General features: G+C 70.5%; 186 protein-coding genes, 12 tRNA genes, 1 other RNA gene, 7 pseudogenes and 1 riboswitch. Of the genes and pseudogenes, 115 read left to right on the top strand and 91 right to left on the bottom strand.

Annotated features, from left to right (window positions below; translation table 11 throughout):
- Positions 1 to 161 precede the first annotated feature (161 nt).
- The 3 genes from ACFYY6_RS18510 to ACFYY6_RS18500 all read right to left on the bottom strand — a co-directional run bounded on the left by ACFYY6_RS18510 (position 162) and on the right by ACFYY6_RS18500 (position 3,418).
- Positions 162 to 1,442: an MFS transporter gene (locus ACFYY6_RS18510; RefSeq protein ID WP_389194137.1), complete on the bottom strand. Its 1,281-nt coding sequence runs from the start codon at positions 1,440 to 1,442 to the stop codon at positions 162 to 164.
- A 124-nt stretch (positions 1,443 to 1,566) separates the two neighbouring features.
- Positions 1,567 to 2,649, bottom strand: a complete 1,083-nt coding sequence (locus ACFYY6_RS18505) for an inositol-3-phosphate synthase (protein WP_351525717.1) — start codon at positions 2,647 to 2,649, stop codon at positions 1,567 to 1,569.
- A 61-nt stretch (positions 2,650 to 2,710) separates the two neighbouring features.
- Complete coding sequence (locus ACFYY6_RS18500) at positions 2,711 to 3,418, bottom strand: helix-turn-helix transcriptional regulator (RefSeq protein WP_351525716.1); 708 nt, start codon at positions 3,416 to 3,418, stop codon at positions 2,711 to 2,713.
- 227 nt (positions 3,419 to 3,645) lie between these two features.
- Between ACFYY6_RS18500 and ACFYY6_RS18495 the strand changes: the two genes are divergently transcribed.
- The 3 genes from ACFYY6_RS18495 (at position 3,646) to ACFYY6_RS18485 (ending at position 8,100) form a co-directional block, all read left to right on the top strand.
- Positions 3,646 to 3,801, top strand: a complete 156-nt coding sequence (locus ACFYY6_RS18495) for a hypothetical protein (protein WP_158072100.1) — start codon at positions 3,646 to 3,648, stop codon at positions 3,799 to 3,801.
- Positions 3,802 to 3,808: 7 nt separating this feature from the next.
- On the top strand, positions 3,809 to 6,505 hold the full coding sequence (locus ACFYY6_RS18490; protein WP_351525715.1) for a transglycosylase domain-containing protein: 2,697 nt from the start codon (positions 3,809 to 3,811) through the stop codon (positions 6,503 to 6,505).
- A gap of 101 nt (positions 6,506 to 6,606) precedes the next feature.
- Complete coding sequence (locus ACFYY6_RS18485) at positions 6,607 to 8,100, top strand: glycosyltransferase family 87 protein (protein WP_389194133.1); 1,494 nt, start codon at positions 6,607 to 6,609, stop codon at positions 8,098 to 8,100.
- Positions 8,101 to 8,252: 152 nt separating this feature from the next.
- Here ACFYY6_RS18485 and ACFYY6_RS18480 read toward each other — a convergent pair whose 3' ends face one another.
- The 3 genes from ACFYY6_RS18480 to ACFYY6_RS18470 form a co-directional block, all read right to left on the bottom strand.
- A complete protein-coding gene (locus ACFYY6_RS18480; protein ID WP_351525250.1) occupies positions 8,253 to 9,284 on the bottom strand; it encodes an alanine racemase in 1,032 nt (343 codons plus the stop codon).
- Positions 9,285 to 9,455: 171 nt separating this feature from the next.
- Entirely contained in the window at positions 9,456 to 10,574 is a 1,119-nt protein-coding gene (locus ACFYY6_RS18475; protein ID WP_351525249.1) for a peptidoglycan bridge formation glycyltransferase FemA/FemB family protein, read from the bottom strand.
- Positions 10,575 to 10,868: 294 nt separating this feature from the next.
- Complete coding sequence (locus ACFYY6_RS18470) at positions 10,869 to 11,183, bottom strand: hypothetical protein (RefSeq protein WP_351525248.1); 315 nt, start codon at positions 11,181 to 11,183, stop codon at positions 10,869 to 10,871.
- A gap of 270 nt (positions 11,184 to 11,453) precedes the next feature.
- Here ACFYY6_RS18470 and rpsF point away from each other — a divergent pair, with 270 nt between their 5' ends.
- The 4 genes from rpsF to rplI all read left to right on the top strand — a co-directional run bounded on the left by rpsF (position 11,454) and on the right by rplI (position 13,152).
- Positions 11,454 to 11,744: a 30S ribosomal protein S6 gene (gene rpsF / locus ACFYY6_RS18465; protein WP_015609864.1), complete on the top strand. Its 291-nt coding sequence runs from the start codon at positions 11,454 to 11,456 to the stop codon at positions 11,742 to 11,744.
- Positions 11,745 to 11,817: 73 nt separating this feature from the next.
- A complete protein-coding gene (locus ACFYY6_RS18460) occupies positions 11,818 to 12,408 on the top strand; it encodes a single-stranded DNA-binding protein (protein ID WP_351525247.1) in 591 nt (196 codons plus the stop codon).
- A gap of 42 nt (positions 12,409 to 12,450) precedes the next feature.
- The gene (gene rpsR, locus ACFYY6_RS18455) at positions 12,451 to 12,687 is read left to right on the top strand and encodes a 30S ribosomal protein S18 (RefSeq protein ID WP_003967857.1); all 237 of its coding nucleotides are present in this window, start codon (positions 12,451 to 12,453) and stop codon (positions 12,685 to 12,687) included.
- An 18-nt stretch (positions 12,688 to 12,705) separates the two neighbouring features.
- On the top strand, positions 12,706 to 13,152 hold the full coding sequence (gene rplI / locus ACFYY6_RS18450; RefSeq protein WP_073790804.1) for a 50S ribosomal protein L9: 447 nt from the start codon (positions 12,706 to 12,708) through the stop codon (positions 13,150 to 13,152).
- A 221-nt stretch (positions 13,153 to 13,373) separates the two neighbouring features.
- Here rplI and ACFYY6_RS18445 read toward each other — a convergent pair whose 3' ends face one another.
- Entirely contained in the window at positions 13,374 to 14,711 is a 1,338-nt protein-coding gene (locus tag ACFYY6_RS18445; RefSeq protein ID WP_351626236.1) for an MATE family efflux transporter, read from the bottom strand.
- Positions 14,712 to 15,170: 459 nt separating this feature from the next.
- On the opposite strand from ACFYY6_RS18445, the gene dnaB reads away from it, so the two are divergent.
- Positions 15,171 to 16,640 (top strand): replicative DNA helicase, encoded by a 1,470-nt coding sequence (gene dnaB / locus ACFYY6_RS18440; protein WP_386609117.1) that lies wholly within the window; start codon positions 15,171 to 15,173, stop codon positions 16,638 to 16,640.
- 168 nt (positions 16,641 to 16,808) lie between these two features.
- Here dnaB and ACFYY6_RS18435 read toward each other — a convergent pair whose 3' ends face one another.
- A complete protein-coding gene (locus ACFYY6_RS18435; RefSeq protein ID WP_351525245.1) occupies positions 16,809 to 16,976 on the bottom strand; it encodes a hypothetical protein in 168 nt (55 codons plus the stop codon).
- A gap of 171 nt (positions 16,977 to 17,147) precedes the next feature.
- Positions 17,148 to 17,777, bottom strand: coding sequence for a TetR/AcrR family transcriptional regulator (locus ACFYY6_RS18430; RefSeq protein ID WP_389194128.1), 630 nt, complete (start codon positions 17,775 to 17,777; stop codon positions 17,148 to 17,150).
- A 125-nt stretch (positions 17,778 to 17,902) separates the two neighbouring features.
- Here ACFYY6_RS18430 and ACFYY6_RS18425 point away from each other — a divergent pair.
- Both ACFYY6_RS18425 and ACFYY6_RS18420 read left to right on the top strand, forming a co-directional pair.
- A pseudogene (locus tag ACFYY6_RS18425) lies at positions 17,903 to 18,485 on the top strand (dihydrofolate reductase family protein).
- A 115-nt stretch (positions 18,486 to 18,600) separates the two neighbouring features.
- Complete coding sequence (locus tag ACFYY6_RS18420; RefSeq protein ID WP_351517188.1) at positions 18,601 to 19,983, top strand: serine hydrolase domain-containing protein; 1,383 nt, start codon at positions 18,601 to 18,603, stop codon at positions 19,981 to 19,983.
- A gap of 266 nt (positions 19,984 to 20,249) precedes the next feature.
- Here the strand turns inward: ACFYY6_RS18420 and ACFYY6_RS18415 are convergent, their stop codons facing one another.
- Together ACFYY6_RS18415 and ACFYY6_RS18410 are read right to left on the bottom strand one after the other, a co-directional pair.
- Positions 20,250 to 20,702 (bottom strand): GNAT family N-acetyltransferase, encoded by a 453-nt coding sequence (locus ACFYY6_RS18415; protein WP_351517187.1) that lies wholly within the window; start codon positions 20,700 to 20,702, stop codon positions 20,250 to 20,252.
- Positions 20,703 to 20,889: 187 nt separating this feature from the next.
- Positions 20,890 to 21,350, bottom strand: a pseudogene (locus ACFYY6_RS18410) (MarR family winged helix-turn-helix transcriptional regulator).
- Positions 21,351 to 21,358: 8 nt separating this feature from the next.
- On the opposite strand from ACFYY6_RS18410, the pseudogene ACFYY6_RS18405 reads away from it, so the two are divergent.
- A pseudogene (locus tag ACFYY6_RS18405) lies at positions 21,359 to 22,092 on the top strand (MFS transporter); the annotation flags it as partial.
- 232 nt (positions 22,093 to 22,324) lie between these two features.
- On the opposite strand, the gene ACFYY6_RS18400 reads toward ACFYY6_RS18405, so the two are convergent.
- Positions 22,325 to 23,197 (bottom strand): GNAT family N-acetyltransferase, encoded by an 873-nt coding sequence (locus ACFYY6_RS18400; protein ID WP_351517186.1) that lies wholly within the window; start codon positions 23,195 to 23,197, stop codon positions 22,325 to 22,327.
- 5 nt (positions 23,198 to 23,202) lie between these two features.
- A pseudogene (locus tag ACFYY6_RS18395) lies at positions 23,203 to 23,773 on the bottom strand (DUF2269 domain-containing protein).
- Between the two features lie 462 nt (positions 23,774 to 24,235).
- Here ACFYY6_RS18395 and ACFYY6_RS18390 point away from each other — a divergent pair.
- Positions 24,236 to 25,417, top strand: coding sequence for an FAD-binding oxidoreductase (locus ACFYY6_RS18390; protein WP_351626226.1), 1,182 nt, complete (start codon positions 24,236 to 24,238; stop codon positions 25,415 to 25,417).
- Positions 25,418 to 25,608: 191 nt separating this feature from the next.
- On the opposite strand, the gene ACFYY6_RS18385 is transcribed toward ACFYY6_RS18390, so the two are convergent.
- The 4 genes from ACFYY6_RS18385 to ACFYY6_RS18370 form a co-directional block, all read right to left on the bottom strand.
- Positions 25,609 to 26,088: an NUDIX hydrolase gene (locus ACFYY6_RS18385; protein WP_351517184.1), complete on the bottom strand. Its 480-nt coding sequence runs from the start codon at positions 26,086 to 26,088 to the stop codon at positions 25,609 to 25,611.
- 63 nt (positions 26,089 to 26,151) lie between these two features.
- Positions 26,152 to 27,048, bottom strand: coding sequence for a LysR family transcriptional regulator (locus tag ACFYY6_RS18380; RefSeq protein ID WP_351626223.1), 897 nt, complete (start codon positions 27,046 to 27,048; stop codon positions 26,152 to 26,154).
- Between the two features lie 185 nt (positions 27,049 to 27,233).
- The gene (locus ACFYY6_RS18375; RefSeq protein ID WP_389194125.1) at positions 27,234 to 28,364 is read right to left on the bottom strand and encodes a cystathionine gamma-lyase; all 1,131 of its coding nucleotides are present in this window, start codon (positions 28,362 to 28,364) and stop codon (positions 27,234 to 27,236) included.
- A gap of 75 nt (positions 28,365 to 28,439) precedes the next feature.
- A complete protein-coding gene (locus tag ACFYY6_RS18370; RefSeq protein ID WP_073790833.1) occupies positions 28,440 to 28,817 on the bottom strand; it encodes a phage holin family protein in 378 nt (125 codons plus the stop codon).
- Between the two features lie 69 nt (positions 28,818 to 28,886).
- Between ACFYY6_RS18370 and ACFYY6_RS18365 the strand changes: the two genes are divergently transcribed.
- The 4 genes from ACFYY6_RS18365 to ACFYY6_RS18350 all read left to right on the top strand — a co-directional run bounded on the left by ACFYY6_RS18365 (position 28,887) and on the right by ACFYY6_RS18350 (position 31,141).
- Positions 28,887 to 29,204 (top strand): cupin domain-containing protein, encoded by a 318-nt coding sequence (locus ACFYY6_RS18365; protein ID WP_389194122.1) that lies wholly within the window; start codon positions 28,887 to 28,889, stop codon positions 29,202 to 29,204.
- Positions 29,205 to 29,369: 165 nt separating this feature from the next.
- Entirely contained in the window at positions 29,370 to 29,582 is a 213-nt protein-coding gene (locus tag ACFYY6_RS18360; RefSeq protein ID WP_351517178.1) for a DUF5326 family protein, read from the top strand.
- Between the two features lie 249 nt (positions 29,583 to 29,831).
- A complete protein-coding gene (locus ACFYY6_RS18355; protein ID WP_389194119.1) occupies positions 29,832 to 30,602 on the top strand; it encodes an IclR family transcriptional regulator in 771 nt (256 codons plus the stop codon).
- A gap of 101 nt (positions 30,603 to 30,703) precedes the next feature.
- Positions 30,704 to 31,141, top strand: a complete 438-nt coding sequence (locus tag ACFYY6_RS18350) for an SsgA family sporulation/cell division regulator (protein ID WP_073790839.1) — start codon at positions 30,704 to 30,706, stop codon at positions 31,139 to 31,141.
- 119 nt (positions 31,142 to 31,260) lie between these two features.
- On the opposite strand, the gene ACFYY6_RS18345 is transcribed toward ACFYY6_RS18350, so the two are convergent.
- Positions 31,261 to 32,592 (bottom strand): YibE/F family protein, encoded by a 1,332-nt coding sequence (locus ACFYY6_RS18345; protein ID WP_351517176.1) that lies wholly within the window; start codon positions 32,590 to 32,592, stop codon positions 31,261 to 31,263.
- Positions 32,593 to 32,666: 74 nt separating this feature from the next.
- Positions 32,667 to 32,800: riboswitch (TPP riboswitch) on the top strand.
- Here ACFYY6_RS18345 and thiC point away from each other — a divergent pair.
- Together thiC and ACFYY6_RS18335 are read left to right on the top strand one after the other, a co-directional pair.
- Entirely contained in the window at positions 32,793 to 34,607 is a 1,815-nt protein-coding gene (gene thiC, locus ACFYY6_RS18340; protein ID WP_386609126.1) for a phosphomethylpyrimidine synthase ThiC, read from the top strand. (Overlaps the previous riboswitch by 8 nt.)
- A gap of 183 nt (positions 34,608 to 34,790) precedes the next feature.
- Entirely contained in the window at positions 34,791 to 35,432 is a 642-nt protein-coding gene (locus ACFYY6_RS18335) for a GNAT family protein (RefSeq protein ID WP_351626209.1), read from the top strand.
- A gap of 82 nt (positions 35,433 to 35,514) precedes the next feature.
- On the opposite strand, the gene ACFYY6_RS18330 is transcribed toward ACFYY6_RS18335, so the two are convergent.
- From ACFYY6_RS18330 to ACFYY6_RS18320, 3 genes are all read right to left on the bottom strand, one after another.
- Positions 35,515 to 36,333: a hypothetical protein gene (locus tag ACFYY6_RS18330; RefSeq protein WP_351517173.1), complete on the bottom strand. Its 819-nt coding sequence runs from the start codon at positions 36,331 to 36,333 to the stop codon at positions 35,515 to 35,517.
- A gap of 194 nt (positions 36,334 to 36,527) precedes the next feature.
- Entirely contained in the window at positions 36,528 to 37,586 is a 1,059-nt protein-coding gene (locus tag ACFYY6_RS18325; RefSeq protein WP_389194115.1) for a metallophosphoesterase, read from the bottom strand.
- Positions 37,587 to 37,785: 199 nt separating this feature from the next.
- Positions 37,786 to 38,898 carry a LacI family DNA-binding transcriptional regulator gene (locus ACFYY6_RS18320; protein WP_073790853.1) on the bottom strand — a complete coding sequence of 371 codons (1,113 nt, stop codon included), beginning with the start codon at positions 38,896 to 38,898 and terminating at the stop codon, positions 37,786 to 37,788.
- Positions 38,899 to 39,313: 415 nt separating this feature from the next.
- On the opposite strand from ACFYY6_RS18320, the gene hisC reads away from it, so the two are divergent.
- The 5 genes from hisC to ACFYY6_RS18295 all read left to right on the top strand — a co-directional run bounded on the left by hisC (position 39,314) and on the right by ACFYY6_RS18295 (position 48,931).
- Entirely contained in the window at positions 39,314 to 40,393 is a 1,080-nt protein-coding gene (gene hisC, locus ACFYY6_RS18315) for a histidinol-phosphate transaminase (RefSeq protein WP_351517170.1), read from the top strand.
- A gap of 384 nt (positions 40,394 to 40,777) precedes the next feature.
- A complete protein-coding gene (locus ACFYY6_RS18310) occupies positions 40,778 to 42,283 on the top strand; it encodes a cytochrome ubiquinol oxidase subunit I (RefSeq protein ID WP_351517168.1) in 1,506 nt (501 codons plus the stop codon).
- A 17-nt stretch (positions 42,284 to 42,300) separates the two neighbouring features.
- On the top strand, positions 42,301 to 43,302 hold the full coding sequence (gene cydB, locus ACFYY6_RS18305; protein ID WP_351517166.1) for a cytochrome d ubiquinol oxidase subunit II: 1,002 nt from the start codon (positions 42,301 to 42,303) through the stop codon (positions 43,300 to 43,302).
- A 91-nt stretch (positions 43,303 to 43,393) separates the two neighbouring features.
- Positions 43,394 to 46,933, top strand: coding sequence for a thiol reductant ABC exporter subunit CydD (gene cydD / locus ACFYY6_RS18300; protein ID WP_388651146.1), 3,540 nt, complete (start codon positions 43,394 to 43,396; stop codon positions 46,931 to 46,933).
- Between the two features lie 291 nt (positions 46,934 to 47,224).
- Positions 47,225 to 48,931 carry a GAF domain-containing sensor histidine kinase gene (locus ACFYY6_RS18295; RefSeq protein ID WP_386609127.1) on the top strand — a complete coding sequence of 569 codons (1,707 nt, stop codon included), beginning with the start codon at positions 47,225 to 47,227 and terminating at the stop codon, positions 48,929 to 48,931.
- 212 nt (positions 48,932 to 49,143) lie between these two features.
- Here the strand turns inward: ACFYY6_RS18295 and ACFYY6_RS18290 are convergent, their stop codons facing one another.
- Positions 49,144 to 49,971 (bottom strand): HAD hydrolase family protein, encoded by an 828-nt coding sequence (locus tag ACFYY6_RS18290; protein ID WP_386609128.1) that lies wholly within the window; start codon positions 49,969 to 49,971, stop codon positions 49,144 to 49,146.
- 186 nt (positions 49,972 to 50,157) lie between these two features.
- On the opposite strand from ACFYY6_RS18290, the gene ACFYY6_RS18285 reads away from it, so the two are divergent.
- Both ACFYY6_RS18285 and ACFYY6_RS18280 read left to right on the top strand, forming a co-directional pair.
- Complete coding sequence (locus tag ACFYY6_RS18285) at positions 50,158 to 50,334, top strand: hypothetical protein (RefSeq protein WP_351517160.1); 177 nt, start codon at positions 50,158 to 50,160, stop codon at positions 50,332 to 50,334.
- Positions 50,335 to 50,935: 601 nt separating this feature from the next.
- Positions 50,936 to 51,838: an LLM class flavin-dependent oxidoreductase gene (locus ACFYY6_RS18280; protein WP_389194111.1), complete on the top strand. Its 903-nt coding sequence runs from the start codon at positions 50,936 to 50,938 to the stop codon at positions 51,836 to 51,838.
- 157 nt (positions 51,839 to 51,995) lie between these two features.
- Here ACFYY6_RS18280 and ACFYY6_RS18275 read toward each other — a convergent pair whose 3' ends face one another.
- The 4 genes from ACFYY6_RS18275 to ACFYY6_RS18260 form a co-directional block, all read right to left on the bottom strand.
- Positions 51,996 to 52,538 (bottom strand): RNA 2'-phosphotransferase, encoded by a 543-nt coding sequence (locus tag ACFYY6_RS18275; protein WP_386609130.1) that lies wholly within the window; start codon positions 52,536 to 52,538, stop codon positions 51,996 to 51,998.
- Positions 52,539 to 52,703: 165 nt separating this feature from the next.
- Positions 52,704 to 53,684: a MerR family transcriptional regulator gene (locus tag ACFYY6_RS18270; protein ID WP_389194108.1), complete on the bottom strand. Its 981-nt coding sequence runs from the start codon at positions 53,682 to 53,684 to the stop codon at positions 52,704 to 52,706.
- Positions 53,681 to 55,462: an SDR family oxidoreductase gene (locus ACFYY6_RS18265; protein ID WP_389194105.1), complete on the bottom strand. Its 1,782-nt coding sequence runs from the start codon at positions 55,460 to 55,462 to the stop codon at positions 53,681 to 53,683. The genes ACFYY6_RS18270 and ACFYY6_RS18265 overlap by 4 nt, the downstream gene beginning before the upstream one ends.
- On the bottom strand, positions 55,459 to 56,310 hold the full coding sequence (locus tag ACFYY6_RS18260) for a M24 family metallopeptidase (protein ID WP_389194102.1): 852 nt from the start codon (positions 56,308 to 56,310) through the stop codon (positions 55,459 to 55,461). Before ACFYY6_RS18260 ends, ACFYY6_RS18265 begins: the two co-directional genes overlap by 4 nt.
- 292 nt (positions 56,311 to 56,602) lie before the next feature.
- Between ACFYY6_RS18260 and ACFYY6_RS18255 the strand changes: the two genes are divergently transcribed.
- The 5 genes and pseudogenes from ACFYY6_RS18255 to ACFYY6_RS18235 form a co-directional block, all read left to right on the top strand.
- Positions 56,603 to 57,637, top strand: a complete 1,035-nt coding sequence (locus ACFYY6_RS18255) for an ABC transporter ATP-binding protein (RefSeq protein ID WP_386609141.1) — start codon at positions 56,603 to 56,605, stop codon at positions 57,635 to 57,637.
- Positions 57,634 to 58,545 (top strand): ABC transporter permease, encoded by a 912-nt coding sequence (locus ACFYY6_RS18250; protein ID WP_351517151.1) that lies wholly within the window; start codon positions 57,634 to 57,636, stop codon positions 58,543 to 58,545. The genes ACFYY6_RS18255 and ACFYY6_RS18250 overlap by 4 nt, the downstream gene beginning before the upstream one ends.
- Positions 58,542 to 59,453 carry an ABC transporter ATP-binding protein gene (locus ACFYY6_RS18245; RefSeq protein ID WP_073786455.1) on the top strand — a complete coding sequence of 304 codons (912 nt, stop codon included), beginning with the start codon at positions 58,542 to 58,544 and terminating at the stop codon, positions 59,451 to 59,453. The genes ACFYY6_RS18250 and ACFYY6_RS18245 overlap by 4 nt, the downstream gene beginning before the upstream one ends.
- A gap of 30 nt (positions 59,454 to 59,483) precedes the next feature.
- A complete protein-coding gene (locus ACFYY6_RS18240; protein WP_351517149.1) occupies positions 59,484 to 60,203 on the top strand; it encodes an ABC transporter permease in 720 nt (239 codons plus the stop codon).
- 584 nt (positions 60,204 to 60,787) lie between these two features.
- Positions 60,788 to 60,970, top strand: a pseudogene (locus ACFYY6_RS18235) (hypothetical protein); the annotation flags it as partial.
- An 804-nt stretch (positions 60,971 to 61,774) separates the two neighbouring features.
- Here ACFYY6_RS18235 and ACFYY6_RS18230 read toward each other — a convergent pair.
- The 9 genes from ACFYY6_RS18230 to ACFYY6_RS18190 form a co-directional block, all read right to left on the bottom strand.
- Complete coding sequence (locus tag ACFYY6_RS18230) at positions 61,775 to 62,572, bottom strand: HAD family hydrolase (RefSeq protein ID WP_351517148.1); 798 nt, start codon at positions 62,570 to 62,572, stop codon at positions 61,775 to 61,777.
- A complete protein-coding gene (serS, locus tag ACFYY6_RS18225) occupies positions 62,569 to 63,858 on the bottom strand; it encodes a serine--tRNA ligase (protein WP_351626163.1) in 1,290 nt (429 codons plus the stop codon). The genes ACFYY6_RS18230 and serS overlap by 4 nt, the downstream gene beginning before the upstream one ends.
- A 734-nt stretch (positions 63,859 to 64,592) precedes the next feature.
- Positions 64,593 to 65,528 carry a prephenate dehydratase gene (gene pheA, locus ACFYY6_RS18220; protein ID WP_351517145.1) on the bottom strand — a complete coding sequence of 312 codons (936 nt, stop codon included), beginning with the start codon at positions 65,526 to 65,528 and terminating at the stop codon, positions 64,593 to 64,595.
- Between the two features lie 170 nt (positions 65,529 to 65,698).
- Positions 65,699 to 66,988: an iron uptake transporter deferrochelatase/peroxidase subunit gene (gene efeB, locus ACFYY6_RS18215; RefSeq protein ID WP_351626277.1), complete on the bottom strand. Its 1,290-nt coding sequence runs from the start codon at positions 66,986 to 66,988 to the stop codon at positions 65,699 to 65,701.
- 113 nt (positions 66,989 to 67,101) lie between these two features.
- Positions 67,102 to 69,219: a copper resistance CopC/CopD family protein gene (locus ACFYY6_RS18210; RefSeq protein ID WP_389194097.1), complete on the bottom strand. Its 2,118-nt coding sequence runs from the start codon at positions 69,217 to 69,219 to the stop codon at positions 67,102 to 67,104.
- A gap of 14 nt (positions 69,220 to 69,233) precedes the next feature.
- On the bottom strand, positions 69,234 to 69,689 hold the full coding sequence (locus ACFYY6_RS18205; protein WP_351517141.1) for a copper chaperone PCu(A)C: 456 nt from the start codon (positions 69,687 to 69,689) through the stop codon (positions 69,234 to 69,236).
- Positions 69,686 to 70,342, bottom strand: coding sequence for an SCO family protein (locus ACFYY6_RS18200; protein WP_351517140.1), 657 nt, complete (start codon positions 70,340 to 70,342; stop codon positions 69,686 to 69,688). Before ACFYY6_RS18200 ends, ACFYY6_RS18205 begins: the two co-directional genes overlap by 4 nt.
- Before the next feature lie 229 nt (positions 70,343 to 70,571).
- The gene (locus ACFYY6_RS18195) at positions 70,572 to 71,324 is read right to left on the bottom strand and encodes a YcnI family protein (RefSeq protein WP_388651158.1); all 753 of its coding nucleotides are present in this window, start codon (positions 71,322 to 71,324) and stop codon (positions 70,572 to 70,574) included.
- Between the two features lie 210 nt (positions 71,325 to 71,534).
- Positions 71,535 to 72,335, bottom strand: a complete 801-nt coding sequence (locus tag ACFYY6_RS18190) for a hypothetical protein (RefSeq protein WP_388651160.1) — start codon at positions 72,333 to 72,335, stop codon at positions 71,535 to 71,537.
- A 370-nt stretch (positions 72,336 to 72,705) separates the two neighbouring features.
- Here ACFYY6_RS18190 and ACFYY6_RS18185 point away from each other — a divergent pair, with 370 nt between their 5' ends.
- Positions 72,706 to 73,335 (top strand): ATP-binding protein, encoded by a 630-nt coding sequence (locus ACFYY6_RS18185; RefSeq protein WP_351517137.1) that lies wholly within the window; start codon positions 72,706 to 72,708, stop codon positions 73,333 to 73,335.
- A gap of 74 nt (positions 73,336 to 73,409) precedes the next feature.
- On the opposite strand, the gene ACFYY6_RS18180 is transcribed toward ACFYY6_RS18185, so the two are convergent.
- Together ACFYY6_RS18180 and ACFYY6_RS18175 are read right to left on the bottom strand one after the other, a co-directional pair.
- Positions 73,410 to 74,882, bottom strand: a complete 1,473-nt coding sequence (locus ACFYY6_RS18180; RefSeq protein ID WP_351517135.1) for an aminopeptidase P family protein — start codon at positions 74,880 to 74,882, stop codon at positions 73,410 to 73,412.
- A gap of 240 nt (positions 74,883 to 75,122) precedes the next feature.
- Positions 75,123 to 76,493 carry a PP2C family protein-serine/threonine phosphatase gene (locus tag ACFYY6_RS18175; RefSeq protein WP_386609135.1) on the bottom strand — a complete coding sequence of 457 codons (1,371 nt, stop codon included), beginning with the start codon at positions 76,491 to 76,493 and terminating at the stop codon, positions 75,123 to 75,125.
- Positions 76,494 to 77,131: 638 nt separating this feature from the next.
- Here ACFYY6_RS18175 and ACFYY6_RS18170 point away from each other — a divergent pair.
- A complete protein-coding gene (locus ACFYY6_RS18170; protein WP_351517131.1) occupies positions 77,132 to 77,887 on the top strand; it encodes a bifunctional DNA primase/polymerase in 756 nt (251 codons plus the stop codon).
- Positions 77,888 to 79,004: 1,117 nt separating this feature from the next.
- On the opposite strand, the gene ACFYY6_RS18165 is transcribed toward ACFYY6_RS18170, so the two are convergent.
- The 3 genes from ACFYY6_RS18165 to ACFYY6_RS18155 form a co-directional block, all read right to left on the bottom strand.
- Positions 79,005 to 79,970 carry a DUF5926 family protein gene (locus tag ACFYY6_RS18165; RefSeq protein WP_351626148.1) on the bottom strand — a complete coding sequence of 322 codons (966 nt, stop codon included), beginning with the start codon at positions 79,968 to 79,970 and terminating at the stop codon, positions 79,005 to 79,007.
- Between the two features lie 285 nt (positions 79,971 to 80,255).
- Positions 80,256 to 81,026, bottom strand: coding sequence for an ATP-binding protein (locus ACFYY6_RS18160; protein ID WP_351517129.1), 771 nt, complete (start codon positions 81,024 to 81,026; stop codon positions 80,256 to 80,258).
- A 53-nt stretch (positions 81,027 to 81,079) separates the two neighbouring features.
- A complete protein-coding gene (locus tag ACFYY6_RS18155; RefSeq protein ID WP_389194092.1) occupies positions 81,080 to 81,913 on the bottom strand; it encodes a glycerophosphodiester phosphodiesterase in 834 nt (277 codons plus the stop codon).
- Positions 81,914 to 82,169: 256 nt separating this feature from the next.
- On the opposite strand from ACFYY6_RS18155, the gene ACFYY6_RS18150 reads away from it, so the two are divergent.
- Positions 82,170 to 83,615 carry a trypsin-like peptidase domain-containing protein gene (locus ACFYY6_RS18150; RefSeq protein ID WP_351517126.1) on the top strand — a complete coding sequence of 482 codons (1,446 nt, stop codon included), beginning with the start codon at positions 82,170 to 82,172 and terminating at the stop codon, positions 83,613 to 83,615.
- A gap of 50 nt (positions 83,616 to 83,665) precedes the next feature.
- A tRNA-Ser gene (locus ACFYY6_RS18145) sits at positions 83,666 to 83,750 on the top strand.
- Positions 83,751 to 83,935: 185 nt separating this feature from the next.
- Here the strand turns inward: ACFYY6_RS18145 and ACFYY6_RS18140 are convergent.
- On the bottom strand, positions 83,936 to 84,691 hold the full coding sequence (locus ACFYY6_RS18140) for a GntR family transcriptional regulator (protein WP_389194089.1): 756 nt from the start codon (positions 84,689 to 84,691) through the stop codon (positions 83,936 to 83,938).
- A gap of 78 nt (positions 84,692 to 84,769) precedes the next feature.
- On the opposite strand from ACFYY6_RS18140, the gene ACFYY6_RS18135 reads away from it, so the two are divergent.
- From ACFYY6_RS18135 to ACFYY6_RS18120, 4 genes are all read left to right on the top strand, one after another.
- Positions 84,770 to 85,048, top strand: a complete 279-nt coding sequence (locus ACFYY6_RS18135; protein ID WP_389194086.1) for a hypothetical protein — start codon at positions 84,770 to 84,772, stop codon at positions 85,046 to 85,048.
- A gap of 523 nt (positions 85,049 to 85,571) precedes the next feature.
- Complete coding sequence (locus ACFYY6_RS18130) at positions 85,572 to 85,796, top strand: hypothetical protein (protein ID WP_389194083.1); 225 nt, start codon at positions 85,572 to 85,574, stop codon at positions 85,794 to 85,796.
- An 8-nt stretch (positions 85,797 to 85,804) separates the two neighbouring features.
- Positions 85,805 to 86,536: a GntR family transcriptional regulator gene (locus tag ACFYY6_RS18125; RefSeq protein WP_389194161.1), complete on the top strand. Its 732-nt coding sequence runs from the start codon at positions 85,805 to 85,807 to the stop codon at positions 86,534 to 86,536.
- Positions 86,533 to 86,835, top strand: coding sequence for a hypothetical protein (locus tag ACFYY6_RS18120; protein WP_389194080.1), 303 nt, complete (start codon positions 86,533 to 86,535; stop codon positions 86,833 to 86,835). Before ACFYY6_RS18125 ends, ACFYY6_RS18120 begins: the two co-directional genes overlap by 4 nt.
- 272 nt (positions 86,836 to 87,107) lie before the next feature.
- Here ACFYY6_RS18120 and ACFYY6_RS18115 read toward each other — a convergent pair whose 3' ends face one another.
- Together ACFYY6_RS18115 and ACFYY6_RS18110 are read right to left on the bottom strand one after the other, a co-directional pair.
- Entirely contained in the window at positions 87,108 to 88,061 is a 954-nt protein-coding gene (locus ACFYY6_RS18115; RefSeq protein WP_389194077.1) for a restriction endonuclease, read from the bottom strand.
- A 1,231-nt stretch (positions 88,062 to 89,292) separates the two neighbouring features.
- Positions 89,293 to 89,757: an NUDIX hydrolase gene (locus ACFYY6_RS18110; RefSeq protein ID WP_389194074.1), complete on the bottom strand. Its 465-nt coding sequence runs from the start codon at positions 89,755 to 89,757 to the stop codon at positions 89,293 to 89,295.
- Between the two features lie 18 nt (positions 89,758 to 89,775).
- Between ACFYY6_RS18110 and ACFYY6_RS18105 the strand changes: the two genes are divergently transcribed.
- The 12 genes from ACFYY6_RS18105 (at position 89,776) to ACFYY6_RS18050 (ending at position 97,207) form a co-directional block, all read left to right on the top strand.
- A complete protein-coding gene (locus tag ACFYY6_RS18105; RefSeq protein WP_389194071.1) occupies positions 89,776 to 90,555 on the top strand; it encodes a GntR family transcriptional regulator in 780 nt (259 codons plus the stop codon).
- Between the two features lie 139 nt (positions 90,556 to 90,694).
- Positions 90,695 to 91,051, top strand: a complete 357-nt coding sequence (locus tag ACFYY6_RS18100) for a hypothetical protein (protein WP_389194068.1) — start codon at positions 90,695 to 90,697, stop codon at positions 91,049 to 91,051.
- A 2-nt stretch (positions 91,052 to 91,053) separates the two neighbouring features.
- On the top strand, positions 91,054 to 92,409 hold the full coding sequence (locus ACFYY6_RS18095) for an FtsK/SpoIIIE domain-containing protein (RefSeq protein ID WP_389194065.1): 1,356 nt from the start codon (positions 91,054 to 91,056) through the stop codon (positions 92,407 to 92,409).
- An 89-nt stretch (positions 92,410 to 92,498) separates the two neighbouring features.
- Complete coding sequence (locus ACFYY6_RS18090; protein ID WP_389194062.1) at positions 92,499 to 92,705, top strand: hypothetical protein; 207 nt, start codon at positions 92,499 to 92,501, stop codon at positions 92,703 to 92,705.
- Entirely contained in the window at positions 92,705 to 93,394 is a 690-nt protein-coding gene (locus ACFYY6_RS18085; RefSeq protein WP_389194059.1) for a DUF2637 domain-containing protein, read from the top strand. Before ACFYY6_RS18090 ends, ACFYY6_RS18085 begins: the two co-directional genes overlap by 1 nt.
- Positions 93,395 to 93,414: 20 nt before the next feature.
- Positions 93,415 to 93,609: a hypothetical protein gene (locus ACFYY6_RS18080; protein WP_389194057.1), complete on the top strand. Its 195-nt coding sequence runs from the start codon at positions 93,415 to 93,417 to the stop codon at positions 93,607 to 93,609.
- 1 nt (position 93,610) lies between these two features.
- Entirely contained in the window at positions 93,611 to 93,802 is a 192-nt protein-coding gene (locus ACFYY6_RS18075; RefSeq protein WP_389194054.1) for a mobile element transfer protein, read from the top strand.
- Between the two features lie 12 nt (positions 93,803 to 93,814).
- Positions 93,815 to 93,970, top strand: a complete 156-nt coding sequence (locus tag ACFYY6_RS18070) for a hypothetical protein (protein WP_389194051.1) — start codon at positions 93,815 to 93,817, stop codon at positions 93,968 to 93,970.
- Positions 93,971 to 93,991: 21 nt separating this feature from the next.
- Positions 93,992 to 94,309 (top strand): SpdD-like protein, encoded by a 318-nt coding sequence (locus tag ACFYY6_RS18065; protein ID WP_389194048.1) that lies wholly within the window; start codon positions 93,992 to 93,994, stop codon positions 94,307 to 94,309.
- Positions 94,310 to 94,437: 128 nt separating this feature from the next.
- The gene (gene repSA / locus ACFYY6_RS18060) at positions 94,438 to 95,814 is read left to right on the top strand and encodes a replication initiator protein RepSA (RefSeq protein WP_389194158.1); all 1,377 of its coding nucleotides are present in this window, start codon (positions 94,438 to 94,440) and stop codon (positions 95,812 to 95,814) included.
- On the top strand, positions 95,808 to 96,029 hold the full coding sequence (locus ACFYY6_RS18055; RefSeq protein WP_389194045.1) for a helix-turn-helix domain-containing protein: 222 nt from the start codon (positions 95,808 to 95,810) through the stop codon (positions 96,027 to 96,029). The genes repSA and ACFYY6_RS18055 overlap by 7 nt, the downstream gene beginning before the upstream one ends.
- Complete coding sequence (locus ACFYY6_RS18050) at positions 96,029 to 97,207, top strand: tyrosine-type recombinase/integrase (RefSeq protein ID WP_389194042.1); 1,179 nt, start codon at positions 96,029 to 96,031, stop codon at positions 97,205 to 97,207. Before ACFYY6_RS18055 ends, ACFYY6_RS18050 begins: the two co-directional genes overlap by 1 nt.
- A 263-nt stretch (positions 97,208 to 97,470) precedes the next feature.
- Here ACFYY6_RS18050 and ACFYY6_RS18045 read toward each other — a convergent pair whose 3' ends face one another.
- The 3 genes from ACFYY6_RS18045 to ACFYY6_RS18035 form a co-directional block, all read right to left on the bottom strand.
- On the bottom strand, positions 97,471 to 98,004 hold the full coding sequence (locus ACFYY6_RS18045) for an NUDIX hydrolase (RefSeq protein ID WP_351517125.1): 534 nt from the start codon (positions 98,002 to 98,004) through the stop codon (positions 97,471 to 97,473).
- A 129-nt stretch (positions 98,005 to 98,133) separates the two neighbouring features.
- Positions 98,134 to 98,499, bottom strand: coding sequence for a hypothetical protein (locus ACFYY6_RS18040; protein WP_389194039.1), 366 nt, complete (start codon positions 98,497 to 98,499; stop codon positions 98,134 to 98,136).
- Complete coding sequence (locus tag ACFYY6_RS18035) at positions 98,496 to 99,053, bottom strand: DUF6232 family protein (protein WP_351517123.1); 558 nt, start codon at positions 99,051 to 99,053, stop codon at positions 98,496 to 98,498. Before ACFYY6_RS18035 ends, ACFYY6_RS18040 begins: the two co-directional genes overlap by 4 nt.
- Before the next feature lie 585 nt (positions 99,054 to 99,638).
- On the opposite strand from ACFYY6_RS18035, the gene ACFYY6_RS18030 reads away from it, so the two are divergent.
- From ACFYY6_RS18030 to ACFYY6_RS18000, 7 genes are all read left to right on the top strand, one after another.
- Entirely contained in the window at positions 99,639 to 100,814 is a 1,176-nt protein-coding gene (locus ACFYY6_RS18030; protein ID WP_389194036.1) for an acyl-CoA dehydrogenase family protein, read from the top strand.
- Positions 100,811 to 101,944, top strand: coding sequence for a bifunctional MaoC family dehydratase N-terminal/OB-fold nucleic acid binding domain-containing protein (locus tag ACFYY6_RS18025; protein ID WP_386609642.1), 1,134 nt, complete (start codon positions 100,811 to 100,813; stop codon positions 101,942 to 101,944). The genes ACFYY6_RS18030 and ACFYY6_RS18025 overlap by 4 nt, the downstream gene beginning before the upstream one ends.
- A 1-nt stretch (position 101,945) precedes the next feature.
- On the top strand, positions 101,946 to 103,196 hold the full coding sequence (locus ACFYY6_RS18020; protein ID WP_386609641.1) for an acyl-CoA dehydrogenase family protein: 1,251 nt from the start codon (positions 101,946 to 101,948) through the stop codon (positions 103,194 to 103,196).
- A 158-nt stretch (positions 103,197 to 103,354) separates the two neighbouring features.
- Positions 103,355 to 103,792 carry a MaoC family dehydratase gene (locus ACFYY6_RS18015; RefSeq protein WP_351626275.1) on the top strand — a complete coding sequence of 146 codons (438 nt, stop codon included), beginning with the start codon at positions 103,355 to 103,357 and terminating at the stop codon, positions 103,790 to 103,792.
- Positions 103,789 to 104,955, top strand: coding sequence for a lipid-transfer protein (locus ACFYY6_RS18010; protein ID WP_351517117.1), 1,167 nt, complete (start codon positions 103,789 to 103,791; stop codon positions 104,953 to 104,955). The genes ACFYY6_RS18015 and ACFYY6_RS18010 overlap by 4 nt, the downstream gene beginning before the upstream one ends.
- Positions 104,956 to 105,376: 421 nt before the next feature.
- Positions 105,377 to 106,000 carry a SigE family RNA polymerase sigma factor gene (locus tag ACFYY6_RS18005; protein WP_351517116.1) on the top strand — a complete coding sequence of 208 codons (624 nt, stop codon included), beginning with the start codon at positions 105,377 to 105,379 and terminating at the stop codon, positions 105,998 to 106,000.
- A gap of 311 nt (positions 106,001 to 106,311) precedes the next feature.
- Positions 106,312 to 107,961, top strand: coding sequence for a long-chain fatty acid--CoA ligase (locus ACFYY6_RS18000; RefSeq protein WP_386609640.1), 1,650 nt, complete (start codon positions 106,312 to 106,314; stop codon positions 107,959 to 107,961).
- A gap of 198 nt (positions 107,962 to 108,159) precedes the next feature.
- On the opposite strand, the gene ACFYY6_RS17995 is transcribed toward ACFYY6_RS18000, so the two are convergent.
- Both ACFYY6_RS17995 and ACFYY6_RS17990 read right to left on the bottom strand, forming a co-directional pair.
- Positions 108,160 to 112,599, bottom strand: coding sequence for a PAS domain-containing protein (locus ACFYY6_RS17995; protein ID WP_388651172.1), 4,440 nt, complete (start codon positions 112,597 to 112,599; stop codon positions 108,160 to 108,162).
- Between the two features lie 353 nt (positions 112,600 to 112,952).
- Positions 112,953 to 113,420 (bottom strand): SSI family serine proteinase inhibitor, encoded by a 468-nt coding sequence (locus ACFYY6_RS17990; protein WP_389194031.1) that lies wholly within the window; start codon positions 113,418 to 113,420, stop codon positions 112,953 to 112,955.
- Positions 113,421 to 113,840: 420 nt separating this feature from the next.
- On the opposite strand from ACFYY6_RS17990, the gene ACFYY6_RS17985 reads away from it, so the two are divergent.
- From ACFYY6_RS17985 to ACFYY6_RS17975, 3 genes and pseudogenes are all read left to right on the top strand, one after another.
- Positions 113,841 to 113,931 (top strand) — tRNA-Ser (locus ACFYY6_RS17985).
- A 454-nt stretch (positions 113,932 to 114,385) separates the two neighbouring features.
- Positions 114,386 to 114,458 (top strand) — tRNA-Arg (locus tag ACFYY6_RS17980).
- Positions 114,459 to 114,548: 90 nt separating this feature from the next.
- A pseudogene (locus tag ACFYY6_RS17975) lies at positions 114,549 to 114,671 on the top strand (XRE family transcriptional regulator); the annotation flags it as partial.
- 46 nt (positions 114,672 to 114,717) lie between these two features.
- On the opposite strand, the gene ACFYY6_RS17970 reads toward ACFYY6_RS17975, so the two are convergent.
- Positions 114,718 to 114,888: a hypothetical protein gene (locus ACFYY6_RS17970; RefSeq protein WP_351517109.1), complete on the bottom strand. Its 171-nt coding sequence runs from the start codon at positions 114,886 to 114,888 to the stop codon at positions 114,718 to 114,720.
- A gap of 340 nt (positions 114,889 to 115,228) precedes the next feature.
- On the opposite strand from ACFYY6_RS17970, the gene ACFYY6_RS17965 reads away from it, so the two are divergent.
- The 3 genes from ACFYY6_RS17965 to ACFYY6_RS17955 all read left to right on the top strand — a co-directional run bounded on the left by ACFYY6_RS17965 (position 115,229) and on the right by ACFYY6_RS17955 (position 118,106).
- Entirely contained in the window at positions 115,229 to 116,110 is an 882-nt protein-coding gene (locus tag ACFYY6_RS17965) for a DUF2797 domain-containing protein (RefSeq protein WP_351517107.1), read from the top strand.
- Positions 116,111 to 116,314: 204 nt separating this feature from the next.
- The gene (locus ACFYY6_RS17960) at positions 116,315 to 117,193 is read left to right on the top strand and encodes an amidohydrolase family protein (RefSeq protein ID WP_351517106.1); all 879 of its coding nucleotides are present in this window, start codon (positions 116,315 to 116,317) and stop codon (positions 117,191 to 117,193) included.
- Positions 117,194 to 117,338: 145 nt separating this feature from the next.
- The gene (locus ACFYY6_RS17955; protein ID WP_351517105.1) at positions 117,339 to 118,106 is read left to right on the top strand and encodes a response regulator transcription factor; all 768 of its coding nucleotides are present in this window, start codon (positions 117,339 to 117,341) and stop codon (positions 118,104 to 118,106) included.
- Here ACFYY6_RS17955 and ACFYY6_RS17950 read toward each other — a convergent pair.
- Positions 118,090 to 118,673, bottom strand: a pseudogene (locus tag ACFYY6_RS17950) (DUF4037 domain-containing protein); the annotation flags it as partial. The gene ACFYY6_RS17955 and the pseudogene ACFYY6_RS17950 sit on opposite strands and share 17 nt — an antisense overlap.
- A gap of 144 nt (positions 118,674 to 118,817) precedes the next feature.
- Between ACFYY6_RS17950 and ACFYY6_RS17945 the strand changes: the two are divergent.
- On the top strand, positions 118,818 to 120,353 hold the full coding sequence (locus tag ACFYY6_RS17945) for an MFS transporter (protein WP_389194028.1): 1,536 nt from the start codon (positions 118,818 to 118,820) through the stop codon (positions 120,351 to 120,353).
- 124 nt (positions 120,354 to 120,477) lie between these two features.
- Positions 120,478 to 121,248, top strand: a complete 771-nt coding sequence (locus ACFYY6_RS17940; RefSeq protein ID WP_351517101.1) for a TetR/AcrR family transcriptional regulator C-terminal domain-containing protein — start codon at positions 120,478 to 120,480, stop codon at positions 121,246 to 121,248.
- A gap of 226 nt (positions 121,249 to 121,474) precedes the next feature.
- Here the strand turns inward: ACFYY6_RS17940 and ACFYY6_RS17935 are convergent, their stop codons facing one another.
- The 3 genes from ACFYY6_RS17935 to ACFYY6_RS17925 form a co-directional block, all read right to left on the bottom strand.
- Complete coding sequence (locus ACFYY6_RS17935; protein ID WP_351517100.1) at positions 121,475 to 122,290, bottom strand: YceI family protein; 816 nt, start codon at positions 122,288 to 122,290, stop codon at positions 121,475 to 121,477.
- A 366-nt stretch (positions 122,291 to 122,656) separates the two neighbouring features.
- Positions 122,657 to 125,188, bottom strand: coding sequence for an MFS transporter (locus tag ACFYY6_RS17930; RefSeq protein WP_389194025.1), 2,532 nt, complete (start codon positions 125,186 to 125,188; stop codon positions 122,657 to 122,659).
- Between the two features lie 23 nt (positions 125,189 to 125,211).
- The gene (locus ACFYY6_RS17925; protein WP_351517097.1) at positions 125,212 to 125,733 is read right to left on the bottom strand and encodes a MarR family winged helix-turn-helix transcriptional regulator; all 522 of its coding nucleotides are present in this window, start codon (positions 125,731 to 125,733) and stop codon (positions 125,212 to 125,214) included.
- Between the two features lie 659 nt (positions 125,734 to 126,392).
- Here ACFYY6_RS17925 and ACFYY6_RS17920 point away from each other — a divergent pair.
- Positions 126,393 to 126,602, top strand: a complete 210-nt coding sequence (locus ACFYY6_RS17920) for a hypothetical protein (protein WP_351517096.1) — start codon at positions 126,393 to 126,395, stop codon at positions 126,600 to 126,602.
- Between the two features lie 126 nt (positions 126,603 to 126,728).
- Here ACFYY6_RS17920 and ACFYY6_RS17915 read toward each other — a convergent pair whose 3' ends face one another.
- The 9 genes from ACFYY6_RS17915 to ACFYY6_RS17875 all read right to left on the bottom strand — a co-directional run bounded on the left by ACFYY6_RS17915 (position 126,729) and on the right by ACFYY6_RS17875 (position 133,309).
- Positions 126,729 to 127,592, bottom strand: coding sequence for a hypothetical protein (locus ACFYY6_RS17915; protein WP_389194022.1), 864 nt, complete (start codon positions 127,590 to 127,592; stop codon positions 126,729 to 126,731).
- A gap of 69 nt (positions 127,593 to 127,661) precedes the next feature.
- A complete protein-coding gene (locus tag ACFYY6_RS17910) occupies positions 127,662 to 128,522 on the bottom strand; it encodes an RNA polymerase sigma factor SigF (RefSeq protein WP_351517094.1) in 861 nt (286 codons plus the stop codon).
- A 235-nt stretch (positions 128,523 to 128,757) separates the two neighbouring features.
- The gene (locus tag ACFYY6_RS17905) at positions 128,758 to 129,771 is read right to left on the bottom strand and encodes an RNA polymerase sigma factor SigF (protein ID WP_388651181.1); all 1,014 of its coding nucleotides are present in this window, start codon (positions 129,769 to 129,771) and stop codon (positions 128,758 to 128,760) included.
- 196 nt (positions 129,772 to 129,967) lie between these two features.
- Positions 129,968 to 130,261 (bottom strand): Dabb family protein, encoded by a 294-nt coding sequence (locus ACFYY6_RS17900; RefSeq protein ID WP_073786552.1) that lies wholly within the window; start codon positions 130,259 to 130,261, stop codon positions 129,968 to 129,970.
- Between the two features lie 339 nt (positions 130,262 to 130,600).
- Positions 130,601 to 130,765, bottom strand: a complete 165-nt coding sequence (locus ACFYY6_RS17895) for a hypothetical protein (protein WP_360106020.1) — start codon at positions 130,763 to 130,765, stop codon at positions 130,601 to 130,603.
- A gap of 874 nt (positions 130,766 to 131,639) precedes the next feature.
- Positions 131,640 to 131,727: transfer RNA gene (locus ACFYY6_RS17890), tRNA-Ser, on the bottom strand.
- Between the two features lie 45 nt (positions 131,728 to 131,772).
- Positions 131,773 to 132,294, bottom strand: coding sequence for a tRNA adenosine(34) deaminase TadA (gene tadA / locus ACFYY6_RS17885; RefSeq protein ID WP_386609621.1), 522 nt, complete (start codon positions 132,292 to 132,294; stop codon positions 131,773 to 131,775).
- A gap of 9 nt (positions 132,295 to 132,303) precedes the next feature.
- A complete protein-coding gene (locus ACFYY6_RS17880; RefSeq protein ID WP_351517191.1) occupies positions 132,304 to 132,864 on the bottom strand; it encodes a hypothetical protein in 561 nt (186 codons plus the stop codon).
- A 187-nt stretch (positions 132,865 to 133,051) separates the two neighbouring features.
- Positions 133,052 to 133,309 (bottom strand): hypothetical protein, encoded by a 258-nt coding sequence (locus tag ACFYY6_RS17875; protein WP_386609620.1) that lies wholly within the window; start codon positions 133,307 to 133,309, stop codon positions 133,052 to 133,054.
- 511 nt (positions 133,310 to 133,820) lie between these two features.
- Here ACFYY6_RS17875 and upp point away from each other — a divergent pair.
- Positions 133,821 to 134,456, top strand: a complete 636-nt coding sequence (upp, locus tag ACFYY6_RS17870) for a uracil phosphoribosyltransferase (protein WP_073786568.1) — start codon at positions 133,821 to 133,823, stop codon at positions 134,454 to 134,456.
- 358 nt (positions 134,457 to 134,814) lie between these two features.
- Here upp and ACFYY6_RS17865 read toward each other — a convergent pair whose 3' ends face one another.
- From ACFYY6_RS17865 to ACFYY6_RS17855, 3 genes are all read right to left on the bottom strand, one after another.
- The gene (locus tag ACFYY6_RS17865) at positions 134,815 to 135,408 is read right to left on the bottom strand and encodes a LytR C-terminal domain-containing protein (protein ID WP_351626273.1); all 594 of its coding nucleotides are present in this window, start codon (positions 135,406 to 135,408) and stop codon (positions 134,815 to 134,817) included.
- A 402-nt stretch (positions 135,409 to 135,810) separates the two neighbouring features.
- On the bottom strand, positions 135,811 to 136,107 hold the full coding sequence (locus tag ACFYY6_RS17860; protein WP_072488263.1) for a type II toxin-antitoxin system VapB family antitoxin: 297 nt from the start codon (positions 136,105 to 136,107) through the stop codon (positions 135,811 to 135,813).
- 349 nt (positions 136,108 to 136,456) lie between these two features.
- A complete protein-coding gene (locus tag ACFYY6_RS17855) occupies positions 136,457 to 137,083 on the bottom strand; it encodes an HhH-GPD-type base excision DNA repair protein (protein ID WP_351517898.1) in 627 nt (208 codons plus the stop codon).
- 317 nt (positions 137,084 to 137,400) lie between these two features.
- Between ACFYY6_RS17855 and ACFYY6_RS17850 the strand changes: the two genes are divergently transcribed.
- Positions 137,401 to 138,300 carry a DUF4157 domain-containing protein gene (locus tag ACFYY6_RS17850; RefSeq protein WP_386609353.1) on the top strand — a complete coding sequence of 300 codons (900 nt, stop codon included), beginning with the start codon at positions 137,401 to 137,403 and terminating at the stop codon, positions 138,298 to 138,300.
- A gap of 81 nt (positions 138,301 to 138,381) precedes the next feature.
- On the opposite strand, the gene ACFYY6_RS17845 is transcribed toward ACFYY6_RS17850, so the two are convergent.
- A complete protein-coding gene (locus ACFYY6_RS17845; protein WP_389194018.1) occupies positions 138,382 to 139,737 on the bottom strand; it encodes a hypothetical protein in 1,356 nt (451 codons plus the stop codon).
- A gap of 369 nt (positions 139,738 to 140,106) precedes the next feature.
- Between ACFYY6_RS17845 and ACFYY6_RS17840 the strand changes: the two genes are divergently transcribed.
- The 6 genes from ACFYY6_RS17840 (at position 140,107) to ACFYY6_RS17815 (ending at position 148,971) form a co-directional block, all read left to right on the top strand.
- Positions 140,107 to 140,733, top strand: a complete 627-nt coding sequence (locus ACFYY6_RS17840) for a response regulator transcription factor (RefSeq protein WP_351626088.1) — start codon at positions 140,107 to 140,109, stop codon at positions 140,731 to 140,733.
- A gap of 500 nt (positions 140,734 to 141,233) precedes the next feature.
- The gene (locus tag ACFYY6_RS17835) at positions 141,234 to 143,228 is read left to right on the top strand and encodes a VWA domain-containing protein (protein WP_389194015.1); all 1,995 of its coding nucleotides are present in this window, start codon (positions 141,234 to 141,236) and stop codon (positions 143,226 to 143,228) included.
- Positions 143,229 to 143,520: 292 nt separating this feature from the next.
- Positions 143,521 to 144,474, top strand: a complete 954-nt coding sequence (locus tag ACFYY6_RS17830) for a DUF4255 domain-containing protein (RefSeq protein WP_389194012.1) — start codon at positions 143,521 to 143,523, stop codon at positions 144,472 to 144,474.
- Positions 144,471 to 146,570 carry an ATP-binding protein gene (locus ACFYY6_RS17825; RefSeq protein ID WP_389194009.1) on the top strand — a complete coding sequence of 700 codons (2,100 nt, stop codon included), beginning with the start codon at positions 144,471 to 144,473 and terminating at the stop codon, positions 146,568 to 146,570. The genes ACFYY6_RS17830 and ACFYY6_RS17825 overlap by 4 nt, the downstream gene beginning before the upstream one ends.
- A gap of 155 nt (positions 146,571 to 146,725) precedes the next feature.
- Positions 146,726 to 147,592: an alpha/beta fold hydrolase gene (locus tag ACFYY6_RS17820; RefSeq protein ID WP_388651192.1), complete on the top strand. Its 867-nt coding sequence runs from the start codon at positions 146,726 to 146,728 to the stop codon at positions 147,590 to 147,592.
- Between the two features lie 104 nt (positions 147,593 to 147,696).
- On the top strand, positions 147,697 to 148,971 hold the full coding sequence (locus tag ACFYY6_RS17815) for a cytochrome P450 (protein ID WP_389194154.1): 1,275 nt from the start codon (positions 147,697 to 147,699) through the stop codon (positions 148,969 to 148,971).
- A gap of 583 nt (positions 148,972 to 149,554) precedes the next feature.
- Here ACFYY6_RS17815 and ACFYY6_RS17810 read toward each other — a convergent pair.
- A complete protein-coding gene (locus ACFYY6_RS17810) occupies positions 149,555 to 150,043 on the bottom strand; it encodes an SUKH-4 family immunity protein (RefSeq protein WP_389194006.1) in 489 nt (162 codons plus the stop codon).
- A 79-nt stretch (positions 150,044 to 150,122) separates the two neighbouring features.
- The gene (locus ACFYY6_RS17805) at positions 150,123 to 153,959 is read right to left on the bottom strand and encodes a hypothetical protein (RefSeq protein ID WP_389194003.1); all 3,837 of its coding nucleotides are present in this window, start codon (positions 153,957 to 153,959) and stop codon (positions 150,123 to 150,125) included.
- Between the two features lie 451 nt (positions 153,960 to 154,410).
- Here ACFYY6_RS17805 and ACFYY6_RS17800 point away from each other — a divergent pair, with 451 nt between their 5' ends.
- From ACFYY6_RS17800 to ACFYY6_RS17740, 13 genes are all read left to right on the top strand, one after another.
- Entirely contained in the window at positions 154,411 to 155,964 is a 1,554-nt protein-coding gene (locus tag ACFYY6_RS17800) for a phage tail sheath family protein (RefSeq protein WP_351517908.1), read from the top strand.
- 91 nt (positions 155,965 to 156,055) lie between these two features.
- Complete coding sequence (locus tag ACFYY6_RS17795; RefSeq protein WP_351517909.1) at positions 156,056 to 156,499, top strand: phage tail protein; 444 nt, start codon at positions 156,056 to 156,058, stop codon at positions 156,497 to 156,499.
- Positions 156,499 to 156,993, top strand: coding sequence for a hypothetical protein (locus tag ACFYY6_RS17790; protein ID WP_351517910.1), 495 nt, complete (start codon positions 156,499 to 156,501; stop codon positions 156,991 to 156,993). Before ACFYY6_RS17795 ends, ACFYY6_RS17790 begins: the two co-directional genes overlap by 1 nt.
- Entirely contained in the window at positions 156,990 to 157,133 is a 144-nt protein-coding gene (locus tag ACFYY6_RS17785; protein ID WP_093549683.1) for a DUF6760 family protein, read from the top strand. The genes ACFYY6_RS17790 and ACFYY6_RS17785 overlap by 4 nt, the downstream gene beginning before the upstream one ends.
- Before the next feature lie 51 nt (positions 157,134 to 157,184).
- Positions 157,185 to 159,173 carry a hypothetical protein gene (locus ACFYY6_RS17780; protein ID WP_389194000.1) on the top strand — a complete coding sequence of 663 codons (1,989 nt, stop codon included), beginning with the start codon at positions 157,185 to 157,187 and terminating at the stop codon, positions 159,171 to 159,173.
- 136 nt (positions 159,174 to 159,309) lie between these two features.
- A complete protein-coding gene (locus ACFYY6_RS17775) occupies positions 159,310 to 159,747 on the top strand; it encodes a phage tail protein (protein ID WP_073786578.1) in 438 nt (145 codons plus the stop codon).
- A 5-nt stretch (positions 159,748 to 159,752) separates the two neighbouring features.
- Positions 159,753 to 160,568 (top strand): peptidase M23, encoded by an 816-nt coding sequence (locus ACFYY6_RS17770; protein ID WP_386609343.1) that lies wholly within the window; start codon positions 159,753 to 159,755, stop codon positions 160,566 to 160,568.
- A complete protein-coding gene (locus ACFYY6_RS17765) occupies positions 160,568 to 162,622 on the top strand; it encodes a VgrG-related protein (RefSeq protein ID WP_389193997.1) in 2,055 nt (684 codons plus the stop codon). Before ACFYY6_RS17770 ends, ACFYY6_RS17765 begins: the two co-directional genes overlap by 1 nt.
- Positions 162,623 to 162,855: 233 nt before the next feature.
- Positions 162,856 to 163,149, top strand: coding sequence for a PAAR domain-containing protein (locus ACFYY6_RS17760; protein ID WP_073786583.1), 294 nt, complete (start codon positions 162,856 to 162,858; stop codon positions 163,147 to 163,149).
- A gap of 6 nt (positions 163,150 to 163,155) precedes the next feature.
- Positions 163,156 to 163,569 carry a GPW/gp25 family protein gene (locus ACFYY6_RS17755; protein ID WP_073786585.1) on the top strand — a complete coding sequence of 138 codons (414 nt, stop codon included), beginning with the start codon at positions 163,156 to 163,158 and terminating at the stop codon, positions 163,567 to 163,569.
- Between the two features lie 37 nt (positions 163,570 to 163,606).
- Positions 163,607 to 165,565, top strand: a complete 1,959-nt coding sequence (locus ACFYY6_RS17750) for a putative baseplate assembly protein (RefSeq protein WP_351517917.1) — start codon at positions 163,607 to 163,609, stop codon at positions 165,563 to 165,565.
- 5 nt (positions 165,566 to 165,570) lie between these two features.
- On the top strand, positions 165,571 to 166,104 hold the full coding sequence (locus ACFYY6_RS17745; protein WP_351517918.1) for a phage tail protein: 534 nt from the start codon (positions 165,571 to 165,573) through the stop codon (positions 166,102 to 166,104).
- 845 nt (positions 166,105 to 166,949) lie between these two features.
- A complete protein-coding gene (locus ACFYY6_RS17740; RefSeq protein WP_386609340.1) occupies positions 166,950 to 167,468 on the top strand; it encodes an NADase-type glycan-binding domain-containing protein in 519 nt (172 codons plus the stop codon).
- A gap of 40 nt (positions 167,469 to 167,508) precedes the next feature.
- On the opposite strand, the gene ACFYY6_RS17735 is transcribed toward ACFYY6_RS17740, so the two are convergent.
- The 5 genes from ACFYY6_RS17735 to ACFYY6_RS17715 form a co-directional block, all read right to left on the bottom strand.
- Positions 167,509 to 168,924: a diaminopimelate decarboxylase gene (locus tag ACFYY6_RS17735; RefSeq protein ID WP_389193992.1), complete on the bottom strand. Its 1,416-nt coding sequence runs from the start codon at positions 168,922 to 168,924 to the stop codon at positions 167,509 to 167,511.
- A gap of 160 nt (positions 168,925 to 169,084) precedes the next feature.
- Positions 169,085 to 170,533 carry a PucR family transcriptional regulator gene (locus tag ACFYY6_RS17730; RefSeq protein WP_386609338.1) on the bottom strand — a complete coding sequence of 483 codons (1,449 nt, stop codon included), beginning with the start codon at positions 170,531 to 170,533 and terminating at the stop codon, positions 169,085 to 169,087.
- A gap of 389 nt (positions 170,534 to 170,922) precedes the next feature.
- Positions 170,923 to 172,176, bottom strand: coding sequence for a cytochrome P450 (locus ACFYY6_RS17725; protein ID WP_389193989.1), 1,254 nt, complete (start codon positions 172,174 to 172,176; stop codon positions 170,923 to 170,925).
- A gap of 154 nt (positions 172,177 to 172,330) precedes the next feature.
- Positions 172,331 to 173,713: an NAD(P)/FAD-dependent oxidoreductase gene (locus tag ACFYY6_RS17720; protein WP_386609357.1), complete on the bottom strand. Its 1,383-nt coding sequence runs from the start codon at positions 173,711 to 173,713 to the stop codon at positions 172,331 to 172,333.
- Between the two features lies 1 nt (position 173,714).
- A complete protein-coding gene (locus ACFYY6_RS17715) occupies positions 173,715 to 173,963 on the bottom strand; it encodes a ferredoxin (RefSeq protein ID WP_389193986.1) in 249 nt (82 codons plus the stop codon).
- A 1,052-nt stretch (positions 173,964 to 175,015) separates the two neighbouring features.
- Here ACFYY6_RS17715 and ACFYY6_RS17710 point away from each other — a divergent pair.
- From ACFYY6_RS17710 to ACFYY6_RS17685, 6 genes are all read left to right on the top strand, one after another.
- Positions 175,016 to 176,257 carry a helix-turn-helix domain-containing protein gene (locus tag ACFYY6_RS17710; protein WP_389193983.1) on the top strand — a complete coding sequence of 414 codons (1,242 nt, stop codon included), beginning with the start codon at positions 175,016 to 175,018 and terminating at the stop codon, positions 176,255 to 176,257.
- Positions 176,258 to 176,564: 307 nt separating this feature from the next.
- Positions 176,565 to 177,380 carry a toll/interleukin-1 receptor domain-containing protein gene (locus ACFYY6_RS17705; RefSeq protein ID WP_389193980.1) on the top strand — a complete coding sequence of 272 codons (816 nt, stop codon included), beginning with the start codon at positions 176,565 to 176,567 and terminating at the stop codon, positions 177,378 to 177,380.
- Positions 177,377 to 179,431, top strand: a complete 2,055-nt coding sequence (locus ACFYY6_RS17700) for a hypothetical protein (RefSeq protein ID WP_351517934.1) — start codon at positions 177,377 to 177,379, stop codon at positions 179,429 to 179,431. Before ACFYY6_RS17705 ends, ACFYY6_RS17700 begins: the two co-directional genes overlap by 4 nt.
- Entirely contained in the window at positions 179,428 to 180,885 is a 1,458-nt protein-coding gene (locus tag ACFYY6_RS17695; protein WP_389193977.1) for a hypothetical protein, read from the top strand. Before ACFYY6_RS17700 ends, ACFYY6_RS17695 begins: the two co-directional genes overlap by 4 nt.
- Complete coding sequence (locus ACFYY6_RS17690; protein ID WP_389193974.1) at positions 180,882 to 181,175, top strand: hypothetical protein; 294 nt, start codon at positions 180,882 to 180,884, stop codon at positions 181,173 to 181,175. Before ACFYY6_RS17695 ends, ACFYY6_RS17690 begins: the two co-directional genes overlap by 4 nt.
- Positions 181,176 to 181,255: 80 nt before the next feature.
- Positions 181,256 to 181,612 (top strand): class I SAM-dependent methyltransferase, encoded by a 357-nt coding sequence (locus ACFYY6_RS17685; RefSeq protein ID WP_389193971.1) that lies wholly within the window; start codon positions 181,256 to 181,258, stop codon positions 181,610 to 181,612.
- A gap of 151 nt (positions 181,613 to 181,763) precedes the next feature.
- On the opposite strand, the gene ACFYY6_RS17680 is transcribed toward ACFYY6_RS17685, so the two are convergent.
- The 3 genes from ACFYY6_RS17680 to ACFYY6_RS17670 all read right to left on the bottom strand — a co-directional run bounded on the left by ACFYY6_RS17680 (position 181,764) and on the right by ACFYY6_RS17670 (position 182,865).
- Positions 181,764 to 182,186, bottom strand: coding sequence for a PIN domain nuclease (locus ACFYY6_RS17680; protein ID WP_351626017.1), 423 nt, complete (start codon positions 182,184 to 182,186; stop codon positions 181,764 to 181,766).
- Complete coding sequence (locus ACFYY6_RS17675; RefSeq protein WP_351517938.1) at positions 182,183 to 182,398, bottom strand: type II toxin-antitoxin system VapB family antitoxin; 216 nt, start codon at positions 182,396 to 182,398, stop codon at positions 182,183 to 182,185. The genes ACFYY6_RS17680 and ACFYY6_RS17675 overlap by 4 nt, the downstream gene beginning before the upstream one ends.
- 379 nt (positions 182,399 to 182,777) lie before the next feature.
- Positions 182,778 to 182,865, bottom strand: a tRNA-Ser gene (locus ACFYY6_RS17670).
- Between the two features lie 311 nt (positions 182,866 to 183,176).
- Between ACFYY6_RS17670 and ffs the strand changes: the two genes are divergently transcribed.
- The 6 genes from ffs to ACFYY6_RS17640 all read left to right on the top strand — a co-directional run bounded on the left by ffs (position 183,177) and on the right by ACFYY6_RS17640 (position 192,965).
- Positions 183,177 to 183,273: signal recognition particle sRNA small type (gene ffs, locus ACFYY6_RS17665), an RNA gene on the top strand.
- A gap of 97 nt (positions 183,274 to 183,370) precedes the next feature.
- The gene (locus tag ACFYY6_RS17660) at positions 183,371 to 185,605 is read left to right on the top strand and encodes a DNA polymerase III subunit gamma and tau (RefSeq protein WP_389193968.1); all 2,235 of its coding nucleotides are present in this window, start codon (positions 183,371 to 183,373) and stop codon (positions 185,603 to 185,605) included.
- A gap of 244 nt (positions 185,606 to 185,849) precedes the next feature.
- Positions 185,850 to 187,100 carry a phosphoribosylamine--glycine ligase gene (purD, locus tag ACFYY6_RS17655; protein WP_351517940.1) on the top strand — a complete coding sequence of 417 codons (1,251 nt, stop codon included), beginning with the start codon at positions 185,850 to 185,852 and terminating at the stop codon, positions 187,098 to 187,100.
- 658 nt (positions 187,101 to 187,758) lie between these two features.
- Positions 187,759 to 189,654: a hypothetical protein gene (locus tag ACFYY6_RS17650; RefSeq protein ID WP_351517942.1), complete on the top strand. Its 1,896-nt coding sequence runs from the start codon at positions 187,759 to 187,761 to the stop codon at positions 189,652 to 189,654.
- 662 nt (positions 189,655 to 190,316) lie between these two features.
- Positions 190,317 to 191,777, top strand: a complete 1,461-nt coding sequence (locus ACFYY6_RS17645; protein WP_351517944.1) for a N,N-dimethylformamidase beta subunit family domain-containing protein — start codon at positions 190,317 to 190,319, stop codon at positions 191,775 to 191,777.
- Between the two features lie 273 nt (positions 191,778 to 192,050).
- Entirely contained in the window at positions 192,051 to 192,965 is a 915-nt protein-coding gene (locus ACFYY6_RS17640; protein ID WP_351517946.1) for a phosphoribosylaminoimidazolesuccinocarboxamide synthase, read from the top strand.
- A 133-nt stretch (positions 192,966 to 193,098) separates the two neighbouring features.
- On the opposite strand, the gene ACFYY6_RS17635 is transcribed toward ACFYY6_RS17640, so the two are convergent.
- From ACFYY6_RS17635 to ACFYY6_RS17600, 8 genes are all read right to left on the bottom strand, one after another.
- Positions 193,099 to 193,171: transfer RNA gene (locus ACFYY6_RS17635), tRNA-Gly, on the bottom strand.
- 22 nt (positions 193,172 to 193,193) lie between these two features.
- The gene (locus ACFYY6_RS17630; RefSeq protein ID WP_351517947.1) at positions 193,194 to 193,805 is read right to left on the bottom strand and encodes a response regulator transcription factor; all 612 of its coding nucleotides are present in this window, start codon (positions 193,803 to 193,805) and stop codon (positions 193,194 to 193,196) included.
- Positions 193,802 to 195,250: a sensor histidine kinase gene (locus ACFYY6_RS17625; RefSeq protein ID WP_388651245.1), complete on the bottom strand. Its 1,449-nt coding sequence runs from the start codon at positions 195,248 to 195,250 to the stop codon at positions 193,802 to 193,804. Before ACFYY6_RS17625 ends, ACFYY6_RS17630 begins: the two co-directional genes overlap by 4 nt.
- A 39-nt stretch (positions 195,251 to 195,289) precedes the next feature.
- Positions 195,290 to 196,123, bottom strand: coding sequence for an ABC transporter permease (locus ACFYY6_RS17620; RefSeq protein ID WP_389193964.1), 834 nt, complete (start codon positions 196,121 to 196,123; stop codon positions 195,290 to 195,292).
- Positions 196,120 to 197,103 carry an ABC transporter ATP-binding protein gene (locus ACFYY6_RS17615; protein WP_389194151.1) on the bottom strand — a complete coding sequence of 328 codons (984 nt, stop codon included), beginning with the start codon at positions 197,101 to 197,103 and terminating at the stop codon, positions 196,120 to 196,122. Before ACFYY6_RS17615 ends, ACFYY6_RS17620 begins: the two co-directional genes overlap by 4 nt.
- A 387-nt stretch (positions 197,104 to 197,490) precedes the next feature.
- Positions 197,491 to 197,563, bottom strand: a tRNA-Gly gene (locus ACFYY6_RS17610).
- Positions 197,564 to 197,660: 97 nt separating this feature from the next.
- Positions 197,661 to 197,732 (bottom strand) — tRNA-Gly (locus ACFYY6_RS17605).
- Positions 197,733 to 197,977: 245 nt separating this feature from the next.
- The gene (locus ACFYY6_RS17600) at positions 197,978 to 198,313 is read right to left on the bottom strand and encodes an Lsr2 family protein (protein ID WP_351517951.1); all 336 of its coding nucleotides are present in this window, start codon (positions 198,311 to 198,313) and stop codon (positions 197,978 to 197,980) included.
- Positions 198,314 to 198,744: 431 nt separating this feature from the next.
- Between ACFYY6_RS17600 and purS the strand changes: the two genes are divergently transcribed.
- The 8 genes from purS to purM all read left to right on the top strand — a co-directional run bounded on the left by purS (position 198,745) and on the right by purM (position 207,754).
- A complete protein-coding gene (purS, locus tag ACFYY6_RS17595; RefSeq protein WP_351517953.1) occupies positions 198,745 to 199,005 on the top strand; it encodes a phosphoribosylformylglycinamidine synthase subunit PurS in 261 nt (86 codons plus the stop codon).
- A gap of 62 nt (positions 199,006 to 199,067) precedes the next feature.
- Positions 199,068 to 199,736, top strand: coding sequence for a phosphoribosylformylglycinamidine synthase subunit PurQ (purQ, locus tag ACFYY6_RS17590; protein ID WP_351517982.1), 669 nt, complete (start codon positions 199,068 to 199,070; stop codon positions 199,734 to 199,736).
- The gene (gene purL, locus ACFYY6_RS17585) at positions 199,733 to 201,982 is read left to right on the top strand and encodes a phosphoribosylformylglycinamidine synthase subunit PurL (protein ID WP_351517954.1); all 2,250 of its coding nucleotides are present in this window, start codon (positions 199,733 to 199,735) and stop codon (positions 201,980 to 201,982) included. The genes purQ and purL overlap by 4 nt, the downstream gene beginning before the upstream one ends.
- A gap of 170 nt (positions 201,983 to 202,152) precedes the next feature.
- Positions 202,153 to 202,791 carry a TetR/AcrR family transcriptional regulator gene (locus tag ACFYY6_RS17580; protein ID WP_389193961.1) on the top strand — a complete coding sequence of 213 codons (639 nt, stop codon included), beginning with the start codon at positions 202,153 to 202,155 and terminating at the stop codon, positions 202,789 to 202,791.
- 327 nt (positions 202,792 to 203,118) lie between these two features.
- The gene (locus ACFYY6_RS17575) at positions 203,119 to 203,919 is read left to right on the top strand and encodes a sterol carrier family protein (RefSeq protein WP_351517957.1); all 801 of its coding nucleotides are present in this window, start codon (positions 203,119 to 203,121) and stop codon (positions 203,917 to 203,919) included.
- Positions 203,920 to 204,038: 119 nt separating this feature from the next.
- On the top strand, positions 204,039 to 204,518 hold the full coding sequence (locus ACFYY6_RS17570; RefSeq protein WP_389193958.1) for an META domain-containing protein: 480 nt from the start codon (positions 204,039 to 204,041) through the stop codon (positions 204,516 to 204,518).
- Positions 204,519 to 205,094: 576 nt separating this feature from the next.
- Complete coding sequence (gene purF / locus ACFYY6_RS17565; RefSeq protein ID WP_351517961.1) at positions 205,095 to 206,621, top strand: amidophosphoribosyltransferase; 1,527 nt, start codon at positions 205,095 to 205,097, stop codon at positions 206,619 to 206,621.
- A gap of 59 nt (positions 206,622 to 206,680) precedes the next feature.
- Complete coding sequence (gene purM, locus ACFYY6_RS17560; RefSeq protein ID WP_388651223.1) at positions 206,681 to 207,754, top strand: phosphoribosylformylglycinamidine cyclo-ligase; 1,074 nt, start codon at positions 206,681 to 206,683, stop codon at positions 207,752 to 207,754.
- A gap of 190 nt (positions 207,755 to 207,944) precedes the next feature.
- Here the strand turns inward: purM and ACFYY6_RS17555 are convergent, their stop codons facing one another.
- Positions 207,945 to 208,199, bottom strand: a complete 255-nt coding sequence (locus ACFYY6_RS17555; protein WP_073786650.1) for a DUF3073 domain-containing protein — start codon at positions 208,197 to 208,199, stop codon at positions 207,945 to 207,947.
- A gap of 350 nt (positions 208,200 to 208,549) precedes the next feature.
- The gene (locus ACFYY6_RS17550; protein ID WP_351517964.1) at positions 208,550 to 209,641 is read right to left on the bottom strand and encodes a Glu/Leu/Phe/Val dehydrogenase dimerization domain-containing protein; all 1,092 of its coding nucleotides are present in this window, start codon (positions 209,639 to 209,641) and stop codon (positions 208,550 to 208,552) included.
- Positions 209,642 to 209,816: 175 nt separating this feature from the next.
- On the opposite strand from ACFYY6_RS17550, the gene ACFYY6_RS17545 reads away from it, so the two are divergent.
- Both ACFYY6_RS17545 and bldC read left to right on the top strand, forming a co-directional pair.
- Entirely contained in the window at positions 209,817 to 210,662 is an 846-nt protein-coding gene (locus tag ACFYY6_RS17545; protein WP_389193955.1) for a hypothetical protein, read from the top strand.
- A 525-nt stretch (positions 210,663 to 211,187) separates the two neighbouring features.
- Positions 211,188 to 211,394 (top strand): developmental transcriptional regulator BldC, encoded by a 207-nt coding sequence (bldC, locus tag ACFYY6_RS17540; RefSeq protein WP_003949541.1) that lies wholly within the window; start codon positions 211,188 to 211,190, stop codon positions 211,392 to 211,394.
- A 1,049-nt stretch (positions 211,395 to 212,443) separates the two neighbouring features.
- Here bldC and ACFYY6_RS17535 read toward each other — a convergent pair.
- Both ACFYY6_RS17535 and hrpA read right to left on the bottom strand, forming a co-directional pair.
- Positions 212,444 to 212,518 (bottom strand) — tRNA-Asp (locus ACFYY6_RS17535).
- Between the two features lie 131 nt (positions 212,519 to 212,649).
- Positions 212,650 to 216,651 carry an ATP-dependent RNA helicase HrpA gene (gene hrpA / locus ACFYY6_RS17530; RefSeq protein ID WP_389193952.1) on the bottom strand — a complete coding sequence of 1,334 codons (4,002 nt, stop codon included), beginning with the start codon at positions 216,649 to 216,651 and terminating at the stop codon, positions 212,650 to 212,652.
- A 332-nt stretch (positions 216,652 to 216,983) separates the two neighbouring features.
- Here hrpA and ACFYY6_RS17525 point away from each other — a divergent pair, with 332 nt between their 5' ends.
- From ACFYY6_RS17525 to ACFYY6_RS17515, 3 genes are read left to right on the top strand one after another with little or no spacing between them, the layout of a single operon-like run.
- Complete coding sequence (locus ACFYY6_RS17525; protein WP_351517968.1) at positions 216,984 to 217,511, top strand: hypothetical protein; 528 nt, start codon at positions 216,984 to 216,986, stop codon at positions 217,509 to 217,511.
- A 58-nt stretch (positions 217,512 to 217,569) separates the two neighbouring features.
- Positions 217,570 to 218,412 carry a DsbA family protein gene (locus ACFYY6_RS17520; RefSeq protein WP_351517970.1) on the top strand — a complete coding sequence of 281 codons (843 nt, stop codon included), beginning with the start codon at positions 217,570 to 217,572 and terminating at the stop codon, positions 218,410 to 218,412.
- Entirely contained in the window at positions 218,409 to 219,320 is a 912-nt protein-coding gene (locus tag ACFYY6_RS17515; RefSeq protein ID WP_351517972.1) for a cytochrome c biogenesis CcdA family protein, read from the top strand. The genes ACFYY6_RS17520 and ACFYY6_RS17515 overlap by 4 nt, the downstream gene beginning before the upstream one ends.
- A 38-nt stretch (positions 219,321 to 219,358) precedes the next feature.
- On the opposite strand, the gene ACFYY6_RS17510 is transcribed toward ACFYY6_RS17515, so the two are convergent.
- From ACFYY6_RS17510 to ACFYY6_RS17500, 3 genes are all read right to left on the bottom strand, one after another.
- Positions 219,359 to 219,435: transfer RNA gene (locus ACFYY6_RS17510), tRNA-Phe, on the bottom strand.
- 22 nt (positions 219,436 to 219,457) lie between these two features.
- Positions 219,458 to 219,532: transfer RNA gene (locus ACFYY6_RS17505), tRNA-Asp, on the bottom strand.
- A 38-nt stretch (positions 219,533 to 219,570) separates the two neighbouring features.
- Positions 219,571 to 219,643, bottom strand: a tRNA-Glu gene (locus ACFYY6_RS17500).
- A 277-nt stretch (positions 219,644 to 219,920) separates the two neighbouring features.
- Between ACFYY6_RS17500 and ACFYY6_RS17495 the strand changes: the two genes are divergently transcribed.
- The 3 genes from ACFYY6_RS17495 to ACFYY6_RS17485 all read left to right on the top strand — a co-directional run.
- Positions 219,921 to 220,271, top strand: coding sequence for a metallopeptidase family protein (locus ACFYY6_RS17495; protein ID WP_351517974.1), 351 nt, complete (start codon positions 219,921 to 219,923; stop codon positions 220,269 to 220,271).
- Positions 220,272 to 221,061: 790 nt separating this feature from the next.
- Positions 221,062 to 221,661, top strand: coding sequence for a hypothetical protein (locus tag ACFYY6_RS17490; protein WP_351522597.1), 600 nt, complete (start codon positions 221,062 to 221,064; stop codon positions 221,659 to 221,661).
- Between the two features lie 317 nt (positions 221,662 to 221,978).
- Positions 221,979 to 223,856 (top strand): DEAD/DEAH box helicase (locus tag ACFYY6_RS17485; protein WP_389194148.1); only part of this gene is annotated, 1,878 nt, incomplete at its 3' end.

Here is a 223,856-nt window from a genome sequence, read left to right as displayed (position 1 = left end):
GGGGGGGGGCGCCCCCCCGCGGCTAGCGCCCGCGCCGCGCGGCGGGGGGGGGTCTGGCCGGCCCGCCCTCTACTCTGGTGTGCGTTCTTACTTATCCCCCCACAACCCCCCCCCCCCCCGACAGAGGGGTGCTGTTTCACGTGAAACAGCACCCCTTGCTTCTACCGGCCGATTCGGAGCGCGTTGTCGGTGTGCCTCCACCGGGACAGCAGTACGGCGGTGACGGCGTACAGTGCAGCCGCTCCGATCACCACGGGGGTCGACCGCCCGTCGGGTGGCAGCAGCGCGGCGGAGACCGCTGCGGCTCCGACGAAGGCCACGTTGAACAGCACGTCATAGAGGGAGAAGACCCGCCCGCGGAAGGCATCGTCCACCGAGGTCTGTACCACCGTGTCCGTCGCGATCTTCGCTCCCTGGGTCACGAGTCCGAGGACGAAGGCGGCGACGAGCATCGGTACGGGAAGGAACCACAACCCCAGCGCGGGTTCGAGAACCGCGGCGGCCGCCGCGCACATCGCCATCCAGCGGAACCGTCCGAGCCGCCCCACCGCCCAGGGCGTCACCACCGCCGCGGCGAAGAACCCCGCGCCCGACACGGCCACCGCCAGTCCGAGCAGGGCGAGCCCTTCGGAGTCGCTGCTGGACCAGGCGTACCGGCACAGCATGAGCACCATCACGGTCAGCGCGCCGTAGCAGAAGCGGATCACGGTCATGGCGGCCAGTGCCCGGGCGGCATGCCTCCGCTCCGACAGATGACGCAGCCCTTCGACGAGCCCACGAGTCGTGACGGCCATCGCCGTTCGCAGTCGGACCCGGTGCTCGTCCCGATCCGGTCCGAGGAGTCGGGTGGCCAGACTCAGAGACGCCAGGGCCGAGGCGAGATAGAGTGCGGCGCCCAGCAGTACCACCGCCGCGTCGGAGTCGGCGAGTGCCAGTCGCACGGCGAAGGCGAGGCCACCGCCCGCCGTGGCCGCGAGCGTGCCCGCGGTCGGCGAGAGCGAGTTGGCCAGGATCAGCCGCTCGCTGTCGACGACTCGCGGCAGCGCGGCCGAGAGCCCGGCCAGTACGAACCGGTTGACCGCGGTGACGCAGAGCGCGGAGGTGTAGAAGAGCCAATCCGGTGCCGAGCCGAGGATCAGGAACGCGGTGCAGCAGGCGAGCGCGGCGCGCAGCACGTTGCCGTACAGAAAGACCTGGCGGCGCGGCCAGCGGTCCAGCAGGACCCCGGCAAAGGGGCCGACGAGCGAGTAGGGCAGCAGCAGGACGGCCATCGCGGAGGCGATGGCGGTCGCCGATGCCTGGCTCTCGGGGGAGAAGACGACGTATGACGCCAGCGCGACCTGGTAGACGCCGTCGGCCGACTGGGAGAGGAGCCGTACGGCGAGCAGACGACGGAAGTTCCGAAGGCGCAGGAGTACGCGCAGATCACCTACGACTGGCATGCGATCAAGGGTCACATATGTTGAGGGTCCCCGGGCGGAATGCCCGGGGACCCTCAACGGTGCGGAACGAGAGGCACGTTGCCGCTCCTCAGCAGACCGCGCTGACGCGCCGTGTCCGGTCGCGTCAGTTGGAGACCTCGCCCCTGATGAACTTCTCGACGTTCTCGCGGGCCTCGTCGTCGAAGTACTGGACCGGCGGGGACTTCATGAAGTAGGAGGACGCCGAGAGGATCGGGCCGCCGATACCGCGGTCCTTGGCGATCTTCGCGGCGCGGAGCGCGTCGATGATGACACCCGCGGAGTTCGGCGAGTCCCAGACCTCGAGCTTGTACTCGAGGTTCAGCGGAACGTCGCCGAAGGCCCGGCCCTCAAGGCGTACGTACGCCCACTTGCGGTCGTCCAGCCAGGCCACGTAGTCCGACGGGCCGATGTGGACGTTGTTCTCGCCCAGCTCGCGGTCACGGATCTGCGAGGTGACCGCCTGCGTCTTGGAGATCTTCTTGGACTCCAGGCGCTCACGCTCGAGCATGTTCTTGAAGTCCATGTTGCCGCCGACGTTCAGCTGCATCGTGCGGTCCAGGATGACGCCCCGGTCCTCGAAGAGCTTCGCCATCACGCGGTGCGTGATGGTGGCGCCGACCTGGGACTTGATGTCGTCGCCGACGATCGGGACACCGGCCTCGGTGAACTTGTCCGCCCACTCCTTGGTGCCGGCGATGAAGACCGGGAGGGCGTTGACGAACGCGACCTTGGCGTCGATGGCGCACTGGGCGTAGAACTTCGCCGCGGCCTCGGAGCCGACCGGGAGGTAGCAGACGAGAACGTCGACCTCGCGGTCCTTGAGGACCTGGACCACGTCGACCGCTTCCTCGGACGACTCCTCGATGGTCTGGCGGTAGTACTTGCCCAGACCGTCGAGGGTGTGGCCGCGCTGGACGGTGACACCGGTGCTCGGCACGTCGCACAGCTTGATGGTGTTGTTCTCGCTGGCACCGATGGCGTCCGCGAGGTCGAGCCCGACCTTCTTCGCGTCGACGTCGAAGGCGGCGACGAACTCGACGTCCCGCACGTGGTAGTCGCCGAACTGGACGTGCATCAGGCCGGGCACCTTGCCGGCCGGGTCGGCGTCCTTGTAGTACTCGACGCCCTGGACCAGCGAGGCGGCGCAGTTGCCCACGCCGACGATGGCTACGCGAACCGAACCCATTCCGGTTGCTCCCTGTGTGTAATGGTTGTTCCGGATGAGGCCCCGCGGATCTGCGGGGACCTCACTGTGAGGTGTCGTCGGACGGATCCGGCCGGGTGTCACCCCGGTGCCGGGGCAGGCCGTCCGGCTCTCCTGCGGTGTCCTGCTGAGCGTCGCCCCCGGGCGAGGATCGTCGCTGATCCCGTCCCGACCGCTCGCTCTCGATGAGCTCGTTCAGCCAGCGCACTTCGCGCTCCACGGACTCCATGCCGTGTCGCTGCAGCTCAAGCGTGTAGTCGTCGAGGCGCTCGCGCGTGCGGGCCAGAGAGGCGCGCATCTTCTCCAGGCGCTCTTCCAGTCGGCTGCGCCGTCCTTCCAGCACCCGCATCCGCACCTCGCGCTCCGTCTGCCCGAAGAAGGCGAAGCGGGCTGCGAAGTGCTCGTCCTCCCAGGAGTCGGGGCCGGTGTGCGAGAGCAGTTCCTCGAAGTGCTCCTTACCTTCCGCCGTGAGCCGGTAGACGATCTTGGCCCGGCGCCCGGCCAACGAGGAGGCGGGGGCGACCGGACGCCCGACCGAGGGCGGGAGATCAGCCGGGGCGCCCCCCGGCTCCTCGATCAACCAGCCGTTGGCGACCAGCGTCTTGAGGCAGGGATAGAGCGTGCCGTAGCTGAAGGCGCGGAAGATCCCCAACGAAGTGTTGAGACGTTTGCGCAGCTCGTACCCGTGCATGGGGGATTCGCGGAGCAGACCGAGAACGGCGAATTCGAGGATGCCTGAGCGCCTGCTCATCTTCGCCTCCTTCTGCTTCCCCGGTGCTTCCGCGGAGCCCTGTGCCGGGTCGATGTACCGAGCTGATGTATCGACTCGATACATCACGACGATAGATCGGCCTTTGCGTCGCGACAAGGGTGGGCATGGTGAACGGCGTCACATCGCGAATTCGTAGGCACCGACTTGCGTTGTTTGAGGTGAAGTTCGGTCCTAGGAGGGTTTTGACCGTGCGTAGTCTGTGCGGCATGCAGACCACCGGTGACCGCGAGACGCCCGCGCGCGTCCGTCATGACGGCCCAGCCGGACGCATGGTGGACGAGCTCGTCGCCGGGCTGGTCCGTAAGTCGGGGGACCGGATCTCAACTGCCGCTTCCAGGCGTTCTCGCCTGCCCGAGGAGTAGTCGTTCCATGAGCGAGCACCGTCGCAAACCGCCGCAACCGCAGGGCGGGGGGCGTGCAGCGGCCAGACGAGCCGCCCAGCAGTCCTCCGGACGCCGAGCCGCTCCGTCACGCGGAGTGACATCGGAGTCATCTTCCGATGCGCACGGCGGGGACAGCCCGTACGGCGGCCGTGCCGCGGCCAGACGAGCCGCCCAGCGCGGCGGAGGCCGTGGGGGCGGCGGCGGGGGCCGTCGTCGCGGGACCGGCGGGAACGGCGGGCACGAGGGTCCGGGCCGGGGGCGCGGCCGGGCCGGTCAGCGTCCGGTGAAGAAGCGGTTCATCGACTACCCGCGCGCCGGGAAGTCCGGGGTGGGCCGCTGGGTGCCGTCGTGGAAGCTGGCGTCTGGCCTCTGTGCCGGCTTCTTCGGTCTGATGCTGGGGCTCGGCGGCATCGCCTACGCGATGGTCGGCCTGCCCGAGGTGAACAAGGCCGCGAAGGCCCAGAACAACGTCTACTTCTGGGACAACGGCACCCAGATGGTCGCCACCGGCGGCGAGGTCAACCGTCAGGAGATCAGCTACGAGCAGATCCCCGAGGCCATGCGGAACGCGGTCATCTCTGCCGAGAACAAGACCTTCGAGACCGACTGGGGCATCGACCCCATGGGGATCGGCCGTGCCCTGTTCAACATGGCCACCGGCGGTGAGGTGCAGGGCGGTTCGACGATCACGCAGCAGTACGTGAAGAACTCGCGGCTATCCCAGGAGCAGACCCTGAGCCGGAAGTTCGAGGAACTTCTCATCACGCTCAAGGTCACCAGGGAGATGAAGAAGAGGGACATCATCACCGACTACCTCAATGTCTCCTACTACGGTCGCGGCGCGTCGGGGATCCAGGCGGCGGCCCGTACGTACTACGGCAAGGACGCCACGGACCTGAACGCGAGCGAGTGCGCGTTCCTCGCCACGCTGCTCAAGGGCGCGACCTACTACGACCCGGCCGGTGCCCCCGAGATCGACGAACAGGCGACCAAGGAGGCGAACACCGACCGGGCCGTGAAGCGCTGGAAGTGGATCCTCGACGAGGAGGTGAAGGACGGGCGCCTCTCGGCGACGGAACGCGCCAAGTACACCAAGTTCCCGGATCCCAAGCCGCCGCGGAAGGACGCGCAGCTGGGCGGTCAGGTCGGTTACCTGGTCGACCTGGCCAAGAAGTACTTCCTCAACAACAACAAGGACGGCGTCACGGCGGAGATGCTCGCCCAGGGTGGCTACGAGATCCACACCACCTTCAACCGGAAGCAGGTCGAGCAGCTCGAAGCCGCCGTCAAGAAGGTCTACGACAGCAAGATCAAGCCGGACCAGCGCCCCAAGACTGACACCCACGTCCAGTTCGGCGGCGGGTCGGTGGAGCCCGGGACCGGCGCCATCAAGGCGATCTACGGCGGTCAGGACGCGACCAAGCACTTCACCAACAACGCCGACCCCACGGGTGCGCAGGTCGGTTCGACCTTCAAGCCGTTCGTGCTGGCGGCGGCGATGGAGTACGGCAAGCGCGATCCCTCGCTCGGCGAGGACCAAGGTCCGTCGGAGCGCCAGAAGGTCTCCCCGCTGAGCATCTACAACGCCGACCACAACCTGAAGATCAAGAAGTACGACGGTCAGATCTGGACCGACGAGGACGGGAAGCAGTGGCTGCAGGCCAACGACGGTGAGGAGTCGCGGGGCAACATCACGCTCCGCGAGGCGATGCAGTGGTCCGCCAACTCCCCGTACGTGCAGCTCGGCATGGACGTCGGCACCGACAAGGTGAAGGACATCGCCATCGCCGCCGGGCTCAAGGACGACAACAACATGGCCGACTGGCACGTGCCGTCGTTCTCCATCGGCACGTCCTCGCCCAGCGTGATCCGCATGGCCGGCGCATACGCGACCTTCGCGGCCAGCGGCCAGCAGCGCGAGCCCTTCTCCGTGACCGAGGTGAAGTACCGGGGCGAGACCATCTACCGGCACGAGGGCGCCCCCAAGCGCGCCTTCGACAACGCCATCGCCGACAACGTCACCGACGTCCTGAAGAACGTCGTCGAGCGCGGGACCGGTACCCCCGCGAAGCTTCCCGGCCGTGACGTGGCGGGCAAGACGGGTACGACGGACGGCAACAAGTCGGCCTGGTTCGTCGGCTACACCCCGCAGCTGTCGACGGCCATCAGCATGTACCGGCTGGACGACGACGAGAACAACAAGAACCGCAAGTTCGAGGAGATGTACGGCACGGGCGGCGAGAAGTCGATCCACGGTGCCTCGTTCCCGGCCCAGATCTGGCACGACTACATGGCGGAGGCGATGCGCGGCAAGCCTGCCAAGTCCTTCCCGGAGCCGACGCCGATCGGTGAGAAGGTCTACGGCGGTGGTGCGCAGAGCCCGACCCCGACGCCCACGGTCGATACGACGCCCACGCGGGAGGAGGACCCCTCCGAGGAGACCACGCCGACCACGTCCCCGCCGCAGCCCGATCCCACCGAGACCTGCAGCGCATGGGACTGGAACTGCCAGAACAACAACGGCGGAGCCAACAACGGTGGCCCGAACGGAGGAGACGGCGGCGGTCCCCACACCAGCCCGCCGATGACCGAACCGCCGGGCGGCGACAACGGCGGCAACGGCAACGGCAACGGCAACGGGAACGGAGGGCCGGGCGGCTGGCTCGGCGGTCCGGCCGGATGACGCCCGCCTGATCCACCGGACCGTCCCACGAGGGCCGCTCGCACCACGCGGTGCGAGCGGCCCTCGTCGTCTCCACACACCCGTACGGCAGGATGTGCGGCATGCCAAGCGCAGAAGACACGAGCGTGGACCAGGAACGGCCCGTCGTACGACCCACGCACCAGGACGAGATCGCGGCGGCAGGCAGCGAGCTGATCGGCGGACGGTCGGGGCGCTGGGCACGGCTCGGCAGCACGGCGCCCACGCCCGTGGGCATCGTGGCGTTGGTGGCTCTGGGCATGTTCGCGCTGGGCATGGTGCAGAAGCTGCCCTGCTACAACTGGGCATGGTTCAGGGGCACCGGATCGCAGTACACGCATGCCTGCTACTCGGACATTCCGCATCTCTTCGTCGCACGGGGCTTCTCCGACGGGCTCGTGCCGTACTTCGACCGTCTGTCCGGCGACATGCAGTACCTGGAGTACCCCGTACTGACGGGCGTGTTCATGCAGGTCGCGTCCTGGCTGACGCCGGGCGGATCCCTCCAGTACCGCGAGCAGGCGTACTGGATGGTCAACGCAGGCATGCTGATGGTCTGCGCCGCGATCATCGCCGTCTGTGTGGCCCGTACGCACCGGCACCGCCCCTGGGACGGGCTGCTGGTCGCCCTCGCGCCGGCCTTCGCGCTCACCGCGACGATCAACTGGGACCTGCTGGCCGTGGCGCTCACGGCCGCGGCGATGCTCATGTGGTCCCGGGGCCGGGCACTGGCGTTCGGGGTCCTCATCGGGCTCGCCACGGCCGCCAAGCTCTACCCCGTGCTGCTGCTGGGGCCGGTCTTCGTGCTGTGCTGGCGGGCGGGCAAGTGGCGCGAGTTCGCCATGGCGACGCTCGGGGCGGCGTGCTCCTGGCTGGTGGTCAATCTGCCGGTGATGCTCCTCGCTCCCGAGGGCTGGAAGAAGTTCTACGTGTTCAGCGAGGAGCGGGGCATCGACTTCGGCTCGTTCTGGCTGATCATCACCCAGCGCACCGGCAGACCGATCGAGGTCACGACCGTGAACACCGTGTCGACCCTGTTGACGCTCGTGCTGTGCGCGGCGATCGGCGCACTGACCTTGACGGCTGCGCGCAGGCCGCGCTTCGCTCAGCTCGCCTTCCTCGTCGTCGCCGTTTTCATCCTGGTCAACAAGGTGTACTCGCCGCAGTACGTGCTGTGGCTCATCCCGCTGGCCGCCCTGGCCAGGCCCCGCTGGCGCGACTTCCTCATCTGGCAGGCGTGCGAGGTCATGTACTTCCTGGGCATCTGGATGTACCTCGCGTACACGACCAGCGGTGACAAGCACCAGGGGCTCCCCACGGAGGGGTACCAGCTGGCGATCCTCCTGCACCTGCTGGGCACGCTCTACCTCTGCGCCGTCGTCGTACGGGACGTTCTCAGGCCGGAGCGGGACGTCGTACGGCGCGACGGATCGGACGATCCGTCCGGCGGGGTGCTCGACGGGGCCGGGGACGCCTTCGTGCTGGGACGTGCCGCGCGTCCACCGCGCCAGGCCGTCCCCGCCGTCGCGGGGCCCTGGACCGAGCGGGACGCTCCGCGCGGACCGGCCGCGGACTGAGACGGGACGAGGGTCTTCCAGCGACGTACCGGAAGACCCTCGGTGTCCTCCCCGCCCTCTCCGCGCCCCGGGCGCGTAGCCTTCGCGCCTGATGTCCTACCGGCCGGAGGGCAGGGCCCCGCCGGACGTCGGCGGTCGCCCTCGGCCGGACGTCAGTGGTCGACGAGCCGGTCGAACTGGGTGGTCGTGTGGCGCAGGTGGGCCACCAGCTCGTCGCCGACCTTCGGCTCCTGGGCGTCCGCGGGCACGAACAGGATCGACACCTGCATGTGCGGCGGTTCGGCGAACCAGCGCTGCTTGCCCGCCCAGACGAATGGGGACAGGTTGCGGTTGACCGTGGCCAGGCCCGCGCGGGCGACCCCCTTGGCCCGCGGCATCACGCCGTGCAGGGCCTTCGGGGCCTCCAGGCCCACGCCGTGCGACGTACCGCCCGCGACGACCACCAGCCAGCCGTCCGACGCGGCCTTCTGCTGGCGGTAGCCGAAGCGGTCGCCCTTGACGACGCGGGTGACGTCCAGGACGGCGCCCCGGTACTGCGTCGCCTCGTGGTCGCCGAGCCACAGCCGGGTACCGATGCGGGCGCGGAAGCGGGTCTGCGGGAACTGCTGCTGGAGCCGGCCCAGCTCCTCGGCGCGCAGATGACTGACGAACATGGTGTGCAGCGGCAGCCGCGCCGCGCGCAGCCGGTCCATCCAGGCGATGACCTCCTCGACCGCGTCCGAGCCGTCCGTGCGGTCGAGCGGCAGATGGAGGGCGAAGCCTTCGAGGCGTACGTCCTCGATCGCGGCGTGCAGATGCCCGAGCTCCTCCTCCTTGACGCCGTGGCGCTTCATCGAGCTCATGCATTCAATGACCACCCGCGCGCCCACCAGGGCGTGCACACCGTCCACGGAGGAGACGGAGCGGACGACCCGGTCGGGCAGCGGCACCGGCTCCTCGCCACGGCGGAACGGGGTCAGGACGAGCAGATCGCCGCTGAACCAGTCCTTGATGCGCGCCGCCTCGTAGGTGGTGCCGACGGCGAGCATGTCGGAGCCGAAGCGGATGGCCTCCTCGGCGAGCCGCTCGTGACCGAAGCCGTATCCGTTGCCCTTGCAGACCGGGACGATGCCGGGGAACTGGTCGAGGACGGATTTCTGGTGCGCCCGCCAGCGCGCGGTGTCGACGTACAGGGAGAGCGCCATGGCCGGTCCGGAACCTTTCTGGTGGCTGCGGGGTGTCGGAGGTGTACGGGGGTTGTCGCCGTGCCGGCCGCGGAACTCTCCGGATCCGTCGGAGGGGCCGCCGCGGTTCGTGCCGGTGCGACGTCCCCATTGAAACGAATGAAGCCGGTTCCGTCAGCGGGACGACGCGGATCAGCGGCGCGACATGTAGATGTCGAGAGCCTTGTGGAGCAGCTTGTTCAGCGGGAAGTCCCACTCGCCGAGGTACTCGGCGGCCTGACCGCCGGTGCCCACCTTGAACTGGATCAGACCGAAGAGGTGGTCGGTCTCGTCCAGCGAGTCGGAGATGCCGCGCAGGTCGTAGACCGTTGCCCCCATGGCGTACGCGTCGCGCAGCATCCGCCACTGCATCGCGTTCGAGGGCCGGACCTCCCGCTTGTGGTTGGCGGACGCGCCGTAGGAGTACCAGACGTGCCCGCCGACGATCAGCATGGTCGCGGCGGCGACGTTCTCGCCCTCGTGCCGGGCGAAGTAGAGCCGCATGCGGTTGGGGTCCTCGGTGTTGAGGACCGTCCACATGCGCTGGAAGTAGCTCAGTGGACGAGGACGGAAACGGTCGCGCTCCGCCGTGATCTCGTACAGTCGCTGCCACTCGTCGAGTTCCGCGTAACCGCCCTGGACGACCTCTACGCCGGCCTTCTCGGCCTTCTTGATGTTGCGTCGCCACAGCTGGTTGAAGCCCTTGTGGACGTCTTCGAGGGACCGGTTCGCCAGGGGCACCTGGAAGACATAGCGGGGCTGCACGTCGCCGAACCCGGCGCCGCCGTCCTCGCCCTGCTGCCAGCCCATCTTCCGCAGCCGGTCGGCGACTTCGAAGGCGCGCGGCTCGATGTGGGTGGCCTCGATGTCGCGCAGCCGCTTCACGTCCGGGTCCTGGATGCCCGCCTTGATGGCGGCCGCGTCCCAGCGGCGGATGACGACCGGCGGGCCCATCTTCACGGAGAAGGCGCCCTGTTGCTTGAGGTGCGTCAGCATCGGCTGGAGCCAGTCGTCCAGGTTTGGGGCGTACCAGTTGATGACCGGGCCCTCGGGCAGGTAGGCGAGGTAGCGCTTGATCTTGGGGAGCTGACGGTAGAGCACCAGGCCGACGCCGACGAGCTGTCCGTCCCGGTCGAACCAGCCCAGGCTCTCCGAACGCCACTCGGACTTCACATCCGCCCACGCCGGGACCTGCATGTGACTCGCAGCGGGCAGATTCTGGATGTATGCCAGATGCTGCTCTCGGCTGATGGTCCTCAGGGTCAGGCTCATGCGGGGCGCTCCTCGGCAGGTGTGTCCCCATCGGTCAGGGGCTCCGGCTCTCGCGCCGAAAGCCTACTGCGACTGGGGAGCGCCCCGTTTGGCCGCATGCGACCTGGCCGGTCCGTACCCGTGGGTGGGGCTCGCCCGAGCCCCACCCGGTACGTACCGGCCAGGTCCTGATACGGCGTTCCGTGTCTTCGTGCCGGACTTGTGGGGCGCCCGGCGTGTGTTTCCGTCATGCCGTCCACGACGGCTCCGGTGCTGTCCCGTCGTGGACGCGGTCCCGTGGCGCCGTCGGTGCGGTCAGCCCACCACGCCGCCGAAGAGGCCACCGTGTGCCATGCCCAGGAAGAATCCGATGGCGGATGCGCCCAGGCCGATGATCAGCGGGAACCTCTCGCGTGTGGTCACCGAGATGTACTGCCCGTACGCGGCGGTGAGGATCCCGAAGAGTCCCGCCCACGAGCTGATGAGATGCAGGTTGTGGAACATCGCCGTCACGAAGGCGAGCGCACCGAGGACCAGGGTCACCACCACCAGGGTCTCCTGGAGCGGATGGGGCCTGCCGTCCGTGGCGAGAAGGGAGACGGGAGGACGGGGTCGTGTTGCCTGTGCCATGGAGAACCTCCTGGCCGAGAGGCGGTGCATTGTGGCACCGCTCACACCCGATGTGTACAGATTGCGTCTCCTGAGCCACGGATTTCAACCGGAAGCCGGTGTGCGGGTACTCTGTACGGTCTGCACCGGTGTCTGCCCAGGTAGGCACGTCAGTCCCCGTTCGACGGAGGACGTGGCGGCCGTCCCGCGCGGAGGCGCCGATGCCACGCATCACGACCCTCCTGCCACGGAACGACCGTGGCCGCCGAGTCCAAAGGAGGTGGGTTCCACATGCGTCACTACGAGGTGATGGTCATCCTCGACCCCGATCTCGAGGAGCGCGCTGTCTCCCCGCTGATCGAGAACTTCCTCTCCGTCGTCCGTGAGGGCAACGGAAAGGTCGAGAAGGTCGACACCTGGGGCCGTCGTCGTCTCGCTTACGAGATCAAGAAGAAGCCCGAGGGCATCTACTCGGTCATCGACCTGCAGGCCGAGCCTGCGGTCGTCAAGGAGCTCGACCGCCAGATGAACCTGAACGAGTCGGTCCTCCGGACCAAGGTCCTCCGTCCCGAGATCCACTGAGCATTCCGCTCAGCGGTCATCGGGTTCGAGTAGCAGCAAGCAGCCAGAAGCAATCCCGCCGAGAGGTTCACCCATGGCAGGCGAGACCGTCATCACGGTCGTCGGCAATCTCGTCGACGACCCCGAGCTGCGCTTCACCCCGTCCGGTGCGGCGGTCGCGAAGTTCCGTGTCGCGTCCACTCCCCGCATCTTCGACCGGCAGACCAACGAGTGGAAGGACGGCGAAGGCCTGTTCCTCACCTGCTCGGTCTGGCGGCAGGCGGCGGAGAACGTCGCCGAGTCGCTCCAGCGAGGCATGCGCGTCGTCGTGCAGGGCCGGCTGAAGCAGCGGTCGTACGAGGACCGCGAGGGCATCAAGCGCACGGTCTACGAGCTGGACGTCGAGGAAGTCGGCCCCAGCCTCAAGAACGCCACGGCCAAGGTCACCAAGACCACCGGCCGCGGTGGCCAGGGTGGGTACGGCGGTGGCCAGCAGGGCGGCGGCAACTGGGGCGGCGGTCCCAGTGGTGGTGGCCAACAGGGTGGCGGCGGCGCTCCCGCCGACGACCCGTGGGCCACGAGCGGTCCGTCCGGCGGCCAGCAGGGCGGCGGAGGCGGCTGGGGCGGAAGCTCCGGCGGCTCCGGCGGCTCCGGCGGCGGCTACTCGGACGAGCCTCCCTTCTAGGGCGGCTCGACCCCCACTTCTTGATCACACAGGAGAAACATCATGGCGAAGCCGCCTGTGCGCAAGCCTAAGAAGAAGGTCTGCGCGTTCTGCAAGGACAAGACCCAGTACGTGGACTACAAGGACACGAACATGCTGCGGAAGTTCATTTCCGACCGCGGCAAGATCCGTGCCCGCCGCGTGACCGGCAACTGCACGCAGCACCAGCGTGACGTCGCCACGGCCGTGAAGAACAGCCGTGAGATGGCGCTGCTGCCCTACACGTCCACCGCGCGATAAGGAAAGGGTGACCGACTCATGAAGATCATCCTGACCCACGAGGTCTCCGGCCTCGGCGCCGCCGGTGACGTCGTCGACGTCAAGGACGGGTACGCCCGCAACTACCTGGTCCCGCGTGGCTTCGCCATCCGCTGGACCAAGGGTGGCGAGAAGGACGTGGCGCAGATCCGCCGCGCCCGCAAGATCCACGAGATCGCCACCATCGAGCAGGCCAATGAGGTCAAGGCGAAGCTGGAGGCCGTGAAGGTCCGTCTGGCCGTTCGCTCCGGCGACGCCGGCCGCCTCTTCGGCTCCGTCACCCCGGCCGACATCGCCTCGGCGATCAAGGCTGCCGGTGGCCCCGATGTCGACAAGCGTCGCGTCGAGCTCGGTTCGCCGATCAAGACGCTGGGCGGGCACCAGGTGTCCGTGCGTCTGCACCCCGAGGTTGCTGCGCAGCTCGGTATCGAGGTTGTCGCCGCCTAAGGGCCCCGCTCATCAGGGCAGAGTGAAGGGCCGTACCCCCACGGGTACGGCCCTTCACTGTTCTCGCGTGCACGTCATGCGTGGCGAGTTCCGCATGACGCGTCTGGATATGGTGCGCTGAGCCGGTGAGTGAAGCAGGTGTGCGAAGCCCGGTGTGCGCGGTGCGGCACCGTTTCACGTGAAACACGACGTTTCACGTGAAACATGGCGCAGATGGCGACTCAACGCGTGGCACCCGTCACCACCCACTTGCCGGACCGGGTGCGCAGCCAGAGCGTTGCCATGCGGACGGCCATCATCAGCGTCATCGCCCACCACAGCGCGGTCAGCCCACCACCGAGTGGTGGTACCAGCAGGGCCGCCGGAGCGAAGACGGCCAGCGTGACGATCATGGCCCAGGCGAGATAGGGTCCGTCCCCGGCCCCCATCAGCACGCCGTCCAGGACGAAGACCACGCCCGCGATCGGCTGGGACAGAGCCACCACCAGCAGTGCCGGGAACAGGGTTTCCTGGACGACCTGGTCGCCGGTGAACAGGGGCACGAACAGCGGTCGCGCGAGGACGATCAGTACTCCGAGCACGATTCCAGAAACGATGCCCCACTCGACCATCCTGCGGCAGGCTTGGCGTGCGCCCTCGGAGTCACCGGCTCCCAGGTACCGACCGATGATGGCCTGCCCCGCTATGGCGATGGCGTCGAGCGCGAAAGCCATCAGGCTCCAGAGCGAAAGGACGACTTGGTGCGCGGCGATCTCGGTGTCGCCGAGGCGTGCGGCGACGGCCGTGGCGATCATCAATACGGCCCGGAGCGACAGCGTGCGGACCAGGAGCGGCACGCCCGCCTGGGCGCTGGCTTTGATTCCCGCAGCGTCGGGGCGCAGTGAAGCGCCGTACCGTCGTGCCCCACGCGCCACCACGACCAGATAGGCGGCGGCCATGGACACCTGCGCGATGACGGTTCCCCAGGCCGACCCGGCGATGCCGAGCTCGGCCCCGTAGACGAGCCCCGCATTGAGGACCGCGTTGGCCGTGAAACCGCCGATGGCGACGTAGAGCGGGGTCCGGGTGTCCTGCAGGCCGCGCAGAACGCCGGTCGCGGCCATCACCACGAGCATGGCCGGGATGCCGAGGCTGGAGATCCGCAGATAGGTGATGGCGTAGGGGGCTGCGGTATTGGAGGCTCCGAGGACGTCCACGATCAAGGGCGCCGCAGGAAGTGCGACGCCGATGACGCATATGCCGAGCAGGAGGGCCAGCCAGATGCCGTCCATGCCCTGTCGGATGGCGGAAGCCCGATCGCCCGCTCCGACCCTCCGTGCCACGGCGGCCGTGGTGGCGTACGCGAGGAAGACGAAGATGCTGACGGCGGTGGTCAGCAAGGCTGCCGCGACGGCCAGACCGGCCAGCTGTGCCGTGCCGAGATGGCCGACGATGGCACTGTCGACCATCACGAAGAGCGGTTCGGCGACGAGCGCGCCGAAGGCCGGAACGGCGAGAGAGATGATCTCGCGATCGTGTCGTCGACGGCTGGTCGTGGGTGGTGCCGGGGCCTGGGTCATGGGGGTCAATCTAATCTTCCACAGGTAATGGATGCAATCGGGAAAGGGTCCTTACCTTTGCTGTGGTTCGGCGTTCTTCCGTGTGCGGTTGGGTGTGATCTTGCGGGGAGCGGAAAAGTTTTTCTCTCCCACAGCCGGTGGATGGAAAAAGTCCAGGTCAGGGCGCTGATGCGGTGGGCGCTATGAATTTGTCCACAGTGCTGTCCCCTGCTCCGTGCACAGGTTCTGCGGACTTCTCCACAGCATCTGGTCTGTCGTCCACATGCCCTGTGGATAACCAGATTGGCTGACGGTGCCGAGCGGCCTACCGTGGTCCGGCGCCCGCACCCTGTTCCGGCCCTGAAGCCCTGTAGAACTCGACGCGCCGGAACCGGAGTCGGGCCTCTTGTTTGTCGGTGCCGTGCCGTAAGAAAGAGTGGCACGGCGAGGTCCGCGGAGCGGACGGGAGGAGGTGGCCCGGTGAGCATTCCCGAGCCTTTGGACTGGGCCGACACCGGTCCCGGTGACCGTCTGCCCGTATCCCGCCAGCGCCGCGGCGGGGGCCGTGACCGCGCCGACCGGCGCGAGGACGGCATGGGCGACGGCTGGGAGGGGGGCTCTCCCGGCTTCGAGCGGGTGCCGCCCCAGGACCTCGACGCCGAGCAGTCGGTGCTGGGCGGCATGCTGCTGTCGAAGGACGCCATCGCCGACGTCGTGGAGATCATCAAGGGGCACGACTTCTACCGTCCCGCCCACGAGACCGTCTACCAGGCGATCCTGGACCTCTACGCCAAGGGCGAGCCGGCCGACCCGATCACGGTGGCGGCCGAACTGGTCAAGCGCGGTGAGATCACCAAGGTGGGCGGAGCGCCGTATCTGCACACGCTCGTCCAGTCCGTGCCGACCGCGGCCAACGCCTCGTACTACGCGGAGATCGTCCACGAGCGGGCCGTCCTGCGGCGGCTCGTCGAGGCCGGTACGAAGATCACGCAGATGGGATACGCGGCCGACGGCGACGTCGATGACATCGTGAACTCGGCCCAGGCCGAGATCTATGCCGTCACGGAGCAGCGCACCAGCGAGGACTACCTGCCGCTCGGCGACATCATGGAGGGCGCTCTCGACGAGATCGAGGCTATCGGTTCGCGCAGCGGCGAGATGACCGGCGTGCCGACCGGCTTCACCGACCTCGACTCCCTGACGAACGGCCTGCACCCGGGCCAGATGATCGTCATCGCCGCCCGTCCCGCGATGGGTAAGTCGACCCTGGCCCTGGACTTCGCGCGGGCCTGTTCGATCAAGAGCAACATGCCCAGTGTGATCTTCTCGCTCGAAATGGGGCGCAATGAGATCGCGATGCGACTGCTTTCGGCCGAGGCGAGGGTGGCACTGCACCACATGCGTTCGGGCACCATGACCGACGACGACTGGACGCGGCTGGCGCGGCGGATGCCGGACGTGTCGGCCGCTCCTCTCTACATCGACGACTCCCCGAACCTCTCGATGATGGAGATCCGCGCGAAGTGCCGTCGTCTGAAGCAGCGCAACGATCTCAAGCTCGTGGTCATCGACTACCTGCAGCTCATGCAGTCCGGTGGTTCGAAACGCGCCGAGAGCCGACAGCAGGAGGTCTCGGACATGTCCCGTAACCTCAAGCTTCTGGCGAAGGAGCTGCAGATCCCCGTCATCGCGCTCTCGCAGCTCAACCGAGGTCCCGAACAGCGCACCGACAAGAAGCCGATGGTGTCCGACCTGCGTGAATCGGGATCCATCGAGCAGGACGCCGACATGGTGATCCTCCTCCACCGCGAGGACGCGTACGAGAAGGAGTCCCCCCGCGCGGGCGAGGCCGACCTGATCGTGGCCAAGCACCGCAACGGGCCCACGGCGACGATCACGGTGGCCTTCCAGGGGCATTACTCGCGGTTCGTGGACATGGCTCAGACCTGATCCGTCCGGATGCGGCTTCTCGGATTTCTGCCCGAACTTCACGAACGACGGCCGAGCGATGGCCGAGCGAGCAGGAGGCCGAGACTTGTCGGCCGGAGCGTCCCCTCGTCCAGGCGGTCTGATCGAGGGCCGCGAAATGGGTGGGCGGCTCCTGGACGGGTGACCTGATCAGCCGAATTGCTGACTGCGCACGTCGGTGGCGTCGCCGACCCCTGTGCCGCTGCCGGCCGGCTGACCGTCGAGGCGCTCGGGCGGATGTACGTCGACGAGTTCGGCCTGTCCGTCGTCTGCCTGGGCATCGGCAGTTTCGAACCCGTGCCGACCGAGCCCCAGCACCTGACGGCATGGCTCAGTCCGTGCGATGCCGGTTTTGTTCGGGATCGCTCGGTGGCCGATGCCCGCCGTCGCGGATCCCGATACGCACGCGACTGGTCCGGCCCGTCCCGGCCCGTCGCTGGTCGAGGGGGCGTCCCGTGCCCGTGTCTCGTCCGATTCGTCCGGGAGCCCTCAGGACTCGGGAATGACGCGTGAGACGACCGTCTCCACCAATCGGTCCACCACGGCCTCGACCCGGTTTCCGGGCCGAGGTTCGGCCCCGAGGCCGGCCTCGGCTTCGGGCGCGACGAGCAGGTCGGGCAGCGTGAAGTACTCCAGCAACAGGCCCGTCATGGCCAGGTGCAGCACCAGGAAGTCGTCCGGCCCGCCCGGCAGACCGGCCTCCTGGTGGAACCGCGCGCTCTCGTCGACGTTGGCTCGGACGCTGCGCGTCAGCCGGTCACGGAGCGCCGGGCGGCGGGTGGCCTCGAGGCGGAGTTCCAGCATGGCAAGGTAGCCGGTCCGGTCGTCCTCCATGCGTCGTACGAGCCATCGCATCAGCTCGGTGACCAGTTCGCGCGACGGTGCCGGGCGCATCGCTTCCTCGACCCTGGCCGGATCCGGTGTCACCCGGACGGTGATGCGGGCCGCCGCCTGCATGAAGAGGTCGTCACGGTTGGTGAAGTAGTTCGACGCCGTGCCCACCGGAACTCCGGCGCGCGCATCGACGGCGCGGAACGTGAGGCCGCGCGCGCCCTCGCTCGCCAGTACTTCGATGGCCGCGTCCACCAGTGCCGTTCTGCGTGTGGGATTCCTCGCCACGTGTGTCACCTTCCTTGTCTGCCTCTCAGACCCTTTCACGGAAAAGGCTTGCGCAACCACTACACATGAAGCACTCTAACCGGAGTAGTTGCGGCTACGGGATGCCGCGACGGAACGGAGAACCTGTGCGGAAGCTGACGTACTTCGTCGCCTGCTCCAGCGTCGCCGCTCGGGGACCCGAGCGGCGACGCGTCGTCCATGCTCCGGTTCGTGGACGAGGAGTTCCTGGAGTTCCTGAAGACGCGGTATCCGGAGACGGTCTCGGCCGAGGGCCGTCGGCTGCTCGGCTTCCACGACGCCGAGAACCAGCGGTTCGACACGGTGATTCAGGGGCGGGCCAGCTATCAGATAGCGCTGGACGTCAACATCACCAGCCCCTATGCCCATCTGCGCGAACTCGTCGCCTCGCGGTCCCTGGAACGGTCCCCGGACCCGAACGTCGAAATCGTCTCCGGCGACGTGGCCGCGAGGGTCCGGGAACTCAAGGCGGAGGAGAGCGGGCTCGGGATCTGGCTCTGCGGCGGTTCGCAGCTTGCCGGAGAGCTGATCGACGAGATCGACGAGCTGGTGATCAAGACGTATCCGCTCGTCTACGGCTCGGGCATGCCGATGTTCCGTTCGGCCTTCGCGGCCACTGAGTTCGCCTTGGACTCGGTCCGCGTCTTCGACAACGGTGCCCTGGTCAGGACCTGCAGCAGAAAACGCTGACGCCCTGCGGGTCGAAGCGTCGGCCGGGCCGCCGGGGGAGGGGACGCTGCGGTGGAGTTCCCGTCGCGCCGAAACGAGTTCGCCAGTCCTGTGCTCCTGCGAGTAATTGTTGAGCATGACCTCTTCACTCGAGCATTTGCTTCCCGGTACGCAGCGCGCTTTGCTGCACCGCATCGCCACCGCGCAGTCGGAAGGACGGACCCCTTCGCTCGTGGCCGCGGTGCAGCGCCGGGGACGAACCGTCTGGAATGGATCCCGCAGTTGCGTCGACAGTCACGCGCCCGACGCGGACACGCAGTTCAGGGTCGGTTCGATTACCAAGACCTTCACCGCCGTACTGGTTCTGCGACTCCGGGACGAGGGACTGCTGGACCTGGACGATCCTCTGGAGAAGTATCTGCCCGGTACGGGCGTCGGCACGGTCACCATCCACCAACTCCTGGGCCACAGCGCGGGGCTGGGCGCCGAGTCGCCCGCGCCGTGGTGGGAGAGGACTCCGGGCACGCTGCGTCCCGAACTGGCCGACGTGCTCGGCGAACGCACGGAACTGCACCCCCCGGGCCACCGCTACCACTACTCGAACCCCGGCTACACGCTGCTGGGTTCGCTGGTCGAGCAGATGCGTGGCGCGAGCTGGGAGGAGGTGCTCCGGCGCGAGATCCTGGAGCCGCTGGGCATGCACCGCACGAGCGCCCACCCCCGGGCGCCGCACGCGGGTGGATGGGCCGTGCACCCCTGGGCGGACGTCATGCTGCCCGAACCGGCCGAGGACCTCGGGCTGATGGCCCCGGCGGGCCAGCTCTGGTCCACGACCGAGGATCTTCTCCGGTTCGCGGCCTTCCTGGCCGAGGGTGATGACCGGGTGCTCTGCGCCGCCTCCGTGGAGCAGATGCGTGAGCCCTCAGCACCGTCCCAGCCCGGCGACTGGGACGGTGTATACGGCCTGGGTCTCCAGATCGAGCGAAGGAACGGCCGTACGCTTTTCGGGCACACGGGCTCGCTGCCGGGCTTCCTTGCCGCCCTGTGGTTCAGCGTGGACGACGACGTAGCCGCCGTCGTGCTGACCAACGTCACGACGGGGCCGGTGGTCGGCGGTATCGCCGCCGACCTCGTCGAGATCGTCGCCGAGGCCGAACCCCGTATCCCGGAGCCCTGGCGCCCCCTGCCGGAAGCGGATCCGGAGCTTCTCGCGCTGACCGGTCCCTGGTACTGGGGCGTACGGGCGCACATCCTGCGCCTGGAGCCGGACGGCGGGCTGGACCTCCGGCCGCTGCGAGGCGCCGGCCGCGGGGCTCGGTTTACCGCTCTGCCGGACGGCACCTGGATCGGTCGCGACAGCTACTACGCGGGAGAGATCCTGCGCGTCGTCCGGAACGGCGACGGCAGCGTGAACCACCTCGACCTGGGCTCGTTCGTCTTCACACGGGAGCCGTACGATCCCGGGGCGGCGGTTCCCGGCGGCGTGGACGAGAGCGGTTGGCGGGGCCTCGACGCCTGACAACAAGGCTTCGAGCGATCCGTTCGCCGGGCTTCGTGCGACTGTCGTGCGACTTGTGCGGCCCGGTCACCATGTTTCACGTGAAACGGATCGGGGTCTGCCCAGGGGGCAAGGGTTGCCTGCCCGGCGAAATGCGCGGATCGCCCGTCCCGACCCGGCATCGTTCGCCACGGACGCGGTGCAGAGAAGTTCCCGGGCCGGTTCCTGACAGACGCTTCAGGGGCCGGTTCCGGGCAGAGGCTCTCGGCCGGGAACCGGGCCGTGGATCAGAGCGCGAGCTTGAAGCCCACATGGCTGGCGGTGAAGCCGAGACGCTCGTAGAAGCGGTGGGCGTCGGTCCGGGACGCGTCGGACGTCAACTGGACCAATTGGCAGCCCAGGCGCCTGGATTCGTCCACGGCCCACTCGATCATCCGAGTCCCCAGTCCGCTTCCGCGTTCGTCGGCGTGGACACGGACGCCCTCGATGACCGAGCGGGTCGCGCCGCGCCGGGAGAGTCCCGGGATCACCGTCAGTTGCAGGGTCCCGACGACGCGGCTCTCGCGAACGGCGACCATCAGATGCTGGTTCGGGTCGTCCGCCAACCGCTGGTACGCGGCGTGGTAGGGAGCGAGGTCGTCAGGTGACTCGCGCTGGGCGCCCAGCGAATCGTCGGCGAGCATGGCCACGACGGCGGGAAGGTCGGCAGGGGTGGCGGGGCGTATGTCCAGATCGTTCATGACCGACAGGCTACGCAGATCACTTGGCCGAGGCGTGAACGTGCCCGGACGGTGAGAGGTACCACCTGGCTGCTGCGGAAATCGCCTGCGTCGTGCGTGCATCCGCCTGGCCGACGTGCGTACGGCACCGCAGGAACGCACACCGCACCGCCCGGCTCGGGCGGAGCCACTCGGGCGGTGCGGTGAGTCAGGAGACCCACGCCGGAGCCTTCAACTGCTCGACCACGTTGACGAGCGGCGCCAGTTCGGGGTTCCTCGCGGCCTGGTCCAAGGCGGTGCGGAGTCGTTGGTCGGCCGGGCCGCGGCCAGCAGGGTGAGACCGGCCTCGGTGACATCGGTGTAGATGCCGCGCCGGTCGGTGTCGCAGAGATAGCGCGTCAGCAGTCCGCGGTCCTCAAGGCGGGTGACCCGGCGAGTGGTGGCGCTCTGGCTGAGCAGGACGGCGTCCGCGACCTGCTTCATCTGGAGATGGCCGCCGGGGCCGTCGTGCTGTCGGCTCAGCATGTCGAGCAGGGAGTACTCCCGCACGCTGAGCCCGTGTTCGGTCTGCAGTGCCCGTTCGATGCGGGCCTCGATCTTTCCGTGGAGCAAGGAGAGAGCACACCAGCTCTGGGAAAGGGAGGTCGGTGCGGGGTCGGTCGCTGGCATGGGTCATCGGCTGGCGGGTCACGTTCTTCGTCGTGGCCGCGCTCGGTGTCGTCGGCCTTCTCGGTGTGGCTGCGCTCGTCCCGGAACAGCCTCGTCCCGAGGGCGTACGGCTCCGCCATGAACTGGCCGCCTTCCGGAACGTCCAGGTCCTGCTCGCCCTGGCGATGACCGTGTTGGGCTTCGGCGGTGTCTTCGCCACTATCACCTACATCGCCCCCATGATGACCGAGATCGCCGGATACTTCGTTTCCTCCGTTACTTGGCTGCTGGTGTTCTTCGGACCGGGCATGGTGGGCGGCAACCTTCTCGGCGACTTCTTCGCCGACCGCCGTCCGCCGTCCGCCGTCCGCCGACCGCCGTCCGCCGTCCGATGGTGATGCTGTACGTGTCCCTGGGGGCTCTCGCCGTGATCCTCGCCCTGTTCAGTCTGACCGCGCACGACAAGTTCCCGGCGGCCGTCACCATCGTGCTGATCGGGAGCGTGGGCTTCGCCATCGTTCCTTCCTTGCAGACGCGGGTGTTCGACCAGGCGTCCGCCGCGCCGATCCTCGCCTCCGCCGTCAACATCGGCGCCTTCAACCTCGGCAACGCGCTGTCGGCCTGGCTCGGAGGTCTCGTCATCGCGGCCGGCCTCGGCTACACCGCTCCCAGCTGGGTCGGTGCCGCGCTGGCCGCCTCCGCCCTGGTCCGGGCACTGCTCTCGGGCGCACCGGAGCACCGTCCGGCCGGCCGGACGGCTCGTCGCCCGCCACAGCCCCGAGTCCGTCATGGGCTCCGTCGTCCGGCGTTGGGCCTGACCGTCCGGTTCCCCGGCCCGCTCCGCATCACGCCTGCTCGCATGGCGCGCCCCGGCCGTCCCGGAGGCCGGAGGCGCAGCGGGAAGCCGGAGAAGCCGACGACCCGGCCCGAGGCGGCAACGGCAGATCGCGGGGGAGACGGCAGGGGCCGGACGGGGCTCGGGTGGACTGGAGGAGTCAGCCCATCGCCACGGTCAACGGGGCATAGCGGCGGGTCCAGTCGCCCGGCAGGTCCGGGATGCCACAGGTCATCACCGTGGTCCCGGAGACCGCTCGCAGACCGCACTCCTTGAGCCAGGAGAGCAGTTCCGTGTGGCGCGCGTCGATGTCCACGCGCAACGGCAGGTCCGTCGCCTCCGCGAGGGAGGCGACCAGCGTCCGGGCCGTGAGGCTGTCGGGGGCGATCAGCGGACCGATGACCTGGGTACCGGCGCTCGGCCAGGACGCCGCGCAGCCGACGAGTCCACCGTCGTCCTCCGCGACCCGCAGGTGATCGGCGTACGCGGGCAGCCGGGCGAGGACGTGGGTTCGGTCGCTGCCGAAGACGTCCGTGTCGAGCCGGACGAGGGCGCGCAGGTCGTCGGCCGTGGCCGGACGGATGTTCACGGCAGACCCGCCGTCGTCCGTCCGCCGGAACGGGCCGGTGACCCGTTCGGTGCGGCCCACTGCCTTGAAGCCGAGTTGTTCGTAGAGCGGCCGTCCCTCGGATGTCGCGTACAGGATGAGGGCGGCGCCGTCCGTCTCGTCGATCACATGGCGCATCAGGCGCCGTCCGAGCCCCTGACGCGCGTGGCTTCCGGCGACGAGGAGCATGCCGATGGCGGCCAGTCGCGGGCCGTAGGAGGTCACCACACACGTGGCGATCAGCCCTCCGCCCCCTTCGGGGTCGTCGATCCCGTAGCCCGTCCCCGCGGCGAGGAGCAAACCCCATCGGTGCTCGTCGCGCGGCCAGCCGCGGTCCTCGCAGAGATCTGCGCAGGCGACCAGGTCGCCCGGGGTGAGACGCCGGATGCGCAGTCCGGCGAGCGGGCGGGGCAGCGGGGTGGGCATGAGGGTCAGGCTGTCCGACGGGAGGACATCGCGTCCACTCCTTTACCGGTACCGGCCGTTCCTTTGCCCGTAGCCGCCGTTCCTTTACCTTTGCCGGGTGCGCGGTGCAGCCGTCGGCCGCGCCGGGTCGTCCCCCAGGGCTTCAGTACCGAAATCGCCGTGACGAACAGATGGGTGGCCGTCGCCACCGAAGGGGCGACCACCAGGTCGAAGCCGACGGAGCCACGGGCCGCCGCTTCGTCGATGGCGGGACGCAATGCGAAGAGCGAGAGTGCCGCGGCGACCAGGGTGAGCCAGAACTTCGTCCAGACCCACCGGTGCCGGGCCAGCCCCCAGGGCGTACCGAGCGACAGGGCGAGGCCGCTGAGCAGGGAGAACATCGCGAACGGGACGATCAGCCAGTCCCCGAAGATCTTCATGGCCCGGGCAGCTGCCCGGGCGGTTTCCGGGTCGCTGGTGCGGAAGGCCGCGATTCCGAGGGGCAGGCTGTCCGACGGTCAGCCCCAGCCAGCTCACGGACACGGCGACATGGGCGACGAGGAGCCTGCGGCGGGCGGTGCGCTTGAGTGGTTTCACGTGAAACACGGTGCCGGGAACAGGCAGGCCGGGCGTCAGACGGCGGGAGTAGCCGCACGTACTAGCCTCGGCGTATGACACGTGCCACTTCCCGGTCCGGTCCGGTCCGGTGGGGCAGCGCGCGTTCCCGGTCGCCTCCGGGTGAGGCTGGTGCCGGATCTCGACGCGGCCGGATGGAGCGCTGCCCGGCATGGCCGAGGATACGAACGGCCGTGATGGGTTCACGGCCCGCACAGGGGGCAAAGGAGCGTAACGGGAAAGCTGATCCGGATACGTAGACCCTCCGCCACGTGTCCGGTCCGCGTTCACGGCGGTCTGCGTTCATGGCATGGCGAACCGGCGGGGAACCGTCGGCAGTGAACGGGCCGCCGACCACAAACAGGGGCCCGACCACGTCCACGGGCAGCGACCGCGGACGTCCGGGTACGAGGCGACCAGAAGACGTTCAAGGCGAGGCACAGTATGGATGCTCCGGCCACCAGGTGGACCGAAGGTGAGACGGGCAGATCTCCCGACGCGATTCTGATCCACCGCACACTGACCGAGATTTCGCCCGTCGCCGATCAGGCAACCTCGTACTTCTACGCCCTGCTCTTCACCCGGCGCCCCGACCTGCGCGCCATGTTCCCGGTCGCGATGGACGTGCAGCGCGATCGCTTGTTCCGCGCGATCCTCGGCGCGGCCGACCGGTTCGACTCCCCCCGAGCGCTGACCGAGTACCTCGGCGAACTGGGCCGGGGGCACCGCAAGTACGGCACACTGGCCGGCCACTATCCTGCGGTGGGCGAGGCCCTTCTCGGAGCGCTGAGCCGCTATGCGGCCACCGTGTGGGACGCGGAGGCCGAGGCGGCCTGGGTCCGTGCCTACACCGCGATATCGCAGATCATGATCGACGCCGCTGCCGAGGACGAGCAGTGGTCTCCGGCCTGGTGGCACGCGGAGGTCGTCTCGCACGAGCCGAGAACGCGCGACATAGCGGTTCTCACCATCCGCCCCGATCAGGTCTACCCCTTCGTCGCCGGTCAGTACACGGCCATGGAGACGCCCTGGTGGCCCCGGGTCTGGCGGCACTACTCCTTCGCGTCGGCGCCCCGCCGGGACGGTCTGCTCACCTTCCACGTCAAGGCGGTCCCGGCCGGGTGGGTCTCCAACGCCCTGGTGCACCGGGCCCGCCCCGGCGACATCGTGCGGCTCGGCCCGCCCAGCGGCTCGATGACGATCGACCACTCCACCCACAACGGCCTGCTCTGCCTGGGCGGCGGCACGGGCATCGCGCCGATCAAGGCACTCGTCGAGGACGTCGCGCAACACGGCGACCGGCGCCCCGTGGAGGTCTTCTACGGGGCTCGCAGCGATCGCGACCTGTACGACATCGAGACGATGATGCGCCTCCAGAAGACCTTTCCCTGGCTCGTGGTGCGGCCGGTGGTCTCCATGGGCCGACCGGAGCGGGAGGGCGGTCTGCGAGGTCTGCTGTCGGAGGCCGTGCGCGAATGCGGCCCGTGGCACGGGTACGACGCCTATCTCTCGGGCCCGCCGGGCATGATCCGCAGCAGCGCGGACGCGCTCAGAGGCATCGGCATGCCGGCCGAACGCATCCGGCACGACTCCGTCGAGGAACTGGCCGCCGTCGCCCCCGGCTGACGAACGACCGACGACGGGCAAGGCGCGCCCCGACGTACACTGCGCCCCGACGGACTCGGCATGCCCTGCTGGCGCACGGCGCTGGTCCACGGCGCGCATCCATGAGGTGCGGCACGGGGCCGCAGGGTGAGGTATCCGGTCGGCGCCGCGGCACCGCCGACCCGATCCCCGGCCTGTTCCCGGCCGGTGTATCAGCCCAGGTCGGGCGCGTGCATCGCCCGTACACCCTCGATGTTGCCGTCCAGGTAGTGCCGCAGTGACAGCGGTACGAGATGAACGGCCGCGATGCCCATCCGGCTGAAGGGCACCCGGACGATCTCGTACTCCCCGCAGGGAGCGTCGATCTCGGGGCCGTGGCGCCGGGACGGGTCCATCGACTCCAGTCGGCAGACGAAGAAGTGCTGGACCTTGACGCCCTTCACCCCGCCGCCCTCGATGTGCTCGACGGTGTCGACGAAGCAGGGGACCACATCGGTGACCTTGGCGCCCAGCTCCTCGTCCAGTTCACGGTGCAGGGCGTCGACGACGGTCGCGTCCTCGGGCTCGACCCCGCCACCCGGTGTGAGCCAGTACGGGTCCATCCCGGGCTTGGTCCGCTTGATGAGGACGAGGTCGTTGCCGTCGAGCAGAATGGCGCGTGCGGTGCGCTTGACCACGGGACGTTCGGTCATGGCAAGAGCGTGGCCCACTGAACCGGTTCTGAAACACCCGGACGGCGCCGGGCCGTCCCGCGCTCACCAGTCGGCCGCGGCACCCAGCAGCCACTGGTGCGCCCGCGCGATGTGCGGCAGCGCGAGCGTGCCGGTCCGCACGGCCAGGAAGTAGGTGCGCAGCGGGGGCACCGGAGGATCGAGGAGCGCGACGACCTCCCCGCGTGCCAGCGCCCCCTCGCACAGATAACGCGGCAGCACGGCGAGACCGGCACCCGCCGCCGCGCACTCCAGGACGGCCCGCAGGTCCGGGGCGATGACGGTTCCCGCGGCGGCGGGCCGGGTGTCGAACACGGCGGACCAGTAGCGGGTGACGAACGGCAGGCTTTCGTGCACCTCCACGACCGGCAGCTGCTCCAGCACCAGGGGGCCGTCGTGCTGTGAGGCCCCTGGCCCCAGGTGCGCGGCCCAGTGCGGTGCTGCGACCAGCACGTGTTCCTCGTCGCAGAGCGGAGTCGCCGTGAGCAGCCCGCCGCGGGGGCGGGACGCCGTGATGACGAGATCATGGTGCCCGGCGGCCAGTCCCTCCAGGGTCTCCTCGGCGGTGGTGAAGAACGAACTGCGCAGGGTCAGTCCCTGGGCGACGAGCGGTGCGAGCGCGGGCAGGGCGCGCGCCGACGTGAACTCGGGCGGTCCGGCCAGATGCAGGGTCCGTACGGCCGACTCCTCGTCCAGCTCGGTCTCGGCTATCTCGACCAGCGCGTCCAGATGAGGCGCCGCCCGGTGCGCGAGTTCGTCGCCGACGGTGGTCGGCGTCACACCCCGGGCCCCCCGGAGGAAGAGCGGCCGGCCCAGTTGGCGTTCCAAGGTGCGTATCTGGGAGGTCACCGCGGGCTGGGACAGGCCGAGCAGCGCGGCGGCCCTGGTGAAGGAACCGGCCCGGTGCACCGTGATGAACGTACGCAGCAGGGACAGGTCCATCTCCTGTCCCCTCTCACCGTCGCGACACTTCGGACCCGTACAACTATAAATATGTCGATAGGTCGGTGCCGCTTCGGTGATTGGACACTGACGGAGGGTCAATTAGCCTTGTGCAGGCGGTTCTTCACATGAGGAACCGGGGCGGTCCGAGCCACGAGGGGGGAGGCTCGGGCCGTCCGTGACGGTCAGTCCGTGCTCAGCGCCGCGTCCAGCGCCCGCTCCACGTCGGCCACCAGGTCCTCCGCGTTCTCGGCGCCGACGGAGAAACGGATGAAGCCTTCCGGTACGGCGTCGCCGCCCCAGCGCGCCCGCCGCTCGGCGGTGGAGCGCACACCGCCGAAACTCGTGGCGTCGTCGGCCAGCCGCAGCTCGGCCAGGAAGCGCTCGGCCCGTTCCCGGTCGGGCAGCACGAACGACACCACGGAACCGAAGCGCCGCATCTGCCGCACGGCGACCGGGTAGGAGGGGTCTCCCGGAAGGCCGGGATAGCGCAGCCCGGTCACCTCCCGGCGCCCGGCCAACGCATGGGCCAGCTCCAGGGCATTGGCGCACTGGCGGTCGATGCGCAGCTCCAGCGTGGCGAGGGAACGGTGCGCGAGCCATGCCTCCATCGGGCCCGGGATCGCGCCGACCACTTTGCGCCAGCGCCGCACCCCCGCCGCCAGCCCGGGGTCGCGGCAGGTCACGTGGCCGAGCAGGACGTCCCCGTGGCCGGTCATGCCCTTGGTGTCGCTGGCCACCGAGAAGTCCGCCCCCAGCTCCAGCGGGCGCTGGCCGAGCGGTGTGGCGAGGGTGTTGTCGACGGCCACCAGCGTGCCCGCCGCGTGCGCGGCCTCGACGAGCCGGCGCACGTCGCAGACGTCGAGCCCCGGGTTGGACGGTGTCTCGATCCACAGCAGCGCGGCGCCGCGAAGGGCCGCGAGCTGGGCGTCGCCGCCGGTCGGCGCGGTCCGCACCTCGACGCCGTACGCCTCCAGTTGCTCACGCACCAGCGGCAGCAACTGGTATCCGTCGTCGGGCAGCACGACCACGTCGCCGGTGCGGGCCCGGGACAGCAGCACGGCCGAGATCGCCGCCATGCCGGAGGCGAAGACGACGGTCTCGACCGGATTCCCCGGAGCCTCCAGCTCGCCGATGGCGCGCTCCAGGTGGGTCCAGGTCGGATTGGTGTCCCGTCCGTAGGTGTACGGGCCGGTGGGGGCGCCGGAGAGATGGAAGTGCGCGGCGAGGACCGGCCCGGGCAGGGTGGGCTCGTACTGTTCGGGATCGGGCAGCCCGGCCCGTACCGCCCTGGTTCCGTCACCCATGGTGTCCATGCCGCTCCTCGTCGCTCTTCCGGGCCGGTAGCCGGTCCGCCTCACCGTTGCAGACCGTTTCCAGCGGTTGCCGGATCAGTCTTCGTCCGGCAGCACCACGTTCAGCGCCCACGACACGATCGAGATGATCAGGCCGCCGAGCACGGCGGTCCAGAAGCCGCTGACGTGGAAGCTCAGGTCGAACACACCGGCCAGCCAGGAGGTCAGCAGCAGCATGAGCGCGTTGACCACCAGGGTGAACAGACCCAGCGTGAGGAAGAAGAGCGGCAGGGTCACCAGTTGTACGACCGGCTTCACCACGGAGTTCACCAGGCCGAAGATCAGGGCGACCAGGACCAGCGTGAGCGCCTTGCGCCCGGTGCTGCCGCCCTCCAGCGTGATGTTGTCCAGCAGCCAGATGGCTACGGCCAGCGCACCCGCGTTGGCGATCGTCTTGACTACGAAATTCTTCATGTGTCTGATCGTGGCAGACACGGTCGGTGGCGGACACCGGCAGGATCGGGAAACAAAGGGCGGACGGTAATGAAGGCGTTCAGACTGGATGAACTGGAAGCGGAACGGGCCGACAACAACGGCGCCTATCTGCAGTTCCTGAAGGAACGGAACATGTCCGTCGGCCTGTACGCGCTGAACGCGGGTGAGCTCGACCCGCAGCAGCCGCACCGGGAGGACGAGGTCTACTTCGTCGTCAGCGGACGCGGCTCGATCACGGTCGGCACGGAGACCACGCAGGTGGGCCGTGGAAGCGTGGTGTACGTACCGGCTGGAGTCCCGCACAAGTTCCACCACATCACCGAGGACCTGCGGGTCATGGTCGTCTTCTCCCCGCCGGAGAGCTGAGCACTCCCCGGACGGGCGCTCATCCGGAGGGACGGGTTCCGGTGTCAGGGATCCCTAGGGGGTCGATCAGGGGACGGCAAGGGGTGCGGAACGCCCTTCCGGTGCCTTCGCGCCTCTAGCATCGGGAGTGTCGGAGCAGGGACGTACAGAGACGAGGCGAGGACGATGGCCGTACGGGAGATATTCGCCGGGATGCCCTGGTGGCTGAAGTGGATCGCGGTGCCGGTGATCGCGATCGTTGTGTTCGGCGGACTGATCGCCAGCGTGCTCGGTTTCGTGATCGGCCTGCTCTTCAAGATCCTGCTCTTCGTGATCCTGGTCGGTGGCCTCGTCTTCGTCGTGCGCAAGGTCATGTCCTCCTCGGGTGGTGGCTGGTAGTAATCAGGAGGATCGGAAACCAGCCATGGTGTTAGCCCAGCTGAGCTAAGCCGGGGACGAAACAACGCACCTTGGGGATACGGCCGATATGGTGGCATTCCACTGCCGCCACCTGGGAATTAACTGACCGTCACCACAATGACCAGTGGTTTGCACGGTGTTCGGCCCTCGTACCCAGCCATGCGGCGGTCTGTGGGGGAGGCCCCCACAGGCGGGCTGACCGCCCGTCACCATGCCTGGGGGTGACCGTTGACCACGGCATCGAGCACCGCTTCCCCGACGCTGATCGGCTCGGTGCAGCGAGCGCTGAGGCTGCTGGAAGCAGTGGGCGCGCATCGCGACGGGGCGCCCGCGAAGCAGCTGGCCAGGGAGGCGGGGCTACCCCTTCCCACGGCCTATCACCTGCTGCGCACCCTGACGCACGAGGGCTATCTGCGTCGTGACAACGGAGTGTTCCGCTTCGGCGCCGCCGCCGAGCGTCTGACCGCCGAGGGTACACCGCAGAATCGTCGCAGCAGGATGTCCGAGTCGCTCAGCCGCTGGCGCGAGGCCATCGGTGTCCCCGTGTACTGCGCCGTCTACCGCGAGGGCGAGATCGAACTCGTCGCGGTCGCCGATGATCCCGCCATGCCCGCCGTGCGCGAGTGGGCGTCCTTCCGGGAGACCGGGTACGCCCATGCGATCGGTCAGTGCCTGCTGAGCCGACTGGACGAGAAGGCGCGCGAGGACCACCTGAACCGGCATCCGGTACGGCCACTGACCCCGTATTCGGTGAGGGACCGCGCGACATTCCTGGAGCGGCTGCGGTCGCTGGAGCGCATGGAACCCGTCGTCGAACGGCAGGAGTACGCCCTGGGAACGGTCTGCGCGGCCATTCCGATCACCGCCGGCTCCACCGCAGCCGCTATGGCGATTTCAGTACCTCTGGAACAGGAACACCGATTGCTCCCCGCAGTCGAACAACTACGTGGCGAAGTGGCCAACCTCTTGCGTTCATTCGTGTTCTCTATCAGTATCTGAAAAATCACTCCTTGTGATCTGCTATCGCGTGCACCACGATGGCGTCAATAGGGCCATGGGGGATCATTCCTGGCCAGATTCATCTACTGCGGGGTTGAACGATGCGCGAGTCGGTTCAAGCTGAGGTCATGATGAGCTTTCTCGTCTCCGAGGAGCTCTCTTTCCGGATCCCGGTGGAGCTCCGGTACGAAGTGTGTGATCCGTATGCGATTCGGATGACCTTCCATCTGCCTGGTGACGCCCCCGTCACCTGGGCATTCGGCCGTGAGTTGCTGCTCGACGGCCTCAACAGCCCCAGTGGCGACGGCGATGTGCACATCGGGCCCACGGATCCCGAGGGGCTTTCCGATGTACACATCCGCCTTCAGGTGGGCGCCGACCGTGCCCTCTTCCGGGCTGGTTCGGCGCCGCTCGTGGCTTTTCTCGACCGGACCGACAAGCTCGTGCCGCTCGGACAGGAGCGCACGCTGGGTGACTTCGAGGGAAACCTGGAGGAGGCCCTGGGCCGGATCCTTGCCGAGGAGCAGAACGCCGGCTGAAGGAAACGGTGTCGCCGACCGGTGCCCGCCGGTCGAACACGGCATCCGCCGAATGGGTGAATCGCTCTCCGTAGTCAGGACCGCTCCTCGTCTGTCGGCCGATGTCCGTTCCGGGGTGCTCATGACTTCGTCCTGCGACGGCGGCCCTTCCCGGTCCGTACGGGTGCTGAAGCTCCGGCTTCCGCGCCGAGCCCTGTGCGGTCCGCGGAGACCACCAGCGCGGCGAGCACCGTTGTCACCGGCACCGATGCGACCAGCCCGATCGAACCGACCAGCGTCCGTACGATCTCCTCCGCCACCAGCTCGCTGTTGGCCACCGTGCCCACGCTGCTCCTGGCGATCGAGAACAGCAGCAGCAACGGCAGCGCGGCGCCCGCGTAGGCGAGCACCAGCGTATTGACGACCGAGGCGATGTGATCGCGCCCGATCCTGATCCCCGCCCGGTAGAGCCCCCGCACGCCCATCGTTGGGTTCGCCTGGTGCAGTTCCCAGACGGCCGACGTCTGGGTGACCGTCACGTCGTCGAGCACCCCGAGCGAACCGATGATGACGCCGGCCAGCAGCAGGCCGCTCATGTCGATGCGCGGATACAGGCCGTGGATGAGGCCGGTGCTGTCGTCGGTGTTGCCGGTCAGGCTCGCCCAGCCGATGAACAGCGAGCCGAGCAGCCCGATCAGCAGGAGCGAGATCAGTGTGCCCACCACCGCGACCGAGGTACGGGCGGTGAGCCCGTGGCACATGTAGAGCGCGATCAGCATGATGGCACTTGACCCGACCACCGCCACGATCAGCGGATTCGACCCCTGGAGGATGGCCGGGAGGATGAACAGGGTCAGCACGGCGAACGACACGGCGAGCGCGACCAGCGCCATCACCCCCCGCATCCTGCCCACCGCGACCACGACCAGGGCGAAGATCCCGGCCAGCAGCGCCATCGGGAACTTCCGGTTCACATCGGTCACCGAGTACTGCAGGTCGTGGGGCGCGTCCGGGGCGTACGCCACGACCACGCCCTGCCCCTCGCGCAGCTGACGCGGTGCGTCCGGCTGGACGATCTCCACGAACCGCCGACCCTTGTCGTGACCGGTCGTCACCTCGACCGTGGCCTTCGCGCACAGCCCGGTGCGGCCCGCCGACTGCGGAGCGGTCTCGCCGCCGACCGGCATCTGGGAGGCGTTCACCTCCTTGCAGTCCACTGTGTCGACGTTCACCACCTTGCCCTGCTGGGTCTGCCGGTCGAAGCCGACACCGGTTCGTTCGTGCGGTGGCGCACCGCCAGGCCAGAGCGCCGCCAGTCCGGCGAGGACCGCGGCGGCGAACGGGATCAGTACGGCCGCGATGACCTTCCGCAGATGTCGGGAGACGGGCGCGGCGGGGCCGTGGGCGTGCGTATGGCCGTGTGTGTGGCCGTGGTGGGGACTCGGCGGTTCGGGAACGCTGGGGAGGGACATCACCGGCCGATCATCGCAAGGAGGCAAGGGACCCTCTGTTCATTCCGCCGGACGGGGCGCTAGCGTGGAGGAACCTTTGCACACGCGGGAGCTCGGAGCACCGGGCTGAGAGGGCGCTGATATCCGTACCTCCGTACGGGATGAGCTGCGCCGACCGCCGAACCTGTTACCGGGTAATGCCGGCGTAGGGAGTAGGTCTCATGACCACATCGGACGCACGCACGCCTGCCTCCAACCAGAGCGACGAGGCCGGGAAGTCCATCGGCTGGCACAAGGGATACGTCCAGGGCTCACGCCCCGACATCCGTGTGCCGGTCCGTCAGGTGCACCTCACCAACGGCAAGGACCTGACGCTGTACGACACGTCGGGGCCGTACACCGACCCCGCCGTCGAGACCGACGTCCGTCGCGGGCTCGCGCCGCTGCGGCAGAACTGGATCACCGCGCGCGGCGACACCGAGGAGTACCCGGGCCGGCCCGTCCGACCCGAGGACGACGGGCTCAAGCACACCTCGCCGCGAATGGGGTCTCCCCTGCTCGAGCGAGGCCGAGAGTCTGGGGAAGGGCTGCGCAATCTCGACGCAGTCTTCCCCGGTCGGCCCCGGCTGCCGCGCCGCAGCCGGGACGGCCGGCCCGTGACCCAGCTCGCATACGCCCGACGGGGCGAGATCACCCCGGAGATGGAGTACGTGGCGATCCGGGAGGACGTCGAGCCGGAGATGGTGCGGGAGGAGATCGCCGCGGGCCGCGCCGTGCTGCCGGCCAACGTCAACCACCCCGAGACCGAGCCGATGATCATCGGGAAGCGGTTCCTGGTGAAGGTCAATGCCAACATCGGCAACTCCGCGGTGACGTCCTCCATCGAGGAGGAGGTGGAGAAGATGACGTGGGCGACGCGGTGGGGCGCCGACACGGTCATGGACCTTTCCACCGGCCGCAACATTCACACCACCCGTGAGTGGGTTCTGCGCAACTCGCCCGTGCCGATCGGCACCGTGCCCCTCTACCAGGCCCTCGAAAAGGTCGACGGCAAGGCCGAGGAGCTGACCTGGGAGATCTACCGGGACACCGTCGTCGAACAGGCCGAGCAGGGCGTCGACTACATGACGGTGCACGCCGGCGTACGCCTGCCGTACGTTCCGCTGACCGCCCGCCGCAAGACCGGCATCGTCTCGCGAGGCGGCTCGATCATGGCGGCGTGGTGTCTCGCCCACCACAAGGAGTCGTTCCTCTACGAGAACTTCGAGGAGCTCTGCGAACTCCTCGCCTCCTACGACGTGACGTACTCGCTCGGCGACGGGCTGCGCCCCGGCTCGATCGCGGACGCCAACGACGAGGCGCAGTTCGCCGAACTGCGCACGCTCGGGGAGCTGAACACGATCGCCAAGCGGTACGGCGTCCAGACCATGATCGAGGGGCCGGGCCATGTCCCGATGCACAAGATCAAGGAGAACATCGACCTCCAGCAGGAGATCTGCGAGGAGGCGCCCTTCTACACGCTCGGCCCGCTGACCACCGATGTCGCTCCGGCGTACGACCACATCACCTCGGGCATCGGCGCGGCGATGATCGCCTGGTGGGGCACGGCGATGCTCTGCTACGTGACGCCCAAGGAGCACCTCGGGCTGCCGAACCGGGACGACGTGAAGACCGGCGTGATCACGTACAAGATCGCGGCCCACGCCGCAGATCTCGCCAAGGGGCATCCGGGGGCGCAGGACTGGGACGACGCGCTCTCCGACGCCCGGTTCGAGTTCCGTTGGGAAGACCAGTTCAATCTGGCGCTCGACCCGGTCACGGCACGGGAGTTTCACGACGAGACGCTGCCGGCGGAGCCGGCGAAGACGGCGCACTTCTGTTCGATGTGTGGCCCGAAGTTCTGCTCGATGAAGATCTCTCAGGACATCCGGCGTGAACACGGGGTGTCGCAGGCGGAGATCGAGGCGGGGATGTCGGAGAAGTCGAAGGAGTTCGCGGCGGCGGGCAACCGCGTCTACCTGCCCGTCGCGGACTGAGGCGAGAGCCGACCGGGGTGACAAGGGGGGCGGACGGCAGGGTTCCGCCCCCTGTCGCCTCGCTTGCCCCCCGGGCCCGTGCCCGGTCCGCCACCCCCGGGCTCCTCACCGGCCACGCGGAAGCCAAGTCCCCGGGCCGGAAATCGGATGAACGCGACGGCTGGGTCTCCTTAGCATCTGCGCATGAGCGGCATGACGGAACAAAGAGCGGACACGACGCAGGCGCGGGACGCAGCGGACGCGACGGACGCGGTGCGGGTGGTGGAAGCGGACCGGCAGCCGTGCTGGCGCGGACGGGACGTCGCCTTCGTCGCCGTAGAGACCGAGGACGCCGAGCTGTTGCAGGAGTGGCGGTGCGATCCGGCGGCCGCCCATGAGATGGGGGTCTGGCCGCGTTCGCTCGCCTCGCTGCGCGAGCACATCGAGCGCGACCAGGAAGACCAGGACCGGGACGACTTCCTCGTCGTGCTCGCCGACGGCACCCCCGTGGGCCACGCGGCCCTCACCGACCAGAACTACGCCAACGGCACCGCCGATATCGAGCTGCTGCTGTCCCCGCCGCACCGCGGTCGCGGATACGGCACGCGGGCTCTGGACGCGCTGACGGACCTGGCGTTCGGGGAGCTTCCCCTGTACCGGCTCCGGGCCATCACCCACGCGGACAACACGGCCGCGCTCGCGGTCCTCGACAGGTCGGGGTTCACCCGGGAGGGGGTGAGCCGGTCGGCGTGCCTGCACCGGGGGCGGCGGTACGACGTCGCGGTGTTCTCGCTGCTCCGTCCCGAGTGGGAGGGGCAGGCGCGCCCGAGGTCCTGGGACCTGTGATCGGCGCGGCTCGTCCGAGTCCTTGGTCGGCCCCGGACCAGGGGCCCCACGTGGGGTGGAGGGGGCGCGTGCGGCGGCGCCGTCACTCCACGTCGTGCTCGGGGCCGCCGAAGTCGGGGCTGGTGAAGTCCGGGCTGGTGAAGGTCGGCCGGGGGCCCGCGGCCGGGCCCTCGTCCGGGCCGGAGAAGTCGGGGCGGCTGTAGCCGACTTTCGGGATGCGGTTCGGCGAGCGCTGCGGTGTGCGTGCGGTGGACGCGGCCTCGGGGTCGTCGAGGGCGTCGCGCAGGAACGGCAGGATGCCGCGTTCCAGTAGCGCGTGCCGCCAGGCTTCCCGGGCCCGCGCCACGTCCTCCGGCAGCTCGATCTCGTCGCGTACGGCGTTCTCCGAAGCGGAGCCGTTGCGCAGCGCGGTGATCAGCAGCCCGACGGCGGCGACCAGGATGGCGGCGGCCATGACCACGGCGAAGAACCAGCCCGCGGTGACCAGGGTCGAGGCGAAGGCGGGCGGTGGACTGAGCAGCTTCAGCAGATAGCCGACCAACAGGAATATGAACGCGGCGGTGCCGGCGAGCACGGGCGCGAGGACCGTGACGACCGCTCCCGCGCCGGCGCCCGACCGGCCCGGACGGTCCGTGTCCGATCCGGCGGGCGGGCCCTCCCCGTCGGCCGTGCCACGCAGTTCCTCACGGGCCCGTACGTAGTGGTCGTACTCGGTGGCCGCCGTCGCCGTGATCATGTCCGTGGCGGCCAGCGCCATGGTGCGCAGCTGTACGGCGTTGAGCCGTTCACCGACCGCGGCCAGATCCGGCCGTCGATGGGCGTGGCGCAGTGCGTCGTCGAGGATCCGCTCGTACTCGGGGCGGTCCTCGGTCAGCAGGTGCGGAGCGCTTCTCATGTGCATCCCCCGATGCTCCGTCGGGCCCGACAGCCCTTCTTTGCCGGGCAGTTGGGCGGAAACGGAGGAGAGCCTGCTACGGATACGCCGATGGTAGAGCGCCCACGGCACGCGGTGACAGGGGGTTTCCGGAAATAGGCCCGGCGCTCGGCCCGGTGCTCGGCGTGGTCAGGTCGTGGAAGCGTCTTCCCGTAAAACCGTCAGTCATGCAGGGGGAGTTGGACGACCAGCAGCTTTCCGGCCATGGTCACTCCGCCGTCCATGGCGATGGCGAGCCCGTCGGCGTACACGTGCGGGCCTTCGACCACGGGACCCGAGCTGTCCTCTCCGTCCTCCGACCCGACCTCGCCGAGGAGGTAGGGAATGGGGCTGTGACCATGGACGATGCGCTGTCCGCCGTAGGCGGCCATCAGTTCCCGCACGGCCTGCGGTCCCGCATCGTCACGGAAGGCGAAGCGCTTGGTGAACTTACGGAAGAGGTCCCAGCACTCGTCGGCGTCGTTGCGCGTGAGAATGGCGTGCACCGTGTCGTTGACGTCTTCGATGGTGCTGCCGTAGTCGAGGTACGCCGTCGTGTCGGAGTGCATCAGCAGATGCCCGTCCTCCTCGACGATCGCGTCGAGGCGGGACATCCACTGGAGGTGGACGTCCTGGAGCCGCTCCATGTCGTGCTTCTGGCCGCCGTTGAGCAGCCAGGCGGCCTGGAAGGTGGCGGTGCCCGCGCCCGAGTTCACCGGCGTGTCGCCGAACCGTTTGGCGCCGATGAGCAACAGTTCGTGATTCCCCATCAACGCCTTGCAGTACCCGCCCGCGGCAGCGGCCTCGGCGGAGAGGCGCATCACGAGGTCGATGACGCCGATGCCGTCCGGACCGCGGTCGGTGAAGTCGCCGAGGAACCAGAGCCGGGTGTTGCCCGCGGCCCACCTGCCGTCGGAGTCGATGAGGCCCTGTTCGGCGAGAGCGGCGACCAGCTCGTCCAGATAGCCGTGGACGTCGCCGACGACGTAGAGCGGCCCGAGTCCCGGCTCGCGGGCCGGCCAGGGCTCCGGCACGGTTCGTACCTGGACGGTGTCGCCGCGGTTGATCACCGGGAGGTCGCGTTCGGTGGGCGTGTACCCGTCCGGCAGCGCGTCCCCGGGCAGGGCGTTGCCCGGATGCGGGGACGCGGGCGGTACCGGGGTCTGCGCGTAGGGCGGCACGCGGAAGTCGCGCAACGTCGCAGTCCGCACCACGGGTTCCTGACCGGCCCCCTGTGTCATCGACCCCTCCACCACCGTCGCGCCGCCCTACACCTGACGGGCCTGCTGGTCGGGGCGGTCCGCGGTGTCGTGCGCCCATCATAGGAATGCGAATCGTGCTGTGTGACGCACCAGGGGTGGTGAATCCCGGAGCATGTCAGGCTCACCGGCCGTTTGGTCCGAATTCGTCTGTTCAATCCCTGGCGGAGGAGCCGCCTGCTCAGTCCCTGGCGGGGGAGCGCGGCGCGCTGACCGTGGTGCGGGGCGGACGGCGTTGTGAGGACGTCCGGACGATGAGCTCCGTCGGTATGACCTGCTCCACCGGGCCGCCGTGATCCACACCCTCGATGGCATCGATGAGGAGCTGGACGACCGCCGTGCCGATTCTGCGCGGTTTGAGCGAGAGGGTGGTGATGGGCGGCTCGGTCGTCGCGTACACGGTGGACTCGCTGCAGCAGACCAGCAGCAGGTCCTCGGGGACGCGCAGCCCGTATCTGCGGGCGGCCGCCAGGAGGTCGGTGCCGTTGGGGTCGAAGAGCCCGTAGACGGCGTCGGGACGGTCCGGGCGGGCGAGCAGTCGGTCCGCGGCGACCGCGCCCGCGCACGGGTCGTGGGCGGGGTAGGACTCGTACACCGGGTCCTGGCCCACGCGCTCGCACCAGCGCAGGTACGCGGAGGTGGAGAGGCGGGTGTACGTGTCGGTCGTGGTGCCGGTGAGCAGGCCGATGCGTCGGGCCCCGGCGGAGGCGAGGTGGTCGAGGAGGTCGAGCACGGCGGCGCCGTGGTCGTTGTCGACCCAGGCGGTGACCGGGAGGGCACCGGCCGGGCGTCCGTCCGACACGACGGGCAGCCCTTGTCGTACGAGCTCCGTGACGACCGGGTCCTGGTCGGAGGGGTCGATGACGACGGTGCCGTCGAGGGCGACGTTCGACCAGACGTCGTGGCGCGAGGTGGCGGGCAGGATGACGAGGGCGTAGCCGCGGGCGAGCGCCGCGGAGGTGGCCGCTCGGGCCATCTCGGCGAAGTACGCGAACTCGGTGAAGGTGAAGGGTTCGTCGCCGTACGTCGTCACGGTCAGGCCGATGAGGCCGGACTTGCCGGTACGGAGGGTTCGGGCCGCGGCGGACGGGCGGTAGCCCAGGCGCTCTGCGACCTCGCGGACATGGCGGCGGGTGGCGTCCGGGAGCCTGCCCTTGCCGTTGAGCGCGTCGGAGACGGTCGTGATGGAGACCCCGGCGGCGGCGGCCACGTCCCGGATTCCCGCTCGTCCTTGCCGGCTGCCGCGCCGGGGTGTCTCCGCCCGGCTCACCTGGTGCTTCCCTGCTGCTGTCATGGCGAGCCGATAGTAGGGGGCGTGCGGGAGGTTGGCCCGGTCGCATATTCACGCGTTGACAGGCACGTTTCTGCATGATCAGACGGCGTCAAATACCTTGTAAGGCCAGGTCGTTGGGCGAATGCGCCGTGGAGTGTGATGCGCTGAACCCGGTGGGCCTACTAAATGGTCGATGTTTCGAAGAGGTCTCATCTCACCTCTTCGAGGGACGCGCGCCACGGCGTGAGCCACCGGCGCGCGTCAAGGTCGAACGCGCTCCCCCATTCCTGGTCGCACCGGGCGATTGGGTGCACAGAGCGTTCCCGTGCGCCCGGCCGCACCGGGCGTCCGACGGCGCACGGGCCATTCGCAGCGGCGCCCAATCCTCATAAGGTGAGCAGTATTGATGTGTACAGACGGTCGAGGAGGATCTGCGGTGAGCGAGACGAGCCCCAAGTTGCGCGCCGAGCTGGACGGCGTTCCCGCCTATGTGCCGGGCAAGCCCGCGGCGGCCGGTGGACCGGTCGCCTTCAAGCTGTCCTCCAACGAGAATCCGTACCCCCCGCTGCCCGGAGTGATGGAATCCGCCCTGGCGGCGGCCGCGAACTTCAACCGCTACCCGGACATGGCCTGCACCGGCCTGATGAACGAGTTGGCCGACCGTTTCGGTGTGCCCGTCTCGGATCTCGCCACCGGCACCGGGTCGGTCGGGGTGGCGCAGCAGCTGCTCCAGGCGACCTCGGGTCCGGGCGACGAGGTGATCTACGCCTGGCGCTCCTTCGAGGCGTACCCGATCATCACCCAGGTCAGCGGGGCGACCTCGGTGAAGGTGCCGCTGACCGACGGTGAGGCGCACGACCTCGACGCGATGGCGGAGGCGATCACCGACCGCACCCGTCTGATCTTCGTCTGCAACCCGAACAACCCGACCGGCACCGTGGTGCGCCGAGCCGAGCTGGAACGTTTCCTGGACCGGGTGCCCGGCGACGTCCTGGTGGTGCTGGACGAGGCGTACCGGGAGTTCATCCGCGACGCCGAGGTGCCGGACGGCATCGAGATCTACCGGGACCGGCCCAACGTGGCGGTGCTGCGCACGTTCTCCAAGGCGTACGGTCTGGCCGGACTGCGGGTCGGCTTCGCAGTGGCGCACGAGCCGGTGGCGGCCGCGCTGCGCAAGACGGCGGTGCCCTTCGGGGTCAGCCAGCTCGCGCAGGACGCGGCGGTGGCCTCGCTGCGTGCGGAGGACGAGCTCCTGGGGCGCGTGGGTTCCCTGGTCGTCGAGCGCGGCCGGGTGCAGCGGGCACTGGCGGAGCAGGGATGGACGGTGCCGGAGTCGCAGGCGAACTTCGTGTGGCTGCGGCTGGGGGAGCGCACGGCCGACTTCGCCGCGGTGTGCGAGCGGGCCGGCGTGGTGGTCAGGCCGTTCGTGGGTGAGGGCGTACGGGTCACGATCGGTGAGGACGAGGCGAACGACCTGTTCCTGAAGGTGGCGGAGTCGTACCGCAGGGAGCTGTAGAGCCGTAGAGCGGCGCGGAACCGCAGGAGGCCGTGGAACGGCGTGGTCCTGCGGGAGCTGTCGAAGGGCGCGCGGACCGCGGTTCGCGCGCCGGGCGTACGGGCCCCCTACCCGATCCGGTGATCGGGTAGGGGGCCTCTTCGTGCGTGGGTGTCCGGGTTCGGACGTGCCGGGGCGCCGGTGTGCCCATGTGTCTGCTTCAGGCGGATTGATCGGATCGTCCCGAGAGAGGGGTACCCCGCCCGAACATCCCGAAAGGCTGTGCGTCATAATTTTGATTGTGAATGTGAACGCGTTCACAAGCATGCCCTGTTCTTCCCGTGATTAGTCAGACTTAACGGGCAGAATGCTCGTGTGATCACGGCGATGTAAGGAGAAGGCGACGTGGAGCTAGCGCTGGCGCCGGAAACACTGGCGCGTTGGCAGTTCGGGATCACCACCGTCTACCACTTCCTGTTCGTTCCGCTGACGATCTCTCTCGCCGCGCTCACCGCGGGCCTGCAGACCGCCTGGGTGCGTACGAACAACGAGAAGTACCTCAGAGCGACGAAGTTCTGGGGCAAACTCTTTCTGATCAACATCGCCATGGGCGTGGTCACCGGCATCGTCCAGGAGTTCCAGTTCGGCATGAACTGGTCCGACTACTCGCGGTTCGTCGGCGACATCTTCGGTGCCCCGCTCGCGTTCGAGGCGCTGATCGCGTTCTTCTTCGAGTCCACGTTCATCGGGCTGTGGATCTTCGGCTGGGACAAGCTCCCGAAGAAGATCCACCTCGCCTGCATCTGGATGGTGTCCATCGGGACCATCCTGTCCGCCTACTTCATCCTGGCGGCCAACTCCTGGATGCAGCACCCGGTGGGCTACCGGATCAACGAGGAGCGTGGCCGGGCCGAGCTGACCGACTTCTGGCACGTGCTCACCCAGAACACCGCACTCGCCCAGTTCTTCCACACCATCACCGCCGCCTTCCTGGTCGGAGGCGCGTTCATGGTCGGCATCGCCGCGTTCCACCTGGCGCGCAGGAAGCACATCCCGGTGATGCGGACCTCGCTGCGGCTCGGACTGGTCACGGTCGTGATCGCCGGACTTCTCACTGCCGTCAGCGGTGACCAGCTCGGCAAGGTCATGTTCAAGCAGCAGCCCATGAAGATGGCCGCCGCTGAGGCCCTCTGGGAGGGGGAGGACGGGGCACCCTTCTCGGTCTTCGCGGTCGGTGACGTGGCCAAGGGCCACAACACCGTGGAGATCTCCATCCCGGGCATGCTGTCCTTCCTCGCGGACAACAGCTTCACCTCGTACGTCCCCGGCATCAACGACATCAACAAGGCCGAGCAGGAGAAGTTCGGCCCCGGCGACTACCGGCCCAACATCCCGGTCGCCTTCTGGAGCTTCCGCTGGATGATCGGCTTCGGGATGGCGTCCTTCGCCCTCGGTCTCCTCGGGCTGTGGATGACGCGCAGGAAGTTCATGCTGCCTCCCGCGCTGCGCACCGGCGAGGACGAGGTACCGCATCTGGTCCTCTTCAAGAACAAGGCACTCAGCCCCAAGTTCGCCAGGTGCTACTGGATCCTGTCGCTCTGGACCATGGCCTTCCCGCTGATCGCCAACTCCTGGGGCTGGATCTTCACCGAGATGGGCCGCCAGCCCTGGGTGGTCTACGGAGTGCTCCAGACCCGGCACGCGGTTTCCCCCGGCGTCTCGCAGGGCGAGGTGCTCACGTCGATGATCGGCTTCACCCTGCTCTACGCCATCCTCGCGGTGATCGAGGTCAAGCTGCTCGTGAAGTACATCAAGGCCGGACCGCCGGAGCTCACGGAGGCCGACCTCAACCCGCCCACCAAGATCGGCGGCGAAGAGCACGCCGACCGGCCGATGGCCTTCTCCTACTGAGGCCGAGGAGCTGAGAGATGGAACTCCACGACGTCTGGTTCGTGCTCATCGCCGTCCTCTGGACCGGCTACTTCTTCCTGGAGGGCTTCGACTTCGGGATCGGGATCCTCACCAAACTGCTCGCCCGTGACCGCAAGGAACGGCGGGTCCTGATCAATACGATCGGGCCGGTCTGGGACGGCAACGAGGTGTGGCTGCTCACCGCGGGCGGCGCGACCTTCGCCGCGTTCCCCGAGTGGTACGCCACCCTGTTCTCCGGCTTCTACCTGCCGCTGCTGATCATCCTGGTCTGTCTGATCGTGCGGGGCGTCGCCTTCGAGTACCGGTCGAAGCGCCCCGAGGACCGTTGGCAGACCAACTGGGAACACGCGATCTTCTGGACCTCGCTGATCCCGGCCCTGCTCTGGGGCGTGGCCTTCGGGAACATCGTGCGCGGCGTGAAGATCGACGCCGGCAAGGAGTACGTGGGCAACTTCTGGGACCTGCTCAACCCGTACGCCATCCTCGGCGGACTGGTCACGCTCGCCCTCTTCACCTTCCACGGCACCGTGTTCGCCGGACTCAAGACGGTCGGCGACATACGGCACCGGGCGCGCACACTGGCGCTGAAGCTCGGTGCGGTCACCGCGGTGCTCGCGCTCGGCTTCCTGATCTGGACCCAGATCGACAACGGTGACGGCTGGAGCCTCCTGGCGATGATCGTCGCGGCGGTGTCGCTGGTCGCCGCGATCGGCGCGGTCGCGGCGGGGCGCGAGGGATGGTCGTTCGCGTTCTCCGGTGTGACGATCGCGGCCGCCGTCGCGATGCTCTTCCTGACGCTCTTCCCGAACGTCATGCCGTCCTCGCTGAACGACGCCTGGAACCTCACGGTCTCCAATGCCTCGTCCAGCCCGTACACGCTGAAGATCATGACCTGGTGCGCGGGGATCGCCACCCCGCTCGTCCTGCTCTACCAGGGCTGGACCTACTGGGTGTTCCGCAAGCGCATCGGTACGCAGCACATCGCCGAAGCGCACTGAGCGCATCGGGGGCCTGTCCGGCAACCGGCCCTGAACCGCCGGACAGGCCCCGTCCTGGTCCACCGACCGAGCTTTATGGGGGCTGTTTCACGTGAAACCGATCGACCCGCGTCTCCTCCGCCACGCCCGAGCCACCCGCTTCTTCCTGGCGGCCGTGGTGGCGCTCGGAACGGTCGGGGCGGTGCTGGTCGTCGCCCAGGCCATGCTCATCGCCGACATCGTGGTGGGCGGATTCGAGGACGGGCTGACCGCCTCCGGGCTGCGGAGCCCGCTGATCCTGCTCGCAGCGGTCGCGCTCGGCCGGGCCCTGGTCTCCTGGCTGACCGAACTGGCCGCGTACCGCGCCAGTGCGGCGGTCAAGTCCGAACTGCGCGGCCGGCTCCTGGCGCGTGCCACGGAGCTCGGGCCCGGATGGCTGAGCGGTCAGCGCTCCGGCTCCCTGGTGACGCTCGCCACCCGTGGTGTCGACGCGCTCGACGACTACTTCGCGCGCTATCTGCCGCAGCTCGGACTCGCGGTGGTCGTTCCGGTGGCGGTCCTGGCGAGGATCGTCACCGAGGACTGGGTGTCGGCGGCGATCATCGTGGTGACGCTTCCACTCATCCCGCTCTTCATGATCCTGATCGGCTGGGCCACCCAGGCGCGGATGGACCGTCAGTGGCGGCTGCTGTCCCGGCTCTCCGGGCACTTCCTCGACGTGGTCGCCGGGCTGCCGACGCTGAAGGTCTTCGGCCGGGCCAAGGCGCAGGCCGAGTCCATCCGGGCCATCACCTCGCAGTACCGGCAGGCCACGCTGCGAACCCTGCGGATCGCGTTCCTGTCGTCCTTCGCCCTGGAACTGCTGGCGACCCTGTCGGTGGCCCTGGTCGCCGTCACCATCGGCATGCGGCTCGTGCACGGCGAACTCGACCTCTACACCGGCCTGGTGGTGCTGATCCTGGCCCCGGAGGCGTATCTGCCGATCCGCCAGGTCGGAGCGCAGTACCACGCCGCCGCCGAGGGGCTCTCGGCCGCGGAGGAGATCTTCGCGGTCCTGGAGACCGAACCCCGCAAGGGCGGCACGGCGAACGTCCCGGAGCCGCTGCGGCTGGAGCTGGAGGGCGTGACCGTACGGCACGAGGGCCGCGCCGCGCCCTCCCTGGACCGGGCCTCCCTGGTGGTGGAGGAGGGGGAGACCGTCGCCCTGACCGGCCCGAGCGGCGTCGGGAAGTCCACTCTCCTCGATGTGGTGCTGGGCTTCACCGCGCCCGACGAGGGGCGGGTACGGGTCGGCGACATCGACCTGACGACGCTGGACCTGGAGCGCTGGCGCGAACAGATCGCCTGGGTTCCGCAGCGCCCGTATCTGTTCGCGGGCACGATCGCGGAGAATGTGCGGCTGGCCCGGCCGGACGCGGACGACACGGCGGTCATGGCGGCACTGCGGGACGCGGGGGCGTACGACTTCGTCGCCCGGCTCCCGGACGGAGAGCTGACGGTTCTCGGCGAGGACGGCGCGGGGCTGTCCGCCGGTCAGCGCCAGCGGCTCGCGCTCGCCCGCGCCTTCCTCGCCGACCGACCGCTGCTGCTGCTCGACGAACCGACCGCGAGCCTGGACGGCGAGACCGAGGCGGGGATCGTCGAGGCGGTACGCAGGCTCGCGGTGGGGCGGACCGTGCTGCTGGTCGTGCACCGGCCCGCGCTGCTCGCGGTGGCCGACCGGGTGGTGGCCCTCGAACCGGCTGCGGATTCCGGCCCGGCGGAGGCCCGGAAGACGGGGTCCGGAGACGCGGCCCCGGCGTCCCGGCAGTCGGCGGCGCGCGACGAGGGACCCGACGAGGCGCCGGAGACCGGGGAGTCGCGGCACCCCGGAGGCCGCACCGGACACGTCCTCGCCCGGGTCCGGAAGGCGGCGGGGGCGCGACGCGGACAACTGGCGCTCGCGCTGCTGCTGGGCAGCCTCGCCCTGGGCTCGTCCGTCGGGCTCATGGCCGTCTCCGGCTGGCTGATCTCCCGTGCCTCCGAACAGCCCCCGGTGCTCTATCTGATGGTCGCCGTGACGGCGACCCGTGCCTTCGGTCTCGGCAGGGCCGTCTTCCGCTACGCCGAGCGTCTGGTGTCGCACGACGCGGTGCTCAGGATGCTGGCCGAACTGCGCGTGGCGGTCTACCGGGGCCTGGAGCGGATCGCACCGGCGGGGCTGCGCCGGACCCGTCGCGGAGACCTGCTCTCCCGACTGGTCGCCGACGTCGACGCCCTCCAGGACTACTGGCTGCGCTGGCTGCTGCCCGCGGGAACGGCGGTGCTCGTGGGAGCGGCCACTGTGGGATTCGTCGGCCTGCTGCTCCCCGCGGCGGGCGCCGTGCTGGCCGTCGGGCTGCTGCTGGCGGGGGCGGGGGTGCCGTGGATCAGCGGCGCCTGCTCCCGTCAGGCGGAACGCCGACTGGCCCCCGCCCGCGCCGACCTGGCGACCCGGGTCACCGATCTCCTCGGCGGGACCGCCGAGCTGACCGTCGCGGGCGCACTGCCCGCCCGGGCGGAGCGGGCCCGGGAGGCCGACGGGGTGCTGACCCGGATCTCGGCCCGTGCGGCGGCCGCCACGGCACTCGGCGGCGGCCTCAGCGCCCTGATCGGCGGTCTGACCGTCGTCGCCACCGCGCTGGTCGCTCTGCCCGCCGTGCGGGACGGGCGGCTCGCGGGCGTGGAACTCGCGGTCGTCGTGCTCACGCCGCTGGCCGCCTTCGAGGCGGTGACCGGACTGCCGCTGGCCGTGCAGTTCCGGCAGCGGGTGGAGCGGAGCGCGGAGCGGGTGTACGAGGTGCTGGACGCCCCGCTGCCCGTACACGAACCGGACAGTCCGGCACAGGCCCCCGACTCGCCCTTCCCACTGGAGGTACGCGGGCTGTCGGCCCGCTACCCGGGGGCGGAACGGGACGCCCTGGACGCCCTGGACCTCACGCTGACGGCGGGCCGGCGCATCGCCGTCGTCGGACCGTCCGGCTCGGGGAAATCGACCCTGGCGCAGGTCCTGCTCCGCTTCCTGGACGCCCGCGCGGGCACGTACCGGATCGGTGGCGTCGACGCCTCCGCGCTGGAGGGGGACACGGTCCGGACGTTCGTCGGCCTGTGCGCCCAGGACGCACATGTCTTCGACAGTTCTATCCGGGAGAACCTGCGGCTGGCCCGTCCCGGGGCGACGGACGGCGAGCTGCGGGCCGCGCTCGAACAGGCAAGGCTGCTCGACTGGGCCGAGGCGCTGCCCGAAGGACTCGACACCCTCGTAGGCGAGCACGGCGCACGCCTCTCAGGCGGTCAGCGGCAGCGGCTCGCGCTCGCCCGTGCCGTTCTCGCCGACTTCCCCGTACTCGTCCTGGACGAGCCCGCCGAACACCTCGACCTGGCGACCGCGGACGCCCTGACCGAGGACCTGCTGGACGCGACCCGGGGGCGTACGACGGTGCTGATCACCCACCGGCTGCGGGGGCTCGAAGCCGTCGACGAGGTGCTGGTGCTGGACGCGGGCCGGATCGTGCAGGCCGGTCCGTACGCCGACCTCGCCGCCGAGGAGGGGCCGTTGCGGCGGATGCTGGAGCGCGAAAACGAGGGCGAGGGCACGGGGCCTGTGCGGGCCGTCGCGGGCGTTCCCGCGTGAGCGCGCACGCGCCGGCGGCCCGGAGGCAGCTCGCCGGGCACGGCAATGGCGTTCCCGGGTGAACGCGCACGCCCCGGTACGTGCGCGAGCGGGGAAGTGGCCGGGTGCGGGCGGGGCGGGGACCGCGGGGCGGGGAGCCGGGTGGGCGTGTGCGTACGGGGAGACGGGCGGGTGCGGTGCGACGGGACGGGCCGCGTGATGTGAGGTACGGGGGAGACAGGCGCGCAGGTGTCGACCGGGCGGGAAAATCGCCGAGTTTCCTCCCCAACCGGTACTAACTAGTCTCGGGGTATGTCTCAGCAGGACCCGAAGGACCCACTCGAAGCAGCGACCGAGGCGCCCTGCGGCCTGCGGGGCCTGTCCGCCGAACGCGCCGCCCGCGTACCGGAACTGCTGGAAGCCATGCGCTTCGTCGGCACAGGCCTGGAGTTGCATTCCACCCTCGACCGGATCTGCGAGACGGCGGCCGAACTCGCCCGCTGCCGCTACGCGGCCATCGGCGTCGTCGACGAGGAGGGCACGGGGCTCGCCGATTTCGTCACCCACGGCGTCTCCGACGAGGTGGCCCGTGCGATCGGACGCCGTCCCGACGGGCACCGGGGGCTGCTGGGAGCGCTGATCCACGACCCGGCTCCGCTACGGCTCGCCGATCTGACGGCCGATCCGAGGTTCGCCGGGTTCCCGCCCTGCCACCCTCCGATACGGACCTTTCTCGGAGTCCCGATCCGGGTGCGGGGCGAGGTCTTCGGGAACCTCTACCTGGCCGAGAAGGAGAACGAGGGCGAGTTCGGCGACGACGACCTGCACCTGGTGCGGGTGCTCGCCGCGGAGGCCGGAATCGCCATCGGCAACGCCCGGCTGTACGAGGCCGCCCGTCAGCGCGAGCGGTGGATCGACGGTTCGGTGGCCGTGACCACCGCCCTGCTCTCCGGCGGTGATGCCGACGAGGCGCTCTCCGTCGTCGCCGAACAGGCCAGGCACCTCGCCGCCTCCGCGGCCGGGATCGTGCTGCTGCCGGCCGCGGAGGGCGGGCTGGAGATCGTCGCCGTCTCCGCGGACGACCTCGGCGTGCCCCTAGGGGTGATCATCGGGCCGGAGAGCCCGGTGGCGGCGAAGCTGCTGGCCGGCGAGGCGGTCTTCGTGGACGACTCGGCCACCGATCCCCGAGCGACCACCGGGCTCGCCGACCTCTTCGGCCCCAGCATGCTGCTGCCCTTGCACAGCGGCGGCCGGGTGCTGGGGGCGCTCGCCACCCCCCGCGCCCGCGGCGCACGACCGTTCACACGGGCCGAACGGACTCTCGCCACGCAGTTCGCCTCGCAGGCCGCGCTCGCGCTGATGATGGCGGAGGCCCAGCGGGACCGGGAACGGCTCGCGGTGTACGAGGACCGTGACCGGATCGCCCGTGATCTGCACGACCTGGTCATCCAGCGGCTGTTCGCCACCGGGATGACCTTGGAGAACGCCCAGCGCTCGTCGGCCGTGCCCGAGGTGCGGAGCGGCATCGGCCGCGCGGTCGACGAACTGGACGTGACCATCCAGGAGATCCGCACCGCGATCTTCGCGTTGCAGCAGGAACCGGCGGAGGCGCCGTCCGGGCTGCGCACCCGCGTCCTGCGCGAGATCAACATGGCGGCGGTGCCGCTGGGCTTCAAGCCCGCGCACCGCTTCGTCGGTCCGGTCGACTCGCTGGTCGGCGAACTGACCGGGAAGAACCTGATCGCCGCCTTGCGCGAGGCGCTGTCCAACGCCTTCCGGCACGCCGGGGCCGCGGCGATCGACGTGGTCGTCGACGCGACCGCCACGCTGCCCGACGGGAGGGACGCGGTGCGTCTGTCGGTCGCCGACGACGGTGGGGGCATCCCCGAGGGCGGACGGCGCAGCGGGCTGCGGAACCTGGCCCGCCGGGCGGAGTCGCTCGGCGGCGCGAGCTGGTTCGGCCCCGGTATCGGGGCGGACGGGGGCGGGACGACGGTGGTGTGGGAGGCCCCGATCTGAGCGAGGCCGCGGGCGGTCACCGACTCCGGGGCCGGACCACCGAGGCCGTGAACGACGGCGGGCACGGAGCCGAACCGCCGAGGGCCCGTGGTGGTCATGGGACCGGGCCGGACCGCCGGGGCCATGGGTGGTCGCGGGCGTGGGAAAGGAACGGCCGGGGCCGGGTTCCGGCAGCGCACTGTCGCGTGCGGTCAGGGCGCCGTTCCGGAGGGTCACAGCCCGGCGAGGATCCGCTCGATGACGATCGCGACGCCGTCCTCGCCGTTGGTGGCGGTGCGGCCGGTGGCGGCGGCGAGCGCGGCGGGGTGGGCGTTGCCCATCGCGTACGACCTGCCCGCCCAACGGAGCATCTCCACATCGTTGGGCATGTCGCCGAAGGCGACGACCTCGGCGGGCGAGATGCCACGCTCGGCACAGCACAGGGCCAGGGTGCTCGCCTTCGACACCCCCGGCCCGCTGGCCTCCAGCAGGGCCGTGGGGCTGGACCGGGTGAAGACGGCCCGGTCCCCGGCCGCGGCGCGGGCGAGGGCGAGGAACTCGTCCGGAGCCAGTTCCGCATGGTGGGCGAGGAGCTTCAGCACGGGGGCACCGGCACCCGGCGCCTCCTCGCGAAGCAGCTTCTCGGCGACGGCGACGGTGGCGCCCGGGTCCAGGTGGAGCGGCGGGTAGGCCGGTTCGTAGTGGATGCCGGTGGTCATCTCGACGGCGAAGGAGGTGCCGGGAGCGGCGGCACGAAGGATGCGTACGGCGTCGAGGGCGATGTCGCGCCCCAGCGGGCGGACCTTGACCAGCTTGCCGTCCGCGTGCAGATCGGCGACGGCGGCGCCGTTCGCGCAGATCGCCAGCCCGTGGCCGTGCACATGCTCGCTGACGACGTCCATCCAGCGGGCCGGGCGTCCGGTGACGAAGAAGACCTCGATCCCGGCCTCCTCGGCGGCGGCGAGCGCGGCGACCGTGCGCTCCGAGACGGTCTTGTCATCACGCAGCAGGGTGCCGTCGAGGTCCGTGGCGATCAGCCGGGGGACGGCAGGCGAAGGCATGTCGATAGCTGAGGTCACCCGCCCATTCTCGCGTACGGGGGTGCACGGCCGTGCGCAGGGGCGCACATATGAGGATGCGCACTCCTGACCCGGGAACATGCTTGAGGCATATGTCAATCGCTGCCAGGGGAGGCCGCCGGGCACCTGTCCTGGCGGTCCTTCCGGGACGGCCCGTGGTTCGGTGCGGTGCCCACCCTCACCACCGCCGCGACGGCCACCGAGCGGCTCCGCCTCGGCACGCTCGTTCACCTCGGTCAAACCCTGTTCATCCATCGCAGCCCGACCTGTGACCTCGGCGTCATCCGCTCGTTCCGCCACGGCCCGGACGGCGGCAGCACCCTGGTCGATGAGGGACCGGACTGAAGACATGACCGAGGCCGGTCAACTCACGCTCATGCCGCGGTCCGGCCACCGACCGCGCTCCTCGTGCATCGCGTTGATCTTCCGGGAGGCCTGAAGGTACGAGTAGTCCATCCGGCCGACGACGTGCGGGATTCCTTGTCCATGGTCAGGTGTCGCGCAAAGCTGTCCGGATCGTCCCCGAACTCGTAGCGGACCAGTTCCGCGTCCTCGGAGATCTTCCGGAAGTAGACGAGTCCGGCCATTACCACTCACCCCCAAATGCCTTCCCGCTCGTCGGTGGTAAGGAATCGTGCCAATGGTGCGCTCCGATGGCGACCCGATGCGCCTGGTAGGTCGCTCCGGGGTTGTCCGAAGACAGGTGAGCGCGGCTGGCTCGTGCCCCAGCAGGCGTCTGTCCTCGGGCAGGGAGTTCCCGGAGCTCAAGCGAATCAGCGCGTCCGTGATCTCCGCATGGACCTCGAACTTGCGCATGACGACCTTGTGCCGGCCTTTCACCTCTGGCTGTTCGAGCCGAAGCACCTCGGACTCATCAGGACCCGGCCACAACGAGCGCCCGCAACGAGATGCCGGCTGTCCGCTGGACGGACGTAGGCTCGGGGGCATGAGCCTGCGCCTGAGCACCGTGATCCTGCCCGTCGACCGCTGGCACGCGGCCGGCCGCGCCAAGTGGCTGCGCGCGGAGGAACTCGGCTTCCACGCCGCGTACACCTATGACCACCTGTCCTGGCGGTCCTTCCGGGACGGTCCGTGGTTCGGTGCCCTGCCCACCCTCACCGCCGCCGCCACGGCCACCACGCGGCTGCGCCTGGGCACCCTCGTCACCTCGCCCAACTTCAGGCATCCGGTGACCCTGGCCAAGGAGCTGATCTCGCTCGACGACATCTCCGGCGGCCGGATCACGCTCGGCATCGGGGCCGGCGGCAGCGGCTTCGACGCCACCGCACTCGGGCAGGAGGCGTGGACGCCGAAAGAGCGCGCGGACCGGTTCGGCGAGTTCCTCCCTCTGCTCGACCGGCTGCTCACCGAGGACGCGGTCACCCACCGGGGCACGCACTACTCCGCGCACGAGGCCCGCACCATCCCCGGCTGCGTCCAGCGCCCCCGGCTCCCGTTCGCGGTCGCCGCGACCGGGCCGCGCGGGCTGAGGCTCGCGGCGCGGTACGGCCAGGCGTGGGTGACGACCGGCGATCCGCAGCTGTACGAGGAAGGGACCCCGGAGCAGTCGGTGGAGGCCCTGCGCGTGCAGGCCGAGAAGCTGGGCAAGGCGTGCGCGGAGGCCGGCCGGGACGTGGCCGAGCTCGACAAGGTTCTGCTGACCGGCTTCACCCCGGACCGGGGCCGCCCGCTGGAGTCCGTGGACGCCTTCGTGGACTTCGCGGGGCGCCACCGCGACCTCGGCTTCACCGAGATCGTGATCCACTGGCCGATTCCCGACTCCGACTTCGCCGCGGACGAGAAGGTCTTCGAGCGCATCGCCACCGAGGGCGTGGCGCAGCTCGGCTGATCTGCGACTCTCCGTCGGCCTTACGTTGCCGAACGGCGGGGACGAACGGCAGTGCCCGCACTCGTCCGCCCTGCCCCGGGGACGGTTTCCCGACGCCTCCGGGGCCCGTGTTCCTCGTCGTCCGGCTCGCCCACGACGAGGGCGACGCCCCGCGGGTTCAGCCACGCAGGCGCAGGAACGAGGGCGGCACGGCGGCGGTGAGCCAGACGCCGTTGGCGCTGACGTAGAAGGTGTGGCCCGCACGGTGCATCGCGCCGGCGTCCACCGACAGGACGACCGGACGGCCGCGACGTGCTCCGACTCCGGTCGCCGTCTCGCGGTCGGGCGAGAGATGGACGTGTGTGCGGTCCATGGGGCGCAGGCCCTCGCTGCGGATCGCGTCCAGCACACGGCCCACGGTGCCGTGGTAGAGGTACGCGGGCGGATCGCACGGCGGCAGGCCGAGGTCCACGGGGACGGTGTGGCCCTGGCTGGCGCGGATGCGACCGTTCTCGACGGCGAAGCGCTGCTTGTCGTTGACGGCCACGACATGATCGAGCTCGGCACGGGTGAGGGAGAAGCCCTGGCGCGCCGTGGCGCGCAGCAGCTCGTCGATCGGCACCCATCCGTGGGCGTCGAGCGTGATCCCGATTCGCTCCGGTCGATGTCGCAGGTGTTTCGAGAGGTATTTGGACACCTTCACGGTGCGTTTTTCGTCCATGTCCTCAGCCTGCCCGGGCTGTTTCCGGGGCGCATCCGCTTTTCATAGTGATTCACCGAAGCAATTTTATTTGCTTCGATAATTTTTCCTCCCAGGTTTGATCCACAGCCAACTCGACTTATCCAGAGGATCGTTGGCGGTAACCTGGGCAAGTCGGCTGGCAAATCAGGTGACTTGGTCAACTCGCCCTGTTCTAAGCCCGGATGAGGTGAGTGTGTCCAATGTTCTTGCCTGTACCTCTCGTTCGGTGGCTGCCGTGACGAATGCGGACACGTTGTCCGTACCAACCAGTTGCCGAACACGGCGGATTGTCTCCCTGGGAACGGGTACCGGCGTCGTTTCGGGAGCTGAGGAACCGGGGGCGGGTGCCGCGTGCGTGCTCAGGTGATGACGCAGGTGGAGCGTGGCGAACGTCCGCATGACCCGGGCGAGTTCCGCGTCCACCGTCTGCTGGGCGAGTGGGCGAAGTCTGCGCACCACGGCGGCGGCATCCGCCGCGTCCGCCTCCGTGGGCGGATGATGGCCGAGGTAGCGCGCGAAGACGTGTTCATCGGTGAACTCCAGGAAACGCGCCGCTATTTCCTCCACCTGTCCTCGAAGTTCCCGCAGATGTGCAGAGATCGCGCGCAGTGGAACACCGGCCGCGTGCAACTCCAGCGCCACAGCGAGTTCCTGCGGACTGGGAACCAGGAATTCGTCGTCCCGGCCCGGGACGCGCTCCAGCACGCCGAGGTCCACCGCCTCGGCGACCGCCTCGTCGTCCGGGCTGCCGCCGAGCAGGGAGTTCAGCTCGGCCCGCGTGATCCGGCCGGCTCGTTCGTCCGTCCAGGGGCCGTGCACCTCGGCGACGAGACCGAGCACACCGCCCAGACCGCGGCCGGCGTCCCAGGCGTCCAGCAGCTCCTTGATGCTGGCCAGGGTGTAACCGCGATCCAGCAGGTCCGCGATCTGCCGGAGCCGGGTCAGGTGGCTGTCCCGGTACACATTGGCCCGGCCGCGCCGCTCCGGCGTCGGCAGCAGTCCGCGGTCCTGGTAGGCGCGGATCGTGCGGACCGTGGTTCCGCTGGCATGGGCCAGGTCCTCGATCCGGTACTCGGCGGCGGACCGCTCCGCCGCCGCGGACGGCGACTGCCCGGCGCCGGTCACAGCGGCGGCTTCAGACGGGCGATCCCGCGCAGCGCGCCGGGACTGAAGCGGGCCAGGAGCCGGGCGCCGCGGGCCTCCGGCGTTACCGGCACGAGGGCCTGGTTGCGCACCACGGCCCTGAGGACGGCGTCGGCAACCCGCTCCGGGGGATAGTTGCGCAGCCTGTACAGCCGGACGGCCCGCTTGCGCAGCCGTGTCTCCTCCGCGGTGTCGGCACCGGCGAAGCGCGCGGTGGCGGTGATGCCGGTGTTGACGATGCCGGGGCAGATCGCGCTGACCCCGATCGACCGGTCGGCGAACTCGGCCCGCAGGCATTCGCTGAGCATCAGCACGGCTGCCTTGGAGGTGCTGTACGCGGGCAGGGCGCGGGAGGGCTGATAGGCGGCGGCGGAAGCGGTGTTGACGATGTGGCCGCCCTGGCCGCGCTCGGCCATCTGTCTGCCGAAGATCCGACAGCCGTGGATGACGCCCCACAGATTGACGTCGAGGACGTTCCTCCAGTCCTCGCTCGTGGTCTCCAGGAAGGAACCGGACAGGCCGATCCCGGCGTTGTTGACCAGGACGTCGACGATGCCGTACTCGGCGGCGACCTTGTCGGCGAGCTTCTCCATCGCCTGCTCGTCACTGACGTCGACCGCTTCGCCCCAGGCGGCGGGGGATCCGATCAGCCGGGCCATCTCGGCCGTCCTGGCCGCCCCCTCCGCGTCCCGGTCCACGGCCACCACTCGGGCACCCGCCTCGGCGAAGGCGAACGCGGTGGCCCGGCCGATACCACCGGCCGCGCCCGTGACCAGGACCAGCTGCCCGGCGAACCGGTCCGCGTACGCCCCGGTCGGCTCGGTGTCGCGCACCGGCCGGCCGCTCTCCCGCGACGCCTCGTTGGCGGCGACGAACTCGCTGATCCAGGAGGCGAGACGGTCCGGCCGGGTGCGCGGCACCCAGTGCTTGGCCGGCAGCGTGCGGCGGAGCAACTGCGGTGCCCACAGCTCCAGTCGGTCGTACAGCTTCTCCGAGAGGAAGACGTCACCGGTCGGCGTGATCAATTGGACCGGCACGTGCGCGTAGGCGTCGGTGCGGGGCCGGCGCAGCCGGGCCCGCACGTTGTCGCGGTAGAGCCAGGTGCCGTGCGACGCGTCATCGGGCAGGGAGGGCGTCGGGTAGCCGTCCGTGGGCACCTTCTCCAGCCGTCGCAGGAGTTCCGGCCACCGTTTGCCGAGCGGACCGCGCCAGGCGAGTTCGGGCAGGACCGGGGTGTGCAGCAGGTAGACGTACCAGGACTTGGCGCCTTGGCCGAGCAACTGTCCGACCCGGCGCGGGGTGGGCCGCGTCATGCGTTGTTTGATCCAGTGCCCGAAGTGGTCCAGTGAGGGCCCGGACATCGAGGTGAACGAGGCGATCCGGCCCTCGGTGCGCTTGACCGTGACGAACTCCCAGGACTGGACCGAACCCCAGTCGTGCCCGACCAGATGGACCGGACGGTCCGGGCTCACCGCGTCGACGACGGCCAGGAAGTCGTCGGTCAGCTTCTCCAGGGTGAAGCCGCCGCGCAGCGGCCTGGGCGCGGTGGACCGGCCGTGACCGCGCACGTCGTACAGCACCACGTGCCACTGTTCGGCCAGCTGTCGCGCCACATCCGCCCAGACCTCCTTGCTGTCCGGATAGCCGTGGACGAGGACGATCGTCGGCCGCTTCTCGTCGCCCAACTCGGCCACGCACAGCTCGATTCCGCCCGTGCGGACCCGGCGCTCCCGTGCCTCCGTCAGACCCTGCGGACTCATGCCGCCACCCTCTCCTCGGCCCAGCGCCGCACATGCGGCAGATCGTCGTCCAGCCAGAAGGCGCTCTGTTCGGGATCGTTGGAGTCGGTGACCACCAGGATCTCCTCGAACTTGGCGCCCGTACCCCGGAATCCGAGGTGGGGCTCGACCGCCCACAGCCCCGGCCGCGGCGGGTGGTCGGAGAAGCGGTACGGGCTCCACAGCGGCGACCAGCCCTCCCGGTGGCCGTGCAGCGCGTCGCTCAGCAGCCCCTTGAGGGACTGGGCGCCGAAGCCGAACACATGCGGTGACCAACGGCGTTCGGGAACGCGGTCGATCTTGTGGGCGATGACGCCGAACGGATACGCGCGATGCCGGTTGGCGTACCCCTGCTTGACCATCAGCCGGTCGACGTCCTCGTAGATCTCGCGCAGCGGACGCCGCTCCCGCACCTCGCGCAGGATCAGCTCGCGGTGTGCCTCCAGATCGGCGAGGAGCTTGTCGTGCAGGGGGTTGGGCCCGAGACAGCCGGAATACCCGATGTCCGCCGTGAACCCCTTGTGCACCGGGGCCATGTCGAGGATGAACGGCATCCCCGGCTCCAGCTGCCGGTCGGTCGGGAAGAACTGCAGGGGCACCTTGAAACCGGCGAACGCCGTCCGGTCCCCGAACCAGGCGAACGGGAGGTGGAACCAGTCCCGGACCCCGCGCTCGCGCAGCCAGTCGCGCTGCATCCTGGCCGCCTCGCGCTCGGTCACTCCCGGCACGAGTCGTCCGGCGACCGCCTCGGCGCAGGCATACGCGAGACGCTGCACCTCCGCGAACCCCCGCAGTTCCGGGGCTCGTTCGTCCTTCACTGCCGAAGCCATGCCACCGTCCGTCCCCTGCCGTGTGCGGTACGTGTCCGTAACGTGACACTGATGAATGTGACAATGTCCCGCGGCTACGTCAAGGGGTGTGCCGCGACCTGTGGAAAACCGCGGGCGCTCGCTCGTCACAGCGCCGGATCCCCCTCCGGGCGGTGGACCCCCTACGGGCCCGTACACCTGGAGTCTGAGGCGCTGTCCAACCCCAGGGCTGATGTGTGGTGTGGCCCGCGCCACTACCGTCGGAGCCGTGACTGTCATCGCGACCGAAAGCCTGAGCAAGCGGTTCCCACGGGTGACCGCGCTCGACCGGCTCTCCCTGGACATCGGACCCGGCGTGACCGGCCTGGTGGGTTCCAACGGAGCCGGTAAATCCACATTGATCAAGATCCTGCTGGGTCTGTCCCCCGCCACCGAGGGCCGGGCCACGGTGCTCGGTCTCGATGTCGCCACCGACGGCGCCGCCATCCGGGAGCGGGTCGGGTACATGCCCGAGCACGACTGCCTGCCGCCGGACGTCTCGGCCACCGAGTTCGTCGTCCACATGGCGCGGATGTCCGGTCTGCCGCCCACCGCCGCGCGTGAGCGCACGGCGGACACCCTGCGCCACGTCGGCCTGTACGAGGAGCGCTACCGCCCCATCGGCGGCTACTCGACGGGCATGAAGCAGCGAGTGAAGCTGGCCCAGGCACTCGTGCACGACCCCCGGCTGGTCCTGCTCGACGAGCCCACCAACGGTCTGGACCCGGTCGGCCGCGACGAGATGCTCGGGCTGATCCGCCGCGTCCACACCGATTTCGGCATCTCGGTCCTGGTCACCTCGCATCTCCTGGGCGAGCTGGAACGCACCTGTGACCACGTCGTCGTCATCGACGGCGGCACCCTGCTGCGGTCCAGCTCCACCAGCGACTTCACTCAGACCACCACGACCCTCGCGGTCGAGGTCACCGACAGCGACACCTATCCGGACGGCACGGCCGCGCTGCGCCGGGCCCTCGTCCGGGCCGGCGTCGGTCTCGTGGGCCAGGACGGTCTGGACGGGCAGGGGCTGCCCGGCGCGGGCCACATCCTGCTGGTCGAGGCCACCGGCGAGGAGACGTACGACATCGTGCGCGACAGCGTCGCCGCGCTCGGGCTCGGCCTCGTACGGATGGAACAGCGGCGCCACCACATCGCCGAGGTCTTCCGCACCGAGGAGGAGCCCCGGTCCGGCGCCGCCGCTGGGGCCGCGGGAGGTACCGCGGCCGTGCCGACGCCCGCCGAGCCCGCGTCCGGGCCCGCCGCGGCCGCGGACCGGAAGGGCCTTGCAGCAGAGGGGGATCGGCCGTGACGAGCACACAGACCGGAGCCGTGAGCGGGAGCGACACCTCCCGTATCCACAACATCGGGTACCGCTCCTACGACGGTCCCCGGCTCGGCCGCGGCTATGCGTGCCGCTCGCTGTACTCGCAGTCCCTGCGGGGCGCCTTCGGACTGGGACGTTCCGCCAAGTCCAAGGTGCTGCCGATGCTTCTCCTCGGCGTGATGTGCGTGGTCGCGGCGATCATCGTCGCCGTCTCCATCTCCATTCCGGGCAGCACGGCGCTGCAGATCAAGTACACGTCCTTCGCGATCTACATGCAGGCCGTCATCGGTCTGTTCGTAGCCGCCCAGGCGCCGCAGTCGGTTTCCAGAGATCTGCGTTTCAGAAGTGTTCCGCTGTACTTCTCCCGACCGATCGAGCGCGTCGACTACGTCGTCGCCAAACTGGCTGCCATGGCGTCCGCGCTGCTCATCCTCACCGGGGCGCCACTCGTGATCCTCTACGCGGGCGCGCTGCTGGGGAAGTTCGACTTCGTCGAGCAGACCAAGGGATTCGGACAGGGGATGCTGTCGGTGACGCTGCTCTCTGTGCTCTTCGCCGGACTGGGGCTGGTGATGGCGGCACTGACGCCGCGCCGCGGCTTCGGTGTCGCCGCGGTGATCGCCGTGCTGACCATCTCCTACGGCGCGGTCTCCACGGTGCAGGCCATCGCCTGGCAGACGGGTTCCGAGGGCGCCGTCGAGTGGCTGGGGCTGTTCTCCCCGATCACGCTGATCGGGGGCGTGCAGGCCGCGTTCCTCGGCGCCAGTTCACCCTTCCCCGGCGGGGCGGTCCCCGGGGTCGGTGTCGGCGCGGTCTATCTGTTCGCTGTTCTCGCGCTCGTCGCCGGCTCGTACGCCGTCCTGATGCGCCGCTACCGGAGGGTCGGGCTGTGACCACCATCGAGATCGACCACACCTCGCGCTGGTTCGGCAACGTGGTCGCCGTCAACGACGTGAGCATGACGGTGGGGCCGGGCGTCACCGGGCTGCTCGGGCCCAATGGCGCGGGCAAGTCCACGCTGATCAACATGATGGCCGGCTTCCTCGCCCCGTCCACGGGCACCGTCACGCTCGACGGACGGGCGATCTGGCGGAACGAGGCGGTGTACAAGGAGATCGGCATCGTCCCGGAGCGGGAGGCGATGTACGACTTCCTGACCGGCCGCGAGTTCGTCGTCGCCAACGCGGAACTCCAGGGCCTCGGCGACGCAGAGGCGCGTCGGGCGCTGGCCACGGTCGAGATGGAGTACGCGCAGGACCGGAAGATCTCCACGTACAGCAAGGGCATGCGCCAACGAGTGAAGATGGCGTCCGCCCTGGTCCACGAGCCGTCGGTGCTGCTCCTCGACGAACCGTTCAACGGGATGGACCCGCGTCAGCGGATGCAGCTGATGGAGCTGTTGCGGTTGATGGGGGCCGAGGGACGTACCGTGCTCTTCTCCTCCCACATCCTCGAAGAGGTCGAGCAACTCGCCTCGCACATCGAGGTGATCGTGGCGGGACGGCACGCGGCATCCGGTGACTTCCGGAAGATCCGCAGGCTGATGACGGACCGCCCCCACCGCTACCTCGTCCGCTCCAGCGACGACCGCGCCCTCGCCGCCGCGCTCATCGCCGATCCGTCGACGGCCGGTATCGAGGTGGACCTGGGCGAGCGGGCCCTGCGCATCCAGGCGGTCGACTTCGGGCGCTTCACCGAACTGCTGCCGAAGGTGGCACGCGAGCACGGAATCCGCCTCCTGACCGTCTCGCCGTCCGACGAGTCCCTCGAATCGGTCTTCTCCTATCTCGTAGCGGCCTGAGTAGTGGCCTGAAAGGAGCTGTGAATCGTCATGTACGACCCCACAGTCGCCCGGCTCACCTACCGGGCCCTGCTCGGCCGACGCCGGGCCGCCATCCTCTTCGTCCTGCCGGTCCTGCTGGTGGCCATCGCCGTGGCGGTACGGATGTTCGCCGGAGCCGACGACCAGATCGCGTCGGACGTGCTGGGAGGCTTCGCCATCGCCACGATGGTGCCGCTGATCGGCGTGATCGCCGGAACCGGAGCCATCGGTCCCGAGATCGACGACGGATCGATCGTCTACCTGCTGGCCAAGCCGGTGAAACGGCCGACGATCATCTCCACCAAGCTGATCGTGTCCATCGCCGTCACCATGGTCTTCTCCGCACTGCCCACATTGATCGCCGGCCTGATTCTCAATGGCAACGGCCAGCAGATCGCGGTGGCGTACACCGTCGCGGCGCTGGTCGCCTCGATCGCGTACAGCTCGCTGTTCCTGCTGCTGGGCACGGTCAGCCGGCACGCGGTGGTCTTCGGCCTCGTCTACGCGCTGGTGTGGGAGGCCCTGTTCGGCTCGCTGGTGCCGGGGGCGCGCACGCTCAGCGTGCAGCAGTGGTCCCTCGCGGTGGCCGAGAAGGTCGGCGGCGACGGTGCGATCACTTCCGACGTCGGGCTGCCGGTCGCGACCGTCCTGCTGGTCGCGGTCACGGTGGCTGCGACCTGGTACGCCGGTCAGAAGCTGCGCACACTGAAGCTGGCCGGGGAGGAGTGAGCCGGTCGGGGAGGAGCGGGCGTGGGCCCACGAAGGGCCGAGCCTGCCCGGTGAGCGGGGGCCGGGGCGGGTGGAGCCGCCCGGTCAGTGAGGGCGGTGGTGCGTGGAGCCGCCCGATACCTGTCGGTCGGGTCACGGCACGCAGGCTGCGCCGTGAGGGCGTGAGGGCGTGAGGGCGTGAGGGCAGTGAGGAGAGGGCGTCCGGTGCGACCGGACTCTGTGAGTGCCGGGAGCCCGTGAATGCGACTTGAGCCGGGCGCCTTTCCCTCTTCCCTCTCCCGGTGCCTCGGCCCCCTGTCGTCCTTGTCAACCCTCGCCCGATGGGCGAGGGTTGACGCGTTTCGGACACAAGTGCCCGTAAGCGTACGGTTGTCGGTCGTTATAGGAGGTGCGTGGAGGCAACTGGGATCCGTGGCGTCGTAGCGTTCGTGAACCGGGTATTGCCGATGCCGGCGGGGAGTGCTCGCCGGGGCGGTCGTCGAGTGAGTGGCAACCGTGAGCGTCCTCCGCCCTCAGGCCCGGGACAGGGCTGTCCATCACCGGTTCCGCGATCGGAAGGCATGACCATGCCCACAGAAGCCGCCCTGCTCCGGATGTCGCACCGGCTCGACAGCCTCGACCGGAGACTGGAGCTCACCCATCGGGCAGTCGGCGCCATGAGCGTGCGGCTGGGGCATCTGTCCGAGAACGTCGTGCGGATCGACGGCAGGATGGACGATCTCGCCCGCAGCCTGAAGGAGTTGAACCGCAGGGGCAGGCAGCGCTGACCTGCGGGCCGTTCACGGCCCTTCGGCGTTGCCCGAAATCGAGTGGCGCGCAAGGGCAGTCCCCGGCACAGTAGTTGGTGCGGCGCGTGCCGGACCGGGCCCTGCGGGCCCGAGCCCCGGCACGGTGCGCGCGCCCAACGCCAGCCGTACGCCCGCGCGTACGCCACAGACCGGGAGCGGAGCACGACGATGACCGACAGTCCGAGTCCGTCGAGTTCCCATCAGGGCGGCCCCGAGACGGCGCCGGAGTAGTCACCGACGACTCCGCCGTGCCGATCGGGGCAGGATGCCCGGGGCGGCTTCTTCGCGCCTTCGCGCGCGGCCGCCCTCCCGGAGGATTGGCCGAGGTAAGGCAGCGGATTGCTAACGACCTCGTCCACGATTGTCAGCGGCATCGCAGCGTCCGGGACCTCCGCCTTGGATTCGAAGGCCCCAGACACCGCTCCTTCTCCCACCGCCAATCGTGGGCGAGGTCGTAAGCCGTCGTCGGGGCCGTGAAACCCCGCGCGCGTTCGATCCGCGCATCCTCCGCCGAGCTCGTCCGCAGTGTGGACACCGATACGGCTGCGGCAGATGTTCCCCGCTGCCCGCTGCCCGCTGCCCGCTGCCCGCTGCTCGGGGCCCGGGGCCGTGCCGGTTCGCCTCCGGCTTCTGTACGCGTACCGTCCTCGCACGGGAGAGGCGGTGTACGACCGGACGCGGGGGCGATGCACGTACGACCGGCTCACCCGTGCCCGGCCCCCGTACGGCGAGCGGCCCCGGGCCGGCGCCCGGGGCCGAACACCGCCTGTTCGAGGACTCGGCCTAGAGCAGGCGCTCCAGAACCGCGGCGATGCCGTCGTCCTCGTTGGACGCCGTGATCTCCTGGGCCACGGCCTTCAGGTCCTCGTGCGCGTTGGCCATGGCCACACCGTGCCGCGCCCAGGCGAACATCGGGATGTCGTTCGGCATGTCGCCGAAGGCCAGCGTGTCCGCGGCCTTCACGCCCAGGCGGCGTGCGGCGAGCGAGAGCCCGGTCGCCTTGCTCAGCCCCAGCGGGAGGATCTCCACCGTGCCCGGACCGGCCATGACCACGTCCACCAGATTGCCGACGGCTGCTCGCGCGGCCTTCGTCAGCGCGTTGTCGTCCAGCTCCAGGTGCTGGATGTAGACCTTGTTCAACGGGGCGGCCCACAGCTCGGCCGGGTCCTGCGCCACGACGGACGGCAGCGGCCCGTCCTGGACGCGGTAGCCGGGGCCGATCACCACCTCGCCGTCGAGTCCGTCGCGGCTCGCCGCCAGTGCCAGCGGGCCGACCTCGGCCTCGACCTTGGACAGCGCGAGCCCGGCGAGCTGCCGGTCCAGCGTCAGCGAGGTCAGCAGCCTGTGCTCGCCCGCGTGGTAGACCTGCGCTCCCTGGCCACAGACGGCGAGGCCCTCGTAGCCGAGGTCGTCCAGGATGTGCCGGGTCCACGGCACACCGCGGCCGGTGACGATGATGTGTGCGGCACCGGCCGCGGCGGCACCGGTCAGCGCCGCACGGGTGCGTTCGGAGACCGTCTCGTCATTGCGCAGCAGCGTGCCGTCGAGGTCGGTCGCGACGAGTTTGTACGGAAAGGTCACTTGGCGACCGGTTCCAGCACCTCGCGCCCGCCCAGGTACGGCCGGAGGACCTCGGGGACCCGTACCGAACCGTCGGCCAGCTGGTGGTTCTCCAGGAGCGCCACGATCGTGCGCGGCACGGCGCAGAGCGTGCCGTTCAGCGTGGCCAGCGGCTGGAGGACCTTCTTGCCGTCGCGGGTGTCGCGCATCCGGACGGACAGACGGCGCGCCTGGAAGCTGTTGCAGTTCGACGCGGACGTCAGCTCGCGGTACTTGCCCTGGGTCGGGATCCACGCCTCGCAGTCGAACTTGCGGGCGGCCGAGGCGCCCAGATCGCCGGTGGCGACGTCGATCACCTGGAACGGCAGCTCAAGGGCGGTGAGCCACTGCTTCTCCCAGTCGAGGAGCCTGCGGTGCTCGGCCTCGGCGTCCGCGGGGTCGACGTACGAGAACATTTCCACCTTGTCGAACTGGTGGACGCGGAAGATGCCGCGGGTGTCCTTGCCGTACGTGCCGGCCTCGCGGCGGTAGCACGGCGAGAAGCCCGCGTACCGCAGCGGCAGCTTGTCGGCCTCGATGATCTCGTCCATGTGGTACGCGGCGAGCGGGACCTCGGAGGTGCCGACCAGGTAGAAGTCGTCCTTCTCCAGGTGGTACACGTTCTCCGCGGCCTGGCCGAGGAAGCCGGTGCCCTCCATGGCGCGCGGGCGGACCAGCGCGGGCGTCAGCATCGGGACGAAGCCGGCCTCGGTGGCCTGCGCGATCGCCGCGTTGACGAGGGCGAGCTCCAGCAGCGCGCCGATGCCCGTCAGGTAGTAGAAGCGCGATCCCGAGACCTTGGCGCCGCGCTCCATGTCGATGGCACCCAGCATCTCGCCGAGCGCCAGGTGGTCCCTGGGCTCGAAGCCCTCGGCCCCGAAGTCACGGATCGTGCCGTGGGTCTCCAGGACGACGAAGTCCTCCTCGCCGCCGACCGGCACGTCCTCGTGAACGATGTTGCCGAGCTTGAGCATCAGGCTCCTGGCCTCGGCGTCCGCCTCGTCCTGTGCCGCGTCGGCCGCCTTGACGTCGGCCTTCAGCTGTTCGGCACGCTTGAGCAGCTCGGCGCGCTCCTCGGGCTTCGCCTTCGGGATGAGCTTGCCGAGCGATTTCTGCTCGGAACGGAGTTCGTCAAAGCGGACGCCGGACGACCTGCGCCGCTCGTCGGCGGAGAGAAGGGCGTCGACGAGGTCGACGTCCTCTCCACGGGCGCGCTGGGAGGCGCGAACACGGTCGGGGTCCTCACGGAGCAGGCGAAGGTCAATCACCCCTCCAGGCTACCGGTGCGCGCTTCCACAGCTCGAACCGATATTGCCGAGCGTGTCATTTTGCCCGAATTGTGAGAATTGATAAATGGCGGGGGTATTGTGCATTCGGCGTCGGGCCCGATTGCGTTCGGCGTCGGAGCCGGCCGGTCAACGAAATGATTTTACTCCCCCAAAGGGGGCGGAGGGTGCTGGCTTCCTTGACGCATCTGCCCCGTGAAGGGCGGGAGTTGAGGTCCCCTTGTCCACAGGTGTCGACCCTTGTGTGAGTTATCCACAGGCTGTGGGGAAGGCCTGTGGATGGCGGAGGGGTGCGCTCCGAAAGTGATGCCGTGGCGCACAAAATCTTCTCTCAAACCCGCTGAGGGCACCCGTTCGGGTGGGGATTCCTTGTTTTGCAGGGCTGATCACCGGAATTGGGGCGGTGGTGGGCGACCTGGCCGGGGCGGGGGCTGTGGATGCGCCCGAGTCGATCGGGGCGATATGTCGATCGTGCCGCATTTCGATGCCGACTTGTCCCCAGGTCGAGAACCGTCCCTGTGGATAACTTCTGGGTGGTGCGGGGGTGCCGAAAATCGGCTGGTGATATCAGCCTTGCCCCGGCTCCCGGCCTGGCCCTGTTTCCCGGTCCTGCCCCCACACCCCCGGCTTGGCCCTGCTCCTGGCTTCACCCTCGGCCCCGGCCCCACTCCTGTGGTCCGGGTCCCGCCCCGTTCCGGGGCTGTCGTGGAGCGGTGTCAGACCCGGCCGTCCAGGTTCCGGGCCAGCCAGTCGGCGGCTTCGGTGAACTCCGCGTCCGACGTGCCGGGCCGCAGCGGCCGTACGTCCTTCGGCTCCACCCCGGCCCGCGGATACGAGCCGAGGAACCGTACGTTCGGACAGATCCGCTTCAGGCCCATCAACGCCTCGCCGACCCGCCGGTCCGCGATGTGCCCCTCGGCGTCCACCGCGAAGCAGTAGTTGCCGATGCCCGCGCCCGTCGGCCGCGACTGGATCAGCATCAGGTTCACTCCGCGTACCGCGAACTCCTGGAGCAGTTCGAGCAAGGCACCGGGCTGGTCCTCGCCCAACCAGATGACCACCGACGTCTTGTCCGCACCCGTCGGCGCGGCGGGCCGGGCCGGGCGGCCCACCAGGACGAAGCGGGTCTGCGCGTTCTCCGCGTCGTGGATCTCGGTGACCAGCGGCTCCAAGCCGTACGTCGCCGCCGCGAACTCGCCGGCGAAGGCGGCGTCGTACCGCCCCTCCTGCACCAGCCGGGCGCCGTCCGCATTGGACGCCGCGGATTCCCACACGGCGTCCGGGAGATGGGCGGCCATCCAGTTGCGCACCTGCGGCTGCGCGGCCGGATGCGCGGTGACCGACTTGATGTCGGACAGCTGGGTCCCGGGCCGCACCAGCAGCGCGAAGCTGATGGAGAGCAGCACCTCGCGGTAGATCATCAGCGGCTCGCCGGTGGCCAGCTCGTCGAGCGTCGTGGTGATGCCGCCCTCGACCGAGTTCTCGATCGGCACGAGCGCCGCGGCGGCGGATCCGCTGCGCACCGCGTCCAGGGCCGCCGGGACGGAGACCATCGGTACGAGTTCGCGGGTGGCGGCTTCCGGGAGCGTACGGAGGGCGACCTCGGTGAAGGTGCCTTCGGGGCCGAGATAGGCGTAGCGCGTGGCGGACATACCGTCACCCTAGTGCCCCTCCCGGAGACGTCCGCTCCCGTCGCACCGCCCGGACCCGCACCTCGACGGCGTCGGCCACGAGCTCCCGCGGGGCGGCAAAAGCCCTCGTGTGGTCGGTCCGAGGGCTTCCGGCGGCTTCGCGCCGGGGTTTCGGGAGTCCAGCCGGGGTTTCAGGAATCCAGAAGCCGCTGCCCCACGTACTCGCCGTCCGCCGCCCCGCCCGGTACCGCGAACAGGCCGCTGGCCTCGTGCCGGATGAAGGGCGACAGGGCGTCTCCCCGGTCCAGCTTGCGCTGCACCGGTACGAACCCGCGCAGTGGATCCGCCTGCCAGCAGATGAACAGCAGTCCGGCATCCGGAGTCCCGTCCGGCGCGATGCCGTCGTGGTAGGAGAACGGGCGCCTCAGCATGGCCGCGCCACTGTTCTTCTGGGGGGAGGAGATCCGGGAGTGCGCGTTGTCCGGAATCAGGAGCTTGCCGTCCGGACCGGCCTTGTCGAGGTTCATGGGCGTGGTCTCGGAGCCGCCGCTGAGCGGGGAGCCGTCCGTCTTGCGCCGCCCTATGACCCGTTCCTGCCGTTCCACCGAGAGTTTCTCCCAGTCGTCGAGCAGCATCCTGATCCGGCGCACGACCGCGTACGAACCGCCTGCCAGCCAGTCGTGCCGGGCGTCCGTCCCCGTCGCCGGGACGAAGATGCGCTGGTCGAAGTCGTCGTCGGCGGGCTTGGGATTGCCGGTGCCGTCGATCTGGCCCATCAGGTTGCGGGCGGTCATCGGCCGTGCGGTGGCACCCGGAGTGCGGTTGAAGCCGTTCATCTGCCAGCGGAGCCGGGTGGATCCGGCGGCTTCCTTCTGCACGGCGCGCAGTGCGTGGAAGGCGACGAGCGCGTCGTCGGCCCCGATCTGCACCCAGAGGTCGCCGTCGGACTGCTTGGGGTCGATGCGGTCGTTGGAGAACGGCGGCAGCGGGTCGAGCCCCGGCGGGCGGCGGTCGACCAGGCCGGCGCGGTCGAAGAAGGTGCGCCCGAAACCGAAGGTGATGGTCAGCGACGACGGTCCGGCGTCCAGGGAGATACCGGTGTCGTGGGTCGTGCCGTCCGCCGCACCGCCGTCCGCTGGTTCACCGGCCATGAGGCGTCGAGCCACGTCCGACCAGCGGCGCATCAGGGCGGCCGCTTCCTTGCGGCCTGCACCGGGCGCCAGGTCGAAGGCGAGGAGATGGCCGCATGCCTGAAGCGGAGTGGTGATCCCCGGTTGGTGTTTCCCGTGAAACATCACCTGTGTGGATCCGACCGCGGTCAGGGCGGTCGGCGCGTCGGGCCGGGTGGCGGCATAGCCGGTCGCACCCCCGGCCGCCCCCAGTACCAGGCCGGCGGCACCGGTCGCGCCCACGCCGCCCAGCAGCCGCCGCCGGGAGAGGCCGCCGTGACCGCTGCTCTCGCCGTTCCCGCCGGTGGCGATGGTTCCGTCGGTGCTGCTGTTCTTGCTCCTGCCGTTGATTCCGCCGTTGTTTCTGTCGTTCCTACCGGTCGTACTGCCGTTGTCACTCTTGTTGTTCACGCTCACGATTCCACTCAGCCGATCTTCACGTTCTTGTCGACGGTCGTCTGGTCGATGTCCGAGGTACGCACAGTCACCGCGACCTTCCAGTCGCCCGCCATCGGGATCTGGACGCCGCTCGCGGTCCAATGGCCCTCGGCGAACCGGGTGGGGACGGCGGGGAGCGGGCCGATGCCCTTGGACTCCAAGGTGAAGGCGACCTTCAACTCGGGGACGTCCATGGCCTTGCCCCCGGGGCCCTCGATCCAGATGTGGAGTTCGTCGGTGCCGGTACGACCGGGGTCGATGTCCACGCGCACCGTCCCCTTGCCGTTCTCGCCGCCCGTGTCGAACGGCAGCTTCACGGTGACCGGGCCCTCGGCCGCCGAGACGGCCGCCGTCGTGGAGCTGCGGGCCTCCTCCTCGGTGCGCCCCGGCTCGGTCGAGGTCAGCACGGTCGTCACGGCCAGGAGCGCGACGGCGACACCGACCTCTGTCAGGACCGAACGGCGCAGCCCCGAACGGTCGGGGTCGGCGTCGCGGAGCCGCTTCTTCGCGGCGGTGGCCACGGCGGCCCTCTGCCGGGCGAGCTGTGCGGTCCGCGCAGGGTCCTCGGCCGCCGGTGCCGATGTCGATGTGGACGCCGAGGAGTCCGCGTCGGTGGTGCCGGTGCCTGCACCGGTATCGGTGCCCGCACCGCTGTCCGTCAGGGCGGCCCCGCTGTCCGTCACAGCGGGGCCGGTGTCCATGACGGCGGCCCCGGTGGCGTCGTCGTCCCGCTGCCCCTCCGTACCGGCCTCGGCGTCCTCGCCGTCGCGTCGCTCCCGCTCCGTACCGGCATGAGCACCGGCACCGCCCAGGACCAGCCGCGCGGTCCAGCGGCGCGAGCTCCAGGCGATCGCGACCATGACGGCGACGAGCCCCACCTTCACGAGCAGCAGCTGTCCGTAGTCCGTGCCGGTGAGCGCGGACCAGCTGCCGACCTGGCGCCAGGACTGGTAGATCCCGGTGGCGGTGAGCACCAGCACGCTGCCGAACGCGATACGGGAGAAGCGCCCCACCGCCGCCGCATCGATGTCCGGAGTCCGGTAGAGCGCGACGAGCAGTGCCGTCAGTCCGCCCAGCCAGGCGGCGACGGCCAGCAGATGGAGCAGGTCGACCGGCATGGCGATGCCGGGCTGGAGGCCCGCCGAGGCGTGCTCGGCGAGCGACCAGGTACCGGCGATCCCCGCGGCGATCACCACCCCGCCCGCGGCCAGTCCGAACGTGAGGTCCTTCCGCTCGTGCTCGTGCTCGTCCGCGCGCCTCGCCTGTGTCCGTGCGTACGCCCCGAACAGCACGGCGATGAAGAGGGCGGACGCGCCGAGCAGCAGCAGCCGGGAGACGAGCGCCGCCCCGGGCTTCGTGTCAAGCACGGCCTTCAGTCCGTCGAGGTCGAAGACGTCCGCGAGCTTCCCCGAGCCGGTGTAGGGGCTGCGCAGCATCAGCATGACCAGCGTGGCGACGGTGAGCGTCATCCAGCCCCGTACGACCAGGCGCTGCAGGGGGCGTGCGCCCGCACCGCGCGGCCAGCAGGCCAGCACGAAGGCCGAGCCGCCGACCAGCAGGATGAAACCGGCGTACGCGACGTAGCGCGCGATGTCGTAGAGGGCGCCGACGAGGCCGCCGCCCGCCTCCTTCGAGGGGAGGGCGACGTTGGTCTTCGAGGGGGCTCCGACGGAGAACGTGAAGGCGCCAGAGATGGGGTGACTGTCCGCCGACACGGCCTGCCAGGCGACGGTGTACGTGCCGTCGGGCAGCCCGGAGCGCAGCGGGACGCTGTACTCCATGGCGGAGCCGCACCGGAGATTACGTGGTGCGGTGCCGGTGTCGGCACGTTTGCCGCCGGGGTCCAGGACCCTGATGGAGTCCTCGCCGAGCGCGACGGATTCGGAGAAGGTGAGCTTGATGTCCTGGGGAGCGGTGTCGACCACCGCCCCGTCCTGCGGATCGCTCCCGGTGAGCGCGGCGTGCGCGGACGCGGGGCCCGCGCCGCCCAGCAGCAGGCCGAACACCATGCCGACGAGGGCGGTGAGGAGCGCGGCCGCGGCCAGGGGGCGGCGTGTCGCGGAGGCGGCCGGGGACGGTCCGAAGTGCGGGGCGGTGGCTGTCATGACGTGTCAGTCCCTCACTGCTTCTTCGGGTTGTAGGTGGTCTCCTTCACGGGAAGGTCGACCTTGATCGTGTCGGCCTTCTCGAAGTGCAGCTCGACAGAAACCTTGTCGCCCTGCTTGGGCTGTTCCTTGAGCTTCATGAACATGAGGTGGTTTCCGCCGCGTTCCAGATCCAGCCGGCCGCCTGCGGGCACCTCGAAGGACTTCACCATGCGCATCGCCCCGTTCTTCGTCTCGTGCATCGAGACGTCGTCCGAGAGCGGGCTGGTGACCGAGGTGAGCCGGTCGGAGGCGCCGCCGCTGTTCTTCACGACGAGGAAGCCCGCCGCCATGTCGTCGACCGGCTGTGGCATGAACGCGCCGGTCACCTTCAGTTCGGGCTCGTCGTTCCCGGACGAGCATCCCGTCAGTGTCAGTGCCAGCCCGGTGGCGAGGGCGGCGGCTCCGGCGAGGGCGGTACGGCGGTTCACGGGTTCTCCCCCTTGACGATCTTGGGCAGGTCCTTGGTGTAGTCCTCGGGCGAGGTGTCCTCGCTGTAGATCAGGTAGCCCTTGTCGGTCTTCGGGGAGAACGCGATGACCTGGGAGCCGTGCATCGAGACGACCGTGCCGTCCTTCTCCTTCTTCGGCGCGTCGATGCCGATGCCGATCTGGCGTGCACCCGCCTGGATGGCCGGGAAATCGCCGGTGAGGCCGATGAAGGAGGGGTCCTGGGACTTGAGCCAGGTGCCCAGCGAGGAGGGGGTGTCCCGCTCCGGGTCGGTGGTCACGAAGACGACCCGGAGGTTGTCCTGGTCGGCCTTGGGGAGGGACTTCTTGGCGATGGAGATGTTGCTCATGATGAGCGGGCAGACGTCGGGGCAGTTGGTGTAGCCGAAGTAGATCAGCGTCGGCTTGCCCTTCGTCTGCTCCCGGAGGTCGTACTTCTTCCCGTGGGTGTCGGTGAGGACGAGGTCGGGCTTGGTGAACGGCTGGTCGAGCACCGTCGCGGCCTTGGTCTTGGCCGGGACGGAGACGTCGGCCACGGGCTGCTTGGCGGCGGTGCCGTCGTCGCCGCCGCAGGCGGACAGGGTGAGCGCCGCCGCGGCGGCGAATGCCGCGGCCAGCACTGTTTTCTTACGCATGGAGCACTGAATCCTGGTGGGTCGATGGGGTTGGTAGGTCGAGGGGACTGGTGGATCGGGGGGACTGGTGGATCGGGGGGACCGGTGGGCGGAGGGGGCGCCACGGAGCCTTGGCTCGGACGCCGCGTCACCGCGGGACCCGGGCGGGCGTCGCGGCACCGTGGACCGGAGGCCCCGGGTGCCGCTGCACCCGGGAACCGTGGGAACCGGCACCGGACGGTTTGCCCGGTCAGGCGTTGCGGCGACGGCCCGCGAGGACACCGAAGGCCACCCCTGCGGCACCGACGACGATCCCGACGATGCCGAGGACGCGGGCCGTGGTGTCGCTGTTCGACGCGTCGGACGCCTCGGCGGAGGCCGTCGTGCGCTCGTCCGACTCGTGCGCGGACCCGGTACCGTTCTTGTCGTCGGCGCCCGCGCCGTGGCCGCCGTCGGCCGGCGCGGTCAGGTCGAGGACCGGTGCCGGACTCTCCGGCTCGGCGGCGCCCTCCTTCTGTTCCTCGATCCAGCGGACGACTTCCTTGTTGTCGTACGTCTGGACGGCCTTGAACACGAGCTGATCGGCGTCCTCGGGGAGCTGGCCGATGGACAGCGGGAACTGCTGGAAGTAGCCCGGACGGATACCGGCCTCGTCCTTGTCGCCCTTGGCGGTCCAGGTGACCTTGGAGACGGCCTCGTCGATCTTCTTGCCGTGCATGTCGAGCGGCTTGGCCAGCTTGCTCTTGGTGACCTCGATGTCCCAGCCCGGCACGGCCTGCGGCGTGACCGAGGCCAGCGGGTGGTCGGTCGGGAAGCTGACTTCGAGCTTGACCGTCGAGGCGTTGTCGCGCTCGTTCGGGACCTTGATGTTGACCGACGCGTAGCCGCCCTTGGCGGCCTCGCCCAGCGGCTGCACGGACACGTGCGCGGAGGCGGTGCCCGCGAGGAGTAGGACGGTGGATGCGGCGATGCCGCCTGCCAGGGCGATGCGGGAAACATTCATGACGGGAATCACTCCACGGAAGCACAGAGGAAGGGTGGCCCGGTGCGCGGTCGCGCACCGGTGTCGCGACACCTCTTCCCATTCGCGGCGCGCATACGTCGGCGATAAGGAACCGGGGGTCCGTATGCCGGGCGTGCGTGCGTCGAGTGGCCGGGGCGGCCCGGTGACCCAGGGGGCGAGCGGGGCCGCGTGGCCGGCCGGGGTGTCGCGTCAGGCTGCGAGTGCGTACGCGGGCGGCGGCCCGCGCCTGATCACCATGTGCTGCAACGCGTCCCCGACGGCAGGGAGCGGAGTGTCGTCCTCGGTGCGGGGGATGCGCGGCCCGGACGTCGGGGAGCCGGGCAGTCCGGCGCGCAGGGCGGCCACGAGTGCGAGCGCCGCGCGCAGGGCGCGCAGCCGGGCCCCGGCCGCGACCTGCTGCGCGCCGTGTGCGGAGAGCCGGGCCAGCCCGGACAGCGCGATCTCGCCGCGCCGCAGCAGCCAGCCGGTCGCCACGGCGGCCAGCAGGTGGCCGAGCAGCATGGGCAGACCGGGCAGCAGCCCGATGAGCCCGTCCTGGTGCGAGCCGAGCGCGGGGGCCAGGTGCTGGTGCCCGACGGTCACCGACGCCGGGTCGATGCCCGCGGTGGTGACGATGCGGCGGGCTTCGGCGGCGTTCAGCCGGGCCGGCCCCGCGCCGCACACGATGTTCGCCGCGAACCGGATCAGCGAGTCGTCCCCGGCCGAGGTGACCGGATGCGCGGCGGGTGCGCCCGAGCTGAAGAGGGCATGCAGGGCGATCTGTCCGCCGGCCAGCGCGGCGGCGATGGTCGGCAGCGAGCGCTCGCGCCCGGCGAGCGGCGCGATCACCGCGAAGATTCCCAGGAAACCGGCGAGCAGCGTCCACCAGGGGACGGTGGCGCAGGAAGCCAGGGCATGTCCTGCCGCGGACAGCGCGACGCAGACCGCGGTGAACACCGTGGCCCTGAGGAGCCGTACACCGGCCCCGGCGCGTGCGACAGGAATGGACATGGCGGGGCCCATCATCGCACCGCACCCCGCGTCCGGGAACGGCAGGTCCGGAACAGCACCGGCCGTCCGATACGTGCGACGGGCCCCGCCGCGCCCGGCCCCGAGCGACCGGCCGGAAGCGGGCCGGGCCATGGAGCGGCCCGCCGTCCCGGGGCCCGGCGGCGCACCCGGCCGGGGAACGCGCGGCCGAGACGTCGGCGCCTGTCGGGGGACCAACGACCGGTCCTCCGGGGCCGGTTCGGCATACACGCGTGGGTGGGGTGCTGGTATCCGCCGAATGAGCGGTCTCACATCCGGGATGCGCTTACGAACGGTTCGGCAGGGCAATACGTACCGGTGGTATGTCGAGCCGCAGCCAGGAGGCTGGAGCATGAGCATCTGGTGGTCCCTCCATCTGCGGCGCGAGGCTGCGAGCGTTCCGCTCGCCCGCCGCTTCCTGCTGGGCACGATGGAGACGGCGGGCGTGGATCCGGAGATCTCCTTCGACCTGTCGGTCGCGCTCACCGAGGCGTGTGCGAACGCCGTCGAGCACGGTGGTGAGCGCCGTCCCCGGGAAGACCGGCCCCCGTACGAGCGGTGGGAACGGGAACAGCGCGCTCCGGGGGGAGAAGAGGACGAACGCGCGGAGCGCGGAGAACGGCGGGAGGAACAGCGCGAGGAGCGGGACGCGCGCCGGGGCCCGTGGGACCCGAGGGACGAGCGGCCAGGGGAGGCTCCCGGTCAGTACCGGGTCACCGCGTATCTGGACGGCGAGAAGTGCCGTATCGAGGTCACCGATTCGGGACCCGGCTTCCCCTCCCGCCGCACGCTGCGGTCGTCGGGGCAGCAGTACGGGGGCCGGCCGTACCCCTCGCTCAGCGCCGAGGACGGCCGGGGGCTCTGTCTGATCGAGCAGCTCGCCGACCACGTCCACTTCGGTAACCGCCCCGGCCGCGGCGCCGTGGTGAGCTTCGACAAGGTCCTCAAATGGCGGGAGGGCGCCCTGCTCATGGTGTCCTGAGCGGGGCGGCCCTCCAGCACGCGGACGTCAGTCCCCGAAGCGGGACATCGGCCCTCGGCCCTTGAGGCGAGGCATCAGCCCTTGAGGCGGGCCATCCACGCCTCGACCTCGTCGGACCGGCGCGGCAGCTTGTCGGAGAGGTTCCGGTTGCCGTCCTCGGTGACGAGGATGTCGTCCTCGATGCGGACGCCGATGCCCCGGTACTCCTCAGGGACGGTCAGGTCGTCGGCCTGGAAGTACAGGCCGGGCTCGACCGTGAGGCACATGCCCGGCTCCAGCGTCCCGTTCACGTACGTCTCGGTGCGCGCGGCGGCGCAGTCGTGGACGTCCATGCCGAGCATGTGGCCGGTGCCGTGCAGGGTCCAGCGGCGCTGGAGGCCCAGCTCCAGCACCTTGTCCGCGGTCAGGTCGCCCAGCAGGCCCCACTCGACGAGCTTCTCGGTGAGCACGCGCTGCGCGGCGTCGTGGAAGTCGCGGTACGCGGCCCCCGGCTTGACGGCCGCGATACCCGCCTCCTGGGCCTCGTACACCGCGTCGTAGATCTTCCGCTGGAGCGGCGTGAACGTGCCGTTGATCGGGAGGGTGCGGGTCACATCGGCGGTGTAGAGGTCGTTGGTCTCCACCCCGGCGTCGAGGAGCAGCAGCTCACCGGAGCGGACCGGACCGTCGTTGCGCACCCAGTGCAGGGTGGTCGCGTGGGGACCGGCCGCGCAGATCGAGCCGTAGCCGATGTCGTTGCCCTCGACGCGGGCGCGCAGGAAGAACGTTCCCTCGATGTAGCGCTCGCTGGTCGCCTCGGCCTTGTCGAGGACCTTCACGACGTCCTCGAAGCCGCGCGCGGTGGCGTCGCAGGCCTTCTGCAGCTCGGCGATCTCGAAGGTGTCCTTGATCAGCCGGGCCTCGGAGAGGTAGGCGCGCAGTTCCTCGTCGCGCTCCGCGGTGACCTTGTCGGTCAGGGCGGCCTCGATGCCGGCGTCGTGGCCGCGTACGGCACGGACCGGTCCGGTGGCCTCGGCGAGCGCGGCCGAGAGTTCGCGGACGTCCTTCGCCGGGATGCCCAGCAGCTGCTCGGCCTCGGTGAGGGAGTGGCGGCGGCCGACCCACAGCTCGCCCTGGCCGTCGAGCCAGAACTCGCCGTTCTCGCGGTTGGAGCGCGGCAGCAGGTGGACGGTCGCCTCGTGGCCGTCCTCGGTCGGCTCCAGGACGAGGACACCGTCCTGCGTCTGGTCACCGGTGAGGTACGCGTACTCGGTGGAGGCGCGGAAGGAGTACTCGGTGTCGTTGGAGCGGGTCTTCAGGTTGCCCGCGGGGATGACCAGCCGCTCACCCGGGAAGCGCGCGGAGAGCGCGGCGCGGCGGGCGGCGGTGTGCGCGGCCTGGGGGATCGGTGCGAGGCCGTGCAGTTCGGTGTCGGCCCAGCCGGACTTCATGTTCGCGGCGAGCTCGTCGGAGACGCCCGGGTACAGACCGTTCTTCCGCTGCTTGATCGTTTCCTCTGCTTCGGTCTCCGGGGTCTCCGGGTTCTCCTGGGTGAGCTCCTCAGCCACGACTTGTCTCTCCTTGATACGACATTGGGGCCCTGTTCATCGTACGGGCGTACGGATACGGGGTGCAGGGCCGGAGGGCCTGTTACACAGCCTGACCGGACCGTATACGTCCCGTGCGCGTTCGCCCAGCCGCATACGTGTACCGAGCCGTGTACGTCCTGTATGCCCCCGTCGTGGCGTATGCGGTCCGGACGCGTCCGGAACGGTACGGTTCGGCCGGAACGCCGGGGTCCGTCCGGCTCAGTCGAAGCGTGCGGCGAGGACCACGACGTCCTCCGAGCCGCCGCCCTGGTCGAGTCCGTCCGGCAGCATGGTGCGCAGGACGTGGTCGGCGACGGCCGAGGCGTCGTCGCGCAGCGCCTTCGGCACGCGCGCCGCCGCCGAGTGCAGCCGGGCGAACGCCCGGTCCGTCGAGTCGCCGGTGCGGCGCAGCAGCCCGTCGGTGTAGAGGAGCACGGTCTCGCCCGGCGCCGGGGCGATCTCCACGCTGGGCGCCTCCCAGCAGGCGAGCATGCCCAGCGGCGCGGAGACCGAGGTCTCGACGAACTCGGTGTGCCCGTCGCCGATCAGGAGCGGCGGGGTGTGGCCCGCACCGGCCAGCAGGATCTTGCGGCAGGAGGGCTCGCAGTAGGCGAAGAGGGCGGTCGCGGAGCGGGCGGGTTCGGTGAGCCGCAGCAGCAGTTCCAGGTCGGAGAGCACGGCGACCGGATCCTCGCCCTCCATGACGGCGTACGCCCGCAGTCCGGCGCGCAGCCGCCCCATGGCGGCCAGCGCGCTCGGTCCGGAGCCGTCCACCGAGCCCACGGCCAGTCCGAGGGCGCCCTCCGGCAGCGCCAGCGCGTCGTACCAGTCGCCGCCGCCCTCCGGCGCCGCGCGGTGACGGGCCGCCAGTTGTACGCCGGTGACCCTGGGCAGGCGGGTGGGCAGCAGTTCCTCCGCCACGGTGGCGACATCGGCCCTGGCGCGTTCCAGTTCCAGCAGCCTGGCGAGGTGTTCACCGGCGTATCCGGCGTAGAGGGTGACGAGATGGCGCTGGCGTTCCAGCGGTTCGGCGGGTTCGTCGTACAGCCAGACGGCGGCGCCGAGCCTGCCGGTCGCCTCGGCGGCGATCGGCACGGCGTAGCTGGCGGCGTATCCGAGCCGGGCGGCCACCTCGCGGCGCCGGGGGTCCAGGGTGGTGTCGCCGAGCAGATCGGGGGTGGTCCGCGTTCCTTCGGCGTCGGGGGCCCCTTCCAGGATCCGGCCGTAGGAGGTGGCACTGCGCGGCACGGTCTCGATGTGCCCGAGTTCGGCGTGGGCGAGGCCCAGACCGACGGTGCTGACCGGGCCGCGGTGGTCGGACGGTTCGAAGACGACCAGACCGCGGCGGGCGCCGACCAGAGCGGCACCGGCGTCCAGGAGTTCGCGCAGGGCGTCGTCGAGCGCGCTGGTCCTGGCCAGTCGTTCGGTGAGTTCGTGCAGCGTGGTGAGGTCGGAGACCCAGCCGGCCAGCCGGTCCTGGACGAATGCTCCGGGGGCGGCCGGTACTCCGGAGAGAGAACCGGCAGTGTGCGTTGAAACAGGAACCGTGGGATCGATTCCAGCCACTTTCGGCAGGTGCGGGGCGCTCATGGCAGAAGGCTTTCCCACCGGTGCGTTTCTTGGAATAGCATCGCAAACCCCCATGTCATTCTGCGCCGCTATCAGTGCATCTACAGGTACACGTAGCATCCACATGTACACGTACAAGTAAGGCGATGTCCAGCATTGTCCCTACGGGTTTTGTGGTGTCCGGCCAACTGTTAAGTTGGCTGAAAAACGCACCTGGTGGCGGCTAATTGCGGTCGACTGAGGGTGCTCGACGGGGGGTGTTCTCGGGGTGAAGTCCCGGGGGAAGTCCCGCAGGGAGCGTCATTTCGGGCATGCTGGGTACGTAATCGATGATGGCCAGGGGCAGTTCCGATCGCCCCGGGAACCCGGCAGCCGACCCGGACGTCCTCTCTTGTGACGGCCACGCCCCCACCCCCAAGTGGCGGGGTTTGCACCATGGGACGACACGCGCGATGTATATGCGCTTCTCCTCGCCATGTTTGTGTCCGGCTCGTCTCACCCCCCTTGCTCGACCTGGCTCAGCGCACGCTCGGTACGACGAACCACCCGTACGACACGTCGGACGGGCGTGCACGCACGGCGAAGTGATGCACACGCGATGTGAGGCACGCGTGGTGTGATGTGGACCCTCGGCGTTCAACGGAAAGGAACGAGCGCTCATGCGCGAGATCCTCGGAAGGCGACGCAGGCTCCGGCGCAGGGCAAGGCCCGCCCAGCTCGACGCGGCCCTGATCTGCGCCACCGCGTGGCAGTGGCCCGTGGTCCCCGGAGTGGGAACGGCGGCGGGCGACGGACGCGGTGGCCGTGACGGCCGTGACCGTGGGTGCGCCTGCGCCGATCCCGAGTGCGCCGTACCAGGCGCGCACCCCTTCGATCCCGGTCTTCTGGCGGCGACCACCGACGAGCGCATGGTGCGTTGGTGGTGGACCAACCGGCCCACCGCGCCGATCGTGCTGGCCACCGGTGGCCGTGCCCCCTGCGCGTTGAGCCTGCCCGCCGTGGCCGCCGCGCGGGCGCTGGTCGAACTGGACCGGATGGGTACCCGTCTCGGCCCCGTGGTGGCGACCCCGACCCGGTGGTCGCTGCTGGTCGCCCCGTACACCCTCGAACGGCTCGGCGAGTTGCTGTACGTCCAGGACCGGGTGCCCAGTTCGCTGCGCTTCCACGGCGAGGGCGGCTATCTGGTCCTTCCGCCGTCGGCGACGGGGACGGGACAGGTGCGCTGGGAACGGGCTCCCGGCCCTCTGCCGGGTACGAACGGACGCCGCTCCGGCCACGAGGCCGGGACCGGGGGCAGGGGCGGAGACACGACCGGAGCCGCGGTGCCGTGGCTGCCGGATGTGGAGACGGTGCTCGACGCGCTGGTCGAGGCGAGCAACGGTGCCCCCGACGGAGGCAGTCGACTCGCGTACTGACGGCTTGTGCGCTGACGACTCGTGTACTGACGGGCCGGCGGGACGACGGCATCCGGTGCTTTGCACGCCTCGGGATCCGGCGTGTTCGGGCCCTGGGCATCGGGCCTTCAGGCTGTGGGGCAGGGTCCCGGGGTCTCGGTGCTTCCAGGGTCCGGGTCCGGCCTCGTGGTGTGCGGGCTCCGCGTGTGCCTGCCTCGCGTGGGCCGGGGCCGGGGCGGGATGAGGCGGGCCTCGGCGCTCGGAAAGTGGTCACCGGCAGTGGGCGCACTCCGTGATGCCGACGTGGAATTGTCTCCGGTATCTGGGCCGAACCGTTCGAAATTCGGGTGAAGTTCGGGCGAAGTTCGCATGCCGCGATCTATCGCCTCATTATTCGTCATTACTCTTTTCGCCGTCCCTGGCTGTCGCCCGTCGCCTTCGTTCTCCCTCGGTGTCTTCACCGGCCGCCGGTGTTCGCCCCGTGCGATTCCCGATGATGATCTCCGGTTGATCGGTACGGGAATCCGCGGACCGCCGTGTCCCGATGACGTCTCATGCCGGTTCCGTGCCCGCTCGTGCAAAGTCTGCCGCTGCAAAGTGCGGCGAGATTTGGTTTTCTGACGGGGCTTCCGTGGCTATTTCGCGGAAATTCGAAGGCTTATTCGATTGGCCTCGTAAGTGGCGCGCAAAGCGATCCGGGATCCTTCTCTGTCCGAGAGTGGCCGCCTCGGCGGAGGACGCGGCGGGCCCGGGGCCCGAGGAGCGGCGCGCCCGGGGCGGGAGGTCAAAACGGGCTCTGTCGTGGCGGGTTGGCGACGATGTGCGGTGGTGGGAAGCCCGGACTCGAGTGTGGGCGGAGAGTCCGACGGGCGGGCGGCGAACGGCGGGCGCGCCGCGGGACCGTACTGATGGCGGGTCGTGCGGCGGGCTCATGCGCCGGGCGTGCGCTGTGCGCCGTACCGGGAAATGAGGATGCCCGATCGCTGGCGACGGGGGATGCACCAGCGACCGGGCTTCTAGAACCGTAACAAGAGATCTGCCGTTCGCAAATTCGATCTCGCGTATTCGGACAGGGATTTACCTGCCGGTACGGGGGGTTGTGACGCGAGTCACCGAGCCCGCCCGGCGGTCGTCACTGTCAGCTGAGTGTCACTTGGCGGTTGGTGAGCCCGCCGCGGGCCCGGCGTTCCTCGGCGGTGAGCGGCGCGTCCGAGGCGAGCGCGTCGGCCAGCCGCTCCGCGAACTCCGCCGCAGGCTTCTCGCACTCCGCCGCGCCCATCGCGCTCGGCAGATCCCAGACCGGGACCATCAGTCCGTGCGCCCGGAAGGAACCGACCAGCCGTGTCCCCTCGCCCAACGAAGAGGCACCGGCGGCATGCAGTCGGGCGAGCGCGTCGAGAAGCTGCTCCTCGGGGTGCGGCATGACCCAGCGCAGGTGGTTCTTCTCCGGGGTCTCGCACCAGTACGCGGCGTCCACGCCGGAGAGCCGCGCCGTGGGGATCGCCGCCTCGTTCGCGCGCTCCAGGGAGGCGGACACCTCCGGCGCGGCGTTCTCCGCGTCCGGAACCCAGAACTCGAAACCCGGGTGGACGGCGGGCTCGAAGGCCGCGTCGGGGTCGAGCATGTCCTGAAGCCGCGGTCCGTCGGCCGGGGCGCGCCGCGCGGTCACGGGCGAGCCGGGCTCGGCGGCGAGCGCCTGCCGGAGCGTGTCCGCGAGGTCGCGGCTGAGGTCGCCCGACGGGGTGTCGTTCTGCAGCCCCAGCAGGACCGAACCGTCGTCGCGGCGGAGGGCCGGCCACGCCATCGGCAGGACGGTCGCGAGGGTCACGGAGGGTACGCCGTCGGGGAGCCCGCCCTTGAGTGTCAGCTCGACCGTGGCGGCCGGCACCAGTTCGCGCAGCGCGACCCAGTCGCACTCACCGGCCAGGCCCTCGAAGGGGCGGTGGACCAGTTCGGCCACGGCCTGGGCGGCGGCGCGGCCGTGGCACGCCTTGTAGCGTCGGCCCGAACCGCACGGGCAGGGCTCACGAGCCCCGACCACCGGGATCTCGCCGTCCTTGAGTTGCTGCTTCCCGGCCTTGGTCTGGGGGCGCTTCTTGGCCATGGTGGGCTTTCTCCCGGTTGCGTCAGTGCGGTCTGGGCCGCGAGCCTAGCGGCCCGCGTCACGTCCCGGACACACGCGCCCGCGTACCCGCCGCGTCCACTCGGTCCGCGCCTCGTCCCACGTACCCGGTCCGGGCCTGTTCCCACGTACCCGGTCCGTGCCCGTACGTCGAACCAGGGGCGCGGTCCGGGCGTGCTCGCGATGCGCGGCCGGGCCCGGGGCCCGCCGCCCGGTGCGCCTCGTCGCTGTCGGGCTCCGGTTCCGCCCGTACGTGGAGCGCGGACCTCAGCCGATGTCGTCGAGGGACCCCGCGAACCCCAGCCGGTCCAGCGCGGCCGGACTCGGCATGCCCGTTGCGCGGCGGATGCCCGACACTCTCGATGACCCCGAGGTGCCCGGGGCTCCGGATGCCCGCCCGTGCCCCTTGTTCCCGCGCCCTTCGGCACCGTGCGCTTCGTTCCTGTTCGCTTTCGCGCGCCCGTTCGCGTTCCCGCTCGGGTGCTCGTCGTCCCGACGTCTCTCATCGTGGTGTCCCTCGTGGACGAGGACCCAGACGGTGACCTCGCCCGAGGAGTCGTCGCGTACGCCCCACTCCTCGGCGAGCGTGCTGATGATGTTGAGACCGCGACCGCCGCGCGCCGTCACCGACGGCGTGGCCGGGACCGGCCGGGTCGGGCCGCCGCCGTCCGTCACCTCGACGGTCAGCCCTCCCGTTCTGTCCACGCGCCAGGCGGCGCGGATGTCGCCCTCGCCCACATCCGTGTGCCGGCCCAGCGGCCTGCCGTGCCGGCAGGCGTTGCTGAGCAGTTCGGAAAGAATCAACACGGCATCGTCGACGACCGAATCCGGCATCCCGTGGCTGCGCAACTGCTCGCGCATCCGGTGCCGCGCCTGCCCCACGCCCGCAGGGCCATGGGGTACGGCCATGCTCGACGACGTGGGCACTTCCTGTGCCACCACCAACGCCACCCCCGAGACCTCCTTTGCCCCACGCCACGAAGTGGATGCCCCCCCGGGCTGGACCGGAAACCGACCGTTCGCCCACCGGTGACGCACTCATGACGATCGAGTACGGTTCGAATGCGCCGTTGCACTCCCTGTAACGGATGTTAAAGGCGTCCCAGTTGTGACAGAACCTGTTTGGGGCGATTCGTGATGATTGCGTCCACGCCGAGGTTGACGCAGAGTTCGACGTCCTCCGGCTCGTCGACCGTCCAGACGTGGACGCGGTGGCCCGCGCGGTGAAGACGTTCGACGTAGCCGGGGTGGCTGCGGACGATCCGCATCCCGGGCCCGGCGATCCGGGCCCCGGCGGGCAGCCGTCCGTCGCGCAGGCGTGGCGAGAAGAACTGCATCAGGTAGACGGTGGGCAGGGTGGGCGAGGCGGCCTGGACGCGGTGCAGGGAGCGCGCGGAGAAGCTCATGATCCGTACCGGCGAGGGCTCGTCGGCCGACGGCACGTCGAGCGCGAAACGCTTCAGCAGATGCAGCAGCCGCTCCTCGACCTGGCCCGCCCAGCGGGTGGGGTGCTTGGTCTCGATGGCGAGCTGCACCGGGCGTCCGGCTGCCCGTGTCTCGGCGACCAGTTCGAGCAGTCGTTCCAGGGTGAGCACCGAGGTGAGTTCTCCCGGCACCGGGTCCCAGTCCGGGGACTCCGAGTCCTCGTGGTCCTTCCAGGAGCCGAAGTCGAGGGCGGCGAGCGCGGACAGCTCCAGGGCGGAGACCGCGCCGCGGCCGTTGGACGTGCGATTCACCCGGCGGTCGTGCACGCACACGAGATGCCCGTCGGCGGTCAGCCGTACATCGCACTCCAGTGCGTCGGCGCCGTCCTCGATCGCTTTCCGGTACGCGGCCAGGGTGTGCTCGGGGGCGTCGTCGGACGCGCCCCGGTGGGCGATGACCTGGATGGAAGGGGGCGTGGAGGGCTGCCGTGCTTGCGTCACCGCGTCATCGTGTCACCGAGAGCGGGTGCTGTGTACAGCTTGCGTCCGAGGCGTCCGCGCGACGCGCGGCGCGCACGCCGGGTGGTGCGTCGTGCGGACCACGAGCGCGCGTCCTTTTTGTCGGATGTAAGGATGGGTCCGAGGATGCACAGGTCCTGCTTACAGTGGCCTGACGGGTCTTGGGAAAGGCTGTCCCAGGACACGTACACAGCGGATCTCTTGCCGACAATCGTGTGGAATCGAGGAGTAAAGAGCTGTGAGCACAGAGAACGAGGGCAGCGAGGGCACTGCGGGCGAGGCCGTTCCGCCGGTTCCGTCCGTACCTCCCGTGCCGCCGGCCGACGCTCCCCAGGGGCCTTCCGCCTCCACGCCTGCTCCGGGGCAGCCGCAGGCGCCGGAGGGCGAGGCCGCGACCACTTCCACGGGCCCTGTTCCGGCCTCGGCTCCTCCCGGCTTCCAGTCGGCCGCCGAGGCGAACTGGCCCCCGCCGCCCCCTCCCGCCGCGCCCACGTACGCGCACCATGGTGCCGACGGCGGGACGCCGGTCTGGGGCGCCCCGGACCAGTTCCCCGGCCAGAAGGGCCCGCGGAAGCGGGGGATGGGCGGGTTGGTGGCCGCGGTGGCGGCGGCTGCGCTGATCGCGGGCGGCATCGGCGGCGCCTTCGGCTACTGGGCGGCCGACCGGAACAGCGCGTCCAGTGGTTCGACCACGGTCTCGGCCGACGCGCAGGGCTTCAAGCGCGACCCCGGCACGGTCGCGGGCGTGGCCGCCAGGGCACTGCCCAGCGTGGTCACCATCGACGCGCAGGGCGGTGACGGCGAGGGCGGTACGGGCACCGGCTTCGTGTACGACAAGCAGGGCCACATCCTCACCAACAACCACGTGGTGGCCTCCGCGGCGGACAGTGGCCAGCTCACCGCCACGTTCTCCAACGGCAAGAAGTACGACGCCGAGGTGGTCGGCCGGGCGCAGGGCTACGACGTCGCGGTGCTGAAGCTGAAGAACCCGCCGTCGGGGCTCGCCCCGCTGCCCCTCGGCAACTCGGACCATGTCGCGGTCGGCGATTCGACGATCGCGATCGGTGCCCCGTTCGGGCTGTCCAACACGGTGACCACGGGGATCATCAGCGCCAAGAACCGCCCGGTCGCCTCCGGGGACGGGGCCGGCGGCAACAACTCGTACATGAGCGCCCTGCAGACCGACGCGTCGATCAACCCGGGCAACTCCGGCGGCCCGTTGCTCGACGCGCGCGGCGCGGTCATCGGCATCAACTCGGCCATCCAGTCGACCGGCAGCGGCCTCGGCCAGACCCAGGCCGGTTCCATCGGTCTCGGCTTCGCGATCCCGATCAACCAGGCGACGAACGTCGCCCAGCAGCTGATCAAGACCGGTCGGCCCGTCTACCCGGTGATCGGCGCCACGGTCAGGATGGACGAGAGGTCCGGCGGCGCGGTCATCTCCGACCGGGGCGCGGGCTCCGACGCGGACGCCGTGGTGCAGGGCGGGCCCGCGGACAAGGCCGGTCTCCGGGCGGGCGATGTGATCACGAAGTTCGGCGACACCGTGATCGACAGCGGCCCGAGCCTGATCGGCGAGATCTGGACGCACGAGCCCGGCGACCGTGTGACGCTGACCTACCAGCGCGACGGCAGGATGGCCACGACCGAAGTCACCCTGGGGGAGCGCAAGGGCGACAGCTGACCGGCTAGGCTGTCCTCGCGTCAACCTCGGTCCGTGAACCGGTGGCGCGGGGTGGGTTGCCCGAGCGGCCTAAGGGAACGGTCTTGAAAACCGTCGTGGCGCGAGTCACCGTGGGTTCAAATCCCACACCCACCGCACAGCTGAACGGCCCCTGACCAGGCAAGATGGTCGGGGGCCGTTGTGTTGTCCGGTGTCCGCCAGTCACCGTGTCTCCCCCTGGTTTCCCGCCCGATCGGGCACGGAAGGGGCACGCGAGGGGCACGAACTGACCGCGGTTCGAGGAGATCCACAAGGCGGCGGACGCCTGTCAGTTACCGCGGTTACCGGTTGATCGGGATCTCATAGACGATCTCGCAGTGAGCGACGGGCACCACGATGTCGGCCGTCTCCACGGGCTGCCCCTGGTCGCTGTAGTACGTCCGGCGGATGTGCGTGACGAAGGCGGCCTTCTGGATGCCCAGAAGCGATGCCTCCTCGGCGGTCGCCTGCCGCGGCTCCGGCTGCTCCACGGCGTGGCTGACGGTGATGCCGATCGCGGCCATGCGGTTCACGACTCCGGCCCCGGCATGCGGCCCTCCCTCGGGGAGAACGACGAGAGTGCCGGCGGTGAGGTCGTACGGCTCCCAACTCGTCGACAACTGCACCGGCCTGCCATCGGCCAGGAACTCGTACGTCGTGCGGACGCACAGATCTCCCTCGGCGATACCCAGGCGGGTCGCGATCTCCGCAGGGGCGGGGACCTTGGCGTCGGTCAGACTCTCCCAATCCCCTTGCTTGCCCATGGCCTTCATGTCCGCACGAAACGGAGAGCCGTCGGGCTGCTCGCGTGCTGTTGAACGGACGACCCGCACCCGCTGTCGAGGCTCCGCGACGTACGTGCCGGAACCGGCGCGACCCTCCAACACGCCCTGGGAGATCAGCAGCTCCTGCGCCCGGCGGACCACGTTCTCGCCCACGCCGTACTCCTGGCCGATCTGGGCGCGGGAGGGCAGGCGATCGCCCGGCTCCCATACGTGCTCCGCGATCCGCCGCCGGAGTTCGTCGGCGATGCGGAGATAAGGCGGCTGCTCAGGCATATGGAAAATCTAGTCCACTAGCTCTAACCTAGTTAACTAGCTTCACTGAAAGTGATCGCCGGTGACGGAGGCTGCCCTGTGCCTGCTTCAGGAGTAAGCGCGGCGGCCATCGCCGCCCGGCTGTCGTCCGTCGGGCTCCCCGCGCGCGTGGAGGACCACGCCGGATACACGGCGGTCGAAACGGAGGTACCGGAATCGCTCCCCGCCGAGTCATGGCGGGAGGTTCTGGAAGCGGTGGCCGAGGCCGATCGGTTCGGGCTCCTGGCCACCAGCCTGAACGGCCGCACCCTTTGGGCGGTCGTAGACAAAGCGGTCCCCTCGACGGGCGATGTCGGGGGACCGAGCCATCAGCGATAGGAGCTGAGTAGCGTGTTCAACCGTATCCGCCGTGCCGTCTCGCTCACCAGAGAGCGGTACTTCCACAAGGGCAGGCACCGCCGCCCCTTAACGCTCTCCCGGCCGATGGCTGCCTTCGTGCCCCCTGCGCCCATTGACAGGTCGACGGCTGGCGGGGGACGGGTCTCGGACTGCGTAGACCACGCGGACTCGCTCGCGGGTGAGGACATCGCGCTCGTCCGTCCGTACGTGTTGGCCTGGGAGAAGCACGTACGGCAACGCTCGATGGTCCTGGCTCCCCATCTTTCGACTGAGGCCTGGTCGGCTCTTGCGGGGGCCCGTTGATGCCTCCTCGCCAACAGCCCGGATACACGCCCGCTGCGGCGACCTCCTACCGCTCGATTGCATGTCGGATCGGTACGCACCACGCCTGCACGGAATTCTTCCCGCCCTCGGTGCCGGCCGGCGTCCGGGTGGTCTACGAGGTGTGCGACTGCCCCTGTCACTCGACGTCGACCCAGCCCGCGCCCGGGGAGGTGCAGCGATGAGGGGACGGGCGCCCAGCGCTGCGCTGCCATCCACCGTCGAGATCACCTCGGCCACCGTGCAGCGCGGCGACGTCATCCAAGTCGGCGGCCGGGCGTGCCGGGTGAGTGACCTGTGCCAACTGCCGCACGGTGCCAAGCAGCTGCTGTTCGAGACAGGTGAGCTGTTGACCATTCATGGGCGAACTCGGCTTGTCGCCATGCGAATGCCGAGAAGGCGGTGACTCAGTTCATGTCTTCTCGCCGTCACGGCATTGCCGGTGACCTCCGGCACCAGATCACAACCGGCCGTATCAAGGCTGGCGAACGCCTGCCGTCGGAGGCCGACTTGGCCCGTCAGTACATGGTCAGCACGCCGACGTTGAGGAGTGCTCTCGCGGTGCTTGAGAGGGAAGGGCTCGTTGAGAAGATCCACGGCAAGGGGAACTTCGTTCGTCGCCCCCTCCGCAAGATCACGTATGTCGGGGGACGGGGCTCGCTGGATCCGGCAACTGCTGCGGACGCGGCTCTGCGCGTCACTGTCCGCAGAACTGCGATCCGGGCGCACGGGCACCTGACAAGCCTGTTGAGGGTGCCGAGCGGCAGCCCGTTGACCGAGTACTTCTGCCTCAGCCATGAGGGGGATTCGCCGCACAGCCTGGCTCGCATCTACGTCCCGCGCGACCTGACGCCGACCGTAGCGCTCGGCGATGGATCCGCATGTGAGCGGATGGTTATGGGCTTTGCCGTACTGAACCCTCCGCCGGTAGAGGTCCGGGAGACGGTACACGCCCGCCTCCCGACACCGGACGAGGCATCGACGCTTCGGACCAGCTCCGCCGTGGCGGTTCTCGCGATCACTCGCGTCGCCGCCGACAGCACCGGCCGCGTCATCGAGGCCGCGCATCTGGTGTTCCCGGGGGACCGCGTCGATGCGGTCTTCATTACTCACCACGTGATCAATGAGAGGCGAACGCAAGGATGACGACCCGAAACGAACTGCGGCTTCTCCCGTGGTCGGGGCCTGAAGACAAGCCCTGCTACCTCAGTACCGATGAGAGGGACGGACACATGTCCCGCCTGGCGGACAACATCGAGGCGGTGCAACTCGGGATGGCGACCGAACTGCTGGAACAGGCCTCGGGAACTCTTGGCGACGAAGAAGCGGGCCTGGAGGATTTGCGGCTGCTGGTGAAGGAACTGTCCGGGGCTTTGCGAGACGTGCTCCGTGTAGCGACCAGCCGCGGTCACCTCTTGAGCGTGAGTGAACCTCACCGTTTCTGAAGGAGACGAGTAGAAGCCCACCGCGTAGGTGTGCGGCCCCTGACCAGGTGAAACGGTCAGGGGCCGTTGTGTTGCAGGTGCCTGCCAGTTACCGCTGACCCCTGGACGATGGGGCACTGGGTGGGGCATGGGCACCTTCTGATCCGTAGCTCCAGCCGGATCGGTCAACGATGGTCATATCGGCCGCTCCGAGGCCCCGGAGACGCAGTAGCGGACGGAGGTGGTTGCTGCGGTTGCGGTACGGCGGTGCTGTACTAGCCCCGCCGTGGTGATCAAAGCGATCGAGTTACAGGCAGTAGCTCCGGGGCGGTGCTGCTGTAGTCCTTGCCTTCCGGCCAGATGAAGGCCTGCCCCACACTAGTGACGAGCTCAACGAGATCGCGACGTGGCTTACTCGGAACCAAGATCGCGCGATGTGGAGCGTCCATGAATCGGCCGTAGTCGGCCAGCTGGCCAATCGCCATGCGCACGTTCTCGCGAGTGACACTCCCCTTGGCCTCGATGAGAAGTCCCAGATCTGGGATGTAGAGATCGGTCAGTAGAGGGCGCGTCTCGCCCTGCGGCAGGATGCGGTGGCGAACGATCTGGTGCCCGTTGAGCCGCAAGAAGTCAGTGAACTGCCGTACAAGCTTGCCCTCGCGACGCTCCGCCTCGTAGGGCTCCTGGTTCGGCTGCACGAACGACTTCTCGGTTTCGTACTGCTCGACGTCGATCTGCGTGACGGTCGTGACTTGGTTGGCCAGCAGCCGACCAAGCTTGGTGCCTGGCTCCTGGGGGGACGTATCGATAGGACGAAGCTTGAAGACGATGACCTTGCGCAGGGGTCCGTCGCCGGTCTCCGGCGCATCGGCTTCGTACCAGCCCTCAACAGCAAATTCGCCCAGGTAGGTGACTCTGCCGCGGGCCCCTTGGAAGACACGAAGAGCTCGTCCCTCAGCCTGATGGTTCAGGATGCTGGCATTGCCTGAGAGCATCCGCTGGTCCCCGTACTGCCCTTCTCCGCTGTAGTGGAAGAGCCCATCGGGCATCCAGCCGTCGTAGTACCCGTGCTTCTCGCCGGCGATCGGATCCGTAAAGATCATCACGTTCGGCGTCTTCGCTGAGGGTCCGATGCCGCCCTGCGTCCGCCCGCCGTACTTGGCATGAAGCTGCTTGCGCTCAATCACATCACCGGGTTCGAGGTCCCACTCGATGGCCTCGGCCTGCGCAGTGCTCGCCTCCGTCACCGTCGCTCTCCTCCTTAGATCAACCGCATCTACTACGCCTGGTCGTAGTGTACTCTGAGCGAGACGTATGGGAATCAGATCAGCAAATCGGATGCGTGATTTCGGCATCCGATTCGGACAGGGAGTGTATGGCAGCCGTGAAATTGCAACGAACTATGGAATCCTTCTATTAATTAATTAACCTGTCGGCTTCCCGATTCGTCCGCTGCTGACGCCCCGTCAGGTGGTGGATGCGGCGGGTATGTTGCGGCCGTCTCGCTTCTTACCGATCACCGCTCTCGACGCGCACGCGGTCGAGGGACCCGGCTCGCCGGGGCCTACCACTCAGGTGAGGAGAGAGAGATGGAGATGCGAGAGCCCGAGGCGCAGGAAGGTAATCGTGATCGTGCCCCGGATCCGTGGTGGTTCCGGCTCCTGATTGCGACTCTGACTGCTGTGGCGGCTGTCGCAGCCTGTGTGGAGCAGTTGGCACGGCGCTAGCGCCGTGAGTTGAAGAGGTGCCGGACGATGGCGGACCGCAGCGAAGCGGGTCCGACCGTCTGATACTCGGCCGGACCCGCTTCGATTACTCCACGCGCGAGCCCGGTCCTGGTCTGCCAACCTGGGCCGGGCCTTCGTGCTGGAGGAACTAGACGCGAAGCGAGGTTGCAGTCCGATGTCGCAAATCCGCTCAAATGCACCCATGAATGCATTGCATCGTCACTATATCTGCCCTGACTCCAGTTAGCCCTAGAAGGTTCTGGGTGCTGGCAGCGCCTACCCAGCGGTGTCGGGCGGCGGTAAACCGTTTAGGTCTACCCCAACTTGCCACCCTCCCCAGCTCCCATCCCGTCCGCCTTCGACCCACACACCGTGGAGCAGTTGCGGTTCAGGGCGTCAAGGTGGAGCGCGCCACTGTACGAACGACCTTGACGCCCTGGGCCGCGACTGCTCGGCTCTGCCTGGGTCGAAGGTGGTCGGGATGGGAGCCCACGACGCTCGCCACGCTCCGGCCGGCACTCGCGAACGGCGCCCCGTCCATCCCGGAGTCTGAGCGCCCCCGCCGGAGGCATGTCTTGAAGCCGCGGGCTTGGTTCTCGTCTCATGCCCTCCGGGCCTGTCCACTGTGGGCGCGCGTCGGCGGCGGCAGCGCCGAGCGGGCCGCAGGCAGGAGCGCGGGCGCAGCCAGAGCCGGAAAGCGCGCCCGGCGGAGCGGAGCGCAGCCGGGTGCCTTGATGAAGTAGAGAAGGTTTTATCCCGCTGGGATGAGGTGCCTGCCGTCGTGGCTCCGTACGTGCGGGCCGTTGCCGCTCAGGGCGTCCAGGAGCCTGACCGCGTAGACCTCGGACATGCGCTCGCTGACCTCGTCGGGTGTGAGCCATGAGACAGCCGTGGATTCGCTGGAGGTGCGTTCGGTGCCACCGGAGGGCCTGCAGCGGAAGACCAGGGCCACGATGCCGCGGGTCAGGTTCTTGTAGACACCGGTGAGTTCGTCTACCTCGACGTAGATGCCCGTCTCCTCCAGGACCTCGCGGGCCACTCCGGCCTCGGGGGTCTCGTCGAGTTCGAGGATGCCGCCGGGGAGTTCCCAGGTGCCGTTGTCGGCCCGGCGGATCGCAAGAAGGCGTCCGTCCTCGCGCACCACTACTCCGGCCACGGACACAGAGTGCAGGGGGGACGGTGTCGCTTCCTGTGATTGACTCATGTAGAGGAGCATAGGAGGCAGAGAAGGACTATGGGAACTGCGGCAGGCGGGGGCGGGGCCGGCCCTCGATACGTGCAGATCGCGGACGAGATCGTGCAGCAGATTCGGGCGGGTGTCCTGAAGCCTGGTGACATGGTGCCGAGTGAATCTGAGCTGGTGGATCGCTATGGCGTGTCCGGTGGCACCATCCGCAAAGCCATGGTCGAGGTGCGGGCGAGCGGGCTCGTCGAGACCCGCCACGGCAAGGGCTCGATCGTGAAGAACCGACCGCCGGTGCGGCACCGCTCCTCGGACCGCTTCCGGCGCTCGCTCCGGCAGGGAGGTCAGGCCGCGTACCTCGCGGAGTCCGCACAGTCCGGTGCTTCCGCCAAGGTCAGCGTCCTCTACATCGGGCCCATGGAGGTACCCGAGGATGCTGCCCGACGACTGGGCGTCCCTGCCGGCACGCAGGTGCTGGCCCGTCGGCGTCTCTACTTCCGCAACGGCACCCCGGTCGAGACCGCCACGTCCTACCTTCCCTGGGACGTGGTGAAGGAGATCCCGGAGCTGTTCGCCGAGAACCCCGGCGGCGGTGGCATCTATGCCCGACTCGAAGACCACGGGCATGAGTTCGCAGAGTTCGTCGAGACGTTGCAGGCGCGTCCGGCCTCGAAGGGGGAGGCTTCGGAACTGGCGCTGAGCCCAGGTGCGCCGGTGGTTCATCTGATCCGGGAGGCTCGGACGACCGCGGGTCTCGTGGTCGAGGTCTGCGACACCCTCATGGCCGCTGACCAGTTCGTTTTCGAGTACCGGATCCCTGCCGCAGACTGACACCCGCTCAACTCCTCGCAGCCCGTCACGAGTTCTTCATCGTGACGGGTTGACTCATGTACAGGAGTGGTGCACTCTTCTTCATGTCACTCATGTACATGAGTGACGGAGTTCGGCATCTATAGAGGAGAGATCTGCTGTGCGTCAGATTCCCGTCGACACCTCCGCCGCGACCGTGATGGTCGCCAAGACCCCGCAGCCCAAGATCAAGGACCGTCGCACCGGCGAGATCGCCACCGACGTCGAGACCGGCGCGACGCTGATGACGGTCGACGTGATGTTCGCGGCGAACGAGGAAGTGGAGATTTTGTCGATTACTGTCCCGGCGCCCGGGGTCACCGGTGAACTGACCATGGGCACGCCGGTGGCGCTCACCGGCCTGATCGCCCGGCCCTGGGAGAACGACTTCAACGGGCAGAAGCGGCACGGCATCGCGTTCCGCGCGGTCGCGGTCACCTCGCTCGCCGACGCTGCGACAAGGCCGAAGGCAGCCTGACCATGACCGGCTTCGTGGTCGCTCTGGTGCTGGTCGCCGCCGTCGCGGGTCTCCTGCGGTGGCGGCGCCCCGCCTGGTACTGGTTGACCTTCGGGGTCACGCTGGCGGTGGCGCGGGTCCTGGTCCGGTACAGCTCCGTCATGGACGCGTGCGGGCTGACTGTTCCGCCCGCGCGGTGGCGTCTCGCTCTGGCCCGAGCTGCCAACCGGCCGATACCGGAGTCCCGTTCACCGCGGATCCTGTGGCTGCGGCCGACCCGCACCGGTCTGGTTCTGCGGCTCAAGCTCCGCCCCGGACAGGACGCCTTCGATATCGCTGCCGCTTCGGACCGGCTCCGGCACTCGTTCTCGATGCACGGTGTGACCTCGCGCGAGCTGTCCTCCGGTGTCGTAGAGGTGCGGATGACCGGCTACGACGTGCTCAAGCGGGTGCAGATGCCGGTCGAGAGCGATAGTCGGCCGATGCGGGTGCCGGTGGCCCTACGGCAGGACGGCTCGGTGCACTACCGCGACTACCGGGCGATACCTCATGCCCTCACCCTCGGCGCCACGGAGTCCGGCAAGTCCGTCTACCAACGCAACCTGGTCGCCGGACTCGCCCCGATGAACGTTGCCCTGGTCGGCATCGACTGCAAGAAGGGGGTCGAACTGTTCCCGCTGGCCCGCCGTTTCTCCGCGCTGGCCGACAACCCGGACACCGCCGCCGAACTGCTCGACGCGCTCGTGGTCCGGATGGAAGGCGTGTACCAACTCATTCGTGCCGAGCAGCGGATCACCGCCGATGTGCCGGACGCAGAGATTGCCGCCGATATCTGGGACCTGCCCGAACATCTGCGTCCGATCCCGGTCGTCGTCCTGGTCGACGAGGTCGCCGAACTGGCCCTGTACGCCAACAAGGAGGAGGAGAAGCGGCGGGACCGTGTCATCACCGCCCTGGTCCGACTCGCCCAACTCGGCCGTGCGGCCGGCATCTACCTCGAAATCTGCGGGCAGCGCTTCGGCTCTGAACTCGGCAAGGGCATCACCATGCTTCGCGCCCAGCTCACCGGCCGTACCGCCCACCGTGTCAACGACGAGACATCCGCCAACATGGCCTTCGGCGACATCTCACCGGACGCAGTCCTCGCCGCTATCCAGATCCCGGCCGAGATGCGCGGGGTCGCCATCGCGGGCGACTCATCCGGGGGATGGCACCGCATCCGCGCCCCGCACACCTCGCTGCGCCAGGCCGTGAATCTCTGCAACCGGTACGCCGAGCGGACGCCGGATCTGCCTGAGCTGGCCCTGTTCCGGCCCGTCTTGCCCGGCAACGCCGACAGTCCCACATCGGCGGCCAAGCCTATTCCGGCCTCCGCCTGATCTCTGCTCTTTCCGATTTCACCGGTCGGCGTGACCGCCTTCGCGCCAGGTCCCTACCCCCGCCATGCCTGATGAAGGGAGAAACCGCCATGTGCCCGAACTTCGAAGACATCGCCCGCACCGTGCTCCTGCTCGGCCAACTCGCCGTGTACGCCGACATGGACGGTGCCGACCTCGATTTCGTGGAAGCTGTCGGCCCGTCCCTGGCCGTCTCGCTGTCTGAGCCGCCGCCCGGCATCTTCCCGTCCGGTCCCGACCCCGACGGCGGTCCCATCCACCCCGGCGAGAACCCCTGATGCGCGTCGGCCACGGGCTCCGCGTCGATGCCGTCCTGGTTCAGGCCGTCATCGCCGGTGCCTTGTCCTTCGCCCACCTGCACGACCTGGCTGCCGCGGCCGGACAGGACGGCTGGAAGGCATGGGCCTACCCGGTCAGTGTCGACCTGCTCCTGGTCGCCTCCTGGCGGCGCCTGCGGAGCGCGGGCCCATCCCGGCTGGCCTGGTGCTGGTTCCTCGTCGCCCTGTTCGCTTCGCTCGGTGCCAACGTCGCCACCGCCGGGTTCCTCGACCTGGCGGACCCGCCCGCACTGCTCCGCCTCGGCATCGCCGGATGGCCGGCGCTCGCCTTCCTTGGCGGAACCCTTCTCGCTCACTCGCCCGCGGCGCCGAATCCGATTCCGTCGGCATCCGTCGACGCCACGGAGGAAGCAGGGTCCACGGTCGAGCTGGTACCGGTGGCCGAGCGCGAGTTGGCCACGGAAGTCGTGTCCGAGCCTGATGTCTCACCCGTTTCGGCGGAGGAAGCTCCCGCTTCCCCGGCATCCGCTCCGGTTCCGGCGGTCCCCGCCGTACTGATCGACCACGCCCGCAAGATCGCCGACGAATACCGGGCCCGTACCGGATCCCCCATCGACACCGACACCCTGCGCTCCCGCCTCGGCGTCCCGCCCCACCTCGCCGACGCCATCGCCGCCCACCTCACCTGACCAGCAAGAGAGGCAGACAGATGACCCGTGACCCGGCCGACCTGACCGTCTCCGACTACCTCGACGGCGCCCGCGAGATGACCGCCGCCAACCGGCCCTTCCTTGCCCACCTACTTGCCGAGGAAGCCGCCCGGCGCACCGCCGACCCGGCCACGGCCGCCGGTATCCGCGCCTGCTTCCCCGCCCCTACCAGGGCCCGGGAGAGGACCGACTGACATGGCCGTCCGCGACAACTTCCACTCCCTGATGCGGATCGGCCCCGTGCAGATCGGCACCCACCGCGACCGCAACGGCCGGACCAAGCACACCGCCGTCTGCACTGCTGACCGCTGCGGCTGGTCCACCGACTACTCCAGCCGGACCGCCGCCCAGCTCGCCGCCCGTACCCACCGCTGCACCGTCCGCTAGGAGGCACCGCCCGTGGACGTCCCCCTCTGGTTCGCCCTGCTGGCCGTCGGCTACCTCGGCATCAAGCTCATCCGCCCGCCCTGGTGGCTCGTCGCCCTGCTCCTCCTCGGCGGATACCTCCTCACCGACAGCGTCCTGGCCCCCGTCATCGACACCGCCGTCAAGTAACCCACGAAAGGAGAACCGCCCATGCTCCGGCCCAAGCTCCCGGTCATGCCACAGCCCACCGGCCTGACCACCCCGCCCGCCGTCATCGAGCCGACCGCCATCACCCCCGGCTCCCCGGTACCGCCGCCGGCACCCGTCGCCCCGGCGTCGTCCCGCCCGGTCGTCCAGCTCACCCCGGGCGCCGCGCTCGCCCTCCTCGGCAGCGGCACGGCCGTCGTCCTGGTCCTCGGTGCCGTCCTGGTCTCCCTGCTCCTGGCGGTCGCCATCACCGGCGCCTCGGTCGCCGTCTGCGCGGTCGTCCTGCGCTCCCTGCTCGCCTCCGACGCCAAGCGTCGCTGACCGGCCCCCGGGCGGCCTCGATACCGCCAAGCATCCGCCGCCCGGGCGCCGTCCCTGTCCGACCTCGCAACCGGAAGGAAACACCCAGCATGGCCCATCGCGCCTCACCCGCGACACCGAGGGCGCCCATCCCGGACACACTGCTCGACCCGATCACCCTCGGGGATGTGCTCCGGGTGGCCTCGGCCTCCGACTACACCCGTTGGGAAGACCAGATCCGCCGTACCGGCGGCTGCTCCGACCCGATCCACCTCACCGGCTGGGTCCTCCACAAAGACAAGACCACGGGCGAGACCCTGCACCACTACTCCACCGAGAACGAGCCTGGCGGACGCCTCCGCCTCGCCTGCGGTAACCGCCGCGTCTCCCGCTGCCCCTCCTGCGCATGGACCTACGCGGGCGACACCTACCACCTGATCCGCGTGGGCCTGGCCGGGGACGATCGCCGCGACGTCCCCGCCACCGTCCGCGATCACCCGCGCGTCTTCGCCACCCTCACGGCCCCCTCGTTCGGCCCGGTCCACAACCGGCCCGACCGCGGCGCCTGCCGCTGCGGCACCCCGCACGCGCCCGACGCCCCGGAACTGGGCACCGCTCTCGACCCGGCCACCTACGACTACGCGGGCGCCGTACTGTTCAACAACCACGCCGGGCAGCTCTGGCAGCGCTTCACCACCCGACTTCGCCGCGAACTCGCCGCCCACGCCGGCCTGCCCCGCCGCGAACTCGCTGAGCACCTTCGCGTCTCGTACGGCAAGGTCGCCGAATTCCAGAAACGCGGGGCCCTGCACTTCCACGCTGTCATACGACTCGACGGCCCGGACGGACCCGGCGCACCGCCGCCCGCCTGGGCCACGGTTGGCCTCCTCACCGACGCGATACATGCCGCCGCCGCGCACTCGTATACGTCCGTCTCCCTCCCGGCCGCAGCCGACCAACCCACCCGTACGTTCCGCTGGGGACGGCAACTCGATGTCCGCCCGGTCAAGGCATTCGGCAACGGCTCCGACATCACCGAACAGGCCGTCGCCTCCTACGTGGCCAAGTACGCCACCAAAGCAGCCGAGAACACGGGCACCTTGGACCGCCGCATCGGCGAACTCTCCGAACTCGATCGCCACCAGGTCCCCCACCACACCCGCCGACTCATCGAAGCGTGCAAGAACCTCGATCCGCTCTACCCTGACCGCCGTCTGTGGGCCTGGGCGCACATGCTCGGCTTCCGCGGCCACTTCTCGTCCAAGTCGCGCAGCTACTCCACGACCCTGGGCGCCCTCCGCCAGGAACGCGCCGACTACCGCGCTGCGCAAGAGGCCTCCGCTCTCGGCTTCGACGCCCGCGAGCCGGACACCGTCCTCGTCTTGACCGACTGGCAGTACGCCGGCCACGGCCACACCCCGGGTGAAGCCGCCCTTGCCGCGACCATCGCCCGCGGCCTCCAGACCAACCGCGAGACCGCGCGCGATGCGTTGAACGGGCTTGCCACCGACGAAGGGAAGTGGTGACCGTGGACCGACTTCTCACCGTGGACCAGGTCGCCGAACGCCTCGGCACGGGCCTTCGCTTCCCCCGCCGACTCATTGAGGAACGCCGCATCACCTTCGTCAAGGTCGGCCGACACGTTCGCATCCCGGAGAGCGCTGTGAACGAGTACGTCAGCGCTCACACGGTGGAGCCGATCGTCCTGCGGCGCTCCTCGGTGTACCGGAGGGCCGCCTGATGGCCGGAAAGCGCAAGTCCCGCCGTAACTTCGGTCGCATCCGAAAGCTGCCGTCCGGCCGGTTCCAGGCGAGGTATCCGGGGCCTGATGGTGTACTCCGCCCAGCCGATCAGACGTTCGCCACCACGACGGACGCTGACCGCTGGCTGGCGCGGAAGCGCATCGAGATCGAAGAAGGGCGCTGGCTCGATCCGGCCGAGGGACAGACCACCGTTCGAGAGTGGGCAGCACGCTGGCTCGCGGCCGTCTCCCCGCAGCTCAAGCACAAGACACAGGCCTCGTACCGATCCCTGATCAACTCGCTGATCGTCCCGACGCTCGGTGATCGCGAGATGTCCAGCCTCCGGCCGATCACGATCGCCGAGTGGGTCGGCGGAATGAAGACCAGGGGCCTCAGCGCATCGCGGATCAGACAGGCCTACCGGGTGTTGTCGCAGATCATGCGGTCGGCTGTCGACAACGAGATGATCGCGCAGACCCCGTGCCGGGGCGTGAAGCTGCCCCGGATGCCTCAGACCGAGCCGCACATTCTCACCCCGCTGGAAGCCTCGCGGATCGTGCGGAACGCGGCCAAGCCGCATGACCTGCTGATCGCCCTGCTCGCGTACGCGGGCCTGCGCGTCGGTGAGGCCTTCGCCCTACGGCGGGCGGACATCGACGTATCCGGCGGCCTTGTCCTGGTCGACGAGAACCTGGCAGAAGCCAACGGCGCCCTGGTCTTCGACACCCCCAAGTCCCACCAGAAGCGGCTCCTTCGGATCGGCCCATCGCTCGCGAAGCGGCTCGGTCGGCACCTGGAAACGCTGCCTGGCGGGGAGGACGCCCTTCTGTTCGTGACGCCTGGGGGCAAGCCGCTGCGCTACAACCAGTGGCGCAAGGCGTACTTTGACCCCGCCGTGACAGCAGCCGGCCTGACCGACGTCACCCCACACGATCTCCGGGCCTCGCACGGCACATGGGTCGCCGACCGGTACGGCGTGATGACCGCCGCGCACCGCCTTGGGCACTCGAACGCGAGCGTCACCACCCGGCACTACGCCCGACCCGTTGCCGGTCGAGATGACCAGGTGGCGGAAGCGGCGGACTCCTGGCTTAGCGGGCACGACCATGAGCATGGGGCACGTAGCGGGCACGACGACGATGACGACGGCTCCGCAGGGGTGCCCGCACCCGTCTGACCTGCGGCGGAGCGCCCCAACCTCAATATCCGCGAGAGATCTTGAAAACCGTCGTGGCGCGAGTCACCGTGGGTTCAAATCCCACACCCACCGCACGCAGGTCGGCGCAGACGCCGATCAGAAGGGGTGTCCCGGTCCGGGGGCGCCCCTTCGCCGCGTGGTCCGACTCTCTGTTGTGACCGCGGGCACCGTCGGTGCGGCGGTCCTGGGCCAGGTGACTCCGGCCCGGCCCTGGTCGCGGCGTCGGCGTCGGGTGCCGGTGGTCAGCGGATCGACTCGTCCATGAGCAGGTAGAGCAGGCCGACGAGGGAGCCGCTGCTGACGATCTCGCGGCGGTCGATCATGCCGCGGATGTCGGTGAGCGGGATCCACTCGATCCGGTCGGATTCGTTCTTCTCGGTCGGCGGGCCCACGTACGTCGCTCCGTCGGCCCGGAAGAGGTGGTGCTGGGAGTCGGTGATGCCGTTGGCCGGTTCGGCGTAGATCAGCGGTTTCACGGGGGCGGGGCGGTAGCCGGTCTCCTCCAGGACCTCGCGGGCCGCCGCGTCGGCCGGGGTCTCGTCCTCCTCGACCAGGCCCATGGGCAGTTCCCACGCCCAGGTGTCCGTGATGAAGCGGTGCCGCCACATCATCAGGACCTCGCGCCGTTCGTTGACCACCGCGGCGACGGCCAGGTGGCGCAGCTTGACGACGTGGTGTTCCCAGCGGCTTCCGTCCGGTGTCTCGATGTCGGTGAGCCACAGGTCCACCCACTCGTTCTCGTAGATCGGACGTTCCCCGTGGATCTTCCACTGCATCGCTGCGGCCCCTCTCGATCGGCCTCCAGCATCGCAGAGCAACCATGGAGAGGTGCCGGGTTACGGGATTTCGTCATGTCAGAGGGGGCGGAGGACCGGAGGGCCGGAAGGGCCGCTCGGGGCGGCGCCCTACCGGATTCCCAGCAGCCCAAGGATCTTGTCGACGGCGTCGGCGACGGGCTGGCCGAGCGCTCCGACGGTCGAGGCGATGGTGGCCACGGCGATCAGGGCACGGTGCCGTTCCTGCGGGGCGCTCGTGGCGGAGGTGATCGCGGGCAGCGAGTCGTCGATGACCTGCGCGCTCGCGGGCGCCAACTCACCGCGCAACTCCTGCAGGAGCCGCACCAGTTCGCCGATCGCCTCCGGCAGGGCCGGGGCCTGCTGCTTGACGATGCCCGTGTTGCCCGTACCGCCGTACATGTTGACGTTGTCGCCGTTGATGTTGTTGCCGTGGTGGATGTTGTCGCCGTAGTGGTAGGAACTCCCGTTGCTCACTTGCTCACCCCTGTGTTGAACATTCCTCCGTACATGTTCACGTTGTCACCGAAGTGGTAGTTCTTCGGATTGACCAGCACCCGCTCCACACGCACCTGGAACTCGGCCTCCGGATTCTCTATGGCGTTGACGAGGTGGTGGACCAGTCGGCGGAGCCGGTTCGGGTCGGGGAGGGTGACCAGCGCGCTGGAGCCGCTGGCGGTCTCGATGGCCAGCACGTACTCGGACTGCGCCGCCAGATCCTTCACCAGTCGCACGACCAGGCCGATCGCGATCCCTATGGCGAGCACCCACAGCACGTCGGCCGATTCGTTCGGGTCCTCGTAGCCGGACGACCCGTTCTCGTTGGCCAGTTGGAGCAGGACGAAGGCCACGAACGTGGCCGCGAGCCATTTCAGGAAGCTCAGGAACGCTTCCATGCGCTTGGGCCGGAGTTCGAAGGTGTGGACCCGGGTGATGTTGTGTACCGGATAGGCCGCCTCTCCCACCCACAGCAGCCGTTTGCCCACCTTCAGGTCGACGCCGTTCGCGGGCGGGGGTGGGGGCGGTGGCAAGGGTGGCGGTGGCGGCGTGGGCGGTGGGCTTCCCGAAGTCCCTGTGTTGTCCATGAGCTCCCCGAGTCTGCTGGTCTTCCGAGTCTGCTGGTCTTCCGAGTGGGCTGGGTTTCCGTGGGTGCGTGAGTGAGTGCCTGAGTGCGTATGCGGCTGAGTGCGTGTGTGGCTGAGTGCCTGGGCGTCGAGGGGCTGGGTTTCTTGTGCGCGTGGGGCTTCTGGTGCGCTGCCCGCCGCGCCCGTACGCGCGCGGCGGGCACGTCCCCGTACGCGGCTCCGCGCCCACGCGGGAACTCATAGGTACGCGCTTCGCGTGCGCGGCGAGAGACCAAAAACAGCCAATCTCGGTGCGCGTGCTGCCGAGGCGGCGGCGGTGGGGTGCGATCCCGGCGTCGCCCACCTTGACAGCCCTCACAGATCTGACGGACAGTCAGAAACTGAGTTCGTGAACCCAGATGCGGACTCGGACCCCAGACACCGGATCTGAACCCGAACCCGAACGCGGACCCCGGACCCGGACCCCTGACCCGAGTCTGTGCACCCGTACCCGACCCCGATCCGTACGCCTGTGCCCGGGAGGCAGCTGTCGTGCACCTCGCACCGACGGAGCGGCAGCGGCAGTTGCGCGCCGAACTCCGTTCCTACTTCGCCACGTTGATGCCGCGCGAGGGTGCCTCGACGGGGTCCGGCGTCGACGACCCCGGCGAACAGCAGCGGTTGCTGCGGCGGATCGGCGCGGACGGCTTGCTCGGGCTGGGCTGGCCCGTCGAGTACGGCGGCCAGGGGCGCGGCCCCGACGAGCAGTTCGTCTTCTTCGACGAGGCCTACCGGGCGGGGGCGCCCGTCTCGATGGTCACCCTCAACACCGTCGGCCCGACGCTGATGAAGTACGGCACCGAGGAGCAGAAGGCGTACTTCCTGCCCCGGATCCTCAGCGGCGAGCTCGTCTTCGCCATCGGCTACAGCGAGCCGGAGGCCGGTACGGATCTCGCGGCCCTGCGCACCAGGGCCGTACGGGACGGCGACTCCTGGGTGATCGACGGGCAGAAGATCTTCACCAGCAACGCGCAGAACGCGGACTGGATCTGGCTGGCCTGCCGTACCGATCCGGAGGCGCCGAAGCACCGGGGCATCTCGATCATCCTGGTGCCGACGGACGCCCCGGGCTTCTCCTGGACGCCGATCGAGACCGTGGGCGGGCTGACCACGACGGCCACCTACTACGACGGGATACGGGTGCCCGCGGGGCATCTGGTCGGTGCGGAGAACGGCGGCTGGGGACTGATCACCAACCAGCTGAACCACGAACGGGTGGCCCTCGCCGCGATCGGGATGCAGGCCGAGGACTTCTACGACGCGGCCCTCGCCCTCGCCCGCACCCCCGATCCGGTCACGGGCCGGCGCCCGGCCGACGAGGCGTGGGTGCGGGCGCGGTTGGCCGAGGCGTACGCGCGGCTGGCGGCGACCCGACTGCTCAACTGGCGGCTGGTGGGGGATGTCGGCGCGGGTTCGCTGGCGCCCGGTGAGGCGAGCGGCGTGAAGTTCGCGGCGACCGAGAGCGCCGTCGAGGTGTACCGGATCTGCCAGGAGGTCGTCGGGGAGGCCGGCACCCTGCGGGGCGGGTCGCCCGGCTGCCTCGGGGACGGGGAACTGGAGCGGATGAACAGGGCCGCGCAGATCAACACCTTCGGGGGCGGGGTGAGCGAGGTTCAGCGGGAGATCGTCGCGACCATGCGGCTCGGCATGAAGAGGGGCAAGCGGTGACCCGTGCGCGGCAGGAGAAGCAGGGGCCGGAGAAAGAGGACGCGTTGTACGCGCGGCTCAAGGAGTACGAGGGGCGACCCGCCGCGACCGCGGGCATCGGCAAGGATCCGGTCAATGAACCGATGATCAGGCACTGGTGCGAGGCGATGGGCGACACCAACCCCGCCTACACCGGCCCGGAGGCGATCGCGCCGCCGACCATGCTCCAGGCGTGGACGATGGGCGGCCTGTCGGGGCACACCAGCCGTTCCACGGCGTACGAGGAACTGCTCGGCCTGCTCGACGGCGCGGGGTACACCTCCGTGGTCGCGACCGATTGCGAGCAGGAGTACCTGCGACCGCTCCGGCCCGGCGACCGGATCACCTTCGACGCGCTGATCGAGTCGGTCTCGGAACGGAAGACGACCCGATTGGGGACGGGCCACTTCGTGACGACGCGGATGGACGTACGCGTACGGGGGGAGCTGGCCGGGACGCACCGGTTCCGGATCCTGAAGTACGCACCGGCGGCGGTGGGGCGGCCCACGGCGGAGCAGCGGACGGGGGAACGGGAACCCGGGGAACGGGGGCGTAAGGAACGGGAGCGGGCGGAACAGGCGGAACGGGAGCTGCCGCGAAAGCAGGAGCAGGAGCAGGAGCGGGAGCAGGAGCGGGAGCAGGCGCGGGGTCAGGGGCCGGAGCGAGTGGGCGGAGCGGGGGCGGACCTCGGTGGTCGGCGTCCGCGTCCGAGACCGGTGGTCAACCGCGACAACGCCGGGTTCTGGCAGGGCGTCGCCGAGCACAAGCTGCTGATCCAGCGGTGCGCCGGGTGCCGGAAGCCGCGCTTCCCCTGGCTGCCCGGCTGCAACGCCTGCGGCTGCCAGGAATGGGACACGATCGAGGCGACCGGCGAGGGAACCGTCTTCAGCCATGTGGTGATGCACCACCCGCCCTTCCCCGCCTTCAGTGCCTCCGGGGAGGGCGGGCCGTACGCGGTGGCGCTGATCGAACTCGCGGAGGGGGTGCGGATGGTCGGCAACGTGGTCGGCGTGCCGTACGACAAGCTACGGATCGGAATGCCGGTGCGGCTCGAATTCCTCCGTACGGAACCCGAGTTGGTGCTCCCGGTCTTTCGCGGAGATGAGGGCTGACATGGACTTCACCCCCACGGAGGAGCAGACGGCGGCGCAGGGGCTGGCGGCGCGGATCTTCCGGGACCTGTCGACGCACGAACGCCTGGTCGCGGCCGGTACGGGCACCGACACCGAGCTGTGGAAGGAACTGTGCGCGGCCGGACTGACCGCGGCGGTGGAGGAGATCGGGCTGCTGGGCCTGGTGCTCCTGGTGGAGGAACAGGGCCGGGTGACGGCTCAGGTGCCGTTCGCGTCGAGCTGTGTGTACGGGCTGCTCGCCGTCGCCGAGCATGGCACGGACGAACAGCGGGAGCGGCTGTTGCCCGCACTGCGGGACGGTACGGAGGTCGCGGCCGGGGCGCTCCCCGCGCGGGGCGGGATCCGGGCGGACGGCGAGGGCCGGCTGAGCGGCTCGGTGCCGTACGTGCCGTGGCTGCGGGACGCGTCCCTGGTCCTGGTCGCGGACGCGGAGTGCCGGCTGTGGATCGTACGGACCGACGGGCCGGGTGTGGCGACGGAGCCCGTGGAGACCACGGCGCCATGGTCGGCGGCGCGACTCGTCCTGGACGGGGCGCTCGGGGAGCGACTTGGTGGTGCCGGGGCGCCCGGGGAGCGACTCGGTGGTGCCGGGGCGCACGAGGAAGTGCGGGCGGAAGCGACCCCGGCCTACGAGGAACGGCGGGTGGAAGCGACCCCGGCGCACGAGGAAGGGCGGGTGGAAGCGACCCCGGCGTACGAGGAAGGGCGGCCGTACGAGGACAGGCGGGCGCGCGAGGATGCGCGGGCATACGAGAGGGTCCTGGCCGTGGGCCGGATCGCGTTCGCCGGGCTGCAGGCCGGCGTGTGCGCCGGTTCGCTGGCCCTGGCCGTCGCCCACACGAACACCCGCGAGCAGTTCGGGCGCCCGCTCTCCACCAAGCAGGCGGTGCTGATGCGTGCCGCCGACGCCCATATGGACACCGAGGCGATACGGGTCACGGCGTACGAGGCCGCGTGGCGTCGTGACACCGGCCTGCCGTACCGGCGTCAGGCGCTCACCGCAGCGTGGTGGGCGTCGGAGGCGGGCAAACGGGTGGTGCACGCCGGACAGCATCTCCACGGCGGGACGGGGGCCGATCTCGACCATCCCGTGCACCGGCACTTCCTCTGGGGCCGACAGCTCGACGCCCATCTGGGCTGCGGCAGCGAGGTGCTTCAGGAACTCGGTGAACTGCTGGCGTCGGCGGAGGAACCGGTGCGCGAGGCGGCGACGGAGGAGGGGGCGGAGTGAGGAGCGGCGAAGGGATGAAAGCCGGTGAGGGGACGAGGGCCGGTGGAGAGACGAGGGCCGGTGAAGAGACGAAGGCGGGCGAAGGGATGGAGACAGGCGGAGGGGCGAAGGCGGGCGGAGGGACGAAGGACGGTGAAGCGGTGAAGGCCGGAGGAGGGATGAAGGCCGGTGACGTACTGGAGCCGCTGGAGATCGAGGTGACCCGCACCCTGATCGTGGCGGGCGCCATCGCTTCTCGCGACTACCAGGACGTGCACCACGACGCCGAGCTCGCCCGGGAGAAGGGGTCCCCGGACATCTTCATGAACATCCTGACGACCAACGGCCTGGTCGGCAGGTACGTCACCGACCGCCTCGGCCCGTCCACCGTGCTGCGCAAGGTCGCCATCAGGCTGGGCGCGCCCAACTACCCCGGGGACACCATGGTGCTCGGCGGCACGGTCACTGCGGTCGGTGACGACGGGACGGCCGAGGTGTCGATCGTCGGGACCAACGCCCTCGGCAGACACGTCACCGGAACCGTGGCCGTGACCGTCGGCGGGGCGCGGACCCCGGCCGCAGGGGGTCTTCCTTCGGCACCGGAGGGGGCGGCATGAGTCTGCGGAGGGCCGACTCGCTCGGGGGCAGGGCGGCGATCGTGGGCATCGGGGCGACCGAGTTCTCCAAGAACTCCGGGCGCAGCGAACTCAAGCTGGCCGTCGAGGCGGTGCGGTCCGCGCTCGACGACGCCGGGCTGACGCCCGCCGATGTGGACGGCCTGGTCACCTTCACCATGGACACCAGCCCGGAGATCACCGTCGCCCAGGCGGCCGGGATCGGTGAGCTGTCCTTCTTCTCCCGCGTGCACTACGGGGGCGGGGCCGCCTGTGCCACTGTCCAGCAGGCGGCGATGGCCGTGGCGAGCGGGGTGGCCGAGGTCGTGGTCTGCTATCGGGCGTTCAACGAGCGCTCAGGGCGCAGGTTCGGTTCCGGGGTGCAGCATCGCGAGCCCACCGCGGAGGGCGCCGCGCTCGGCTGGAACCTCCCGTTCGGGTTGCTCACGCCCGCCTCCTGGGTCGCCATGGCCGCCCAGCGCTATCTGCACGCCTACGGACTGACGCCGGACGTCTTCGGCCATGTCGCGGTCACCGACCGGCGCCATGCCGCCCGCAACCCGGCCGCGTACTTCTACGGAAAGCCGATCACCCTGGCCGACCACGCCGCGTCGCGCTGGATCGTCGAACCCCTGCGGCTGCTCGACTGCTGTCAGGAGACCGACGGCGGGCAGGCGATCGTGGTCACCAGCGCGGAGCGCGCCCGGGACCTGCCCCGGCCCCCTGCCCTGATCGCCGCCGCGGCCCAGGGGGCGGGCCGGGCACAGGAGCAGATGACCAGCTTCTACCGCGACGACCTGACCGGGCTGCCAGAGACGGCGGTGGTCGCCCGGCAGCTCTGGCGGAACTCCGGACTCTCCCCGGCCGACATCGACGTGGGCATCCTCTACGACCACTTCACGCCGTTCGTGCTGATGCAGCTGGAGGAGTTCGGGTTCTGCGGACCGGGCGAGGCCGCCGACTTCGTCGCCGCCGACGCGCTGCCGCTGAACACGCACGGCGGGCAGCTCGGGGAGGCGTATCTGCACGGGATGAACGGCATCGCCGAGGCGGTCCGCCAGATCCGCGGCTCGTCGGTGAACCAGGTCCCCGGCGCGGCCACCGCCCTGGTCACGGCGGGCACCGGCGTACCCACCTCGGGACTCGTCCTGAGCGCCGACGGATGAGCCCCGAGGAGCCACGGCCGCCGGGCGGGTCACCGGGCGCACCTTCGAGCGGACCACGCGACGGACCACTGGGCGGACCACTGGGCGGGCTCGGCAGGACCACGTTCGCCCGTCTGGCGACTCGTGTCCGTGCGACTGTGCATGGCCGGTCGGCGACTCGTGTCCGTACGACCGCGTACGCCCGGTCGGCGACTCGTGTCCGTACGACCGCGTACGCCCGGCCGGCGACTCGTGCCCGTATGACCTCATGCGTCCGGTTGATCATTCGCACTCCGTCGAGGCCGTCGGCGACCCTGAGCCCCCATGACGTCTGCTCCACCTACAGGAGGTGGAGCAGACCCCACCCCTACACCCTGAGGGGGACGCCCTTTCGGGACCTGGGGCCGATCCCCGGAACGGCGCCCGCTTCTAGCGTGGAGCCATGACCACGTCAGTCCGCACGGGCACCTCCGGGGGAACCGCCGCCACGGGACACGTCCCACACGGCTCATGCGCCGCGTACACGTCGCGCGCCGCGCACGCACCACACGCCTCGCGGGCCCAGTACGCGCCGTATCCGTCGTTCTCCTCGTTCGTACGGGCGAGGGGGCCCGTACTGCTGCGCGCCGCTCGCTCGCTCACCGCGAACCCGAGTGATGCCGAGGATCTGCTGCAGACCGCGCTCACCAAGACCTATGTCGCGTGGGAGCGGATCGAGGACCACCGGGCGCTCGACGGCTACGTCCGCCGGGCCCTTCTCAACACCCGTACTTCGCAGTGGCGCAAGCGCAAGGTCGAGGAGTTCGCCTGCGACGAGCTGCCCGAGCAGGAGGCCCCGGGCACCCCCGACCCGGCGGAGCATCAGACGCTGCACGACGCGATGTGGCGCGCGGTGCTGAAGCTCCCGGACCGGCAGCGGGCCATGGTCGTCCTGCGGTACTACGAGGACCTGAGCGAGGCCCAGACGGCCGAGGTGCTCGGAGTGTCCGTCGGCACGGTGAAGAGCGCGGTGTCACGGGCGCTCGGCAAGCTCAGGGAGGACCCGGAGCTGACCCCGGTCCGCTGACCCCGGTCCGGCGACCGAGGTCCGCCGACCCCGGTCCGATGACTCCGGTCCGGCGATCTCGGTCCGTCCGTTGAGCCCGGTCCGTCCGCCGACCCCGCCCCGCCGACCCCGCCCCAGCGATCCAGGTCCGGTGAGCCCGGTGTGGTGGCGCAGGCCCACCGCCCCGATGCGGCGAGTCCGAAAGCTCCAGTCGTAGAAACCCCAAGCTCCGGCCGTAAAACTCGTGACCTTGGGACTAGTGACATACCGGCCGGTATGCGCGCAGAATCAGCGGAACTCTACTGCCGCGTAGCGCCCACCGGGAGGACGCCGTGCTGAGCACCATGCAGGACGTACCGCTGACTGTGACCCGCATCCTCGAACACGGGATGACCATTCATGGGAAGTCCCAGGTCACGACCTGGACCGGGGAGCCCGAGCCGCAGCGGCGCAGTTTCGCCGAGATCGGCCGACGGGCCGCACAGCTCGCGAACGCCCTGCGCGACGAACTCGGTGTCGAGGGCGACCAGCGCATAGCAAGCCTCATGTGGAACAACGCGGAGCATGTCGAGGCGTATCTCGCGGTCCCCTCGATGGGCGCGGTCCTCCACACGCTCAACCTCCGGCTCCCCGCCGAGCAGCTCGTCTGGATCGTCGAGCACGCCGACGACAAGGTCGTCATCGTCAACGGCTCCCTGCTGCCGTTGCTCGCTCCGGTGCTCCCGCGCCTGGCGTCGGTCGAGCACGTGATCGTCTCCGGGCCGGGCGACCGTTCCGTCCTCGACGGCGCGCGGCCCCGGGTCCACGAGTACGAGGAGCTGATCGCCGGCCGTCCGACCACCTACGACTGGCCCGAGATCGACGAACGCCAGGCCGCGGCCATGTGCTACACCTCCGGCACCACCGGTGACCCCAAGGGCGTCGTCTACTCCCACCGCTCCATCTACCTGCACTCCATGCAGGTCAACATGGCCGAGTCGATGGGGCTGACCGACAAGGACACCACGCTGGTCGTGGTCCCGCAGTTCCACGTACTGGCCTGGGGGCTGCCGCACGCGACGTTCATGTCCGGCATCAACATGCTCATGCCGGATCGGTTCCTGCAGCCCGCTCCGCTCGCCGACATGATCGAGCGCGAGCGGCCGACGCACGCCGCCGCCGTCCCCACGATCTGGCAGGGGCTGCTCGCCGAGGTCACCGCCAACCCCCGCGACCTCACCTCCATGGCCAGCGTCACCATCGGCGGGGCCGCCTGTCCGCCGTCCCTCATGGAGGCGTACGACAAGATCGGCGTCCGGCTCCGCCACGCCTGGGGCATGACGGAGACCTCGCCGCTCGGCACCATGGCCATCCCGCCCGCCGGACTGACCGATGAGCAGGAATGGCCCTACCGCGTCACCCAGGGCCGCTTCCCGGCCGGTGTCGAGGCACGCCTGGTCGGCCCCGGCGGCGAGCACCTGCCGTGGGACAACACGTCGGCCGGCGAGCTGGAGGTGCGCGGCCCCTGGATCGCCCGTGCGTACTACGGGGGCGCGGACGGCGAGGACCTGCGGCCCGAGGACAAGTTCAGCGAGGACGGCTGGCTGAAGACCGGCGACGTCGGCGTGATCAGCGCGGACGGCTTCCTCACCCTCACCGACCGGGCCAAGGACGTCATCAAGTCCGGCGGCGAGTGGATTTCGAGCGTCTCGCTGGAGAACGTCCTCATGGCGCACCCGGACGTGGCCGAGGCGGCGGTCGTCGCGGTCCCGGACGACAAGTGGGGTGAGCGCCCGCTCGCGACGGTCGTGCTCAAGGACGGCGCCGACGCCGACTACGAGGCGTTGCGGGCCTTCCTCACCGAGTCGGGCATCGCCAAGTGGCAGCTGCCGGAGCGCTGGACGGTCATTCCGGCGGTGCCGAAGACCAGCGTCGGGAAGTTCGACAAGAAGGTGATCCGCAAGCGGTACGCGGAGGGCGAGCTGGACATCACCCACCTCTGATCACACTGTTCGGCGGCCGACTGGTCGATGGTCGGCGGCTGACTGGTCGGTGGTCGGCGGTCGATGGTCGGCGGTCGGCGGTCGGCGGGGAGTGAGGCGGAAGGGGTGGTACGGAAGTTTCCGTACCACCCCTTCGTGCTGCGGGCCGTCACCGTGGTGACACCGGTCGGTCGGTGACGAAGCGACGCCGGGCGTCGGTCAGTTGGTACCGATCTTGGCGAGCAGGTCGACGATCCGCGCCTGCACTTCGTCGCTCGTGGAGCGCTCGGCCAGGAAGAGGACGGTCTCGCCCGTGCTGAGCTTCGGCAGGTCCGGACCCGCCATGTCGGCGGAGGTGTAGACGACCAACGGGGTGCGGTTCAACTGGCCGTTGGCGCGGAGCCAGTCGATGATCCCGGCCCGGCGGCGGCGCACCTGCATCAGGTCCATCACCACCAGGTTGGGTCGCATCCGGGTGGCGAGCGTCACCGCCTCGTTGTCCGTGGCGGCCCGTCCCACCTGCATGCCGCGCCGCTCCAGCGTCTCCGCCAACGCCAGCGCGATCTCCTCGTGCTCCTCGATCAGCAGCACCCGCGGCGGATGCTGCTCGCTGTCGCGCGGGGCGAGCGCCTTGAGGAGCACGGCCGGGTCGGCACCGTACGCCGCTTCCCGCGATGCCTGGCCCAGGCCCGCCGTCACCAGCACCGGGACCTCGGCCGCCACCGCGGCCTGGCGCAGCGACTGGAGCGCCTTGCGGGTGATCGGCCCGGTGAGCGGGTCGACGAACAGCGCGGCCGGGAACGCGGCGATCTGGGCGTCGACCTCCTCGCGCGAGTGCACGATCACCGGCCGGTAGCCGCGGTCGCTCAGGGCCTGCTGGGTGGCCACGTCGGGGGCGGGCCAGACGAGCAGGCGGCGCGGGTTGTCCAGCGGCTCCGGGGGCAGCTCGTCGTCGACCGGCGGCGGTGCCGGACGGTTGGAGACCTCGACCGCGCCACCGGGTCCGTCCAGCGGCTCCGGCCCTTCGGCGCCCTCGTCGGGCGCCCCTATGGCGTACGCGCGCCCCTCGGCCTCGGGGGCCGCGAGCAGCTGACCGTGCCCCCCGTGAGCCGCGTGGGCGCCGTGGCCCTGCGGCGGCTGGGCCTGGGACGGCTGGCCCGGGGAAGGCCGACCCTGGGGCGGCGCGGCGACCGGGCCCTGCGCGGCGCCGGGCCGACCGGACGCGGACCGGGGCGACGCGGGCTGCGGCGCCGAGGGCGTCGGGGTGCGCTCCTCCTCCGGAGGGGCGGCGAGCTTACGGCGCCGTCCGGCGCCACCGGGCGCCGGATGCGACTGGTGGGCGATGTGCTGGGCGAACGGCACCCCCTGACCGAGCGTCCGCACGCTGAAGGCACGCCCTTGCGTGTCCGACGGATGCGTGTCCGAGGCGTACGTGTCCGGCGAGTCGTCGGCCGTCTGCGCCTCCTCGGGCGGTGGCTGCCTCCGCCCGTCCAGTCCGGGCGCGTCGTCGTGCGGCCGGACCGGCACCGCTCCGGTGGCATCGGGGGAGCCCGCCACGGCCGCGGAGCCGGTGGCGTGCGTGGTGTGACCGGCCGAGGGCAGGTCCGGGGCGTCGCCGGGCCGGAGGCCGGGCTGACCGGCGGACGGCTCGCCGGGGGCCACCGGTCCGGCCGGGTTCCGTCCCGGGACGCCGTTCCCCAGCAGGTCCCCGGGCTGCGCCGGCTGCCGTACGGGCACCTCACCGGTGTCCGGAACGCCGTGGGCGGCCTCCTGGCCTGGCTGCTGGTGGGTGTCGGCGTGACGCGCCCGGCGCCGGCCGGTGGGCAGGGGATGCGCCTGGGGCGGTGTGTGGTCGTCGTCCGGCGCGAGGCGCGCGGCGTCATGGCGCCCGGGCAGCGAAGCGTCCGCCCCGGCGGCCTGGGGCGCGTCGCGGTCCGCGTCGGCCGGAGGGAGGGCGAACGCGGTACGGGGGCCCGTCGGCTCGGCCTGCGCGGCCCGCTCCTGCGCGGCGGCCAGGGCCCGCCGGGCCCGCCGTCCGGCCGGCTTCGGAACGGGCACGGCGCCTTCGCCGACGGCCGGTGAGTCCGCGCCCGGTGCCTCACCGACGGCGGGCACGGCAACGGCCTGAGCGGCAGCGGCCTCGGAGGAGGACGGGGACGCTGACGAGGCCAGGGCCAGCTGGTTCTCGCCGCCCGGGCGAGCCCGGTGCGCACCCGCGGGGGGCACCGGCACCGGGGCCTCCGGCGGAACACCCTGGGGCGGCACGGTCCGGCCGAGCTGCGGACGGTCGCCGCCGCTCGGCGCGCCCCGGCCCGCCGCCTCCGCGCCCTCGGCCGGAGCCGACGCCGCGGGCAGCGCCAATGCCTGTCCCGGCCCCTGCGGACCGCCGACGGGCTCCCGGAGCCCCTGCTCCGGCCCCTGCTCGGGGCCCCGGTCCCCCGGGGCCTGCTGGGGGAGAGGAGGCAGCGGAGGCAGCGGCGGCATGGGAGGCATCTGCGCGGGCAGCGGGTACTGGCCGGACTCTGCCGGGCTCGGCCGCCCGCGCCTGCGCCCGGACCCCTCGGCCTGCTGGGCGGGAATCATGTCGTGCGGACCGGCGTGACCGCCCTGACCGTCGTGCGCCTCCTGCGCGCCCTCGGCCGCCGGCTCACGGCGCGCCCGGCGCCGCCCGGTCGGTGCGGGCGCCGCGGTGTCCCCCGACGCATCGGTGGAACCGGGAGCGGCACCGGAACCGGCGCCCGTGTCGGCGTTCGGCCCCGAACCGCCCACAGGGCTCTCCAGGAACGCGTCCGTGGACGCCCGGCGCGCCCGGCGCCGCCCGCTGCCCGGCACTCCCTGACCGGCTCCCGTCCCCGGGCCCGCCTCCGCGGCCCCCGGCCCCGACGCCGGTACCGGGTCCGTTCCGGACTCCGCCTCCGCCTCCGTCCCCGCCGTCGGCGCGGGCGGCGGCCCGGCCGCGGGCTCCGCCCCGGGCGACCGCTGCACCACCGATCCCGAGCCGGTGCCCAGCGGCACTTCGAGCACGTACGCGCTGCCGCTCATCCCCGGCACCTCGTGCGTCTGCAGCACGCCGCCGTGCGCCTCCACGATCCCGCGCACGATCGGCTCGTGCACCGGGTCGCCTCCGGCGTACGGGCCGCGCACCTCGATCCGTACGACCTCACCGCGCTGTGCCGCCGCGACGACGACCGTCGAGTCGACGTAGCCGCTGCCCTGCACCAGGCGGGTCTTGCCCGTCGAGTCGACCCCGGCGACGTCCGCGACCAGGTGGGCGAGCGCGGTCACCAGCCGGGCCGCGTCCACCTCCGCCTCGATCGGCGGCGCGTGCACAGCGAACTGGGCGCGTCCGGGGCCGATCAGCTCGACGGCCGCGTCGATACCGGCGGTCACGACCGAGTCGAGCAGCACGTTCGCCTTGGACAGCTGCTCCTCACCGGCGTCCAGACGCTGGTAGCCGAGCACGTTGTCGACGAGCGTGGTCATACGGGCGTAGCCCGCGGCCAGGTGATGGAGGATCTGGTTGGCCTCCGGCCACAGCTGGCCCGCCGGGTCGGCGGCGAGCGTGGAGAGTTCGCCGCGCAGTTCCTCCAGCGGCCCGCGCAGCGCTCCGTCGAGCACGGCGGTGAGCTGGGAGTGCCGAGCGGTCAGCGCCGCCAGGCGTTCGGCCTGTTGTTCCAGTTCGGTCGTGTACCGCTCGGCCCGGTCGGCCAGTTCAGCTTCGTGTCGTTCCGTCAGTTCGGCGAGCTCGGCGGTGTGGTTCTCGGTGAGCCCGGTGACCTCGGTGGTGTGGTGCGAGGTCAGCTCGGCGACCTCGGCCTTGTGCCGTTCGGTGAGCTCGTCGAAGGGCCTGCGGTCGGTGAAGGTCATGACCGCGCCGACCAGCTGGTCCCCGTCCCGGACCGGTGCGGTGGTCAGGTCGACCGGGACCCGCGCCCCGCTCTTGGACCACAGGACCTGCCCGCGCACCCGGTGCTTGCGCCCGGAGCGGAGGGTGTCGGCGAGCGGCGACTCGTCGTACGGGAACGGCTCCCCGTCCGCCCGCGAGTGCAGCACCAGCGTGTGCAGCTCCCGGCCGCCCAGGTCGCTGGCGCGGAAGCCCAGGATCTGCGCGGCGGCGGGGTTGACCAGGACGACCCGGCCGTCCGTGTCGGTGCCGACGACACCCTCGGCCGCCGCCCGCAGGATCATCTCCGTCTGCCGCTGCGAACGGGCCAGTTCGGCCTCGGTGTCGACGGTCCCCGACAGGTCCCGCACGACGATCATCAGCAGCTCGTCACCGGTGTAGCCGCCGCCGTAACCGCCCTGCAGGTCGTTGTACGCGGCGTTCCCGTCCTCCAGCCCGGCGCTGGTGACCTCGACGGGATACTCGGCACCGTCCGTCCGGCGCGCGGTCATCCGCGTCGGCTTCGTACGGCCGCGGTCGTCGGCGACGGACTCGGGCCGGCGCATCGAACCGGGAATGAGGCGGGAGTCGAACTCCGGCAGCAGGTCGAGGAGTCCGCGCCCGACGAGTGCGGTGCCCGGGGTCTCGAACATCTCCAGGGCGATCGTGTTCGCGTTGACGACCGTGCCGTTGCAGTTGACGAGCAGCAGCCCGTCGGGGAGGGCATCGAGTATGGCTGCGAGGCGAGCAGTGCCTCGGGACGGCCTGCTGCTCACGAGACGCTTCCTCCCTGGTTACCGCACCTTGCCGACAGCGGGCCCCATCTTGCCCCTCGGGCCGCGTGCTGTCACGGAAGGAGTCTAAGGGCAGGGGAGGAGCGCGGGGCGGCGGATGAGGAGGAGCTCTCACCAAGGTTCGGTGGACACGGTGTGCCGCGCCGACCCGTCGCCGCCGTGCGGGGCGCCCGGCAGGGAACGGTCCGGCCGCCCCGCACCGGGCGCCACCCTGGACGATCGCCACCGCTTCGCGGACGTCGGCCGGACGGGCGCCACCACCGCCCGGCCACCGCCGCCCGGCCGGGGCCGGCCGGGCGCCGGACCGGATCGGACGCCGTTCACCGGGCGTCGTTTCACCGGACCCCGGGAAGCACCGGCCGCAGGTTGTTCCAGCGCGAGATCTCGCAGCCGTCGGCCCGGCTGAACACGGCGTCGATGTGCCGCCCCTGCCAGGTCCCGGTGATCCGGGCGGTGGCCGGACCGCCGAACTGCTGGGTGCACATCGCGCCCCGGGGCACCGGTGCGAACGGGTCCGTGCCCTCGTCCGCCAGCTCCGCCAGCCGGTCGCAGGCCGGCTTCGCCGCCGGGTGGTCGCCGCCCACGGGAGCGCATTCCAGCTCGAAGGCGCCCTCGGCCGAGGGATCCCCCGCCTTCGAGACCGTCACCGTCAGCCGGGTGCGGGCGTCGTCCTCGCCCTGCGGCAGCGGCAGGGGCAGGGGCGAGGGAAGCGGAAGGGGGCCGGACGCCGCCGCGGCACCCGGCGCGGCGGCGGACAGCACGGTGAGGGATACGACGGCGGTGAGAGCGAGGCGGCGCAGCATGACGGGCTCCTGTGCTCGGGCCCTCCGGGAACGCGCACTTTCTCGCGAATTTTCGAAGGGCGGCCTGACGAACGGAAGAACGGGGAACAGGAGGCCGGTGCCTCCCTCCCGACGAACGACCTCGTCCACGATTGTCAGCGGCATCGCGGTGTCCGGGACCTCCGCCTCCGGCATTGTCGTCAGTCCCCGACGCTCCGCGTCGACTCCCTCCTCCGCCTTGGATCGAAGGCCCCAGACGCCGCTCCTTCCTCCACTGCCAATCGTGGACGAGGTCGTAACGCTCCTCGCGCCACGACGTTGCGCACCCGGGGCGCTTTGCCCTCGCACCCGACTGCCTAGTACCGTAGGCAGCGATTGGTGACACGACGCTTGGCTGTGTCATCATCTGCACACACCACTCGCGCTCGCGCGGGGTGTGCTGGAGGCGTCGCCTAGTCCGGTCTATGGCGCCGCACTGCTAATGCGGTTTGGGTCTTAAAACCCATCGAGGGTTCAAATCCCTCCGCCTCCGCTTTCACCGAAGCCCCGTGCCACCAGCACGGGGCTTCGGCCGTATTCCGGGATCTCGGCGTTCTCGCGGTCTCCGGGCCCCGAATGCTTTCGACGGCCGCCTCGATCGCCCCTCGGCCGTTCCGACCGTTCTCGGATGCTCCCGGCCGTCCTCGGCCCTCAGCCCTCGGTCGCCTTCGGTCGCCCTTGGTCGCCCTCGGGCATCCTCGGTCGTTCTCGTGCGGCCTCTGTCGTTCTCGTGCGGCCCAGCGAGTGGTTCGGTGAGCCGTCCGGGAGCGGGTGAATCCGCGATCCGCCGTGATCGCGCGCGGGGGCGGTGTGCGCGCCGGACGCCGCAGAACAGGGCGTTTCCGCAGGTCAGAGGCGGTGCAGCTAATGGATTTCGCGCTACGGCGCAGGTCATGTAATGTTGTTCCCGCAACGCCGACCGGGAAGAAAAAAACCGGGAAGCACAAGCACTCGTAGCTTAACGGATAGAGCATCTGACTACGGATCAGAAGGTTGCAGGTTCGAATCCTGCCGAGTGCACAGCAGACCAGAGGCCCTGTGGAGTAGTCCACAGGGCCTCTGGTTTTTGCCTTGACGGCAGTGTTTGACGGCAACCGCCTCAGGGGGCGGGTGCGGGGCTACGCTGCTCCCGTGTGGCACCTTCGGCGCAGCGGAAAGGGCGGCATGTTCGATACCTACGCCAGCAGCTTCGACGCGGTGTGGGAGGCCGCGACGCCGGTAAGGGAAGAGTGATTACGGCACGCACGGGGTGAGGCGCGCAGACAGTTCAACGTCTGCTTCACTGCCCGCGTGGTCGGCGCCGTGGACGGAACTCTTCGAAGCCAGGAAGTGTCTCGACTTCGGCGTGGGTCCAGGGCATGTCGGCGCCGGTCACGGTCAGGCGGGCAATCTCCTGGTCGCTGTGGTGGAGCCGCCAGATACTGCTGGTGGTCAGGTGCGGATTGGCCATGTCCCCATGATGGTGATCAACACTGACAGCCGGGACGCGAGTTCACGGCACTCTCTCGATCACGGGACCCCATCGATCATCGGACGGGCCCGAACGCGCCTCGGACGGGGCCCAGAGGTGCGGGCTGTCGCATCGACCGCTCGGGCTCGGCCTCTGGTGAGAATGCTCGGCCTTCGCTGCGACAGGTCACCGGTTCACGGCGTCCGTCCCCCCGCCTCCCCAGCTTTCTCGGCTTTCCCGGCCTCCTGGCCCCCCTGGCTTTCTTCACCCGGCTCTCGTCGTCCGTCGCCCGGTAGCATCGCTGGATCTCTCATCGTCCGCGAACGTCCGGAGTTCACCCATGGGCTGGCAGTGCACGGGGCTGCGATGGCCGACGGGCGACGGTGGGCCCTCGCTCGGCTGGCGGCGGGCCGCGACGGTGCGGGCGAGCGCGCTCGCGTACGGGACGGAGCTCGGGTTCCGGGCCGTGGGGCCGCGGCGATGCACCGGGGCGCGCGGGCACGCGTGCCCGGTGGGGGCCGTGGTGCCGGGGCGGAGCACGGGGGCACGGTGCCCGGCGTGCGCGCGGCTGGACCGGGCGCACTCGGTGGCCGCCGACACGATCGCCGACGACCCCCGGACGTACCGCGTGTACCTCGCCTGGTTCGGGCCGGGGATGGTGAAGGCCGGGATCACGGCCGAGGAGCGCGGGGCGGCGCGACTGCGGGAGCAGGGGGCCGTGGTGTTCAGCTGGTTGGGACGCGGGCCGTTGATGGCGGCGCGACGGACCGAGGAGCTGCTGCGGTCGGCGCTCGGAGTGCCGGACCGGATCCCGTACGCCTCGAAACGCGCCGTGCGCGCGGTACTGCCGGGGGAGGGGGAACGGCGGTCCGAGGTGGCGGAGCTGTACGGGCGGGCCGTGGCGCTGGAGGGGGCGGGGTGGCCGGAGACGCTGGAGCGGTTGCCGTTCGAGGCGGTCGACCACGCCGGGCTGTTCGGGCTGGGCGGCGCGGTCGAAGTGATGTGCGCGGTCACCGAGCTGGTGGACGGGGGCGCGGTCGCGGGGCGGTTGGTGGCGGCGGCCGGTCCGGACCTGCATCTGGAGACGGTGGCGGACGGGGTCGTGGTGCTGGACACCCGGCTGATGACCGGGTGGGAGCTGACGGATGCCGACGCGCGGGCGGGGGTGGGCGTGCCGGTGGTCGGCATCGGGGGCGGTGGAGTGCAGGACGGGCTGTTCTGAGATCGTCGGCTCCAGGCAGGTCCGGCAGGTCCGGCAGGTCCGACGTGGGTCGGGCCTGCCCGGACGGAAGCCACATGAGCCACATGGATCCGCACAGGGCCGCATGGGTCCGCACAGGGCCGCATGTGAGTCCGCACGGGCCGCGTGGGTCCCACGGGTCCCCGCGCGGGCGAGTGGTCCGTGCACGGAGGGAAGGGGAGCGTTGTGAACGGTGAAGTCGACGACGTCGTTCGGTTCTGGGAACGGCTGGGGCTGCCCGGGATCATTGATGTGCACACGCACTTCATGCCGGAACGGGTGCTGCGCAAGGTCTGGGCGTACTTCGACTCGGCCGGTCCGCTGACCGGCATGGAGTGGCCGATCGCCTACCGCCACGAGGAGGACGAACGACTCACGTTGCTGCGCTCGTTCGGAGTGCGGCGGTTCACCTCGATGCTCTACCCGCACAAGACCGGGATGGCCGCCTGGCTGAACGAGTGGGCGGCCGGTTTCGCGCGCCGGGTGCCGGACTGTCTGCACACCTCGACCTTCTTCCCGGAGGAGGGCGTGGAGCGGTACGTGCGCGAGGCGGTGGAGGCGGGGGCCAGGGTCTTCAAGGCGCATGTCCAGGTCGGCGCGTACGACCCCGGCGACCCCTTGCTGGACCCGGTGTGGGGGCTGCTCGCCGATGCGGGCATCCCGGTGGTGACGCACTGCGGCTCCGGACCGGCGCCTGGCCGGCACACCGGGCCCGCGCCGATCGCCAGGCTGCTCGCCCGGCACCCGCGACTGCGGCTGGTCGTGGCGCACATGGGGATGCCGGAGTACGCGGAGTTCCTCGCGCTGGCCGAGACGTACCCGGAGGTGCGGCTGGACACGACGATGGTGTTCACGGACTTCGTACGGGACCTGAGCCCGTTCCCGGTGGCCGAACGGGGGCGGCTCGCCGCGCTCGGGGACCGGATCCTGCTGGGTACGGACTTCCCCAACATCCCATATCCGTACGCCCATCAACTGCATGCGTTGGAACGGCTGGAGCTGGGCGACGACTGGCTGCGGGCGGTCTGCCACGAGAACGCGAGGGCGCTGTTCGACGTGGCGTGAGACGCCGGGATGGTCGCGTACGCCGGGACGGTCCTCACACGCGGGCGGGGAAGGGGTGTGGACAGGAGGGGGAAGAGGTCCGTTTCTCAGGGAATTCACAGATTCGGGAAAGAAGCCTCTCAGAGGAGCCTCACAGGGTTGAGGCATGACGACGACGACCTCACCCCTGAGGCATACCGAACTGTCCCGGGAACGCGACGAACCGCTGAGGCCCGACCACCGCACCCCCGTCCGCGTGCTCGTCGTGGACGACGAGGCCGCTCTCACCGAGCTGCTCTCCATGGCGCTGCGCTACGAGGGCTGGGAGGTGCGCAGCGCCGGTGACGCGGCCGGAGCCGTGCGGATGGCGCGGGACTTCCGGCCCGATGCGGTGATCCTCGACGTGACGCTGCCGGGCGCGGACGGATCCGCCGTGCTCGGCGGGCTGCGGCGGGAGCTGTCCGGGGTGCCCGTGCTGTTCCTGACCGCGCGCGACGCGGTGGAGGACCGGATCGCCGGGCTCACCGCCGGTGGCGACGACTTCGTCATCAAGCCGTTCGGCCTGGAGGAGGTCGTGGCCCGGTTGCGCGGGCTGATCCGGCGTTCCGGTGCGGCGGCGGCCGTACGCGCCGACTCGTCGCTCGTCGTCGGCGACCTGGTCCTCGACGAGGACAGCCGCGAGGTGAGCCGGGGCGGCACGTCCATCCATCTCACGGCCACCGAGTTCGAGCTGTTGCGCTTCCTGATGCGCAACCCGCGACGGGTGCTGAGCAAGGCTCAGATCCTCGACCGGGTGTGGAACTACGACTTCGGCGGGCAGGCGAACGTCGTCGAGCTGTACATCTCGTACCTGCGCAAGAAGATCGACGCCGGCCGCACACCGATGATCCACACCCGGCGCGGGGCGGGATACCTCATCAAACCGGGGGAGTAGGGGCCGAAGGGCCGCCGCCCGGCCGGTCGGCGGCGCGGCGGAGCGCGGTCGTCGCCCGGGCCGCCTCCTGTGCCGATGTGGGGTGGCCGAGGACGTCGGTGCTGTCGACGAACTGGTCCACGGCGCCGATCGGTGGCAGCCCGCGCACCACCGGATCGGTGATGCGGTCGAGCAGCGCGGCGGCGAAGCGTTCGGCGTGCAGCACCCGGAACGGTCTGCTGTGGTACGGGCGCGTCGGCGGGATCGACCGGTCCGGTGAGCCCGAGCCGGTTGTGGGCGGTCGCGACGGTCTCGTAGGCGCGGGCCAGGTGGTGTTCGCGGGTGTCCCGGTCGGTGGCGGCGAGGGCCGCGGTGAGGACGGGTGCGAGGGCGGGGGCCTGGGGCGTGCGGGCGAAGGCGCTGCCGGGCCACTTGGCGTGGGGCGGGCACCGGCGGTCCATCAGCAGGCACAGCCGCATCAGATCGCGTACCAGGCGTGCGCACACGACGGCGGAGCCGAGTTCGTCGCCCCTCGCCGCAACGGCCGGCGAGGGTTTCCTCCTGGGAGACGCGCCGCCACTGACAGGCACTCGGCCTCGGTTCTCGGTTCCGTACGGCGGCTTCCGTGCTGTCCGCTTCGGCGCCAGGCAAATCACTTGTACGCCGTACGAGGACGGCCATACGGTGTATGTCGCCCACTCTCGTACACCGTATAAGGCATCTGGAGTCCGCATGACGGCGACCGCCGCCGAGCAGAACCACGTCTCGCCGCCCAGTCATCCGCAGCGCTGGCTGATCCTCGGCGTCATCTGTCTCGCCCAGCTCACGGTGCTGCTCGACAACACCGTGCTCAATGTCGCGATCCCCTCCCTCACCCGGGAGCTGGACGCGTCCACCGCCGAAGTGCAGTGGATGATCACCGCCTACTCGCTCGTCCAGTCGGGTCTGCTGCTCACGGCCGGCAGCTCCGCCGACCGCTACGGCCGCAAGAAGATGCTGATCGCCGGGCTCGCCGTGTTCGGCATCGGCTCGCTGGCGGCCGGACTGGCACAGTCGTCCGCGCAGCTGATCGCCGCGCGGGCGGGCATGGGCATCGGCGGTGCGCTGCTGCTGACCACGACCCTCGCCGTCGTCGTCCAGATCTTCGACGAGACCGAGCGGGTCAGGGCGATCGGCATCTGGGCGACCGTCGGCTCGCTCGGCGTCGCCGTCGGTCCGCTGATCGGCGGGGTGATGCTCGACCACTTCTGGTGGGGCGCGATCTTCCTGATCAACATCCCCGTCGCCGTTCTCGGTCTGATCGCCGTGGCCTGGCTCGTCCCGGAGTCCGGGAACGCCGGCGACGGCCGCCCCGACCTGCTCGGCGCGCTGCTCTCCACGATCGGTATGGCCTCTCTCGTGTACGCGATCATCTCTGGCCCGGAGCGCGGCTGGACGTCGGGGCAGGTCCTGCTGACGGCCGTCGTCGGGGTCATCGTCCTCGCCGGGTTCGTGCTGTGGGAGCTGCGCATTCCGTACCCCATGCTGGACATGCACTTCTTCCGGAACCAGAAATTCGTCGGGGCCGTCGGCGGCTCGATCCTGGTCGCCTTCGGGATGGGGGGCTCGCTCTTCCTGCTCACCCAGCAGCTCCAGTTCGTGCTCGGCTACGGGCCGCTGGAGGCCGGTCTGCGCACCGCACCGCTGGCGCTGAGCGTCGTCGTGCTCAACCTCTTCGGACTGGGCGCCAGGCTGGTGCCGAAGCTGGGCACGCCGCTCACCATCGCGGCCGGGATGACCATGCTGGCCGCGGGGCTCGCCGCGGTCGCGCTGCTCGGCGGCGACGGTTACGGCGGCATGCTGCTCGGCCTGGTGGTGATGGGCGCGGGCATCGCGCTCGCCACGCCCGCCATGGCCAACGCGATCATGAGCGCCATTCCGCCGGAGAAGGCGGGCGTGGGCGCCGGGGTCAACGGCACGCTCGCCGAATTCGGTAACGGCCTGGGCGTCGCCGTCCTCGGTGCGGTGCTCAACGCGCGCTTCGCGTCGCTCGTGCCCGCGGCGGTGGGAGCCGCCTCGCTGCCCGTCGCGCTCGCCGCGGCTGCCGACGACGGCGAACGGGCGCGGATCAGCGACGCCTTCGCCTCGGGCCTGGAGACCAGCCAGCTGGCCGGAGCGGTGGCGGTGCTGGCCGGTGGCCTGCTGGCCGCGGCGCTCCTGCGCCGTGCGGAGCGCGCCGAGTCCCTCCGCGCGGAGTCCGTCGAGGCCGGGGCCGAGGCCGCGGCATAGCATCGGGGGCGGGGCGTGTCGGACCGTACGCATCCGCCTCGCGCGTACACGCACACGTACGCGCAGGTGCGGGAGCGCGCGTACGGGACGGTTCGCCCCGCCGGCAAGACGAGGAGAGTGCGCCATGGTGTCCGCGGCCGACCGTGTGAAGAACCCCGCCAGGACCAGCGTGTGGCTGGCCCAGCGCGCACCGTCGCGCACCCGCAGAACGGACCAGCCGGCCGGTCTCGACCGGGAGAGGATCGTCGCGGCCTCGGTACGGTTGCTGGACGCCGAGGGTCTCGACAGATTCTCCATGCGCCGCCTCGCCGCCGAGCTGGGTGTCACCGCCATGTCCCTCTACTGGTACGTGGACACCAAGGACGACCTGCTGGAACTGGCCCTGGACTCCGTCCACAGCGAGATCCGCCCCCCGCACGAGGACGCGCACTGGCACGACCGGTTGCGCGAACTCGCCACGCAATACCGGGCCCTGATCGTCCGTCATGTCTGGGCCGCGCACCTCGCCGGGCACTTCCTCAACATCGGTCCGCATGCGAGGGCGATGTCGAACGCGGTCATGGCCGTGATCCGGGCGACCGGCCTGCCGCTGGAACGCCAGGCCGGGGCGCTCGCCGCGGTCTTCCAGTTCGTGTACGGATTCGGCACCATCGAGGGCCACTACGCGCAGCGCAGCGCGAACGCGGGGATGACCCAGGAGGAGTACTACCAGCAGTCCATGAGCGAGGTCCGCGGCCAACCGAGTTTCGACCAGATGGTCGAATCCTCGGAGAAGCTGAGGGATGCCCGCGGCGGCGACACGGTCGAGGAGATGCGCGACCGGGACTTCACCTACGCCCTGGACCTGCTGATCGCCGGCATCGAAGCGATCCGGGAACAGGCCCGCGAGCGGTAGCGGCGGGCCGAGGGACGGGGCACGGGGGACGGGGACACGGGGGACGGGGACACGGGGGACGGGGGCACGAGGGACGGGGACACGGGGGACGGCGGACGGGGACGGGGATACGAGGGACCGCCTCGTTCATCGGCTCCGTCCCGAGCCCCTGCCCCTGCCCCTGCCCATCCGCCCCGCCCGTCCGCCCTGTCCCCGTTCCTCCGGTCGGCCCCGTCCCGCCCGGTGGTTACGACGGCAGCGACTCGCCCTGCACGGCCTGGATGTCGAGCTCCACCCGCAGCGTCGTACCGATCGCCGAGATGCCCGCCTGCAGCACCTGGTTGTAGTTCATGGCGAAGTCGTCGCGCCGCAGCTCCGCGGTGGCGCTGAACGCCGCGCGCACCCCGCCCCACGGGTCGGGGCCCGTACCGAGGTAGCTCAGGTCCAGATCGACCGGCCGGTCGACGCCGCGCATGGACAGCACGCCGTGGACGGTCCAGCGGTCGGGGCCGGCCGGCGTCAGCCCGTCGGAGCGGTAGGTGATCTCCGGGAAGCGGTCGGTGTCCAGGAAGTCGGGCGAGCGCAGGTGCTTGTCCCGCATGCCGTTGCCGGTGTCGATGCTGGCCGCGGTGATGACGGCGTCGACCCGGGACCGGTGGACCTCGTCCGCGATCTCGATCCGGCCGCTGAACTCGGTGAACCGGCCCCGCACGCTGGAGATGCCCAGGTGCTGCGCGACCGCGGCGACCGAGGAGTGCGCCGGGTCCAGCGACCAGGCGCCCGGCGGCGGCAGCTCGACTCCGCCCTGCCGGGCCAGCACCACGGTGCCGGCCTCTACGCGCCCGCTCGCCGTGACGAGCGCGGTGGATGCGGCCGGGGCGTACCCGACCGCGGTGACGATCACCGTGTACGCGCCGGCCGGCAGGGGGGTGTCCGTCCGCACCGTCCCGTCCTCGTCGGCGGCGGCCCGCAGCACCTGCGCGCCGGTCATGTCGGTGACCGTCACGACCGCGTGCTGGACCGCCCAGCCGTCCCGCGTCCGTACCTGTGCGCGAAGTCCCATCCCGTTCTCTCTCCTTGCTCAAGGACTCAGTGAATCAGTGACCCAGTGGCTGGGACCCGGTGGCTCGGGCCCGGTTGCCCGGACCCGGTGGCTCGGATCAGTGCTCGGAACCGGGGACCCGGTGAACCGCGGACCGGACCCGGTGACTCCGAATCAGTGACCCCGGTGACTCGGTGAGTTCGAGTCGCTCAATGAGTCGGGCCCCGGGGCGGGGCCGGCCGGCCGTCCCCTGCCTGCCGTCCCCGCCGCCGGGGCCCATTTCCACCGGCCGGTACAGCGTCTCCGCTCGGGACGTCGAACCGCCAGGGGTCTGTGGTGAGAGGTCCGGCGGCAGGCCCTGCTGTCGCGGGCCGCCGCCGGGCCTCCTCACTCGCCGGGGTGGGCGAGTTCGACGTCGTGGCCGTCGACGCCGGGACCGGTCACGGTCAGCGCGCCGGCCACCGGCGGGTAGCCGGTCGCGATGACCGTGTACTCGCCCGCGTCCAGGTCGGTGAAGGCGTACGCCCCGTCCTCCCCGGTCGTCGAGGTGGCGACCACGTTGCCGGCCGCGTCGACCAGGGTGACCCGGGCGTCGGCCAGCGGACGCCGGGCGGAGCCGGCCCGTACGACACCGCGCACCAGGGCGCCGGACTGCAGCGCGGCCTCGACGCGGGTGACGCCCTGGCCGCCGATCTCCACCGGCAGGGCCAGCGGGCGGAACCCGGCGGCGTTCACCGCGACGGTCACCGGACCGGGGACCAGCTCGCCGAAAGTGAACTCGCCGGCCTCCCCGGAACTGCCGGTCGCCAGTACGTCGCCGCGCACATCGGTCACGACGACCATGGCACCCTCGACCGGCGCCGCGGTCTCGGCGGCCCGGACGGTTCCGGTGAGGCCGCTCGTACCGGAGAGCAGGATGTCGTACGACAGCGGCTCCTCACCGACGACCACGGTCGACGCCTGCGGCTGGAAACCGTCGGCCGACGCGATCAGCACGTAGCTGCCGGTGCCCGGGGCGTCCAGCGCGTAGCTGCCGTCGGCCTGGGCGACGGAGCGCCCCAGCTGGCGGCCGGCCAGCGAGATCAGCGTGACGGCGGCCCGGGGGACGGGCGCACCTTCCGCGCCACGCACCACACCGTGCACGGCCGTGCCCTGAACGGAGGCGACCAGGGGCTCCGGAGCGGCGGCCGGGGCTGCGGCCGGGGCCGGAGCGGTCTGCGCCGCGTCCGCGGGCATGGCCGCGACGGCGGCGGGTACCGGCACCGGGGCCTCGGCCCGCTCGACGGCACCGGCCTGCTCGACGGTCGGGGTCCCGTCCGTGACCGGTGTGGCCTCGGCGGCGTTCGACTTCAGCGCGACCTCCTTGATGAAGATCGTGATCAGGAAGGCGATCAGCGCGGCCGGTGCGGCGTACAGGAAGACGTCGCCGACGCCGTGCCCGTAGGCGCTCTCCACGACCGTGCGGAACGGCGCGGGCAGCTTGTCCAGGTCGGGGATGCCCCCGCCGCCGGTGCCGCCGTGACCCATGGCCGCGCCCTCGGGGCCGAGGGCGGCGAGACCGTCCTTGACGTAGTGGGTGACGCGGTTCGCCATGACGGCGCCCAGCGCCGAGACGCCGATCGCACCACCGAGGGAACGGAAGAAGGTGACGACGGAGCTGGCCGAACCGAGGTCGGACGGGGCGACCTGGTTCTGCGTGGCGAGCACCAGGTTCTGCATCATCATGCCGATGCCGAGACCCATTACGGCCATGTAGACGGCGATGTACCCGTAGGCCGTGTCGTACCGGATGGTGCCGAGCAGCCCGAGCCCGGCGGTGACCAGGAAGCCACCGCTGACCAGCCAGGCCTTCCAGCGGCCGGTCTTCGTGATCACCCAGCCGGAGACCGTCGAGGAGATGAACAGGCCACCGATCATCGGGATCGTCATGACGCCGGACATCGTCGGCGACTTGCCGCGCGCCAGCTGGAAGTACTGGCTGAAGAAGACGGTGCCCGCGAACATCGCGATACCGACGAACAGCGAGGCCAGCGAGGCCAGCGCGATGGTGCGGTTGCGGAAGAGGCGCAGCGGGATGATCGGCTCGCTGGCCCTGGACTCGACGGCGACGAAGATCGCGCCGAGCAGCACGGAGCCGATGACCATCACCGCGGTCTGCCAGGACAGCCAGTCGTACTTGTCGCCCGCGAAGGTCACCCAGATGAGCAGCAGCGACACGGCGGCGCTGATGAAGAACGCGCCCCACCAGTCGACCTTGACCTCACGCTTCACGACCGGGAGCTTCAGCGTCTTCTGGAGCACGATCAGCGCGATGACGGCGAACGGCACACCGACGTAGAAGCACCAGCGCCAGCCCATCCAGCTGGTGTCGGTGATGACACCGCCGAGCAGCGGACCACCGACGGTGGCGACGGCGAACACCGCGCCGATGTATCCGCTGTAGCGACCGCGCTCACGGGGGGCGATCATCGCCGCCATCACGATCTGCGCGAGGGCGGAGAGACCACCGACGCCTATGCCCTGGACGACACGGCAGGCGATGAGCATGCCGCTGCTGGTCGAGAGTCCGGCCACGACCGAGGCCGCGACGTAGATGACGAGGGCTATCTGGACCAGCAGCTTCTTGCTGAACAGGTCCGCGAGCTTGCCCCACAGGGGAGTGGTGGCGGTCATCGACAGCAGCGAGGCCGTGACGACCCAGGTGTAGGCGCTCTGGCCGCCGCCGAGGTCGGAGATGATCTGCGGAAGGGCGTTGGAGACGACCGTCGACGACAGGATCGCGACAAACATGCCGAGCATCAGCCCGGCCAGTGCTTCCATGATCTGCCGGTGTGTCATCGGCGCGCCGGACGAGGGATCGGGCGACCCCCCGTGCTTGGCGTGGCCGCCCCGCACACCGGTCGGTGTGGTCGTAGCCATAGAGTTCCTTGTCTTTGCTTCTGTTACACGGGTGTACGGGTGTGCGCGTCGGCGCCGATGTCGGAAGGCCGCGAGCGGCACTCGCCGCTGTGTGTTCCGGGGACGCAATCGCCGAAACCGCGGCAGGCGAAACTGTCGCGCAGCCGGGCCAGGAGCCGGTTGAGCTGGCCGATCTCGTCGTCCGACCAGTCGGAGAGATTGTGGGCGAACATCTCGGTGACACGACGGTTCATGTCACCGAGCAGGTCGCGTCCGGCCGGGGTCAGCCGCAGGATGCGGGACCGCTTGTCGGTCGGGTCCGAGGACCGTTCGATCCAGCCGTGCTCCGCTACATGGGCGACATGTCTGCTCGTAACAGACATGTCGACGTCCAACAGCTCGGCCAGCCTGCTGATCCGCATCTCGCCGTGCTGCCTGAGCAGCGCGAGTACGGCGGCGGAACCGGACGGGCATTCGGCGGGGAGGACGCGTGCGACACCTCGCTTGACGGCTCCGACCGCGCTGAGATGCCGGGCCAGCTCTTCGTACTGACTCCGTGCGGCCATGAGCCCCCCAGACGATTCCACCGGTGCATCTTGTTGCTTAGGGCAACCATAGAACCCGTTGGTTGCTGCAGGCAAACGAAAATGGACTTGCAGAAGTAAAGGAACGCAAAAGGCTGAGTAGGGCGCCGGTCAAAGTGCCAGCGTGTGGAGTGCGGCCCGGGACGGGTGTGTCTCCTGCCACAGTCGGGGTGATGCCCGGCCGGGACCGCGGCCGGTTTCCACGGCCCCGTGACCGCTCTCCGTCGGGGGTGTGCCCGTCTTCCATCGATGTCGCGAATGCTCTCCGCCGATGCGCAAACCGCGAACATGCCGAGCCGGGGCCCCGCCCGTCCTGCTCCGGGCCGCGCCCGTCCTGCGCGGGCTGTGCCCGTTCCGCGCCCGGCCCACGCTCGTCCTGTTCCCGTTCTGCCGTTCTGTGTCTGCGGGCAGTGCCTGTTCCGAGCCCGGGTCGTGACCGTTCTGGGTCGGGCCGCGACCGTCTTCCGTCTTCCGTGGTGGCCGGCCCTGGCGGATGTCCGTTCCGGGGCGGGTTGTGCGGTGTGTTCCGTGGTGACGGCGGGACGCCCGGCGCTCCGTCCGGTACGACACCGCCGACCGTCAGCTCGCTTCGGTGCCCCGGGGGTTGGGCCGTAACGGCGAGTTCGCTAGGGTCCTTCCCCATGGCACACAACCCCCACGCCCCCCAGGGCCCCGAGGGCAACCACGACCCGGCCGGCAGCACCCAGATGTTCCGCGCCTTCGTCGACGAGGGCGAGCCGCAGCGCCGACAGCAGGCTGCCCCCCCGTCCGGACCGAAGACCGGGATGATCGTCACCGTCGTCGCGGTGGTCGTCGTCCTCGCGGCGGTCGCCTGGCTCGCGCTCGGCTGACCGGCTCGACGGTTCCCTCGTACCTCGTACCTCCGGCTCCCACCCCTTCACCCGGCACGGCTCCGGTACGGCGGGGGCGTTCGTTCCGGTGCGCGGCGGTGACGCCGCCCCGGCACGGCGGTGGCGTCACTTCAGCACGGCGGTGACGTCGCGGGTCTCCACATGCATTCCCAGCGGCACCCGCCAGGCGTCCACGCAGACGGTGTACGTCCTCGTCCGCGCCGCTCCCGCGTCGATCGGCGCCGGAAGCGGCGCGGACGACTCGACGGTCGCCCAGTCGACGCCCAGGCCGCCGATGATGTGTGTGGCGAAGGTGACGGTTCCCGCGCGGGCCGGTGATCCCCCGGTGTTGCGGAATTCCACGGTCACCTTCTCGCACCAGCGCTCCTCGGCGGCCGCCCGCTCGGGGGCGCCGACCACCAGCACGGCCGGGCCGGCCGGTGCCGAGGGGCCGGGGTTCGTTGGCACCGACGGGTCCGTGGACCCACCGCCCGTGCCGCCGCCGGATCCGCCCGTACCGTCACCGGGGTCGTCCGGGCCGTTCGACCCACCAGAACCGCCCGTACCACCGGGCCCACCCGGGCCGTCCGAACCGTCCGGACGGGAGGCATCGCCCGGCGTCCTGCCGCCTGCGACCCCCGTCCTCCCGGCACTTCCGGACCCTTCGGCTTCCCCGGGGCCTCGCGAGTCGCCCCCGTCCTTCCATGAACTCCCGTTCCCTGACTCGTGCCCGCCGCCGGATCCGCCCGGCGAGGCCCCGTCGGCGCCACCGGCCCCGTCCAGCGGCACCAGCGTCACCTTCCCCGACGGCGCCACCGCCCCGGACGGTGTCCGCTCGCCCCCGGGCCCCGCCGCGCCCACCGTCACGTAACCGTCGGCCGTCGCACCGCCACCGCAGGCGGCCAGCGCACCGCCCAGACACAGCACGGCCGCCGAGGCGGCGATCACGGTGCCCCGGCGGCCGGTCGAGTGGAGCATCTGACGTCGCATCGCGCCAGTGTGGCTGACGGTCCGTCAAATCGGAACCCCTGTGCCGCGCGGTGCGGCGGTCCATGGCGGTCAGTCGGCGATGAGCCCTTCCCTGAGCTGGGCGAGCGTACGGGTCAGCAGGCGCGAGACGTGCATCTGCGAGATGCCGACCTCCTCGCCGATCTGCGACTGGGTCATGTTGGCGAAGAACCGCAGCATGATGATCTGCCGTTCGCGCGGAGGGAGTTTGGCCAGCAGCGGCTTGAGCGATTCGCGGTACTCGACGCCCTCCAGCGCCGAGTCCTCGTATCCGAGCCGGTCCGCGAGGGAGCCCTCGCCGCCGTCGTCCTCGGGCGAGGGCGAGTCCAGCGAGGACGCGGTGTACGCGTTGCCGACGGCCAGGCCGTCGACCACGTCCTCCTCCGAGACCCCGAGCGCCTTGGCCAGCTCCGGCACGGTCGGCGAGCGGTCCAGCTTCTGGGCGAGTTCGTCGCTGGCCTTGGTCAGCGCGAGCCGCAGCTCCTGGAGGCGGCGCGGCACCCGCACCGACCACGAGGTGTCGCGGAAGAACCGCTTGATCTCGCCGACGACGGTCGGCATCGCGAACGTCGGGAATTCCACCCCCCGTTCGCAGTCGAACCGGTCGATCGCCTTGATCAGCCCGATCGTGCCGACCTGGACGATGTCCTCCATCGGCTCGTTGCGACTGCGGAACCGCGCGGCGGCGTACCGCACCAGCGGGAGGTTGAGCTCGATCAGCGTGTCCCGGACGTAGGCGCGCTCCGGACTGTCCGTTCCGTCGGGACCGGGAGCCAGGGCGGCGAGCCGCAGGAACAGGGAACGGGAGAGCGTGCGGGTGTCGATGGCTTCCGGCGAGCTGGCGGGCGCAACAGGTGCGGGTGCGCCCTTAGTGAGCGTGAGCACCTTCGAGCTGCCCTGTTCTTCGGACATGCCACCCCCTTGAGGTCGCGGACGGTCGCGTCGAGCCGCGACCATCGGAGGAACGCAGCTCCCACCTGAATACCGGAGGCGAGGCCGCGGCAAACGCGGTTTCCGCAGAATGTCACATGTCGGCAACGCGCTGTAGCGACATGTCGATAAGTCTTCGTGGCGTCTGCCCAGTTAGCGGGGGTGCTCGGCAAGTCGAGCCGTGCGAGCCGGACTTCGGGTGCTCTACCCGATCCGGTTAGGCATCGATCCTGTTTGCGGATCGGAGACGGGCGAAGCTACGGGCCAGAAGCCTTGACACATGCATCTGGGAGACACCCAGCTCGGCGCTGATCTGTGACTGCGTCAGGTTGTTGTAGTAGCGCAGCAGCAGGATGCGCTGCTCGCGCTCGGGCAGCTGCACGAGCAGATGGCGGACCAGATCGCGGTGCTCGACCCCCGCGAGGGCCGGGTCCTCATACCCGAGCCGGTCCAGCAGGCCGGGCAGTCCGTCCCCCTCCTGGGCGGCCTCCAGGGAGGTCGCGTGGTAGGAGCGGCCCGCCTCGATGCAGGCCAGTACCTCGTCCTCGGAGATCCTCAGTCGTTCGGCGATCTCCGCGGTGGTCGGCGACCTGCCGTGAGCGGTCGTCAGGTCCTCGGTGGCGCCGGTGACCTGCACCCACAGCTCGTGCAGCCGACGGGGGACGTGGACGGTGCGCACGTTGTCGCGGAAGTATCGTTTGATCTCGCCGACGACGGTCGGCATCGCGAAGGTCGGGAACTGCACCCCGCGCTCGGGGTCGAACCGGTCGATGGCGTTGATCAGCCCGATCGTGCCGACCTGGACGACGTCCTCCATCGGCTCGTTGCGGCTGCGGAAGCGCGCCGCCGCGTACCGGACCAGGGGGAGGTTGGCCTCGATCAGTGCCGCCCGCACCCGGCTGTGTTCCGGAGTACCCGGTTCCAGCTCCTTGAGCTGTCCGAAGAGCACCTGGGTGAGCGCCCTGGTGTCCGCGCCCCTGCTCCTGGCGGGCGCCGTCGCCGAACCGTCGGGTTCCCCGTCCGGCCGCATGGCCCCGACGGCCGCCTGCGCCGCGCCCTGCGCGGACTGGCCGCTCGGGGGGCTCGGGGCGCTGCGGGCGTTCGGGGTGCCCTGGGCGGTCCCGGTGGCGGCTTGGGAGGGCCGTCCGCTCTGGGCGCCCCGTCCGGTCTGGATGGCCTGGCCGGTCTGGACGGTCTGGGGAGGCACTTGAGGCGCTGTACTGGCCGGCACGGTGGGGCCACCCCTTTGCGGTCAACTGCGGTCAACTCATCCGTCAAAAGCGGTCATAGCATCACAAGACATGCCCACTGTGTGCAAGCACCGTATAGCGTCGTGTTGGGTTCAACTTGGTTTAAACACTGAAAAGGCCCCTCGCCGCAGTAGCGAGGGGCCCGGGTGATCGTATGGATCGGCTGGAGCGGACGGATCAGAACGGGTAGTCGGCGATCACCCACGTGGCGAACTCCCGCCACTGACCGGCGGCGGCCTGATGGGCCGGATGCTCGATGTAACGCTTCAGGGCGGCCTCGTCGGCGACGGCGGAGTTGATGGCGAAGTCGTACGCGATCGGCCGGTCGGTGATGTTCCAGGCGCACTCCCAGAACTCCAGCTCCGGAACCTGCCCGTCCAGGTCCTGGAACGCCTTCGCCCCGGCGACGACCCGTGGGTCGTCCCGCTCGACGCCGTCGTTCAGCTTGAACAGGACCAGATGGCGGATCATGGCGTGGTACTCCTAAGGGCTGTCCCGTAATCCCTGGCGGGCGCCCGACGGCGGCCGCGGCGCCTCGCCGCGTTGTCGGAACGACCGCAGACGTCCAGTATGCGGGCGCCCCTTCGTCTTGCGATGCACCACATCCGACGCCGTGCGCCGATCCGCCACAGATTACGCGGCGGCCCTTACGACCTCGCCCACGATTGTCAGCGGCGTCGCGGTGTCTGGGACCTCCGCCTCCGGCGTTGTCGTCAGTCACCGACGCTCCGCGTCGACTCGCTCCTCCGCCTTGGCTTCGAAGGCCCCAGACGCCGCTCCTTCCCCAACTGCCAATCGTGGGCGAGGTCGTTAGTTCACGAGCTCGGACATGAAGTCGCCGACGCCTTGCGCGGCACTCGAAACGCCCTCGAACCCTATCTGCACAAGATCCGCCGCCCGGGCCGGGGATGTGATGATCGTGTACAGCACGAAGACGACTATCACGAAGAGAGCTATCTTCTTCGCTTGCACCATCAGCCCCTGCCTCCCCTTCGATCCCCTGTGCAGTCGGGCGATTGTATCCGCACGAATGGTCGCATCCGTCTGAATCCCTGCCTCGCCCCACACGGCCTTCAGCCAGCCTTCAGCGGGCCTTCAGCGGGTCCTCGACCAGCCCTCGACCGGCCTTCGAGCGATCTTCGGGCAGCCTTTCAGGGACCAAGGACCCGTCGATCGAGGCCCTTCGTCGGCCCGCGGAACCGCTCCCACGGCGCAGGATGGGTGTTGTAGCCCCCGGGGAACAGTCAGGAACCCGAGGGGCGAGGAACAGGCCCCACTGTGGGGTCCGCGCCGCGCGTTTCCCCCAGACCGCGGCGCGGACCTGAGGGGCCGTTCTCACCGGGGGAAGCGGCTTGTCCCCCCGATGCCGCTTCCCCCGACCCGCGTCGATACGGGGTCATCGCCCCGCGAGCGGCGACCACAGGGGCGATGTGCGCGCAGGAACTGCCGACCTCCCGGCACGCGCGTATCCAGGCGGTCCGGTCCGCACCGGACCGCCTATCGCCCGCCGAACCTTCTTCGCCTGGACGCCTTGCTCTAGCCGCCCGGCCCATTTCCTTGGTTCCTGACGGTGCCCAGGACGAGGGATCGTAGAGGAACAGCTCGGAGGAACTGGCGGCACTGTTCGCGGACCACCCCCGCGTGCGCGGGGACCACAGTTCCTGACCTGCTGGTTTATGTGAGGCAGAGCCTGTTTTTACCCACTTCTTGAGATTCGGACATATCGCCTCGTCTTGGTGGTGTGGTGTCAACGTATGCGCGGTCAGGGGTCGCCGCTTACCCGGTGGTGCTGTCTCGGCAACGCGAACGCCCTCCCGTTCTGTGTTTCCACAGGCCGGGAGGGCGTCGATGGCGGTAGCGGAGGGATTTGAACCCTCGGTGAGTTTCCCCACACTCGCTTTCGAGGCGAGCTCCTTCGGCCGCTCGGACACGCTACCGAGAGAGAGCTTAGACCATGCCGGGCCGCGGAAAGAAATCGGTTCTCAGGGGGTGCGGAAGAAGGCCGTCAGTCGCTCCGCGCACTCCGGCTCCAGGACGCCCTGGATGACCTCCGGGCGGTGGTTGAGGCGGCGGTCGCGGACGACGTCCCAGAGGGAACCGGCGGCGCCCGCCTTCTCGTCGCGCGCCCCGTAGACGACCCGGTCCACGCGGGACTGCACCAGTGCGCCCGCGCACATCGTGCACGGCTCCAGGGTGACCACCAGGGTGCAGCCGGACAGGCGCCACTCGCCGAGCGCGGCGGCCGCGCGGCGGAGGGCGAGGATCTCGGCGTGGGCGGTCGGGTCGCCCGTCGCCTCGCGTTCGTTGTGGCCGACGGCCAGCAGCGCGCCGTCGGGGCCGAGGACGACGGCGCCGACCGGCACGTCGCCGGCCGCCGCCGCCAGCTCGGCCTCGGCCAGGGCGTGGCGCATGTGCGCACGCCATGGGTCTCGTACGGGATCGTGCGGTGCTTCCACCGGGTGGTGCGGTTCCGGCGGGTCCTGCGGGCGGGGTGGTTCGGTCACCCGCGGACCCTAGCGGACGGTCTCCAGGACCTCGGCCGCGCCCAGCGCGTCCGCGATCTCGCCCAGCGCGTCCGTGCGCAGCATCAGCAGTTCGGCCTCGGGGAGACCGAGGTCGGCCAGGATGGCGGTGTCCCCGAGCGGCCCCGCCGGTACGGCGTCGGCATCGAGTGCGTCGTCATCGTCGTTGTCGTCGTGGTCGTTGTCGGGGGTGGTGTCCGGTTCGCCGTCCTCCGTACCGTCGAGGCCGACGAGTTCTTCGAGGGCGGCAATGGTGTCGTCGGCCCCGGGTTCGCGGCCGAGCAGTTCGTCGGTGAGCAGGATCTCTCCGTACGAGGACCGGGCGGCGGCGGTGGCGTCCGAGACGAAGATACGGGGGTCGTCCTCACCGTCCACCCGGATGACGCCGAACCAGGCGTCCTCCTGTTCGATGAAGACGAGCACCGTGTCCTCGTCCGCCGAGGCCTCACGGGCCAGATCCGTCAGGTCGGACAGGGTCTCCACATCGTCGAGTTCCGTATCGCTCGCTTCCCACCCGTCTTCGGTGCGCGCGAGCAGTGCGGCGAAATACACCGTGACTCTCCCACTGGTCATAGGGGTGTCGGTCCGGCGGGAGGGCAGTCGGTGGCCCGGCTGTCCTGCGCCCCGCCCATCGGAATCGTGGCAGAAACAAGTGCTTCGCGAGAGGAGTTCGGCCGTTGCGTCGGCCATCAGTTCTCCAGGACGGGGCCAGCAGGGGGACGCGGGACCGCCGTACGACCTACCAGCGGAAGGTCCGCATCCTCATGGCCTGGCGCATCCGGGCGGCTCGGGCCCGGCGCGGCTGGACCCGGTCGCGGAGGGCCTTGGCCTCATGGAGCTCGCGAAGGAACTGGGCGCGTCGCCTGCGACGGGCGGACTCGGCCTCCTCGGGATCCGGCGAGGCTGCGGTATCCGAGGGGTCTGGGAGGTCAGAGGTGCTCTTGCGACCCAAGGGGGGCGTGGGTTCCGCTGGGTCTACACGGCCCGCCGGGTCCATGGGGGCTATTGATCCTGCTGGGGTCCCTGGTGTCCCTGGGGTCCCTGGGGTCCCTGGGGTCTCTGGGGTCGCTGGCGGCACCGAGTCCGAAAGGGCTGAAGGGGTCTCTGGGGCCGAAGGGGGCTGAGGTTCTTGTGACCTGCGTGGTGGTTCTTGTGACCTCTGCGACCTCTGTGCTCCCGGCCTCTGTGATCCCGACCTCTCCGAGTTCTCCGATCCCGAACTCCGTGAGCCCGATGTCTGTGATCGCCGCGACCCCCGTGGCTTCTGCGGTGCCTGTGCGGCCCCGGCGCTCCGGCGGGAAGACGCGCCCGGCGCGTTCGGTACGTTCGGCGCATTCGGTGTGCGCTGTGTGTCCGGGCGGCCCGGATTCGGCTGGTCCCGTTTGCGCTGTTCCGCGTCCGGCATCGGCTCATCACCCCAAGGCTGGGTCCGTGTGCAACCACCTTCCCCCCGAACGTGTGGTTGATGCCAGCGCAGGCGTGCTGCGGGCCCGGTTACTGTTGAGCCCATGCGGATCCACGTCGTCGACCATCCACTGGTCGCGCACAAGCTCACCACCCTGCGCGACAAGCGCACCGATTCCCCGACCTTCCGGCGCCTCGCCGACGAGCTGGTCACCCTGCTCGCCTACGAGGCCACCCGGGACGTGCGCACCGAGCAGGTCGACATCGAGACCCCGGTCACGCGGACGACCGGCGTGAAGCTGTCGCACCCGCGCCCGCTGGTCGTGCCGATCCTGCGGGCCGGCCTCGGCATGCTCGACGGCATGGTGCGCCTGCTGCCGACCGCCGAGGTGGGCTTCCTGGGCATGATCCGCAACGAGGAGACGCTCCAGGCGTCCACGTACGCGACGCGCATGCCGGAGGACCTCTCGGGCCGGCAGGTGTACGTGCTCGACCCGATGCTGGCAACGGGCGGCACGCTCGTCGCGGCCATCAAGGAACTGATCAAGCGCGGGGCGGACGACGTCACCGCGGTCGTGCTGCTCGCTGCGCCGGAGGGCGTCGAGGTGATGGAGCGCGAGCTGGCCGGTACGCCGGTGAGGGTCGTCACGGCCTCGGTCGACGAGCAGCTCAACGAGAACGGTTACATCGTCCCGGGCCTCGGCGACGCGGGCGACCGGATGTACGGCACGGTCGACTAGTGCCGCGGCAGGCAACGTTTGCCCGTCAAGGAGCGCGTCCGGTACGTGCTCTCGGTGTGCCGGCCGGAAGCCCTCGTACTGGATGTACTTGGGATTTCGGCCGGTGCGGCGAGAGGGCGTGCCGGGCGTCGCGACGGGGCGAACGTTGCCTGATGCGGCACTAGGACCGACCGCAGCGGTCGTCCCGACCGGGTTCGGTCCCGGTTCCACGGCACGCTGTCCCGGGGCCCGAGGCAGGGACCCGGTTTCCGGACTCCGGCTCCCGCGCACGGCCCCGGACTCGGGCCGAAGGGCGCGGGACAGCGGGGGCGCCGGTGCGGGGCGCCGGGTTCCGGCGCTCCGGGCGGCCCGACCGCCGTCAGCAGGAAGGCGCGGGGGACGGCTTCGCCAGGGCGGCGAGTGCCGCGGCGGCCGAGTTGGGCGTGTTGAACGCCGTGAACTTCGTACCGAGAATCAGATCGACGTCCGCGGTCCTGCGGGCGTCGGTCTTCGGAACGGCCCCGTTCAACTGGGTGCCGAGCACCTGGAGCGGGCCGTTCGTCGCCGACGGGGCACCCAGCAGCACTCCCGGTCCCGCGACCTTCTTGTCGTACTCCGGCGAGGCGTTTCCCACCTTGCCGATGGCGAACCCACGCTTCTTCAGCTCGTCGGCCGCCTGTTTGGCGAGGCCGCTGCGTGGTGTCGCGTTGTAGACGTTGACCGTGATCTTCGCGGGCGCGGGCAGCGCCTTCGCGGGTGCGGACGGCGCGGCCGACGGGCAGTCCTTCTTGTGGTCGGCGGCGTCGGCGGTCTTGCTGCCGCCCGTGAAGACGTCGATGAGCTGCATCGTGCCCCATCCGGCCAGCCCGAGGGCGACCACGGAGGCGGTGGCAGCGAGGATCAATTTGCCGCGACGCCGGGGGCGGCGCATACGCGGGTACTTGTCGCCCGTGATGCGGTACTTTCCGCCCATGCCGGGGGGAGTGAGCATGCTCATGGGCGCAGCGTAATGCGGCCTGATGGTGATGCCTACTAAATGATCAACCGATCGCATCCGTCCGTGTGCGAATGCACCCGAACGAGCGCGGACATGCGTCCGAACGCATTCGGAGGGTGTGGGTGCGTTCCCGCGCATGGTCGGTATGTACCCGGCAGCGGTCGACGGGCCGGGTGGGACCGCGGTGCGATGCCGCCGTGACATGACGCCACTGCGGAGCGGTGTCATTGCGATGTCGCGTCACGTCACATCATGGCGCCACGAGGGTCGCGCGGGCGTGGGGCTGTCGCGGGCGAACTCGCCGAGCGGGTCCGCGGAGCCCGTGACGGACCGGCCCGCGGGGCTCGCGTCCGTGGGCGAGGGGCGTGCGCCTCGTTCTCAGCCGAGTTCGAGCACCCGGGCGTGCAGCACCTGGCGCTGTTGCAGCGCGGCCCGGACTGCGCGGTGCAGTCCGTCCTCCAGATAGAGGTCGCCCTGCCACTTCACGACGTGCGCGAACAGGTCGCCGTAGAACGTCGAGTCCTCGGCGAGGAGGGTTTCGAGGTCCAGGTTGCCCTTGGTGGTCACCAACTGATCGAGGCGGACCGGGCGCGGCGCGACGTCCGCCCACTGCCGGGTGCTTTCCCGGCCGTGGTCGGGATATGGCCGCCCATTTCCGATGCGCTTGAAGATCACACGGAAAGCCTACCGGGCAAGAGCCTCCGGGCGCAGCCACGGGGCCGGACTGCGACGCTTACGAAGGCATCACAAATGCGGGCATTCCGGAATTGCGGCTGCGATGGACGACAGCGACAGTACGGGCCAGGACCCGGGTTCGGGAGCCCGAGGCGGTCGGGACGCGGGTGTTGGCCCGGGAACGGGTGGTGGAGCGGGCGCGGACTTGACGCCGGGGACGGACGGGACGTCGGAACAGGGCGGGACGCCATGCGAACTGAGTGGGCGTTCGGTCTGAATGTCCATTACGAAGGGCCTGCTTCTCGGCGGATGCTTCCCGGCCGGCTCTCCGGGGCTGTTTCTCGGGGAGTCACTTCTCGGCCGCGCGTTTCGCGGCCCTGGCCGCCTGTTTCGCCTGCTGCTTGAACGCCCGGACCTCGGCGAGGGATTCGGGGCCGGTGATGTCGGCGACCGACCGGCGCGAACCCGTCTCGCCGTACGGCCCGGCCGCCTCCCGCCAGCCCGTCGGCCGGACCCCGAACCGCTTGCCGAGCAGCGCCAGGAAGATCTGGGCCTTCTGGGTGCCGAAACCCGGCAGCGCGTTCAGCCGTTTCAGCAGCTCCGTCCCGGTGGTGGCATCGCTCCACACCGCGCTCGCGTCGCCCTCGTACTCGTCCACCAGGTACTGGCACAACTGTTGGACCCGCTTGGCCATGGAACCCGGGTAGCGGTGCAGGGCCGGCTTGACGGTGAAGAGTTCGACGAACGCCTCCGGGGCGTACGCGGCGATCTCATGGGCGTCCAGGTCGTCACCGCCCATCCGCACGGCCAGGGTGTACGGACCGGTGAAGGCCCATTCCATCGGCACCTGCTGGTCCAGCAGCATGCCGACCAGGATGGCGAGCGGACTGCGCGCGAGAAGACCGTCGGCCTCGGGGTCCTGGGCGATCCGCACCGTGACGGTCCCGGCGGCCCGGTCCTTCTTGCTCTTGGTCATACCTCCGATCATCCCGACGGCGGCCTGCCCCGGCCACTCCACCGACCGCCGATGCGGCCGTTCGGCACGGATTCGCGTACTGCGGCACTGTTGGCCGGGGAGGTACGAACGTCATGGCTGCCCGAAGGGGCAGGGGCGGGTGCCCTTCATCGGCGGGGCCCGGTCTGGACGAGGCGATGACACGTCGTGAAGGTGGAGAGGTGGGGCCATCACGACGTGCCCGCGGCCCGGGTGCGGCGCAGCCGAGACGCGGTCCGGCCGAGACGCGGTCCAGGAGTGACGCGGCGCAGAAGAGACGCGGCGCAGGGGAGATGACGATGCACGCACAGGAATGGGACCGGGAGCACGACCCCGAGCGCGAAGGACACGCGCTCCGGCAGGACCACGACGAGGCCGCGCCCGTGGCGAGGGTGCCCGAGGGGGCGGACACGGCCGACGCCTCGCGCGTCTTCCACGCGGCGGCGACCGGACGGGCCGATGTGGTCGGGACCCGTGGCATGGGCGCGCTCCAGCGGGCGGTCGGCAACAGCGCCGTGGGGGCAGTGCTTCAGCGCCAGGTACTCCAGCGGCAGGAGTCCCGGGGCGAGGAGCTTCAGCGCCGGGAGGAGACAGAACGTTCCCCCGTGCACGACGTGATCTCGTCCGGCGGCGGGCAGCCCCTGGACACCGACACCCGCACGGACATGGAACGGCGCATGGGCGCGGACTTCTCCGACGTACGCGTTCACACCGACTCCGCCGCCCACGAGTCGGCGAAGGGTGTGGGGGCCCACGCGTACACCGTCGGCAGCGACGTGGTGTTCCAGCGGGACGCGTATGATCCGTCCTCGCCACAGGGCCGGACCACGCTGGCCCACGAACTCACCCACGTCATCCAGCAGCGCAACGGCCCGGTGGAGGGCACGGAGGCGCCGGGAGGCATCCGGGTGAGCGATCCGTCCGACCGGTTCGAGCGAGAGGCCGTCGCGAACGCCGACCGAGTGCTGGCGGACCCGGCACCGGCTCCGGAATCGGTGCCGGTCACGGACACGGCTTCGACGCCGGCACCGGTAGCGGCACCGGCGTCGGCCTCGCAGCCCGCCGTGCAGCGGGCGGCGACGGAGGACGAGGACGAGGAACCCGCCGACGTACAGGGCTCCTTCGTCCAGCGGGCGACGGAGGAAGGGGGCGAGAAGGAAAAGGAGAAGGAGGAGGACGAGGAGGCGTCGTCCGCCTGACCGCTTCCCCGGCTTCGTGCCTGCCGTGGCGGTAGTCGTGGTCGGCCGTGGCCGCCGTAGCCGTCCTCGTCCGTCCGGGCGTCAGCCCGGGGTGTTCGTGCGCATCGTGCCGCCGAGGAACAGCGATTCCGCGCACCGGGAGGGGGTCGGCGCGTTCACCGGCTTTCCCACCTTCCGGCAGTCGACGGTCATGGTGACCTTGCCGCGCGCGGGCACCAGGATCGGTGTGACGAAGTGGTAGTCGGAGTCGCGGAAGTTCTCCAGTGCGAGCCGGAGCACGGGAGTGTCCCGGCCGGAGGAGACCACGAGCGTTCCCGCGTCGCCCTGTGGGTTCTGGACCACGATGTCCGTGAGCTGGAAGGTGTGCCCGGCGGGTACCTGGAGGGCCGTCGATGTAGTGGAGCCGCCGCCCACCGAGTCCCTGACCTGCACTTGCGCACTGGTCGGGGCCGTGGCGCCCGCGCCGTCCGACGAACCTGCGGACGTACCGTCGCCCGGTGAGGGGCTCGGCTTCGCCGCGCCTCCGCTCGCACTGCTGCTCGTACCCGCGGAGGAGCCGTCCGCGCCCGGGCCCGTTCCGGCCGAGGTGCCCTGGTCCGGCTCCTGCGTTCTGCTCTTGTCGGCCGCGGCGGCGGACCGGACCGCCTCCGGCGTGATCGCCTCCCGGGCCGCCGACTTCACCGCGGGACGCAGCAGCGCGTACCAGAGGCCGACCAGTGCGATCAGCAGCACGGCCGCGGTGATCAGCGCCCGTGGCAGCCAGCGCGGAAGAATCGGATCCTGCTGGTATGAGCCGTCCAGGACCACCGGGGCGGCCGGGTCCTGCCCCGCCGCCGCCTCCGGGGTGGCGACGACCTGGAAGGGGTGCGTGATCGGCGCACCCCGCCACATGCGCTTCGCGGGCCGGACCCGTACCTTCCCGAACTCGGCCCGGCCGGGTTCGATGCGCAGGGTGTCCGACCCGAAGGAGACCCGGGCCCGCTCGGTCCCGGGCCGTGTCTCCAGCCGTACCGTGGCCGGGGCGTTTCCCCGGTTGTCGACGGCGAGTTGGTGCCTGCCGCGCCATGCGCCGTTCGAACCGCGCGGCACCAGCTCGGCGGTCGTCTCGGTGAAGGGCAGTACCGTCACCCGCCCCTCGGGGACCACCGCCCGGCCCTGCTCGCTGGTGGGCACCACCCGGATCCCGAAGTGCGTCTCCCCGGCGAGTACGGTGGAGTCCCGCGGCGGGCGGAGCACCAGCGAGACCGTTCGGGAATCGCCCGGGTACAGGGACAGGGCCGCAGGTTCCACCGTCGACCAGGCGGCACACGCACCGACCACCTCGAAGCGGTACTCCTCGACGGTGCTGCCGGAGTTGAGGATCCGCAGAGGGACGGCTGTTTCCTCGCCCGGTGCGGCAGTGACGGACGAATCGTCGAGGCTTGCCGTGAGACTCATAGGGCGAACGGTAGGAGCGGCCTCGGACACGGGCACCGCCCGTTGAGGAACACTTCCGGGCAGATTCCGTGCCCGCGGACGGCTCTTTTGTTTCCCTGTACGCAAACAGGGGAATCGTCTGACAGCTTCAAGACGAGCGAGCCAGGCGTGCAAGCGATTCAGCACTCAGCGATTCTGCGGTTCGAGCGAGTTCAGCGATTCGAGCGATACGAGCGATACGGGCGAGTTGAGCGGTTCAAACGAGTCCAGCGAGTCCAGCGATTCCAGCGAGTTCAGCGAGTTCAGCGAGTTCAGCGAGTCATATGAAACAGCCGTGATGGTTGTGTTCGCCGCGGTGCCACCGGCTGTTGCTCAGGGGGGAGCATTGCCATGGAGCGAACCACTGTCGCGTTAAGCGCCCAGGACCCGATCTCGCAGGCGGGCGTGGCGAGTCAGTTGCGGGCCCGACCCGAGGTCAGCGTGACGGAGTGGGCGGAGGGAGACACCTCGCCCCAGATCGTGGTCGTCGTCGTGGACACGGTCGACGACGAGGTGCTCACGATGTTGCGGCACATCCAGCGCACCAGCACCGCGCGGGCCGTCCTCGTCACCACGGACATCGACGAGCAGAAGCTGGTGAGCGCGGCCGAATGCGGCGTCGCCGGTGTCGTCCGGCGGGCGGAGGCGACCCCGGAACACCTGGTGCAGGTCATCGGAACGGTGGCGCGTGGCGAGGGCCATCTCCCCTCCGACCTGCTGGGACGCCTTCTTGAGGAGGTCGGTCGCCTGCAAGGGCAGGTGCTCGGACCGCGCGGCCTGCACTTCACCGGTCTCGCGGCCCGGGAGGTGGACGTGCTGCGACTGGTCGCGGAGGGGTACGACACCGCGGACATCGCGACGAAGCTGGCCTATTCCGAGCGCACGATCAAGAACGTGCTGCATTCGGTGATGACCCGGCTGCAGTTGCGGAACCGGTCCCACGCGGTCGCGTACGCGATGCGACAAGGGCTGATCTGAGCCGTCCGGTACCGATCCCGGGGTCCGCGGGCCGGGCCCATGGGGCTGGACGCGTGGGTATGGTGCTCGGCTTTCGGGCACGGGGCTCCGCTTTCCGGTGCGGGGCTCGGCATTCGGGTGCGGGGTTGGTCTTTGGGAGCGGCCGGGCAGGTCGGCTTTCGGGTACGGGCCCGGATTCCAGGCACGAGGCAGGGTCCGGGGCCGGGTTCGGGTTTGGGGCCGGGTGCGGGTCGGGTTCCTTGGGCGGGGCCGGGGCCGGTGGCTGCCCGAAAGGGCAGCGGGGGCTTCCCGCAGATGTGGCCGGCGTACTGCTGCGGGTCGGGTGCCCGTACGGGACCGTGGCGTCCGGACGCCGATCGGCCGGACGGTGGGGGAGGGCTTTCGTGCGCTGGTTCCAGCCGCCGCGGAGGGCGATGCGGTCGCGGTCATGGCCGTGGTCGCGGACGGAGCGGTCGGCCCGGCCTCTGCCCCGGGCTTCCGCTTCGCGCAGGGCTCTGGCCGTGCTGCGCTTCCCGGCGTTGGCCCTGCTCCTCGTGGCAGCCGGCATGACGCCCGGTTCGGCCGTGACCTCGGGGGCGCCGACTGTGGCGGTGCCCGAGCCCTGGGTCACCCCTGCTGAGTTCACCGACGCGGTCGATCCCGGCGGCTCCACGGGCGTGGCCAAGCAGGTGCGTACGCCCGCGATCCCGCCGCGCCCCGATGTGATCCTGCTGGTGGACGGTACGGGGAGCATGGAGACCCCCATCGGTGATGTGCAGACGGGCCTGAAGTCCATCACGACGAAGGTCCGTGAACAGCAGCCGGACTCCCGCTTCGCAGTGGCCACCTATGGCGACGAGAAGGACGATCCGACAGCGGAGTTCGCAGTCCTCCAAGGTCTGACGACCAACCTCGACGACGTCCAGAAGCAGGGCGTCAACAGGCTGGACACCTCACGTGGCTACAGGAGCAACGGTCCGTCCGAGGACTGGATCTACGCGCTGTGGAAGGTGGCCAACGGCGCGGACGGCGGTACGGTCTTCCGCGAGGGCGCCAGCCCGGTCGTAGTCCTGGTGGGCGATGCGTCGAGCCACAACCCCAGCAACGACATCTCTTATGACGACGCGGTGTTCGCGCTCCAGGACAAGGGCGTTCGCGTCATCGCCGTCGATGTGACGACCGAGAACGGTGACGGACTCAACGGCGACGGATACAAGAGCCCCACCTACCAGGACCCGTACCACGAGCCCGACCAGGCCAAGCGGATCGCAGAGGCCACCAACGGCCGCATGCTGAGCGGAATTCCCGGGGACGGTGTCACCGACGCCATCATCGAGGGGTTCAACAACCTCCCCACCAACGTCAGCTATCGCCTGGACGACTGCGACCCGCATCTCTCCGTCAGCCTCGAACCACCCACCCAGAGGCTCACCAGCGGGGAGACCGCGCACTTCGAGGAGAACATCGATGTCTCCGCCGACGCGCCCCAGGGCTCCCGACTGAGCTGCACCGTGCAGTTCCTGATGGGGACCCAGGTACCCGGAACGGACACGATCGGCCCGGCCGCGGCGGCGGACCCGGACTTCACGGAGCAGATCAACATCGACGTGAACGACATCGACGCCCCCGTCGTCACCGTGGACGACCTGACCGTCCGGGCCAAGGAGAAGGAAGGGGCGAGGGTCACGTACAGGGCCACCGCCCAGGACGCCACCGACGGCGCGCTGCCGGTGACCTGCGACCCGCCCTCGGGCTCGCTCTTCCCGGTCGGTGTCACGACGGTGACCTGTTCGGCCACCGACTCCGCGGGCAACACGGGGACGGACACGGCGCGGATCGAGGTTCTGGAGGCCCCCGTGCCGCCCTCGGCGGATGTGGCGGTGAAGGTCGACGTCAGTCCCGACCGCACATACACCGGACGTCCCGCACGCGCCCGCTTCACCGTCACCAACGCCGGTCCGGACGCGGCGACCGGGGTGGTGCTCGGCTCGTCCTGGCCGAAGCCGGCCAAGGCGAAGGACCGCGGTCTGCCCGCTCTGTCCCGCTGCACTGCCGCCAAGCCCTGCACCATCCAGGCCGGGGGCCGCATCGAGGTGACGCAGACCGCGACGTACCGTGCGCCGGTCACCGGCGACGTACGGGCCACCGTGCGCGGCACGCTGCCCGACCGTCGGAAGACCGACAACCAGGCCACCGAACGGCTGCGCGTCCTGAAGCCCTCGCTGACCGTCACTCCGCAGGTCGCCAAACCGGGCCAGGTGGTGCTGGCGCGGGGCAAGGACTATCCGCCGGGGCAGACCGTACGTTTCACGTGGAACATCGGGATCAACGCGGAGATGTCCGCCGTGACCGTGGGCCGGGACGGCACCTTCGAGGTCCAGATCCCGGTGCTGCGCAAGGACAAGCTGGGCCCGCGCAAGCTGCGTGTGGACACCCGCGACATCGACCGGCTGCAGAAACCGGTCCTCGTGGTCCAACGGAATCTCCAACCACCGGACTTCGCGGGGCGTGCGTGAGCGCGGACGAGCGTGCGGAGGCGATCGGGTGAGTCGGGGCGAAAGCGGCTTGGGGACTCCGGATGAGCAGGGACGACGGTACGCGGGCGAGCGGCGAGTGAGCAGGGCCGACCGGTGCGGAGCCGACCGAGTAGCGGGGCTGACCTGCGCGGAGGCGACCGAATGAGCAGGGTTGACCGGCGCGGAGCCGGCCGAGTGAGCAGGGTCGACCGGTGCGGAGCCGACCGAGTAGCGGGGCTGACCTGCGCGGAGGCGACCGAATGAGCAGGGCCGACGGCACGGAGGCGATCGGGTGATCCACGAGGTCGACGACGTACTGCGGTCCCTGATCAGGGCGGAGGTGCTCGAAGGCGGCCAGATCGCGGTGGTCTTCGACGCCCCGACCCGGGAGTGGGCGGCGAAGGTCAACGCGCCCATGGTCAACCTCTACCTCTACGACATCCGCGAGGACATGCGCAGACGCGAGCGCGGGCTGCACAACGAGTACGACGAGCGCGGCACGATCATCGCGCGCCGCCGACCGCCCCGCTTCTTCAAGCTGTCGTACCTGATCACGGCATGGACGAAGCGCCCCGAGGACGAGCACCGGCTGCTCGCCTCCCTGCTGGGCTGTCTGCTCCGTTACGAGGCACTGCCCCCGGAACGGCTGGCGGGCACGCTGGCCGAGATCGGGGCCGCCGTACCGATGTCGATCGCCCTGCCGCCTCCCGAGGACCGCTCGTTCGCCGATGTGTGGAGCGCGCTGGGCGGCGAGTTGAAGCCCTCGTTGGACCTGGTGGTCAGTGTGCCGGTGACGGCGTCGCCGAGCTATGCGGCCGGTCCGCCGGTGGGCGACGAGGGGGTGCAGGCCAGGTTCGGGGACATGCCGGAAAGGGACGAGCCGCCCTCGGAACCGATGCCGGGGCGTGGCTGGCTCCCGGTGTACGGGGGCCGCCAGGGCAGGCCCGTACGACCGGTACCGGACGACGAGCGGGCCGGATCGGACTCCGACGGGACCCGGCCGGACGGTGCTCCGGGCCGGTCGGACGGTGCTCCGGGCCGGTCGGACGGGCGGCGGAACTCCGGTACAGGGCGCCGGCGTGGTCTTTCGCTCCGCATCACCGAGAACCGGGGAGCCGGTGCGGCGGGTGGTGCGGCCGGCGCGGCGGCCGACCCGGAGAACGGCGTGCAGAAGGAAGTGGTGGACGGGGCGGAGAAGGGCGCGGGGGACGCGATGGAGAAGGACGCGGAGGACGGGGCTTCATGACGACCGAGGATGACGCGAACCTGCGCCATCTCCTTGCCCGCGCGACAGCGGTGGAGCAGCGCGTCCGACGAGCGGTGGAGGCCAGGCAGGCCACCGACCCGGACCCGGACGACGCCTTCCGCGGCCTCTACCTCACGGACGACACTGTCACGCGTCTGCTGGATTCGAAGGAGGCGCGCGCCTTCCCGTCCCCCGTTCCGTACGACGAAGAGGCTCCGGCCGAGCCGACCCGGCTCACCGCCCTGGCGGACGAGTTCGGGCTGACCGCTCTCGACGTGGAGATCCTGCTCATCACCCTCGTCCCCGATGTGGACGACCGCTTCGAGGCGTTCTACGGCTACCTCAACGACGACGTCACCCGCCGCCGCCCGTCGATCGGCCTGGCCCTGGGCCTGTGCGGGCTGTCCCCCGCCGACCAGGCGGCGCGCGGTCGGCTCTCGGCCTGTGCGCCCCTCCGGGAGGGGCGCCTGCTGCTGGTCGAGGACATGGACCGCCCGTTCCTGAACCGTTCGCTCCGCGTCCCCGACCGGGTCGCCGCGCACCTCCTCGGCGACGACACCCCCGATCCCCGGCTGGTGGATCTCCTCGCCCCGTGGCACGCCGTACCGGGCGTCGGCGACCCGGCCCCACTGGCCCGGGCCTTCGCCCACGACATCGCGCTGGTCCACCTCCGTGAGGACCAGGGTGGCGCGGGCACCGCCTTCGCCGCCTCCGCCCTGACCCGGGCGGGCCGCGGGGTGCTGGGTCTCGACCTGGCGAGGCTGGCCGAGGATCCTGCTCCCGCAGAGGCGGTCCGTTCCCTGGTGCGGGAGGCCCGACTGACCGGCGCCGGGCTGGTCTGTGCCCCTCTCGACGCGGTCTCCCGCGACCATCCGGGGCTTCTCCGGCTGCTCACCGGCACGCCGGTCCCCACGGTCCTGGTGGGCCGGGCCCCTTGGGACGCGGCCTGGTCCGCCGCGCCACCGCTCCTGCTGCACGCTCCCCGTGTCGATCCCTCGACCCGGGCCGCCCTCTGGGCCGACGCGTACGACGACGCGTACGGGGCTCCTACCCCCGGCACTGTCCCGGTCCCTGCCACTGCCCCGGTGCCTGCCACTGCCCCGGCCCCCGACATGGCCGATGTCGACCGGCTGCTCTCGCCGTTTCTTCTCACTCCGGAGCAGATCACTCGCGCCGCCCGGAGTGCGGCCCAGGCCACCCACCTGGAAGGCGGCACCCTCACCCCCGACCACGTCCGTCACGGCGCCCGCGCCCAGAACGCGGCCGGCCTGGACCGGCTGGCCCGGCGCATCGAACCCTCCGTCACCTGGGACGACCTCGTTCTCCCCCCGGACACCCACGTCCAGCTCCGCGAACTCACCGCCCGCGCCCGCCATCGCGACCGGGTGCTGGGGGAGTGGGGCATGCGCCCCGGCGGCGGCAGGGGCCGGGGCGTGTCCGCCCTTTTCGCGGGTGACTCGGGCACCGGGAAGACGATGTCGGCGGAGGTGATCGCCGCCGATCTGGGGCTCGACCTGTACACCGTCGACCTGGCCACGGTGATCGACAAATACGTGGGCGAGACGGAGAAGAACCTGGAACGGATCTTCTCCGAGGCCGCGGGCGTGAACGGCGTTCTTCTCTTCGACGAGGCCGACGCGATCTTCGGCAAACGCTCGGACGTGAAGGACGCCCACGACCGCTACGCGAACGTCGAGAGCGCGTATCTGCTCCAGCGCATGGAGTCCTTCGACGGTCTGGCCATCCTCGCCACCAACCTCCGGGCCAACCTCGACGACGCCTTCACCCGCCGCCTCGACCTGGTCGTCGACTTCCCGGTCCCGGACCCCGGGCAGCGCCTCGTTCTCTGGGAACGCTGCCTGGGACCTGCACTCCCACGCGGCAGCGACCTCGATCTCGCCTTCTGTGCCGAGAGCTTCGAGCTGGCGGGCGGCAACATCCGCTCCATCGCCGTGACGGCCGCCTACCTGGCGGCGGACACGGGCGAACCCGTGACCATGCCGACGCTCATCCACGCGATCCAGCGCGAGTACCAGAAACTGGGCCGCTTGACGCTGGCATCGGAATTCGGGCCGTACCTGAAGCTGCTGGGGTGAGCGAGCGACCGCGGCGAGACGGTGTCATGAAGTGCGGTGGTGCGGTGGTGCGGTGCGGCCGTACGTGCCCTCTTGCGCACGACGACGCCTGCCGCCACCGTGGTCGGGCCGACCGGCGATCGACCGGCCGGCTCCGTACGGTGACGGGAGTCCGCGTGACCGCAACGTTTGACCTGCCCCACGAACTGCACGGCGACGGTCCGCACAAGGTGATCGCCGTGCATGGCTGGCTCGCCGACCGTTCGGCCTACGCCCCGGTGCTGCCGGACCTCGACCTCGGGTCGTTCCAGTACGCGGTGGTGGACCTGCGCGGATACGGCGGGGCCAGGGGCGTGGACGGTGCGTACACCACGGCCGAGGGAGCCGCGGACGTGCTCGCGCTGGCCGACCGGCTCGGCTGGGAACGGTTCTCGCTGATCGGCCACTCGATGGGTGGATCGGTCGCCCAGCGGGCACTGGCCGCAGCACCGCACCGGGTGCGACGGCTCGTCGGGGTCTCGCCCGTCCCCGCGTCCGGCGTACCGTTCCCGCCCGATCAGTGGGAACTCTTCTCCGGTGCGGCGCGTGCCCCGGAGAACCGTCGCGCCATCCTCGACATCACCACAGGGGGCCGCCGACCGGCAGCCTGGCTGGACCGCATGGTGCGCCGCTCGCTCGAACGCAGCGACGAGAAGGCGTTCCGGACGTGGCTGGACTCCTGGGCGCGCGAGGACTTCCACGAGCGGATCGAAGGTTCGTCCGTACCGGCCCTGGCCGTCGTCGGCGCGCTGGACCCGGCGCTGTCGGCCGAGGTGCAGCGCGCCACCTGGATGCGGTGGTACTCGCACGCCGAGCTGGTGGAACTGCCCTCCTGTGGGCACTACGCGATGGACGAGGTCCCGCTCGACCTGATCCGTGTGGTGGAGGACTTCCTGCGGGACGACGAGCGGGACGACGCGGGGTCCGGTGTGTGGGACGGTGCGCGGGTCGAGGCAGGGGGCGGCGAGCGGGCCGAGGAGCGGGACGGCGGGGCGTCGGCGTGAACGGCACCGTGCCGGAGGAGCCCGTACCGGAGGAGCCCGTACCGGATCAGGCTGTAGCGGACGGACCCGCCGCGGTCGCCGGCACGTCCGACAGGCCCAAGCCCATCGCGTACACGCCGGAGCCGTCCGTACCGGACGTCTTCGACCCTCGGTTGTACGCGCGAGGCATCCCGTATGACCGCTACCGTCGGCTGCGCGACCACCACCCGGTGGCATGGCAGGAGGAACCGGAGGTCCTCGGCTGGCCGGCGGGCCCCGGCTTCTGGGCCGTCACCCGGCACGAGGACGTCGTCCGGGTCCTCAAGGACGCGTCGACGTACTCCTCGTACCTCGGCGCCACCCAGATCCGCGACCAGGACCCCGACGACCTGCCGTTCATCCGCCGGATGATGCTCAACCAGGACCCGCCGCACCATCGTCGGCTGCGTACTCTCACCAGCCGCGCCTTCACGCCCCGGCGCGTGGATCGCTTCCAGAGGACCGTCCGCGAGCGGGCGCGCTCCCTGTTCACCGCGGCGGTCGCCGAGGCCCGCGCCACCGACGGGACATGTGACCTGGTCGCCCGGGTCACCGACGACTACGCCCTGCTCAATCTCACCGATCTGCTCGGCGTGCCGGACAGCGACCGGGATCTCCTCCTGCACTGGACCCGGCGCGTCATCGGCTACCAGGACCCCGACGAGGCCGGGCCGTCCTCACCGGGCCCGGACGGCAAACCCCTCAACCCCCGGTCCCCGGCGGCACTGGGCGACATGTTCGACTACGCGCAGGCGCTCGCCGCCCACAAGCGCCAAAACCCCGCCGACGACGTCATGACGTCCCTGGCCACGGACCCCGAACTCACGGTCCCCGAAATGGAGATGTTCTTCTTCCTGCTGGTGGTGGCGGGCAATGACACCGTACGCAGCGCGGCCCCGGGCGGCCTGCACCTCCTGGCCCGGCACCCTGACGCGTACGCGCGGTTGCGTGCGGGAGACGTGCAACTCACCACCGCCGTCGACGAACTGCTGCGCCGCCACCCGCCGGTCCTGTCCTTCCGTCGTACCGCCACCCGCGACACGGACCTGGCCGGTACCCGCATCAGGCGAGGCGACAAGGTGGTCGTCTTCCACGCCTCGGCCAACCACGACGAACGCGTCTTCCCCGACCCGTTCACCCTGGACCTCACCCGGACGCCCAACCCCCACGTCTCCTTCGGCGACGGCCCCCATGTCTGCCTCGGCGCCCACTTCGCCCGGCTGCAACTGCGGGCCCTGTACGAGGAGTCCTGCCGCACCCTGCCGCCGGGGCCCCTCCGACTCGCCGGTCCGCCGCGCCGCCTGGTGTCGAACTTCATCAACGGGATGAAGTCGCTCCGGGTGCGGGTGGCGGGCGCCTGACGGACGGCCCCACCGCCACGGGACGGACGAAGTACCTGCGCGTACGGGTTTCTGAGGATGGTGGGCATGGCATGGAGCCGCGGTGCCGAGCCCGCGCCCTCACCTCATGTTGCATGAAAGGCCTTCCCGGTGACGACCATTCGCTTCGACGTCGACATCGCCCGCTCGGAGCCCACCGGCACCGCGCCCGGCCTCGAGCAGGTCCGTCGACATCCTCCACACCCGTTACGCGCCCGACCACCGCTGGGTCCACGTCCTGCCTACGGCCGCCCTGCTCGCCGCCACCCTCACTCACGCAGACAGGGGCTTCGATGGCTCCATCTGACGTGCGGTGCCCGGCGGTTGGAACGCCTACTCAAACGAGGCACCACCGCCGGTTCGAGCACAGGTCTGTTCGCGGGTCGCCCCGAGGTGCTCGGCGAACACTGAACCACCTCGCCACATCCGTGGGTGGCTTCGACGGCACGGCCTTCGACGAACTGGCCCGCCTGACACCGGAAGCGCGTACGCAACCGCTGCCGCCTTCCCCTGCCTGAATCACGCGCGTCGACGGGCTTTGATGGCAACCGGTCGGGTTCTTGAATCAACCGGTCAGGTTCTCGTAAACACTCTCCCACATCGCGGAAGCACTCAGCGAGCCGGGATCGATCTCTTCCAAGAGTGCGGCGACGTCCCGGCCGTCAGGTCGATCGGCCCGGTACGTGGCCTGACCGATCCACACCAGCAAGCAGACGAACGCATAGAGATCACTCGACAGCGTAGTCGGTGATTCCTCGAGATCACGAGTCAGTAGGAGAACCGGTCCCGCAGCTCCGTCCAGACACAAGAATCCATCGAGGAACAGCCCCAACTTAAACACGTTGTCTGACCGTGCCCAGGGGGGAAGTTGAATTCCAATCAGGACCTCATGCAAGGGCCTCATGTCGCACAAGTCGGTCACAATGGTGTCGCCGATGCTCGTCGGCACGCCGATATTCTGCAGGGTGAATCGGGCTCGTCTCTCCTCCACCCCTTCAGGGATTTCGTCGGGACTCAGGACCGGCGCCAGGGCGGGGCCGAAGATTCGGATCATATCTGAACGGTTTACGGCGTTCCAACTCGTATCTGAACGGTTCATGACGTTCCGCCCCCGGCCTACCGTACCGAATGATTCAAGTGATATGGATATTTTTCAACTGATCCCGCACTTCATTCACCAGCGCCTTCATTTCGCTGGCGCGTGCAGCCATTTGCGCACGAATGTAATGGTAATCGAAGGCTTCCTGTGGAGTGAGGTTCGCCACGTTCGGGGGTTCGAACGCGCGTGTCTGAGAAGCCCCTTGCGGGTCGCTTCGTGCCGCCTGATGTGAACTGTCGACAACAAATCCGACATGTGGATCTGTCGGCTGGACGGGTTCGACAGACACTCCCCGGGACAACAGGACGGCTATCCCCAAACGCGCGGCCATTCGGTCCGGGCCGGTGTCTACGTTAGCCCACGGCTCACGATTCGAGGCCCAGGACTGCATGGATTGCGATGAGGACTGCCCCGGGTACCGCATGTTCGTCGGCGGGTTGGCGACCTCCCGAATCACCGCATTGACGGGCGGGGTCACCTGCGGTGCACCCCTGGAAACGAACCATTGGTCCAGTTGCGATCCGGCCACCGGGTCCACTAGCTCCCGTAATGCGGCCGCGGGTATCTGCTGATGTCCCTGCTGGGCCAGATCCGTCCGGGCCGCCGTGATGCGGGACACGGCGTCCCAGTTGTCGTTCACGGTGTCCGACGAAGTCTGCGTCACGCCGTCACTCGGACCACCGTAGAGAGCTGCCGCATGCACGGTCGCCCTGCTCTTCGGGTTGATTCCATTCAGTGTGTCGAAAAAATTGGCGATATGTGACGCGCAGTTGACACATGGCGACCTGGTGACATAAATGACCAGGCTCGGCTCAGGAGACTTCTTCACTGCCTTTCTAATCTTTGAGTCACTCTTCAAAAGATAATCAAAATGATTGATAACCCCTTCCTCGGCATGCGCTTCCCGCACGCTGTGCAGGCTGTAGTTCGATTTCTCGCGGCTCTTCACCGGGCCGGCCCACTTTCCTCCCATCAGGCCATTGTAAGGGTGCTTCAGATAGCCGATGGCATATGTGTCTACAGTCGGCCTCCCCCTGCTGACATCGGGATGGGCATTGGAGTTCACCGGATAGTAGGGGAGCTGGCGTTGATGGAACACAGGGTGTACCCCGCCGGGGGTCTGTTGTGTGACGGGGAGGGGGAGGTCTCCGTGAATGACTGATATGAAAGCTGCCTGAGTGGTTTTCCTCAGATAGTTGAGGAAGTACCTCGTGGTCGCCCCGACCGGGTTTACTTGGGCTTTGATCCTGAAATCAGGCGTCTCGGGCGCCCTGCCCGTCTCGACCCAGATGCGCCGGAGCCCCTTGGGTTTCCAGCGCTTCATCACATCCTGCAGCACACTTTCGATCGACTGTCCGCCGATCTTGTTCCTGACGCGAGAATTAGCGTCCCGCAGGGCGGTTTCGAGAACTTTCTTCTTTGCTTCGGAATCGTTTCTCTCTTTTTGTTCGCCCCTGGTGCTGTTCTGCTGTTTTTCTCTTCCTGGCCCTTTTCTTCCAGGGGGCGAAGGGGAATCTTTCTTCCGGCGGCCTTGAGCCTTTTTCTTGGGTTTTCCCCAGAGGGATTTTCCCTTCCTGACGATGAATCCGACAATCTTGTCGATGGCACGGTTGACGGGCCGGGAGACGGCGTGGAAGACGCTCTTCACCTTGTTGGCGAGGCTGCCGATGCCGAGGAGGGAGGCGAGGAAGCCGATGAGGAGGGGAACGCTGGTCGCCAGGGCAGCCTCGACCATCTTGGGGACGCCTGCCGATCCGCCGTTGGCTATGGCGACGACGGCATCCAGGACGGCGTTGACGAATTCGACGATCTGGGAGCCCTGGTTCACGATGAACGTGACGATGTCGATGATTCCCTTGACCGCGCGGACGAAGGCGGAGGCGGGGTTGAGGAGGGAGATGATCCAGGTGATCCCGGCGATGATGACGGTGGGGATCAGATAGCTGGTGAGTTTCTGGAGGATGGTGGCCTTGAGGTCGCCGGCCTCGGCCTGGATTTCCTTGACGGCGCCCGCGGGGCCTTCGGCGGCGAGCTTCTTCGCGACGGGGACGGAGGACTCGACGGCGCTGAGGGCCTGGTCGGGGACGCCCTTACGGGTGATGCGGGCGCGGATGTTGGCCCAGGTGAGGCCCAGGAGCGAGCCGATGAGCTGGATGATGCCCTTGAGGTCGAAGCGGGCGGGGAGTTCGAGGCCGGCCTTGACCGCGGTGCCCAGGAGCCAGGAGACGAGGCCGGTCTTGAGGTGGTCGGCGATGTTGGTGATGAAGAGCTGAAGACCGGCGCCGACCGCGCGTACGAGATTGCCGAGAAACCCGATGGGGTCCTTGATGATCTTCATGATCGCGGAGGCGGCCTTGGCCAGGATGCCGAGGAGGAGGTTCTTCAGCTCATTGATCGTCTTGAGGACGCCGACGATTGCGTCCTTCGCCTTGTCGATCAGGCCCTTGTTGGCTTCCTGGAGCCTCTTGATCTCCTCGTCGATCTTGTTCAGGGCGGCGGTGTACTTGTTCGCGAGATCCTGGACGAGCTGTTGGGACTTCTCGTTGACGGTTGATTCGAGATCGTCGAACTTGCCCGCGAAGTCCTTCGCCGCGTCCTGGCCGAACTGGCGCAGATCGGCGGGGAGTCTGTCGACCTCGGCCTTGAGTTCGGCGCGGCCCTTGGCGATGCGGGCCTTCGCGCGGCCGAGTTCGGTGCCGATGAGGTCGGCGACCGACGAGATGACGCCCTGCATCTTCGTGACGTAGAGCTTGCGGGCCTCCTGGTAGAGGTTGTCGGCGTCCTTCGGCAGACCCGCGAACTTGTCCTTGACCCAGCGGGCCTTGCCCGTCAGGCCCGAGTAGCGCTTGTCCTTGTACGCCTTCATACGGCGCTTGTGGTCGGCGGTGAACGCGTCCCGGGCGGCCTTCTCCCCGGCCGTGAACGCCGTGTCGACCTTCTTGTCCAGACCGGACAGGGTCTCCTCGACGTCCTTCTTCGTGGTGTCGTAGACCTTCTGGAGCTTCGCGGTGACCTCGGCGCGGCGTTTCTCGTCCCGCGTCTTCGTCTCGCCCTTGCCGCCGTCGACCTGCTTCCCGGCGGCGCTCCGGGTCGCGGTCAGGGTGGCCATGGCCTGTGTCCCGGCCGCCGCCGCGCCCGCCTTGGCCGTGGACAGCTGCTGGTTCTCGGCCGCCCTGCCCTTGGCCGGGGCCTTCGCGGAGTCCGCCTCGGCTGTCTTCTTCGCCGACAGGGCCTCGTCGAACGCGGGCTCGTTGCCCCTGGCGAGCTGTTCCTCGGTGACGTCGGCGTCCGCGAGGGCCTTGTCGTTGGCGGCGGGGCCCTGGGAGAAGTCCGTGACGGCCGCGGGCTGTCTGTCGGGGGTGGCGTCCGCGGCGGAGGGGGCGCCGGGGTTGGCGGGCGGCTGGTCCGGGGTCATCGGGGTGACGGGTTTGTCCTTGGCCGCCGCGGTGTCCGGCGGGGCCTCGGTCGCCGTTTCGATGTCCTTGGCGGAGGACTCCTTGCCGTCCGAGACCTTTCCGTCGACCTCCGACTTGATCTGGTCGGCCTTGCCCGACTTGGCGAACTTGTCGGCCTCGTCGAGGTTCTTCGGTGCCTGGGCGTCGATCGCCTTGTTCACCGCGTCGACGAACGCCTGCTTGTTGAACTCGCCCGGCCTCGCGGCGTTCATCTTCTCCGCGTTCGCCGCCTTGCCCTGGGCCTCCTTGTCGTCCGGGGGCGCGACGGCCGCGTCCTGCGCGGACTTCGACTCCGCGGCGGCCGGGGCGTGGGCGGCCAGACGGGTCTTCTTCGCCGCGACATCCGACTGCACCCGGCGGAAGCCAGGCGCCTGCGCCGGAGACGGCTTGACCGGGGCCGTGTAGCGCTGGGCCACCAGACGCGAGACGGCCGCGTTCCCGGCGGCGCGTTGCAGCCGTTGCAGACTCCGCGGATCAGGCCCGGGGGACGGACGGTCGCCCGGCGGGCGCTGCGGTGGGGGAGCTGTTGTACGGGACACCCCCGTACGCGCGGGAACGGGCTGGGCGCGGGCAGCGCCGGGGTCCCTCTCCGGAACCGCCTTCATCCGCCCTCCCGGCCCACCGCTTCCCGGACAGTCGGCACTCCACGGGCACGGGACCCTGCCGCCGCCCCAGGGTGCGGGGACGTGAATATGCGTACGGAGGCCACGGGGGCCGGTCACCGGGCAGGGTGCGGCGGCGTGCACGGGCGGGGGCGTTGCCTGATCGGGCAGCGGCCCGTGCACGGGCGGGCGGCCGTGCGTCCGTTCCCGGTGATCGCGGCTGTCACGAGAATTGCGGGCGTTCCCCGGCCAAGGAGAAGCTCATATGCCGTCGTACCTGTCCCCGGGCGTCTACGTCGAGGAGATCGAGTCCGGGTCCCGGCCGATCGAAGGGGTGGGCACCTCGGTCGCCGCCTTCGTCGGCTTCGCGCGCAAGGGTCCGTTCGACGAGCCGACGCTGATCACGAACTGGAGCCAGTTCGTGGCCACGTTCGGCGACTTCGTCGACGGCACGTATCTCGCCTCCGCCGTCCACGGGTTCTTCTCCAACGGCGGCGGCGTCTGCTACGTGGTGCGCGTCGGCGACGGCACCGAACCTCCTGCGGAGGACGTGGACGACGGGTCGGCCGCCGGGAAGCTGCCACCGGGGTCGGAGACGCGGCTCGGGCCGTACGCGGTGAAGCCACGGCCCGGCGCGGTCGGTGAGATCACCGTTGAGGTGGCCGCCGCGGAGGGGGAGGATCCGCCCTCCGACGTGTTCCGGCTCGTCGTGAAGCGGGACGGGCAGGTGGTCGAGACGTATCCCGACGTCACGACCAAACGCAGCAAGGAGAACGTCGCCACCCGGGTCAACGCCGCCTCGGAACTGATCGAGATACGGGAGTCGGGGCGCGGTGCCGCCCCCGCCCGGCCCGAACCGCAGTCCGTCGTCCTGGCCCCCGCCGCGCCCGCGCCGGCCGACGCCGGGGCGCTGACCCCCGAGGTGTACGTCGGTGATCCCGACCGCCGCACCGGCCTGGGGGGCCTGGAGGCGGTGGAAGAGATCACCACGGTCGCCGTGCCGGACCTGATGAGTGCGTACGAGCGCGGACTGCTGGACCTGGAGTCCGTCATCGCCGTACAGCAGGGGATCATCACCCACTGCGAGCTGATGGGCGACCGCGTGGCCATCCTCGACCCGCCGCCCGGGCTCTCCCCGCAGCAGATCCGCGCCTGGCGCACCGACCGGGCCAACTTCGACTCCAAGTACGCCACGCTCTACTACCCGTGGATCCGGGTCGCCGACGCCTCCTCGGGGCGTGCGCGACTCGTACCGCCGAGCGGCCACATCGCCGGGGTGTGGGCGCGCAACGACGAGTCGCGCGGGGTGCACAAGGCCCCCGCCAACGAGGTCGTGCGCGGGGCGGTCGCGCTCCAGACGCAGCTGACCAAGGGGGAGCACGACCAGCTCAACCCCATCGGGTTGAACTGCATCCGGTCCTTCCCGGGCCGTGGCATCCGCATCTGGGGCGCGCGCACCCTGGCCTCCGATCCGGCCTGGCGCTACCTGAACGTCCGGCGCCTCTTCAACTACCTGGAGGAGTCGATCCTCGCCGGTACGCAGTGGGTCGTCTTCGAGCCGAACGACGACGCCCTGTGGGCCCGTATCCGGCGCACGGTCTCGGCGTTCCTGGTCAACGAGTGGCGCAAGGGGGCGCTGTTCGGGCTCACCCCGGAAGAGGCGTTCTACGTCAAGTGCGACCGCGAGACCAACCCGCCGGAGAGCATCGACGCGGGCCAGGTCGTCTGCGAGATCGGGGTGGCGCCGGTCAAGCCCGCCGAGTTCGTCGTCTTCCGCCTGTCCCAGCTGAGCGAGGGCAGCGGCGGCGTCGACGAGTGACGGGGCGTGATGGATGTCCTCCCCGCCGACGACATGCGCGGTACGGGCGGACTGAGCGGTTGAAACGGCAAGAGCGGAAAAGGAGCCTGTTGTGCCACTTCCCGATCTCGACAGCACCGTCGGCGCGTCCTTCGGCCTCGAATTCGACAGCGTCGTCATCAAGCAGATCACCGAGGTCAGCGGTCTGAAGATGGAGCAGGACGTCATCGAGCTGAAGCAGAACACCGCCGACGGCCGCTACGCCATCAAGAAGCTCCCCGGCCGGCCGAAGGCCGGTGAGGTGACCGTGACCCGGGGTCTCACCGAGGACAACAGTTTCGAGCGCTGGATCAAGGACTCGCGGTTCGGGCGGATGCCGATGGCCCGGCGGAACGGAGCGGTCATCGTCTACGACCACGAGGGCATCCCCATCAAGCGCTACAAACTCATCAACGCCTGGCCGAAGTCCCTGGAAATCGGCACCCTCAAGGCCGGTGACACCTCGGTGCTGACGGAGAAGCTCGCCATCACGTACGAGAGCATGGAAGTCGACTGATGCGGCGTACGGCATCGGCTCCCGCACACGTCCACCCGCACGCCTCCGCGCCGGACGCGGGCGAGGGAGTCCCGCGGCGGACGGACGGGCGGGACCCGGCGGGGGCGGCCGGCCAACGGGACACGCTGCGCACGGAGTTCTCCTTCCAGCTGCCGCGCGGGTACGTCGACGAGGCGGGCGTCGTGCACCGCACCGGAGTCATGCGGCTCGCCACGGCGCGCGACGAACTCGTGCCGTTGCGGGACGACCGGGTGCGCGAGAACTCCGCATACCTCTCGGTCGTACTCATCGCCCGGGTCGTCACCCGGATCGGCACGATCGACGACGTCCACCCCGGCATCATCGAGGACCTCTTCGCCTCCGACCTGGCCTTTCTCCAGGACTTCTACCGGCGGATCAACGCCGAGGGACACACCCGCGCGGCCGTCACCTGTCCGGCCTGCCAGGAGGAGTTCGCGGTGAACCTCGCCGGTGGCCGCCTGGGGGAATCGTGACGTACGCGGCCGACCTGCTCTACGAGGAGGTCGCGTACCTCGCCTACCACTTCCACTGGCCGCTCGATGAGCTGCTGGATCTGGAGCATCCGGAACGTCTGAGGTTCGTCGCACAGGTCGCCCGCCTCAACGGGCAGTAGCGACGGGCAGGAGCGAGGAACGCGGGGAGCGCGGGGAGGACGGAGGAGTTCATGGGGCTGATGTCCTGGCTGCGCGACGGCGGTTCCCGACTGCGCGGCGGCGCGCGTGCGGACGACGCCGGGGGCACGGAGAAGGGCGGGGCGGGTACGGACCACGACGTACGGGCGGAGCACGGTCACGACGTACGGGCGGAGCACGGCGCGCCGCGCGAGCGGGCCGACCTGTCCGAACTCCAGCCGATCCAGCGGACCTTGACCGGTCAGGGTCTGATCACGAATCCGTCCGGGTTCCAGGAGACGCTCTCCACCCGGCGCGATGTCGCGCTCGGTACGCCGCTCGGCCATCTGGTCAGTCCGGACGCGCCCACGGGGCTCGTGCACGGGGTCACCGCCCCGGCACCGGCGGAACACGGTGGCGATTCCGTGCAGCGGTCGGTTCACGCGCCGGAGGAGGCGCGGGGAGGGCTGTCGGTCCGGGACAGGTCCCTGCCGGTGGCTCCGTCCGCTTCCGTCGGCGCCACGACGCCCGGCTCGCTCGGCGTGCAGCGGGCCACGGGCGCCGGGTCGGCGGCGATGACGTCGGCCGGGGAATCGGCCGCGGCGGAGCTGCCCGTACGTCATCTGGTGGGCGAACGGGCCGTGGCCGCGATGCCGGACGGCCCCGGCGCCGCGCCCGTGTCCGCGCCCGACGGCGTATCGGCGCCGCTGCCCGTTCAGCGTGCGGCGACGCCTTTGGCTGGTGAACGACCTCCGCGCGCGCCCGGCCTCGGGGCGCCGCTGCAGGCCCTGCCGCCCACCGCGCAGCGCCGGGCCGCCGCGACCGACGCGGGGACGGCGCCGGGGACGGGAGGCACAGGGACGGGCGCGGATGGCGGGGCCGTTCTGCCGCTGGTGCCCACCGGGCCTGTCGTGTCCGTGGCGCGGAGTGCGGAGAGCGGCGACCATTCCGGTGCGACCGCGGGGGCGCCCGGCCCGCCCGACGCCTCCGCGCACCGGGAGACGTCCGGCCCCGAGGCGCCCACCGCGCCGCTGCTCGGCGACGACCCCCTCCTGGCCGCCCCGGCGGAGTCCGCTCCCGCGACCGGTGCGGCGGTGCAGCGCCGCACCGACCCGCTCGTTCCCGTACCTCCGTCGCGGCTCCCGGCCACCGGGCCGGTCGCACCGCTGCTGGCCGACCGGCCGCTGACACCGCCGTCCGTCCACGGGAGCGCCATCGGCGGTGGTGCGCCCCCTGCCGCCGTACAGCGCCTCGGCCCGGTGGACGGCCCCGCGGGCACCGGCCACGGACCGGCATCCGGAACCGGATCCGGAACCACACCCGGATCCTGGGCCGGGGGCGACCCCGATGCCGTTCCGGTGCGCTGGACGTCCGAGGGGGCGGGATCGGGATCCCCGGGAGCCCCGTGGGCGGCGACGGTGTCCTTGTCGGATGCGGTGCCGGTGCAGCGCGGGAGCACGCCGTCGGCGAGTGCTCCGGGGAGCGCTTCGGGCGCCCGCTCCCGGCCACTGCCCGGTCTGCAACGGCAGCCGGTCGGCGGGCCGCCGGTGCCCCGTTCGGCGGGTACCGCCGGAGGCCGTGCCGTCTCCGCCTCCTCGATGTCCGCCGACGGGTTCACGACTGCGGGGTCCGTCGCCGTTGCCGCGGGGGTGGCCCAGCGGATGGCGGACGGCAGCGTGGTGTTCGGGTCACCGGCGTCGACGTACACGTCCTCGACGTACACCCCACCGGCGTACTCGGCGCCGGTCGTCCAGCGCGAGACGGAGAGCGAGGAACCGCCCCCTCCGGAGCCGGAACCGGGGCCCGCGCCGGATCCGGATCCGGATCCGGAACCAGAACCGGTACCGGCGCCCGAGCCCGTCGGCACCACCGCCGGGGGCCCCGCCCCGCCGGGGTCCCACCCCCCGGCCCCCGGCGGGGCTCCGCCCGTCGTCACCGACGAACTGGTCCGCGCCCTGTATCCGCCGCTCAGCCGCCTCCTCAAGGCCGATCTGCGACTGGAACGCGAACGGGCCGGCTTCCTCATCAACACCAGGCACTGAAAAGCCGGGCCGCGAGGCACCCGGCCCCGAGCCACCCGGCAGCGACGAACAGCGATGAGCAGCGACGAACAGCAACGAACAGTGATGAGCAGGGACGAACAGCAGCCGCACCACAGGGAAGTGAGAGGTACGTGCCATGGCCACCGCCCCGAACGAGGACCCCGCCGTCAGCGTCTGCTTCGTCGTGACGATCGACGACATCGAGCTCGGGTCGTTCAACACCTGCGACGGGCTCGGCTGTGAGGTGGTGCTCGAAACACGGGAGGAGGGCGGCAACAACGGGCACGTGTGGCAGCTGCCGACCCGCCTGAAGTACTCCAACGTGAAGCTCTCCCGGCCGCTGACCAAGGAGACCGAGAAGGTCGCCCGCTGGTTCGCCACCATGACGACCGGGTTCAGCCGCAAGACCGCGCACATCGAGGCACGGACCGGGGACGGGCAGAAGGTGGCCCAGTGGGGGCTGCTGGAGGTGGTGCCGGTCCGCTGGACCGGGCCCTCCTTCAACCCCGAGTCGCCCAAGGTGGCGATGGAGACCATCGAGATCGCCCACCACGGCTACGTGATGGAGGGCTGATCGCCGTGAGCGGTGCGGGTCCCATCGCGTTCAGCGCCGCCGGTACGTCCGGGGCGTCGGCCGCGGCGAAGGCCGGCGGGGGCGGTTCTGCCCGGCCCAAGCTGGAACACGCCTACCTGGAGCTGCGGACGCCGCCGACCGGAGGCGGGCTCACCCCCGGCGCGCCCTGCGGGCGGATCGACTTCCAGTTCAACCCGAAGGAGCTGAGCCTCACCAAGGCCGCGTCCTGGAAGCGGAGCCCTGCCAAGGGCGCCAAGAGTTCGGGCCCGCCCGAGTACCAGGGCTCGCAGCCCAGCAAGCTCACGGTCGAGATGTTCTTCGACGCGGGCGACACCCACGACACCCGGGTGGTGACGGCGGTGGAACAGCTCTTCGCGTGCTGCGTGCCGACGAACGAGACCCGCCAGCAGCAGCGTTCGTCGCCGCCCTGGGTGGTGTTCCACTGGGGTGGGCTGACCGGGTTCCCCGGATACGTCAGCCAGGTGCAGGCGAAATACACCCTGTTCACCACGTCGGGCGTGCCGATCCGGGCCGTCTGCCAGGTGACGATGGAGGAGATCAGCGGCGAGACGCCGGGACAGAACCCGACCTCGGGCGCCCTCGCGGCCCGCCGGGTCCACCGGCTGGACGCGGGCGACTCGCTGCCGTCGCTGGCCCAGCGCGAGTACGGGGACCCGGCCGCCTGGCGGGTGATCGCGGAGGCGAACGGGATCGACGACCCGATGCGGCTGGCCCCGGGGCGGCAACTGCTGCTCCCCGCGCTGGACGAGCTGAAGCGACTGGAGGAGGAAGAACGGGCCCGGGACGGGGGTCGGTCCTGATGGCGCCGCCGGGTGTCGCGACCGCGCTGGTGGTGGAGTTCGGGGGCCGTCCGCTGCCGCCGAGGTTCGTGAACACGCTGGTCGAGGGGTACGTCGACGACAGCCGTACGCTTCCCGACCTGTTCCTGCTGCGCTTCCGCGACCCGGACCGGGTGCTGCTGGAACAGGCCGGGCTGAAGATCGGCACCGAGGCCCGGCTGCTGGCCCGCGCGGGCGGCGACACGGCCCCGAAGCCCCTGCTGAAGGGGGTGGTCACCGCCCTGGAGGTGGAACTCGACGAGACCGGCACCTTCACCGTCGTACGCGGGCTCGATGAATCGCACCGGCTGTTCCGCGGGCGCCGGGTGGCCAGCTACCAGAACATGACGCTCGCCGACATCTGCGCCCAGGTCGCCCAGCGCGCCGGACTGAAACCGGGGAACGTGGACGTGGCCGGGCCAGTACTCGAACACGTCGCCCAACCCAACGTGACCGACTGGGAGTTCGTCAGCGCGCTGGCCGAGGAGGCGGGCGCCCAGGCGTACGTACTGGACGGGCAGCTGCACATCACCCGCCCGGTGGAGGCGAGCGGCGCGCCCGACGGATCCGCCCGGGCCGACCGCGACCCGCTGGTCCTGGAGATGGGCAGCAACCTGCTGCGCTGCCGGGCCGGGGTGTCGTCCGCCGAGCAGGTCTCCGAGGTCGAGGTGCGCGGCTGGGACGTGAGGACGAAGCAGCCGCTCGTGGGGCGGGCACCGGCCGGGAAGTCGGCGACGCTGGAGCTGGGGGTGAGTGCCGCCGATGTGACCGCGCCGTTCGGCGAGGCGCGCTTCGTGGTGACGGACACGGCGTACGGGGCGCAGGCGCAGGTGGACCAGGCGGCGAAGGCGCTGGCGGAACGGATCGCCGGATCGTTCGCGGAGCTGGAGGCGGTGATCCGGGGAAATCCGGAGGTGCGGGCGGGCAGCGCGGTGGCGCTCAACGCGGTGGGCGCGCCGTTCGAGGGCCGGTACACGGTCACCACGTCGCGGCACGTATTCGACCCGGTGCGCGGCTACGAGACGTGGCTCACGGTCTCCGGGCAGCAGGAGCGTTCGCTGTTCGGGCTGACCGGCGGAGGTCCGGGCTCCGGCACGTCCGGTGCGGCGGCCGGGGGCGGGGCACGCTGTGCGGGGCTGGTCAACGGGACGGTCACGGACACCCAGGACCCGGACGGCTCGGGCCGGGTGAAGGTGCGGTTCCCCTGGCTGTCGGACGAGTACGCGAGCGACTGGGCGCGTACGGCGCAGTCGGGCGGGACGAGCGGCGGCGAGGCGTTCATCCCGGAGGTGGGGGACGAGGTTCTGGTCGGGTTCGAGCACGGGCATCTGGACCGCCCGTACGTCCTCGCCGGTCTGTACAACGGGAAGGACCGGCCCTCGCAGGGCAGCGGAGCCGGGAGCGGGGGAGACGGCGCCGACGGAAGCGGAGCAGTCGGCGGAGGCGGGGGCGGGGGCGGTGCGGGAGGCGGGCCGGGGGGCGCGGGCGGCTCGGTGTCCGACCCGCCGGACACGTCCGGAGCCGGGGCGGGGTCCTCCGGGGCATCCGGGTCATCTGGGTCCTCCGGCGGCACCCCGCTGGTGGACCCGACCAGTGGAGCGGTCAACCGTCGCTCGATCGCCTCCAAGAGCGGCAACCAGCTGGAGATCCTGGACGGCGCGGACGGACCGCAGGGCGTACGCCTGCTCACCGGCGACGGCAAGCTGAAGATCGACCTCGACCGCAGGGGGACCGCCATCGTCATCAACAGCGACGGCAGCGTGACCATCGAGGCCAAGCAGCAGGTGTCCATCAGGGCGGCCCGCGGCGTCGCGCTGGACGGCGGGCAGGGAGCGCTCGAACTCAGTGGTGAAAGCGTCACGTTGACGTCCCGCGGCGGGGTGCGGGTGGACGGCGGCAACGGGGAGGTCGAGCTCTCCACCGGCGGCACGGTGAAGGTCCGGGGCGCGCAGGTCGCCGTCGACGGAACGCAGCGCACCGACATCAAGGGCGGCGGCTCCCTGGCCATCAACGCGCCCCTGGTGAAGATCAATTGACGTCCCGTACGGCGGCGTGCGCCCGTCGGGCGGGCGGAGGCGCCGACCGAGCGGGCGCGGCGGGCGGCGGAGCGAACAGGGACGACGAGCGAACGAGTACGGCGAGCGAACGAGTGCGGCGAGCAGGCGGACTCGGCGACCGAACAAGTACGGCGAACGAGTACGGCGAACGAGCGGACACGGCGAGCAAATCGGATACGGCGAACGAGCCGAGCCGAGAGGAGCGGAGTTCCATGTCAGCAAGCGCGGCGGCAGCCGCACGGGTCGGCGACCCCACCGGACACCCGGGCATCGTCGGACCGCCCGGTGTCCCGTCCGTGCTCATCGGCGGGCTGCCCGCCGCCACGGTCGGCACCCCGCACCAGTGCGCCGCGCCCCCGCCCGCCGTGCACCCGCCGTCCGCGATCATGCCGCCCGGCAGCACCACGGTGCTGATCGGCGGGCAGCCCGCCGCCCGGGTCGGGGACCTGGCGGGCTGCGGTTCGCCCGTCGTGTCGGGCTGCCCGACCGTGCTGATCGGGGGCTGAGCGGACATGGGCCAGCAGTTCATCGGCGCGGGCTGGGCGTTCCCGCCGCGCACGGACGCCACTGGGTCCATCGCCCTGGTGCGCGGAGAGCACGAGTTGGAGGAGTCGATCCGGCTGATCCTGGCGACCTCGCCGGGCGAACGGCCCATGCGGCCGGAGTTCGGCTGCGCCATCAACGACTACGTGTTCGCCCCGGCGGACGCGGGCACGGCCGGGCAGCTCGCGTACGAGGTGCGCCTCGCGCTGGACCGGTGGGAGCCCCGGATCGAGGTCACGGAGGTCGTCGTGCGCTTCGACGAGGCCGATGAAGGAGTGCTGTACATCGACATCGGCTACACCGTGCGCGGTGCCAACGACCCCCGGAACCTGGTCTTCCCGTTCTATGTGATCCCGGAGCACGAGGAGGTGGACGGCCGGTGACACTGTCCGGTCCGCATCTGGAGGAGGTGGACGGCGCGTGACGCTGCCCAGTCCGCATCTGGACGACCGCCGCTTCCAGGGCCTGGTCGACGAGGCGAAACGGCTCGTCCAGCAACGCTGCCCCGAGTGGACCGACCACAATGTGTCCGATCCCGGCGTGACCCTCATCGAGGCGTTCGCGACCATGGTCGACCAGCTGGTCTACCGGGTGAACCGGGTGCCGGAGAAGAGCTACCTGACCTTCCTCGACCTGATCGGGGTCCGGCTGCACCCGCCCACCGCCGCCCGCACCGACGTGACGTTCCGGCTCTCCGCGCCCCGGCCCGAACCGGTGCGGGTACGGGCGGGTACGGAGGTGGCGACCGTCCGCACCGAGACCGAGGAAGCGGTCGTCTTCACGACCGGCGAAGAACTGTCCATCGTTCCGTGCGAGTTCGCGCACCTCGCGACCTGGCCGACATCGGGCGACGCCGTCGACCGCACCGAGGAGCTCGCGCTCGGCCGGACCGTCCCGTGCTTCGGGACCGCGCCCGCGCCCGGCGACGCCCTGTACGTGGGTCTGTCGGTGGCCGTCCCGTCGGGCGTCGTCGTGCTGCGGCTGGACTGCGCGGTCGAGGGCGTCGGCGTCGACCCGCTGCGCCCGCCGCTGCTCTGGGAGGCATGGGACGGCAGCGCCTGGACGGTCTGCGAGGTCGAGAAGGACGACACCGGCGGCTTCAACAGGTCCGGGGAGCTGATCCTGCACCTCCCGCAGGGGCACGCCCCGGCCGTCGTCGTGCGCCGGACCGGCGGCTGGCTGCGCTGTCGGCTGGTGGAGGCCGAGCCTGGGCAGCCCACCTACATGGCGCCCCCGGTGGTGCGCGGCGTCACCGCGTTCACGATCGGCGCCACCGTCGGGGCGGTGCACGCCGAGACCGTGACCGACGAGGTGCTGGGCCAGGCCGAGGGCGTACCGGGGCAGAGCTTCACGGTGAGCCGTCCGCCCGTCGTCCCCGGCGACTTCGTCGTCGAGGTGGCCGATCCGGCGGGCGGCCCGCACGGCACGGAGTGGATCCGCGTCGACGACTTCGCGCACTCCGGCCCCGGCGACCGGCACATCACCCTCGACCCCAACTCGGGCCGGGTGGAGTTCGGCCCGGCGGTACGGGAACGGGACGGGTCCATCCGCTACTACGGGGCGGTCCCGCCCAAGGGTGCCACCGTGCGCGTGCGCGCGTACCGCACCGGCGGTGGCCTGCGCGGCAACGTCGCCCGCGGCACGCTCCGGGTGCTGCGCAGCGCCATCCCGTACGTGGCCCGGGTGGAGAACCGGCGGCCCGCGCTCGGCGGGGTCGACGGTGAGACGGTGGACAGCGCCCGGGTGCGCGGCCCGATGACGCTGCGGACCCTGCACCGGGCCGTCGTTCCGCACGACTACGAGCTCCTGGCCCGCGAGGTCGCCCCGGACGCGTCCCGGGTGCAGTGCGTCCCGGCTGGCGGCGACACGGAGGTGGAGGCGGGCGGGGTGCGGCTGCTCGTCGTACCGGCCGGGCGTGGCGACGAGCAGGGCCGCATCCAGTTCGACGAGCTGATCCCGCCGCAGCACACCCTCGCCCTGATCGCGGGCCATCTGGACGAACGGCGGCCCATCGGCGCCCGGCTGGTGGTCGAACCGCCCTACTACCAGGGGGTCACCGTGGTCGCCTCGGTCCAGGCCCGCAGGGGCGCGGTGCCGGAACGGGTACGGGAGGAGGCACTGGCGGCCCTCTACCGCTACTTCAACCCGCTCAGTGGCGGGCCGGGCGGCGACGGCTGGCCGTTCGGGCGGCCGATCCAGTCGGGCGAGGCGTTCGCCGTACTGCAGCAGGTGGCAGGGGTGGACCTGGTGGAGGACGTACGCCTCTTCCCCGCCGACCCCGTGACCGGACAACGCGGCGAACCCACCACCAAGATCGTGCTCGACCGGCACGCGCTGGTCTTCAGTTACGAGCACCAGCTCCGGGTACGGGAGGGCTGACCGCCATGCGCACAGGCGTGACCGGGCTGCCGACCCCGCACCCGCTGATCGAGCAACTCCCCGCGGTCTACCTGGACGAGGACTTCCTGCGACGGTTCCTCGCCGCGCTCGACGACGTGCTCGCCCCGGTCCTGCTCGCCATCGACAACCTGCCCGCCCACCTCGACCCGCGCAGCGCGCCGGAGGACTTCCTGTCCTGGCTGGCCCAGTGGGTTGCCGTCGACCCGCACGAGGACCAGCCGGTCGAGCGGCGCCGCGCGGCGGTGCGCGGCGCGGTCGAACGCCACAGCAGGCGCGGCACCCGGCGCGGGCTGGCGGAGGCGGTGTTCCTGGAGACCGGGATCGAACCGGACATCGTCGAGAGCGGCGGCACGGCGTGGTCGCAGACCCCGCACGCCCGGTTCCCCGGCGGGCCCCGGCCGTGGGTGACGGTACGGATCCGGGCCGAGCGGCCCGAACCAGTCGACCGGGTGCGGCTGGAGGAGCTGGTCCGTACGGAGATACCGGCGCATGTGGGCTTCGACCTGGAGGTGTCGTGATCTGCGAGACGTGCGGCCAGAACAACGCACCTGGCACGCAGTTCTGCACGTCGTGCCAGGCGTTCCTGGAGTGGGAGGGGGATTCGGGAAGTACGGGTGGTCCGGGCGGTGCGGGCGGTGCGGGCGGTTCCGCGGGCGCGGGTGGTTCGAGCGATGCCGGTGGTGCGGGTGGTGCGGGGCCTTCCGCTGCCGGGACGGGGACTGCTCCGCAGCCGACGCCGCAGCCGCGAACGCGACCACGGCCTCGACCTGATTCGCAGGTACACCCGCAGCCGCAGCCGCAACCGAATCCGCGGCCGGATCCTCGACCTCAGCCGCAACCCGCACCCCAGTTGTCTCTGATGCCACCACCGCCACCGGCCCCACCCCCGGCCTCACCGGCCTCACCGGCCTCACCGGCCTCACCGGCCTCACCCCCGGCCTCACCGGCCCCACCCCCGGCCTTCTCGGCCCCCCAGGCCCCACCCCCGGCCTCACGGCCACCGTCCTCGCCGCCCCCCGCTGCCACGGCTGCCCCGCGCCGTCCCGGCGACGAGAGGGACGCGCACGAGCCGGGGCCCGAGGCGTTCCCCGACGTGCCGCCGACACCCGCGCCCGCGTCTGCGAACCGGCCGCCCGGGGCTCCGGTCCGCTGCCCCAACTGCCGTACGCAGAACGCCCCGGACCGCACCCTGTGCGTTCACTGCGCACTGCTCCTCGACCCGGGCCCGCCGCCCGAGATCCGGCCGCCCTGGTGGCGTCGGATCCTGCGTAGGCGACCGCGTCAGGCTCCCGTCGCCGGCGCCCGGCCGAAGCGCCGACTGTGGCGCCGTCCGGGCCTGGCGCTCCCGGTCGTTCTGGTCCTGGTGGCGTGCGGTATATGGTTCGCCCTTCCGCACGTGCCGGGCTGGTTCGGCCTCGCCAAGGACGAGACGGGGACGCCGGAGGCGGTGCCGCCCACCCGTTTCCGGGCCTCCAGCCGGGCGGCCGGGCATCCGGCGGGCGCCGCGTTCGACGGTTTCAACAACCGCTACTGGGCCCCTGCGGCGGCGGGCCCCGACACCGGCGTGGGGGAGTACCTGGAGTGCGACTTCGAGCAGCCGGTCCGGGTGCTGAAGCTGGTCGTCTTCTCCGGCACGTCGACGAAACTGGACGAATTCCTCACCCAGGCCCGTCCGGCCAGGATCACCGTCCGGCTCACCTCCGCCGACGGCGGCCAGGCCGACAAGGTGATCAGGGTCAAGGACCAGCCCGGTCAGCAGACCTTCGACCTGCGGGGTTCGAAGGTGGTACGGGCCCGGCTCACGATGGACGACGCGTATGGAGCGGGCGCCGGCAAGCACCTGGCCGTCGCCGAGGTCGAGTTCTTCGGACGGCGGTCCTGAGGGCCCGCCCCGGCCCGGTGCCGAGCAGCGTGGCGCGGCATCAGGCCCCGGTGCGATGCTGCGTGGCGCGCAGCGCGACCAGGGCGTCCGCCTGGGAGAGCCCGCTCTCCTCGACCACGTCGCGCACGCTCTGCGCCTCGCGCGCGAGCGCGAACCGCACCCGCCCGCCGGGGTCGGTCCGGTAGCCGTACACGGCGGGCCGGGGCAGCGAGTTGTACGAGAAGTGCGAGGAGAAGTAGTACGCCCCGGTGTCGTAGAGCGCCACCACGTCGCCCGGCTCGACGGCGGGGAGTTCGCGCGCGGTCGCGGTCAGGTCCCCGGCGAAGCAGCACGGCCCCGCGATGTCGACGACCTCGGCCGGGCCCCGCTTCGGGCGGCCCCCGGCGTCGAACACCCCGACGCGCAGCGGCCAGGCATCGGGCATGAAGACCGTACGGGTCGCCACCTGGGCCCCGGCGTGCGTGACCGCGATCCGCCGGCCCCCGGCCGACTTGGTGTATTCGACGACCGTGGCGATGGTGCCGCTCTTGGCGAGCAGGGACCGGCCGAACTCGGTGACCAGGGTGTAGCGGCCGTCGAACAACCCGGGCGCGGCGCGCCGGAGTTCGGTCACGTGATCCGCGTACGTCGGGCGGTCGTCCTCGTCGTCGAAGTTGACGGGCAGGCCGCCGCCGATGTCGAGTCCGGTGATCTGTGCGCGGCCGAGCTCCGCGTTGACGCGCTCGGCGAGTTCGTACGCGGCCCGCACGCCCTCGGCGATGAGCGGCAGCGGGCAGCCCTGGGAACCGACGTGGGCGTGCAGCCGGTTGAGCCACGGGCGGTGCGCGAAGGCGTCGATCACCGCGTCGACGGCCCCCGGGTCGCGCAGCGCGATCCCGAACTTGGAGGTCGCGGTGGCGGTGCTCATCGCCCCGATGGCGCCCGCGCCCACCTGGGGGTTCACCCGCAGCCCGATGGGCCCGGCGGCCTCCCGGCCGGTCAACAGGCGGTCGACGCGGGCGAGTTCCTGGAAGTTGTCCAGGTTGATCGCGATGCCGCGGGCGAGGGCGAACTCCAGCTCCTCGACCGTCTTCGCGGGGCTGTCGAAGACCAGCCGGTCGTACGTGAACCCGGCGGCCAGGGCCTGCTCCAGCTCCCCCGGCGAGGCCACCTCGCAGCCCATCCCCGCGTCCGCGAGCAGCCGTAGCACCGGCACCAGGCCGCACGCCTTCGCCGCGAACGTGTGGTGCACCGGGGCCGGCCCCTCGAACGCCTCGTTCAGCGCCCCGACCGCGGCGAGTACGCCGTCCACGTCGAGCAGGCCGACCAGGGGCGACCGGGGGCCGAGCAGTCCGTCCTCGACGGCACGTGCCAGCGCGGCCTCGCGGGCGCGGGCCCGCCGATGGGGAGAACGTGAAGCGCCCGAGGAAGCGCCGGAAGAAGAACCGGTACTGGTAGAGGAACCGGGAGTCGACATGAAACACCCTCCAGACGTCGGTCGTGCGCGGCCTCGTCGAGCGGCCGGCCGTCGTGCACAGCTTCACCGTGCGGCATCCGGCACGTCTTCGTCCCGGACGACCACGGACGCGTGACGGCGATGTCCCGTACGACAAGGAAACGATCAGAGGGCCGGGCGCTCACCGCGTGCGCCGGGCGAGCCGCAGCCCGATGTCCGCCAGGAGCCGCACGGTGGGGTCGTCGAGGTCGAGGCCGAAAAGTTGGCGGGCCCGTCGAAGCCGGTACCGCAAGGTGTTCGCATGCACGTTCAGGCGCCGGGCGGCCACGCCCGTGTCCCCGAACGCATCCAGATAGGCCGCCACCGTCGCACCGTACGCGGAACCGTGCGCGCGGTCGTGCTCCGTCATCGCGTGCACGGGCCCCGACAGGGTCTCCCACAACGGCCCGACCCGGTCGAGCACCCGCAACAGCGCCGCCTCGGGAACCACCTCGTCGTACGCCGCCGCTGCCGACACCGCCCACGGCCCCGTGCCCGGCCTGTCCCCCGTGGCAGGCTCCCGCGCGGCCCGTTCCCGCAGCACCCGCACCACCAGTTCCGCGGCCTCGCGCGACGCGGGCAGCCCCGACAGGTCCGCGGCGACCGGCCCGACGCCCGTGAACACCACGCCGCGTGACACCGAGCGGGCCGCCGGCAGCAGTCCGCGCGCCGGATCGGTCTCGCCCCCGGCCGCCGGGACCAGGACGTGGAGCCGCCGCCCGGTCCGCGCGGTCACGCACCCCGGCCGATAGGCCGTGGCCTGCAACGCGAGCACGTCCAGCACCCGCTGCTCGGAGGCGCTCCCGGAAACGGGAACGGGCGAAACGGGTGAAACAGGTGAGGGGGCGGGAACGGAGGGCGGTCCGTGGGCGGAAGACAGGCCTGGGACGGAAGACGAGGCGGGGAGGGAAGACGAGCCGGGGACTGCCCGGGCCGCCTGGCCGCCGTACACCTCCGCACTTACCACCGTGAAGGGGTTCGCGCCCATCACCGCGGAGGGGTGCACCTCCGCGACCATCACCGCGTACGGCCGTCCCGGGACGAGCCCGGCCTCGCGCGCGGCCCGCGCCGCGTACGCGCTGTCCTCCGCGTATGTGCGGTGCTCCAGAAGGGCATGCACCGCCTCCTCCCGTGCCCGCGCCGCCGCCCGGCCCCAGGTCCGGTGGTGCGACAGATGGGGCACGGCTGCCCGTGCCGCCGTACGCAGCGCTTCCGCCGCGCCCTCGGCGAGCGGCCTGCCGTCCGCGGCGGCCCAGAGCGAGCCGAGCACCTCGGAGCCGTCCCGCACCGCGATGACCAGCCGTTCGGCGTAACGGCCGTCGGCGGGCAGGCGCACCACGTCGTCGGTGTTCCACAGGGTCCGGAAGAACCCGCTCTCCCGCAGCTCGTGGACGCGCCAACGGGGAACTTCCTGACCGAGGATCGTCAGCCGCCGCATCGGATCGGGTTCATGCTCCAGCCGTGAGTACGCGAGGACACGGGACTGCGGGTCCTCGATCGTGATCGCTCCGCCGACCAGGTCCGCCACCGTGTTGGCGAGCCCCGGCAGATCGCCGAGCCGCAGCCCGCCCAGCTCTCCCACCTCTCCCATTTCTCCTACCTCCCCCAGCTCTCCGGCTTCCCCTGCTGCTCCCGCGTCTCCCACCCCTCCGCCCCCTTCGTTCCGCCGACGCCGGCCGGGCCGCTGAGTGCCGGAGCGGTGCGCAGCCGGCCCAGCACCTCCGTCCGTCCGAGGTCCGCCCGCCGCCTCCAGCAACGCCGACGACACCCCACGGAGGACCTGCCCGAGGGACGGCCGGGCATCGCGACGGTCGGGTTCACGCGTGGCCATGAACCCATCATGGTCGGCAGTGCCGGGGGAGGCCCCGGTTCCGCGACCACTCCTGCCCCGCTCCCGGTTTCAGTCCCGGTCCCGGCCCCTGACTCCGGTCCCGGGTTCAGTCCCGGTCCAGGCCCCGGTCCCTGACTCCGGTCCCGGGTTCAGTCCCGGTCCAGGCCCCGGTCCCTGACCCCGTCGAAGGCGATGTTCAGATGCCGGGGCCCGCGCAGCACGGCGTTGCGCCGGTAGGGCGGCGGGTCCTCCACCAGACGCGGGTCGTCGAGCCTGCGGACCAGCTCGGTGAGGGCGATCTGAGCCTCCAGACGGGCGAGGGGCGCGCCGAAACAGGCGTGGATACCGCTGCCGAAACCGAGGTGCTGGTTGTCCTCGCGGTCGGGGTCGAAAAGGTCCGGGTCGGCGAACCGCCGAGGGTCGCGGTTGCCGGAGGCCAGCACGAGCCAGAGGGCGGAGCCCTTGGTGATGGTGGTGCCGCACAGGTCGATGTCCGCGAGCACGGTGCGCTGCGGCAGGAGGTGCACGGGCGGTTCGAAGCGCAGGAGTTCCTCCACGACCGGACCGGCGAGCCGGGGGTCGGCGCGCAGCCGTTCCAGTACCTCGGGGTTGCGCAGCAGGGTGAGCATCCCGTTGGTGATCAGGTTGACCGTGGTCTCGTGACCGGCGATCAGCAGCAGGGAGGCGGTGCTGAGCACCTCCATGCGGCTCATCCGCCCGTCCGGGCCCTGCTGGTTGACCAGTGCGGAGAGCAGGTCGTCGCCGGGCGCGTCGCCGCGTTCGTCGATGAGCTGCGACAGGTACGCGCCCAGCTCGGTACGGGCCCGCTGGGTGACGCGGCGTCGCTCCTCGGGGTCCTGGCCCGGCACCGGGTCGAGCCCGGCGGCGATGGTGTCGGCCCAGGTGTGGAAGCGCGCCTCGTCCTCGCGCGGAACACCGAGCAACCGGCAGATCACGGTGACGGGGAACGGGTACGAGAAGTCGTCGACGAGGTCGACCTGCTTGCGGTCCCCGAACGCGTCGATGAGCCCGGAGACGATGCCGGCCAGTTCGCCCCGCATGTCGTTGATGCGCCGGGGCGTCTCCGGCGGCCCGAACGGGCGCATGGTCATACGGCGCAGCCGGTCGTGCTCGGGAGGGTCGAGGCGGAGGAAGGAGGGCGGCAGCACGGACGTGTCCTCGTCCGGGAGCAGGACCCCGGCGACGCCGGGGGAGAGGTTGCGGGCGTCCGAGCTGACCCGGGGGTCGTGCAGCAGGCCCTTGTTCTCCCCGTACGTGCTGACGACGAACAGGCCGTCGCCGCCCTGGGCGACCGGTGTTCTGCGCAGTTCGGAGTACAGCGGGTAGGGGTCGGCGCGGTTGTCGTAGGAGAGGATCTGCCGCAGGAGCTCTTCGTGCGTCATGGTGGCGGTCCTTGGGAGGGGGCTGCGGGCCGGGCCCGGACCCGGGGAACGTGTCCGTCCGGTTCTGTGGGGGGACGTGCCCCGTCCGGGCGACCGGGCCCGGGGCCGGTCCGAGTCCGGGGCGACGGGCCCGTCCGGGGCCCAGTGCCCGGATTCAGGCCCGGGCGGGGGTGAACGTGATCTGCTGATCGGTCGGTGAGTAGCCGCTCACGGTGACGGACGGTCCGTGCGTGGGCAGGGAGGGATCCGGGAATTCGGCCGGGACTGGTCGCAGACCCTCGGGACGGTGGTCCACCGAGGCGTACGGCGGTGGGAACGGCGCGGCCGACTCGATCTGCCGCTGATAGAACTCCAGCCACTTCGTCTGGTCGAACGTGACGGCGGCGATGACCCGGTCCTGGTACCCGTACACGCAGGTGAAGCGGCGATCGGCGAGCGATCCCTGGGCGACGACGACCTCCTCGCCCAGGGAGGGGACGCCGACCGACTTGATGTTGACGCCGAACTGGGCGGACCAGAACGCCGGGACCCACAGGTGCGGGCGGCGCTGCGAACTGCTGCTGATCATGTTGTGCGCCGCGGTCTCGGCCTGCGCGACGGCATTGCCCCAGTGTTCGAGGGACAGGAACTGGTACCCGAACAGCGCGTGCGGGGACCGGGCGACGTCCCCGGCCACGAACACGTCGTCGGTGACGATGCCGCGTACGTCGAACGCCCGGCACCCGGCGTCGCAGGCGATCCCGCGCGGCCCGGCGCCCAGCCCGGAACCGGCCAGCCATTCCGTGTTGCGGGACGCGCCGAGCGAGACCACCGCGACATCGGCGTCGAGAGCGGTGCCGTCGGACAGATGGGCCCGCCGCAGCCGCCCCGCCGCGTCGCCCTCCAGGGCCGTGACCATGATCCCGCAACGCAGGTCCACCCCGTGTGCGCGCTGCAGCTCCGCGGCCACCCGGCCCACCACCCCGCCGAGCGCGCCCACGAGCGGGGCGGTACCTCGCTCGGCCACGGTCACCGGCAGCCCGCGTTCGCGACAGGCCGACGCGATCTCCGAACCGGTGAACCCGGCGCCGATGACGAGCACCCGGCGGGGCGACGCGGCCAGCCGCCGCCGCAGCCGGGCCGCGTCCTCGCGGGTGCGCAGGACGAAGACTCCGTCGAGCCGGGCCTCCGCCTCGTGCGGCCAGGGCCGGGCGTGCACCCCGGTGGCGATCAGCAACCGGTCGTACGGCACCTCGTCCCCGTCGGCCAGGCGCACCCGTTTGGCCGCCATGTCGAGGCCGGTTGCGGCGACCCCGAGCAGCCAGTGCGCGTCGAGCGCCACGCGCCGGGGCAGCGCGGTGCGCTCGGGGGCCGCCCGGCCCAGCAGCACCTGCTTGGAGAGCGGCGGCCGGTCGTACGGCTCGTGGGGCTCGTCACCGATCAGCGTGAGCGATCCGGCGAAGCCCTCCTCGCGCAGCGTCTCCGCGGCCCGGAGCCCGGCCAGCGAGGCGCCGACGATCACGATGCGCCCCTCGCGCCTCAGCCATTCCAGCGACATGTCACCGGACACCGGACCCCCTCTCTCCCGCGCCGCCCTGTTCGAGCGCCGCGTCGCCGAGGTCGTCCTCGACCAGGATCGCCTGCACCGGACACGCGGTGGCGGCGCGCAGCACCTGGTCCCGCTGCGCCTCGTCGGCATGCGGGTTGTACAGCAGCGCCTCGTCGCCGTGCATGACGAAGACGTCGGGTGCGAGGAAGGCGCACTGCGCGTAGCCCTGGCACCGGTTGAGATCGACGACAAGCCTCATCAAGGGGCCGCCTTTCCGAGTAGTACCCTCGCGCCTCAGCCTGGGAGGACGGCCGTGGTTCCGCGCGCCATGGCGGCCCGAAGGAGTCAACGCCCCCCCACGACCCCGCCGCCCATGCCCCACGGCCTCGCCACGCGACCCCACCCCACCCCTCGCCGCCATGCCGCGCCATGCCCCACCCGCCGGCCGCCCGGCCGCGCTGCGCAGTCACGCGTGAGCGGACCGGATCCGTTGAACCCGTTCCCCGAGAAATACCGAAAGAGGCGGAAAGAGATGAGGGCGAGCCCTTGACGCGGACGGAAACGGGAGGAAAATAGTCAATACACCAGAAAACCAGAGCGGGCCGCAACGTCGGCGGAGACGTTCGCTGATACGCGTGACCCACTTGGTTGGCTCTGGCCAGGCCCCCGGCGGATCCACCCGGTCCCGGAGTTGTCAACGACGGTTGAGGCTCACGAGATCGAGAAGGACTACCGGGGACTGTTTATGCCCGGACTCGTTTCACGGCCCGAGGCCGAGGCGGCTTCCGCCAGGGATTGCGGTGCGGCCCTTAGAACCGGGCTCTCGGCTTCGGTTCCGACGCGGTGGCGTTTGTGGGCGTTCGAATGCCTGCGCTGTCGACGCAGACCCCGTTCGACCCGGACCGGCCAACCCCTTTCCCTGTGCCGCCGAAGCGCCCGTCATCCGGCCTCCGCCGCCACTGCACTCTCCGAACGCGGCGAAATGCGTGCTGCGCCCCGAGCGGTGACCTGCTCGGTGACCTGCGCCGTGGCCAGGGCTGCGGCCCTTCCGGGGCAGGCTGTGCCGCCCGGGGGACATGCTGTCGGCCCGGCCTCCCATTCCGCCCCTCTCCATGAGCAGGAGGACTTTTCGACCCGCTTCCGCGTGGCGCTGTCGTGTGGAGTGGCGAGATCTGTGCGTACGGAAAGAAGAGGAAACAGGAAACATTCGCTTCGCCGGGTGGAAGCGCTGAATGGCGTGCCAGACTCGTCGCTGTGAGCGCCGGAGGTCAATTCGTAGGAGCTCACCCGAACTTGGGAAAGGGGAGGCTCATGGATTTTCCTTTACGCTTCGGGGCGGAGTTGCGGCGGCTGCGCCAGGACGCGGGCATGACGCTGCAGGTATTCGCAGACGCTGTGAACTACAGCAAAGGTCACCTCTGCAAGATCGAGCGTGGGGACAAACGTCCCACGATGGATCTGGCCCGTCGGTGCGACGCGCTCTTCATGACGGACGGGCAGTTGCAACGCATGGCGCGGCCTCAGAGGGAGACCGAGACCGGCGGACCCGTCGTGGCCCGTCGCGATGCGATCGCCACGGGCGTCGGTTCCTTCCTCGCCATCACATTGACCGGGTCTGGGAGGGACGTGCCCAGGCCCGGGACGAACGGTTCGGCCGATGACGCGTCGCCCCCCACGGTCGTCCTGTTCCGCGACCAGTTGCACCAGATGAGGCAGCTGGGTCAGGGGGTCGCCCCCGGGGCGCTGCTGCCGATACTGCGCACACAGGCGGGGACGGTGACCACTCTCGCGGCCCGGGCCTCGGGTGTCACGAGGGCGGGTCTGCTGGTCATCGCGGCCCGTTTCGCCGAATACACCGGGTGGATGGCTCAGGAAGCGGGCGACGAGGCGGCGGCGCTCAGGTGGACGGACGAAGCCGTGGAACTGGCCCGGGCCGGAGGCGACGACCAATTGGCGGACTACGCGCTGGTCCGCCGGGCACTCGTCACCTTCTACAACGGGGACGCGGCCGAGACGGTCGGCCTCGCACAGCGGGCCCAGCGAAGTGCCCTGCCACCCCGGATCCGGGGCCTGGCCGCGCAACGTGAAGCGCAGGGGCATGCTCTCGCGGGTGACGAGAAGGCGTGTCTGCGCGGACTGGAACGGGCACGCACCCTCCTCGACACGGCGGACCAGCCGTCCGACACCCCCGTACTCGGCACCACGAACCTGGCCGACCCGGTGTCCATGGTCACCGGATGGTGCCTCTACGACCTGGGTCGGCCCCGCGAGGCCGCCGCGGTCCTGGACCGGGAATGCCGACGCATTCCACCCCACGCCCTGCGTACCCGTACCCGTTACGGGCTGCGCAGCGCCTTGGCCCACGCGGCTTCGGGCGAGGTCGAGCGCTCCTGCGAGGTCGCCCGCGAACTCCTGAACTTCATGAACATCGCCCCGTCCGCTACCGTGCGGGCGGATGTGCGCAGGCTCGACCGGGAGCTGTCCCGGTTCCGTGCCAATCCGGCGGTGCGGGAGCTCCGACCGGCGCTGGCGAACGCGCTGAGCGTCCACTGAGCTCTGCCGACTCCACCCGTTTTTCCACCCTGTTGTTCGTCGTGCCGAACGGCGTGCGCGCAAGCGCGTAATTCCCTCATGGGCTCCGTGCTGCCTGAGAACTGGTCGCGTCCCGTGCGAAAGCGGCACGCGTACGAAAAGCGCACGTGTATGGAGAACGAACCACCGTGCGGAACCGTGCGCCCCGATACCCGCCCGGACTGTCGCCGAGCGCTCGAAGCAGCTGGCCCGGCCGAACCGGCACGAGCACGTACGCACTCTCACCCCGTCAACTCCGCACCGTATGAAGCACGAAGGAGATTCCGCCATGCCTCTGATCTTCGTGAACTACCGCACCCAGGACGCGCCGGAGGCCGCCACACTCATCGAGCGGGAGCTCTCCCGGGTCTTCGGCGACGAAAACGTCTTCCGCGCGAGCAAGTCCATCGGCCCCGGAAGCCGGTACCCGCAGCAACTCCTCAAGGCCGTCCGCCGCAGCCATGTACTGCTGGCGGTCATTGGTCCCCGCTGGCTGGAAGCACGGTCGGTCGACGGCCCCGGTGCGCCGGCGAACCCGGACGACTGGACGTGCCGAGAGATCCGGGAGGCGTTCGAATCGGGGGCGGTCGTCATCCCCGTCCTCGTCGCCCGCGCGGAACGCCTCCGGGCCGCGGACCTCCCGCCGGAGCTCGACGTTCTCGCGGACTGCCAGTACCGCCGCTTCGACCACCGCAACGCCGATGCCGACCTCTCGCGTCTGGTCGGCGATCTCATCGATCTGCTGCCCGAACTCGCTGAAGCGGCAGAGAAGAACGGGTACGTACCGAAGACGCCGACGAGGCCGGACGGAGACCGGGCGGCCGACGAGCGGGGGAGCGGGAACGCCCGGGTACGCGCGGATGTGATCAACCACCGTCAGCGCGGCGGCATCGGCAACCTCAACGGTGACTTCTCCGGGACATTCGTCAGCGAGCCCCAGGGCACCGTCCACACCGGAAGCGGACACGTCTACCAGGCGTCCGAGCAGCGATTCGCCCCGAGCTTCTCCGGCGACGCGATGGACGTCAACTACGTGGCCGACAACCACGGAAGGATCCGGCAGCAGTCGAGCCGGGGTGAGCGTCCCGCGGACGGGGACCGATGACCGGCACCAGCCACACACAGGTCCACGACCCGCGAGGAACGGTGCACAGCGGCAGTGGAAATGTGAACCACTTCCACTTCGGACCGACCGCTGCCGGGGAACGCCGATTCAGGTCCGGCGCCGCGCGGTTGCGGATCCAGCAGGAGTACCGCTCCCACTTGACCCGGTGCTTCGTCCCACCGCGCCATTACGGCCGCGCCGCCGACGCGCTGGGGCGGGCCGGAGCGGTGGTCCTGCTGGACGGCCCTGCCGGGATCGGTAGACGGACAGCCGCGACGATGCTCCTGAGGGACGTGTCGGTCGATGGCGACTCGATCGAGGAACTGCCCCTCTCCCTGTCCCTGCACGAGGAGACGCCCGAAACACTGCCGGACGACCACTACCTGCTGGACCTGTCCAATGTGGCCGACGAGAACTATCCGGCCGCGGAACGCACCCTCGTGCACTACAGGTCGAGCGTCGAGCGGAGCGGCGCCCGTATGGTCGCCGTGCTTCCGGCCGGCCTGGACTGGATGCGCGACCCGGACCTGTACCCGCTGGTCGTTCACCTCGGACGGCCGCCCGCGCGCTACGTGTTCAGTCGGCATCTGCGGGCACAGGGCCTGGCCTTCGGCCCGGACGAGCTGGCGACCGACGGGCTCATGCGCATGTTCGCCACCGCGCCCATGAGCGAACTCGCCCGTCTGGCCCGGCTGATCGCGCAGGCGCGGGACAGCCACCGCAATGGCACGAGCTTCGCGGAATGGCGGGACAAGGCCCTGGAAGCCGCGACCGAGTGGTCCGCCGAGGTGGCCAAGCAGCTGACGGAGCACCGGAGCGTCCCGGAACGCTCCCTGCTGCTCGCCGCGGCCATGGCCGAAGGCGCGTCGGCGGACGCCGTGCACCGCGCCGCCGAACGGCTGCTGGACGTGCTGAGGTACCAGCGGGAGGACACACCCGGGCTGGGACAGGCGGACCTCGGTGAACGGCTGAAGGCGTTGTCCGTCGAGCGCGGGGACGACGGAAGGGCCGGGTTCGCCAGGCTCGCCTACGGCGGCGCGGTACGACGGCACTTCTGGGAGAACTTCCCCGATGCCAGGCCGGACTTCCGCGACTGGGTGGGGCGGTGCGTGGAGCTCCCCGAACTCAGGGCCGAGGACCGCACGCGCATGGTTGCCAGGTTCTCGGAGCGGGCACTCGCCGCCGGCCGCCCCGACGACCTGTGCGAACTCGTCGAGCGGTGGACGCGGCCGTCCGCATCCGGGCCGTTCCGCGCCGAGGCCACGACCGCCCTGGAACTGGGCCTCATCCACGAACGGTACGGCTCGTACTTCCGCAGCCGCGTGTACGAGTGGGCCTGGGCCAGGAAGTCCTCGCTGGCCCCCGATCTCGTCGCCGCGCTGACGGACGTCTGCCGGCAGGTGATCGCGGTGACCCACCCCGAGCAGGCGGTGGTCAGGCTGCGTCACCTGGCGCAGCGGCAGACGGGGCCGGAGGCCGAGGCCGCCCGTGCGGCACTGCTGGAACTGGCCAGGGGCAGCAGGAGGCTGTTCAGACGGCTGTCCGAACGCCTCGTGAGATCCGCTTCGTCGCCGAGCTCCCGCCCCGGCCCCGAGCCCGGCCAGGGCCTCGGATCCGGCTCCGGACCAGGCCCCGGCTCCGGTCCGGACATCCTCCTGGAACTGCTGGACCCCGTGCCCCTGCGCATCACTCCGCCGTGGCAGGAGTTCACCCGGGCCTGGCGGTCGGTCATGTCCACAAGGCCCGCCTCGGCCTGGGAACCGACCGTACGGCGCTGGCTCACCGAGCACGCCTCGCGTCGCGTCGGCGCGCGGGCACTGAAGGCGGTGGTCGACGCGGCGGCGGGAAGTTCGCTGTGGCTGAGCCACCTCTACACGACCGCGTGCGACTGGGCGGAGCGGCCCGACGCCGACGCATCACTGGAGACACGGGCACGACGCGACATCCGCCAACGGATCTCCGAACGATTCTGCCGGAACATCGACCTGGTGCAGGGCATCGAGGACATGTGCTCGGAGCCCGGCGCGCAGGGGACAAGGGAGAGGGAATGAACCCCCGCCACCTGCTTTTTCTGTTGCTCGCGGCCGTCGTGGCCGGCGTCCTGGCGGTGGGTGCCGCACTTGCCTGGCCGGTCTGGATCTGGTTCCTCCTGCCAACGCTCGTGGCCGGTGTCCTGCTGCTCGGCACGATGACGCCGAGCACGCCGGATACGCCGAGCGCTCCGGGCGCTGCTGAGCGAGCCTTTTCCGTGGGCCCGGAGCCGGACGAGGACACCGCTCCGCTGCCTCCGGTCGAGCCTCCCTACCTGGTGGCCGACGTGTTGTCGGTCCCGGTGGAGAGCGCGAAGGCGGACTACCCGTTCCTGTTCTCGGCCATGGTCCGGTGGCGGACGACCCCGAAGTACGTCCCCGCGTCGCACGGCAATCCCGCCGGCCTTGCGGTGGCCGCCGTCCTGCAGCGCGTACGGGGCGTCGTGGCGGCCGAGCAGCCGAGCCGCTGCGGATACCTCCAGCACTGGCTGGAGGGCGCGCTCGGCTCTCCCGTCACCGATGACGCGGGGCTCGTCTCGGCCTTCGCCACCGACGTACGGCTCACGCTGAACCACACGGACCAGCAGCACCTGGACGCGCTCGAGGAGCAGCGAAAGTCCGAGAGCACCTGGGAGAGCCAGCGCGAGCACGAACGCAACCGCCGGGCCTACCTCGGGCGCGACGTACTGCGGAGCCCCGGGAGCGCGGTCGTCTGGTGGATGGCACGCCACGAGGACCAGATCGAACGCGCGGTGGAGATGATCGCTCCCCTCACATGCCTGTCCGCCGCGGCCAACGACAGGGAGATCCCGAAGGAGTTCCGCCATCTGTTCACCACGTCCGAGGAACCCATCATGTCCGAGGACCCCGTCCGCGACCCGTCCACGGGCGGATTCGACCACCCTGAGCCGGTGGGGGACGAAGCGGCGCCCGAAGAGGGGGCGTTCGAGACCACTCGACCCCAGCAGGCGACGTTCGGCGACCTCGTGTCCGCCATCCTGGACGAGGTGGGCCTGGAGCCGAACGGGGCCGAACGGACCGCGTTCCTGCTGCGTCTGGCCAGCATGTGCGAGAAGGCGGGTGGCAAGGACGCCGCCGACCGGATCCGCCAGGACCTGCTCCGCACCGGCGATGACACCGGGGCCCGCACCAGGCACGACACCCGGGGCGACAGTTCGCATGCGGGACCCGCGGAGGGCGCCCCGGTGGCCGGGCCGGTACCGCGGGCACGCGCCGAGGACATCCCGACGGTACACACGAACGGGTACGACGGAGCCGGTCCCGAGAAGGCGGAACAAGCGGAACGAGTGGAGTCCGGCTGGTGGGACGGCCCGCAGGCACGCACCGCCCCCGGTGCGGAGCCCTTCGCGCCTCCCGCCCCCGACCCGCAGCCGCCCACGTACACCGGCCCGGACACCGCTCACCGGAACGGCCTCGACGAAGAAGAACGCGACGACGAAGGAACATGGCAGTGACCGTCACGCCGACCAGTGACGTCCTCGCCCGCATCGGCCGCTGGGGCGTGTTCGGCCTGCCCGCGCACGTGGATCCGCGAACGGCGGCGAAGGCACTCGGCCTGAGCCGGACCACCGCGTACCGGCGTGCCCGGACGGGCGCGTTCCTGTGCCGGTTGCGCAAGGAAGGGCGCGTCTACGTCGTAGGTCTCGCCGACCTCATGCGGGGGTTCGGCATCCATGACGTACGCGTACGTCATGACGGCATCGAGGCGGGAGCGCGGTCCGCGCCCGGAAGGGGTGAGATGTAGCGAGCCCCCTCCTCACCGCCGCGCACGGCACACGGGCTCAGCGGTGAGGCGGAGAGACGGAGAGATGGAGAGGATCGGCGGTGAGGAGGGGGCTGGTCGCCGGAAGGGCATACCAGCAGCGCGAGGCCCGCCCGCCCTCCTCCCGTACCCCGGTCAGGCCTATTCTCGCCGTGCTCGCCCTTCTTTTCGACGACATTCCTGCTCCCGTGGACCGATGCCGACGGGCGGCAGGTGTCCTGCTCGGCGCCGGGCTGAACGCCCGTGCGTACCGCCTGCCATGGCCGCGCGGTTGCACGGTCTTCGAGGTCGACCAGGAAGAGGCCCTCGCCTTCAAACAACGCACCCCGGACGGACCGGACGGCCTGGATGCCGTGCCCCGGGCCCGACGGGTCACCGGCCCTCTGGACCGGCGGAGGATACGGGATTCGAACTCGTGAGGGGTTGCCCCCAACACACTTTCCAACTCTTCGTCCGGCTGTTCGCAGACGGTCGCAGGCATCCCGACCTGTGGCGAAACCGGAGGCTGCGGACTCGCCGGACTGTGGCGTACGCCCGCGAATGAGACCAGAACTGAGACCAGGCGGGTGTTCACTTACCGGCCACGGGGCCGTACCACTGCATGGCTTGGCCGGTGACGGCGGCGATGCACTCGAAGTCGTGGTCGCGGTGCAGGAGGGTCAGGCCCTGGAGTTCCGCGGTGGCGGCAACGACGAGGTCCACAGCTCCCGCGCTGCGGTGCTGACCGCGCTGGGTCAGCAGCTCTTGGACCTGCCAGGCGCGGTCGTACGCGCGGTCGTCGACGGGCACCCAGCCGAAGAGCAGCCGCATGTCCTCGATGCCGTGTGCACGGTCTGCGGCGGAGCGGGCGCTGTAGAAGAACTCCAGCTCGGTGACAGGGCAGGTCGCGAGGAGGCCGGCTGTGGCGGCCTGGTCCCATCCGTACTGTTCGGCGTCGCCGCGGAAGAACCGGGCGAGCGCACTGGTGTCGACCAGGAACTGCGCCGCGCTCACCGCCGGTAGTCCCTCTTGTCCTCGAAGAGGTCCAGATCAAAGCCGCCGTCGCTTGCTGCAGCCCGCAGCCGCGTGAGAGCGAGAGCCCGTCGGCGGTTCTCGAGCACCTCACGCAGAGCGGTGTTGACCGTCTCTTTCTTGGTGCCGGTCCCCAGCGCCTGAGCCACGTCGGCCAGCAGTTCGTCGTCCAGGTCGATTACTGTCCGGCTCACTTGTGCACCTCCTGAGATATCAATTGTGACGGCAAGTATATCGCTATAGATGCCTCGGGTGATGTCGATGTCGCGGGTGTCTGGGAAGGGGGATCGGCGGCCGGGAGTGCCCACGCGGTCCGAGCAGCACCGCATCGCTGGGTCACTCGGTGCGCCCGACGGTTCCCGCGCTCTGGGGAGCCGCTCCGGCTGCGGGCGAAGGCGGAGGGGCGGTTCGGACGAAGGGGCCCTCGGACTGCGACTGAGGCGGAAGATCACACAGCGGCGATCGCCTTGCGGCTGGTGATCACCTGTTGACCAGTCCCGGCCCAGCACGCGAAGAAGGCCTTGACCGGTCGGAACCAGTCAAGGCCTTCTTCGTATTGCCCGGTGAGAGCAATGGCGGAGGATACGAGATTCGAACTCGTGAGGGGTTGCCCCCAACACGCTTTCCAAGCGTGCGCCCTAGGCCACTAGGCGAATCCTCCGCCGCAAACAATACAAGACGTTGAGGAGTGCTCGCGAACCCCTTCCCCTTCGAGATCCGCTCGGGGCCGTTTCAGAGCGGACCGAAGAGGCTTCGAACGGCTCGGGGAGGACCGGAGCGGACGGGTGGACGGGAGGCGAGGGTGAGTGGGCCGCGGTCGAGGCGGCGGGTGAAGTGGAACGGGAACGGGCGAGGGAGACGGAGCAGCGGAACGGGCGGGGGAGACGGAACAGGGGAGCGGGTGGGGGAGACGGGGCAGGGGGAGCGGGTGGGGAGGTGGACCGGGAGGGGTGGGGATCGGCTAAGGTGGGCGTCAGCCCCTCACGTGGCGCTATCTGACTGAACTCCCCCAGGGCCGGAAGGCAGCAAGGGTAGGTCGGCTCTGGCGGGTGCGTGAGGGGCCCTTGTGTTTCCCCGGGGTCCAGCGCCGACCCCGTGAGGGCCTCGTGGGGGTGTGGGCGTCGAGGCGGGGCCGGTTGTCGGTGCGCCCGGATAACCTCGTATGTGTGTCGTCCCTTGCGCTGTACCGCCGCTATCGCCCCGAGTCGTTCGCCGAGGTCATCGGGCAGGAGCATGTCACTGACCCGCTGCAGCAGGCCCTGCGGAACAACCGGGTCAATCACGCGTACCTGTTCAGCGGTCCGCGCGGCTGCGGGAAGACGACCAGTGCGCGCATCCTGGCCCGCTGTCTGAACTGCGAGCAGGGGCCGACGCCCACGCCGTGCGGGGAGTGCCGGTCCTGCCGGGACCTCGCGCGCAACGGGCCGGGATCGATCGACGTGATCGAGATCGACGCCGCGTCGCACGGAGGCGTGGACGACGCCCGTGATCTGCGGGAGAAGGCGTTCTTCGGGCCCGCGTCGAGTCGTTACAAGATCTACATCATCGACGAGGCGCACATGGTCACCTCGGCGGGGTTCAACGCCCTGCTGAAGGTGGTCGAGGAGCCGCCGGAGCACCTCAAGTTCATCTTCGCGACCACCGAGCCCGAGAAGGTCATCGGCACCATCCGGTCGCGTACGCACCACTACCCGTTCCGGCTGGTTCCGCCGGGCACCCTGCGCGACTACCTCGCGGAGGTCTGCGGCAGGGAGGACATCCCCGTCGAGGACGGCGTGCTGCCGCTCGTCGTGCGGGCCGGGGCCGGGTCGGTGCGTGACTCGATGTCGGTGATGGACCAGTTGCTGGCCGGTGCGGGCGAGGACGGTGTGACGTACGCCATGGCGACGTCGCTGCTCGGTTACACGGACGGCTCGCTGCTCGACTCCATCGTGGACGCCTTCGCGGCGGGCGACGGGGCCGCGGCGTTCGAGGCCGTGGACCGGGTGATCGAGGGCGGCAACGATCCGCGCCGCTTCGTCGCCGACCTCCTGGAGCGGCTGCGCGACCTGGTGATCCTCGCCGCGGTGCCGGACGCGGGGGAGAAGGGACTGATCGACGCGCCCGCCGATGTCGTCGAGCGGATGCAGGCCCAGGCGTCCGTCTTCGGCGCGGCCGAGCTGAGCCGTGCCGCCGACCTGGTAAACGAGGGGCTGACGGAGATGCGCGGGGCGACCTCGCCGCGCCTCCAGGTCGAGCTGATCTGCGCCCGGGTGCTGCTGCCCGCCGCCTTCGACGACGAGCGCTCGCTGCAGGCCCGCCTGGACCGGCTGGAGCGCGGCGCGTCCTTCGCGACCGCCGGACCGGGGCCCGCCATGGGGTACGTGCCGGGACCGGAAGCCCTGGCCCATGCCCCCGCTCCCGTCGCGCCGGCCGTCCAGCCGGGCGGCGGGCCCGCCGCCGCCCGTGCCGCCGTACGGGGGGAAGCGCCCCCACCCGCGGCACCCGTGCCCGCTGCCGCGCCCGCGGTGCCGTCCGTACCGGCCGAGACGCCTCCGGCGCCCGTGCAGGCCGCCGCCCCGCAGCAGCCTCCGGCCGCCCCGCCGACCGGGGCCGGGGCGCCCACGGGCGGCCAGCGTCCCGGGGCCTGGCCCACCGCCGCCGCGCCGGAATCCGGCCGCCGTCCTGGCGGCTGGCCGACCGCCGCGGCCCCCGGCCGGTCGCAGCCGCCGCAGGCCGCGCCCGACCCGGTCGCGCCCGCCCCGACCGCCCCTGCCGCAGCGGCGCCCGCCGCCGAGCCGAGCCCGGGAATGGCGCAGGGCGCGGGCCAGGTGCGGAACATGTGGCCGGACATCCTGGAAGCGGTGAAGAACCGCCGCCGGTTCACCTGGATCCTGCTCAGCCAGAACGCCCAGGTCACAGGCTTCGACGGCGCCACTTTGCAACTCGGCTTCCTGAACGCGGGCGCACGCGACAACTTCGCGAGCAGCGGCAGCGAGGAGGTGCTGAAGCAGGCCCTCGCCGAGCGGTTCAACGCGCAGTGGAAGATCGAGGCGATCGTGGACCCCTCGGGCGGCGCGGGCGCACCGCCGCAGTCCGGCGGCGGCCGGTCCTACGCCGCACCGCCCGCGTCCCAGCGCCCCGCCTCACCGCCCCCGCCTCAGCAGCAGTACGAGTCCCGGCCCGCTCCCGCCTCCGCCCCGGCCCCGCAGCCGAGCGCGCCCCCGGCGGCGGAACCCGCCCCGGTGTCCTACGCCCCGCAGCAGTCCTCCGCCGCGCCCGAGCCCCCGCAACCGGTCGCTCCCGAGGACGACATCCCCGAGGCCGACGATCCCGATCTGGTCGACTCGGCGCTCTCCGGGCACGAGTTGATCGTCCGTGAGCTGGGCGCCACGGTCCTGGAGGAGTTCACGAACGAGTAGGAGACGAGCGGAGAAACTCGCGAGCGAGCGCAGGAACAGGGCCTGTGCGAGCGCAGGGACGGGGCGTGTGCGAGCGCAGGAACAGCGCGCGGGCGAGCGCAGGAGAAGCTCGCGGGCGAGCTGAGGAAGTTCGCGCGGGCGAGCAGGGGAGCGTGCGGGCGGCCCGCTTCACGCCGCGTCCCCGGTGTGTCCATGGAGCGGCGCCCGTCAAGGCCGCCGTGCCCCGGCGGCTAGGCTGCATTCCGTGAAGGTCCTCGTCATCGGCGGCGGCGCCCGCGAACACGCCCTGTGCCGCTCTCTCTCCCTCGACTCCGACGTCACCACTCTGTACTGCGCTCCCGGCAACGCCGGTATCGCGGAGGTGGCCGAACTCCACCCGGTCGATGTCCTCGACGGTGACGCCGTCGCGCGTCTCGCCACCGACCTGGGCGCCGATCTGGTGGTCGTCGGCCCGGAGGCGCCGCTCGTCGCCGGTGTCGCCGACGCCGTGCGTGCTGCGGGCATCCCCTGCTTCGGCCCCTCCGGCGAGGCGGCCCGGCTGGAGGGCTCAAAGGCGTTCGCCAAGGACGTGATGGCTTCGGCGGGCGTGCCGACGGCCCGCAGCTACGTCTGCACCAACCCCGCCGAGATCGACGCCGCCCTCGACGCCTTCGGTGCCCCGTACGTCGTCAAGGACGACGGTCTCGCCGCCGGCAAGGGTGTCGTCGTCACCGAGGACATCGAGGCGGCCCGCGCCCACGCCGTGGCCTGTGGCCGCGTCGTCATCGAGGAGTTCCTCGACGGCCCCGAGGTCAGCCTGTTCGCGATCACGGACGGCACCACCGTGCTGCCGCTCCGTCCCGCGCAGGACTTCAAGCGCGCCCTGGACGGCGACGAGGGGCCGAACACCGGAGGCATGGGCGCGTACTCCCCGCTCCCCTGGGCCGACCCCAAGCTGGTCGACGAGGTCATGGAGTCGGTGCTCCAGCCGACTGTCGACGAGCTCCGCCGCCGCGGCACCCCGTTCTCCGGACTGCTGTACGCGGGCCTCGCGATCACCTCGCGCGGCGTGCGCGTGATCGAGTTCAACGCCCGGTTCGGCGACCCCGAGACCCAGGTGGTCCTGGCCCGCCTGAAGACTCCGCTGGCCGCCGTGCTGCTGGCCGCCGCCAACGGCACCCTCGACGAACTGCCGCCGCTCAACTGGCGCGACGACGCCGCCGTCACCGTCGTCATCGCCTCGCACAACTACCCGGGCACGCCGCGCACGGGAGACCCGATCGAAGGGCTCGACGACGTGGCGGCGCAGGATGCCCCGGACGCGTACGTCCTGCACGCCGGCACCCGGCGGGACGGCGACGCGATCGTCAGCGCGGGCGGCCGGGTGCTGTCCGTGACGGCGACCGGAAAGGACCTCGCGGCCGCCCGTGAGCGCGCTTACGCGGCGGTGGCCCGGATTCGGCTCGACGGCGCGCAGTTCCGTACGGACATCGCCCGGAAGGCCGCAGAGGCCTGAGCCGCGGCGCCCGGGGCCGGCGGAGGCCCGGGGGCGGCTGTGCCGAGGCGCCCGCGCAGGTCACCGGAGCCCGGTAGGGCCTCCGGTGGCTCGGGCGGCCACCGGGACCGCGCACGGGCCGCCGGTGCGCGGTCGATACGCGGTCGGTACGGGCACCGCCCGTGCGGCCGGTACGGGCACCGCCCGTGCGTCGGCGCCTGCGCGTCAGTGCCCGTACCGGCTCACCGGCACACCGGCTCGCCCCATCCGATTCCCGGTCTCGGCCCCTCGGCCCTCGGCGTCCGCCCGTGTTCTCCTTCTTCGGCCCGGCCTCCCGTCCTCGTTCCCCTCGTCTCCGACCGTCGTCCCGTTCCGGCGTCTCCTACCGCCGCTCCGTCCCGGCTCTCCGACTGCTGCTCCGGTCCGACCGCGTCGCGGCCCTCTCTATTTCGGCCACTGGCGCATCACTGCCAAAGCTGGCAGTCCGCCAGCACCTTTGCCCAAAGCCATTCCATCGAGTGACGGCTGAGCCATACGGCTGACGCCCGACGACACCCCAACTAGGGTGCGGCGCAGGCGTTCCGGCACTTGGCCCACTGACATTGCGATGTCAGTGACGGGTGCCACAGTGGGGGAGTGACCAACACCGCTGCGGGGGCAGAGGGGGTGACGTCCGGCCGTGTCCGGTATCGGTGCAAGTGAGGAGCCGGGCGCGCAGAGTGCGCGGGCCCGGGCTCTCGCTCTGCTGCGCATCCGCAACAGAGCCACCGCGGCAGCCATCCTTCCGGCCGCCGTGGCCGTCGTGCTGCTCGTCGCGGGCGCGCAGGGCCATGCCGTCGGCAGCGGATGGGACGTGGCCCGCTGGACCGTCACCACCTGCGCGGTCGTCGTGCTGCTGGTCGCCGCGGCGGTCGCCGTCGCGGTCGTACGGGCGAGGCCGGCGGTCAGCCCGACCGTGCCGCTCGCCGAGGAGGCCGCCCCCGACCTCTACCGCCTGGTCAGGGAACTCGCCGACCGGCTGGGGGTTCCCGCGCCCTCGGCGATAGCTCTCACCCCCGACTGCGACAGCTGGCTGGAGGACCGCACCCACCCCGCGGCACAGCCCCCGTCCCGCTTCGACGCGGACCGCGAGGGGCGTCCCGCGCCCGGGAAGGCGCCATACACGACCCGGAGGGGGCATTCCGGGACGCGGTCCGACGACGGCCGCGACCGGCCCGCGTACCGGGCCCGCCGGGCCCGGACAGCCCCCGTGCTGGTCATCGGCTCGCCGTTCCTGTGGTGGATGAGGATCGCGGAGCTACGGGCGGTGCTCGCCCCGGTCGTCGCGGGCACGGGCCCCTCGGCGCACCCCGACATAGCGGCGGCGCGCCGGTTCGTCAGAGGACTCGACGGGGTGGTCGCGGACGCAGTCGTACCGGTTACCGGGCCGCTGTCCGCGGTGCGGAGGGCGCCCCGGGTCTTCGTCGGCTGGATCGCCCGGCTGCTGCTCCGCAGCTGTCGCGGCCACGCCGCGGAGATGGAACGGGGCGTCGCCGCCGCCGCGTCCGTCCGCGCACAGGGTGTGGACTACGGCCTGCGGATCGTCGCCCAGGAGCAGGTCGGCCTCGCGTACGCGGGCTGGGACCGGTTGCTCACGCGGGTCGCGCTGCCGGCGTGGGAGATGGGCCGCTGGCCCTCCAAGCTGGACGCCGGGGTGGTGTCCGCCCTCACCGAGCTGTCCCGGCGCGACCGGCTCGCCGACGACTTCGCCTCACGGCTCGGTGAGCGCCCCGCCTGCGACCTCCTGGAGGAGCCGGGCGCGGCCGACGAGGCCACGTCCCTGCTGGCGGCCCGGCTGTTCCACGGCGGCCCGGCGGAGTCCGGCTCCGGCTGGTCGCCGGTCGACTGGCAGCAGTACCCGGAAGAGGTGGTCGACCGGAAGTGGCGCATCGAAGCGGCCCGTCTGCACCGTGTCCTCGACGCCCTCGACTCGACGCGTACGGCGTCCGCGCCCGCCCACCAGCCCGAGAACGTCCCCGCCCCCGACTGTGCCCCGGTCGCGGTCCACGTTCCCGGTTCCGCCTCCGACCGGGCCGCGTTCCCCGCCGATGCGGGGATGCCCACGCTGGCTCGTGTCGTCGAGTATCTGGCGGGCGGGGGCGACGACGGGGAGGCGCTCGCGGCGGGCATCAGCGCCGCGGTGGCCCGTGAGGCGGCAGCCGCCCGGCGCCGCTCTTCGCCCGAGGGCGCGCCGATGGCGCAGGGCACCCACGGCGCCCTCGACGTGGGCGGGGACGTCCTGGGGTTCTGGGGGCCCGTACCCCTCCCGATCTTCCCGCTCCTGCCGCACCGCACGGGTACGGAGCTGCTCGCCGACCACGTCGCGGCGATGGTCTGCTGCGCGGCTGTCGACACGGCCGACGCGACCCCCGGCCTCGACTGGCTCGACGGACCGGCCCTGCTGGTCGACGGCGAGCGCCGGGCGGATCTGGGCGGGCCGGTCCTCAGCCTGGTCGAGGACGGGGACGCGGGACCACTGCGTTCCTGGCTCGCCTCGGTCGGCGTGCGGACCGACAAGCCCGTCCGTCTCGCCTGAGCCGACTCCTCCCCGAGCCGACTCCTCCCCGAGCCGATTCGTTGACGAAGCGAGGCCGTCCGAACTTTTGAGCGTCGAGTGGCTGTCCGGAGGTCCTGGTCGGGTGGACCCGCGGCTCCGGCGGGACCGTGCGCCGAGGACCCGCCCTTGCCACGGGCCTCTGTACTGGGCGGTTTCACCGCATCACCACGCGGCACAGAGACATCAGCGGTATCGGAGGCATCGTGCCGGGGTGTGTCGATGGCTCGATATTCGGAAGGGAACGTTCCGTTCACGTCAATTCGCGACGAACGGTGACGGAGTGCATGCGTTATGTGATGTGCTGTGGATCGACGCTGACAGTCGGCGCGTCAGTGTCGGTGCGTCGATGACGTGCGGCCGAAAGCCATCAAGGTTGACGATCACCCGGCGGACGACGGACAGCGGACTGCGAACGGCGGTCGGTACGCGGGCCAACGGTCACGGGCCAACGGTCACGGGCCAATGGCCACCGGCCGACGGCCACGGGCCGACGATCGGCGCCCGGCGGCGGAGGCGTCGGCAGCGGCCATCGGGCAGCGGCCATCGACGGAGACCGTCGGAGGCGGCCGCCGGACGGTACGGCGACGGCCGGCCATCGAAAGTCCCACTGTTGTCGCGGGGGACCGAGGGAGGGAAGCGGTATGGGGGCGGAGCAGATTCGTCGATGGGAGTCGGGTGCCCTGGCGCACGCCGTCTCCGATCCTTTCGGCCAGGGGCCCCTGCCCTGGCTGCGCGACAGTGAGAACTACTTCGACGACACCGGGCACATGGTCCCCTGGTACGCGGACCCCACCCTGACCCGCTCCTCCGACGGCGGCACGCGTACGGCCGACGACGTGCACCGCCAGATCAAGGGCTTCGTCTCCACGGGCGCCGCCGCCCCCGGCGAGGCGATCGACTTCCACATCACCGTGGACCCGCCCCAGCAGTTCTCCGTGGACATCTACCGCATCGGCCACTACGGCGGCGACGGCGCCGCCAAGATCACCACGAGCCCCCGGCTCTCCGGCATCGTCCAGCCCGCGCCGCTCATCGCCGATCGCACGGTCTCCTGCCACCACTGGTGGCAGTCGTGGCGGCTGCAGATCCCCACGTACTGGTCGATCGGCGCGTACGTCGCCGTGCTCACCACGGCCGACGGACACCGTTCCCACATCCCGTTCACGATCCGCGACGACCGTCCGGCCGATCTGCTGCTGGTCCTCCCGGACGTCACCTGGCAGGCGTACAACCTCTATCCGGAGGACGGCCGCACCGGCGCCAGCCTGTACCACGCCTGGGACGAGCAGGGCCGTCTCCTGGGCGAGGAGGACGCCGCCGTCACCGTCTCCTTCGATCGTCCTTACGCGGGTGCGGGCCTGCCGCTCCACGTCGGTCACGCCTACGACTTCATCCGCTGGGCCGAGCGGTACGGCTACGACGTCGCGTATGCCGACACCCGCGACCTGCACGCGGGCCGGGTCGAGCCGAGCCGTTACCGGGGGCTGGTCTTCCCCGGCCACGACGAGTACTGGTCCGTGCCCATGCGCCGTACCGTCGAGGACGCCCGCGACGGCGGCACCTCGCTCGTCTTCCTCTCCGCCAACACCATGTACTGGCAGGTCTGTCTCTCCCCGTCCCCGTCCGGCGTCCCGGACCGGCTGCTCACCTGCCGCAAGCGCCAGGGGCCGGGGAGACCCGCGCTCTGGCGCGAGATCGACCGGCCCGAGCAGCATCTGCTCGGCATCCAGTACGCGGGCCGGGTGCCCGACCCGCACCCCCTCGTCGTGCGGAACGCCGAGCACTGGCTGTGGGAGGCGACGGGCGCCCGGGAGGGGGACGAGGTCGACGGTCTGGTAGCGGGCGAGGCCGACCGCTACTTCCCGCGCACCGCGCTCCCCGACCACGACAACCGCATTCTGCTCGCCCACTCCCCGTACCAGGACAGCGAAGGAGCCACCCGGCACCAGGAGACCTCCCTGTACCGGGCCCCGTCCGGCGCGCTCGTCTTCGCCTCCGGCACGTTCGCCTGGTCCCCGGCACTGGACCGCCCCGGTCACGTGGATCCCCGTATCCAGCGCGCCACGGCCAATCTCCTGGACCGGATCTGCAAACGGGACTGAGCAAACGGGACTGAGCAAACGGGACTGAGCAAACGGGACTGAGCGAACGGGACTGAGCGAACGGGACTGAGCGAACGGGACTCAGCGGACGGGACTGGACGGGCGGGACTCGGCGGACGGGATCGGACGGGATCGGATGGGCGGGACCGGACGGACGGAGGTGTCCCACCTGCCACCACCTGTCCTATGCGCCCCGCATGCCCCCGCTCCACCCCACCGTCCCCGATACGGGAGAATCGGAATGACTCCTGGATCAACCTACGCGGAGGCAGCGTGTCCGGATTCGTAGAAAAGCCCGAGCCCGTGCAGGTCCCGGGGCTCACCCACCTCCACACCGGCAAGGTGCGCGATCTGTACCGGAACGAGGCGGGCGACCTCGTCATGGTCGCCAGCGACCGCCTCTCCGCGTACGACTGGGTCCTGCCCACCGAGATCCCGGACAAGGGCCGCGTCCTCACCCGGCTCTCCCTCTGGTGGTTCGACCAGCTCGCCGATCTCGTCCCCAACCACGTGCTGTCCACCGAGCTGCCCGCCGGGGCTCCCGCCGACTGGGAGGGCCGCACGCTGATCTGCAAGTCGCTGCGGATGGTCCCGGTCGAGTGTGTCGCCCGCGGTTACCTCACCGGCTCCGGTCTCGTCGAGTACAAGGAGTCCCGTACGGTCTGCGGCCTCGCCCTCCCCGAGGGCCTCGTCGACGGCTCCGAACTCCCCGCGCCGATCTTCACGCCCGCCACCAAGGCGGCCGTCGGCGACCACGACGAGAACGTGAGCTACGAGGAGGTGGCCCGGCAGGTCGGCGCGGAGACCGCCGCCCAGCTGCGCCGCGCCACGCTGGACGTGTACGGCAGGGCGCGCGACATCGCGCGTGACCGCGGGATCATCCTCGCCGACACGAAGTTCGAGTTCGGCTTCGCGCCCGCCGCCGACGGCGGCGAGGAACTGATCATCGCGGACGAGGTGCTGACTCCGGACTCCTCCCGCTTCTGGCCCGCCGCCGACTGGGAGCCGGGCAGGGCCCAGCCCAGTTACGACAAGCAGTTCGTCCGTGACTGGCTGACCTCGCCGGCCTCCGGCTGGGACCGCAGGAGCGAGCAGCCGCCCCCGGCGCTGCCCCAGGAGATCGTGGACGCGACCCGGGCGAAGTACCTGGAGGCGTACGAACTCCTCACCGGCACGTCCTGGAAGTGAGCAGCCGGGTACCCGGTCACCGGCCGGGTACCCGCACCGGCGCACCGGGGACTCCGCTCCGTACGGTGGGCGGAGGCCCGCACCCGAACGCCAAGAAGCCCCGGCCTCCCGGCCGGGGCTTCTTGTTCAACCGAGCGGACGACCAGGTTCGAACTGGCGACCTCAACCTTGGCAAGGTTGCGCTCTACCAACTGAGCTACGTCCGCAAGCGCCGAAGCGCGAGCACCACTATACCCATCCCCGCTCGCGTGCGAGACGCACGGCCGCATGACGGTTCTCCGCGCCGAGCTTCGAGACGGCCGCCGAGAGGTAGTTCCGTACCGTCCCCTGGGACAGCGAGGCCCGTTCGGCGATCTCCGCGACCGGTGCCCCGTCGGCCGCCAGCTCCAGCACCTCGGCCTCGCGCGCGCTGAGCGGCGAGTCCCCGGCGGAGATGGCGTCGGCCGCCAACTCCGGGTCCACGTAACGGTTTCCGGCATGTACGGTGCGGATGATGCCGGCCAGCTGCCGGGCACTGACGGTCTTCGGCACGAAGGCCCGGACGCCCGCCGCGAGTGCTCGTTTCAGATGTCCCGGCCGCCCGTGACTCGTCACGATCATCGTGCGGCAGCCGGGCAGTTCGGCCCGCAGGGATGTGGCGACACTCACACCGTCGGCGCCTGGCATCTGAAGATCGAGGACCGCCACGTCGGGGCGATGGGCCCGCGCCATGGCCAGGGCCTCCGGACCGGTGGCCGCCTCCGCGACCACCACGAGGTCGTCCTCCAGGGCGAGCAGCGCGGCCAGGGCGCCCCGGATCAGATGCTCGTCGTCCGCGAGCAGCACCCGTACGGCCGTCATCGTCGTTCCTTCACAAGGTCCGGTGCCGGGCTCATGCCCACGCCCATGCCCATGCCCGTGCCCGTGCCCGGGTCCCCGGAAGGCGGAAGGGCGGACGAAGCCGGAGAGTCGGTGGGAGTGGAATGAGCGGAGGGAGAGGCGGGAGCAGCCGGGGCGGAAGAGGCGGGGACGGTGGGAGAGGAAAGGGCGGAGGGAGAGGCGGGAGCGGCAATACGCGACGGGAGAGGGATCCGCGCCGTCAGCCGGAACACTCCGCTCCCCACCGGGCCCGCGTCCAGCGACCCGTCGAGTTCCCGGAGCCGTTCCCGCAGCCCGGCCAGCCCGGAGCCGCCTGCCCCGTCGGTGGGGCCGCCCGCCGTCTCGGCCGAGTGCGGCGCCCCGTCGTTCTCCACCTCCAGCACCGCGGCGTCGGCCGCCGTCCGCAGCCGGATGGTGCAGTGCCGAGGGTCCCCGTGCCGCAGCACATTGGTCGCCGCCTCCCGTACGACCCAGCCCAGCGCCGACCGTACGGGCGCGGGCAGTTCCGCGCCCGCGTCCCCCGCGACCTCGCACTCGATCCCGGCGGCCCTCAACACCCCCTGGGCACCGGCCAGTTCCGTGACCAGATCGGCCTCCCGGTATCCGCGCACGACATCCCGCACCTCCTGCTGGGAGCTGCGCGCGATACGCATCACCTCGACCATCTGGTCCACGGCCGCAGGCTTGCCGCGCTGCGCCAGTTCCACCGCCAGCTCGCTCTTCAGCGCGATCACGGCGAGGTTCCGGCCCAGGACGTCGTGCATGTCCCGGCCGAACCGCAGCCGCTCCTCGGCGACCGCCAGCCGCGCCTGCAGGTCCCGGGCCTCCTCGGCCTGCCACATCACGCTCATGCTCCAGACGCTGGGTCGTACGGAGATCAGTACCAGCAGTGCCCCGAAGAGCGTCGCCGGAGCCAACCCGGCCAGCGTGCCGCCCCGCACGCCGACCGCGGCGAACACGCCGACGTTCAGCACGGCGAGGGCGAGCGACTGGAGCAGGAAGGTGCGGACCGGGACCAGCAGGACCTGCGTGATCACGAACGGCATCGGGACGTTCATGACCGTCAGGACCAGCCCTCCCGTCCCGATCCCGTCCAGACCGACCAGCGTCGCCAGGATGCCCAGATTCAGCAGCATCAGCGCCAGGGGTGCCGACTGCCGCCGCAGGGGGAAGGGGGCGGTACCGAGGTAGTTCAGGTACGAGGGCCGGACATTCCGGTTGCTCAGCAGGCACTGCACGAGACTCAGCAGCAGGAACGCGGCTCCGAGCGCGGTCGGCAGCGGCGTGCGGCGGAGATCCGCGCCGAAGGGCACAATCCCCCATGACAAGGTGAACAGCCAGGGGATCACCGAGATGGTCACCCGCGAATACAGGTCGATCCGCTCCAGTTTGCTGCGTTCCCGCCAGCTGCGTCGCCAGTCCCACATACCCGCCCCCACGGCCGTCCTCCGCCGGTGAATCATCGGTCAGCGTCGGGGCTCCCAACGGAACCACCGCCGCACAGCAAACACGGCGAAAACGGTCCAGGCCAGTGCGACGAGCCCGGCCGTGAGCAGGTCGGCCCCGTCGGACCCGCCCAGCCAGCCCGCCCGCACGAGGGTCATCACGCCGGTCATCGGCAGCAGCTCGCACACGGACGCCACCCGGTCCGGCAGGACCTCCAGCGGTACGAAGAGCCCCGAGCCGATCATCGAGACGAGGAAGAGCGGCAGGGTGGTGATCTGCGAGGTCTGCACCGTCCGGGTCGCGACGGAGGTGACGGCGGCCAGGGCGGCCAGCAGTACCGACCCCGACAGCAGGCCCGCGAGGAACAGGTCCGGCCGTTCCGGCGCTCCGACATCGAAGACCGCGGCACCGGCCAGCACCACCAGCACGGTCTGCGCCAGAGCCAGCGCGACCGACGGCAGCGCCGTCCCGGTGAGGATCTCCCAGTCGGTGACCTCGCCCGTGCGCAGCCGCTTCAGGACCAGGTCCTCGCGCCGTGCGACGTACGCGGAGACCAGGTTCATGTACACCACCTGCATCAGCACCATGCCGATGCCGCCGGTGAGCGCCAGCCCGGTGACGGTGAGCCCGGTTCCGCCCAGGTCGATCCGCTCCAGCGTCGTCTTCATCGCCAGGACCATCGCCAGGGGCACCAGCAGGGCGACGAAGACCGCCGTCCGGTTCCGGGCCAGCAGGACGAGCTCGGCGTGTCCGAGTGCCCGCAGCCGCCCCGCCGCCGTCGTGCGCCGCCCGGCCGCCGGGGCGCGGTGCCCGGGTGCTGCCGTACGCCGTTCGTCCGTCGTCGCGCCGGTCATGCGGCAGCCGCCTTCCGTGTCTCGGAGGCCGACGTCCAGGGGTCCTCCGCCCCGGAGGCCGACACGCTGTGCGCGATGTCGAGGAACGCCTCTTCGAGCGAGGCCGACCGGGCGTCGAGCCCGTGCAGCAGCACGTCCGACTCCCGCGCCCAGAGCAGCAGTTCGGTGAGCGAGTCCTGCAAGGCGTGGGTGCGGATCTCGATCCTGCGCCCGTCGGCCGCCGCCCGCAGAGACAGCGGGAGCCGGGCCGCCGGTACGTCCTCGGGCAGCTCGAAACGGATGCGGGCGGGGCGGGAGGCCGTCACCTCGGCGGGCGTGCCGGCCGTCACGATCCGGCCCCGGTGCATGATCGCCAGCCGGTCGGCGAGGCTCTCCGCCTCTTCCAGATAGTGCGTGGTGAGCAGGACGGTGGTGCCGCCGTCGCGCAGTGCCCGTACCAACTCCCAGGTCTCCCGCCGCCCCTCGGCGTCGAGTCCCGTGGTCGGCTCGTCCAGGAACAGCACCTCGGGACGGCCGAGCAGCGCAAGCGCGAGGTCCAGACGGCGCCGTTCGCCGCCGGAGAGCTGCTTGACCCGTACGCGCGCCCGGTGGGCGAGCCCGACGAGGTCCAGCGCCTCGCCGGTCGGCCGGGCGCCGCTGGTGCAGCCCGCCCACATCCGCAGGGTCTCGGTGACGGTCAGCTCGGACGGGAAGCCGCCCTCCTGGAGCATCACCCCGATCCGCGGCCGGACGGCGGCGCGCTCGCGGTACGGGTCGTGGCCGAGCACGCGCACGGTGCCGCCGTCGGGAGCCGCCAGCCCCTCCAGGAGTTCGACGGTGGACGTCTTCCCGGCGCCGTTCGTGCCGAGCAGGGCGAAGAGCTCGCCGCGCCCGACCGAGAAGGAGACGCCGGCGACGGCCTCGAAGTCGTCGGCGTAGCGCCGCCGCACCCCGCCCGCCTCGATCACGGAGTCGGGCGCCGCGGCACCGGCCGCGGACATCGCGCCGACACTGGTCGCGGCACCGCTCGCCGAAGCGGTCGTACCACCGGTCGCGGCCCCGGTGACCGGGCGGGATGTGATGTCCGCCACAGCGCCGTCCGCCACAGCGCCGTCCGTCGCGGTGAGGTCTGTTCCGGAGCCGCCCGCGTGGTCGCCGGCACCCGCGCGGGCGTCGGTCTTGTGGTCTCTCCTCGTACCTACAGGCTTCATGCCCACAGGCTTCCGCAGGCCCATCGCCGTGAGCAGTGCGAGCTGTCATCACTGGTCATGACAAACGTCATGGCGCTGCCGGGATCGGATGCCCGTACCGGAATCGGGTGCTTCTTGAAAGAGATCACGAAGAAGGCCCCCGGTCGACTTCGACCGGGGGCCTTCATTCCTATCAAGAGCGGACGACGAGATTCGAACTCGCGACCCTCACCTTGGCAAGGTGATGCTCTACCAACTGAGCCACGTCCGCATTACTTCCGCCATCGTACTCCTTGCAGGAAGTACTTCCGGGCGGTGCGAGCACTACTCTACCTGATCCACTGCAATGGCTGGTAGGAGTGGTGCAGAGCGGGTGACAGGAATTGCACACTGCGCCTTCCCCCTGGAAGGGGGATGTTCTACTACTGAACTACACCCGCACGCTGCTTGGGGTTTGGCTTTTCGGCCTTGCCCTTCGGCGTGCTCCAGACTTTAGCCGACCTGCGGGGGTGCAGCGCAAGTCGGTGGCCGCGAGGGCTCGTCGGGACGGCCCCGCGGGTCGTCCTGACGGTCGCACGGGGCGGGCCCGGCGACCATCGGCCCGTCGCGCCCCGACGCCCGACCGGGCCGTAAGGGGCTCCGGCGGCCCGGCCGGCCGGTCGTCCGGATGTCTCGCCCGGGCTTCTCAACCGGCCGCGCGGAACGCCTCGTAGACCTTCTTGGGGATCCGGCCGCGGGCCGGCACCTCCATCTGGTGCGAGCGGGCCCAGGCGCGGACGGCTGCCGGGTCGGGTTCGAGCGAGGTGTGCCGGTACGACTCGGGCTTCCTGCCGCGCTTGCCGACATTTGTCTGCTTCCGGCCCGCCGACACGTACGGCGCCAGGGCCTTGCGCAGTTTCTTTGCGTTGGAAGCATTGAGGTCGATCTCGTACGACTTCCCGTCCAGGGCGAAGGTGACCGTTTCCGCCGCTGCGCCCCCGTCGATGTCGTCGAAGAGCGTGACTACTACGCGCTGAGCCACGGATATCGGTCCTTTCCTACGGCGTCGGCGCGTTTGGCGTGCGCCGATGTCGGCCTTCCGGCCGTCGGGCGGATGTGAGCCCTTCGGGCGGATACGCGTCGACCGGTATCGCCGGTATCGACCGTTCGGCCGACCGGTGTCGACTGTTCGGGAGGCAATGCTGCATTCCCCGGTAATCATTTGTACAGCGGTCGGCGCCGCATTGTGAAGTCGGGCTAATTCTCTCCGCGTGTCACACTTCTATGTGTGTCTTCGGTGAGGAATCTTTTCGCAGATTTTTCCTCGGGTGTTGTCGTGACCGATATCCCGTCGTGATCGGGCACTCAGACATCTACTCGCGTAGAATTTCGGGCCAGGTACGCTGAGGGAAGCTGCGGGGGTCAGGGGAGCCCCCCGGAGAACCAGTCGCACCACACCACACGGGAGTGCCAGTGGCACGCGTCGTAGTCGACGTCATGCTCAAGCCCGAGATCCTCGACCCGCAGGGACAGGCGGTGCAGCGCGCACTGCCCCGTCTCGGCTTCGAGGGAATCGCGGACGTACGTCAGGGAAAGCGTTTCGAGCTGGAGGTCGAAGGGCCGGTCGACGACGCCGCCCTCGATCGCATTCATGAGATGGCCGAGACTTTCCTCGCCAACACCGTCATCGAGGACTTCACCGTGAAGGTGGAGAAGGCCGAGGAGTCCAAGTGACTTCCCGCCCGTCTCCCACCACCACCCGTGAGGGAGGCCCTTCGGGCCGCAGTAACACCCGAATCGGAGTCGTCACCTTTCCCGGCACGCTCGACGACCAGGACAGCCTGAGGGCCGTACGCGTCGCGGGCGCCGAACCCGTGTCGCTGTGGCACCGCGACAAGGACCTGCACCAGGTCGACGCGGTCATCCTGGCCGGTGGTTTCTCCTACGGCGACTATCTGCGGGCCGGTGCGATCTCGCGCTTCTCGCCCGTCATGGAGACGATCATCGAGCAGGCCCGTGCGGGGATGCCGGTGCTCGGCATCTGCAACGGTTTCCAGATCCTGACCGAGGCGCACCTGCTGCCCGGCGCGATGCTGCGGAACAACCACCTGCACTTCATCTGCCGCGACCAGAAGCTCCGCGTCGAGAACGCGGAGACCGCCTGGACCTCGGACTACGAGGCGGGCCAGGAGATCTCCGTACCGCTCAAGAACATGGACGGTCGGTACGTCGCCGACGAGCGCGTGCTCGACGAGCTGGAGGCGGAGGGCCGGGTCGCCTTCCGCTACCTGGACACGAACCCGAACGGCTCGCTGCGCGACATCGCGGGCATCACCAACGCCGAGGGCAACGTCGTCGGCCTGATGCCGCACCCGGAGCACGCCGTCGAGCCGCTGATCGGAACCGGCCGCACCGACGGTCTCGGTTTCTTCACCTCGATCATCAAGAAGCTGGTCAACGCATGAGCCTGGATACGGTCAAGCACGCGGCCGGGACCCCGGACGTCGAGCAGCCCTGGCAGGAGCTCGGCCTCAAGGAGGACGAGTACGCCCGGATCCGCGAGATCCTGGGCCGCCGTCCCACCGGCGCCGAGCTCGCCATGTACTCCGTGATGTGGTCCGAGCACTGCTCCTACAAGAGCAGCAAGGTCCACCTCAAGCAGTTCGGCGAGAAGGCCCCCGCCAACGACGCGATGCTCGTCGGCATCGGCGAGAACGCCGGTGTGGTCGACGTCGGCCAGGGTTACGCGGTCACCTTCAAGGTCGAGTCGCACAACCACCCCTCGTACATCGAGCCCTACCAGGGCGCGGCGACCGGCGTCGGCGGCATCGTCCGCGACATCCTCGCCATGGGCGCCCGCCCGGTCGCGGTCGTCGACCCGCTGCGCTTCGGCGCCGCGGACCACCCCGACACCAAGCGTGTCCTGCCGGGCGTCGTCGCGGGCATCGGCGGCTACGGCAACTGCCTCGGCCTGCCGAACATCGGCGGCGAGGTCGTCTTCGACGCCTGCTACCAGGGCAACCCGCTGGTCAACGCCGGCTGCATCGGTGTGATGAAGCACGAGGACATCCACCTGGCCAAGGCGTCCGGCCCCGGCAACAAGGTGATCCTCTACGGCGCCCGCACCGGCGGCGACGGCATCGGCGGTGTCTCGGTGCTGGCCTCCGAGACCTTCGACGACACGAAGCCCGCCAAGCGCCCCGCCGTCCAGGTCGGCGACCCGTTCCAGGAGAAGCTCCTCATCGAGTGCACCCTGGAGGTCTTCCGGGAGAAGCTCGTCGCGGGCATCCAGGACCTCGGCGGCGCCGGACTCTCCTGCGCCACGTCCGAGCTGGCCTCCGCCGGCTCCGGCGGCATGCGCGTCGAGCTGGACACCGTGCCGCTGCGCGACTCCTCGCTCTCGCCCGAGGAGATTCTCATGAGCGAGTCGCAGGAGCGCATGTGCGCGATCGTCGAGCCGCAGCACGTCGACCGCTTCCTGGAGATCTGCGAGAAGTGGGACGTCATCGCCACCGTCATCGGTGAGGTGACCGAGGGCGAGCGCCTGGAGATCTTCTGGCACGGCGAGCAGATCGTGGACGTTCCGCCGCGTTCGGTGGCCCACGAGGGCCCGACCTACCACCGCCCGTACGCCCGCCCGTCCTGGCAGGACGCGCTCCAGGCGGACGACGCGGGGGAGCTGGCCCGTCCGGCGGACGGCGCCGAGCTGCGCGAGCAGGTCCTCAAGCTGGTCGCGCACCCGAACCAGGCGTCGAAGGCCTGGATCACCGACCAGTACGACCGGTTCGTGCAGGGCAACACCGTGCTCGCGATGCCCGAGGACGCCGGCATCGTCCGGATCGACGAGAAGTCGAACCTGGGCGTGGCCATGGCGACCGACGGCAATGGCCGGTACGCCAAGCTCGACCCGTACACCGGCGCGCAGCTCGCGCTGGCGGAGGCGTACCGCAACGTCGCCGCCACCGGCGCCAAGCCGCTCGCCGTCTCGGACTGCCTGAACTTCGGCTCGCCCGAGGACCCGGACGTCATGTGGCAGTTCGCCGAGGCCACCCGCGGTCTCGCGGACGGCTGTCTGGCGCTGGGCACCCCGGTCACCGGCGGCAACGTGTCGCTGTACAACCAGACCGGCGAGACGGCGATCCACCCGACGCCGGTCGTCGCGGTGCTCGGTGTGATCGACGACGTCTCCCGGCGCACGCCGGTCGCGTTCGCGCAGGAGGGCCAGCTCCTCTACCTGCTGGGCGAGACGCGCGAGGAGTTCGGCGGCTCGGCATGGTCCGAGGTCGTCCACGGGCACCTGGGCGGCCTGCCGCCCCAGGTGGACCTGGAGCGGGAGAAGCTGCTCGCCGAGATCCTGATCTCGGCCTCCCGCGACGGCATGATCGACGCGGCGCACGACCTCTCCGACGGCGGCCTGATCCAGGCGGTCACGGAGTCCTGCCTGCGCGGCGGGAACGGCGCCCGACTGGTCGTGCCGGACGGTCTGGACGCGTTCACGTTCCTCTTCTCCGAGTCGGCGGGGCGCGCGATCGTCTCCGTGCCGCGCAGCGAGGAGCTCCGCTTCAACGACATGTGCGGCGCGCGCGGTCTGCCCGTCGCCCGGATCGGTGTCGTGGACGGCGACGAGATCGAGGTCCAGGGCGAGTTCGGCATCCCGCTGAGCGAGCTGCGCACCGCGCACGAGGAGACCATTCCGGGTCTGCTCGCCTGACGGCGGTCCGTTTCCGAGGGCTGCGGCCCCGCCCCGTCACCGGGGGCGGGGCCGCAGCCCTGGTCCGTACGCGGGTGCGTACGGGTCCCGTACGTGCGGTGCGGGCATGTAGAGATTTACCTGGGCAATAATTACTCTCGGTTTAACTTTCATCCTGGTACAGTGACGGCATGACCGAGGGGATGAGCCTGCGGGAGCGCAAGAAGCTCCAGACGCGCCACCGTCTGCTGGCCGCGGCCACCGAACTCTTCGCCGAGCGCGGCTTCGACAAGGTGTCGGTCGCCGAGATCGCCGAGGCGGCCGAGGTGTCGAAGATGACGGTCTTCAACTACTTCGCGGGCAAGGAGGACCTGGTCCTCGCGCCGATGGCGGAACACATCGGCGATGTCGCGGGGGTGGTGCGGGACCGGGCCCCCGGCGAATCCGCCCTGTCCGCCGTGCGCGTGCAGTTCCTGGCCGCCATCGAGCGCCGCGACCCCTCGGTCGGCATGAGCGATGTGCCGATGGTGCTCGACATGCGTCGGCTGATCCAGGAGACGCCGGCCCTCCTGATCCGCGCGCACGCGCTCTCCCTGCGCTCTCACGAGCTGCTCGCCCACGTCCTGACCGAGGAGGGAGAGGAGCCGCCCATCGCCCGGATCGCGGCGGCCCAGCTGATCAGCACGCGCAACTCCCTCATCCACGCGAACCAACTGCGGCTGCTGGCGGGCGAACTGGCGGACGCGATCGCCGGGGACGCCGTCGCGCTCGCGGAGCGGGGCTTCGACCTGCTCGCGCACGGTCTGGGCGCCTTCGCGATCCGGCACTGAGACGGCGCCGCTCCGGCCCGTCGCCCCGCCCCGGCCCGTCGTCACCTGCCGTCCCTCCGCCGTCGGCGCCCGGGCCCGCGGGCCGTGGCCCCTCGTAACGACCTCGTCCACGATTGGCAGTGGCGGAAGGAGCGGCGTCTGGGGCCTTCGAATCCAAGGCGGAGGAGGCAGTCGGATGGGGTCTCCCCTGCTCGAACGCAGCTGAGAGCTTGGGAAGGAGCGTCGGGGACTGACGACAACGCCGGAGGCGGAGGTCCCGGACACCGCGATGCCGCTGACAATCGTGGACGAGGTCGTAAGCCGGTCGAGGGCCGTAGGCTCCCGGACATGCCGCCGTCCCAGAAACGTGCCCGCCGCTACGATCCGGCCCGGACCCGCGACGCGGTCCTGGCGCAGTTCGGCCATGTCCGGGAAGCCGTCCGTGTCCTGACGCCCGAGCAGCTCGCGCTGCCGACCCGGCTCGGCGACTGGACCGTACGCGAACTCGCCGCCCACGTGGTCCTGGCGTTCTCGCAGGTCGCCCGGGAGCCGGAGCGGTCCGCACCCGCCGCCCCGAAACCCGCACCGACGCTTCTCGCCTGGCCGCTCACCACGGCCGATCACGCCGAGCGGATCGCCGCCGGTACCAGGGCGCTCGCCGCCGAGCATTCCGACCTGGACGCCCTGTTCGGCGAGGCCGTCGAGCGGTTCGAGGAACGGGTGCCGCGCACGGGCGACGAACGGCTGCTGCCCACACCGGCCGGGGCGATGCGGCTGACGGACTTCCTCGTCACCCGTGCCGTCGAGCTCGTCGTGCACACCGACGACCTGAACGCGGCGACCGGCCTCGACATCCCGTACGACCGGCAGGCGCTCGCCGCCTGCACGCGGCTGCTCGCCGACGCTCTCGCGGAGAAGGCGCCGGGCGGCTCGGTCGAGGTGCGTGTCCCGCCCTTCGCCGTGGTCCAGTGCGTGCAGGGCCCCAAGCACACCCGCGGTACGCCGCCCAACGTCGTCGAGACCGATCCGCTCACCTGGATCAGGCTCGCCACCGGCCGTACGGAATGGGCGCACGCCCTCGACGAGGCGCGGGTGGCCGCGAGCGGCGAGCGGGCCGACCTCTCCGCCCTCCTGCCCCTGATGAGGTGAGGAGCCCGCTCACCGGGGCGACGGGCGACGCGCGCCGGCGCGCTGGGTTAGCCCTTGGCCGGGAACCGGCCCGCCGCCCCGCCCGTCACAGGGCCATGCGCACTCGACGCACAGCCTCGGTGACCCTGGTCCTCCTCGCCGTCCTGGCCGCCTGCGGTACGCGGACGACCAGCCCGTCCGACGACCGTGACGGCCCCGGGGCGGCGGGCGAGGGCGGCGACGGCACGGGCGGCGGCGCCACACGGACCGGCCCGCCCGTCACGGGTGTCCGCTGGGACGTGGACTCGGTGACGGTCGGGGGGAAACGGGCCGAGGTCCCGGACGGCGCCCACTTCACGATCGACACCAAGGGCGGCGCCACGGGGAGTCTCGGCTGCAACCAGTTCCGCGGCGGCGCCACCGTGTCCGGTTCCACGATCACGTTCGACGCCGTCGAGACGACCAAGATGTCGTGCCCCACGCCCCGGGCGAAGCTGGAACAGGCACTGCTGGCGATCCTGGACGGGCGGACGACGTACCGGGTCGACGAGCGCACCCTGACCCTCGCCTCGGAGAACGACGCGTCGCTCGGCGCCACGGCCTGGGAACCCGGCGAGTGATCGCGCGCTCCGAGGGGCCGGGAGGCGCCGGCCCCGGAACCGTCCGGTGCGGTGAGCACCGGCTGCTCGCGCACGGTCTGGGCGCCTTCGCGATCCGGTCCCGAGACCTCTCGGCGTGGGATGCCCCCACCCCTAAACCCGTTGGCGAGGGATGCACCCGCCCGCGAACACCCGCCCCCGAACCGGCCGCCGCGCGGGCCGACGGCCGCGAAGCGGTCCCGGACGCGCCGGGATCCGACACGTCCGACCGCCTTGTGGTGTGAGCCTCGCCACGAAACGCGCGTTCGGCCGGATTCCGCGCCGGACCGTCGGCCGGTTCACCGAGCGCCACCATACGGTCCCGGCGCATACCCGGCCCGGGTGGCCGGAAATCGCCGTTATCGCCGCGCTGATCCGCGTTGCCGCCGCCCTGTGGCCGATCCGTACCTCGTCCCGCGCGCCTCTCACGAGGCTGGGTGCTCACTCCGCGTAACCGGTCGGTAGGGGCTTCGGACCACGTCCGGAAGCGCCTCCACGGTGGTCCGCCGCGGTATCCCGAATTCGGACCAGTGGTCGATCTCGCCTACACTCGGTGGCGTGCCTCGTGGTGATGGACGACTCAGCCACGACCTGCTCCCCGGAGAGAAGGGCCCCCAGGACGCATGCGGCGTCTTCGGTGTCTGGGCTCCCGGCGAAGAGGTCGCCAAGCTCACCTATTTCGGACTGTATGCCCTGCAGCACCGTGGACAGGAGTCCGCGGGCATCGCAGTGAGCAACGGGTCCCAGATCCTGGTCTTCAAGGACATGGGACTGGTCTCGCAGGTCTTCGACGAAACATCCCTGGGATCCCTCCAGGGCCATATCGCGGTCGGCCATGCCCGCTACTCCACGACCGGAGCCTCGGTCTGGGAGAACGCGCAGCCGACGTTCCGTGCCACCGCGCACGGCTCGATCGCCCTGGGACACAACGGCAACCTGGTCAACACGGCCCAGCTCGCCGAGATGGTCGCGGACCTTCCCCGCAAGGACGGCCGCGCCACCCAGGTCGCCGCGACGAACGACACCGACCTGGTGACCGCGCTGCTCGCCGGCCAGACCGACGACGACGGCAAGCCGCTCACCATCGAGCAGGCCGCCGCGAAGGTGCTCCCGGACGTCAAGGGCGCGTTCTCGCTCGTCTTCATGGACGAGCACACCCTCTACGCCGCCCGTGACCCGCAGGGCATCCGCCCGCTGGTCCTCGGCCGCCTGGAGCGCGGCTGGGTGGTGGCCTCCGAGACCGCCGCCCTCGACATCTGCGGCGCCAGCTTCGTCCGCGAGATCGAGCCGGGCGAACTCGTCGCCATCGACGAGAACGGACTGCGCACCTCGCGTTTCGCGGAAGCGAAGCCCAAGGGCTGCGTCTTCGAGTACGTCTACCTGGCCCGCCCCGACACCGACATCGCCGGGCGCAACGTCTACCTCTCCCGCGTGGAGATGGGCCGCAGGCTGGCCGCCGAGGCCCCGGTCGAGGCCGATCTGGTCATAGCGACCCCGGAGTCCGGCACCCCAGCCGCCATCGGCTACGCGGAGGCCAGCGGCATCCCCTTCGGCGCCGGTCTGGTGAAGAACGCCTATGTCGGCCGGACCTTCATCCAGCCGTCGCAGACCATCCGCCAGCTGGGCATCCGCCTCAAGCTGAACCCGCTCAAGGAAGTCATCAAGGGCAAGCGTCTCGTCGTCGTCGACGACTCGATCGTCCGCGGCAACACCCAGCGCGCCCTGGTCCGGATGCTCCGCGAGGCGGGCGCCGCCGAGATCCACATCCGGATCTCGTCCCCGCCGGTCAAGTGGCCCTGCTTCTTCGGCATCGACTTCGCGACCCGCGCCGAGCTGATCGCCAACGGGATGACGGTCGAGGAGATCGGCGCGTCGATGGGCGCGGACTCGCTCGCGTACATCTCCCTCGACGCGATGGTGGAGGCGACGACGATCGCCAAGCCGAACCTGTGCCGCGCCTGCTTCGACGGTGAGTACCCGATGGAGCTGCCGGACCCGGAGCTGCTCGGCAAGCAACTGCTGGAGACCGAGCTGGCGGCAGGCCCTGCGGCGACCGCCGCGTCCGACGCCCTGCGTCGTCCGTGACGGCCGGTCGTACCCCCTGGCCCACCAGCCCCGTATCTCCACACGAAAGATCCCAGGCCATGTCTGAGACAACAGGTGCTTCCTACGCGGCAGCGGGCGTCGACATCGAGGCCGGCGACCGCGCCGTAGAGCTGATGAAGGAATGGGTGAAGAAGACCCGCCGTCCCGAGGTCGAGGGCCTCGGCGGCCTCGGCGGATTCGCCGGCCTCTTCGACGCCTCCGCCCTCAAGCGCTACGAGCGTCCGCTGCTCGCCTCCGCCACCGACGGCGTCGGCACCAAGGTCGACCTCGCCCGCAAGACGGGCGTGTACGACACCATCGGCCGCGACCTCGTCGGCATGGTCGTCGACGACCTGGTCGTCTGCGGAGCCGAGCCGCTCTTCATGACCGACTACATCTGCGTCGGCAAGGTGTACCCCGAGCGGGTCGCGGCGATCGTGAAGGGCATCGCCGAGGGCTGTGTCCTCGCGGGCTGCACCCTGGTCGGCGGCGAGACCGCCGAGCACCCCGGACTGCTGGGCCCGGACGACTTCGACGTCGCGGGCGCCGGTACGGGCGTGGTCGAGGCCGACCGGCTGCTCGGCCCGGATCGCATCCGCAAGGGTGACGTGGTGATCGCCATGGCGTCGTCCGGTCTTCACTCCAACGGGTACTCGCTCGTCCGGCACGTGTTCTTCGACCGGGCCGGCTGGGCGCTGGACCGCGAGGTCGAGGAGTTCGGCCGCAGCCTCGGCGAGGAGCTCCTGGAGCCCACCCGGATCTACTCGCTGGACTGCCTGGCCCTCACCCGCACGACGGAGGTACACGGCTTCAGCCACGTCACCGGCGGCGGCCTGGCCAACAACCTGGCCCGGGTCGTCCCCGACCACCTGCACGCCCGGGTGGACCGCTCCACCTGGACGCCCGGCGCGGTCTTCGACCTGGTCGGCACCCTCGGCCGGGTCGAGCGGCTGGAGCTGGAGAAGACGCTGAACATGGGGGTCGGCATGATCGCCGTCGTCCCCGCCGAATCCGTCGACGTGGCCCTGACCACACTGGCCGACCGCGGGGTCGACTCCTGGGTCGCGGGCGAGATCGTCGAACGCGGCGAGCACACCTCCGGTGCGGAGCTGGTGGGTGACTACGCAGCGTAGTGCGGGGGCGGGCCGGTGACCGGGGCTACCTGGTCACCCGGTCGGCCGTCGTACCCATGGCCGTCGGGTCCCGGCAGCCGCCGAACCAGCGGTTACCGGATCGGTGGTCGCCGAACCGGCGGTCTCCGGATCGGGGTAGCACAGAACCCGGTCCGGGAAGCCCGGACCGGGTTGATGTGTCAGCGCGAGGTCAAGCGCCGCGGCGCTTTGACGCAGGACCGGACTTGTCGTCCTCGTCCTCGTCCTCGTCGTCGGTGTTGTACAGATCCGCGTACCGCGCGTACGGGTCGTCTTCCTCGTCCTCGAACGGCTCCGCGTTCGGTGGCTGACTTGAAGACGATGCGCCCAGCTCATTGGCCAGACGCGACAGGTCAGTCCCGCCGGTGCTGTACTTCAGCTGGCGGGCGACCTTTGTCTGCTTGGCCTTTGCCCGGCCGCGCCCCATGGCTCGACCCCCTCGGTGACGGGGCTCGACGGCCCCAGAGTCTTGACACGCGTTCATGTTTCAGGACGGCCTCTCATCCGAGAGACCGTGCCCGTAGGGCTTTAACGGTACCTGCTTCCGCGGCCATACGGTACGCCGCCCGTATCGGGCGCCCCGGAAGAGGACCTGCGAGAAGCCCTGTCCTCGCTGGTCAACTGCGATTTTAACCTCTTCCTGGCATGCGACCCGCCGACCGGCGAGAGAAGTCTCACGCCGGCCGACGGATCACAGGTCGCGGGACGCTGTGTCACGCTCCTGTCACGCATAGTCACTTCATGTCGGGCTCTGTCGCCCCACGCCGTTCCCGGTCGTCAGGCGCGGCGCGCCTCGGCCATCCGCTGCTCGGCGATCCGGTCGGCCGCGGCCGCCGGCGGAATGCCGTCCGCCTTCGCACGTGCGAATATGGCGAGCGTGGTGTCGAAGATCTTCGACGCCTTGGCCTTGCACCGGTCGAAGTCGAAGCCGTGCAGCTCGTCCGCGACCTGGATCACACCGCCCGCGTTCACCACATAGTCGGGTGCGTACAGGATCGACCGGTCCGCGAGGTCCTTCTCCACGCCGGGGTGCGCGAGCTGGTTGTTGGCCGCGCCGCACACCACCTTGGCGGTGAGCACGGGCACGGAGTCGTCGTTCAGCGCGCCGCCGAGCGCGCACGGGGCGTAGATGTCCAGGCCCTCGGTGCGGATCAGCGCCTCGGTGTCCGCGGCGACGCTCACCTCGGGGTGCTTGTCGGTGATACGGCGGACGGATTCCTCGCGCACGTCCGTGATCACGACCTCGGCACCGTCCGACAGCAGGTGCTCGACCAGGTGGTGACCGACCTTGCCGACTCCGGCGACCGCTACTTTTCGGCCACGGAGCGTCGGGTCGCCCCAGAGATGCTGCGCGGAGGCCCGCATGCCCTGGAAAACGCCGAACGCGGTGAGCACCGAGGAGTCGCCGGCACCGCCGTTCTCGGGGGAGCGGCCGGTGGTCCAGCGGCACTCGCGGGCGATGACGTCCATGTCGGAGACGTAGGTGCCGACGTCGCAGGCGGTCACGTACCGGCCGCCGAGCGAGGCCACGAACCGGCCGTAGGCCAGCAGCAGTTCCTCGGACTTGATCCGTTCCGGATCGCCGATGATCACGGCCTTGCCGCCGCCGTGGTCGAGACCGGCCATGGCGTTCTTGTAGGACATACCGCGCGACAGGTTCAGCGCGTCCGCGACGGCCTCCTCCTCGGAGGCGTACGGATAGAAGCGGGTACCGCCGAGGGCCGGGCCCAGGGCGGTGGAGTGGATGGCGATCACGGCCTTGAGGCCGCTGGCACGGTCCTGGCAGAGCACGACTTGCTCGTGGCCCCCCTGGTCCGAGTGGAACAGGGTGTGCAGTACATCGACAGGCGCGCCGGTCACATCGGTCACTGTGGTGACTCCCAAGTACGAAGCGGCGGAGGACCCTCCTGAAGGTGGGGAGGGCCGTGGACCGGCCGGCAGGCGGGTCCGACTGGGCAAGAGCGTAAGTCCTACGCGTAGGTAGATCAGGTCCGGTGCCGAGGATCACCCCCCGGAGGAGTACGGGCATGACACGATCTACGGCATGTCGGTGGTGTCCTCGGTGCTCGTCCCGTACGCGTCCTACCTCCGGGTGTACGAACCGCTCGCCGCCTTCCCGGAGCCCGAGCGGAGCCACTGGGCCCGCTACGCCGGGCGCGCCCGCATCCCCACGGCCCAGGACGAACTGCGCCGTTCGCTCGCGGACTTGGCGGCCACGCCGCCGGTCGGGGTGCCGGCGCACGAGAGCGCGGACGCGTTCGTCGCCGAGGCGGACGGCGTGGTGTGCGTCTGCCCGTGGCGGACCAGGCTGCGCGGCTGGCTGGCCCTGGGGGAGCTGGCGGACCTGTTCCCGGAGGCGGTGCTGGACGCGGTGCTGCCGCCGGTGGTGCGCGGACAGGCGGTCGCGGACCACGAGCGGTGGGCGGAGCGCAACCCGGACGCCAGGCCCTGGATCCTGACCGCGCTGTGGCAGGTGCCGGTGCGCTGGTTCGTGCTCTTCTCCGACGAGGAGCGGGAGTACGCGGCGGCGGGCAAGGGCGGCGAGCCGCCGGTGCTGCGCTACCGGACGCCGATGGTCCAGGCCCGGCGCCGGCTGGCCAGGGCGCTGCGGACCCTGCGCGAGACCGTGGACGAGGGGCCGCTGACCGAGGGGCTCGTGGAGGTGGGGCGCTGGCTGGAGGAGTTCCATCCGCGGGCACTGGTGGAGCTGGACTACGCGGGCCTGGTGCATGCCCTGTCGGCGGAACGGCTCGCCGCGGACCATTCGGCCGCCGACGTGGCCGAGGGGGTGGAGGCGCTGCGGGCCGGTGACACCGATCGGGCGAGCGAGGCGTACGGGAGGCTGGCGGAACGCTGGCGGGCCGTAAGAGATCGTCAATTCGCGAACTGAATGCGACCTTGCCGCGTCTGAACCTTTGTGGCGTGTGACACGTGGGGATGAAGAGGCGGAACAATACCTCAAAGGCCGATGGGACCTACGTCCTGAACCGGGCCTTTTTCTCAAGCGTGATGGATTGCACTAACTGGGCTCTTGCGTCCTTCCCTACTCCTCGTGCCAAAATAGGACAAGGAGTCCGGGGAGGGCTCCTTCCGTCCAACTGAGGGCGGATTGCTCTGCATTGCACGCTATGGGGGGTCTGGTGACTCCTGATCGCTCTGTGACTGATCGTCACGGCTGCGTGACCGTCCGCTATGGCATGGTCCATCGGCTTCCGTCGCTGATGAACACCTGGGAGGGCAATTCCATCGGTTTGGCCGACGTGGCTGGACGGATGGTGTAGTTGTAGTGCCGAGGACAAGCCGTTCGTCCTATAACCGACTCGGCCCGCGTCTGCCATTTCGGGCAACGCGGGTCAAGGTGCAGAATTTAGAGGAAAGAACCGAGATTGGTTCGGTTCTCCCGAGGAGGCCGCTCATGACCGCTCGCACCCCTGATGCCGAGCCGCTGCTGACCCCGGCTGAGGTCGCCACGATGTTCCGCGTGGACCCGAAGACGGTTACCCGCTGGGCGAAAGCGGGGAAGCTCACGTCCATCCGCACGCTCGGTGGGCATCGCCGCTACCGCGAGGCAGAGGTCCGCGCACTGCTGGCGGGTATTCCGCAGCAGCGCAGCGAGGCCTGACACGCCCCCTGCCGCCGCGTCACAACCGGGTTCCCGGGTCCCCCAGCCCGTACAGACCCGCCCATGGCTCCACATGACGGGCGCCCGCCCCAACGGGCGCCATACCTGTGCAATACGGGTACGTCGTTCGATCGCGCTGGACTCCGCCGGGTCCGGCGCGATCTCTTTTTGTGCTCCGCCGCCTCGGGAGAGGCCCCTTCGGGCTTCTTCTCCGGGGCGGCGTCGTGCGTTCCGCCCGTGGCGCCCCCGGGGTTCCCGGGTCTCGAAGCTGCGCGGGCCGGGAGCTCCGGAGTCCCGTGATTCCTGAGATGCCGGCCGTTGTGCCGGTGCCGGGTCGCCCGGGGGCCGAGGGGCCCGTTCCGGGCTGTTGAAAACCGGGCGGCCGGTTGGCTACAAGGCGGGAACGCGGGTCGAACCGTGTGCCTCCGTACGGGATTCCGGGGGCCGTTGCCGGGCTTTCCGGAGAAGTCGGGTCAGGGTGGTCGGGGGTATTCGGCGGCATCCCCCGGGCGGCTTTCGTGCCGCACCCGCCGCTCTCCTTCGTCGCCGCCATCAGGCAGGTGCAATTGCACATATTAAATTCGGCGGTTGTAGGAAGGGCGTAAGATCACCTCTTCGCAAAACTCATTTAGTGACTCCCGTCACACCATATGAGTCGCGTCACTTCGAGCCTGCCACCTTCGGGGTGTGGATTGCCCTGCTGTTGGTCACTCGGTCGGGGGACTTTCGTCCTGGATCCAGGAATCGCCGTTCTGGCGCCCTGTGGGGGCAGGGTGGAGGAATTCTGCCGACCCGCCCTCAAAGGCCGTCACGGGCCCCGTGGTGGGCTTCAGGCGGTCCTGACGGTGTGTCGGCTACTGAGCGACCGCGGCCGGGGTTGTTGCAGTGGCCGTGACCGGTCGGCGTAGTGGCTCAAGGCCGATGCGGTGGGGGCGGGGATGGCGGACGACGGGGTGGGTGGGGCGGATCCGTCGGCCGGGTGGTCGTCGGTGGCGACCGTGCCGGAACGCGCGAAAGCCCGGATCCGAGGGATCCGGGCTTTCGTACTGCGGTCCTGACGGGATTTGAACCCGCGGCCTCCACCTTGACAGGGTGGCGAGCACTCCAAACTGCTCCACAGGACCAGGTTTTCGCTGCTGCCTTGCGGCTGGCTGCGAAGACAGACTGTACAGCAGGTCGGAGGGTCCGGTCGACTTCGCTCCTGGTGATCACTCCGTCACCGCTCCGGCCGCCCGCTCCGGCCGCCCGCTCCAGCTCAGGGGGCCGCGGCGTCGATCGCCTTCACGATCCGCTTGTCGGAGACGGGGTAGGCCGTCCCCAGGGCGTGCGCGAAGTAGCTGACCCGGAGCTCCTCGATCATCCAGCGGATGTCCAGGACCTCCTGCGGAACGGGCCTGCCCTGGGGCAGCTGTTCGAGCAGCCAGGCGTACTCGTCCTGCATCTCGTGCACCTTCTCCATGCGCGTGGTGTCGCGCTGGACGGCCGTCGGCATCTGCTGGAGCCGGCGGTCGGCGGCGACCAGGTACCGCATCAGGTCGGGCAGTCTGCGCAGCCCGGTCGCGGTGATGAAGCCCGCGGGTACGAGATCCGCGAGCTGCTTGCGCACGTCGGCGACGTTGGCGGCGAGGGCCAGGCTGTTCGTGGCCTTCAGCCGCCGTTCGCACGCCTGCCAGGCGGCCAGCACCTGCTGCACCTGCTTGACGGTGTGCTCGGTCAGCGCGACAAGGTCGGCGCGCACCTTGTCGTACAGCTTGCGGTACGACTCCTCGTCCCAGGCGGGGCCGCCGTGCGCGCCGATCAGCCGGTCGGCGGCGGCCGTCGCGCAGTCCTCGAACAGCGCCTGCACGGAACCGTGCGGATTGGCGGACAGCGCCAGCTTCTGCTGGTTCGAGAGCCTGTCCGAGGCGAACTTCGCCGGGTTCACCGGCACGTTCAGCATGATCAGCCTGCGGGTGCCGAGCCACATCGCGCGCTGCTGCTCGGCCTCGGTGTCGAAGAGACGCACGGCCACGGTCGCGCCCTGGTCCACCAGGGCCGGGTACGCCTTGACCGGCTGGCCGGCCCTCCGGGTCTCGAAGACCCGGTTCAGCGTACCGATCGTCCAGTCCGTGAGGCCCGAACGCTCGACGGACTCGCCCGAGGGGCCCGCGGTGGCCGCCGCGGCCTTGGAGAGCGCCTGGCGGGCCTTGGGGCGCAGCCGGAGCCTCAGCGCCTCCAGGTCCTTGTCCTCGGCCACCTTGCGGCGCCGCTCGTCGACGATCCGGAACGTGATCTTCAGGTGGTCCGGGACGCGGCTCAGGTCGAAGTCGTCCGCCGAGACCGGGACGCCGACCATCCGCTGGAGCTCGCGCGCGAGCGTGACCGTCAGCGGCTCCTGCTGTGACATCGGGCCGCCGGAGGCGGACGGAACGGCCCGGTCCAGGAACTTCTCCGCGTAGTTCGGAGCCGGGACGTAGTGCCGGCGTATCGGCTTGGGCAGCGAGCGGATCAGCTCCGTGACCACTTCCTCGCGCAGGCCCGGGATCTGCCAGTCGAAGCCCTCGGCGGTGACCTGGTTGAGCACCTGGAGCGGGATGTGGACGGTCACGCCGTCGGCGTCCGCGCCGGGCTCGAACTGGTACGTCACCCGGAACTTGAGCTTCCCCTGCCGCCAGGAGTCCGGATAGTCGTCCTTGGTGACGGCCCCGGCCTTCTCGTTGATGAGCATCGAGCGCTCGAAGTCCAGCGCGTCCGGCTCGTCGCGGCGCTTGTGCTTCCACCAGGAGTCGAAGTGCGCCCCGGAGACCACGTGCTCGGGGATGCGCTGGTCGTAGAAGTCGAAGAGCGTCTCGTCGTCCACGAGGATGTCGCGGCGGCGGGCGCGGTGCTCCAGCTCCTCGACCTCGCCGAGCAGCTTGCGGTTGTCGTGGAAGAACTGGTGATGCGTCCGCCAGTCGCCCTCGACCAGGGCGTGACGGATGAAGAGATCGCGGGAGGTCTCGGCGTCGATCCGGCCGAAATTGATCTTGCGCTGGACGACGATCGGCACTCCGTACAGCGTGACGCGTTCGTACGCCATCACCGCCGCCTGGTCCTTCTCCCAGTGCGGCTCGCTGTAGGTGTGCTTCAGCAGGTGCTGGGCCAGCGGTTCGATCCACTCCGGCTCGACCTTGGCGTTGACCCGCGCCCACAGCCGGGACGTCTCGACCAGCTCGGCCGACATCACGAACCGCGGCTGCTTCTTGAAGAGCGCCGAACCGGGGAAGACCGCGAACTTGGCGTTGCGGGCGCCCAGGTACTCGTTCTTCTCCGTGTCCTTGAGCCCGATGTGCGAGAGCAGCCCGGCCAGCAGCGAGACGTGCACCGACTGCTCGGGCGCGTCCTCCGTGTTGGGCTGGATGCCCATCTGCTTCACGACCGTGCGCAGCTGCGCGTAGATGTCCTGCCATTCGCGAATGCGCAGGAAGTTCAGGTACTCCTGCTTGCACATCCGGCGGAAGCTGGACGAGCCGCGCTCCTTCTGCTGCTCGCGGATGTACCGCCACAGGTTCAGGAACGCGAGGAAGTCGGAGGTCTCGTCCTTGAAGCGGGCGTGCTGCTGATCGGCCTGCGTCTGCTTCTCCGCGGGCCGCTCGCGCGGGTCCTGGATGGAGAGCGCGGCGGCGATCACCATGACCTCGCGGACGCAGCCGTTGTGCTCGGCCTCGATGACCATGCGCGCCAGACGCGGATCGACCGGCAGTTGCGAGAGCTTGCGGCCCAGCGGGGTGAGGCGCTGCCCCTTCTTCCCCTCGGGCCGTCCCTCCCGCTCGCCCGCGCGGGCCTCCTGGGCCGGCTTCTCGCCCTGCTCCAGCGCGCCGAGCTCCTGGAGGAGCTGGATGCCGTCGCGGATGTTGCGGTGGTCCGGCGGGTCGATGAAGGGGAACCGCTCGATGTCGCCGAGGCCGGCCGCGGTCATCTGGAGGATGACGGAGGCGAGGTTCGTGCGCAGGATCTCGGGATCGGTGAACTCCGGGCGGGTGAGGAAGTCGTCCTCGGAGTACAGCCGGATGCAGATGCCGTCCGACGTACGGCCGCAGCGGCCCTTGCGCTGGTTGGCGCTGGCCTGCGAGATCCGCTCGATCGGGAGGCGCTGGACCTTGGTGCGGTGGCTGTAGCGGGAGATCCGGGCGGTGCCCGGGTCGATCACGTACTTGATGCCGGGGACGGTCAGCGAGGTCTCGGCGACGTTCGTCGCCAGCACGATCCGCCGGCCGGTGTGGCGCTGGAAGACGCGGTGCTGCTCGGCGTGCGAGAGGCGGGCGTAGAGCGGCAGCACCTCGGTGTGGCGGAGGTTCCGCTTGTTCAGGGCGTCCGCGGTGTCGCGGATCTCGCGCTCGCCGGAGAGGAAGACGAGGATGTCGCCGGGGCCCTCGGACTGGAGCTCGTCGACGGCGTCGCAGATCGCGGTGATCTGGTCCCGGTCGGCGTCGGCAGAGTCTTCAGTGGCTTCCTCCAGCAGCGGGCGGTAGCGCACCTCGACGGGGTAGGTACGCCCGCTGACCTCGATGATCGGGGCCTCGCCGAAGTGGCGCGCGAATCGCTCGGGGTCGATCGTCGCCGAGGTGATGACGACCTTCAGGTCCGGACGCCTGGGCAGCAGCCTGGCCAGATAGCCGAGCAGGAAGTCGATGTTCAGCGAGCGCTCGTGGGCCTCGTCGATGATGATCGTGTCGTACGCGCGCAGCTCGCGGTCCGTCTGGATCTCGGCAAGCAGGATGCCGTCCGTCATCAGCTTGACGAACGTCGCGTCGGGGTTCACCTGGTCGGTGAAGCGGACCTTCCAGCCGACCGCCTCGCCCAGCGGGGTCCGCAGTTCGTCGGCGACGCGCTCGGCGACCGTACGGGCCGCGATCCGGCGCGGCTGCGTGTGCCCGATCATGCCCCGGACGCCGCGCCCCAGCTCCATGCAGATCTTCGGGATCTGCGTGGTCTTGCCGGAGCCCGTCTCACCGGCCACGATCACGACCTGGTGATCGCGTATCGCCTCCAGGATCTCGTCCTTCTTCTGGCTGACCGGGAGCTGTTCCGGGTACGAGACGGCGGGGACCCGCCCGGCGCGCAGCACGAGCCGTTCGGCCGCTTTTCCGGCCTCGGTGGCGATCTCGTCCAGCACCGCCTGCCGGGCCTCGGGCTTGCGGATGCGGCGCGCCCCATCGAGACGGCGGCCGAGCCGGTGGGCGTCGCGGAGCGAGAGCTCTTCGAGCCGGGACTGGAGATCGGCGAAGGAAGTAGACATACGGACCCCAGGATCTCATTCGGGCCCGAGGAACGGCGAACGTATTTCGTGCGGTCCGGGTCACGGTGTCGGCATCGGTACCGGCGTGGCGCGGCGGCGCGCGAGCGGGAGGGCAGGACGTGAGCCCATACCTCTCGGCGGCGTGCAGCCGGGCGTGGTGCGGTGCGTGAGCCGTACGGGCCCGGTGGTGCGGGAGCCGTGTGCCACGGCACGGGGGGCGCGGGACGACAGCACGTACCATTTCGGCAGCTGATCACCCGTTGCCGCGCGTCGCTCCGTCGCCCCGTCACCCCGTCGCTCCCCGTCGCTCCCGTCCGGAAAGGCCGGTCGCCGTGTTCGTGTCCGTGTCCCGTGCGCAGTGGTGCTGCCTGACGGCGGTGCTCGCGGTCGTACTGGCGCTGTTCTGCGGTCCGGGAGCGGCTGCCGCGGGCGACGACCGACCGGCCGCGCGGGCGGCCGTGGGCGCGGAGACCGACGGGGGCGCGAGGACTTCCGGGGACGCGGGGGCTTCTGCGGACGGGAGGGCTTCCGCGGACACCGAGGCGGTGGACGCGGCCGCGTCTGTCACTGCCACTGCCGCTGTCACTCTGACTGCCACTGATGCCGACGCGGTCATGGCCCCGGACTCGGATTCGTACCCCGACCCCGTCCCCGGCTGCGGCAAGAGCAGGAACGCGGACGACGCGCCCGCCCTGCCGGGGCGGGCCCGCGCCGGGTCCGACCATGCACCCGGTCTCGCCGAATGGGGCCTGCCCGTCGCGACCGGCCCGGAGCCGGTTGGTCCGCGCGTCCGGATACGACCGAGAGGCCCGGCACCCGCCGCGCCCACTCCCGTGGAGCTCTCCGTACTGAGGGTGTAGACGGCGGCCCCCGCCAGCCGTCCCGTTCTCCTTCCACGCCACCCGTACGGAGTTCCGCATGTCCAGTTCCAGTTCCAGTTCCAAGTCCGGGCGCGCGTCCAAGCCCGCTCCCCGGCCCGGAGCCAAGCCGTCGCGCACGTTCCGCAGGAAGCCGCTGCTCTACGGGGCCGCGGTCGTGATCGCCGCCGCGGCGCTCGGCTTCGTCTCCTACCAGGCCACCGCCCCCGACCGCTCCGAGCCCTCCTCCTCGGCCGCCGATGTCACCGCGGACCCGGACGCCGAGGTCTACCCGGAGCTGGAGAAGCTCGCCCGGCGCGATGCCGGTGACCGGCTCGCGCTGGGCCGGGTGGACGCGCCCGTCGTCCTCATCGAGTACGCCGACTTCAAGTGCAGCTACTGCGGGAAGTTCGCCCGCGAAACCGAACCCGCCCTGGTGAAGAAGTACGTCGAGGACGGCACCCTGCGCATCGAGTGGCGCAACTTCCCGATCTTCGGCGCCGGGTCCGAGGCCGCCGCCCGCGCCGCCTGGGCCGCCGGGCAGCAGGGCCGCTTCTGGGAGTTCCACCGCGCCGCGTACGCCGAGGGCGTGATGGAGAAGGGGTTCGGCAAGGCCCAGCTGAAGGCCCTCGCCCAGCAGGCCGGAGTCGCCGACCTCGAACGGTTCGCGCGCGACGCGGACAGCCCGGCCGCTTCCGCGGCGGTGAGCAAGGACCAGGAACAGGGCTACCAGATCGGCGCGGCCTCCACCCCGTCGTTCCTGATCAACGGTCGCCCGATCGCCGGGGCCCAGCCGACGGAGACCTTCGTCCAGGTCATCGAGGCTGCGGCCGAGAAGGCCCGCGCCTCCACGCCCCGGCCTCAGGGCACCGGGGCCGCCGACGACGGAAGCGGCACGGAATGACGGCCGACATCGGCTACTTCGCGGCCTTCCTCGGCGGGCTGCTCGCCCTGGTCAGCCCGTGCAGCGCCCTGCTGCTGCCGGCCTTCTTCGCGTACTCCATCGACTCCGCCTCGCGGCTGTTGGCCCGCACCGGCATCTTCTACGCCGGTCTGGCCACCACCCTGGTCCCGCTCGGCGCCGCCGGCTCGTACGCCGGACGGCTCTTCTACAGCCACCGCGACGCGCTCGTCCTCGGCGCCGGATGGCTGATCATCGTGCTCGGCGTCGCGCAGATCGTCGGCCTGGGCTTCGCCTCGCGCCGGATCGCCGCGCTCAGCGGCCGGATCCGTCCGACCACCGCCGTCTCGGTGTACGCGCTGGGCGCCGTATACGGACTGGCCGGTTTCTGCGCGGGACCGATCCTCGGCAGCGTCCTCACCGTGGCGGCGGTCAGCGGCAGCCCGGTCTACGGCGGGCTGTTGCTCGCCGTCTACGCCCTCGGCATGGCGGTCCCGCTCTTCCTGCTCGCGCTGCTCTGGGAGCGGTTCGAGCTGGGCCGCCGGGCCTGGCTGCGTGGCCGCGCCTTCCGGCTCGGTCGTTTCGAACTGCACACCACGACGCTGCTGTCCGGGCTCTTCTTCATCGGTCTCGGCGTGCTGTTCCTGGTGTACGACGGGACGACCGCGCTGCCCGGGCTGCTGGGCGTGGACCAGTCGTTCGCCGTCGAGCAGTGGGCCCAGCGTGTCGGGGAACGGGTGTCGGACGGCTCGGCCCTGGTGGCCGTGGTCGTGGTGGTGCTGCTGTTCCTGGCGGTACGAGCCTGGCGCGGCCGACGTACGGCCGACGAGACCGGACCGGGCGGCGAAGCCGGACGGGGCGGTGAGACGGGACCCGACGGCGTGAACGCGGCCGACTGCGACGAGGCGTGACACGGCGAAGGCCCCGTCCATCGGACGGGGCCTTCGAGTGGTGGCTGGGGCCGGGATCGAACCGGCGACCTATCGCTTTTCAGGCGATCGCTCGTACCAACTGAGCTACCCAGCCACGCAGCTCACAGGAGCTGCAGCGGTCCTGACGGGATTTGAACCCGCGGCCTCCACCTTGACAGGGTGGCGAGCACTCCAAACTGCTCCACAGGACCAAGCTTTTGTGCGACTAAGTGTCGCACAAGGTTGTGCGTGCCCCCAACGGGATTCGAACCCGTGCTACCGCCTTGAAAGGGCGGCGTCCTGGGCCACTAGACGATGAGGGCCTAACTACTGGCACTGCTGCTTCGCCCCAAGGGGTTCCGCTTCTTCTTCGATCTTCGGCAGATGATCTCCGGGATCTCAGAACGGTCAAGCCCTGACCGGCGCCCTTGGGCACGACGCAGACTGTACTACGGCGTTTCGGCGTCGGCCAAACCGAATAGGCGCGGCAGCGGTCCGGCGGAGGACGGCCGCTGACCTCGTCCGTCGCCCGCCGCCGCGTGCCGTCGTCCGTCCGGGGCGCGGTGAGCGGCCGTACGGGAGAACCGGGAGAATGGCGGCGTGCTGGAGATGACGCGCGAGGAGTTCGAGGAACTGGTCGCCGAGGCCCTGGACCGGATCCCACCGGAGCTGACGCGGCTGATGGACAACGTCGCGGTGTTCGTCGAGGACGAACCGGACCCGGCCGATCCGGAACTGCTCGGACTGTACGAGGGCACGCCGCTCACCGAGCGCGGCGAGTGGTACGCGGGAGTGCTGCCGGACCGGATCACGATCTATCGCGGGCCGACGCTGCGGATGTGCGAGTCGCGCGAGGACGTGGTCGCGGAGACAGAGATCACGGTCGTCCACGAGATCGCCCATCACTTCGGCATCGACGACGAGAGGCTGCACGCGCTCGGTTACGGGTGAGCACGCGCCCACCGGGTGTGTGTCCGCCGGGCGCGCCGAGGTGCACCGCGTCGCGTATGCGGGCGTACGCGCGGTGTGTGGTGCGTATGGACGGGCGCGTGCGGTCGCGTGTCGAGGTTGGCCGGGGCGCGTCGCGTGCGGTGGGTGCGCGTTGCTAGTGCTGTGACCGGGAAGGTTTGCCGGGTGGCTCGCGGCGTCCGGCGCGGTGCATCGCAAGGCGGAGCATCGTCCGCGTACTGGACGTACGCGGGTGATGCGACAACACCGCGAGGTGCCGTGCCGGGCATCGCGAGCCGGTGAACCTTCCCGGTCACAGCACTAGGGCGTGTTTCGAAAGTAGCGTCGTTCGCCCGAAGGGCGGGGCCCGCGGCGTCTGGTGCGGTGCATCGCAAGGCGGAGGGTCGTCCTCGTACGGGGCGTACGTGGACGACCCCGACAACGCGGCGAGGCGCCGTGCCGGGCGTCGCGGGCCGGACGGGACTTTCGAAACACGCCCTAGTGGTCGGGGCGTGGCGGGCAGGCGGAGAGTGCGCGCGGGGCGGCGGTGAAACACGCGTGCGGTGCGGGTGACGTGCGGGAGGCACGTGGGCGGGGCGAGAGGCGTGTCCCCGGCGGGGCAACGGGAGTTGGGCACGTTGGGCGCGGAGCCGGGGCTCCGCCGTGCCGCTCCGTCCGCGCCTCCTTCCCCCTTTCCCTCTTTTCTCCTTGTCCTTCTTCTCCCTCCCCGTCCCGCTTCCTCTTCCGTGTCTTCTCCCTCTCGCCTCTCCCCGCACCTCCGGAGGTACCGCCCGTGCGCCAGTTGTCCTCTTCCGCCCGTTGGGCGGCCGTCATCGCGGTGACGGTCGCCACGTCCACCGGCTGCATGAGCATCGGCGACGACGGGGGCAAGCCGCCGTCGAAGCCCTCGTCCGACCCGAAGGGGAGCGCGGCCGAGCCGGACGGCGACACGGTGTCCGGCACGGGCGGCTCCCGTGCCGGGGGAGGGCGTGCCGAGGCGCACTCCGAGCGGGAGGCGGCCGAGTCCGCGCGGCCGAGCGGTTCCGCCGCTCCGTCGGGTTCGCCGGGCACCCGGCCCAGGGCGGAGCGGAGCGAGCAGGCGGGCGTACCGGCCGAGCCGGGCGCTCCGGCGCCGGGGTGGGGCGGCGGACAGCCGGAGCCCAAGCCCTCGCAGCCGGGCCCCGAGGTGCCGCAGCGGCCCGAGCCCACGCCGTCGCCGTCCGAGCCGCCTGCCCCCGAGCCGCCTGCCTCGCCCCGACCGGATCCCTCGGAGCCGGCGCCGCAGCCGTCCGCCTCCTCGGCGGTCGAGCCCCGTGCCTACGCGATGAGCCTGCCGAGCGAGGCGGCGGAGCTGCGGACGCCGGAGGCCGCGGCCCAGGAGGAACCGGCGTAGCCGGGGCGTTCCGGCGGGATCAACGCCCCGGAGAAACCGCCGTTCCGGGGAGCGGGCGGCCGGGAGCGAGGAGGCGCGGTGGGGGCGGATGGAGGGCGGTTTGCGTGATGTGGGGGTGAGTGCGTATGGTGGTAGATCGTTTGATCCCATTGCCCGGCGCCGAAACAGAAGCGCGCCGTGTGGCGCGTACTCTCCCTTGCCGTGGCTGGACCGCATTGAGGCGGTCGAAATTGCGAATCACGGAGTTACGGGCGCGTGCCGAGACTCCGGAAGGTTTCGCATTTCGCATGTCAATTTCCAGTTCTGACCGCGCCGTCATGCCCGAGAGCGTCGAGAACATCCAGGACGTCGAGAACGTCGCTGACGAGGAGTTCGCCGGTGCCGGCGAGTTCGTCGAGAGCGGCGAAGGGCTCGTCGAGGAAGCCGCCGACTCCCGCGCGCAGCGGGCCGACGACGACTCCGCCGACGAGGCCGGGCCGACCGTCACCTTCGCCGACCTGGGCCTGCCCGAGGGCATCGTCCGCAAGCTCGCGCAGAACGGCGTGACCACGCCCTTCCCGATCCAGGCCGCGACCATCCCGGACGCCCTGGCCGGCAAGGACATCCTGGGCCGCGGCCGTACCGGTTCCGGCAAGACCCTCTCCTTCGGCCTGCCGACGCTGGCCGCGCTGGCCGACGGCCACACGGAGAAGAAGAAGCCCCGCGCGGTCATCCTCACCCCGACCCGTGAGCTCGCGATGCAGGTCGCGGACGCGCTCCAGCCGTACGGCGACGTGCTCGGCCTGCGGATGAAGGTCGTCTGCGGCGGTACGTCGATGGGCAACCAGATCTACGCCCTGGAGCGCGGCGTCGACATTCTCGTCGCCACCCCGGGCCGACTGCGCGACATCATCAACCGGGGTGCCTGCTCCCTGGAGAACGTCCAGGTCGCCGTCCTCGACGAGGCCGACCAGATGTCCGACCTGGGCTTCCTGCCCGAGGTCACCGAGCTGCTCGACCAGATCCCGGCCGGCGGTCAGCGCATGCTCTTCTCCGCGACGATGGAGAACGAGATCGGCACCCTGGTCCAGCGCTACCTGGACAACCCGGTGAGCCACGAGGTCGACAGCGCCCAGGGCAACGTCACGACCATGACGCACCACGTCCTCGTCGTGAAGCCGAAGGACAAGGCGCCGGTCACCTCCGCCATCGCCGCCCGCAAGGGCCGCACCATCATCTTCGTCCGCACCCAGCTGGGCGCGGACCGCATCGCCGAGCAGCTCCTCGCGGCGGGCGTCAAGGCGGACGCCCTCCACGGCGGCATGACGCAGGGCGCCCGTACCCGCGTGCTCGCCGACTTCAAGGACGGTTACGTCAACGCGCTCGTCGCGACCGACGTCGCCGCTCGCGGCATCCACGTCGACGGCATCGACCTGGTGCTGAACGTGGACCCGGCCGGCGACCACAAGGACTACCTGCACCGTTCGGGCCGTACGGCCCGGGCCGGCAAGTCCGGTGTCGTCGTCTCGCTGGCGCTGCCGCACCAGCGCCGCCAGATCTTCCGGCTCATGGAGGACGCGGGCGTCGAGGCCTCGCGCCACATCGTGGGCGGCGCGGGCGCCTTCGACCCGGAGGTCGCCGAGATCACCGGCGCCCGTTCGCTGACCGAGGTCCAGGCCGACTCCGCGACCAACGCCGCCAAGCAGGCCGAGCGCGAGGTCGTCGAGCTGACCAGGCAGCTGGAGCGCGTCCAGCGCCGCGCCGGCGAGCTGCGAGAGGAGGCGGACCGCCTGGTCGCGCGGGCCGCGCGCGAGCGGGGCGAGGACCCCGAGGCCGCGATCGCCGAGGCCGCCGCGGAGGCCGAGGCCGCGATCGAGGCAGCCGTCTCCGTGCCGGAGCAGCCCACGGCGCGGGACGACCGGCGCGACGAGCGCGGCAACTTCGAGCGCCGGGACAACCGGGGCGGCGACCGCGGCGGATACCGCGACCGGCGTGACGACCGGGGTGGTGACCGTGGTTTCCAGCGTCGTGACGATCGTTCGTCGGGTGGTTTCCGCCGGGACAACGACCGCCCGTCCTTCGGCCGCGACCGTCGCGACGACCGGCGTGACGACCGTGGCGGTGACCGTGGTTTCCAGCGTCGTGACGATCGTTCGTCGGGTGGTTTCCGCCGGGACAACGACCGCCCGTCCTTCGGCCGCGACCGTCGCGACGAC

The sequence above is a fragment of the Streptomyces sp. NPDC001750 genome (genome assembly GCF_042892615.1).
Lineage (GTDB): Bacteria > Actinomycetota > Actinomycetes > Streptomycetales > Streptomycetaceae > Streptomyces.
The sequence above is the reverse complement of the archived record's forward strand: the minus strand, read 5'-3'. Positions and strand labels throughout refer to the sequence as shown.

Coding starts and splice junctions, on each gene's coding strand:
- ACFYY6_RS18510 (WP_389194137.1), bottom strand. CDS start 1,442: ATGCCAGTCGTAGGTGATCTGCGCGTACTCCTGCGCCTTCGGAACTTC.
- ACFYY6_RS18505 (WP_351525717.1), bottom strand. CDS start 2,649: ATGGGTTCGGTTCGCGTAGCCATCGTCGGCGTGGGCAACTGCGCCGCC.
- ACFYY6_RS18500 (WP_351525716.1), bottom strand. CDS start 3,418: ATGAGCAGGCGCTCAGGCATCCTCGAATTCGCCGTTCTCGGTCTGCTC.
- ACFYY6_RS18495 (WP_158072100.1), top strand. CDS start 3,646: ATGCAGACCACCGGTGACCGCGAGACGCCCGCGCGCGTCCGTCATGAC.
- ACFYY6_RS18490 (WP_351525715.1), top strand. CDS start 3,809: ATGAGCGAGCACCGTCGCAAACCGCCGCAACCGCAGGGCGGGGGGCGT.
- ACFYY6_RS18485 (WP_389194133.1), top strand. CDS start 6,607: ATGCCAAGCGCAGAAGACACGAGCGTGGACCAGGAACGGCCCGTCGTA.
- ACFYY6_RS18480 (WP_351525250.1), bottom strand. CDS start 9,284: ATGGCGCTCTCCCTGTACGTCGACACCGCGCGCTGGCGGGCGCACCAG.
- ACFYY6_RS18475 (WP_351525249.1), bottom strand. CDS start 10,574: ATGAGCCTGACCCTGAGGACCATCAGCCGAGAGCAGCATCTGGCATAC.
- ACFYY6_RS18470 (WP_351525248.1), bottom strand. CDS start 11,183: ATGGCACAGGCAACACGACCCCGTCCTCCCGTCTCCCTTCTCGCCACG.
- rpsF (WP_015609864.1), top strand. CDS start 11,454: ATGCGTCACTACGAGGTGATGGTCATCCTCGACCCCGATCTCGAGGAG.
- ACFYY6_RS18460 (WP_351525247.1), top strand. CDS start 11,818: ATGGCAGGCGAGACCGTCATCACGGTCGTCGGCAATCTCGTCGACGAC.
- rpsR (WP_003967857.1), top strand. CDS start 12,451: ATGGCGAAGCCGCCTGTGCGCAAGCCTAAGAAGAAGGTCTGCGCGTTC.
- rplI (WP_073790804.1), top strand. CDS start 12,706: ATGAAGATCATCCTGACCCACGAGGTCTCCGGCCTCGGCGCCGCCGGT.
- ACFYY6_RS18445 (WP_351626236.1), bottom strand. CDS start 14,711: ATGACCCAGGCCCCGGCACCACCCACGACCAGCCGTCGACGACACGAT.
- ACFYY6_RS18420 (WP_351517188.1), top strand. CDS start 18,601: ATGACCTCTTCACTCGAGCATTTGCTTCCCGGTACGCAGCGCGCTTTG.
- ACFYY6_RS18415 (WP_351517187.1), bottom strand. CDS start 20,702: ATGAACGATCTGGACATACGCCCCGCCACCCCTGCCGACCTTCCCGCC.
- ACFYY6_RS18400 (WP_351517186.1), bottom strand. CDS start 23,197: ATGCCCACCCCGCTGCCCCGCCCGCTCGCCGGACTGCGCATCCGGCGT.
- ACFYY6_RS18390 (WP_351626226.1), top strand. CDS start 24,236: ATGGATGCTCCGGCCACCAGGTGGACCGAAGGTGAGACGGGCAGATCT.
- ACFYY6_RS18385 (WP_351517184.1), bottom strand. CDS start 26,088: ATGACCGAACGTCCCGTGGTCAAGCGCACCGCACGCGCCATTCTGCTC.
- ACFYY6_RS18380 (WP_351626223.1), bottom strand. CDS start 27,048: ATGGACCTGTCCCTGCTGCGTACGTTCATCACGGTGCACCGGGCCGGT.
- ACFYY6_RS18375 (WP_389194125.1), bottom strand. CDS start 28,364: ATGGACACCATGGGTGACGGAACCAGGGCGGTACGGGCCGGGCTGCCC.
- ACFYY6_RS18370 (WP_073790833.1), bottom strand. CDS start 28,817: ATGAAGAATTTCGTAGTCAAGACGATCGCCAACGCGGGTGCGCTGGCC.
- ACFYY6_RS18365 (WP_389194122.1), top strand. CDS start 28,887: ATGAAGGCGTTCAGACTGGATGAACTGGAAGCGGAACGGGCCGACAAC.
- ACFYY6_RS18360 (WP_351517178.1), top strand. CDS start 29,370: ATGGCCGTACGGGAGATATTCGCCGGGATGCCCTGGTGGCTGAAGTGG.
- ACFYY6_RS18350 (WP_073790839.1), top strand. CDS start 30,704: ATGCGCGAGTCGGTTCAAGCTGAGGTCATGATGAGCTTTCTCGTCTCC.
- ACFYY6_RS18345 (WP_351517176.1), bottom strand. CDS start 32,592: ATGTCCCTCCCCAGCGTTCCCGAACCGCCGAGTCCCCACCACGGCCAC.
- thiC (WP_386609126.1), top strand. CDS start 32,793: ATGACCACATCGGACGCACGCACGCCTGCCTCCAACCAGAGCGACGAG.
- ACFYY6_RS18335 (WP_351626209.1), top strand. CDS start 34,791: ATGAGCGGCATGACGGAACAAAGAGCGGACACGACGCAGGCGCGGGAC.
- ACFYY6_RS18330 (WP_351517173.1), bottom strand. CDS start 36,333: ATGCACATGAGAAGCGCTCCGCACCTGCTGACCGAGGACCGCCCCGAG.
- ACFYY6_RS18325 (WP_389194115.1), bottom strand. CDS start 37,586: ATGACACAGGGGGCCGGTCAGGAACCCGTGGTGCGGACTGCGACGTTG.
- ACFYY6_RS18320 (WP_073790853.1), bottom strand. CDS start 38,898: ATGACAGCAGCAGGGAAGCACCAGGTGAGCCGGGCGGAGACACCCCGG.
- cydB (WP_351517166.1), top strand. CDS start 42,301: ATGGAACTCCACGACGTCTGGTTCGTGCTCATCGCCGTCCTCTGGACC.
- ACFYY6_RS18295 (WP_386609127.1), top strand. CDS start 47,225: ATGTCTCAGCAGGACCCGAAGGACCCACTCGAAGCAGCGACCGAGGCG.
- ACFYY6_RS18290 (WP_386609128.1), bottom strand. CDS start 49,971: ATGCCTTCGCCTGCCGTCCCCCGGCTGATCGCCACGGACCTCGACGGC.
- ACFYY6_RS18280 (WP_389194111.1), top strand. CDS start 50,936: ATGAGCCTGCGCCTGAGCACCGTGATCCTGCCCGTCGACCGCTGGCAC.
- ACFYY6_RS18275 (WP_386609130.1), bottom strand. CDS start 52,538: ATGGACGAAAAACGCACCGTGAAGGTGTCCAAATACCTCTCGAAACAC.
- ACFYY6_RS18265 (WP_389194105.1), bottom strand. CDS start 55,462: ATGAGTCCGCAGGGTCTGACGGAGGCACGGGAGCGCCGGGTCCGCACG.
- ACFYY6_RS18260 (WP_389194102.1), bottom strand. CDS start 56,310: ATGGCTTCGGCAGTGAAGGACGAACGAGCCCCGGAACTGCGGGGGTTC.
- ACFYY6_RS18240 (WP_351517149.1), top strand. CDS start 59,484: ATGTACGACCCCACAGTCGCCCGGCTCACCTACCGGGCCCTGCTCGGC.
- pheA (WP_351517145.1), bottom strand. CDS start 65,528: ATGTCCGCCACGCGCTACGCCTATCTCGGCCCCGAAGGCACCTTCACC.
- ACFYY6_RS18210 (WP_389194097.1), bottom strand. CDS start 69,219: ATGACAGCCACCGCCCCGCACTTCGGACCGTCCCCGGCCGCCTCCGCG.
- ACFYY6_RS18200 (WP_351517140.1), bottom strand. CDS start 70,342: ATGCGTAAGAAAACAGTGCTGGCCGCGGCATTCGCCGCCGCGGCGGCG.
- ACFYY6_RS18195 (WP_388651158.1), bottom strand. CDS start 71,324: ATGAATGTTTCCCGCATCGCCCTGGCAGGCGGCATCGCCGCATCCACC.
- ACFYY6_RS18190 (WP_388651160.1), bottom strand. CDS start 72,335: ATGTCCATTCCTGTCGCACGCGCCGGGGCCGGTGTACGGCTCCTCAGG.
- ACFYY6_RS18185 (WP_351517137.1), top strand. CDS start 72,706: ATGAGCATCTGGTGGTCCCTCCATCTGCGGCGCGAGGCTGCGAGCGTT.
- ACFYY6_RS18175 (WP_386609135.1), bottom strand. CDS start 76,493: ATGAGCGCCCCGCACCTGCCGAAAGTGGCTGGAATCGATCCCACGGTT.
- ACFYY6_RS18170 (WP_351517131.1), top strand. CDS start 77,132: ATGCGCGAGATCCTCGGAAGGCGACGCAGGCTCCGGCGCAGGGCAAGG.
- ACFYY6_RS18165 (WP_351626148.1), bottom strand. CDS start 79,970: ATGGCCAAGAAGCGCCCCCAGACCAAGGCCGGGAAGCAGCAACTCAAG.
- ACFYY6_RS18140 (WP_389194089.1), bottom strand. CDS start 84,691: ATGCCTGAGCAGCCGCCTTATCTCCGCATCGCCGACGAACTCCGGCGG.
- ACFYY6_RS18130 (WP_389194083.1), top strand. CDS start 85,572: ATGAGGGGACGGGCGCCCAGCGCTGCGCTGCCATCCACCGTCGAGATC.
- ACFYY6_RS18125 (WP_389194161.1), top strand. CDS start 85,805: ATGTCTTCTCGCCGTCACGGCATTGCCGGTGACCTCCGGCACCAGATC.
- ACFYY6_RS18120 (WP_389194080.1), top strand. CDS start 86,533: ATGACGACCCGAAACGAACTGCGGCTTCTCCCGTGGTCGGGGCCTGAA.
- ACFYY6_RS18110 (WP_389194074.1), bottom strand. CDS start 89,757: ATGCTCCTCTACATGAGTCAATCACAGGAAGCGACACCGTCCCCCCTG.
- ACFYY6_RS18105 (WP_389194071.1), top strand. CDS start 89,776: ATGGGAACTGCGGCAGGCGGGGGCGGGGCCGGCCCTCGATACGTGCAG.
- ACFYY6_RS18095 (WP_389194065.1), top strand. CDS start 91,054: ATGACCGGCTTCGTGGTCGCTCTGGTGCTGGTCGCCGCCGTCGCGGGT.
- ACFYY6_RS18090 (WP_389194062.1), top strand. CDS start 92,499: ATGTGCCCGAACTTCGAAGACATCGCCCGCACCGTGCTCCTGCTCGGC.
- ACFYY6_RS18085 (WP_389194059.1), top strand. CDS start 92,705: ATGCGCGTCGGCCACGGGCTCCGCGTCGATGCCGTCCTGGTTCAGGCC.
- ACFYY6_RS18080 (WP_389194057.1), top strand. CDS start 93,415: ATGACCCGTGACCCGGCCGACCTGACCGTCTCCGACTACCTCGACGGC.
- ACFYY6_RS18075 (WP_389194054.1), top strand. CDS start 93,611: ATGGCCGTCCGCGACAACTTCCACTCCCTGATGCGGATCGGCCCCGTG.
- ACFYY6_RS18065 (WP_389194048.1), top strand. CDS start 93,992: ATGCTCCGGCCCAAGCTCCCGGTCATGCCACAGCCCACCGGCCTGACC.
- ACFYY6_RS18050 (WP_389194042.1), top strand. CDS start 96,029: ATGGCCGGAAAGCGCAAGTCCCGCCGTAACTTCGGTCGCATCCGAAAG.
- ACFYY6_RS18045 (WP_351517125.1), bottom strand. CDS start 98,004: ATGCAGTGGAAGATCCACGGGGAACGTCCGATCTACGAGAACGAGTGG.
- ACFYY6_RS18020 (WP_386609641.1), top strand. CDS start 101,946: ATGGACTTCACCCCCACGGAGGAGCAGACGGCGGCGCAGGGGCTGGCG.
- ACFYY6_RS18015 (WP_351626275.1), top strand. CDS start 103,355: ATGAAGGCCGGTGACGTACTGGAGCCGCTGGAGATCGAGGTGACCCGC.
- ACFYY6_RS18010 (WP_351517117.1), top strand. CDS start 103,789: ATGAGTCTGCGGAGGGCCGACTCGCTCGGGGGCAGGGCGGCGATCGTG.
- ACFYY6_RS18005 (WP_351517116.1), top strand. CDS start 105,377: ATGACCACGTCAGTCCGCACGGGCACCTCCGGGGGAACCGCCGCCACG.
- ACFYY6_RS17990 (WP_389194031.1), bottom strand. CDS start 113,420: ATGCTGCGCCGCCTCGCTCTCACCGCCGTCGTATCCCTCACCGTGCTG.
- ACFYY6_RS17970 (WP_351517109.1), bottom strand. CDS start 114,888: ATGGCCAATCCGCACCTGACCACCAGCAGTATCTGGCGGCTCCACCAC.
- ACFYY6_RS17965 (WP_351517107.1), top strand. CDS start 115,229: ATGGGCTGGCAGTGCACGGGGCTGCGATGGCCGACGGGCGACGGTGGG.
- ACFYY6_RS17955 (WP_351517105.1), top strand. CDS start 117,339: ATGACGACGACGACCTCACCCCTGAGGCATACCGAACTGTCCCGGGAA.
- ACFYY6_RS17945 (WP_389194028.1), top strand. CDS start 118,818: ATGACGGCGACCGCCGCCGAGCAGAACCACGTCTCGCCGCCCAGTCAT.
- ACFYY6_RS17940 (WP_351517101.1), top strand. CDS start 120,478: ATGGTGTCCGCGGCCGACCGTGTGAAGAACCCCGCCAGGACCAGCGTG.
- ACFYY6_RS17935 (WP_351517100.1), bottom strand. CDS start 122,290: ATGGGACTTCGCGCACAGGTACGGACGCGGGACGGCTGGGCGGTCCAG.
- ACFYY6_RS17930 (WP_389194025.1), bottom strand. CDS start 125,188: ATGGCTACGACCACACCGACCGGTGTGCGGGGCGGCCACGCCAAGCAC.
- ACFYY6_RS17925 (WP_351517097.1), bottom strand. CDS start 125,733: ATGGCCGCACGGAGTCAGTACGAAGAGCTGGCCCGGCATCTCAGCGCG.
- ACFYY6_RS17920 (WP_351517096.1), top strand. CDS start 126,393: ATGGCACACAACCCCCACGCCCCCCAGGGCCCCGAGGGCAACCACGAC.
- ACFYY6_RS17915 (WP_389194022.1), bottom strand. CDS start 127,592: ATGCGACGTCAGATGCTCCACTCGACCGGCCGCCGGGGCACCGTGATC.
- ACFYY6_RS17910 (WP_351517094.1), bottom strand. CDS start 128,522: ATGTCCGAAGAACAGGGCAGCTCGAAGGTGCTCACGCTCACTAAGGGC.
- ACFYY6_RS17900 (WP_073786552.1), bottom strand. CDS start 130,261: ATGATCCGCCATCTGGTCCTGTTCAAGCTGAACGACGGCGTCGAGCGG.
- ACFYY6_RS17895 (WP_360106020.1), bottom strand. CDS start 130,765: ATGGTGCAAGCGAAGAAGATAGCTCTCTTCGTGATAGTCGTCTTCGTG.
- ACFYY6_RS17875 (WP_386609620.1), bottom strand. CDS start 133,309: ATGGACCCGGCGGGCCGTGTAGACCCAGCGGAACCCACGCCCCCCTTG.
- upp (WP_073786568.1), top strand. CDS start 133,821: ATGCGGATCCACGTCGTCGACCATCCACTGGTCGCGCACAAGCTCACC.
- ACFYY6_RS17865 (WP_351626273.1), bottom strand. CDS start 135,408: ATGGGCGGAAAGTACCGCATCACGGGCGACAAGTACCCGCGTATGCGC.
- ACFYY6_RS17855 (WP_351517898.1), bottom strand. CDS start 137,083: ATGACCAAGAGCAAGAAGGACCGGGCCGCCGGGACCGTCACGGTGCGG.
- ACFYY6_RS17850 (WP_386609353.1), top strand. CDS start 137,401: ATGCACGCACAGGAATGGGACCGGGAGCACGACCCCGAGCGCGAAGGA.
- ACFYY6_RS17845 (WP_389194018.1), bottom strand. CDS start 139,737: ATGAGTCTCACGGCAAGCCTCGACGATTCGTCCGTCACTGCCGCACCG.
- ACFYY6_RS17840 (WP_351626088.1), top strand. CDS start 140,107: ATGGAGCGAACCACTGTCGCGTTAAGCGCCCAGGACCCGATCTCGCAG.
- ACFYY6_RS17825 (WP_389194009.1), top strand. CDS start 144,471: ATGACGACCGAGGATGACGCGAACCTGCGCCATCTCCTTGCCCGCGCG.
- ACFYY6_RS17810 (WP_389194006.1), bottom strand. CDS start 150,043: ATGATCCGAATCTTCGGCCCCGCCCTGGCGCCGGTCCTGAGTCCCGAC.
- ACFYY6_RS17800 (WP_351517908.1), top strand. CDS start 154,411: ATGCCGTCGTACCTGTCCCCGGGCGTCTACGTCGAGGAGATCGAGTCC.
- ACFYY6_RS17790 (WP_351517910.1), top strand. CDS start 156,499: ATGCGGCGTACGGCATCGGCTCCCGCACACGTCCACCCGCACGCCTCC.
- ACFYY6_RS17780 (WP_389194000.1), top strand. CDS start 157,185: ATGGGGCTGATGTCCTGGCTGCGCGACGGCGGTTCCCGACTGCGCGGC.
- ACFYY6_RS17775 (WP_073786578.1), top strand. CDS start 159,310: ATGGCCACCGCCCCGAACGAGGACCCCGCCGTCAGCGTCTGCTTCGTC.
- ACFYY6_RS17765 (WP_389193997.1), top strand. CDS start 160,568: ATGGCGCCGCCGGGTGTCGCGACCGCGCTGGTGGTGGAGTTCGGGGGC.
- ACFYY6_RS17760 (WP_073786583.1), top strand. CDS start 162,856: ATGTCAGCAAGCGCGGCGGCAGCCGCACGGGTCGGCGACCCCACCGGA.
- ACFYY6_RS17755 (WP_073786585.1), top strand. CDS start 163,156: ATGGGCCAGCAGTTCATCGGCGCGGGCTGGGCGTTCCCGCCGCGCACG.
- ACFYY6_RS17745 (WP_351517918.1), top strand. CDS start 165,571: ATGCGCACAGGCGTGACCGGGCTGCCGACCCCGCACCCGCTGATCGAG.
- ACFYY6_RS17735 (WP_389193992.1), bottom strand. CDS start 168,924: ATGTCGACTCCCGGTTCCTCTACCAGTACCGGTTCTTCTTCCGGCGCT.
- ACFYY6_RS17730 (WP_386609338.1), bottom strand. CDS start 170,533: ATGGGAGAGGTGGGAGAGCTGGGCGGGCTGCGGCTCGGCGATCTGCCG.
- ACFYY6_RS17725 (WP_389193989.1), bottom strand. CDS start 172,176: ATGACGCACGAAGAGCTCCTGCGGCAGATCCTCTCCTACGACAACCGC.
- ACFYY6_RS17720 (WP_386609357.1), bottom strand. CDS start 173,713: ATGTCGCTGGAATGGCTGAGGCGCGAGGGGCGCATCGTGATCGTCGGC.
- ACFYY6_RS17715 (WP_389193986.1), bottom strand. CDS start 173,963: ATGAGGCTTGTCGTCGATCTCAACCGGTGCCAGGGCTACGCGCAGTGC.
- ACFYY6_RS17710 (WP_389193983.1), top strand. CDS start 175,016: ATGGATTTTCCTTTACGCTTCGGGGCGGAGTTGCGGCGGCTGCGCCAG.
- ACFYY6_RS17705 (WP_389193980.1), top strand. CDS start 176,565: ATGCCTCTGATCTTCGTGAACTACCGCACCCAGGACGCGCCGGAGGCC.
- ACFYY6_RS17700 (WP_351517934.1), top strand. CDS start 177,377: ATGACCGGCACCAGCCACACACAGGTCCACGACCCGCGAGGAACGGTG.
- ACFYY6_RS17695 (WP_389193977.1), top strand. CDS start 179,428: ATGAACCCCCGCCACCTGCTTTTTCTGTTGCTCGCGGCCGTCGTGGCC.
- ACFYY6_RS17645 (WP_351517944.1), top strand. CDS start 190,317: ATGGGGGCGGAGCAGATTCGTCGATGGGAGTCGGGTGCCCTGGCGCAC.
- ACFYY6_RS17630 (WP_351517947.1), bottom strand. CDS start 193,805: ATGACGGCCGTACGGGTGCTGCTCGCGGACGACGAGCATCTGATCCGG.
- ACFYY6_RS17625 (WP_388651245.1), bottom strand. CDS start 195,250: ATGTGGGACTGGCGACGCAGCTGGCGGGAACGCAGCAAACTGGAGCGG.
- ACFYY6_RS17620 (WP_389193964.1), bottom strand. CDS start 196,123: ATGACCGGCGCGACGACGGACGAACGGCGTACGGCAGCACCCGGGCAC.
- ACFYY6_RS17615 (WP_389194151.1), bottom strand. CDS start 197,103: ATGTCCGCGGCCGGTGCCGCGGCGCCCGACTCCGTGATCGAGGCGGGC.
- purL (WP_351517954.1), top strand. CDS start 199,733: ATGAGCCTGGATACGGTCAAGCACGCGGCCGGGACCCCGGACGTCGAG.
- ACFYY6_RS17580 (WP_389193961.1), top strand. CDS start 202,153: ATGACCGAGGGGATGAGCCTGCGGGAGCGCAAGAAGCTCCAGACGCGC.
- ACFYY6_RS17575 (WP_351517957.1), top strand. CDS start 203,119: ATGCCGCCGTCCCAGAAACGTGCCCGCCGCTACGATCCGGCCCGGACC.
- purM (WP_388651223.1), top strand. CDS start 206,681: ATGTCTGAGACAACAGGTGCTTCCTACGCGGCAGCGGGCGTCGACATC.
- ACFYY6_RS17555 (WP_073786650.1), bottom strand. CDS start 208,199: ATGGGGCGCGGCCGGGCAAAGGCCAAGCAGACAAAGGTCGCCCGCCAG.
- ACFYY6_RS17545 (WP_389193955.1), top strand. CDS start 209,817: ATGTCGGTGGTGTCCTCGGTGCTCGTCCCGTACGCGTCCTACCTCCGG.
- bldC (WP_003949541.1), top strand. CDS start 211,188: ATGACCGCTCGCACCCCTGATGCCGAGCCGCTGCTGACCCCGGCTGAG.
- hrpA (WP_389193952.1), bottom strand. CDS start 216,651: ATGTCTACTTCCTTCGCCGATCTCCAGTCCCGGCTCGAAGAGCTCTCG.
- ACFYY6_RS17520 (WP_351517970.1), top strand. CDS start 217,570: ATGTCCAGTTCCAGTTCCAGTTCCAAGTCCGGGCGCGCGTCCAAGCCC.
- ACFYY6_RS17515 (WP_351517972.1), top strand. CDS start 218,409: ATGACGGCCGACATCGGCTACTTCGCGGCCTTCCTCGGCGGGCTGCTC.